Below are 226,975 nucleotides of genomic sequence, written 5' to 3' on the forward strand. Positions count from 1 at the left end.
AAGCTGGAGCTGTCGGGCGACGAGGCCACGGGTGCGGCGATCGTGCGCAAGGCTCTGGAGGAGCCGCTGAAGCAGATCGCGGTCAACGCCGGCCTTGAGGGCGGCGTCGTGGTGGAGCGCGTTCGCAACCTCACCCCGGGTGAGGGCCTGAACGCCGCTTCCGGCGAGTACGTCAACATGTTCGAGGCGGGCATCCTCGACCCGGCCAAGGTGACGCGCTCGGCGCTGCAGAACGCCGCTTCCATCGCGGCGCTCTTCCTCACCACCGAGGCCGTCATCGCCGAGAAGCCCGAGAAGAACGCTGCTGCTCCGGCCATGCCGGGCGGCGGCGACATGGACTTCTAGGTCTTTTCTTCGCTGTTCATAACAAGAGCGGCCCGGTTTTCCGGGTCGCTCTTGTTTTCGTTTATCAGCCATTACGTTTCATAATTGATCCGCTACTCCGAGTGAGGAAAGGTGGTGATCACACACCTCAACGAAGGAGTAGAGGATGCTTTCCCGCAGCAAGCGTATTTTCGGCATCGCCATTCTGAGCGCGGCCGCCGCGGCCGCCGTCGCCATCCCTGCCCATGCGTCCAGCACCCCGGTCATCACCGGTCAGCTCATGAAAGTGGTGCAGGCGCCGCTCTGCCTGACCACGGGGACGCTGGCCGGCGAGTCCAAGCTGGGAGTCCCGCTCGTCGAGGAGCTGCTGCCGCAGCTCGGGGCCTCTTGCGCAGTGTTCGCCTGACGCCTGCCGCGCTCTCGGTCTCTCGGACGCCCCGCCCTTCGCGGTGGGGCGTCTCCCTTTTTCCGGCCCGCCCGTTACGGGTGGAGCGGCTCCCCTTTTCGCGCCTGCCGCACCGCCCTCGGGAGGGCGGTGCGGCCGTGGGCGCGGTCAGGTGCTGTAGGTCGGGACGACGTGGCCGCGGGCCAGGGTGTTGGCGGTGATGTTGAAGCCCACCACCGCCGGGCTGGCGTCGCTGTCCACGCCCAGCTTGTCGACCCCGAGGGCGTGCACCGTGAAGACGTAGCGGTGCGGGGTGCCGGGGGGCGGGGCCGCGCCGCCGTACTCCTTGGTGCCGTAGTCGTTGCGGGCGTGGACCGCCTCCGCGGGCAGGCCCTTGAGCTCCGGGCCGGTGCCCGCGCCCGCCGGCAGCTCCGTCACCGAGGCCGGGAGGTCGAACAGCACCCAGTGCCAGAAGCCGCTGCCCGTGGGGGCGTCGGGGTCATAGCAGGTGACGGCGTAGCTGCGGGTCTCGGCGGGCGCGCCGGACCAGCGGAGGTGAGGCGACTGGTTACCGCCCTTCATGCCCCAGTCGTTGAAGACGTGGAGGTCGTTCAGCCGCTCGCCGTCCTGGATGTCGTCGCTCTCGACCACGAGCGCGGGAACCGACGGCAGGTGTTCATGTGGAAGCGGTGCTGGCACGGCATCCTCCTAGGTTGAGAGCTCCTTGCTCAGCCATCCTAGAAGCGGCCGTGCCCGCCGACGATCAGCCCGTCAGCTCGGCCGGCAGCGGCTTGTCGTGCAGGACCGTCAGGGAGGTCACCGCACGGGTCAGCACCACGTACAGCCTGGCCAGGCCCCTGGGTTCGGCCGCGACGATGTCCGCGGGCTCCACGACGATGACGTGGTCGTACTCCAGACCCTTGGCCAGGGTCGCGGGCACGATCAGGAGGCGGTGCTCCTCGTCCGAGTCGGGGCCGAGCACGGCGTGGGAGAGGCCGGTCAGCGCGCGGGAGACGTCGGCGACCAGGGCGTCCGGGGCGATGACGCCGATGGAGCCCTCCCTGGTGAGGACCTCCGCGGCGGCCTCCGCGATCGAGCCTCCGGGGCGTACCGCGAGCGAGCCGAGGCCGGGGCGCAGCGACCGCGGCGCGGCCAGGTCGGGGGCGATGGAGGGGAGCAGCCGGGCGGCGTAGTCGAGGACCTCCCGCGGCACGCGGAAGCCGAGCGTCAGCTCCGTCACCTCGCCTTCGCGCTGGCCCAGGTGCTGGAGCACCGACTCCCATGAGCTGGTCGACCACGGGGTCGTGCCCTGGGCCAGGTCGCCGAGGACGGTGGCCGAGCCGTTGCGGCAGCGGCGGCCGAGCGCTCTCAGCTGCATCTCGGAGAGGTCCTGGGCCTCGTCCACCACGAGGTGGCCCAGGGACGGGGTGCGCTCCATGAAGTCGCGCAGCTCGTCCAGGAGCGCGGCGTCCGCGGCGGACCATTTCGCGGACTTCCAGCTCCGGTACGGTTTCCGCCATATAAGCATTTCCTGCTCATCCGGCGACAAATCGGATTTAGCGGCCTTTGTCATGAATTCGGGGTCGGAGAGGAGGCGATAAAGGACTTGCTCCGGCGTTAGTTTGGGCCAGACCGTATCGACGAGCTGTTTCACCGGTTTCGACCTGGCCACGGCGTCCTGCACCCGGTCGTCGGGCGATTCGCCGCGCTGCTCCATTCGTACGAGCACCATGTGGGCCAGCCGCTGCGCGAGTGCCGCCCGGCCGGGGTTGTATCGCGTGGTGCCGCGCAAGGAGGCCACGATCTCGCGTACCTCGTAGTCCGCCACCCGGTAGCGGTAGGCGCCCTTGGAGAAGACCACGCCGTCCTCGGGCTTGACGATGTGCAGCCAGAGCGCGCGTTCGAGCACCGCCGCCATCCTGGCGTCGCCCTTCAGCGCCGCCACCATCGGGTCCTCTTCGGCGGCGTACTCGCCGAGCAGCCCGCCCACCGTGGTCTGGTCGACCTTGACCTCGCCGAGCGCGGGGAGCACCGAGGAGATGTACGACAGGAAGGCGCGGTTCGGGCCGACGATCATCACGCCGGCCCTGGCGAGCCGCTCGCGGTGGGTGTACAGGAGATACGCGGCCCGGTGCAGGCCCACGGCGGTCTTCCCGGTGCCGGGGGCACCCTGGACGCACACCGTCTGGGCCAGGGTGGATCGGACGATCTCGTCCTGGTCCGGCTGGATGGTGGCGACGATGTCACGCATCGGGCCGGTGCGCGGGCGCTCGATCTCGTCGGTGAGGATCTGCGACGGGCCGATCTCGCCGCCCTCGCCCAGCGGCTCGTCCTCGAACGCGGTCAGCGCGCCGCCGTGGTACCCGAAGCGGCGCCGCCGTACGACTCCCATGGGGTCGGCGGGGCTGGCCTGGTAGAACGCCTGGGACACCGGCGCGCGCCAGTCGATGACCAGGGGCTTGCTGCCGCCGTCGTGCACGTGGCGGCGGCCGACGTAGATCGTGCCGGGGAGGTCGTCGCCCGCCTGCCGGTCGAGGCGGCCGAAGAACAGCGGGGTGTCTGGGTGGTCGGCCAGCGCGGCGACGCGCTGGTCGAGGAGGGACTGGAGGATCTGCTGCGACACCCAGTCACCCGCCGCGTCCGCGGACAGCGACTGGGCGTGGGCGCGCATCGCCTTGAGCGCGGCCCTGGACTCGGCCAGGTGAGCCTGCTCGGAGGCCAGTACGTCGGAGGGTATGTCGGGGGCCAATTGGTGTCCGGGCATGCGAAAGCGCCTCCCTGGGTCGGAAACGAAGGTGGTAAGGCAGCGAATCGGCCAGTCTAATGGCGACGCGGGGCGGCCTCCAAAGCATTTACCCCTCGGCCACCCACGCGCCGCGCCACCCACCGTCCTCGCTGTTCGCCCGCCGCTGCTCTCAGCCTCGGGGCCCAACCGGCGTCGTCGGCAGGGCTCCTCGGAGGGCAGGTACGGCGGCGGGTCGGGCGAGCGGTCATGAGGGTGGGGGGCAGGGCCGATGGGCGTCGCGTCCGCTCGCCCGGCCCGGGTCGGTAACCGGCGCGCGGCGGGGGAGGGATGCTCGACCGGGCGAAACGGCCTCGCGCTGCGCCGGGGAGTCCAAGGGCGGCGGTGGGGTGATGTTCGGGGCGAGTAGCGGTCTGCGGGGAGGGGTAGGGACAGGTGATGGCGCGGATTCAGCTGCGTTTTTCGCCGATCATTCCCACGATCGCCAGCTTCCTGCTCGCCGCCCTCTGGGCGTTGTCCGTCTTCGCGGGCTGGGGGTCGGAGGCGTTCTGCCAAGGCGGCGAGTCCGCTTCGACCTGCTCCCAACGTCTTGGTACGGTCTCCACGGTATCGGGGCTGTTCGCCGCGCTAGCCGCCTGCTGCACAGCGGCCGCCTGGCTCATCCCGTGGTCCAGGCAGGACCCGCGCACGTTCGGGCGGGTCATGGGCGCGGGGGTGGGCGCCTGGGTGGTCGCGGAGGGCGTGCTGTTCCTCGGCGGCCTGATGGCGCGGTAGGGCGCCCCCGCCGGCTCGAAGCTTCTCATCGGTAACAACCGGGAAATACCGAAAAATTCGGGCATATCAGGTGCGTTTGTCGGATCATGGGGGTATGTCGGAGGCGGCGTGATAGTACGCAGGTGAGGGGGGTGGTTCGATTGTCTTCGGCCCGCGGAGTTTCGTGGACGTGACAGCACGCTGAACAGGCCTGGCCGCTCGTGACGAGCGGCCGGGCGTCACACCTCGCCGTGCACGTCGTCGGCGTCGATGATCTGGTACGCGTACCCCTGCTCGGCCAGGAACCGCTGCCGGTGCGCGGCGAACTCCTGGTCCACCGTGTCCCTGCTGACCACCGTGTAGAACCGGGCGCCCCCGCCGTCGGCCTTGGGCCGCAGCACCCGGCCGAGCCGCTGGGCCTCCTCCTGGCGTGAGCCGAACGTGCCCGACACCTGGATCGCGATCGCGGCCTCCGGCAGGTCGATGGAGAAGTTCGCCACCTTCGACACCACCAGCACCTGGATCTCCTTGTCGCGGAAGGCCTGGTAGAGCCGCTCCCGCTCCTTGACCCGGGTCTCGCCCTTGATGACCGGCGCGTTGAGGTGCTCGCCGAGCTCGTCGAGCTGGTCGATGTACTGGCCGATGACCAGCACCTGCTCGCCCAGGTGGCGGCGGACCAGCGCCTCGGTGACGTGGGTCTTGGACGGCGTGGTGGCGCAGAAGCGGTAGCGCTCCTCGGACTCGGCCATCGCGTACGCCAGCCGCTCCTCGTCCGTGAGCGTGACGCGCACCTCCACGCAGTCGGCGGGTGCGATCCAGCCCTGGTTCTCCATCTCCTTCCAGGGCGCGTCGTACCGCTTGGGACCGATCAGCGAGAACACGTCGCCCTCGCGCCCGTCCTCGCGCACCAGCGTCGCGGTCAGCCCCACCCGCCGGCGGGCCTGGAGGTCGGCGGTCATCCGGAAGATCGGCGCGGGCAGCAGGTGCACCTCGTCGTAGACGATCAGGCCCCAGTCGCGGGCGTCGAACAGCTCCAGGTGCGAGTAGACGCCCTTCCGCCTGGTGGTCATCACCTGGTACGTGGCGATGGTGACGGGGCGGATCTCCTTCTTCGAGCCGGAGTATTCGCCGATCTCGTCCTCGGTCAGCGACGTGCGCTTGATCAGCTCGGTCTTCCACTGGTGGGCCGAGACCGTGTTCGTCACGAGGATGAGCGTGGTGGCCTGCGCGTGCGCCATGGCGGCCGCGCCGACGATGGTCTTGCCCGCGCCACACGGCAGCACGACCACGCCGGAGCCGCCGTGCCAGAACGCGTCCGCCGCCTCCTGCTGGTACGGCCGCAGCGCCCAGCCCTCCTGCAGCAGCTTGATCGGGTGGGCCTCGCCGTCCACGTAGCCGGCCAGGTCCTCCGCCGGCCAGCCCAGCTTGAGCAGGGCCTGCTTGACGTTGCCGCGGTCGCTCGGGTGGACGATGACCGAGTCGGCGCCGAGCCGCTCGCCCAGCATCGGCTGGATCTTCTTGGAGCGCAGCACCTCCTCCAGCACCGCCCGGTCGGTGGAGGTCAGGACCAGGCCGTTGACCGGGTCCTTCTCCAGCCGCAGCCGGCCGTACCTGGCCATGGTCTCGGCGATGTCCACGAGCAGGGCGTGCGGCACGGGGTAGCGGCTGAAACCGATCAGCGCGTCGATGACCTGCTCGGCGTCGTGTCCGGCGGCGCGGGCGTTCCACAGGGCCAGGGGGGTGACGCGGTAGGTGTGCACGTGTTCGGGAGCTCGCTCGAGCTCGGCGAACGGCGCGATCGCCTTACGGCAGTCGTTCGCTCGTTCGTGGTCGACCTCGAGCAGCAGTGTCTTGTCCGACTGGACGATCAGCGGTCCATCGCTCACTGGCTTTTCTCCGTGGGGTTCCGTACGGGGCCTCGCGCAACAGGACCATCGTCTCCCGATCCTGGCTCTCCCGCTCCGAGACTCCAACAACCCGCGCGCCCGGATTAGTCCTCGGACGGGCCAAGAGCCGCGGCCGTCAGTCGTCGAGATAGCCGGACAGGCCCAGGAAAAGGATGATGCCGGCGCTGAGCACGAAGCCGAGCCCGAACATGATCCAGCTCCAGATCACCATCGTGCGGGCGGTCTGCGGCTCCGTGCGGCCCTTGCTGAGCGCCAGGCCGGCCAGGATCGCGCCGGGCAGGCCGAGGAAGTTGCAGCAACCGACGAGCGCGAGGAGGTTGAGCACGAGGGAGACGATCGCGTTGGCGCTGGGCCCGTCGTCGCGCCGCGGCGGGGGATAACCGTAGCCGTACGGCGGCGGCTGCTCGCCGTAGGGGGCGCCATAAGGCTGGTACGGGTAGCCCGACGGATCTTCCTGGCTCATGTTCACCTCCAGACACGTCAACACTTATCACGGAAAGGAGGCGCGCCTGACCGCGCTGTGAGATCCCACCATGGATCGCCAGGCCGAAGGCGGTCAGTCGAGGCGGGCCCGCAGCGCCTTGCGATCGAGCTTGAGCACGCTCGTCACCGGCACCGAGTCCACGAACCTCACCTCGCGCGGATACTTCACCCGCCCCACGCGCTCGCGGGCCCACTCGATCAGCTCCTCGGCCGTCACCGTCGCGTCCTGCCTGAGCTGGACGAACGCCACGACCTCCTCGCCGATCCGCGGCTCCGGGCGGCCCACGACGCCCGAGACCACCACGTCGGGGTGGCGGTTGAGGGCGTCCTCGACGTCGCGGGGGAACACGTTGAAGCCGCCCCGGATGATCAGGTCCTTCTTCCTGTCCACGACATAGAGGTAGCCGTCGTCGTCCACGCAGCCGATGTCGCCGGTGCGCAGCTCCCTTCCGATCAGCGCGGTCCCCTCGGGGTCGGGTTCGTGCTCGCCCCAGTAGCCGAGCATCAGCGCCTCGCCCGAGACGCAGATCTCGCCGACGTCCCCGGTCTCCAGCTCCTCGCCCTCGCCGTCGCGGATGGCGATCGTGTAGCCGGGCAGCGGGAGGCCGACGCTGCCGGCCCTGCGCCTGCCCGGCGGGTTGAACGTGGTGACCGCGCTCGTCTCGGTCAGTCCGTAACCCTCGAGGATCTGCACGCCCGGCACCCTGCGCTCGAACTCCTCCAGCACGTCCCTGCCGAGCGGCGCCGCGCCGCAGGTGAGGAAGGACAGGTCGGGCAGCGGGTGCGACTCCAGCGGCTCGGCGAGGAGCAGCTGGATCATGGAGGGTACGACGGTGCCGTACTGGACGTGCTGCTCGGCGGCCAGCGCGAGGAACGTCTTCGGCTCGAACCAGCGCATCAGCACCGCCTGCTGCGGCTCCGTCGCGTGCATCGAGGCGACCGAGATGATCAGCCCGTACGCGTGCGAGAGCGGCACCGGCACCAAAGCACGATTTTTCCCTTCTTGGTGGGACATGTCCCAGACGTCCTTGGCCACCCGCCAGAGGCCACCGTGGCTCAGCATGACGCCCTTGGCCCGGCCCGTGGTGCCGCCGGTGTACATCAGAGCGGCCAGATCACCGGGGTCCCTGGTCACCGGGCCGCGTTCGGGTGCCCGTTCCAGCTCGGCCGTGTCCACAAAAATAGGGATGTCGACGGCGGCGGCCCGTACGGTCTCCACCAGTTCGGGCGAGGTGACGATCGCGGACGCGCCGCTGTCGAGCAGGATATGCCGCAGCTCGTCGGCGCCCACCAGGGACACCGCCGGAGTGACCACCGCGCCCGCCGCCCACAGCGCCTGGTAGATCAGCGGCACTTCGGGGGAGTTCGCCATCATCACGACCACCCGGTCGCCGGGCCCGATCCCGCCCTCGGCGAACCCGCCGCACATCCGGCGCGCCCGCTCGGCGAGCGCGTGGCTACGGTGCCAGACGCCCTCGTAGAACGTCGCGTCGTGATCGTCGAAGCGGCCCCAGGACTCCTCGGCCAACTGGCCCAGCGTTTGCTCGGTCACATGCCCAACCTGATGCGATCGTGGTCACGCCGTCAACCCTTGACTAGTCATGGTGGACGGGGCCCAGTTGACCGGTAAATGACAACATATCTCCCTCTATAGTCGTTCGTGTTTTCTTGTTGGCCTAGATCGTGTAATGGTGGAAGATCTAGGGGCCATGGGGCCTGCCGAGGCAAGGGAAGTCATGATCGACATGTCCGCGTCAAGCGGCCCCGAACGCGAACGTCACGCGAAAGACCAGGTCAGGGTGGCTTTGGTGACGCTCTGCGAGCTCTTCGTAGTAAAAGAAGAAACTTGTTAGGCGTAGTTATTTTCTGTAGAAAACTTTCCAGTCAACCCTGAGGTGAATTCGTGACCGAAACGCCTGAATCGGGCGAGATCGACCTCGATGACATAACGCTCGGCCAGAGCTTCTTAACGGTGTACGAGCACCTGCGGCCGCTCGCCGCGCCGGTCACCAGGGACCTGAAGCGACGGGACGCCGACGCGCTCCTGCGCTCCTACCTGGAGCCCGGCTGCTTCCCCGAGGCCGTACGCCGGCTCAGCGTCCGCCACCTGCTCGTCCTCGTGGGCGAGGAGGAGACGGGCAAGCGGCTGGGCGCCATCGCCCTGCTCTCCCGGATGTCCCTGGCCGAGAGCACGATCACCGTGCTGTCGCCCGCCGGCAGCGCCGCCGACCTGCTGTCCAGGACCGAGTACGAGCCGGGGCGGGCGTACCTGCTGCACGACTGGATCGCCGAGAGCACCGACAGGATCGAGCTGCTCAACCTGGCGCGCAAGCTGGCCGAGCTGGGCTCGTACCTGGTCATCACCAGGAACGGCGTCCCCTCCCAGGCGGCCGAGGTGGAGCAGCCGTGGGGCGTGCCGGAGCCGGGGGAGCTGTTCGACCTGTGCCTCAGGGCGTACGGACTGCGCGCGGGCCACAGCCCCGAGGAGCTCACCCGGGCCCGGGACCTGGCGCTGACCCTGCCGACGCCGGCCGAGGTCGTGCGCCTGGCAGGACGGCTGGTGGGGGACGACGAGCCCTCGGGGGAGGACGTGGCGGCCTGGTTCGACACCAAGCCGCTGCTGCACGAGGTGCGGGAGGTGGCCGCGCTCGCGTTCCTGGATGGGGTGGGCGGGCCGGTGTTCGAGCGGCAGTTCGCCAGGCTTGAGAGGATCTGCCAGGCGCAGGAACGGCGGGTGCCGCGCGTGTCCCATCCGCTGGTCGCCCATGAGGAGGGCCGCGTCGTCTTCCGGGTGCCGCACCACCGCGGGCAGGTGCTCGCGGAGCTGGTCGGACGGTACGGGTTCTGGCTGTGGCAGCCGCTGCGCGAATGGGTGCGGTCGCTGGCCTGGGAGGGGGCCGACGTCCGGACGCGGGCCGCCGAGGGGGTGGCGTTGCTGGCGGCGTACTCGCTGAAGGACGCCCAGCTGGAGTTCCTGGACGTGTGGGCGCGGGGCGGGAACGCGGAGCGGCTGGCGGCGGGGGACGCGCTGTCGTACATGTGCGCCGACGACACGCTCGCCACCGAGGCGCTCAGGATCGCGCTCGCCTGGACGGCCGATCCCCTGGACCCGCGCGCCGCGGCGGCGGCCGTGGCGCTGGGCGGCGGGCTGTCCGTGCGGTATCCGGCCGACGCGGTGCGGCGGCTGCGGCGGCTGGAATCCGGTGGCGGGCCCTCGGCGGGTGTGGCGGGACGGGCGTCGGCGCTGCTGGCCGAGCACGCGGGCCGGTGCCACGACGCCCGGGCCCGGACGGTCACCGCGCTGTCCGCGCCCCTCGCCACGGACGCCTGACCCCACCCCGATGACGCTCGCCGGGGCCGCGGGACCCCGGCGAGCCCCCGCACGCGCCTGAACCCCGCGCATCGAGACCTCAACGCTCCGGGACCCCCGCGCCGCGACCCCCCCGCGGCGGGACCTCGGCGCGGCGGGACCTCGGCGCGGCGGAGGCCGGGGTCAGAGGCCGGCGACGCCGGTGATGCGGTGGAGGGCGAAGCGGTGGACGGCGGCCCGGGTCTCGTCGTAGGCGGTCAGGTAGCCGCCCTCCATCCGAGCCGGCTCCAGGATGCGCGAGGTCGCGTTCCCCTGCGAGTCGAGGTACCCGATCCACACGCGTACCCCCTGCTTGATCGCCTCCTGCAGGGCCGAGATCGTGGCCGTCGCGGGCCCGCGCGGCACCTGCCCGCCCGGCGCGTCCACGGGCTCGCGCCGCGCCAGGTGCGCCGCGTCACCGGCCCGCAGCGCGCGCACGGCCGCCGTCGCCACCTCCGGGTCCAGGCCGTTGGGAGACGCCACGGCGCGTACCGGCGCCAGCCCCTCGGTACGGCGGCTGTCGAGCTGCGAGATGATCACGTCGCCGTCGAGCGACTCGGCGACGGGCGCGTACCCCATCGCACGCAGCGAGTCGACCAGCGCCGCCCTGGACGAGCGGGAGGCGATCACGGTGGGGGCCAGCCTGCGCAGCCGCAGCGCGGTGGAGCGCCGGTCGGCGGTGATCTGGTCGAGCAGCGCCGGGTCGTCGCACCTGATGTACGCGCTGGCCGTGCCCACCCGGATGCGCCCGTGGCGCCTGGCCACGTCGGTCACCAGGTACGACAGCGCCTGCGGCACCGGCGTGGCCGAGTGGCGGGTCAACATCGACACCAGCTCCTCGCCCCCGTGCCCCGCGTCGAGCGCCCGCCTGATCGAGCTCTCGCTGAACCGGTAGACGGTGGCCCCGCCCTTCGACTCCACGTCGGCGGTGAGCGTCATCCAGCGGTTGAGCTCGCTCGTCAGCGGCCCCGGCGCGACGGCGGTGAGGTCGGCCTGGAGCAGCACGTGGTCGACGGGCTCGGGCAGCAGCGGCGCGAGCACCTCCGCGGGCTCGCCGCCTTCGAGCAGCGCCCGCCCGTGCGCCGACAGCGCGCCCAGCCCCGTCACGCCGACCTGCTCGGCCTCCCGCAGCGCGAACTCGGTGAGCTGCTCGCGCAGCGGCCCCCGGCGGCGCGGCTGCTCCCACGCCAGGCGTTCGAGGACCGAGTCGCGCGAAGGCGCGAGGCCGGGGGCGGCGGCGAGCACGCCCAGCGTGGCCGCCCTGACCCCGGGCGCGGAGGAGCGGCGCAGATCGGTGTGCAGGGCGTTGAACGGCCTGTCCCGATCGTCCCGGTCACCGACCAGGCCGGGTACGCGGTCCATGTGCAGCCAGGTGAGCGCGAGGGTGACCCACCGGTCTGCGGTCGCCCTGACCCGCCAGAGGTCGTAGCCGGAGGTCGGCAGCCACTCGCCGTCCACGCCGCCGCCCGCCGCGATCAGCCCGGCCGCGTGCGCCACCTCGATGACCAGCGCCGCCGCCCACTCGGGCAGGTCCAGCTCGCTCGTCGCGCGCTTGAGGTCGCGCACGCCCAGGCCGCCGGTACGCAGCACGCCGGGCGGCTCGACGCTCCACCGCTCGCACAGCTCCTCGACCGACCTGACGAACGCGAACGCCTGCCCGGCCGCCGTACGATCGGCCAGCTTCCGGTCGCGCGCCGTCCCTTCGAGCGGCGGCGGGAGGGCCAGCAGGCCGCGGTGCACCCGGCCGCCACGCAGGTAGAGGCCGACCTCGCGGGGGAGGGTCACGCTCTCCTCGCCGGTGGCCGCCAGCAGCCCTCTGGCCAGCAGCTCCTCGATGGGCGAACGGGCGGAGGCCACGCTCACCTCACGCCTGGCGTTGGGCACGCGCCCGGTCGGCGGCCCCCAGGCGAGCTGGTCGAGCGCGCCCCTGGCCTCGGGTGAGACGGACCCGACCAGGGCGGCGGGCTCCGCCAGCGCGGCAGCCAGCCGTTCCTTGCCCGAGCCCTCGGTGCCCGGCGCGACCTCGTCGGCCATCTCGTCGAGCTGCTCGGGCGCGTGATGCCGGAACGCGTCGACCGCCTTCGGCCCGAGCCCGGCCGGGTCCTCGAGCACCTTGCGCACGCCGGGCCCCAGGTCGAGCGCGTCGTCGGGCCCGAAGACCAGCGCCAGCTCGAACAGCCGGTCCAGCGCGGCCGACAGCGCGGGCTCGGCGTCGCGCGTCCCGCTCTCCGTGCCGCGCGCCCCGCTCTTGGCGTCGCGCGCGCCGCTCTCCGCGTCATCGTCCGCCAGGGCCGCGGCCACGAGCTCGCGCAGCCGCTCCTTGGGCATCGGCCCGTCCCGTACGGCCAGCGTCTCGACGACGGCCAGCGTGAAACGGTCGAGCCGGTCGAGCACCCTGGCGATCGCCGACGGGCTGCCCGCCCGCGACGCCAGGCCTTCCAGATGCGCGGGCACCGGAGTGATCAGCTCGGGCCGCGCGGAGACGAGCGCCCGCAGCTGTTCGTCGGTGCGCCCCCTGATCCACTCCGTGAACTCCATCGTTGCCATGGTATGTCCCACCTGATTGGGGCAGCATTGCTTGACGTGATAGAGCGCGCGGACCAGCTCGTCCTGAACTACGTCTCCAAGGCGGCCGATGCCGCCCACGGCGTGCTCAGGGCCGACCAGCGGCTCGACTTCGCCAAGCGATTGCGCGCCAGGATCGAGGAGGAGCGGCGCGGCAGCCAGAACGCGCGCGAGGTGTCGAAGGTGCTGGCCAGGTTCGGCGACCCGGTGGCGCTGGTGGAGCGCGAGGCACGCCGGCTCGTCGAGGCGGGCGTCCCCACCATGCGCACCCCCATGGGCTCCGCCGAGCAGGGTCAGCCGTCCGGGGACGAGAGCTCCACGCGGCGCTTCCCCACGATCGTGGACGACGCCGACGCGCCCCCTGGCGTCCAGACGTACCGGAGGATCGCCAGGGAGAGCCTCGGCAGGGGCCGGGGCCTGCCGTTCGCCGGGCTGCGCAGGATGGCCATGTCCAGCGCGAACCCCATGGCGACCGGCGGCAGGGACGCCAGGACCCTGGTCAAGGAGCATCCGCGCGACGCCGCCGCGATGGTCGTCCTCGTGGTGGCCGCGCTGCTGCTGCCGTTCGACCTGCCGCCGGTGGCGATCTTCGAGATCCCCGTGCTGGTGTGGGCGGCCGGGGCGGTGCTCGTGCTGTTCAGCGAGAGCTGGAGCCTGCGCGACAAGCTGCTCGGGATCGGGGCGCCGCTGCTCGGCTACTCGGCGGGCGGCGTGCTCGTCGGTGGCCTGCGGGTGGGGAGCGAGCCGGGGTTACAGGCGTTCTTCGCGCAGTTCTACAGCGTCAGCGGCACCATGTTCATGATCGGTACGGGGCTGGGCGTGGTGTGGCTGGCCTACCGGCTGCTCGACGTCAGCTGACCGGCGCGGGGCTGGGCAGCAGGCCGACCGCCAGGCGCACCCACCCGGCGACGAACTGGTCCTTGTCCGCGTAGCCCGGCAGCTCGCCCACCGTCTCCTGGAACAGCCGGTAGTGCACCACGGAGCCGCCCAGCACCACGGAGATGCCGGCCCAGTCGACCTCGACGTCCTTGTACTCGGGCTGCGCCCTGAACCAGGTGACGATCGCGTCGAACATGGGCTGCAGCAGCCCTTCCCTGACCACGGCGACCAGCTCGGGGAACTGGCTCAGGTCGCGGAAGAACACCCGGGTGAGCTCGGACTCCTCGCGGACCTTGGCCAGCCCGGCGCGGCACAGGTGGGACAGGCGATCTTCCAGCGCCGCCGACGCCTCCATGCTGCTCAGCTCGGCCAGGCTCTCCGCCACCTGGCTCCTGGTGCGGGCGGCGTGCTCGTTGATCGCCGCGGCGAGCACTTCGTACTTGGACTTGAAGTGCCGGTAGAGCCCGCCGGCTCCGGGCGAGAGCCCTGAGGCGGCCTCGATCTCCGCCACGGAGGTGGCGGAGTAGCCCCGCTCCGCGAACAGCCGCAGGGCCTCATCGATGATCCGCGCACGGGTCGATCTGGTCATATCTATCCTGTTACCTCCGCCTTGAGAGTAGTCGCAGTGTGTGGCGGGGACCGCACTTACGGAGCGGCGCGCCGGATCAGGCCCGCCAGCGCCGAGCCGATGATCAGCCAGACGATCGCGGCCAGGCCGTAGTTGACCAGCGCGGTCCAGCGCGGGTCGGCGAGCTGGAACAGGTTGGCCAGGCCCAGCGACAGCCAGCCTGCGAGCGACTCGACGAACTGGTACCAGACGTTGGCCGGGTTGGCCTTGAACACCGTGAAGACCGCGTACAGGATCACGACCAGCGCCGCCATCCGCGAGGCGACCTTGACCAGATAGGCCAGGGCCGACACGGTCCGGGTCCAGACCGTCACGGCCGGGCCGCCGGGCCGGGCGGGTCTGTGGGGGCGCGGCGGGGCGGAGGAGGCGACGAGCCGGTCTCCGGCGTGCGGCGGTTGGGGGGCGTTGGTCACGGCCGGTCCTCTCCGATAAGTAATTCCTTTCTTCCCATTCCCACGGTCCCACAACAAGAGGCCGTTACGGGTCGTTGGACGGCGTTTGGCATCCTGCACATGTGACCACTTCCGTTGGATTCGACCTTGACATGACATTGGCGGACACGCGAGAGGGCATCGCGGCCGTTTACGACGAGCTGTCCGTGCGTTTGGGCGTGCCCATTGACTCGGCCGCGGTGGTGACCCGGCTGGGGCCGCCGCTGGAGGTGGAGCTGGCCAACTGGCTGCCCGCCACGGAGGTCGCCGCGGCCGCCGACCTTTATAGGGAGATATATCCGCAAATAGGGGTGCCGGTGCACACGGCCATGGCAGGCGCGTACGACGCCATCGAGGCCGTACGCGCAGGCGGCGGCCGGGTGATCGTGGTGACCGGCAAGAACCTGCGTGACGCCATCGGCACGGTCAAGGTGCTCGGTCTGGCCGTGGACGAAGTGGTCGGTTCCGTTTTCGGAGCCGCGAAGGGATCGGCACTCGCGCGCTTCGGCGCGGCGGCTTATGTTGGTGACCATGTCGCGGACATCGAGGCGGCGCGCGCGGGCGGCGCCGTGAGCGTGGCGGTCGCGACCGGTCCATACACGGCAGGAGAGCTGCGTGAACACGGAGCCGATGTGGCGCTGGCCAACCTGACCGAATTCGCCACCTGGTTCGCAGGTTGGCGCAAGCATGATGAACTCCGGTAATTGCCCGGGATTTACCCGGTCGCCCTGGCGCGCTCCGGGGCATAACCTACATCCATCCATCTTTTCGACTGTTTGAACGAGGTCCTCCTGTGCCGAGTGGCAAGGTCAAGTGGTACGACGCCGACAAGGGTTTCGGCTTCCTCACCCGCGACGACGGCGGTGAGGTCTTCGTGCATTCCTCCGCGCTTCCCACAGGTGCGGCCCCGCTCAAGCCCGGCCAGAAGGTCGAGTTCGGCGTGGCCGAAGGGCGCCGCGGCCAGCAGGCGCTCTCGGTGCGGATTCTCGAGCAGCCGCCGACGCTGGCCAAGCCCAAGCCCAAGGCCAAGCGGAAGAAGCCGGATGAGATGGTCGTCATCGTCGAGGACCTGATCAAGCTGCTCGACGACGTCTCGACGTCCTACCAGCGGGGCAAGCATCCGGAGGCGGCCCACGCCAAGAAGATCGCGCAGGTGCTCAGGGCCGTCGCCGACGACCTCGACGCCTGAGACCCCCGGCGTCAGGTGTTCGGATTGGTGAGCGGTTTGGTCGGGTCGAGCGAGTCGGTCAGCTGGAGCTCCTGACCGCCCGCCTCGGCCCGCTGCCTGCGCAGCTTGTCGTCGGTCGCCCGCACGCGCCGCCGCCTGGCGATCAGCAGCCAGCCGAGCGTGGCCGTCAGCGCGACGGCCAGCGTGACCAGCCCGGCCACGCTGCTCTCCGACAGCGACAGCACCAGCCCGACCAGGCCGCCGAACACCCAGGCGAGCTGGAGCATCGCCTCGACCACGCCGAACGTGGACGAGCGCACCTCCTCGCCGATCTCTCGCTGCACGATCGCGTCGAGCGCGAGCTTGCCCAGCTCCTGGGCGAAGGCCGTGACCAGCGAGATGGCCAGCGCGGTCCACAGGCCGAAGAAGATCGCGGTCGCGATGCTGGTCACGACGGTCACGGCCAGCGTGACCAGCACGATCAGCTGCGGCGAGTGATTACGCGTCCAGTTGGCCACGGCGGCGCCGGCCAGGCCCCCCAGCCCGGCCGCGGCCGCCAGCAACGCGATCGTCTTGGGGATGTCGAAGAACGGATCCTGCAGCTGCCCGGCCGCGAGCCAGGGCACCGCCTTGTCCTGCACCAGGAACAGCAGGAAGAACAGCAGGAACCCGGAGAAGACGCGCAGCGCCACGTTGGCCCAGACGGCCTCGGCCACCGCGGGGCCCACCTTGAGCAGGGTGCGCCAGCGCGGCGCGGCTCCCTCCTCCTCCAGGTCGGGCGAGTCGATGTGGCGCGGCAGGCGTACGGCGGCGACTCCCAGCAGCAGGAAGGCCACCATCGCGACGCGCAGCACCAGCGCGCTGCCCAGCCAGGCGGTCAGCCCGGCGCCGAGCGGCACCGCGACCCCCGCGGAGACTAACGTGAACAGCGCCACCCGCGCGTTCGCCGACACCAGCGTGATGTCCGCGGGCAGCACGCTCGGCATGATCGCGGCCCGCGACACGTTGTACGCCTTCGACAGCACGAGCACGCCCAGCGCCCCGATGAACAGCGTGGGCAGGTCGCCGGGGCCCACCGCGGCCGCCATCGCGAAGCAGAGCAGCCCCCGCCCGAACAGCGTGCCCGCCATCACATAGCGCCGCCCCGACCTGAACCGGTCGAGGATCGGCCCCACGAACGGCGCCAGCAGCCCGAACGGCAGCATCGTGATGACCAGGTAGAGGGCCACCGAGCCGCGGGCCTCGCCCACGGGCACGCCGAAGAACACCGTGCTCGCCAGTGCCACCGTGACCAGCGCGTCACTGGCGCTGTTGCCCGCCGACAGCTCGATCAGCCGGCCGAGCCCGGTGCGGCCGGCGCCGTTGGCGTAGGTGAGGCGCCGGGTGGCCTTGCCGACTTTTCGCGCACCTTTTGCCGTGGCCTTGCCCGCCCGTGCAGTGCCGCTGGCCGTGGCCTTGCTCGCGCGCACGGTGGCGCCGGCAGTGGCCCTGCTCGCGCGCACACCGGCGCGTCCCGCGTCGGCGGCCCCGCGTGCCACCCGCCGCGAGATGTCGCGTGCTCGGCCCCAGCCTCCCTCCACGCATACCAGTCTTACCTGATTCATCCGCGATCTCGGTGCGGGATCCCCCGTTGTGGGACTCTCAGGTCCGCCCATGGGTGAGAATGAAGTGTGAGCGAACAGCACCTTTCGGCGGAGGGCCCCCGATGAGCCGCACCAGGGCCCGCGTCTCCGCTCCCGACCAGGCCTGTGTCGCCGCGGTCGATCTGGCGCGCAGCGCGGCCGAGGAGCTCGCGTGGCCGGGCGAGCCCGGCGAGCACCTCGGGTTCGAGGGCGAGGGCGACCGGATCGTCACCCATTACTTCGCCTGTCTCGACCGGGCATACCGCGGCTGGCGCTGGGCCGTCACCGTCACGCGTGCCTCGCGGGCCAAGAAGGTCACGGTCAGCGAGGCCGTCCTGCTGCCCGGCTCGGGCGCGCTGCTCGCGCCCGAGTGGCTGCCGTGGAGCGAGCGACTGCGCCCCGGCGACCTCGGGGTGGGCGACCTGCTGCCGACCTCTGAGGACGACGACAGGCTCGCGCCGGGCTTCACCGAGACCGACGACGACGGCGACCAACAGGCGGTTTTCGAGTACGGCCTGGGCCGGGCACGTGTGCTCTCGGCCATCGGCAAGGACCTGGCGGCCAGACGCTGGCACTCGGGCGAGCACGGGCCGCACACGCCGATCGCACACGCCGCTCCCGCGCAATGCTCCACCTGCGGCTTCTACTGGCCGCTGGCGGGTGGCTTGCGGCAGACGTTCGGGGTCTGCGCCAATGAGTACGCTCCTGACGACGGCAAGGTCGTCGCCGCCGACCACGGCTGCGGCGCCCACTCCGAGGCCGCCGTCCTGCCGCCGACCGTCGAGCAGGCCACGCCGATCCTCGACGACCTGGGCTATGACCTGATGGAGGAGGAGGCGGGCTCGGTCGACGAGTCGGCCTCCGAAGAACTCGGCCATTCCTGACAGAGCAGGCCGCTAACCTACGCGTGGCCGTTACCCCTCTACCAGGATCGTGATCGATGACCGACACCTATGGCACTGACCGGATGCGAGCCGCCGTCCTCTCCGCGTGGACGGCCTCGCCCGCGAGGTTCCGCGAAGACGCCAACGCCGAAGAGGACTTCGCGCTCGGCGGCTACCGGGACCGGCTGATCGTCGAGCTCGCCCAGAACGCCGCCGACGCGGCCTTGCGCGCGGGTGTGCCGGGGGTGCTGCGGCTGACGCTCAGGGGCGACGTGCTGACGGCCGCCAACACCGGCGCCCCGCTCGACGCGACCGGTGTCGAGGGCCTGTCGACGCTGCGCGTCTCCGGCAAACGCGGCGAGGTGGGCGCGGCCGGGCGGTTCGGCGTCGGGTTCGCCGCGGTGGTCTCGGTCTGCGACGAGCCCGCCATCTGCTCGCGCGGCAGCGGCGCGGTCCGCTGGTCGCGTTCGGAGACCACGGCCGCGGTGGCGGAGATCCCCGCGCTCGCGGGCGAGCTCGCCGACCGTTCGGGGCACGTTCCGCTGCTCAGGCTGCCGTTCGACGCGCCGCCGCTCGACGTGCCCGAGGGTTTCGACACCGTCGTACACCTGCCGCTGCGCGACCCGGTCTGCGTGGACGCGGTCCGGGTCATGCTCGCCGAGACCAGCCCGGCGCTGCTGCTCGGCATGCCCGCGCTGGAGGCCATCGAGATCGACCTCGACGGGTCGGTCCGCACCGTGGCCGCCGACGGCTGGCACGTGGTCTCGGAGTCGGGGGAGTTCACGGCCGAGGAGGTGAGCCGGCTCTTCGCCGACCGGCCCACCGAGGAGCGCGCCCGCCCCTACTGGTCGCTGCGCTGGGCGGTGCCGCTCACCGGCACCGGCGAGCCAGGGCCGCTGCCCGCCGCGGTGCCGCCGGTGGTGCACGCGCCGACGCCCAGCGACGAGCCGCTCGACCTGCCCGCGCTGCTGATCGCGTCGTTCCCGATGGCCACCGACCGGCGCCACTTCGCCAAGGGGCCGCTGACCGACTTCCTGGTCGAGCGGGTGGCCGACGCCTACGTCCGCCTGCTCCAGGAGCTGCCGCGCACGCCCAAGCTGCTCGACCTGGTGCCGTCGCTGATGGGCAAGGGCGAGCTGGACGCCAGGATCCGCCGGGCCGTGCTGGCCAGGCTGCCCTCGACGCCGCTGCTGCCGGCGCTGTCCGCGCCCGCGCCCGCCGTGCAGACCCCGTCCTTCGCCGACGCGGAGGTCTACGAGCCCGACGCGCAGTGGCAGGTCGAGCACCCCGCCCGTGAGCCCGGCGACGACGGATGGGTGGTCGCGGGCCAGGAGGCCGCCGTGGTGGCCGCCGGCTCCGCCGAACTGCTCGCGGCGGTCGCCGACTTCGTGCCGGGGCTGCTGCCCGCCGGATGGCCCGCCAGGCATCCGGCGATGGCCGCGCTGGGCGTGCGCAGGGTCGAGCTGGCCGACGTGATCGATCTGCTGTCGGGCGAGGCCGTGGAGGCGCGCGAGCCGTCGTGGTGGCGCTCGCTCTACGAGGTGCTGCCCGCCGACGATCCCGAGTCGCTGGGCGCTCTGCCGGTGCCGCTGACCGACGGCCGGCTGGTGCGCGGGCCGCGCGGCACGCTGATCCTCACCGACGGCGGGGCCGAGCTGGACCTCAGCCCGCTGGGGCTGCGCATCGTGCACCCCGAGGCGGCCCACCCCGCGCTGCTCAGGCTGGGCGCGGCCGAGGCCACGCCGCGCACGATCCTCGAAGACCCGCTGACCAAGGCCGCCGTCGCGCAGTCGCTCGACAGCCCCGACCCGGAGCCGGTGGCGCGGGCCGTGCTGTCGCTGGTGGAGGCCTCGGCGCTGGCGCCCGGCGAGGCGCCGTGGCTGGCCGAGCTGGCCCTGCGCGGCACCGACGGCGAGCTCTACCCCGCCGGTGAGCTGATGCTGGCCGACGGGGCGCTGGCGGGGCTCCTGGAGCCCGGCACGCACCTCGGGGTGGCCGCCTCCGAGCTGGAGGAGGAGTACGGCGCGCGGGTGCTCGCCGCGGCCGGGGTGCTCGACGGGTTCGCGACCGTCCACGAGGCGGACGTGCTGCTCGACCAGGACGACTGCGACCACGACCTCGACGGCGAGGACGACTGGCTCGACCACGTGCTCGACCTGCTGCCCGAGCTGGGCGTGCCGCCGATGGTGCCGGAGTTCCTGGCGGTGCGCGACCTGGAGCTGGTGGCCGACTGGCCGGCCGCCCTCGCGCTGCTGAGCCGCCCGCCGCTGCGGGCCGCCCTCCACCCGCTGCGGGTGGCCGGCGTGGAGGTGCCGTCCTACACGGCGTGGTGGCTGGCCAACCACCCGGTGCTCGACGGGCGCAAGCCGCTGGAGCTGCGGCTGCCCGGGGCCGACCCGCTGCTCCAGGGCCTCTACGCGGACGCGCCCGCGGGGCTCGACGAGGCCGCGCTGTCGATGCTCGGGGTGCGCACGACGCTGTCCGAGCTGCTCGCCTCCCACGGAGGCCCCGAGGAGCTTCTTGACCTGATGGCCGACCCGGCCGTCGAGGTGGACCGGGCGCAGCTGCGGGCCCTGTGGATCGCGCTGGCGGGCGTGGATCCGTCCCGGGTGGCCCCGCCGTCCCGGGTCCGCGCGGTCCTGGCGGGCTCCATCGTGGTGGCCGCCGCGGAGGACGCGGTGGTGGTGGAGGCGCCCGACCTGCTGCAGCTCGTGGTGGACCGGCCGCTCGTGCTGGCCCCGTACGACCTGGCGGAGTCGCTGTCCGAGCTGCTCGACCTGCCGCTGGCCGGGGAGCTGACCTCCGGGGAGGTCACCTCGCAGGGCCAGGTGCGCCCGGTGCCCCAGGAGGTGCAGGCGCTGCTGCCCACGGCGCCCACCAGCTACGTGGAGCACGAGAAGCTGCTGGTGGACGGGGTGGAGTGCACGTGGCGCTTCTTCGAGGGCATGGTCCACTGCACGGGCCTCGACGGGCTCGCCCGCGGCCTGGCCTGGGCCACGGGCCAGTGGAACGACCGGCTGGCGGTGGCCGCGCTGCTGCGTGACCCGGAGTCGGTGCCCCTCCTGCTCGCCGAGTCCGACCTGTCCTGACCTGTCCTGACCTCGGCCTGACCGGCTCGGTGGGGAGGCGCCCCCGTGGTGCCTCCCCGGAGCGTCAGGCCGCGCAGGCGGTGGACCTGGCGGGCACCTTGCCCTCCAGCACGTACGCGTCCACCGTCCGCATGACGCACGCGTTGCCCGTCAGGTAGGCCCCGTGGCCCTCGCCCTCGTACGTGACCAGGACGCCCGTCTTGAGCTGGTCCGTGAGCCGGGTGGCCCACTGGTAGGGCGTGGCCGGGTCGCCCTTGCCGCCGATGACCACGATGGGCCCGGAGCCGGTCGCGTCGATGCGCTTGGCCGCGTCGTCGCCCGGCACCGGCCAGTGGGCGCAGGGAGCGCCCGAGCCCTCCACCGACAGGACCGGGAAGATCTTCTCCACCCGGTCGTTGACCTTGGCGACGTCGGCGGCGGTGGGCCGCTCGGCGGTGTCGGCGCAGCTGATCGCCTGCAGGCTCGTCATCATCGTCGTGTACGTCCCGTCGGCCCTGCGCCCCGTGTACGCGTCCGCCAGCATGAGCAGCGCCGTGCCGTTGCCCTTGATCGCCGCCGCGGCGGCCTGCTCCAGCACCTGCCAGGTCGCCTTGGCGTAGAGCGGGGTGATGACGCCGAGCTGGCCCAGCCCGTACGTGAGCTCCCGGTCCCCCACCTTGAGCGGCTTGTCCTTGAGCCCGTCGAGCAGGCCCACGACCGCCTTCTCGACGGCGGCGGGGTCGGCGCCCAGCTCGCAGCTCTGCGCCACGCAGTCCTCGGCGAACGCCTGGAACGCGTGGTCGAAGCCCTCCGCCTGCGTCACCGCCCGCTGCTCCCACGTGACCGTGGGGTCGAAGGCGCTGTCCAGGACGAAACGGCCGACGTTCTTGGGGAACTGGGTGGCGTACACGGCGCCGAGGTGCGTGCCGTACGAGAGACCGAAATAGTTGAGCTGCTTGTCGCCGAGCGCGATCCTGAGCAGGTCGAGGTCCTTGGCGGCGTTCACGGTGCCGACGTACGGCAGGAGCTTGCCCGAGTCCTGCCGGCACGCCGCCGCGAACTCCCCGGCCAGCCGGTCGCCGTCGGCCTCGGTCGTCGACGCGAGCAGCTTGGCGATCTGGCCGCCGCACCTGACGCCGGAGCTGCGGTCGACGCCGCGCGGGTCGAAGCTGACCAGGTCATAGCGGGTGCCCAGGCTCCCGAACGCCCTGGCGGCCTGCGCCATCGTGTCCACGCCGGAGGCGCCGGGGCCGCCGAAGTTGAAGACCAGCGAGCCGAGGCGGTCGCCGGTGGCCTTGACGCGGATGAGCGCGAGGCCGATCTTCTCACCGTCCGGTCTGGCGTGGTCGAGCGGGACCTGGAGCTTGCCGCACTCGACGCCGGGGGCGGGGGGCGCCGGATTGCCGTCCGGGCCCATGAGGTCGGTGCAGGTGCTCCACGCGACCGTACCCGGCTCCTGGGCGGGCCGGTCGGCCGTGCCGCAACCGGCGAGCGCCACCGCGCTCAGGAGGACTGTCCCTATGGCCTTCTTCATGCTGACAAGCATGCTGAAGCCGGGATAAGCCGAGGTAGTGGGTGAAAACACCACATCCGGATGACTTCAGCGAAGCGCTGGAGATGACGAATGTCAGTTTCGCTGCCGACGGCGTACGAACCACATGCCGAAGAGCCCGAAGCCGATCCCGGTCACGCAGGTCCAGATCCACCAGGTGTTCTCGGGGGCGGGACGGAAGATCAACAGGGCGACCAGCACGACGGCCCAGACCGCGGTGCCGATGGCGACGGCGGCCGTGTCGTTGGTCTTGATCGGCTCCGGATCGGGATGCCACTGCTTCACGTTGTCCAGCCTAGCTTGCAATAGGGTCTCGATCTCATTACCGACTCTTTCCGCAGCTCATCCTGCCTGTCACTGTTCGCGTCGTGAGCGACACTCGTAACGCTATCGACCGTTTCTTCCAAATCTCCCAACGAGGCTCGACCGTATCCCGTGAGGTGCGGGGCGGCCTGGCCACGTTCTTCACCATGGCCTACATCGTGGTGCTGAACCCCATCATCATTGCCAACGGCACGGACGTGCAGAAGCAGGTCATCGGCGACGGCACGACGCCCAACGTGGCGCTCGTCGCCGCCGGGACGGCTTTCGTGGCGGGCGTGCTGACGATCCTCATGGGCGTCGTCGGCCGGGTACCCTTCGCGATGGCGGCGGGGCTGGGCCTGAACGCCTTCGTCACCTTCAACATCGCCTCGGTGATGACCTGGGAAGAGGCCATGGGCCTGGTCTTCCTCGAAGGCGTCATCATCGCCATCCTGGTGCTGACCGGGCTTCGGACGGCGGTCTTCCACGCCATCCCGGCCCAGCTCAAGACCGCCATCAGCGTGGGCATCGGCCTGTTCATCGCGTTGATCGGCTTCGTGGACGCCGGCTTCGTGCGGCGCGTGCCCGCCGGGCCGCCTCTGGAGATGGGCATCGGGGGCAGCCTGACCTCGTGGCCGATCTTCGTGTTCGTGGTCGGCCTGCTCGTCACGGCCGTGATGGTGGCGCGCAAGGTCAAGGGCGCCATCCTGATCGGCATCGTCGGCACCACCGTGCTGGCCATCGTCGTGGAGCTGATCACCAAGTCCGGCCAGTTCTCGGCCAAGAACCCCGGCGGCTGGCAGCTGAATGTCCCGACGGTCCCCGACCAGATCTTCGGCTTCCACAACCCGCTCACGCTGTTCACGGAGTTCGACCCGTTCGGCGCGTTCAGCAGGATCTCCGTGCTGCTGGCCGTGCTGTTCGTCTTCACCCTGCTCATCACGGACTTCTTCGACACCATGGGCACCATCGTGGGCGTCGGCCGCCAGGCGGGCCTGGTGCAGGAGGACGGGACGCTGCCGCGTACCAGGGAGATCCTGCTCGTCGACTCGATCGGCGCGGCGGCCGGCGGCGCCGGGTCCGTCTCCTCCAACACCACCTACATCGAGTCGGCCGCAGGAGTCGGCGAGGGCGCCCGCACCGGTCTGGCCAGCGTGGTCACCGGGTTGCTGTTCCTCGTGGCGATCTTCTTCGCGCCGCTCGTCACGGTCGTCCCGTACGAGGCCGCCGCGCCCGCGCTGATCGTGGTCGGCTTCCTGATGATGACCTCGATCCGCGACATCGACTGGGATGACTTCGAGATCGCGATCCCGGCGTTCCTCACCGTCGTGATCATGCCGTTCACGTACTCGATCTCCAACGGCATCGGCGCCGGCTTCATCAGCTACGTGCTGATCAAGGTCGTGCGGGGCAAGGCGCGCGAGATCCACCCGCTGCTGTGGGGGGTCACGGCGCTGTTCGTCCTGTACTTCGCGATCGGCCCGATCCGCGTGCTCTTCGGCGTCTGAGCACGTCCCTGAAGCCGCCCTGCGCGTGCGGGGCGGCTTCGAGGTACCAAGGAGGTACCAGATATTTGCTTTCGGAAATTTCTCGACATGCCGTATAGTTAGCAAAGGTAATGACACATGCTAACCAAACCCCAGCCCAAGACGGACCTGCGCAGCGACGCAGGCCTGGCTTCAGCCCTGCGCGTCTCAATGGCAAGGCTGACCAGGCGCCTACGACGACAGGCGGCAGCCCACTCGCTGACTCCCACGCAGTTCGCGACGCTCGCCGCGGTGGAACGGCATTCCGGGATAACCCCCGGCGAATTGGCCGAGCTCGAGAAGGTTCAGCCACCCTCGATGACGCGCGTGATCGCCGCCCTCGAGGAGCGCGGCCTGGTCTCGCGCAGCCCGCATCCGACCGACCGGCGACAGGTGACCGTGACGATCACCGAAGCCGCCGAGAAGCTGCTGAAGGAGGAGCGGCGCCGCAAGGAGGCGTGGCTGACGCAGCGGCTGAAGGAGCTCTCGCCAGAGGAGCGGGCGGTGCTGCGGCAGGCGGCGCCGATTCTGGAGAAGCTCAGCAGGATATAGAGCCTGAAGAACCCAAGACCGGGATGTTCCGGTCGCTCAGGATTCCCAACTACCGCATGTTCGCGGCCGGTGGCATCGTCTCCAACGTCGGCACCTGGCTGCAGCGCACCGCCCAGGACTGGCTGGTGCTCGACCTCACCCACGGCAGCGCGGCGGCGCTCGGAACGGCGACCGCGCTGCAGTTCCTGCCGATGCTGATCTTCGGGATGTTCGGCGGCGTGCTCGCCGACCGCTACCCCAAGCGGCCCATCCTCATCGCCGCCCAGTCGCTCATGGCCACCCTGGCGCTGACCATCGGTGTGCTCACCATGACGGGCTCGGCCCAGGTCTGGCACGTGTACGTGATGGCGTTCCTGCTCGGCCTGATCTCCTGCGTCGAGGTGCCCACGCGGCAGGCGTTCGTGGTCGAGATGGTCGGCCGGCGCGACCTGTCCAACGCCATCGCGCTGAACAGCTCTATCTTCAACCTCGCCCGCGTGGTCGGCCCGGCGCTCGCCGGTGTGCTGATCTACGTGCTCGGCGGCACGGGGCCCATCTTCCTGATCAACGCGACGACCTTCGGCGCGGTGATCTCCAGCCTGGTCTTCATGCGTAGATCCGAGCTGAACCCCGCCGCGCCCGTGCCCAGGGCCAAGGGCCAGCTCCGCGAGGGGCTCCGGTACGTGATCGAGCGCGAAGAGCTGCTCATGCCGGTGCTGCTGATCGGGTTCGTGTCGATGTTCTCGCAGTCGTTCTCGATGTCGATCGCGCTCATGGCGCGCGAGGTGTTCAAGGCCGGGGCGTCCTCGTTCGGGCTGGCCTCCAGCATGTTCGCGGTGGGGGCGCTCGGGGGCGCGCTGCTCGCGGCGCGCCGGGCACGCCTGTCACGCAAGGTGCTGGTGGCCGGGGCGCTCGGGTTCGGGCTCTTCCAGATCGCCACCGGGCTGGCCCCGTTCTACCCCGTCTACCTGCTGCTGCTGATCCCGACCGGGATCGCGCTGATCACCATCAACACGGCCGCCAACGCCAGCGTCCAGATCGCCACGTCCCCGGACATGCGGGGCCGGGTCATGGGGATCTACATGCTGGTGTTCACCGGCGGGGCTCCCGTGGGCGCGCCGCTCATCGGCTGGCTGTCGGAGCTGGGCGGGCCGCGGGCGGGCGTGATCCTGTCCGGCGTGCTGGTGCTGGTCGGCACCGGGCTGGCGATGCTGGTGACGCGCCTGATCACCGCCCGCGTCGCGAAGCCGGCGCTCGCCGTCGCCTGAGCCCCCACCCCTGGGGCCCAGGCGGCAGGTGGGCAAGAGACAATCAGGTGGTATGAGGCTGTTCGCGGCGCTGGTGCCGCCCGACGAGATCCTGGACGAGATCTCGCGCGCCATCGCGCCGCACGTCGGGCAGGTGCCGGGGCTGCGCTGGCCCGACCGTGCCACCTGGCACATCACGCTGGGCTTCTTCGGCGAGGTGCCCGAGCAGGTGCTGCCCGAGCTGGAGGAGCGCCTGGCCCGCGCCGTACACCGCTACAGCGTCCTCGACCTGGCCTTCACCGGCTTCGGCGCCTTCTCCTCCGCCCGCCGGGCCAGGGTCTTCTGGGTGGGCGTCACGGGCGACTCCATGACGAGGCTGGCGGACTCGGTCAAGGCGGGCGCCCGGCGGGCCGGGGCCGTACAGACCGATGAGAAACGGTTCCACCCGCACCTCACGCTGGCCCGCGCCAAGACGGAGACGGACCTGCGCCCGCTGGTCGAGTCGCTGTCCGGGTTCAGCGGCTCGCCGTGGCGGGCGGAGCAGGTCCGTCTCGTCCGCAGTCACACAGGGCCCCAGGTGAGGTACGAGTCACTCGCCGAATGGGCGCTCGCACCCTCCGGGCAGAGCTAGGCTCCAGACCGTGGATCGTCCTCGCATGTGGCTGCTGCCGATTGTGCTCGGCCTGCTCCTGCTCATCGTCGTCGTCGGCGCCCTGGTGAGCTGATTTACCAGGCGTAGTCCTCGGGGGCCGTCTTGTGACCGGGGAAGATCTCGTCGAGACGGGCCAGCGTGGCCTCGTCAAGGTCGATCTCCAGGGTGCGCAGGCTGCCCTCGAGCTGCTCCAGGGTGCGCGGGCCGATGATCGGCGCGACCACCGCCCGCTGCTTGAGCAGCCAGGCCAGGGCCACGTACGCCGGGTCCTCGCCCAGCTCGTCGCAGAGCTTCTCGTACTGCTCGATCTTGTCGCGGTGCTTCTCGAGCTGCTTGACCATGTGCTCGGAGGCCGAGCGGCCCTTGTCGATCTTGCGCAGCACGCCGCCGAGCAGGCCGCCGGCCAGCGGGCTCCACGGGATCACACCGAGCCCGTAGTCCTCGCACGCGGGCAGCACCTCGAGCTCGACCGCGCGGGTGAGCAGGTTGTAGTGGGACTGCTCGCTGATGAGGCCGTTGACGTTACGCCGGGCGGCCGCCTCCTGGGCCTTGGCGATGTGCCAGCCGGCGAAGTTGGACGACCCCACGTAGATGATCTTGCCCTGCTGGCGCAGGACGTCCATCGCCTCCCAGAACTCCTCGTACGGGGTGTCCCGGTCGACGTGGTGCGCCTGGTAGATGTCGATGTAGTCGGTCTGCAGCCGCTTCAGCGAGGCGTCGCAGGCCCTGCGGATGTTGAGGGCGGACAGCTTCTGGTCGTTGGGCCAGTCGCTCATCTTGCCGTTGAGCTTGGTCGCGATGACGGTCTTCTCCCGGCGCCCGCCGCCCTGGGCGAACCACCGGCCGACGATCTGCTCGGTGATGCCCTCGCCCAGCTTCCAGCCGTACACGTTGGCCGTGTCGAAGAAGTTGATCCCCAGCTCCAACGCCCGGTCCATGATCGCGAAGGAGTCTTCCTCCGTGGTCAGGGGGCCGAAGTTCATGGTGCCGAGGCAGAGCGGACTCACCTGGAGGCCACTGCGTCCGAGGTTGACGTAATCCATGACTTCAACCCTAAAGACCTGGAGTGCACTCCAGGCCATACACTAGGTCCATGATCTCCAATGGAGCGCCGGCGGACCTCCGCGCTTCATGATCGCTTTACTCCGCGCCGCCGTGCCGCTGTTCCTGGCGATGGTCGCGGGCATGGTCGGCTCCCTGGTGGTCACCTCGGTGCTCGGCAAGCATGACACAGTGACGCTGGCCGCGTTCGCGGTCGTGACCGCCGTGCTCAACCCCGCCGGCGCCGCGGTGCAGGGCGCGCTGCGCGGGCTCGGGCCGTTCGTGGCCCCGTACCGGGACGACCCGGCGGCGGCCGTGCCGATCGTGCGGGACGCGCGCTGGCTCAGCCTGGCCACCGGCCTGGTCGGCGCGCTCGCCGTGATCTGCGTGCCGCTGATCGCGAGCGCCACCGGGGTGCCCGGCGAGGTGGTGCGCGAGATGGGCCTGCTGCCGTACTTTCTCGCGGTGTCGCTGCTGGTCTTCGCCTCCACCGGAGGTTCGAGCACCATCCTGATCGCGCTCGGGCACACCCGCGGCGTGCTCTGGCCGACCCTGGTCTCCGGCGTGGTGCTGGGCGGGCTCACCGTCGTGCTGGTACCGCCGCTCGGGCTCACCGGCGTGGGCCTGGCCTGGCTGATCTCGGGCACGGCGGCGGCGCTCGTGGCGACCTACGGCGTGCGGCGCGCGCTCGGGCGGCCCGTCGGGCAGGCCCGGCCCAGGACCGGCGAGATCGTCGCCCTGGCGAAGGTCAGCATCCCGCTGGCCGGGACCGTGCTCATCAAGTTCGGCGTGCTCGGGGTCGTCACCTTCGCGGCCGGCACCACCAGCACGCGCGACACCGCCGCCCACGCGGTGCTGACCACCCTCACCGGCTTCATCATGATGGCCTCGCTCTCCGTCGCCCAGGCCGCGATGCCGGACGTGGCCCGCGCCCCCGACCCGGCGGGTGCGCGCCGGGCCAACCGCACCGCGGCCCTGCTCGCCGTCATGGGGACGCTCACCGGGGCGGGCCTGCTGCTCGGGCTCGGGGAGCAGTTGCTGAGGCTGTTCAGCGACGACGCGGCGGTGCGGGAGCGCGTGCTGGGGCTGCTGCCGCTGATGTTGCTCGCGTCGCTGCTGGACGCGGCCCAGGCGGTGCAGGGCTTCGGCCTCACCGCGCTCAAACGCTCCGCCGCCAGCCTGTCCTACTTCGCGATCGGGTACGGGCTGCTGGTCGTGGCCGCCGTACCCGTGGCCAGGACCTGGGGGATCACCGGCCTGTGGGTGGCCATGGCGGTGGCCAACGGGCTCCTGGTCGTGCTCCAGGGCACCGGTTTCCACCGCCACAGCGCCAACGTCGGGCGGGTCCTCGTCGGCTAGAAACCCGGGAGGGTGAGGTCGCCCGCCCAGGCTTTGTACGTGTACTCGGCGAGCTTGCGGATCCGGCCGGTGTTGACGTCGATCGCGTACGTGACCTCGCCCAGCGTGGGCACGCTGTCCTTGTCCCTGTCCTTGCTCCTCCAGTAGCTGTCCCTCGCCATGTCGCTGACCACCACTTCCGTGGGGCTCTGCCAACCGCCGATGCGCGGGCTTCGAACGTCCTTCGGGACGTCGGTGAACTTGGCCCTGGACAGGATCTTGCCGGTGGTGACGTCGAGTGTGACGATCGTGTCGACGGGGCGGGTCACGAGATGGTCCTTGATCTCCTCGCCGTCGAGGTAGGCCAGAGTGCGCCCGTCCGCAGACAGCTCGCTGAGCTGGTCCGCGGACTTGCCCAACGGCGTCACCTTCCCGCCGTCGAACAGACCCAGTCGGTCCTTGTCGTCGCTGACCACGATCGGGCTCCCGCCGTTACCGATCCGCCGCACGTGCCACCCCTCGGGGATCTCGGTCACCTGGCCCGTCTCCATGTCCACCACAGAGCTCGACCCGCCCAGCAGGCCGAGGAAACGCCCGTCGGGGGAGAGCACCAGCACCATCCCGCTCTTCACCATCGTCTCCCGCGTGACGGTCTGCGGGGTGAGCCAGATCCGGCCGTCGGCCAGGTCCCGGACCGCGAACCGCTGGTCCTTCTCGCTGTAGTACGCCACCCGCTTTCCGTCCGAGGAGATCTCCAGGGGGCCGCCGGTGTTCATGTAGTTGTCGGCAGTCTGCTCGGTGTACACGCTGAGCGCCTCAGGCATCCGGAAGCTCCCGCCGGTGCTGGTCACCAGCCGCCACTGGGCGCATTCCTTGCCGAAGGTTTTGGTGTTCTTCCGGGGGTCCCATTGCCTGCCGCAGAAGTCGTAGTACGCGTACGCGGCCGGGTCCACGCCGGAGGAGGGGAGCACGTTCGCGATCTCGCCGCTCATCGTGGCGCCGCCCGGGGTGGTGATCAGGACGGTGGCCGTGAGCGCGGCCGCGACCAGCGACGCCAGCGCCGAGCCGAACGTCGCCGCCTTCCACCTGCGAGCCCCCCGCACCGCGCGCTCGGCCAGGTCGACCTCGGGCGCCTGGGCGGCGATCAGCTGGAGCTCGTCACGGAACCGGGTCATCGGTAGACCTCCTCGGGATCGACGTCGTGAAGCAGTTCGGCCAGCTCGGGGGCGAGGGCGCGTAAGCGGCCGAGCGCGTGGCTGGTCTGGCTCTTGACCGTGCCGGGCGAGCAGCCGAGCAGGTCGGCGGTCTCGTCGACGCTGCGGTCCTCGTAGTACCGCAGCACCAGCACGGCCCGCTGCCGTGGCGTCAGGCGCAGGAGCGCCCGCTGCAGCGCCATGCGGTGCAGGCTCTCGTCCTCGGGTCCGGCCCCGTGCCCGATCTCCGGCGGGTGCGCGGTGAGCGTCTCCTTGGCACGCCTGCGCCGCCGCCAGGAGATGTGCTCGTTGACGAGCGCCCTGCGGACGTACGCCTCCGGATTGCCGTCTTTCATCAGCTTGCGCCAGTGCCTGGCCGTCCGCATCAGAACGGTCTGCAGCAGGTCCTCGGCCTGCGGGGCGTTACCGGTGAGCAGGTACGCGGTACGCATCAGCGCGTGCTGGCGTCCGCGGACGAACTCCCTGAAGCCCTCATATGGGTCCATGCCTCTCCTTCCACCCGCTATCAACGCGGACACGAGCGGCGGCGTTGGAGGTCGGTCTTGGGCGGCGACTCGTGGGGCATGATGTCGGAGTGGGGGATGGAGTGATGCGGGCGCTGGCCGCCGCGGGGGCTGTGGCGATGGCCACCAGTGTGCTGTTCACCGTTCCCGCCCGTGCGGCGGTGGCGGACGAGGGGATGGAGAAGCTTTTCACCTTCAAGGATCCCAAGATCACGGAGTCCAGCGGCCTGGCCGTCTCGCCGACGCACGCGGACACCTACTACACGCACAATGACAGCTCCGCCAGCCCCACCTTCTACGCCGTGGACGGCAAGGGGCGGACGCGGGCCACCTTCCAGGTGAAGGGCGCCCAGGCGAGAGACTGGGAGGCCATGGCCGCGACCAAGGACCCGGCCACGGGGCAGGCCACGCTGTGGTTCGCGGACATCGGCGACAATCTCAACGGGGCCTGGCCGGACGTCTCCATCTACCGCGTGGTGGAGCCCCAGACCATCAAGGACGCCACCCTGCCCGCGACCCGCTACCGCTTCCGCTACGCCGACGGCGGCCGCAACGCGGAGGGCATCATGATCAACCCCAAGACGGGGCGGCTCTACGTGGTGTCCAAGGAGTTCTCGGGGTCCGTCTACGCCGCGCCGAAGAAGCTCCGTACCGACAGGACGAACGTCCTGCGCAAGGTGGCCACCGCGCCCCTCATGGCCACGGACGCCGCCTACGCCCCCGACGGCTCCTCGTACGTCATCCGCACGTACTTCTCGGCCACCCTCTACCGCCCGTCGGGCGAGATGATCACCAGGGTGTCGATGCCGGAGCTGAAGCAGGCGGAGTCGATCACGTACACGGCGGACGGCAAGTACCTGCTCACGGGCACGGAGGGGCCCCGAAGCCCGGTCTACCGCGTCACGATCCCCGGCGCCGCCCAACCCGCCACCACCGCCGCCACCACCCCCAGCCCGACCGCGGCCGCGCGGCAGGCCCCCGCGAAGGACGCGGGCACGACCTCCCAGGCGGCCGTCGACGCGGGCGCCACCGGCTTAACGGCCAAGGACATCCTGATCTGGATCGCCGCCGCCGCGACCGCCCTGGGCACCATCACCTTCATCGCCCGCCGCACCCGCTGACCCCACCCCATCCGGCCCCCGTCCGCCGCTCGGAATGATCGATCGTGAAACGCGATCGTTCCGATGAAAAACATGCGTTGGACTCATAGATGCTCCATCGCCCAGGCTGTCCGCATGACGGCGATGAGACCTCGAACGGACGGCCGCCTGTCGCGCGGGCTGCTCCTGCTCATGTCAGTGGCGACCGGGTTGGCGGTCGCCGGCAACTACTTCGCGCAGCCGCTGCTCGACCTGATCGGCCGGGAGCTGGGCGTCGGGCCGTCGCAGGCGGCGCTGGTGGTGACGGCCGCGCAGGGCGGGTACGCGCTGGGGCTGATCCTGCTGGTGCCGCTCGGCGATCTGGTGGAGCGGCGGCGGCTGGCGGTGGCGCTCTACGCGGCGACCGCGGTGTTCCTGCTGGTGTCGGCCACCGCTCCCAACGGCACGGTGCTCCTGGCCGGTACCGCCCTGACCGCGCTGACCTCGGTGGGAGCGCAGGTCGTGGTGCCGTTCGCGGCGACGCTGGCGGACCCGGCCGAGCGCGGCCGGGTGGTCGGCACCGTGATGACCGGGCTGATGCTCGGGTTGTTGCTGGCGCGCGCCGCGTCCGGAGCCCTGTCGGAGGTGGGCGGGTGGCGGACGGTCTACTGGGTGAACGCGGCCCTGATGGTGCTGATGGCCGTGCTGCTGCGTACGTTCCTGCCCCGGCTCGGCGCGGACGGCGGCCGCCTGACCTACCTCGGCCTGCTGCGCTCGACGGTGGCGATGTTCCGGCACGAGCCGCTGCTGCGGTGGCGGGCGGGGATCGGCGCGTTGAGCCTCGCCTCGTTCAGTGTGCTGTGGACGGCGTTGACCTTCCTGCTGTCGGGGTCGCCGTACGACTGGCCTGAGTCGGCCATCGGCCTGTTCGGGCTGGTCGGCGTCGTGGGCGCGCTGACCGCCACGGTGGCGGGGCGGCTGGCCGACCGCGGATACGTACAGGTCGTGACCGGTGCCGGGACGGTGCTGCTGGTGGCGTCCTGGCTGGCGCTCGCGGCGGGGGCGCGGTCCCTGATCTGGCTGGTCGCCGGCGTGGTCGTGCTGGACCTGGCGCATCAGGCGGTGCTCAACAGCAGCCAGAACGTCCTGTTCGCGCTGCGGCCCGAGGCCCGCAACCGGATCAACTCGGCCTTCCTCACCGTCTTCTTCGCCGGGGGAGCGGTGGGGTCCGCGCTGGCGTCCGTGGTCTGGGTGCACGGGGGCTGGACCGGCGTGTTCGTCCTGGGCGCCGCCCTTTCGGCCGGGACCGCCGTGCTCTGGGCCCTGGAACGCATCACCGTCAAGCGGTCGGCGGGCGAATCCCCGAAGACCGTGCTCCGTACCCCCGCCACTGCCAAAGGAGAATGAGCGTGTCTCGCACCGTACTGATCACCGGGGCCACCGGAACCGTGTCCACCGCGCTGATCGACGCGCTGAAAGGAGCCGAGGTCGGCCTCCGCGCGCTCGTCCACGACGAGTCCGGCGCGGGCCGCCTGTCCGAGCAGGGGGCCGAGGTGTTCGTGGGTGACCTCGACGACGCCCGGTCGCTGCCGCCCGCCTTCGAGGGCGTGCAGGACGTGTGGCTGCTCACCCCGAACGGCCCGCGCGCCCCGGAGCACAGCATGAACGCCGGGTGGGCCGCCCGCCAGGCGGGGGTGGAGCGCGTCGTCCGCCTGTCCGTCGTCGGCGCGGCGCACGACGCGCCGAACCGCAGCGGCAGGCTGCACGCGCTGTCCGACCAGGAGCTCGAACAGTGGGGCATGCGCTGGACGATCCTGCGCCCGCACTGGTTCATGCAGAACCTGCTGAACGAGGCGGGCGACATCGCCGCCACCGGCACGTTCTCGCTGAACCTGGCCTCGGCGCGGATCGGCATGATCGACGTACGCGACATCGCCGGGTGCGCCGCCCGCGTGCTCCTCGACGACCCCGACCGTCACCACGGCAAGACGTACACGCTCACCGGCCCGCGCTCGCTGACGTTCGACGAGGTCGCCGAGCAATTGAGGCTGGCTCTCGGCAGGCCGGTCACGTACCTGCCGGTCGGCGACGACGCCAAGCGCAAGACGCTGCTCGGCTACGGCGTCCCGACCTGGATCGTCGACATGCTGGAGGAGTACGCGCAGGCGTACGCCTCCGGCTGGGGCGACTTCACCACCGACACGGTCGCCGCCCTTCTCGGCCGCCCTCCGCGCGACATCGCCGACTTCGCCCGCGACCACGCCGCGGCGTTCACCTCGACCGGAGGCGGCAAGTGACGCGATCGATCAGGGCCCTCGGCGCGATCCTCGCCGCGCTCGCGCTGGCCGTCACCATGGGCGGCTCCGCCGGAGCGGCCGCGGACCGGCGGGCCGGGGATCTTCCGGCCTCGATCTCGCTGCCCGACGGTTTCCGGCCCGAGGGCATCGCTACCGGCGCCGGCCCCTTCGCCTTCATCAGCTCCATGGCCGACGGCTCCATCTACCGCGCCGACCTGCGCACCGGGCGCGGCGCGATCATCAGCCGCGGACCCGGCACGCCGTCGCTCGGCATGAAGCTCGACTCGCGGGGCCGGCTGTTCGTGGCGGGCGGCACGGGCGGTGACGCGCGGGTCGTCGACTCCCGCACCGGCCGGGTGCTGGCCTCCTACCGGCTGGTCACCGGCCCGGCGTTCGTCAACGACGTCATCCTCACCCGGAACGCCGCGTGGTTCACCGACTCCACCAACCCGGTGCTCTACAAGCTGCCGCTGCGCGGCGGACGGCTGCCCGCCACCGCGGTGCGGATCCCGCTCACCGGGGACCTGGAGTACGGCGACGGCTTCAACGCCAACGGCATCACGCCCACTCCGGACGGCCGCGGCCTGATCGTCGTGCAGTCGAACACCGGCGGGCTGTTCCGCGTCGACCCGTCCGGCGCGACCCGCCGGGTGGACCTGCACGGCGAGTCGCTGCGGGAGGGCGACGGCCTGTTGCTGCGCGGCCGGACGTTGTACGCGGTGCAGAACCGGCTCAACGCCGTGGCCGTCCTGCGCCTGAACGAGACGGGGACCGAGGGCCGCGTCGTGCGGCGGGTGAGCGATCCCAGGTTCGACGTGCCGGCGACCGTGGCCGCCTTCGGGTCCCGGTTGTACCTCCCCAACGCCCGCTTCGACACGACGCCGACCCCGGACACGCCGTACGACGCCGTCGCCATCCCCCGGCCCTGACCTGCGTCAGGACGGCGAGGGACCCGCCCGCCGCCCCTGCCCGCGCATGGTCGCGGTGAAGAACTCTCCGCGCAGGGCCTGCCCGACCACCTCGATCGAGCGGGCCAGCCGGACCAGGCGCGGGCCCTCGTGCCGGTAGACGTCGAGCACGGCCTCGATCGCGTGCGGTGGGAGGTGCCCCTTCAGGTCGACGGCGGCCTTCCGGTAGCCGGTCCTGGCCGCCTCCACGGCGGCGTCGACGTGATAGCGCGCCATGCTGACCAGCGCGATCGGATGGCGCCGGAGGACCTCGTGCTGCCGGTAGTCCGGCGGGAGCGCGTCCAGGAGCCAGGTCGTGGCGGACAACTCCCAGTCGGGGACGCTGGGTGGCCGGACCTCGGGTGGCCACTCCGGCGGAAGATACATGCCGCCATCGTACTCATGTTCGACTGAATGTCCTGGAAAGGCCCGCTGTGCTCACCGGCTCAAGTGCTGGATCGCCCGGATATAGCGGGGACGGCCGGTTAGCCGGAAAATCGTCGTGTGACGGAGAAGATCGGAGTCGTGGGGGCGGGCATAGTCGGCCTGGCCGTGGCGCGCGAGCTGGCCAGGGCCAGGGGTGCCGAGGTGACCGTGCTGGACAAGGAGCCGCACGTCGGCGCCCACCAGACCGGCCACAACAGCGGCGTCGTCCACGCGGGCATCTACTACCCGCCGGGCTCGCTCAAGGCCCGGCTGTGCCGCGAGGGTGTGGCGCTGCTCAAGGAGTACTGCGCCGCCAACGCGCTGCCGTACGACGAGGTCGGCAAGCTGGTCGTCGCGAGCACCCGTGCCGAGCGGCCGCTGCTGAGCGCGCTGGCCGAGCGGGCGCGCGCCAACGGCGTGCCGGGCATCGCCGAGCTCGACGGGCTGGCGCTGCGCGAGATCGAGCCGCACGCGGTCGGCGTCGGCGCGATCCACTCGCCGCACACCGCGATCTGCGACTTCCCCGCGGTCGCGCGGCGGCTCGCGCTCGACGTGGAGGAGATGGGCGGGTCCGTACGGCTCTCGCATCCGGTCAGGGCGATCAGGGAGCGGTCCGGGGGCGTGGATGTGCTCGCGGCCAAGCGGAAGTTCACCTTCGACCGGCTGGTGGTGTGCGGCGGCCTGGGCACCGACACGGTGGCCGGGATGGCGGGACATCCGGGGGATGTGCGGATCGTCCCGTTCCGAGGGGAGTTCTACGCGCTCCAGGGCGCGGCCAAGGATCTCGTCCGCGGGCTGATCTATCCGGTGCCGGATCCGCGCTACCCGTTCCTGGGGGTGCATCTGACGCGCCAGATCGACGGCGGGGTGCTGGTGGGGCCGAACGCGGTGCTCGCCCTGGCCTACGAAGGCTACACCTGGCGAAATATCCGAAATTTCGGTCCAATTCTTGGCTGGCCGGGGACGCTGCGCATGGCCAGGAGCCACTGGCGCACGGGGATCAAGGAGGTCTACGGGTCCCTCGTCAAAGGCGCGTTCGTCCGGGGCGCCCGCCGCTACGTCCCCGAGCTCACCGCCGCCGACCTCGTACGGGCCCCCGGCGGCGTACGCGCCCAGGCCGTCGCCAGGGACGGCCGCCTGGTCGACGACTTCGTGGTGGACGTGCACGGCAACATCGTCCTGGTGCGCAACGCGCCCTCGCCCGCCGCCACCTCCAGCCTGGCGATTGCCCGGCACATTGCCGGAATTGTCCCAGCACTCGTCCGATGAGGGCATCCTTGGATGTGATGGAATCACGCCTGCTGATCGTCGAGGACGATCCCAACATCCTCGAGCTCCTGGCCGCGAGTCTGAGGTTCGCGGGTTTCGACGTGACCACCGCGAAGAGCGGCCACGACGCCGTCGCCGCCGTGCAACGGCACCGGCCCGACCTCGTCGTGCTCGACGTCATGCTGCCCGACCTGGACGGATTCGAGATCGTCCGGCGGCTGCGCGGCGGCGGGCTGCACACGCCCGTGGTGTTCCTGACCGCCCGTGACGAGACCGAGGACAAGATCCGCGGGCTCACGATCGGCGGCGACGACTATGTGACCAAGCCGTTCAGCCTGGAGGAGGTGGTCGCCAGGATCCACGCGGTCCTGCGCCGTACGAACGGCGACCTCCCGGCCGCCCCGCCGCGGCTGACGTTCGCCGACATCGAGCTGGACGAGGAGAGCCACGAGGTGTGGCGCGGGGGCAACGCGGTGGCGCTGTCGCCGACCGAGTTCAAGCTGCTGCGCTACTTCATGACGAACGCCGGCCGCGTCCTGTCCAAGCCGCAGATCCTCGACCACGTGTGGGACTACGACTTCCGGGGCGAGGTGGGCATCGTCGAGTCGTACGTGTCCGTGCTCCGCCGGAAGATCGACAACCGCAGCCCCCGGCTCATCCACACCCTGCGCGGTGTCGGATATGTCCTACGCCTGCCACCGAGTCCCTGATGCGCGGCCTGCCGCTCCGGATCAAGCTCATCGCGTCGATGCTGGCCCTGCTGGGGTTCGGCATGACCTTCATCGGCCTGGTGAGCGTCTCGGTGCTGCACGGCTACCTCATCGACCGGGTGGACAGCCAGCTCGGCCTGCTCAACGCCCGCATGCACAAGAAGGTCGTGAGCGACTGGCGCAAGGACAGGGAGACCTCCGAGCGGCCGATCATCATCGAGTCCGACGCGATCGTCCTGGTCAAGGAGCCGGGCGGCGATTTCCTGCCGATGCTCACCGACCGCGACGTGGACCTGAAGCCCAAGCCGGTGCTGTCGCCCTCGCCGGGCACGGAGGCGTACACGGCGCCGGCGATCAAGGGGGACGGCGAGTGGCGGGTGCTGGAGCGCGTGGTCCAGCGGCAGACGCTCGTGGTCGCGGTGGACCTGGAGGAGGTCGACGCGATCACCAGGCGGCTCGTGCTCATCGAGCTGCTGGGCGGCGGCGGCATACTGCTCCTCCTGACCGTCGCGGGCATCACGATCGTGCGGCGGAGCATGCGCCCGCTCGGCCAGATCGAGCGCACGGCCGAGGCCATCGCCGGCGGTGAGCTGGGCCGCCGGGTGCCGGACGCCGACCCGCGTACCGAGGTCGGGAGCCTGGCCAACTCGCTGAACGGGATGCTCGCCCAGATCGAGGCCGCCTTCGCGGCGCGGTCGGCGTCGGAGGCGGCGGCCCGCCGCTCCGAGGACCGCATGCGCCAGTTCGTCGGCGACGCCTCCCACGAGCTGCGCACCCCACTGACCTCCATCCGCGGCTTCGCCGAGTACGCCAGGCAGAACCCCGGCGCCGACCCCGCCGAGCTGATGCAGCGCGTGGAGAAGGCCGCGGGCCGGATGAGCCTGCTGGTGGACGACCTGCTTTTACTGGCCAGGGTGGACCAGCAGCGGCCGCTGAAGATGCGCCCGGTGGACATGCTGGCGCTGGCCGCGGACGCCGTGCAGGACGCCAGGATCCTCGCGCCCGACCGGATCATCAAGCTGGACGTGGTCGGCGGCGCGGCCCTGATCGTCTCGGGCGACGAGGTACGCCTGCGCCAGGTCATCAGCAACCTCGTCACCAACGCGATCATCCACACCGAGCCCGGCTCGCCGATCATCGTGCGCATCGGGGCGGGCTCGGAGACGCTGTTCCTCGAGGTCGTCGACAACGGCCCCGGACTGGCGCCCGAGCAGGTCGAGCACGTCTTCGAACGCTTCTACCGCGCCGACTCCGCAAGATCGCGCCGCCGTTCCGGCGAGGACCGGGGCAGCGGGCTCGGCCTGGCCATCGTGCGGGCGCTCGTCCAGGCCCACGGCGGCACGGTCACGCTGGACAGCTCGCCGGAGGCCGGCTCCACCTTCCGGGTCGAACTCCCACTCGCCTTGGAGTGAGCCTTCAGCTAACCCTCAGGTCGCTGGGTCACTCTAAGTAGGTGACGAAACCCGAGGCGCTGATCATGGTGGTGGACGACGAGCCCAGCATCAGGGACCTCCTGTCCGCCAGCCTGCGCTTCTCCGGGTTCGAGGTGCTGACCGCCGCCGACGGGCAGGAAGCCGTGGAGGTGGCCGACCGGGCCTCGCCCGACCTCGTGGTGCTCGACGTGATGCTGCCGGACCTCGACGGGTTCGAGGTGGCCAAGCGGATCGACGCCCCCGTGCTGTTCCTGACCGCGCGCGGCGACACCGAGGACAAGATCGCGGGCCTGCGGGTGGGCGACGACTACGTGACCAAGCCGTTCAGCCTGGAAGAGGTGCAGGCCAGGATCCGGGCGGTGCTGCGGCGCACGCGCGGGGAGGGCGCGCCGGCGAGCAAGCTCAAGGTGGCCGACCTGGAGCTGGACGAGGACGCCCGCGAGGTGTGGCGGGCCGGCCGGCAGGTGCGGCTGTCGCCGACGGAGTTCAAGCTGCTGCACTACTTCATGGTCAACGCGGGGCGGGTCCTGTCGAAGGCCCAGATCCTCGACCACGTCTGGAACTACGACTTCGGCGGCGACGCCGGCGTCGTCGAGTCGTACGTGTCCTACCTCAGGCGCAAGGTGGACGACGTCGAGCCGCGCCTCATCCACACCCTCCGCAGCGTCGGCTACGTGCTGCGGGAGCCGCCCGGCTAGGCGCGACACCTCACCACCTGCGGTGGACCGCCGGACGCGGCTCACCGTAGCGTGGGTCGTATGGAGCCGCTGGCCGCGCCGGAGACTAGCGTGGGCCGTATGGACCTGCTGGCCGCGTTGGAGGCGCTGCGCCGGCCGCTGGATCGCGAGCTGTTCCCGCTGGCGGTCGGTGAGGCGGCGCGAGACCGGCGTGCGCTGCGCGAACTGGCCGGGCAGCTCGACGACTACCTGCTGCCCCGGCTGCGCGCGCTCGACGCGCCGCTGCTGGCCGTCGTCGGCGGGTCCACGGGGGCGGGCAAGTCCACGCTGGTCAACTCGCTGGTCGGGGCCGACGTCAGCGAGCCGGGGGTGCTGCGGCCCACCACGCTCGTTCCCACGCTCGTGGTCAGCCCGGCCGACCAGACCTGGTTCATGGGCCAGAACGTGCTGCCCGGCCTGTCCCGCGCCACCGGCACCGGTCCGGGAGCGCTGCGGGTGGTCACCTCCGACGCGCTGGGCGCCGGCCTCGCGCTGCTCGACGCACCCGACATCGACTCCGTGGTGGTCGCGAACCGGGAGCTCGCCGCCCAACTGCTGGCCGCCGCCGACCTGTGGCTGTTCGTCACGACGGCCGCCCGTTACGCGGACGAGGTGCCGTGGAGCTTCCTGCGCTCCGCCCGCGAACGCAGCACCGCCCTGGCCCTCGTACTCGACCGGGTGTCCCCGGACGCGGTCGAGCCCATCTCGCGCGACCTGACCCGCCTCCTCGCCGAGAACGGCCTCGACGGCACGCTGCTGTTCACCGTCCCCGAGACGGCGCTGCCCTCGGAGAAGGCCAGGCTGCCGGAGGAGACCGTGCGGCCCATCACCTCCTGGCTCACGGGGCTGGCCACCGACGCGGCGGAGAGATCCCGCGTCGTACGCCAGACGCTGTCCGGGGCGCTCGACAGCTTGGCCACCCGGGTGCCCGCGCTGGCCGTGGCCGTCGAACGCCAGCAGGCCGCCTTCGACACCCTGCGCTCCGTCGTGGCGGGCGCCTACGCGGGCGGCATCGCCGACTTCGACGCGGGCATGCGTGACGGGTCGCTGCTGAGGGGCGAGGTGCTGGCCCGCTGGCAGGACTTCATCGGCACCGGCGACCTCATGCGCTCCCTGGAGAGCCGGGTCGGGTGGTTGCGCGACAGGATCGTCGGCTTCTTCACCGGGCAGATGCCGGAGGGCCAGCTCAGGGACGCCCTGGAGAGCGGGGTGGGGGCGCTCATCAGGGGCGCCGCCGACGGGTCCGCCGAACGCGCCCTGGAAGGCTGGTCGGCCGCGCCCGGCGGGTCCGGCCTGCTGGAGCGGCTCGGGCCGATGGAGTCCGCCCGCCTCGGCCGCGCCGCCCCCGACGTGGGCAAGCGCGCGGAGGCGACGGTCCGGGGGTGGCAGGAGTTCGTCCTGGACCTCGTACGCGAGGAAGGGCGCGAACGGCGGACGGCCGCCCGCGTGGCCTCGTTCGGGGTGAACGGGGCGGGGCTGCTGCTCATGCTGGGCGTGTTCGCCTCCACAGGAGGGCTGACCGGGATCGAGGTGGGGATCGCGGGCGGCACGAGCCTGCTGTCGCAGAAGCTGCTGGAGGCCGTCTTCGGCGACCAGGCCGTGCGGACGCTGACCGTGCGGGCGCGGGACGACCTGCGGGATCGGGTGCGGCTGCTGCTGGAGGAGGAGTCGTACCGGTTCACGGCCCAGCTGGAGGCGATGGAGCCGCCCCGGGGGACGGCGAACGCGCTGCGCGGCGCGGCCGAGCGCATCCATGCCCACCGCGCGGAGCTCCCGGCGACGGCGGCGGGCGGACAGGACGCGACCGTGGGTGGAGAAGGCGCGACCGTGGGCGGACAGGACGCGACCGCAGGTGGAGAAAGCGCGACCGTGGGCGGACAGGACGCGACCGCAGGTGGAGAAAGCGCGGCCGGGGACGGACAGGACGCGGGGGACACGCCGTGAAGCTGCTGCGCCGCAAGGAGGGCCCGTCCCTCGACTCCCGCCTGGCCGCCCTGCTGGAGGCCGCCGAGCTGGCCGAGGGGCGGCTGCCGGAGGAGGCGGTGTCCGGCGCGCGGACGGTCGCCGAACGGGCCGGCGTGCGCCGTACCCTCTCGATCGACCACACCGTGGCCGCGCTGGCGGGCGCGACGGGCAGCGGCAAGTCGTCGCTCTACAACGCACTCGCCGGCACGGACCTGGCGGCGGTGGGCGTCGTACGGCCCACCACCTCGGCAGCCCAGGCGGCGCTGTGGGACGGGGAGGGCTCGGGCCCGCTGCTGGACTGGCTGGACATCCCCCAGCGCCACCCCGCCACCTCCGCCTCCGACCTGTCCGGACTCGTCCTCCTCGACCTGCCCGACCACGACTCCATCCAGGTGTCCCACCGCCTGGAGGTGGACCGGCTGGTGGAGCTGGTGGACCTCCTGGTCTGGGTGGTGGATCCGCAGAAGTACGCCGACGCCGCCCTCCACGACCGCTACCTGCGCCGGCTGGCCGCCCACCGGGGCGTCATGCTGGTGGTGCTCAACCAGGTCGACCGCCTGCCGGACAGCGCCGTGGACCGCTGTCTCCGAGACCTGCGCCGCCTCCTGGACGAGGACGGCCTGGCAGGCGTGCCGGTCCTGGCCGTCTCCGCCCGCACCGGCGCCGGCCTCGCGGAGCTCCGCGCGCTCCTGAACGACCGCGTCGCGGAACGCAAGTCCTGGTCCACCCGCCTGGCGGCCGACATCGCCACCGCCGCCGCCCGCCTCGGCGCGCCGGAGGAGGCCCCGGCGGGTCAGGCGAAGGACCGGGCGCTCACGGCCGCGCTCTGCGAGGCGGCCGGGGTGCCGCTGGTCGTGGAGGCGGTGGCCAAGGGGCACCGGCACCGCGCCGTCGTCGCCACCGGCTGGCCCGTCACCCGCTGGATCCGCAAGCTCAGGCCCGACCCGCTCCGCAGGCTCCGCATCGGCACCATGGCCCCAGTGGGCGGGCCGGTGGGCGGGCCGGTGGGCGAGCTGCCCGCGGGCGGGTCTTCGGGGAAGTCGGCCGCGTCTTCGGGGCAGGGGCCTGGGGCCGAGGTCGTCGGCCGTACGTCCGTCCCGGCGGCCTCGGCCGTACAGAGGGCCAGGGTCGAGACGGCGATCAGGGACGTCGGCGAGGCGGCTGCGGCGGACCTGCCCGGCCCGTGGGCGGCGGCGGTGCGGCAGGCGGCGCGGTCCCGCTCCCAGGAGTTGACCGACGCGGTGGACCGGGTGGTGGCCACGACGTCCGCCGGCGCGACGCGGCGGCCCAGGTGGTGGCGGGCCGTGAACGTCCTGCAGTGGGTGGTGTTCGCGGCCATGGTGGCCGGTGCCCTGTGGCTGGGCGGGCTGTTCGGGATGGACTATCTGCGCCTGCCCCAGCCGCCGCTCCCGACCGTGGGCGTGGTGCCGTGGCCGACGGTGCTGCTGGTGGGCGGGGCGCTGGCGGGTGTGCTGATCGCGCTGCTGTCACGGCTGGCCGCCTGGGCGGGCGGCAGGCGACGGGCCCGGCGTACGGCCAGAGCCCTGCGCACGGCCGTGGGCCGGGTCGGCGACGATCTCGTGCTGGCCCCCGTGCGGGCGGAGCTCGACCGGTACGCCCGCTTCACCGAGGCACTCACCCGAGCCCGCGCCTGACCCACCCGGCTCACCCGGAACGCGCGATGCCGTCGCGCCGGGAGCGGTACGGCTCACCCCGTGCCGTCGTGCCGGGAGCAGTACGGCTCGCCCCGTGCCGTCGTGCCGGGAGCAGCGCGGCTCAGCGCGTGCCGTCGCGCCGGAGGAGGACGGTCGCCAGGGCCGCGCCCGCCAGCGCGAGGCCGGAGGCCGCCAGGAAGGGTGCCGAGGCCCCTAATCGTTCCCCGGTCACCCCGGCCACCCCCGACCCCAGCGCATCTCCCACGCCGATGGCCGTGGAGACCCACCCGAACGCCTCCGCCTGCGCCCCCGGCGCGAACTCGTCCACCAGCAGCGATGACGTCGTCAGCGCCGGATTGAGCGCCAGCCCCCCGCCGAACAGCACCATCCAGAACACCGGCCACGACTCCACCAGCGCCAGCGGCGCCAGCACCGCCCCGAGCGCCAGCATCAGCGCCACCAGCCGCACCCCGACCCGGGACCGCCAGGATCGGGCGCCGTAGGCGGCGGCCCCCGCGATGCCGCCCACGGACAGCGCCGCCACCAGCACCCCGGTGGCCGCGGGCGCATGGCGGGCGGTGGCGAGCGCGGGCACGCCCACCTGCAGCGCCCCCAGCGTCCCGCCGAGCAGCAGCACCACGGCCAGCAGCACCGCCATCCGCCGGTCCGCGAACACCCGCCCGCGCTCCCGCTCGGGCCCGCGAGCCCCCGACCGCAGCGCCCGGGCGAAGCCCAGCGTCGCGGCCCCCGCGGCGACGGCCACCAGAGCCAGCCCCAGCGAGGTCGTGGTCAGGGCGATCACCACCCCGAACGCCAGCGGCCCCACCAGCATGGCCAGCTCCTGAACCAGGTAGACCAGGCTGTAGGCGGCGGTACGCCCCTCGTCCGGCACGCGGCGCCCCCATTCGAGCCGCATGCTCACGGAGACCGGCGGCAGCCCGGCCCCGGCCACCCAGGCCAGCGCCACCACGACCCACCAGAGCCGGTCCCCGGCGGCCGCGACCAGCGCGACGAGCGCGGCCACATGCACCAGTGCGGTGACGGCCAGCACCGGCCTGGACCCGCGCCGGTCCATGAGCCGCCCCTGGACCGGCCGCCCCATGCCCACCCCCATGGCGAACGCCGCCGCGGTCACCCCCGCCAGCGTCAGCGAGCCGCTCGCGCCCTGCACCACCAGCACCGTCCCGATGGGCGCCACCTGCTGCGTGAGCTGCGCCAGGAACCCCAGCACGGCCTGCGCGGGCACGCCGGGCAGGCCGAGCAGGGTTCGATGACGCGGGCCTCCCATGCGCCGCACGCTATCCCGAAGATCAGGACGCCGCGCAGCCCTCTGCCTTGTTTCGGGCTCGGGTGGCCCCATGCGGTGGTCCTTCCAATTGGCGAACACACCTGAGGAGATGTCCGGATAAATCGGGGTTGTTTCACCCCGCGTCGAGAGAGCGGCCGATCGTGCGCAGCGCCGACAGGAGCGGGCGCAGGAGGGGATGGGCGTCGGAGCCGCGGCGTACGGCGGCGAAGACGCGGCGCTCGGGCCCCGGGGTCCGGCGGACCGCCACCCCCGTCAGCGCCATGTCGCGGAGGGCCAGCCGCGGCACCAGGGCCACCCCCGCCCCGGCCCCGACCAGGGCGACGACGGCCCGGAAGTCGTCGGAGCAGTGGGCGAGGTTGGGTGTGAAACCCGCCTGCTGGCAGGCGAACGTGATCACGTCGTGCACCGGATTGCCCGGGTAGGGGCCGATCCAGGTCTCGGAGGCGAGCGAGGTCAGGGTCGCCTCCGAGGCCAAGGGGTGGTCGTGGGGGAGCACCAGGTCGAACGGCTCGGCGTAGAGGGGCAGCCGGGACAGGCGCCGGTCGGCCGCGTCGGGGGCGCCCCGGTACTCGACCGTGATGGCCAGGTCGGCCTCGCCGTCCAGCAGCATGGCCAGGCTGTGGTCGCCCTCGGCGTCCAGCACGCGTACGTGCAGCCCGGGGGAGGTGGCGCGCAGGGCGGCGATGGCGGGGGAGAGCACGGCGCCGATCGCGGTGGCGAAGCAGGCCACGGTGACCTCGCCGGCCTCGCCCGTGGCGTACGCGGCCACCTCGGCCTTGGCACGTTCGAGCTGGGAGAGCACCTCGTTGGCGTGGCCCAGCATGATCTTGCCGACGGCGGTGAGGTGGACGCCGCGGCCGTCACGGGTGAACAGTCGGTGGCCCACCTCGTGCTCCAGCGCGACGAGCTGCTGGGACACCGCGGAGGGGGTGAGGTGCAGCGCGGCCGCCGCGGCGGTCACCGTGCCGTGGTCGGCCACCGCCCGCAGCGTGCGCAACCGCCGCGTGTCTATCACCCGTGCTCCTTGGCCTCACTCCGTGAGGCGCGCCCGATCGCTGGGATCCGTCGCAGCGAGAATACTCACCCGCCGGTCATGACCACGCACGGCCGGGTCAGGACGGCCGGGCGCGGGCGGCCGGCCAGGGCGGCGGGTCGGGACGGCAGGGGCGGGATGGCCGGGGCTCTGCGGCGCTCAGGGCCCCGGCGGTCGGCCGCCCTTCCGGGCGGGGTGTCAGCCGCGGGCCTGGATGAACGCCTGGACCGCGCGGTCGACGTCCTCCGCGGAGTGGGCGGCGGAGAGCTGGACGCGGATCCTGGCCTGGCCGTGCGGCACGACCGGGTACGAGAAGCCGATGACGTAGATGCCGAGGTCGAGCAGGCGTTCGGCCATCGCCGCGGCCTCGGAGGCATCGCCGATCATCACGGGCACGATCGGGTGGTCGCCGGGCAGGATGTCGAACCCGGCCTCGGCCATCTCCCCCCGGAAGCGCGCCGTGTTGGAGCGGAGCTGCTCGCGGGCCTCGTTCGAGGTCTCCAGCAGGTCGAGGATGCGCAGCGACGCCGAGGCGATGACGGGGGCGAGCGAGTTGGAGAACAGGTACGGGCGCGAGCGCTGGCGCAGCAGCTCGCAGATCTCCTTGCGGGCCGAGACGTAGCCGCCGCTGGCGCCGCCGAGCGCCTTGCCCAGGGTGCCGGTGATGATGTCGATCCGGTCGGTGACGCCGTGCAGCTCCGGCGTGCCGCGGCCGGTCGGCCCGACGAAGCCGACGGCGTGGGAGTCGTCGACCATCACCATGGCGTCGTACCGCTCGGCCAGGTCGCAGATCTCCCGCAACGGCGCGAGATATCCGTCCATGGAGAACACGCCGTCGGTCACGATCAGCCGCCGCCGCGCCTCCGACGCCTCCTTGAGCCGGGCCTCCAGCTCGGCCATGTCGCGGTTGGCGTAGCGGAAGCGCTGGGCCTTGGAGAGCCTGATGCCGTCGATGATGCTGGCGTGGTTGAGCGCGTCGGAGATCACCGCGTCCTGGGCGTCGAGCAGGGTCTCGAACACGCCGCCGTTCGCGTCGAAGCACGAGCTGTAGAGGACGGTGTCCTCCATGCCGAGGAAGTCCGACAGGCGTGCTTCGAGCTCCTTGTGCACCTCCTGGGTGCCGCAGATGAACCGTACGGACGCCATGCCGAACCCCCACCGGTCCAGCGCCTCCTTGGCCGCCTCGATCACGGTGGGGTTGTCGGCCAGGCCGAGGTAGTTGTTGGCGCAGAAGTTCAGGACCTCGCGCCCGGCGACGCTCACCGACGAGCTCTGCGGGGAGCCGATCACGCGCTCGGGCTTGAGCAGCCCGGCCTCGGTGATCTCGTCGAGCGTCGTACGCAGCTGCTCGCGCACGTTCGTGAACATCAAGCGCTCCAATCCAGGATGACCTTGCCCGTGCGGCCGCTGGCGGCCGTGTCGAAGGCGGCGTCGAAGTCTTGGTACGGGAACCGGTCGGTGATGACGGGGGTGAGGTCGAGGCCCTTCTCCAGCAGGACCGACATGTTGTACCAGGTCTCGAACATCTCCCGCCCGTACACCCCCTTGATCGTGATCATGGAGGTCACGACGGTCGCCCAGTCGACGGCGAACTCCTCGGCGGGCAGCCCGAGCATGGCGATCTTCCCCCCGTGGGTCATGTTCGCGATCATGTCGCGCATGGCCTGCGGGTTGCCGGACATCTCCAGCCCCACGTCGAAGCCCTCGCGCATGTGGAGCTGGCGCATGCCCTCGGTGATCGAGGTCCTGGAGACGTTGAGGGCGAGGGAGACGCCGAGCTTGCCGGCCAGGGCGAGCCGCTCGTCGCTGACGTCGGTGATCATCACGTTGCGCGCGCCGACGTGCGTGGCCACCGCCGCGGCCATCAGCCCGATGGGGCCCGCCCCGGTGATCAGCACGTCCTCGCCGACCAGGGGGAAGGACAGTGCGGTGTGTACGGCGTTCCCGAACGGGTCGAAGATGGCCGCCACGTCGGGGTGGACGGGGGCCCGGTGCACCCAGACGTTGGAGGCGGGCAGCGTGACGTATTCGGCGAAGGCGCCGTCCCTGTTGACGCCGAGGCCCACCGTGTTGCGGCACAGGTGCCGGCGGCCCGCCATGCAGTTGCGGCACTTGCCGCACACGAGGTGGCCCTCGCCGCTGACGAGGTCGCCGACGGCGACATCCTCGACGCCCGGCGCCACCTCGACCACGTGGCCGGAGAACTCGTGCCCGACGATCAGCGGGAGCTTCAGAGTATGCCGCGCCCAGTCATCAAATTTCCGGATATGCAGGTCGGTGCCGCAGATGCCGGTCCGCAGGACCCGGATCTTCACCTCGCCGGGACCCACCTCGGGCTCGGGCACGTCCACAAGCCAGAGGCCGGCCTCGGCCTTCTCTTTGACCAGCGCTTTCATGGCTCCATTCCCCCCCAGTCCGAACCTAACGCACTGTGCCCTCTCCCCTCCCGGGATGTCCATCGAGGCTTTCTTAAGTGCCCCCACAGCTCCGCTTCACGCCCCAGCAAAGGCGTGGCGCGCGGACTCGCCGACCCTTCGCATTGCTCAGAGCTGCATGATTCAAGCTGTTTATCTGCACAAATGAGTACTAGCCTGGCGTCTGCTGCGGCTGATTCGGGAAGGGACATCAGTGGAAGACCTGCGTATCGGAGTCATCGGCCTCGGGCTGCGGACGAGCCTCTCCCTGCACGCGCACCGGCCGGGCAAGGGTGCGGTCGTGACCGCGCTGTGCGACTCCGACCCGGCGGTGCTCAAGAGCCAGGCGGGGCGGTTCGAGGCGGAGTTCCTGACCGGGGACTACCGCGAGCTGCTCGACCGGCCCGACCTCGACGCGATCATCGTCAACACCCCCGACGACACCCACGAGCGCATCGCCATCGACTGCCTCCAGGCCGGCAAGGCCGTCTACCTGGAGAAGCCGATGGCGATCACCGTCGAGGGCTGCGACAACGTCCTGCGCGCCGCCCGCGACACCGGCACCCGCCTGTACGTGGGCCACAACATGCGGCACATGGGCGTGGTCCGGCTCATGCGCGACATCATCCGCAAGGGCGACATCGGCGAGCCGAAGACCGTCTGGGTGCGCCACTTCGTCTCCTACGGCGGCGACTACTACTTCAAGGACTGGCACGCCGACCGCACCCGCACCACGGGCCTGCTGCTGCAGAAGGCGGCCCACGACCTGGACGTCATCCACTGGCTCGCCGGCGGCTACACGACCAGGGTGAACGCGTTCGGCGACCTCATGGTTTACGGCGACCTGCCGCGCCGCGAGCCCGGCACGCCGCGGCCCGACGGGTGGCTGGAGGAGTACGAGTGGCCGCCGACCTCGCGCACCGGCCTGCACCACATCGTGGACGTCGAGGACGTGTCGGTGATGAACATGCGGCTCGACAACGGCGTCATCGCCGCCTACCAGCAGTGCCACTTCACGCCCGACTACGTGCGCAACTACACGGTCATCGGCACGGAGGGCCGCCTGGAGAACTTCGGCGACGAGCCCGGGGACACGGTCAAGGTTTGGAACCGGGGCCCCACGGCCTACCGGGACGACTGCGACATCGCGTACAAGGTGCCTCCGGCGGAGGGCTCGCACGGGGGAGCGGACGCGCAGATCGTGGCGGAGTTCTGCCGGTTCGTCCGGGACGGCGGCGCGACGGACACCTCGCCGGTGGCGGCCAGGATGAGCGTGGCGGCGGGCTACATGGCCACGATGTCGCTGCGCAACGGCGGCATGCCGTACGACGTGCCGCCCCTTGACGCGGAGTTGGCCGCGTACTTCGACAACGGCCAGAGCTGATCCCGCGGGAACCCGGCGCGCCGCGCGGACAGTAGACAGATGTGGATATGTCGATGCGTGCCCGCATACGCGACGGGGACCAGGCGGCGTTCGGCGAGCTCTTCGACGACTGCGCGAAATCCGTCTACAACCACGCCTTCCGCCTGACCGCCAACTGGTCCACGGCCGAGGACGTGATGGCGCTGACGTTCCTCGAAGCCTGGCGGTTACGGGGCCGGATCGACCCCGAGGGCGGCTCGCTGCGCCCCTGGCTGCTCGGCATCGCCACCAACGTGGCCCGCAACGTGCGCCGGGCCGCCCGCAGGCACGACGACGCGCTGGCCAGGCTGCCCAGGGGCGAGCAGGTGCCCGACTTCGCCGACGAGGTCGTGGGCCGCATCGACGACGCCGGGCGGCTGGCGGCGGTGCGGCAGGCGTACGGGCGGCTGCGCCGCCAGGAGCAGGACGTGTTCGCGTTGTGCGTCTGGGCCGGGCTCGACTATGCCCAGGCGGCCGAGGCGCTCGGCATCCCCGTCGGCACCGTGCGCTCCCGGCTGTCGCGGGCCAGGAAGAAACTCGCGGCCGCCGGGGAACCGCCGCCGGCGACCCGACAGGTAGTAGGTGAACCCGGCCCCGACAAGGAGGAGATCCGATGAACTGGCCGACCGAACGCGATCTTCCCGAGGGCCGTCACCGACTGCTCAAGGAGTTCGTGATGACCGAGATCGACCGCAGGCCCGCCCGCAGGCGACTCCCGCGCCCCGCCCTCCTGGCCCCCGTCGCGGGGCTGGCGGCCGCCGCCGCGGTGGCGGTCCCGCTGCTGATCGGCGGCGGCCCGGCGTACGCCGTGACCAAGGGGCCCGACGGCTTCATCCGCATCACCATCAACGAGGCCAAGGACCCGAAGAGGCTCCAGGAGGACCTGCGGGCCATGGGGGCGAACGTGGTGGTGGACTACATTCCCCATGGCAAGAAGTGCAGCCCGCAGCCGCGCAGCAGCCACTTCCTCAGCGATGAGGAGGCGCCGCTGTCGGTGTTCCCGGCCCCGAAGGGCTGGGAACCGACCGAGGACATGGAGCCGGGTTTCGTCATCGACCCGAAGGTCATCGGGCCCGGACAGACGGGGGTGCTGGAGTTCAGCGTCGGGGAGGTCGGGGGCGGCGTCGTGGCGGGCATCTGGGCCGCCGTCGGCGAGGGCCCCATCGCGGACTGCGAGCTGGTGGACACCACGGACGCCCCCCTCTCGCACTGACCCGTCCCCGGGTCAGCGGGCCTTGACCGAGGCGTCCTCCGGGGGGAGCTCCCGGGGGGAGGCGCGGAGCCAGCGGGAGCCGTACGGGTCCAGCGGGAGCCGTACGGAGCCCTCGGCCGAGACCTCCAGCGTGCCGTCCACCAGCAGGTCCGTGAGCTGGTGGCCCCCGAGCCCCTCCAGGGTCAGCTCCACGTCCCTGACCGTGTCGCAGAGGTTGTGCGCGACCACCACCGTGGCCCCGTCGGCGTCGCAGCGGTGCGCGAGGACCGCCCGGTCGCCGGTCTCCAGCACCGTGTAGTCGCCCCACGCCAGTTCGGGGCACTCCCGGTAGCGCTCGATGAGCAGCTGGAACCAGCGCAGCAGCGAGTCCACGTCCCGCTTCTGGTCGGCCACGTTGACGCGGTCGGGGGCGAAGGAGCCGTCCGGGATCTCGCGTACCGGGTCGACCTGGGTGAAGCCGCCGTCCGCGGACCACTGCATCGGGACGCGGACCGCCATGCGGCCCTCCGCGTCGAGGTTCTCGCCCATGCCGATCTCCTCGCCGTAGAAGATCACCGGCGTGCCCGGCAGCGAGAACAGCAGGCTGTAGGCCATCTTCATGCGCCGCAGGTCCCCGCCGAGCATCGTCGGCAGCCGGCGGCGCAGGCCGCGGCCGAAGATCTGCATGTCCTCGCGCGGGCCGAACGCCTCGAAGACCTCCTGCCGCTCCTCGTCCGTGAGCTTGTCTAAAGTGAGCTCGTCGTGGTTGCGCAGGAACACGGCCCACTGGCAGTCCTTCGGCGGCTCGGGGCGCTCGCGCAGGGCGTCGGCGAGGGGTGTGGCGTCGTGGCGCGCCAGCGACAGCCAGGCGTTCTGCATGCCGATGAAGTCGAAGCACATGGTGAGCTGATCGCCCAGACCCTCTCCGAAGAACCGGGTCAGGTCCTTGTACGGGACGTTGACCTCGCCCAGCAGGATCGACCCGCCCTTGCGCCGCGTCATGAACGCCCGCAGGTCCGCCAGGAACTCGTGCGGGTTCGCCAGCTTCGGATCGACGTTCTCGATGAGGAACGGCACCGCGTCGACCCTGAACCCGGACAGCCCGAGCTCCATCCAGAAGCCGAGGATGCGCGCGATCTCGTCCCTGACCTCGGGGTTGCCGACGTTCAGATCCGGCTGGTGCCGGTAGAAGCTGTGCAGGTAGTACTGTCCGGACCCCTCGTCGTACTGCCAGACGCTGTTCTCCTTGTCGGGGAAGACGATCTGCGAGGGGTCGTCGGGCTCCGGGGAGTCGGACCAGACGTACCAGTCGCGCATGGGGGAGTCCCGGCTCGACCGGGCCTCCACGAACCAGGGGTGCCGGTCGGAGGTGTGGTTGACGACGAGGTCCGCGATCACCCGCAGCCCCCTGTCGTTGGCGGTCCGCATGAACTCCACGAAGTCGCCCAGCGTGCCCAGCCGCGGGTCGATGCGGTAGAAGTCGGTGATGTCGTATCCGTCGTCCCGGTTGGGGGTGGGGAAGAACGGCATGAGCCAGAGACACGTCACGCCGAGCCCCGCGAGGTAGTCGACCTGCTGCGTCAGCCCGCGGAAGTCGCCCACGCCGTCGTCGTTCCCGTCCTTGAACGTCTCCACGTCGAGGCAGTAGATGACGGCGTTCTTCCACCAGACGTCGGAGGTGTACGTCAGTCGCATGGGTGGCCGCTACCCGCCACGCGCGCGCTCAGACCGCCGTGTCCGCAGGAGGTTCAGGTACGGGTGCTCGCCTGGACGGCCTGCCTGGCCCGCAGCGCGATCTCCAGCTCGAAGCGGATGTCCGGATCGGCGAGCTGGTCGCCGAACAGCTCCTCGAGCTGCCGCAGCCGGTAGCGCACGGTCTGCGGGTGCACGTGCAGCGTGGCGGCCACCTCGCCCGCGCCCCGGCCGTGCCGCAGCCAGGCCAGCAGCGTCTCCGCGAGCCGGTCCTGCTGGGCGGGCCGCAGGTCGGCCAGGGGCGCCAGCCGCGCTTCCGCCAGCGTGCCGACCAGCTCCTCGTCCTTGAACACCACCAGCGTCGCCATGTGGTCCGCGCACCGCAGCGGCCCCCGGGGCAGGATGCCGCGCCGCGACAGCTCCAGGGCCTCTCCGGCCCAGCGCAGCGAGGTCGCGGCGGCCGAGAGGGGCACGGCGGGGCCGATCGCGGCCTGGCGTCCGCGCAACGCCTGGTCGAGCAACTGGGCCTGGCCGGGACCGGTGGGGTCGGGCGCGAGCAGGCAGGGCACGGGCCTGTCCAGCCCGGTGAGCACGTCGGGCGGCAGCGCGGGGGCGCGGTAGGCGCCGTGCCGGTCGTCGAACGCCACGCAGGCGACCGTCCTGGGCTGCCGCCACCCGGCGGCCTTGGCCAGCTCGGCGATGGCCTCCGCGCTGGCGGGCGGGCGGCTGAGCAGCAGGTCGAGCAGGCGGCCGCGGCGGCGTTCGGTCTCGCCCGCGGCGTGCGCCCTGGCCTCCTCGAAGCCCTCGGCCGCCGCGTCGGCGAGCCGGTCGAGGTAGACGAAGATGGCCTCGCCCAGGTCGTACAGGGTCTGCGGGGACAGGCGCAGCGGCTCGGCGAGCTCGGTCAGCCGCCGCCAGCAGACCCGGGCGCCGAGCCGCATCGCGGTCTGCAGCGGCTCGAGGTTGCGGCCCTCGGCCGCCTCGCCCCTGCCGATCATGCGGAACGGCTCGGGGTCCCAGGGAGCGCCCGGGTTCTCGACGCGGTCGAGGAAGCCCTCGATGGCCTGCTCGGCCGCCATCCTGACGACCTTGATGTAGAGCTCGTCCGATGGCCTGGCGTACTCGGGGATCCGGGTCTGGATCTCCTCGATCACCTCTGCCGAGACCCTGCCGATGCCCGCCCTGAGCGCCTGCACGGGGATTTCACTCGTGATGACCATCGTCCCTCCCGTCGCCATTGTGACCCAGGCAACAGGAGAATGTGTAGCAAGAGCTTGTTTTTGTCACTTCTGGAGGAAAGCGGCGAACTCCTCCAGGTCGATCAGGCCGTCGCCGTCCTTGTCGAGCTTCAGCACGCCTTCCTGGGCGGCCTCCAGGGTCACCGGCTGGCCGAGCACCTCCATCAGCTTCACGAGCTCGACGGCGGAGATACGGCCGTCCTTGTCGGCGTCGATGAGGTCGAAGGTGATGGCGTAGTCGCTCATGGGGGTCACCCTTCCACGTGAATGGATGTCGCGTCAGACCTTAGTGGCGACCCGCCGTAGCGCGTCGACGAATGCCATGACTTGTGGGCTCACATCCCCTTCTCGCCAGGCGATGGCGAGCTGCCCGGGAGCCAGCCCGGTCACCGGGCGGTAGGCCATCCCGGGCCGGTTGTAGAGAGCGGCGTTCCCCTCGGCGACCAGCACCACCCCGAGCCCGCTGGTCACGGCCTCGAACACCTCCTCCGGCGTGTTCGCGGTGAACCCGACGACCGGCTCGTCGTCGCGGGCGTCCCGCGCGAGCCAGAAGTCCCGCAGCGGCCCGGCCTCCGGCGGCAGGGCGATGAACGGCTCGTCGCGCAGCGCCTCGAACGGGATCTCCGCCAGCTCCGCGAGCGGATGGCCGTCCGGCATGGCCACCCCTCTGCCCTCGGTGGCCAGCACGTACGTCCGCAGCCCCGGCGGCACCGGCAGCCAGATGAACGCCACGTCGGAGGACCCGTCGGCCAGCCCGCCGCTGGGGTCGTCCCAGCCCACCAGCCTGAGCGACACCTCCCATCCCGGCATCGCCGTACGGAACCCCCGCAGCGCCTCCTGCTGCAGCCCCCTGCCCACAGCCGTCTGCATCCCGATCACCAGCGTCCCGGCGGGCGCCGCGGCCCGCGCGGACTCGACCCCGCTCGTCCACCGTTCGAGCAGGTCGCGGACGATCGGCAGGAGCGCCTCGCCCTGCCTGGTGAGCACCACGCCGCTGTGCACCCGCTCGAACAGCCGGAACCCGAGCTGCCGCTCCAGCACCCTGAGCTGCTTGGACAGCGCCGGTTGGGACACGAAGAGCCGCTCCGAGGCCCGCGTCACGTTCAGCTCCTCGGCCACGGCCATGAAGTAGCGCAGCTCACGCAGGTGCACGTCCATAACCAATGGTTATACCAAGGGGTCTTGGACGCGGCAGAGGCGCGCGCAGCAGGATCGAAGCCATGAAGACACGTACTCTTGGCAGCTTGCGGGTCCCCGCCATCGGCTTCGGCGCCATGGTCCTGTCGCCGGGCGTCTACGGGGACGTCGACGACGCCCGCGCCGAGGTGGCGCTCAAGGCCGCGCTCGACGGGGGCGCGACCCACGTGGACACCAGCGACGCGTACGGCGTGGACGGCCACAACGAGCGCCTCGTGGGCCGGGCGATCAGGGGCCGCAGGGACGAGGTGGTGGTCGCGACCAAGTTCGGGCTCGCGATCCCCGAGGGTGAGCCGGGCAGGTCGCACCCGGTCGGTTACGCGTTCAACGAGCTACGGGTGAACGCCGACCCCCGCCTGATCCGGCGCTACGCGGAGCGCAGCCTGCGCAACCTCGACACCGACGTGATCGACCTCTACTACTCGCACTATCCCGACCCCGGCGTGCCGATCGAGGACATGACCGGCGCGCTGGCCGAGCTGGTGCGGGACGGGCTGGTCAAGCACATCGGCCTGTCCAACGTGACGGCCGCCCAGCTCAGGGCCGCGCACGCGGTCCACCCCGTGACGGCCGTGCAGAACGAGTGGTCGATGTGGCGCCCTCTGGATCCCGGCCTGCTGGCCGCCGCGCGGGAGCTCGGCGTGGGGATCGTGGCGTGGAGCCCGCTCGGCACCGGCTTCCTGACGGGCACCGTGGAGGCGCTCGCCGAGGGCGACTTCCGGCACAACGCGCCCCGCTTCTCGGCGGAGAACCTTGCGGGCAACAACGACCGCTACGCCCCGATCAGGGCCCTGGCGGCGCAGCTCGGCATCACGCCCGCCCAGCTCGCCCTGGCCTGGCTGCTGCACCAGGACGAGCACGTGGTGACCATCCCCGGCAGCCGCACTCCCGCCCACATCGAGGAGAACCTGGCGGCGGCCCACCTCACCCTCCACGCCGACACGCTGGCCAGGGTCGACGAGGCCCTCGCCAAGTTCGAGGTGACAGGCGGGACGCTCCTGTGAACGCGACCGGCCAGGGCGCGCATCGCGCTCCTGGCCGGTCTCGTACGTCTTCGGTATGTCTCAGGCGGCGTGCAGGTAGACCTGGCCGAAGACCTCCGACAGGTTCTTCAGGTCGGTGGCCACGTCGACCTCGGGGTTGGCCGGGTCGTAGATGGTCGCCAGGCGGGGGCGGACCGCGTCGAGCTTCTTGAGCTGGTCCCAGGTGACGTTGGCGGCCCACTTCTCGCCGTACACCCGGCTGACCTGGCCCTGGTCGTTCTGCCAGCGGGTCCACAGGGTGACCGTCTCGGCGGCGTCGTCCTGGAGCGGGGAGGCGATGCGCTCGGTGATCGCCTTGGTGGCCTGCTCCTCGTTGAGGTTGGAGGTGCCGGCGGTGGCGAAGGAGGCGTCCTCGCTGGCGATCTGCGCGTAGGCGTCCCAGGCGCGGGCGCGGACCTGGATCCACTGGTTGCGCTGGGCCTCGGTGGCGTCGATCTTCCAGGTGGCGTACTCGGTGCCCAGGTGGCCGTCGTCCAGGGAGAGCTGGTCGATCAGGCCCTTGGAGAGCCAGGCGCCGATGCGGTCGGGGTCGAGCAGCGGGTACTTCTTGGTCATCTCGGTCTTGCAGGCGTCGTTCGCGCCGCAGCCGAACAGCGGCACCACCGTGTGCGCCGACAGCTTCTTGCCCGGCACCGCGGTACGCAGCGCGACCGTGGCCTCATTCACGAACTTGTCCAGCTCGTCCGCCGTCGCGAACGTCTTGTTGTAGCCGAGCTGCGAGGTGAACCGGATGCCGATCACCCCGGGTTGCGTGGCGACCAGCGCGGCGATCTTCTTGACGCCCTCGGCCAGCTTGCCGGCCTTGTAGTCGTCGGCCAGCTCGGTCTCGATCCACAGGCGCATGGTCGTCTGGACGGCGGCCTGCGCGGCCTTGCCGGCCGGGGTCTCCTGCGCGGACTCCTTCTCGGCGGCGCTGATGCCGGTGGGGTCGACGTAGCCGCACTGGTCGCTGTTCTGGCACTCAGGCGTGCCGCCGTCCTCGGCGCCGGGGACGTCCGGGGAGTCGACGTCGTGCATCTCGCCGTCGCCCTCGGAGTCGGTCGGGCAGGAGTTGCCCTCTTCGGTGCAGTCCACCAGGATCGAGTTCGAGGGACCGGCTTCCTGCATGTGCTCGCCGTCGTTGTCCAGCCAGAACTTCGCGATGTCCGCGGCCTCCTCGGGGGTGGCCAGCCACCGGCAGACGACGTACGCCGGGGTGTCGGCCGACATCAGGTCGTTGCAGCCTCGGGGGTCGTCCTCCGACCACGCTGGGACGCCGACACCCAGGAGCGAGAGGGCTAATCCGATGACGAAGATCTGCCGCAGCCGCTTTCGCATGGCACCTTTACTTCCAGGGGATGATCGTGGGCATATCGCACACTATCCGGACGATCAATAACGTTCAATGAGATCTATGGCTTCTTCACGCACTATTCGACGCGAAGTAGCCGCGCTTGTTACGAGAACTCAGTCGTCCACCTCGACCCACGTCCAGCCGGCGCCGCCGGGGTCGGCGCGTACCGCCCGGGTGCGCCCCGCCGCCACCTTCACCCATCCCGGCTGCGGAGGCTCGGCGGGCACCGGCACCGGATCGGTGTCCGCGCCGAAGACGGCCGGCCGTCCCTTGACGATGATCGCGGGCCGCCCGCCCGTCAACGGGCGCCGATCGCCCTGGGGAGCGGGCGGGAGTGAGGGCCTCTCGCGGGGCGGCTCGACTTCGTGAACGCTCGCGGACGCGGCGGGGGATCGGGCGCGCAGCGGCCACCAGTTCGCCGGGCCCAGCAGCCGCAGGGCGGCGGGCACCAGCAGCAGCCGCACCAGCACGGCGTCCACCGCCACCGCCACGCACAGACCCACCCCGAGCAGCCTCACCACCGCGATCCCGGCCGTCGCGAACGCCCCGCCGGCCGCCACCGTCAGCAGCGCCGCACCGATGATCACCTCCCGCGGCTCCGCCACCGCGGAGTTCCCCGTACGCGCCTCCGAGACCAGGAACACCTGGTGGACGACCGACAGCCCGAACGCCACGACCCCGATCAGCAGCGCGACGGAGACGTCCAGGGGGCCGGCGAAACCCAGGAAGCCGCTCCGGAACACCCACCCGATCACCCCGAACGACGCAGCGGCGGACAGCAGGCTCGCGATCACCGCCGGAACGGGCAGCACCAGCGACCCGAAGGCGAGCGACAGCACCGCCGCCATCGCCGAGCACACCACCACCGCCAGCCATGGCAGCGTGCCGGAGAGCCCGGCCAGGAGGTCCAGCCGCGCCGCGACGGGCCCGCCGACCACGACCTGCCGGACGTCCGGCCCCTGGGCCGCGGACCTGATCGCGGCGACCAGGTCCCCGGCCTGCGCCGACAGGGGATCGAGGTCGTGGCGGACGGCCAGCCGCACCGCGCGGTTCGGCCGTGAGAGGCCCGCCGTCTCGACCCCGGTGACGTGCGGCAGCCGCTCCAGCCGCTCCGTGATGGGGCGGACGTCGAGCGCGGTGACGGCGGTGCCGTCCAGCGGCTCCACCACGACGTGCACGTCGATTGGCGACAGCGCGTTCCTGGCGAAGTCGCGCTCGATCGTCTCGGTCACCCGGCGGCCCTCGGAGGCGGCGGGCAGCGCCCGGTGGTCCGCGTTCCCGAACTCGACGCGCAGCAGCGGTCCCGCCAGCGCGACCAGCACGATCGTCACCGCCACCAGGTACACGACCGGCCGGCGCGCCACGCCGTCCCACAGCCCGCCGTCCCGCCGTACGGACATGGGCCTGACGCGCAGCGCGTCCACGCGCCGCCCGAGCACCCCCAGCAGGGCGGGCGCCACGAGCACCGCGACCACCGAGGCGACCAGCGCCACGGCCGCCGCCGCCAGCCCGAGCGAGCCCAGGAACGGCTGCGGGAACAGCGTCAGCCCCAGCAGCGACGTGGCCACGCTCACCCCGGCCACGCCCACGGTCCGCCCGGCCGTGGCCACCGTGCCCGCCACGGCCTGCTCGTTCGACGCGCCGCCCCCGATCTCCTCCCTGAACGCCCTGAGCAGGAGCAGCGAGTACGCCGCCGCAAGCCCGAGCCCGAGGAGCACGACGGCATAAAAGGAGTAGACGGACACCCCGGGCAGCAGCGCCAGCGCGCCGAGCACCGCGAGCAGCCCCACGACCAGCGGCAACAGGGCCGCCACCAGGCTCCCGAACACCACCACGAGCAGCACCAGCAGCACCGGCGCCGCGACCGCCCCCGCGCGGGCCAGGTCGGCGGCGGCCTCGCCGTCGAGCTCGGCCTGCACCGGCACCGGCCCGCCGACCGCGACGCGCAGGTTCTTGACGGCCCTGAGCCGCGCCGCCACCGCCGCGTAGCTCGCCCGCTTGGCGCCCTTCAGCGTGACGATCGCGTACGTCGAATGCCCGTCCCTGGACACCATCGCCTTCGACCCGGTCGTCCAGTACGTGACCACCCCGCGCACGTACTCGGCCGGCAGCCCCCGCAGCGAGTCGTGCACCGCCTTCTTGTAGCGCGGGTCGCGCACCTTGACCGCCGGGTGCCGGTAGAGGACGACCACGTCGGGGCTCTGGCCGGCGTACCACTCCGCGCTCCAGCGCGCGGCGGTCGCCGAGTCGGCGCGCGGGTCCTCGAAGCCGCCGCCCACCGCCTGCCCGGACAGCGCCAGCGGCGCGACGAGCAGGGCCGCCACCAGGCTGAGCGCCAGCAGCGTCCATCTACCGCGATAGACCAGCCGCCCCAATGGAGTCCCCTCGCCGACAGCAGGGTCCTAGCAAATTACGGGAGATCGAGGCTGGATTCTTGCCAAACGCGCACATATTCCGCTTCCAGTCTTGTCAGCGGGACCCAATATTCAGGCGACATCGGCGAGAGAACTCGGCAGAATGGCGGGGTTTGACTGTTTTCAGGGGGGCGTGCCGGTGCACAGTTATCTCAGCGATCTCGGGTTGCTCCGGGATCGCCGTTTCGCGCTGCTGCTGTCGGCGCGGACCCTGTCGGTCCTGGGCAGCGCGTTCGCCCCGGTGGCCCTGGCGTTCGGCGTGCTCGGCCTGCCCGGCGCCACCGCCGCGACCCTGTCCGTCGTGCTCACCGCCGAGTCGGTGCCCATGATCGTGTTCATCCTGTTCGGCGGGGTGCTCGCGGACCGGCTGCCGCGCAAGTGGGTGATGATGGCCGGTGAGTCCCTGATGGCGATGGGGTTCTTCGCGCTGGGCGCGATGCTGCTCGCCGGCTGGACCCCGCTGCCCGCGCTGTCCGCGGCGGCGGCGGTGACCGGGGTGGGTATTGCGATCATGTTCCCGGCGCTGACCGGGATCATCCCCGAGGTCGTGCCGCCCGACCGGCTGCAGGCCGGCAACGCCCTGCTCGGCCTGGGCCAGAACGCCTCGCGGGTGGCGGGCGCGGTGCTGGGCGGCGGCACGGTGGTGCTACTCGGCGGAGACGAGGGATGGGCCCGGGGCGGGGGCTGGGCGCTGGTCATGAGCGGCGCGATGTTCGCGGTGGCGGGCGCGCTGCTGGCGCTGCTGCGGCTGGAGCCGGTCGCGAACCGGCGGGAGCGGCACTCGGTGCTGGCCGACCTGCGGGACGGCTGGCGGGAGTTCAGCTCGCGGCAGTGGATCTGGGTGGTGGTCGCGCAGTTCTCGCTGATGGTCATGGCCATCCAGGCCGGTCACGGGGTGCTCGGCCCGCTGATCGCGAAGGAGACGCTGGGCGGGCCCGCGGCCTGGTCGGCGTTCCTGGCGGGCGAGGCGGTCGGCACGATCGTCGGCGTGCTGGTCGCGATGCGGCTGCGGCCGCGCCGGCCGATCCTGGTGGCCGTGCTGCTCTGCCTGCCGCCCGCGCTGCCGTACGTGCTGCTGGGGCTGGACGCGCCGCTCTGGGCGATCGTGGCCGGGGCGTTCGTGCTGGGCGTGTGCTTCGACGTGTTCGGCGTCCTGTGGCAGACCACGATGCAGCGCGAGGTCCCGTCCGAGTCGCTGTCGCGGGTGAGCTCGTACGACATGCTCGGGTCGATGATGTTCGGGCCGATCGGGCTGCTGGTGGCGGGGCAGGCGGCCGATCTGTTCGGCACGGAGGAGACGCTGCTCGCCTGTGCCGTCATCATCGTGCTGTCCACCCTCGCCGCCCTGCTGGCTCCCGGGGTGCGCAACCTGCGCGCCCCGGAGCGGGAGCCGATCTCAAGCTGACCTGAAGTAGGCGTTGGCCCTGGGCTGGAACATCAGCGTCACCGCCCCCAGCACGGCCACCACGTGCAGGATCCGGCTGCCCGCGAAGATCAGCCCCATCGCGTCCGTCCCGGCGACGGCCTCCGCGATCGAGCCGCCGGCCAGCAGCCACTGGACGGGGCCGATCACGAGAGAGAGCGTGCCGAAGACGCCGAGTGTCACGCCGAGGGTCCAGCGTGCCCAGTTCGCCCCGGCCTTGAGCCGCAGCGCCAGGAAGGCGGCCCCCGCGAACACCGCCAGCCGGATCCCGACCTGCGGCAGCAGTTCGGCGACCGTGGAGGCGCCCGTGTACAGCTGCTCGGAGACCACCAGCACGGTCTCCAGCGCCCCGAAGGCGACGGCGACCAGCCAGAGCATGGCGGCGGTGTGGACGACGGGCGGCGGGTCGGCTCTGCGGGGGGTGTCGAGGACGGTGGTCATGGCGTGGCCTCCAAAGGTGAATGACTACGCCTGAAGTGTCCGCTTTCGGGCGGGGTGGGGGCATGCCCGCTGGCCGCCGAGTTCCGGTGAGGCGAGCCCTACCACGCGTGCGCCGGAGGGCAGGCTCAGGCGATGATGAGCCGTACCACGACGCCCGCGCAGTTTCCCGCCACGCAGATCCGCACCGGCACCTCGGAGATGCCCGCGGCCGCGGGCACGCCGCTCACGTGGCCGTCGGGCCCGATGATCACGTCGCGGGGCAGCGTGGCGCGGTCGGTCACGGTGAACGTCGGCAGCACGCCGGACGGGCCGCCGTTGATGCCGATCTCCCCGTTCAGCGGGGTGCCGGCCCGGCCGGGGAAGGTCAGCTCGCGCGGCTCCCACGGCACGTTGCCGAGCACGACGAAGGTGAGCCGCTGGTCCTGGCACGACTGCCCCTCGCACATCCGGACGGCGGCGAGGTACGTGCCGGAACGCTGCGGCTTGCCGTACAGCAGGCCGCTCTGGTCGACCCTGATCCCGACCGCGAGGTAGCCGGGGCGGAACGTGACGCCCTTCGCGGCGGGCAGGAGCTGCTGGTGCACCTCGATGCCCTCGGTGACGTAGAAGGTGTCCTCGACCAGGCTCCCGTGCACGGGGTCGAGGGGGAGTTGCCGGGACATCGGCGTCATGGTGAGCGTGGGCACGGCGGCGGACAACGCGCACACGGCGAAGCCCGCGAGCAGGAACACCCACCACTGCCGCATAGCCACCCCCCCCGACCTCTCCCGGGGTAAGTACCCTCACCAGCGCGAACAGTCACTGGATAATCGGTCGCATGGCCGCTGAATCCGCTCAGACCCTGGAACGCGGGCTTCGCCTGCTGAGACTGCTCGCCGACGGGAGGGGCGGCCGGACGCCGACCGAGCTGAGCGCCGAGCTGTCGCTGAGCCGTCCCGTGGTGTACCGGCTGCTGACGACGCTGATGAACGAGGGGTTCGTGCGGCGGGACGCCGAGGGGCGGGTGCACCTCGGGTTCGGGGTGCTGGTGCTGGCGCAGGCCGTGCAGCCGCTGCTGCGGGCCGCGGCGGTGCCGACGCTGCGGCGGCTGGCCGAGGCCGTGGGCGCGACCGCGCACCTGACCGTGGCCGAGGGCGACGACGGGCTGGCCGTGGCGGTGGTGGAGCCGTCCTGGACCGACATGCACGTGGCCTATCGCGAGGGCTCGCGCCATCCGCTGACGAAAGGCGCGGCGGGGCAGGCGATCCTGGCGCTGCGCGAGGGGCGTGACGACTACTTCGCGACGGAGGGGCAGTTGCAGGAAGGTGCGCGGGGCGTCGCCGCGCCTGTCACCGGGCTGCCCTGGTTGGAGGCGTCGGTGGGGGTGGTGACGTTCGGGCCGCTCGAGGAGTCCACGGGCCCTCGGGTGGTCGCCGCCGCCGCCGAGCTGGCCGCCGCGCTGGGTTGACATCTCCAGGCCGATGGCGGACGGTTGTTACATATAAAGGACGTATTCGTCCGATAAACGGACATCATGGAGGCAGCGGATGCCGTACTACCGCGTCGTTGGGGAGGTGCCGCGCAAGCGGCACGTGCAGTTCAGACGGCCGGACGGTGGTCTCTACGCCGAGGAGCTGATGGGTGAGGAAGGCTTCTCGTCCGACTCCTCGCTGCTCTACCACCGCTACCTGCCGACCGCGATCGTCAAGGCGGAGGCGGTCACACCGACGGTGGAGACCCGGCTGGAGCCCAACCTGCCGCTCTCGCCGCGCCATTTCCGCACGCAGGAGCTGTCCAGCGCGGGCGACCTGGTCACGGGACGCATGCTGCTGGCGGGCAACGGCGACGTCCGATTGTCGTACGCCGTCAGCGACCGGCCGAGCGAGCTCTACCGCGACTCGATGGGTGACGAGTGCGTCTACGTGCAGGGCGGCCGGGTCCGCTTCGAGTCCACGTACGGCGTGATCGAGGCCGGCGAGGGCGACTACATCGTCATCCCGACCGGAACGATCCACCGCTGGGTGCCGGACGGCCAGGTCAGCGTGCTGGCCATCGAGGCGGCCGGGCACATCAGGCCGCCCAAGCGCTACCTGTCGCAGTACGGGCAGTTCCTGGAGCACGCCCCCTACTGCGAGCGCGACCTGCGCAGCCCCGCCGAGCCGTTCACGGTCGAGGGGGAGGAGGTGCCGGTGCTGGTGCGCACGCGGGGCGGGCTGAGCCGGCTGGTCTACCGCAACCACCCGTTCGACGTGGTGGGCTGGGACGGCTACCTCTACCCGTACGCGTTCAACATCAATGACTTCGAGCCGATCGTGAAGAAGACGCACGCGCCGCCGCCCGTCCACCAGACGTTCGAGGGGCCGGGGTTCGTGGTGTGCTCCTTCTGCCCGAGGCCGCTCGACTTCCACCCGGAGTCCGTGCCGATCCCGTACAACCACCACAATGTGGACTCCGACGAGTTCATGTTCTACGTGGGCGGCGACTACTCCGCGCGCAAGGGCTCGGGCATCGACATCGGCTCGATCTCGCTGCATCCCGCCGGGTTCACGCACGGGCCGCAGCCCGGTGCGGTCGAGGCGGTGATCGACGCGGTCTCCCGCGGCATCACGACGACGAGCGAGAAGGCCGTCATGGTGGACACGTTCCGCCCGCTCGACCTCGGGCAGGGCGCGCTGTCCTGCGAGGACACCGGCTACGCGTGGACCTGGTCACGATGAGCGTCTACACCGAACTCGTGGACGACGCGGGCCTGTTCCCGCCGACGTCCCTGCACATGGACGAGGCGCTGGCCCGCAACCGGCGCGACCAGGAGCACGGCAGCTCCGTGCTCACGCACCGGTTCCTGTGCCCGGCCAGCCGGCTGCACCGGCTGCGCGACATGGAGTACCGGCCGCGGCGGATCGGGCTGATCCTCGACCAGGAGGAGGTGCCCCCCTTCGACGACCTGCCCGTGGACTTCGTCGAGACCCGGCTGCCGCCGGGCCTCACGATCGAGGCGCTGGCCGGCCGGCTCCGGCTGCCGGCGGGAGTGCGGCTCTTCGTGGAGGTGGCGGCGGGGAAGGTGAGCGTCGAGGTGCCCGACGGGGTCGGGCTGAAGGTGCGCTGCGGCGGGCTGACGGCCGACACGTTCCCGTCGGCGGAGCATCTCGCGGCGTTCATCGGGTTCTGCGTCGAGCACGACATCCCGTTCAAGGCCACGGCCGGGCTGCACCACGCCGTACGCCACTTCGACCCCGCGCTGGGCGTCGACCGGCACGGCTTCCTGAACCTGGTGCTCGCGGTCTGCGAGGCCGTGGACGGGCGCGACCCGGTGCCCGTGCTGCGGGCCACGGACGTCGGGCATCTCGTACGGCTCGCGCAGTCCGTACCGAGTGAGACCGCGAAACGGGCGCGGCGGCTGCTGGTGAGCTACGGCTCGTGCAGCACCAGCATCCCCGTCGATGACCTGCGCACCCTGGGACTGATCGCGTGACGGAGGGAAATTTCGTGAGCTGGGGAGTGGACAACCTGCCCTACGGCGTGTTCTCGCGTCCGGGCCAGGCGCCCCGCGTGGGCGTCCGGTACGGCGACAAGGTGCTCGACCTGGCGCCCGCCCTGCACGACGAGGTCTTCGACGCGCCCTCGCTCAACCCGTTCATGGCCCGCGGGCGGACGGCCTGGCACGACACCAGGACGCTGATCCGCAACAAGCTCACCGGCGACCTCGCCGTGACCGAGCGGCACCTGGTCCCGCTGGAGCAGGTGCGGCTGCACATGCCGTTCGAGGTGGCCGACTACGTCGACTTCTACTGCTCGATCGACCACGCGAGCAACATCGGCCAGATCTTCCGGCCCGGCACCGAGCCGCTGCAGCCCAACTGGCGGCACCTGCCCGTCGGCTACCACGGCAGGGCCGGGACGGTCGTGGTGTCGGGCACGCCGGTCAGACGCCCGCACGGGCAGCTCGGACGCGGGGCGTTCGGGCCGTGCGCGAAGCTGGACATCGAGGCGGAGCTGGGGTTCGTGGTGGGTGTGCCCACCGAGCTCGGCTCGCCCGCCGGGGCCTTCGAGGACCACGTGTTCGGGGTGACGCTGGTCAACGACTGGAGCGCGCGTGACATCCAGTCGTGGGAGTACGTGCCGCTCGGGCCGTTCCTGGCCAAGTCGTTCGCCACGTCCATCTCGCCGTGGATCACGCCGCTGGAGGCGCTGCCCCGCGTCCCCGGCCGTGCCCAGGACCCGGAGCCGGTCGACTACCTGCGCAGGCGGGCGGACTGGGGGCTGGACATCTCCCTTGAGGTCCTGCTCAACGGGGAGGTCGTGTCCCGGCCCCCGTACGCGAGCATGTACTGGACGCCCGACCAGATGCTCGCGCACATGACGGTGAACGGGGCCTCCCTGCGGACCGGAGACCTGTTCGCCAGCGGCACAATCTCGGGGCCCTCGCGCGGCGAGCGCGGCTCGTTCATCGAGCTGACCTGGAACGGGACCGACCCGCTCAAGCTCGCGAACGGCGAGACGCGCTCGTTCTTGGAGGACGGGGACACGGTGACGATCCGGGCCACCGCCGGCGCCGTGACATTGGGGGAGGTTTCCGGAACTATCGTATAGGTGACTCAACGTGCTTGACCGCTGACTCGCCGCTACCCTGATGTCACCCCCTTCCCTCGGACAGCAGGAGTGACATGCGGCGGGCCGTGCTGACTTGTGTCGCCTTCCTCCTCCTGGTCTGCGGCTGCTCCTCGGCGCCGGCCAGGCCCCCGTCCGCGCCCCCGGTCGTGCGGGTCTCGCCCGCGTTCGACTCCACCCGGGCCCGCACCGACCGCGGCCTGGTGGTCAGGGCCCGCGGCGGCACGCTCAGCCGGGTGCTGGTCTCGGAGAGCGGGGAGCAGGTGCCCGGCCGGCTCGACGGCTCCCACACGATGTGGCGCTCCGCCTGGACGCTCAAGCCCGCGGCCGAATACTCGGTGACGGTCACGGCGACCGGCGCCGGCGGTCCGGCCACGGTCGCCGTCGGCCGCTTCCACACCCGGGCCGCGGTCAGGTCGTTCCAGGTGGCCGCGACGGCGCCGCTGCCGGGCGAGACGGTCGGCGCCGGCATGCCGGTCGTCATCGACTTCGACACTCCGGTGGAGGACAAGGCGGCCGTCGAGCGGGCGCTGGAGGTCCAGGCGCAGACGCCGGTCGAGGGTGCGTGGCGGTGGATCAGCGACACCCAGGTGGTCTACCGCACCCGGCGGTTCTGGCCGCCTCACCAGCAGGTCACGGTGACCGCGCATCTGGCCGGCGTACGCGCGGGCAGCGGCCTCTACGGCACCACCGACTCCACCTTCGCCTTCACCGTCGGGCGCAGGCAGACCAGCACGATCGACACCCGGACCCACCAGATGGTCGTCCGCCGCGACGGTGCGATCGCGCAGCGGATGGCCATCAGCGCGGGCATGGCCACCACCCCCGAATACACCACGACCAGCGGCATCCACCTGACCATGGACAAGGGCAACCCGGTCCGCATGGTCTCCCCGGGGCGTGTCAAGGGCGACCCCGGCTTCTACGACATGCTGATCGACCACGCCGTGCGCATCTCCAACAGCGGCGAATACGTGCACGCGAAGGACAACGTGTGGGCGCAGGGCCGGGCCAACGTCAGCCACGGCTGCATCAACGCCAGGCCCGACCAGGCGGCCTGGTTCTACGACACCTCCCTGCGCGGCGACCCGGTCACGATCGTCGGCACCGACCGGGAGCTCGGCTGGGACAACGGATGGGGTTTCTGGCAGCTCCCGTGGGAGAAGTGGCGCGAGGGAAGCGCCCTGGCCGAAGCCGATCCCGCGGGGGCACGGGTGCCACCGGGATGATTCCGGGATTACGGTAGAGAGGGGGGAACCAGTCGCGAACTCAGGCCCGTTGTCCCATCAGGAGGGCCGGACATGGATGAATGGATCATCTGGGTAATCCTCGCGGTAGTCCTCGGCGTGGCCGAAATATTCACCCTTACGGCCTCGCTCGGGCTTTTGGGTGCGGCGGCTCTGCTCACCGCCGTCACCGCCGCCATCGGGCTGCCCGTCCCCCTGCAGTTGCTCTGCTTCGCCCTGTCGTCCGCCGCCGGTCTGATGGTGCTCAGACCGATCGCGATGCGCCACATCAAGCAGCCTCCGCTGCAGCGGTTCGGCGTGGAAGCACTCGTCGGCAAGCCCGCCTACGTGGTCTCGGAGGTGACGGGCCGCGACGGTCGTGTGCGCATCGGGGGCGAGGAGTGGTCGGCGCGCGCCTACGACGAGACGCTGGTGATCCCCACGGGGGCGACCGTCGACATCATCGAGATCGAAGGGGCGACAGCCCTCGTATATCCCCGGGAGTGACTCATGGATCCGCTGTTGCTGGTCGGACTGCTCGTCATACTCTTCGCGGTGTTCACCGTGCTCAAGGCGGTGCGGATCGTCCCGCAGGCGCGGGCCCGCAACGTCGAGCGCCTCGGCCGCTACCACCGCACGCTCAAGCCGGGTCTCAACTTCGTCATCCCTTACGTCGACCGCGTCTACCCCATGATCGACCTGCGCGAACAGGTCGTCTCCTTCCGGCCGCAGCCCGTCATCACCGAGGACAACCTGGTCGTCGAGATCGACACCGTCCTCTACTTCCAGGTCACCGACCCGCGGGCGGCGGCGTACGAGATCGCCAACTACATCCAGGCCGTCGAGCAGCTCACCGTCACCACCTTGCGTAACGTCGTCGGCTCCATGGACCTGGAGAAGACCCTCACCTCGCGCGACACCATCAACAGCCAGCTCCGTGGCGTGCTCGACGAGGCCACCGGCAAGTGGGGCATCCGCGTCAACCGCGTCGAGATCAAGGCCATCGACCCGCCCAAGACCATCAAGGACGCGATGGAGAAGCAGATGCGGGCCGAACGCGACAAGCGCGCCGCGATCCTCAACGCCGAGGGCCAGCGGCAGTCGCAGATCCTCACGGCGGAGGGCGACAAGCAGAGCCGCATCCTGCGTGCCGAGGGCCAGCGCACCGCCGCCATCCTGGAGGCCGAGGGCCAGTCGCGCGCCATCGACCAGGTCTTCCAGGCCGTGCACCGCAACGACCCCGACCCGAAACTGCTGGCCTACCAGTACCTCCAGGTGCTGCCGCAGCTCGCGCAGGGCGACGGCAACACGTTCTGGGTGATCCCGAGCGAGGTCACCTCGGCGCTGCAGGGGGTCTCCCGGGCGTTCACGGAGGCCCTGCCCCGGTCGGCGGCGACACGGGAGGAGGCGCCGGAGACGTCGGAGTTCGACGAGGAGGTGGCCAAGGCGTCGGAGGCTGCGGCCGAGGCGGTGGCGGACGCGCAGGACGCCGAGAGCCCCGACGGCCCGCGCCAGCTCACCCAGGGCGTCGAGGAGCCGTCCCCGTTCCCCGACCTGGACCGCAAGCACACCGAGGCCGAGCGCTGACACCCCGGACCGGGCGCCCGCCGCGAGCCGGTGGGCGCCCCCGGTTGAGGGTCGAGGAGTGAGGCTTCGCGCTCGAGGGTGAGGTGAAGTGGTCGAGGAGTGAGGTCTGAGTCAGACGGGTTCAGGCGATGACTTCGAACAGGTGGCGAAGCCCTGGCAACGTCCCCTACGTTCTGTGGTCACTCGAATGCAACGGGCCAGGCGGACATGGCGAGAGCGGCGATGTGGTGGAGGTCGGACCGGGTGGCGCCGTCGCGGGACTGGGTGGACATGCCCTGGATGATGGCGGCGTAGAAGGTCGCCAGCCCCGCCGTGTCCGTGCCGGCGGGAAGGCGACCGGCAGCCAGGTCGTCGTCGATGCGTGCCTTGAGCGCCGCCTTGCTGCCTTCCCTGAAGCCGCGTAGCAGCTCCTCCACCTCGGCCGACTCCGGACCGCAGTTCACCGCCGCCGTGATGATCAGGCACCCCGTCGGATGCGAGCGGCTCGAATACTCGTCGGCGGCCTCGCGCAGCACACGTTCGATGGCCTGGCGGCCGGTCGGTTCCTCGGCGAGGGCCCGGGTCGTGAAGGCGCCGTACGTCTCCTGGTAGCGCCGCACCGCCTCCTCGAACAGCCGTCGCTTGTCGCCGAAGGCCGCGTACAGGCTGGGTGGGCGGATCCCCATGGCGGCGGTCAGCTCGGCGATCGAGGTCGCCTCGTAGCCGTGCCGCCAGAATGCGAGCAGCGCGGTCTCCAGCGCTGCCTCCCTGTCGAACGCCCGCTGTCTGGCCATGCCCACATTCTATAGCGATCGCTATGTTATGGTTTCTGTATCGATCGCTAAAGAAAGGTGGGGTGCCGGGATGAAGACCGCGCTCGTGACGGGAGCCAGCAGGGGCATCGGCCGCGCCATCGCGCTGCGCCTGGCCGGGGACGGCTTCCGCGTGGCCGTCAACTACGCCAGGGACGAGGCGGCGGCCGAGGAGGTCGTCGGCCTGATCGAGAAGGACGGCGGCAGCGCGTTCGCCGTGAAGGCCGATCTGGGCGAGGGGAGCCAGGCGCTGGCGGAGCGGCTGAAGGACGAGACGGACGTCCTCGACGTGCTGGTCAACAACGCCGGAATCGGGATGTCCCGGCCCATCGGCGAGGAGACCCCCGAGGCGTACGACCGGCTGTTCGACGTCAACGTCAAGGGGCTGTTCTTCCTCACCCAGCAGCTGCTGCCGCTGATCCCCGACGGCGGGCGGATCGTCAACATCACCTCGGGCGTGGCCCGCATCGCCTTCCCGGAGGGGATCGCGTACGCGATGACGAAGGGCGCGGTGCAGGTGTTCACGCTGGCCCTGGCCAAGGAGCTGGGCCCGCGCGGCATCACGGTCAACAACGTCGCCCCCGGCATCATCGACACCGACACCAACGCGGGCTGGCTGCGCGGCGACCCGCAGGCGCAGGCGTACGCGGCGAGCAGGCATGCCCTCAACCGGATCGGCCACGTGGACGAGATCGCGAACGCGGTGGCCTTCGTCGCCTCGCCGGAGGCGAGCTTCATCACCGGCAGCACCATCGACGCCACCGGCGGCGGAAACCTCTAGGAGCCTCGCATGCCCACGGTCACCCACAGCTCGGGCCCCGTCCACTACCAGCGGGCGGGCAGCGGGCCCGGCCTCGTCATGGTGCACGGCACCGGCGGCGACGCCGTCAGCAACTACGCCCACCTCGTGCCGGAGTTCACCGGCCTGCGCACGGTCATCACCCCTGACTACGCGGGCAGCGGCCAGACCGCCGACCCGGGCGGGGACCTCACGCTCGACCTGCTCGCCGGGCAGGTCGCGGCCACGTTCGAGGGCCCGTCCGACCTCGTCGGCTTCTCGCTGGGCGCGGCCGTGGCCGTGGCGGTCGCCGCCGAGCATCCGGAGCTGGTCAGGCGGCTGGTGCTGATCGCCGGCTGGACGCACGCGGAGGACTCCCGGCTGGAGCTGGGCCTGCGCACGTGGGCCAGGCTGGCGGCGACGGACCCGGAGAGCTTCGCCGCGTTCGGGCCGCTGGTGGCGTTCGGCCCGGAGTACGTGAGCGCGGTCGGCGCGCAGGCTCTCACCGCCGGAGAGCCGCCGCACGGCGTCCGCCGCCAGATCGAGCTGGACCTGCGCCTCGACATCAGGGACCTGCTGCCGAAGGTCACCGCGCCCACGCTGGTCGTCGGCAACACCCGGGACTACCTGATCCCGGTCGAGCACGCCCGGGCGCTGCACGCCGCCCTGCCCGGCAGCGAGTACGCCGAGCTGGACAGCGGCCACGTCGTCCTGCACGAGAAACCGGCCGAAGTGACGACCCTTGTCCGAGAGTTCATCACCCGCGTATCCGCCGATTGACCGTCCTGGTTACGCTCCAGCCTCATGCAGACCAAGAATCTCGCTCTCACCGGGGCCGCCGCGTTGTGCGCGCTGGTCCTGGTGGCACCCCCCGCGCAAGCCGGCGCCGCCTCGGTCACCGTCACCGTCATGGGCACGTCCGACCTCCACAGCAACGTCCTCAACTGGGACTACTTCAAGGACGCCGCGTACGCCGACAGCGCGGGCAACAGCGTCGGCCTGGCCAAGGTCTCCTCGCTGGTCAACCAGATCAGGGCCGAGCGCGGGGCGGACCGCACGCTGCTGTTCGACTCGGGTGACACCATCCAGGGCACCCCGCTGGCGTACTACTACGCCAAGGTCGAGCCGATCACCCAGACCGGCCAGATCCACCCGATGGCCAAGGCCATGAACGCCATCGGGTACGACGCCGTGACGCTGGGCAACCACGAGTTCAACTACGGTCTGCCGCTGCTGGCCACCTGGATCAAGCAGATGCGGGCACCGGTGCTCGGCGCGAACGCGGTCTACGACCGGACGGGGCTGCCCGCGTACAAGCCGTTCGTGATCAAGACCATGAAGGTCAACGGCGACAAGCCGGTCAAGGTCGGCGTGCTCGGGCTGACCAACCCCGGCGTGGCCATCTGGGACAAGGCGAACGTCGAGGGCAGGCTCCGCTTCACCGACCTGGTCGAGTCGGCGAAGAAGTGGGTGCCGGTCATCCGCGGGCTGGGCGCGGACGTGGTCGTGGTGACCGCGCACGCGGGCGACAGCGGCCTGTCGTCCTACGGCGGCGACCTGCCGGTCGAGAACGCCTCCGCGATGGTGGCCGAGCAGGTGCCGGGCATCGACGCGGTGCTGTTCGGGCACGCGCACAACGACGTGCCGCAGCGGTTCGTCACGAACAAGGTCACCGGTCAGCAGGTGCTGCTGACCGAGCCGGGCAGGTGGGGCCAGCGCCTGTCGAGGCTGGACTTCCAGCTCACCAAACAGCACGGAAGGTGGGTGGTCACCGGCAAGTCCGCCGCCACGATCAACACCAACACGGTCCAGGAGGACCCGAAGATCGTCCAGCTGCTCAAGCCGCAGCACGACACGACCGTGGGTTACGTGAACAAGGTCGTGGCCAAGTCGGCCCAGGCGCTGTCGGCCGCGGAGTCGCCGTACAAGGACACGCCGATCCTGGACTACATCCAGCAGGTGCAGGTGGAGACGGTCAAGCAGGCGCTGCCGGACAACACGCTGCCGGTGCTGTCGATCGCGGCGCCGTTCAGCCGCAGCGCCGTCTTCCCCGCCGGGGACATCCGCGTCAGGGACGTGGCCGGCCTGTACGTCTACGACAACACGCTGCTGGCGGTGAAGCTGACCGGCGCGCAGATCAAGGACTACCTGGAGTACTCCGCCAAGTACTTCAACCAGCTCGCTCCCGGTGACCCGGTGGACGTGACCAAGCTGACGAACGCCGGCAACACCCCCGACTACAACTATGACCAGCTCTCCGGGGTGTCGTACGACATCGACATCTCCAAGCCGGTGGGCCAGCGGATCGCCAACCTGTCCTACGACGGCGCGCCGGTCCCGGCCGGCAAGGAGTTCGTGGTCGCGATCAACAACTACCGGCAGTCGGGCGGCGGCGGCTTCCCGCACGTCACCGGCGCGCCGGTGCTCTACAACGCGCAGGTGGAGATCCGGCAGGCGCTGATCGAGTACGCCACCGCGAAGGGCACTATCGACCCAAGCGGGTTCGCCGTCCAGAACTGGAAGCTGACCAGGGACGGGGTTCCCGTCTTCTGACCCGCCGTTCACAGATAGGCCGTCACAGATAGGACGGCCCCGTGACCCGATGCCTGAACGTCCACCACACCCAGCCCTGGGCGGCCACCAGCAGCGGGATCAGGGTCAGGATCACCGGCACCAGCACGGGGCCGGAGGTGCCGGGCTCCAGCGGCAGCCGGAGCCCGGCCAAAATCCCCACCGCCGTCAGCGCGGCGGCCGTCAGCAGGTAGGTGCGGGCCTCGCCCGCCCCGCCCGACAGCAAGGCCGCCCGCTCCCGCAGCGTCCCGCGCAGCCGCAGGGCCGCGAACGCCAGCCCGTGCGTGGCGAACAGCACGGCCACCACGAGGGCGGACGCCATGCCGACCAGTACGTGGCTCAGCAGCGCCCCCCAGCTCAGCGCCAGCCCCCAGCTCCCGGCCACGATCGCGCCGTCCCAGAACGTCTGCCACCGCGGCCCCGGCATCCGCCCCCGCAGCCACAGCCCCATGTCACGCACGACCCACGACAGGACCAGCGCCACGACGGCCGTGTAGTTGCCGCTCAGCAGCTCGCCCTCCAGCTCGGGGAACAGCCCGGCCAGCACCCCCGCCGTGGCGACCAGCCACACCTCGTTACCCAGGAAGAACGGCGCGATGGCGGCGATCACCTCGCGGCGCTCGGCCGCCGTCCGGCCCAGGTACGGCAGCACCATGCCGACCCCGATGTCGGCCCCGGCCAGCACGAGGTAGCCGAGCGCGAAGAAGGCCAAGACGAAGATCTCCATGACGGCTCCTCAGAAGCTCAGTGCGGGGGTGGCGGGGGCGCCCAGCGACTCCGCGCCGGGCCCGCGGCGGGCGTGCCTGGCCAGCAGCCAGTAGTTGATCGCGATCAGCACCGCGAACACCGTGGCGAAGGCGATGATCGAGAAGCGCATCTGGGCCGCGGTCACCGGTGACATCGCGTCGGCCGTCCTCAGCAGCCCGAACACGGCCCACGGCTGGCGCCCCAGCTCCCGGAAGATCCAGCCGGCCAGCATGGTCACGAACGGGACCGGGATCATCAGGGTCAGCAGCCAGTGCCACGGCCTGAACCCGCGTACGACGGGCCGGATGAGCATCAGCACGAAGCTCAGCGCCGCGACCGCGGTCATCACCAGCCAGAGCAGCATCATCGTGATGCCCGCCGCCTGCACGGGGCCCGCGGGCGGCAGGTAGTCGCCGGGACCGTGCGCCGCCACCATCTGGGCCTGCGCCTCGGCCAGCCGGTCCGGATCGCCCGTCCACGCCGCCGATTTGGTCGGCTGCAGGGTCTGGAACGAGATCCCGCCGAAGGTCACGGTGAAGAACAGCGCGGGCAGCGCCACACCGATCCCGATGCGCAGCGACTTGCGGAAGAAGTCCTGCTCGGCGGTGCGCTTACGCAGGTGGTAGGCGCTCACCCCGGCCATGAAGAACCCGCCGGTGATCATCGCCCCGCCCAGCACGTGCCCGAACGCGATCAGCGCGGCCGGATTGCCCACCATGGCCCCGAGGTCCGCCAGTCGCAGCACGCCGCCGTCCAGCACGTGGCCGACCGGGTGCTGCAGGAAGCCGTTCGCGACCATGATCCAGAACGCCGACGCGTACGCGGTCAGCGTCACGACCCAGATCACCGCCAGGTGGGCCCACCGGTTCAGCTTGTCCCAGCCGAAGATCCACAGGCCCAGGAACGTGGACTCGACGAAGAACGCCACCAGCGTCTCGATGGCCAGCGCCGACCCGAAGACGTTGCCCGCGTACTCCGTGAGCCCGCTCCACGACAGCCCGAGCTGGAACTCCATGACCAGCCCCGTGACGATGCCCATCGCGTAGTTGATGATGTAGAGTTGGCCCCAGAACCGCGTCATCCGCAGATGCACGGGATCGCCGCTGAAGGTGGCCCGGGTCTGGATGACGGCGACCAGTGTCGCCAGGCCGAGCGTCAGCGCCACGAACAGGAAGTGCGTGCCCGCCGTGAGCGCGAACTGCAGGCGGGCCAGGTCCACGGTGTCCATGCCCCAGAGCGTCCCGGTACGGCTTCGCCCGCCGCGTCATGCCCGGGCGGCAACCCGGCGTACATCCCGGGTCGCACGAGGGCTCCCGGGCTACGACTCAGGGAGTAGCCCAGCCCGGGATGATCATGCCGGCCTCGTACGCGATGATCACGAGCTGGGCCCGGTCGCGGACCGACAGCTTGGTCATGATGCGGCTGACGTGCGTCTTCGCCGTGGCGGGGCTGAGCACGAGCCGGGCCGCGATCTCGTCGTTCGACAGGCCGCAGGCGACCAGCGCCATGACCTCGCGCTCGCGTTCGGTGAGCGCGTTCAGCTCGGGGCCGGGCTCGGGGCGCTTGACCCGCCCGGCGAACTCGGCGATCAGCCGCCGCGTGATCGACGGCGCGATCAGCGCGTCGCCCCTGGCCACGACCCTGACGGCGTGGATCAGCTCGGCCGGCTCGGTGTCCTTGACCAGGAAGCCGCTCGCGCCGGCGCGCAGCGCGCCGTACACGTAGTCGTCCAGGTCGAACGTGGTCAGGATGATCACCTTGACGTTCTCGAGCCGGGGGTCGCCGGAGATCTGCCGGGTGGCCTCCAGGCCGTCGAGCTCCGGCATGCGGATGTCCATGAGCACCACGTCGGGGCGGTGCTCGCGGGCTCCGGCCACGGCCGCCGCGCCGTTGGCGGCCTCGGCGACGACCTCGAAGTCGTCCTCGTCGCTGAGTATGGACCGGAACCCGGCCCGTACCAGGGTCTGGTCGTCGGCGAGCAGTACGCGGATCATCGAGCCCCATTCCCGAGCGGCAGCCGGGCGACGACGCTGAAGCCGCCCTCGGGACGCGGGCCCGCCTCCAGGGTGCCGCCGAGCGCGGTGGCGCGCTCGCGCATGCCCTGCAGGCCGAAGCCGCTGCCCCCGTCGTACGTGGCGCCCGGCCCGTCATCCTCCACACGGATCATGATATTTCCGGACGTGTTGTTGATGGTGAGGGTGGCCTGCTTCGCTCCGGAATGACGGGAGACGTTGGTCAGCGCCTCCCTCACGATGCGGGCGGCGGCCAGGTCCACCTCGGTCGGCACGGCGTCGAGCGGCCCCGACAGATCCGTGCGCACCTCCAGCCCCGACGCCGCGACCAGCGCGTCCACCCGGGACAGGCTGTCGGCGGGGGCGGTCGGCGCGTCCTCGTCCACCTGGCGCAGCACGCCCAGCGTGGTCCGCAGCTCGCGCAGCGTCTCCTTGCTGGTGTCCTTGATCGTCCGCAGTGCCGTCTCGGCGTCCTCCGGCCGCTTCCTGAGCCCGTGCAGCGCCGCCGCGGCCTGCACGTTGATCATGGAGACGTTGTGCCCGAGCACGTCGTGCAGCTCGCGCGCGATCCGCAGCCGCTCCTCGCTCGCCCGCCGCCTGGCCTCCTCCTCCTTGCTGTGCTCGGCTTCGAGCGCGCGCTGCTCGACGGCCTGCAGGTAGAGGCGGCGGCTGCGGGTGACGCTGCCGAACGCGACCGCCGCCACCTCCCAGCCGGCGATCATGAGGAACAGGCTGTTCTCGACGTGCCTGACGCCGCTGGTCTCGCCGAGCCCCATGCCCAGCAGCGACGCCGCCCCGATGGCGATGGCCGCGGTGAGGTGGCCCTTCTCGGCCGCCGTGTAGAGGTTGACGAACGGCAGGATGACGACGGGCCCGTCGAGCCCCGCGTACCGGTAGTAGGCGGCGACGCAGACCATTACCAGGAGCAGCGCCCCGACGGGATAGCGCTCCCGCAGCAGCAGGCCGCAGCAGGCGATGATCGGCAGCACCACGTCGAGGACGTTGGTCTGCGTCTGGCCCCTGGTCGCGTAGGTGATGGCCATGCCGACCAGCAGACCCGCGATCACCACGAGTGACACGATCATGCTGGTCGACGGCTTGCGCATGCTCCCATTCTGGGGGGTAATCGCCGGGGCGCATCTGGGTAGAGCACGTAAATGAGCACAAAGGACGACCTGCGGCAGGTCGAAGAGGACCTGGCCCGGCTGAGGGCCGAGAACCAGGACCTCCGCAACCAGAGTCGCGACATGGGCGCGACCGACCAGGTGGAGATCTCGGCGTTGATCAGCCAGGCGGACGAGCAGGAGGAGCTGATCGCTCAGCTCGAGGGCCGCCGCGACTCGCTGCTCAGGCGCCTTGAGTCGGAAGGGGGCGCCTGAGCGCGGCGCCGACCTCGTGCAGGTGGCGTAGTGCCTGCCCGTACGACTCGATCAGGCCGGTCTGGAGGTAGTCGACGCCGATCTCCGCGCAGTACCGCTCGACGATCGGCTGCGCCCTGCGCAGGTTGGGGGCCGGCATGTTGGGGAAGAGATGATGCTCGATCTGGTAGTTGAGCTGGCCGAGCGCCACGTCCGCGAACAGGCCGCCCCGTACGTTCCGCGAGGTCAGCACCTGCTTGCGGAGGAAGTCCAGCTTGTCCTCCGCGGTCAGGATCGGCATGCCCTTGTGGTTGGGCGCGAACGTGCACCCCAGGTAGATCCCGAACAATCCCTGGTGCACGATCAGGAACAGCAGTGCCTTGCCGACCGGCAGGATGGTGAAGACCAGGCCGAAGTAGAGCACGAAGTGCGTGAGGAGCATCGTCAGCTCCGACCCGCGCCGCTTGGCCTCGGGCTTGAACAGGGCCTTGACGCTGGCGATGTGAAGGTGCCAGGCCTCGAGCGTCAGCAGCGGGAAGAACCAGTAAGCCTGATATTTCGCGACAAATCGCGGTAGGCCGATGCTCCTGGCGACCTGCTCCTCCGACCAGACGATCACGGCGGGGGAGACGTCGGGGTCGTGGTCCTCGTGGTTGGGGTTGGCGTGGTGGCGGTTGTGCTTGGTGGTCCACCAGCCCCAGCCGAGCCCGATGGCGAGGTTGCCGATGATCAGGCCCGCGACGTCGCTGGGTCGCCGCGTCCTGAAGACCTGCCGGTGCCCGAGATCGTGGGCGAGGAACCCGAGTTGCGCGAAGACGACCGCCAGCGCGACGGCCACGAGAAGCTGCAGCCACGAGTCGCCGAGCCAGACGAACAGCGCCCAGCCGCCGAGGTAGACGGCGGCCATGATGGTCATCCGGATCGCGTAATAAAAGGGACGCCGGTCAAGAAGACCGGCGTCCGTGATCTGACGGGCTAGTCGGGCGAAGTCGCTGCCTCTGGTGTCGAGCCTGCCGGGACTGGCCACGGGTCTCCTTACAAGTGCGAGGTAGGTGACCCTAACCTTTGCGCATCAGGGACGGATCCGGAAGATAGGCTTTCCGGAGTGATCTATGCCGATATCCCGCTTACTCCGGAAATCCGTGCGGCCATGGCGCTGACCTGGGATGTCACGGGAAACGGCGAACGATTGCACGGTGGCGAAGAATCCGCCGCGTACCGGCTTGACGGCCATGTTATCCGCGTCGGACCGGTGGGGCGCACAGCCGCCGAGAGCGAGTGGTGTCACGCGATCGCCCGCCACGCCGCCGGCACGCTCCCGGAGGCCGTCGCACCCGTGCCGGCCCGCGACGGAGCGACGGTCGTCATGGTGGCGGGCCGTCCGATCTCCTGCTGGCCGTACGTCGAGGGCGAGTGGCCGGACTCCGACGTGCCCGCCCAGCGCGCGGCGGGCGCCCGCCTGCTGGCCAGGCTGCACGAGTCGCTGGCCACGTTCCGCCCGCCGCCGCGTCCGGTGCCCGCCTTCCAGGAGTCCGGCCTGTACGGCGACCCGCCCCGGGACGCCCTCGAACTGGACGACCCCGCCCTCGACCGCTGGCTGGCGGAGTTCCACGCCCGCCACCCGCTGCGCCACCCCCTCCACGGCGACTACTACACCGGCAACACCCTCGCCAGGGACGGCGGGATCGTGGCGGTCCTCGACTGGGACGAGACCTTCGTCGGCGCCCCGGAGGTGGAGCTGGCCGCCGCCGCGCTCGAATGGGGGGACGACGAGCTGGGGCCGAGCCGGGCGTTCGTGGAGGCGTACCACGAGGCCGGGGGCACCGCCGGAGAGCTGGACGAGGAGGCGCTGGCCCAGCTCATCAGGCACAAGCTCCGCAGGGAGTACGCCTACTTCCGGAAAGCCGTGCGCGCGGGGGTGCGGCACGACGAGGACGACCTCGAATACCACCGCGACCGCGTGGCGCTGTTCCACAAATTGCGTCCCTGAAAAGGCCCGGGAACGGGCATGGCAGCGGCTGACAGAGATCTGACAGTGCCCCCAGGCATCGTCCTCGGCATGACACACGTGCTGATCGTCGGCTCCGGGCCGACCGGACTGACCCTGGCCATCGAGCTGGCCCGCAGAGGCGTCGACCTCCGCATCGTCGAGAAGTCGCCGCAGCCGCCCGCGGGCGTGCGCGGCAAGGGCCTGCAGCCGCGCACGCTGGAGGTCTTCGACGACCTCGGCGTGGTCGACGAGATCCTCGCCACCGGCCGCGAGTACCCGAGCCTGCGCAGCTACCAGGGCGACCAGGTGGTCTGGGAGGGCCGGATGGACGAGATCCGCGAGCCGTCCGCCGACGTGCCGTACCCCAACCTGATCATGCAGCCGCAGTGGCGGACCGAGCAGATCCTGCGCGACCGGCTGGCCGAGCTGGGGCGCGAGGTCGAGTTCGGGGCCGAGGTGACCGGCTTCGAGCAGGACGAGGACGGCGTGACCGTCACCCTGGGCAGCGGCGAGCAGGTCCGCTGCGCTTACCTGGTGGGCGCGGACGGCGGTCGCAGCGTCGTACGCAAGCAGCTGGGCGTCGGCTTCGTCGGCGACACGTTCGAGAGCGAGCGCATGCTGCTGGCCGACGTCAGGACCGGCGACCTGGACCGCGAGCACTGGCACGTGTGGGGCTCGCCGGCCGAGCAGAAGGTCCACTTCACGCTCTGCCCGCTGCCGAACACCGACGTCTTCCAGCTCGTCGCCCCGTACACCGGTGACGACGACCTGATCGCGCTCGTCGCCGAGCACGCGCCGCATGTGCGGATCGAGGAGATCCTGTGGCGGTCCGAGTACCGCGTCAACATCCGCATGGCTGACCGGTTCCGGGTCGGCCGGGTGTTCCTGGCCGGCGACGCGGCCCACGTGCACACTCCGGCGGGCGGCCAGGGGCTCAACACCGGCGTGCAGGACGCCTACAACCTGGGCTGGAAGCTGGCCGTCGGCACCGAGGCGCTGCTGGACACGTACGAGGACGAGCGGATGGCGGTTGCCGAGCACGTGCTGGGCCTCAGCACCCGCCTGTACCGGGAGCAGGACAACAAGCGCGGCGACGACACCAACCAGCTCGGCCTGGCCTACCTGGGCAGCCCGCTGTCCGTGGGCGAGCGCGGCGGCGAACGGCTCGGCGCGCTCTTCGCCGAGCAGCGCGGCACCGGCTTCCTGCTGCTGGCCGACACGGAGACGGCGTACCCGTTCACGGTGCTGCCGCCGCTCGACGGCCAGGAGGGCGTCATCCTCGTCCGCCCCGACGGCTACATCGGCTATCACGGGGACGAGAGCGGCCTCAGCGCGTACCTCTCCGGGTTCGGGATCGACGCGCCCCTCGCCGACGCCTCGCGGTAGCCGTGCTCGCCCAGCGCGGCCCGGCACCTGGCGGCCAGCTCGTTGACGTGAGGGTCGGCGGACTCGCCGATCCCTCTCAGCGCCCGCGCGGCGCCGAGCAGCTCGGCGGACGCCTCCGGCTCCAGGTGCTCGGCCACCCCTTCCAGCACGGTCGCCCGCGCGGTCCTGTCGGAGCACGTGGCCATCAGCTCCAGGGCCCGGCGCAGCGGCTCGCGGGGCTCGCGGACCCGGGCGAGCTCGACGTTCATGTACGCCCTGAGCTGGGCTGACACTTCGACGTCGAGCGCCAGTGCCGTCTCCAGCAGCCGGGCGGCCTCCTCCGGGTGGCCGGTGCGCCTGGCCAGCTCGGCCCTGGCGTGCATGACCCTGGCCACGATCGCCTGGTCGTCGGACCGCACGGCCGACTCCCACGCCTGTCCGAGCGCGCGGGCCGCTCCGGCATGATCGCCCGCCCGCCCTTTGAGCTGGCCGACCCGGATCAGGAACGTCATCGGCCCGAGCGGCGTGTCGAGCCCGGACAGCTCGGTGGCCAGCCGCTCCGGCTCCTCGGCCAGGGTTACCGCCGTGGCGAAGTCCCCGTGGTTCTCCGCGACCAGCGACAACCAGAAGAGCCCGGCCCACTGCCCCCACCGGTCCCCGACGGCCCTGAACCCGTCGACCGCCGGCACCAGCAGGTCCTCGGCCCCGGCCACCGCCCCGTACTCGAACCGCACGATGCCGGTGGCCAGCAGCGCCGCCGACCTCGTCCACAGGTCGGGATGGTCGCGCAGCCGCCCCGACTGCCGCTCGGTGAGGCTCACCACGTCGGCGGGCGTCCCGACCCCGGCCAGCGCCCACGAGTTCAGGGCGGCGGGATGGTCGGACTCCAGCACCGCCTCGGTCGGCGCGAACCCCGCCAGCACCCGGCAGATCCCGTGCGCCAGCTCCCGCCCCGGCGGCGGCGTGTCGCCCACTCTTCGCAGCACCGACGCGGCCTGCTCGTTGATCTCGCGATGCCGGCCGCGGATGATCCACGACCAGAGCCGCGGCAGGATCACCCGGAGCGGGTCGTCGGAGTGGCGCAGCGCCGCGTCCAGGTTGCCCTGCTCGGCGTCCAGCACGGCCAGCCACTTGAGCTGTTCGCCGGTCCGCAGGTGGGGGTCGGCGGTCTCGGCCAGCTCGGTGTAGTAGCGGGCGTGGGTCTGGCGCAGCTCGGGGAGGTCGGCGGCGGCGTACTGCCTGATGGTCTCCAGCATGGTGTAGCGGTCGCCGGAGACCGCGATGAGCGACTTGTCCACCAGCGAGGAGAGCAGGTCGAGGTCGCCGCCGCAGACCTGGGAGATCGCCTCGTACGTGGCGCCGCCCGAGAACACCGTCAGGCCCCTGAGCAGCTCGCGTTCGCGGTCGGAGAGCAGGTTCCAGCTCCAGTCGATGACCGCGCGCATGGTGCGGTGGCGCGGCTCCGCCGTACGGCCGCCGCGGAAGGCCAGCCGGTCGCCGAGCTGCCGCACCAGGACGGACAGCGGCATCGTACGCAGGCGCGCGGCGGCCAGCTCGATGGCCAGCGGGATGCCGTCCAGCTCGCGGCAGATCCGCGCTGCCTCTTCCGGCTCTACCCGCAGGTCGGGCCGGGCGGCGGCGGCCCGCTCCGCGAACAGCTCGGCCGCCTTCCCCTCGGGCAGCGGCAGCACGTGGTGCAGGGTCTCGCCGGGGATGTCGAGCGGCTCCCTGCTGGTGGCGAGGATCCGCAGGCCCGCCACCTCGGATAGCAGCGTGCGGGCCGTCGTGGCGGCCTCCTCGATCACGTGCTCGCAGTTGTCCAGCACGATCAGCGGCGCGGTGCCGCGCAGGGCCCTGACCGGGTCGGTCGTCCTGAGCGCGCCCTCCAGGGCGGCCCGTACGCCGGTGGCGGTGGCGAGCTCGACCAGCCACACGCCGTCCGGCACGTGCAGGCCCGCGGCCACCTCCACGGCCAGCCGCGTCTTCCCCGCGCCGCCCGGCCCGACGAGCGTGACCAGCCTGGCCCTGCCGAGCCGGTCCTTCAGCCGGGACATGTCCTCGGAGCGGCCCACGAAGCTCGTGAGGCGGGCGGGCAGGTTGCTCTTCGGCTCGGCGTCCCGCAGCGCCTCCAGGTGGGCTTCCCGCAGCTCGGGCCCCGGGTCCACGCCCAGCTCCTCGGCCAGGGCCGCCTTGATCCGCTCGAAGAGCGCGAGCGCTTCGGCCCGCCGGCCCTGGGTGGTGAGGGCGCGCATGAGCAGGGCGTGGAACGGCTCCCGTAAGGGATGCGCGGCAACCAACCCCTCCAACTCCGCCACCAGCCCAGCCCCCCGTTCGGGGTGGTCGGGGTGGTCGGCGGTTGTGGCGCCCTGGGCAGTGGCCGGATCGGTGGTGATCGTCGTGTTCAGGTCGGCGGCGATCCTCGTGGCCAGGGCGGTCAGGCGCAGCTCCTCCAGGCGGGCCGCCGGGGCCGTGGCGAAGGGCAGGTCGGCCGCGTCGGCCAGCGCCGGACCCCGCCACAACGCCAGTGCCCGGCGCACGTCACCGGCCCGTACGAGCCGCTCGAACGCCCACGCGTCCACCTCACCCGGCGGCACATCCAACGCATATCCGGCGGGATGGGACGAGATCACGCCCGGCGCCTCCCTGCGCGCCCTGGACACCAGCGACTGCAGCGCCGCCATCGGATGCGCCGGCGCCTCACCCGGCCACAGGTCGTCGATCAGCCTGTCCGTGGTCACGACGCGTCCGGGGTCGAGCGCCAGCCGCACCAACAGCGCCCGCACCCGGGCACCGCCGACCGCGCCCCCCGCCACCTGAAGCGGCCCCAGAATCCCGACCCGCATCCACCCTCCCCGCCCGGACCCCAGCGTACGCACCCCACACCCTCCCACCGCAGCCCCATCCCCATCCGCACTTCGGCCGGGGCCCTTGGGAAGGGGGTTGGGTGGCCCGGCTATCGCGCCCGCGCCCCGCGCCCCGCGCCCCGCGCCCCGCGCTTGGGGGTTTGGGCTTCGGGGTGGGACGGGCGATCAGGGGGTGAGGTGGGAGTCGAGGAGGTCGGCGGGGAGGTGGGGGACGGTGGCTTCGGTGAACTCGGGGAGTCCCACCACCAGCCCGTCCTCCCCGACCCCCAGCCCCGCCTTGGCCGGGTGCTTGCGGATGTGCCGGGGCTCGAAGTTGTAGAAGCTGCCCGTCCCGTAGTCGATCCGTACGCTCTCCAGCGACGGCCGCGCGCTGGCCAGGCACGCCCCCATCGGCAGGCCCAGGTCGGTCGGGGAGGTCAGGGTGTGGAGGTTGCCGGCCACGACCAGCGCGGGTTCGGCGTGGGCCGCCAGCACCCGCTGCGCCATCAAGGCGTCGCGCTGCGACCAGTCGCCCGTGTTCGTCCACCCGTCGAACAAGGTGACCCGCAGCCCCGGCACGGCTCGCAGCACCGCGAGGTGGCCGGCGGTGATGGCGCCGCTGCCGAGCCACCAGAGCGGGTGGTCCAGCCCGGTCCCGTCGGTGAGGTAGCGGTCGAGCTGCGGCTTCAGCTCCTCGGGCCATTCCAGGGCCAGGCCGGTCAGGCCGAGCAGCCGCATGAGCCCGAGGATGACGAGCGGGTTCTCCCTGACCCCGTGCACCTCGCCGAGGAGCAGCAGCCCGCACGCGTCGAGCGACCGTCTGGCCCGGTCGAGCGCCGCCGCCTCGACGGGCAGCTCGTACGCGTCCGGATCGAACTCCGCGACCGCCAGCAGGAGGCCGTCCATCGTGTCGACGCCTGGCATGCCTCCACACTCTTCGCCCGGCCCCTCCCGCGCAACAGGCCGGGTCAGGAGAACACCTTGGCCTTCAGCGCAGGGAAGCGCTGGACCACCCGGAGGAAGACCTTGAACCCCGTCCGGCTCACCCTGCTGCCGCCGACGAACTGCTCGGCCGCGCGCATCGAGTCGCGGACGGCGGCGAAGCCGTACTCGCGCATCCGGGCCTCGTACCCCGCGATGGCCTCAACAGGATCGCCCCCGCTGGTGAGGGCGGCGCAGAGCAGGCGCGCGTCGCGCAGCGCGGTGTTCGCGCCGATGCCGCGCATCGGCGTCATGCTGTGGATGGCGTCGCCGAGCAGGGTGATGTTCGTGGCGGGCCAGGGGTCGATGGGGATCGAGGTACGGATCGGCAGCAGCGTGATCGTGTCGGGGTCGGACCGGCTGACCACCGTGCGCAGGTCGGGGTGCCAGGATTCGATCTTCCGGGCCACGGTGGCCTGGAGCTGCTCGCCCGACATTTCGGAAATGTTGGTGGGGAAGGCGGCGCCGGGCGCGCCGAACGCCCACAGGATGTAGCTGCTGGAGTTGTCCATCAGCGCGCCCTCCTGCTCCGTCACCCCGAACTCGCCGTACGCCACCCCGTCGCCCAGGTCGTGCGGCGCGGTGAAGAACCCCATGCCGCTGGGCGGGATGATGCTGTTCGGACCGTCGAGCAGCCGCGCCGCCACGAGCTTCCTGGTCTCGGCGGTGATCGGGAACTTGCCCGCCACCGTCGTGATCCCCGTGTCCACCCGCTCGGCGTGCGGCAGGTACTGCTTACGCACCCGCGAGTTCCCGCCGTCGGCGGCGACCACTATGTCCGCTGTCGCGCTCGTGCCGTCCGCGAAGAACAGCTCGACCCGCCCGTCGGGGAGCCGCTCGTACCTCTCGTACGTCTTCCCGAACCGTACGACGTCGTCGAGCCCCGACAGCAGCACCTGCCTGAGCGTGATGCGGCTGGCCGAGTGGTGGTCGTCGGCCGGGTCTGCCGCCGTGGGCGCCTCGATCAGCGCGAGCCGACTCAACCGCTCGGTGACGAAGCCGAAGTCCTGCCCGCCGTGCCGCCCGGTCGTGTCGAGGAACGCCTGCCACAGATGCGCGGGCAGGCAGTCGTGCAGGGCGCGGGCGCCGTTCGGGTCGATGTGCACGCGGTAGCCCTGCAGCCGGTCGGCCGGGGTCCTGTCCCGCTCGTAGACGGTCACGTCGAGCCCTGCCTTGCGCAGTCCCTGGGCCAGGCAGAGCCCGCCGATGCCGCCACCGATGATCGCGATGTTCCGTGTCATGGCTCGACTATCATCCATCTGGATGATTCTGTCAACCATCCGGATGGATGATAGAGTGCGGGCCATGAGACGAGCGCCCGAAGAGAAGCAGCGCGACCCCGAGCGCACGAAGGCCCGCATCCTGCAGGCGGCGCTGGAGGAGTTCGCGGCGAAGGGGTTCGCGGGGGCGCGTGTCAGCGAGATCGCCACCAGGGCCGGGGTGAACAAGCAGCTGATCTCGTACTATTTCGGTGGCAAGGAGGGCCTCTACGAGGCCCTGACCGCGCGCTGGCAGGCCGAGGAGAGCGGGTTCGCCGACCGGTCGGCCTCGCTCGGCTCGCTCGCCGCCGAATACGTGCGGGCCAACGCCGCCCGCCGCGACTACGGCCGGCTGATGCTCTGGCGGAGCCTCACCGACGACGGGCCGCCCGATCCTTCCTTCGTCGAGGACGTACGCCGGGATCTGGAGCTCCTGCGCGAGCGCCAGCGGGACGGGGAGATCCCCGCGGACCTCGACCCGGCGGCGGTGCTGGTGGCGCTGTTCTCGATGGCGGCGGCCGGCATCGCGTTCCCGCAGCTCGTCCAGGCGGTGTGGGGGCGGGATCCGGCGTCGCCGGAGTTCGCCGAGCACTATGCGCGGGAGGTCGAGAAGCTCGTGGGCCACCTGCGGGGTTCGTGACGGTCCGGGGTCCGGGCGGTGGTTTCCTTGTACTCATGCCTGATCTCGTGGTGGACGGCAGCGGCAAGCTCTGCGTGCAACTGCTCATCGAACTGCGCGGTCACGTGCGCCAGGCCGGTCCCGGAGCGGTGATCCATCTCATCGCCACGGATCCCGCCGCGCCCGTCGACCTGCCTGCCTGGTGTCATCTGACCGGGCACACGTACCTGGGGCCGGTGCCGGGGGCGGAGCCGCCGACGTACGCGCTGCGCGTGGCCGGGGCCGCCAAGGAGACCGAGGACGCCAAGCCCTGGCACGTGGCTTAAGCGGTTAATTCCCTTACCGAATGGGGTGGCCTAGAGTATGAGGGTTATCCGGTTCAGAGAGGGAGTCCGTGAAGCGACCCACGATCGCCGACATCGCCGGCCGGGCGGGAGTGTCCAAAGTGGCGGTCTCCTACGCGCTCAACGGGCAACCGGGCGTATCGGACGCGACGCGGGCCAGGATCGTCGCCATCGCCGAGGAGATCGGCTGGCGGCCCAACAGCGCGGCGCGAGCGCTCAACGGCGCCAGGGCCAACTGCGTGGGCCTCGCGCTCTGCCGTCCCGCCCGCATCCTGGGCGTGGAGCCGTTCTTCATGGAGCTGATCAGCGGCATCGAGGGCGTGCTCGCAGACCGCTCGTACGCGCTGCTGCTCCAGGTCGTCACGAGCCATGAGCGGGAGAGCGAGGTCTACCGGCGCTGGTGGGGCGAGAGCCGCATCGACGGTGTGTTCCTGGTCGACCTGCACTATTCGGACTCCAGAGTGGTCGAGCTGGAGCGGTTGGGGATGCCGGTCGTCGTCATCGGACATCCCACCGAGTCGGGCTCGCTGTCGGCGGTCTGGTCGGACGACGGCGAGGCCGTGCGCGAGACCGTCGGCTACCTGGTGGCGCTGGGCCACCGCCGGGTCGCGCGGGTGGCGGGGCTGCCGGAGCTGGTCCATACGACCGTCCGCGACCAGGCGTTCGAGCAGGCGTGCGAGGGCGTGGCCGAGCACGTGACCGTGCACACCGACTACACCGGCGAGGAGGGCGCCAGGGCCACCCGGCGGCTGCTCAGCTCGCCCAACCGGCCCACGGCGATCATCTACGACAACGACATCATGGCCGTGGCGGGCATGTCCGTGGCCCAGGAGATGCGGGTCGAGGTGCCGCGCGACCTGTCCATCGTGGCCTGGGACGACTCGCCGCTGTCCCAGGTCGTCCGGCCGCCGCTGACCGCGCTCACCCGCGACATCCCCGCGTACGGGGCGCACGCCGCCCAGCGGCTGCTCGCGCTGATCGCGGGCGAGACCGTGCCCCCGTACGAGGACCAGGCTGCCGTGCTCACGCCGCGCGGCAGCACCGGTCCCGCTCACTCCGTGTAGCGGCGGCCTCGGCGCGTGCCGCGGGCGGGGCGGGCGGCTGGCAGACCGCCGTGTCCCGACCCGCGGCACGTGCCGTCCCCTCCTCCGCGGCACAGCCCGGAGCCGCCATGAACTCCCCCCGGCTCCAATCCTGACGGAGTAAGCGGAAGAGCGCCTGAGTACCCCTATACCTGAACGAGATGAGACCGTGACCACGCGTAGTGACCATGATCGGGGCTTAACGGCTGGTCAGGTGGGTAGGCGGGCGATATGACCCGCTGAGGGGGTAACAATGGTCGAGCCGGGCCCATGGATCGAGGGGTACGTACGTGCCTGGAACTCCAACGATCCCGACGACATTGCCGCGTTGTTCACCGAGGACGCCGTCTACTACACCGAGCCGTACAGCTCTCCGTGGCAGGGGCGGGACGAGATCGTCTCGCAGTGGCTCGGGCGGCAGGACAAGCCTGGTGAGACCGAGTTCGGGTGGCATCCGGTGAACGTGGCCGACGACGTCAGTGTTATCCAGGGGGTCACGACATATCCCGACAAAACGTACAGTAATCTATGGGTGATCAGGTTTGTGCCCGATGGCCGGTGTCGTGAATTCACCGAATGGTGGATGCGGCATGATGCCAAATGATGCAATGGGCCGAGCCGTCTTCATCCGAGGAGATCCGTTGAGAGACAACCTCGACCTCGCCGCGAGCGCCCAGGAACTGGCAGACGCCGCCCCGACGGGATCGATCGACCACGCCGCAGCGTCGTCCGTGGCCATCACGCTCGCCACCACTCGCGACATCACCGATGCCAGGAAGACGCTGGACGGGGTCTCCCCGGAAGAGGTCCGGGAGGCGGCCCTGGCCCTCTTCGAACAACTGTCGACCGACGGCTGACGCCTGGAACCCGGGCTCGGGCGCCGCATCCGCCGCGCCCGAGCTTTCGCATGCCCTGGGACCGGTGGGAGCCGAGCGCGCCAGAGGTCAGGTGGTGAGGCGGGTCCGGATGGCGTGGCGGGCTCGGGAGGGGGCCGCCGGGTCGTGGTGGAGCTGGAGGGCGTGGTTCAGGGCCATGACCGCGCCGAGCAGCTCGAACGCGAGCTGATCCGGATCCGTCCCCGCGGGCAGCTCGCCCGCGTCCACCGCGCGCCCGGCCTCCTTGCGCAGCCGCCCGCGCCAGGCGTCGAACCTGGCCTCCACCGCGTCCCGCACCGGCCCCGGCCGGCCGTCGAACTCGTGGGCCGCGGCCACGAAGAAGCACCCGCCGGGGAAGACCCCGCGCTCCAGGTACGAGATCCACGCCTCGCACAGCACCCGCAGGCGGGTCAGCCCGGGTGCGGCGGGCCGGGCGGGCTCCCAGACCTCGGCGCGGAAGATCTCCCCGGCCCGGTCGAGGACGGCGAGCTGCAGCGCCTCCTTGGAGCCGAAGTGCCCGAGCACTCCTGACTTGCTCATGCCCAGCTCGCCGGCGAGGCGGCCGATGGTCAGCCCTTCGAGCCCCTCCGCGGAGGCGATGGCGACCGAGCGCTCCAGGATGGCCGCACGCGTGCCAAGGGCCTCGGCGACGGATCTGCGGGGACTCATGCCGGCAGTTTAGCGTCCGAACGTTCGCTTGCTATAGTCCGGCCTCATGACGGGATCACGACTTGTCGCCACAGGCCACTATCAACCAGCAAAAATCCTGACAAATGATGAGCTGGCGGCCATGGTGGACACCAACGACGAGTGGATAACCAAGCGCGTCGGCATCCGTACGCGGCACGTGGCCGAACCCGACGAGACCGTGACCGACCTGGCCCAGCATGCCGCCGCGAAGGCCCTGACGGCGAGCGGCCTGGACGCAGCCGACATCGACCTCCTGCTGATCGCCACCTGCACCCAGACCGAGCGCGCCCCGAACATCGCCTCCCGCGTCGCCGCCCGGCTCGGCGTGCCCAGCGCGGGGCTGATGGACGTCGGCGTGTCGTGCTCCGGCTTCACCCACGCCCTGGCCGTGGCCGACCACGCCATCCGCGCCGGCGCGGCCACGAACGCCCTGGTCGTGGGGGCGGACAAGATGACGGCCGTCACCGACTGGACCGACCGGACCACGTGCGTGCTGACCGGCGACGGCGCGGGAGCGGCCGTGATCAGCGCGGCCCCGGAGGCCGAGATCGGCCCCGTGGTGTGGGGCTCCGCGCCGGAGCTGGGCACCGCCGTACGCATCGAGGGGACCCCGACCCGTTTCTCCCAGGACGGCCAGACCGTCTACCGCTGGGCCACCACCCAGCTCCCCGACATCGCCAGGAAGGCGTGCGAGCGCGGCGGCGTACGGCCGGAGGACCTGGCGGCGGTGGTCTTCCACCAGGCGAACCTGCGCATCATCGAGCCCGTCGCGGCCAAGCTCGGCGCGGTCAACGCGATCGTGGCGCGCGACGTGGTCGAGTCGGGCAACACCTCGGCCGCGAGCGTGCCGCTGGCGCTGTCCAAGCTGCTGGAGCGGGGTGAGGTCCGGAGCGGCGCGCCGATGCTGCTGTTCGGGTTCGGAGGGAACCTGTCGTACGCGGGCATGATCGTCCGCTGCCCCTGACGGGCCCGCCTCAGAAGCTGTCCCTGACGGGCCCGCCTCGGAAGCTCCCCCTGACGGGCCCGCCTCAGGAGACGCCCGGCGGGGAGGTGGAGTCGCGGATCACGAGCTGGCAGGGCATCTTGTGCACCCCGGGCGTCGCCTTCCCGTCGATGGCGGCGAACAGGTGCTGGGCCGCGGTGCGCCCCAGCTGCTCCAGGTTCATGTCCACGGTGGTCAGGGCGGGCCGGGTCTCCGTGGACAGCACCTCCCAGTTGTCGTAGCCGACCACCGCGATGTCCTCCGGCACCCGCCGCCCGCGTTCCCTGGCCGTCTCCACGAAGCCGGCCGCGATCTGGTCGCTGCCGCAGAACACCGCGTCGACCTCCGGCTCGGCCATCAGCAGCATCTCGGCCGCGTGCCGCCCCCACCGCTGCGACCACGGGCCCGACAGCGTCTGCCCCGCCTGCGGCAGCCCCGCCTGCGCGAGCGCCTGGCGCAGGCCCTCCTCGCGGTCGCGTGACGCCTTGTAGTGCGTGGGCCCCGTGATGTGCGCGATCCTGCGCCGGCCCATCGCCAGCAGGTGGTTGACGGCCATGGCGGCCGCGCCGACGTCGTCCGGCACGAAGGACACGTCCGACGGGTCGTCCGAGGGGCCGTAGGCGTACACGACCGGCACCGGCAGGTCCTTGCTCACCGACGGCCGCGGGCTCGTGCTCTCGCCCACCACGATCAGCCCGTCCACCCGGCGCGACAGCAGCGCCCGTACGTGGTGCTGCTCCCTGATCGCGTCGCCGCGCGCGTCGCAGAGCAGCACGGCCATCTCGCCGGCCCCGAACGCGTCCTCCGCCCCGAGGAGCACCGGAATGCCGAACCGGCCGACGCTGTCGGAGGTCAGCAGGCCGACCGTGCGCGTCTGTCCTGAGATCAGCCCCCTGGCCAGGGCGTTCGGCTGGAAGGAGAGCTCCGCCGCGGCGGCGAGCACCCGCTCGCGCGTCGCGGCCCGCACGTCCTGGCGCCCGTTGAGTGCTTTGGACGCCGTGGCGATCGAGACCCCCGCCAGCGAGGCCACATCGGAGATGGTCGCCCGCTTACTCGCCATGTTTCGAAACCCTTTTCGTCACCTGTGAACTGCATAGAACCCTAGCACCCATTGACATGGACTCTTGTTTCTTCTACGTTTCCGAAAACCTTTAAGTCCAGGAGCACAACATGAGACGAAGGCTGGCCGGGATCTCCCTCCTCGGTGTGTTAGCGCTCACAGCGGCGGCCTGCGGCAGCGGCGGCGGTGGTGGTGGTGGGGGCAGCACGCCGTCGGCGGAGAGTCCCGTGACGATCACCATGTGGACCCGTGCGGCCACCCAGACGCAGAGCGAGCGGCTGGTCAAGGCCTACAACAGCAGTCACAAGAACATTCAGGTCAAGCTCACCGTCATCCCGACCGACAACTACCAGCCGCGCATCGCCGCGGCGGCCGGTGCCAAGCAGCTCCCCGACGTGTTCGCGGCCGACGTCATCTTCGTCCCGAACTACACCTCTCAGGGTCTGTTCATGGACATCACGGACAGGGTCGCGAAGCTGCCGTTCAAGGACGGCCTGGCCCCCTCTCACATGAAGCTCGGAACGCTCGACGGGAAGATGTACACGCTCCCGCACACGCTCGACCTGTCGGTCTGGTTCTGGAACAAGGACCTCTACCAGAAGGCCGGGCTCGACCCGGAGCAGGGGCCGAAGTCGCTGAAGGAGTTCGCCCAGCAGGCGACCACGATCCAGGAGAAGCTCGGCAAGGACGGCAAGGTCCACGGCACCTTCTTCGGCGGCAACTGCGGCGGCTGCTACGTCTTCACATTCTGGCCCTCCGTCTGGGCCGCCGGCGGCCAGGTCATGAACGCCGAGGGCACCCAGTCGCTCAACGACCAGGCCGCGATGACCGACGTGTTCAAGATCTGGCGCGACCTGTACGACAAGAAGGTCACCGGGCCGACCGCCAAGGAGGAGCAGGGCCCGACCTGGACCGGTTTCTTCCCCAAGGGCGAGATCGGCGTCATGCCGATGCCCTCCACCACGCTCGGTCTCATGCCCAAGGACATGAAGATCGGCGTCACCCCGATCGCCGGCCCCGACGGCGGCGAGTCCACGTTCGTGGGCGGCGACTCCGTCGGCATCTCCGCCACGTCCAAGAACCCGGACGCGGCCTGGGACTTCCTGTCCTGGACGGTCTCCGACGACGCCCAGGTCGAGGTCATGGCCAAGAACAAGGACGTGCTCGCGCGTACCGACCTGGCCAGCAACAAGTACTCCGCTGAGGACCCGCGCGTGGTGCTGATCAACTCGCTGGTGGCCAAGGGCCAGACGCCGTACGCGCTGCGCTTCGGCCAGACCTTCAACGACCCGCAGGGTCCGTGGCTGCGCTACGCGCGCGAGGCCGTGTTCGGTGACGCCTCGAAGCTCCCGCAGCTCAACGCCGAGATCACGAAGTCACTTCAACAATGACTCTGACGATGAACCGAACCGGGCGGCGGGCGGCGCACTCCGCGCCTTCCGCCCGGTGGCGGAGCAGGAAGGTACAGGGCTGGCTGTACACGGCTCCGACGGCCGTCATCGTGGGCGTGCTCTTCATCGCGCCCCTCGTGCTGGTCGTCTGGATGTCACTGAACCGCTGGCCCCTGCTCGGTCAGGCCACGTTCAACGCCCCCGCCAACTACCTCAAGATCGGCGACAACCCGCTCTTCATCGACGCGATCCTCTTCACGCTCAAGTACACGGCCATCACGACCGTCCTGCTGTCGGCCGTGGCGCTCGGACTCGCCATGCTGGTGCAGGACCGCAAGCCGGGCATCGGCTTCTTCAGGACCGCGTTCTTCCTGCCCGGCGCCGTGGGCTTCGCCGCCGCCGGTCTGCTCTTCTACGGGATGCTGAACAACGACTTCGGCCCCATCGACCCCCTGCTCCAGGCGCTGCACATCACCAGCGAGCCGGTCAAGTGGATCGGCACGCCGAACATGGCGCTGTTCTCCACGATCACGCTGGTGCTGTGGCGCTTCGCCGGGTTCAACATGCTCATCCTGCTGACCGGCCTGCAGGCCATCCCGACCGAGGTGTACGAGGCCGCGAGGAGCGACGGCGCGAACCGCTGGCAGATCTTCACCAAGATCACGCTCCCGCTGCTGCGCCCGACGCTGGCCCTGATGCTGATCCTCAGCGTCACCGGCTCGCTGCTGGCCTTCGACCAGTTCTTCGTCTTCACCAACGGCGGCCCCGACAACAGCACGGTCTCGATGGTCATGGTCGTCTACCGCGACGCGTTCTTCCGCTTCGACCTCGGCGGCGCGGCGGCGCTCTCGGTCGTCCTGCTGGTCGCCCTCGTCGGGCTCAACACGCTGATGATGCGGAGGCTGCGATGAGCCGTTACCTCACGCTGTCCGCCCTGGCGGTGCTGTTCCTGTTCCCCCTGGTGTGGAGCGGCTACGCCTCGTTCGAGGAGCCGGGCAACTACCTGGAGATGGCCCGCTTCGGCGAGGGGCTCGGCACGTACGCGACCAACAGCGTGCTCGTCTCGGTGATGACGGTGGCGGGCACGCTGGTCGTCTCCGCGCTCGGCGGCTACGGCTTCGCCCGCTTCGACTTCCCCGGCAAGAACCTGCTGTTCCTGGCCACGCTGGCGATCCTCATGGTGCCGTACGCGACGATCCTGATCCCGCTCTACGTGCTGCTCGGCTACCTCGGCCTGCAGAACTCCCTGGTCGGGCTCTCTCTGGTGTTCGTCATGTTCCAGCTGCCGTTCGCGCTGTTCATGATGCGCAACGCGTTCGAGGCGCTGCCGCGCGAGCTGGAGGAGGCCGCGCTGGTGGACGGCTGCGGCACGTTCAGGGCGTTCGCCAGGATCCTGCTGCACGCCGTGCGGCCGGCGCTGATCACGGTGGGCCTGTTCGCCTTCCTGGCGTCGTGGAACGACTTCTTCGCGCCGCTCATCCTGCTCAACGACGGCGCGTCGTTCACCCTGCCGGTGGCCGTGGTCAGCATGACGCAGCAGACGTTCGGCGCCATCGACTACGGCATGCTCCAGGCCGGCGTCATGGTCATGGCCTTCCCCTGTCTCATCCTCTTCATCGTGCTGCAGCGCCACTACGTGCGCGGATTCATGTCAGGAGCTCTGCGTGGCTAACCCTGTCCTGCCCTCATCGGGCGCCCTGTCCCCCCTCGGCCTCGACGCGGTACGGCTGCTCCCCGGCTTCTGGGGCGACCGGGCCGCGCTCAACCGCGAGGTCACGATCGCCCACTGCCAGGAATGGGAAGAGCGAGAAGGCTGGATCGGCAACTTCCGGGGCGAGCGGCCCCGCCGGGGGCGGGAGTTCAGCGACTCCGAGATCTACAAGCTGCTGGAGGCCATGGCCTGGGCCGACCACCCGGCGCTGCCCGAGCTGGCCGAGACCGTGGCCCAGGCCCAGGAGGGCGACGGCTACATCAACACCCGCTGGTCCGGCAGCCGCTACACCGACTTCGAGTGGGGCCACGAGCTCTACTGCTACGGGCACCTGATCCAGGCCGGGGTCGCCCGCCTGCGCATGCACGGCGAGGACCGGCTCACCCAGGTCGTGATCAAGGCCGCCGACCACGTGTGCCGCCGCTTCATGGAGGGCACCCAGACCTGCGGTCACCCGGTGATCGAGATGGCCCTCGTCGAGCTCTACCGCGTGACCGGCACCGAGCGCTACCTGGAGATGGCCCGCCGCTTCGTCGAGCGCCGCGGCCTGCCCGCGCTCGCCGACATCCCCTTCGGGCGCATCTACTACCAGGACGACATCCCGGTCAGGCAGGCCCAGGTGTTCCGCGGGCACGCGGTGCGCGCGCTCTACCTCGCCTCCGGCGTGGTGGACGTGGCGGTCGAGACCGGCGACCAGGAGCTGCTGAAGGCGATCGAGTCCCAGTGGGAGCGCACGGTGGCCCGGCGTACCCACCTGACCGGCGGCATGGGCTCGAGGCATGCCGACGAGTCGTACGGCGAGGACTACGAGCTGCCGCCGGACCGGGCCTACAACGAGACCTGCGCGAGCATCGCCTCCGTCATGCTGGCGCACCGGCTGCTGCTGGCCACGGGCGACGTCCGCTACGCCGACCTCGCCGAGCGCACCCTGTACAACATGCTCGCCACGGGGGTGGCGCTGGACGGCAAGTCGTTCTTCTACGCCAACCCGCTGCAGGTGCGGGTGCCGGCGGTGCCGCTGGAGGGGGTCAACCACGCCGCGGAGGGCGGGCTGCGCTCGCCCTGGTTCGACGTGTCCTGCTGCCCGAACAACATCGCCCGCACGATGGCCTCGCTGGCCGCGTACGTGGCCACGACCACTGCGGACGGGATCCAGATCCACCACCACACGCCGTCGGAGATCCGGCACGACGGCCTGGCGGTACGCGTGGAGACCGGCTATCCGTGGACCGGCTCGGTATGCGTGCGGGTGCTGGAGGGCGGCGAGGGCCGGATCGGGCTGCGCGTCCCCGCCTGGGCCACGGACGCCACGCTCGCCCACGTCCCGGCCTCCTCGCCGGAGGCGCCGCTGGCGGAGAGCCCGGCGGTGCGCCCGGTGGATCCCGGTTACGCCTACGTCGAGGGGCCGTGGCGGGCCGGTGACGAGATCCGGCTGGAGCTGCCGATGGCGCCCAGGTGGACGTTGCCCGATCGGCGGATCGACGCGCTGCGGGGGAGCGCGGCGGTGGAGCGGGGGCCGCTGGTCTACTGCGCCGAGTCGGTGGCCGACGAGCCGGCGCTGGGCGACCTGACCGCGCGGGTCCAGCCGCCCGTGGAGCACCACGAGGCGGACGGCGTGGTGGAGCTGGAGGTGGAGGCGTCGCTGGGCGCCGGCGCCGGCAACGGCTGGCCGTACGCGCCCGCCTCCGACGGGCAGGCGGGTGGCGCCGACGTCAGGCTCCGGCTCGTGCCCTACCACCGGTGGGGCAACCGCGGCCCCGCGACCATGCGTGTCTGGCTACCGATCTAGGAGAGGCAAGTGCGTAAACCGTTGGTGTGCTTAGCTGTGTTAACGCTCACAGCTTCGCTTGCCGCGTCACCTTCGTACGCCGCCCAGGACGACCTGGGGATGCCGGTGTTCACGGGCGCAGACCCGGTGCCCGCCGAACCCGTGGCGTACCACCCCCGCAAGATGATGGAGGAGATCTACAAGAAGGAGAAGGGCGGCGACTCGTACTGGATCGACCGCATGCTGGCCCGCCCCGGCGACGATCCGGCGGGCCCGTGGTTGATGACGCGCGGGCGGGCGCTGTTCATGAAGGAGCACGATCCCTCGGTCATCGGCTTCGGTGGGTTCGTGGCGTATTGGGAGAGCATCGACAACCGCGGCGCGTACGAGGTCTCGCTGGGCACCCAGCTCGCCGAGGACGTCTCCAAGCGCCTGCAGATGCCCAGCCACTGGACCGGGCAGTACACGGGTGACGGCCTGTCGGTCGGGGTGAAGAAGTTCATCACCCACGAGAACGTGGCCGTGACGACGCTGGAGATCACCAACACCGGGTCCGCGGCGCGCTCCGTGCCGATCACCGTGACCTCGCCGTACACCAGGACGCCCGACGGCGACCGCGAGCTGACCGGGACCGTCTGGGCCAAGAACAAGCTGACCACGATCTTCCCCCGGCTCAGCGGTGACGGGCTGAAGGTCTCCGACGGCACGCTCAAGGGCTCGCTGACGGTCGAGCCGGGCAAGACCGTGCGCACCAAGGTGCAGATGGGCTTCGTCACCGACGAGCTGCCCGGGTCGCGGGCCGAGTACGACGGCTACAAGGGCCGCTCGCCCGAGAAGGCGCTGCGGCGCCAGCTCCAGGACTACAACGCCTGGTGGGCCGAGAACCTGCCCTACATCGACGTGCCCGACGAGAACATCAAGAAGTTCGTGTACTACCGCTGGTGGCTCATGCGCTTCAACTTCCTCGACGCCGACATCCCCGGGAACGACTTCCAGTTCCCCACGTCGGTCGAGGGGGCGCTGGGCTACAACAACGCGATCGTGCTGACCGTGCCGATGTTCGTGCAGGACCTGAAGTACCTGCGGGACCCGATCTACTCGTACGGGCCGTGGGTGTCGGCGGGCGAGGTCTCGCGCAACTCCAAGTACACCGACAATCCGGGCGACCCCGAGAACTGGTCGAACAGCTACACGCAGTACATCTCGGCCTCGGCCCTGGAGAGCTACCAGATCCACGGCGGCCAGCCGTCGATCCTGCGCAACCTGGCCCGCTACGCCGAGAAGGACGTGTACGGGCAGCTCAACGCCTATGACTCCAACAAGAACGGGGTCATCGAGTACGACCGGGAGTACATGACCGGCAACGACGCCGACGCGGTGTCGTTCCACTACTACGGGCGGGCGAACGAGCGGCTCGAAGGCGCGTACGTGTACGCCAACGCGATGGCGGCGGCGCAGGCGTACGAGCTGACCGGCGACGCCGTCAAGGCGGCGGAGATGCGCGGGGTGGCCGACAAGGTCAAGAACGGCATCCTCACGCTGCTCTGGGACGAGCAGAGCAAGCTGTTCAAGCACCGCGACCTCCAGACGGGCAACCTGATCCCGTGGAAGGAGTCCAACAACTACATCCCGTACGCCACCGGGCTCGTGCCGACGGACGACCCGAAGTACCGGGAGGCGCTGCGCCTGTGGACCGACCCGGCGGAATATCCGATCTTCCCGGCGTACACCGCGAACCAGAAGGACAAGGCGGAGGCCGCGGCAGCCGGTAACCCCGGCTCCAACAACTTCTCGCAGATCAACTCCACCCGGAACTTCGCGCTGTTCTCCAAGGCGCTGCGGCAGTACGCCTCGCCGTACATCACCGCCGACCAGTACAAGCAGCTCCTGTACTGGAACGCCTGGTCGCAGTACGTCGGCGGCGACACCCGCTACCCCGACGCCAACGAGTTCTGGGCCGACTGGAACAAGGACACCAAGTCCATCGGCTACCGCTCCTGGATCCACCACACGATCCTGGGCAGCAGCAACTGGACCGTCATCGAGGACGTCATGGGCCTGCGCCCGCGTTCGGACGGCAAGGTCGAGCTCTGGCCGGTGGACATCGGCTGGGACCACTTCAGCGTCAACGGCATCAACTACCGGGGCCGTGACCTGACCATCGTCTGGGACAAGCCGGGCGACGGCACCAAGCACTACGCCGGGGTGCCCGAGGGGTACTCGATCCTGATCGACGGCAAGCGCAAGGTCACCCTGTCGGGGCTGGCGCACGCCGTCTGGGACCCGGCCACGGGCAAGGTCGAGGGCGGCCAGGTCGTGTACGCCGAGAAGGCCGCCTCGATGAAGGCCCCCGCCCAGGTCGAGCTGACGGGCGACCGCGTCGAGGACCTGTTCCAGAAGGCCGGCGTGGACCTGCGCTCCACCCGCCCGAACCTGGTCAAGTCCGCCACCGCCTCCCACGGCGACCCGGCCGGCGCGGTGGACGGCTTCACGATCAACGAGCCGTACTGGGGCAGCAAGGGCTCCGGCGACGCTCAGGACTGGCTGGCGGCGGACCTCGGCTCGGCCCAGAAGGTCGACCAGGTCAAGCTGTACTTTTACAACGACCGCAAGGCGGGCGGCTACCGCGAGCCCGCCTTCTACACGGTGCAGTACCAGGACGGCGACACCTGGAAGGACGTGCCGGGCCAGGCCAGGAAGCCGGCCCACCCGCGGGCCAACCTCAACGTGGTCCGGTTCCCGGCCGTCACGACGCAGAAGCTGCGGGTGCTGGTCACGCACCAGCCCGGTTACGCGACGGGGCTGAAGGAGGTGCAGGCGTACCTGACGGGCGCCGGCGCCGGCCCGGTCGCGAACAAGGCGCCGTCCGTGGTGGTCGTGCCCGATCCCACGTTCAGCCGCCCGGGCCAGGCCAGGTTCGACGCGGTGGTCAAGGACGACGCGTTGCCGTCGGGCAAGCTCACGACCCAGTGGGCCAAGGTCGACGGGCCGGGCGAAGCGTTCTTCACCAACCCGACGGGCACCGACACGGTAGTCTCGTTCTCCGAGGCGGGCGCGTACCGGCTGAAGCTCACGGCCACGGACGGCGAGAAGAGCAGCTCCACGACCGTGACCGTGACCGCGACGCCCCAGGCCGCGCAGGTGAACGTGGCGCCCAAGGCCACGCCCACGGCCTCCTATACCTCGCCGTGGGAGAAGATCACCGCGATCAACGACGGCATCGACCCGCCGCGCTCCAACGACGGCGCCAACCCGCGCTGGGGCACCTGGCCGCAGCAGGGCACGCAGTGGGTGCAGCTCGAATGGCCGTCGGCGGTGCGGGTCGACAAGAGCGACGTGTACTTCTTCGACGACGGCGGCGGCGTGCGCGTCCCCGCCTCGTGGAAGATCCAGTACTGGGACGGCGACTCGTTCGAGGACGTCACCGGCGCCGCCTCCTACCCGAAGGCGGCGGACGCCTACAACACGGTCGCGTTCGACACCGTGACGACCTCGAAGCTGCGCGTCCAGCTCGAGGCCGGCGGGGCGTCGGTCGGCCTGCTGGAGGTCAAGGCGTACGAGGTCCCGCCGGACTCCGTGCGCCCCGTGCACGTCCCCACCCTGGCCGGCACGCTGCCGAAGCTGCCCGCCACCGTGGAGACCCTCTACGCGGACGGCACCCGCAGCTCGGCCGCCGTCACCTGGCAGCAGGTGACGCCCGACCAGGTCAAGACCGGCGGCACCAGCTTCACGGTCGCCGGCCTGGCCGAGGGCGTGCGCCAGCCCGCCCAGGCCACCGTGTACGTCCGCACGACCGCGGCGGTGACGATCACCTCGATCGCCGAGGAGGCCGTCGCCACCCGGGCCGGGGTCGCTCCCTCGCTGCCCGGGACCGTCGTGGCGACGTACAACGACGGGTCGAAGGACGGCTCCGTCGAGGTCACCTGGGAGGCGATCAGCCCTGACAAGTACGCCCAGCCGGGCACGTTCACGGTGAACGGTCAGGTGGCGGGCACGACGGTCGCCGCCAAGGCCACGGTTACCGTCGGGTAGCACCGATGCTCCCTGCCCTGGCTCAGCGGCAATCGCGGGCCAGGGCAGGGCCCCGCGGATAACGTCCCGGAAACGCCGTACGGATTCATCCCGATTAAGGGGTCATAATCCTCTTCTACGGGAGGCGTGCCGGGGATCGGAGAGGCGGAGCGCGGGATGGCTGGGGGATTCGCCGAGGTCGCCGATGACGAGAAGCCGGGACGGGGGGTGAGAGTCGCCTCCGTGACCATGGCGGTGGTGTCGCCGGCGCTCACCGTGGTCGCGCTGCTGATCTGGGCCGGACTGCCCGAGGCGTGGACGCCCGAACGGACGGTGTCTCCGCAGACGGCCGCCGCGCTGACGTTCCCCGCGGTCGGCGCGTTCCTCATCTTCCACCGGCCCCGCCTCAACCTGGCGTGGCTGATGTGCGCGGGCGGCCTGGCCGCCGCCGTCAGCGACTTCGCGCAGGCGATGATGTTCCACGCCGCCGCAGGCGGAGACCTCGTCCTCGCGGGCTACCTGCGGCTGCCGGGCCACCTCGGCTGGGCGGTGTGCGGCGTGACGCTCACGATGGTGCTGCCGCTGTACTCGCCCGACGGCCGCCTGCCCTCGCCGCGCTGGCGCCTCGCCCTGGCGCTGGGCGTGGCCTCCATCACGGCCGACTTCCTGCGTGCCGTGTTCCGCGTGCCGGGGCCCGTCGAGGCTTACCCGTTCCCCCAGGTCATCCCGAACCCGCTGCAGATCCCCGCGCTGGCCCCGTACGCGCCGACGGTCTCGGCGATCGCCTGGACGGGCATCTACGTCGCCATGGCGCTGTCGGCGCTGTCGCTGACGGTGCGGTTGCGGCACGCGGACTCCGTCACCAGGCGGCAGATCGGCTGGCCGCTGCTGGCGTTCGCCGGCTACATCGTGTTCCTGGTCGTGGCCGCGTTCGTGCCGGCGCTCACGTGGATCGCGTTCGGCTGGGCGGCGATCATCCCGGTCGCGATGGCGTTCTCGGTGATGCGGTACCGGCTCTACGGCATCGACACGGTGATCAGCCGGGCGTTCGTGGCCGCGGGCGTGGTGGCCGTGGTCAGCGCCGTCTACTTCGGCGCGGGCGCGCTGTCCGGCCTGCTCGTCTCCGGGTACGGCCAGGTGGCCGGGATCGCCGCCGCGCTGTTCGCGGGCGCCTTCTTCCAGCCGCTGCGGCGGGCGCTGCAGCAGGCCGTGGACCGGCTCCTGTACGGCGCCGTCGGCGACCCCGGCGTGCTGGCCGAGCGCCTGACCCAGGCGGTCCGGCGCGGCGACCCGGCCAAGGCGCTGACCTCGGTGGTGAGCGTGCTGCGCGACGGCCTGGCGGTCGAGGGCGTGGCCGTGGAGGTGGCCGACGGCGAGCCCCGCTACGTGGAGAACGGCCGGGTGGGCCCGATTCCCCGCGAGGTGCCGCTGGTCTGGCACGGGGAGCGGGTCGGCCGCCTGCTCGTCGGCCCGCCGGGCCCGCGCCGCTTCCCCGCCGCGCACAACGAGCGGGTGCTGGCCACGCTCACCCCGTACGCCGCGGACGTGGCCCACGCGGTGCGGATGGCGGCGGACCTGCAACGTTCCAGGGAGCGCATTCTGACGACCAGGGAGGAGGAGCGCCGCCGCCTGCGCCGCGACCTGCACGACGGGCTCGGCCAGACGCTCTCGGCCATGGCGATGACCATCAACATGGCCAGGCTCAGCCTCAAGAAGTCCCCGGAGGCCGCCGACGAGCTGCTACGGGAGCTGCACACGGGCATGGGCGCGGTCACCGGGGACATCCGCGAGCTCGTGTACGGCCTGCGCCCGCCCGCCCTCGACGACCTCGGCCTGGTCCGCGCGATCGGCGACCTGGCCGGGCAGTCGGCGCCGCCGGCGGAGGTCGAGGTGCAGGGCGAGCTGTCGGAGCTGCCCGCGGCCGTCGAGGTGGCGGTCTACCGGATCATCCAGGAGGCGCTCACCAACGTCCGGCGGCACGCCCAGGCGTCCAGCTGCCGGATCGTCCTGCAGCGGGAGCGGTCGGTGCTGCGACTGCTGATCGCCGACGACGGCAAGGGGCTGCCCGAGGAGCATCGCGCGGGCGTGGGGCTCGGCTCGATGCGCGAGCGGGCGGCGGAGCTGGGCGGGATCTGCGTGGTCGGCGGCGAGCCCGGGGCCGGGACGCGGGTGGAGGTCATGCTGCCGCTCCTGACCGCGCCTCCGGCTGACATGAGCGTTCACTCATGACGTTTGCGCAGCTCAGTATTGGTGTTCATGCCTTGGCCCCCGCATAGTGGGCGCATGAAGTCCTCGCTGAAGGTCGCGGTCGTCGGGGACCGCGACAAGACGTTCGTCCCGCACGTGGCCACCGACGACGCGCTGGGCCACGCCGCCGATCACCTGGGGATCACGGTCGAGGTCCGCTGGCTGGCCACCGAGCTGCTCGAATCCGACCTGTCCGGCGTGCGGGCCGCCGACGTGCTGTGGTGCGCCCCCGGGAGCCCGTACCGCAGCCTGCGCGGCGCGCTGGCCGCGCTCCGGCACGGTCGCGAGCACGGCGTGCCCACCCTGGGGACGTGCGGCGGCAGCCAGCACATGGTGATCGAGTACGCCCGCCACGTGCTCGGGTTCGAGGACGCGCAGCACGCCGAGTACGACCCGTACGCGTCCAACCTGTTCATTTCCGAGCTGACCTGCTCCCTCGCGGGCCGGACCATGCCGGTCACGCTCACGCCCGGCTCCACGGTCGCGGCCCTGTACGGCGAGAGCGAGGTGAAGGAGCAGTACTACTGCAATTTCGGCCTCAACCCGGCCCACCGGAGCGCCCTGCACGAGGGCGGCCTGCGCGTGACGGGCCGCGTGACAGGCAGGGACGACAGCGGCGAGGCCCGGGTGCTGGAGCTGCCCGGCCACCCGTTCTACCTGGCCACGCTCTTCGTGCCGCAGACGAGATCGCTGCCCGGACGGCCGCACCCGCTGGTCGTGGGGTTGCTGCGCGCGGCGCTATGACGTTCACGCAGCTCAGGATCCTGCTGGCGGTCGCGCGTACCGGCAACATGACCCGCGCGGCCGAGGAGCTGAACACCACGCAGTCCGCGGTCAGCCACGCCCTGCGCGGCCTGGAGAGCGAGCTCGGCCTCTCCCTGCTCGTCAGGGGGAGCCACGGGGTGAGCCTGACCAGCGCCGGGCGGGCCGTCCGCCGCCGCGCCACGCTCATCCTCACCCAGCTCGAAGCGCTGGAGCAGGAGGTGGCCGCGGCGCGCGGGGCGGACACCGGCAGCCTGCGCGTGGGCGTCATCCCCAGCGCCAACGCGCGCCTGCTGCCGCGGATCCTGCGGCTTTACGGTGAGTCGCACCCGCGCGTGCGGCTCACCGTGATCGAGGGGTCGGACGAGGAGGTGCTCGACTGGCTCAGGACCGGCGCCGCCGACGTCGGCACCCTCACGGCCGGCGCCGTGCCCGCTGACATGGCCACCGAGGTGGCGGGGCTGGTCACGCGCCCGCTGGCCACCGACCGGATGCTGGCCGTCCTGCCCAGCGGTCACGCGCTGGCCGAACATGCTTCCGTGCCGGTCGCCGAGCTGGCCAGGCACCCGTTCATCATGTCGACGGGCGGGTGTGAGCCGCTGATCACGGCCCTGGCTCGGGCGGCGGGGACGAGCCTGCGCTGCCACTACCGCGTCCGCGACACCGGTAGCATCCTCGCCATGGTCGCCGAGGGGCTCGGCGTGACCGTCGTCCCCGAGCTGTCGCTGCCCGCCCACCACCCGGGCGTCCACGCGGTCCCTCTCGAACCGGCCTCCGAGCGCACCATCCTGCTGGCCCTCCCGGCCGACCCGCTCCCCGCGGCCACCGCGTTCGCCGAGCTGGCGGGGCTGCTCGGCACTTCCTGAAGAGGGCTTGGGCTGCGGTTTTGCGGGCAGGTTGCACTTGAGCGAACAAATCAAGCCGCAGGGGAGGCGAGATGCGTTCATCCATCCCTCTGGGCCGCATCGGGGGCGTGCGGGTGGGGCTCAACGTCAGCGTGCTGGTGATCGTCGCGATCCTGGTGTTCGGGCTGGGCTTCGGACGGTTCCCCGCGGTCTTCCCCGGCTACCCGCGGGCCGCGTACGTGCTGGCCGGGCTGGCGGCGGCGGTGCTGTTCATGGCCTCGCTGCTCGCGCACGAGCTGGCGCACGCGATCATGGCCCGGCACGAGGGCGTCGAGGTGTCGCGGATCACGCTCTGGCTGCTGGGCGGGGTCGCGGAGCTGCGCGGTGAGCCCCGGTCGCCGGGTGCGGATCTGAAGATCGCCGTGGTGGGGCCCGCGACGAGCCTGCTGGCCGGCGTGGTGTTCGGGGCGATCGCCCTGCTCATCTCTGGCCTGGTCTCCGGGGCGGCGCTGCTGGGCGGCATGTTCGCTTACCTGGCCGGGGTGAACGTGCTCCTCGCCATCTTCAACCTGGTCCCGGCCGCCCCGCTGGACGGCGGGCGGGTGCTGCGGGCGATCCTGTGGGCGCGGTGGCACGACCGGGCGCGGGCGGCGATCGCCGCGGCCCGGGCCGGGCGCTGGTTCGGATATGTGCTCATCGCGATCGGCTTCTTGCAGGTGGTCACCGGGCGTAGCTTCGACGGGCTGTGGCTGGCGCTGATCGGCCTCTTCCTGGTGAACGCCGCCAGCGCCGAGGAGCAGCAGACCCGGCTCGGCACCGCGCTGCACGGGGTCCGCGTCGCGGACGCGATGTCGGGGCACCCCGTGGTCGCCTCGCCGGACGAGACCGTGTCCGGCCTCATCGACCGGGTCGTGATGCGGCACCGGCTGTCCACGTACCCGCTGGTCGCCCCGGACGGGACCTTCGCCGGCCTGGTGACGCTCAACCGGATCCGCCGGGTCGAGCCGGAGCGCCGGGGCACGACCCGGCTCGCCGACATCGCCTGCCCGCCGGAGGAGGTGCCGCGGGCCCGGCCCGACGAGCCGCTGACCGACCTGCTGGCCAGGATGGAGGGGAGCGCCGACGGGCGCGCGGTCGTGCTCGACCCGGCCGGGCGGCTGATCGGCCTGCTGACCCCCACCGACATCAGCCGGACCATCCAGATGGCGGACCTGCGCGCCACGCTGTCGGGGCCGCGCGGCGCCGATCTCGCCCCGCCGTACCACGGCCACCACCGCGACGCCGCGTAGGCCTTAGGGAAGCCGTAAGGAATCCTTAAACGCTGTCCGCCAGGCTGAAGCCACAGAAGGACGGCAGGGCCCGCAAGGCCCTCACGGCGAGATGGAGTGGCGACAATGGCGAGCAAGCTGGTGGTTTCGACCTTCCTGTCCCTCGACGGCATCATGCAGGGCCCCGGCGGACCCGGCGAGGACGACTCCAACGACTTCCCGCACGGCGGCTGGCTGCCGCCGTACGTGGACGAGGGGTTCGGCCGCATCATGGGCGAGCAGCTCGATCGGGCGGACGGCATGCTCCTGGGCCGCCGGTCGTACGACATCCTTTCGTCGTACTGGCCGGACGTGCCCGACGAGGAGGGTGGCGCCAAGATCAACGGCATGCCGAAGTACGTCACCACGAGGACGCCGATGACCGCCGAATGGCGTAACACGCGGGTCCTGGTGGGTGAGGCGGCCGAGACGGTGGCCGAGCTCAAGAAGAGCACCGACGGCGAGATCCTCGTCCAGGGCAGCAGCGACCTTCTCCGCACGCTGCAGCGGGCCGAGCTGATCGACGAGTACCGCCTGCTGGTCTTCCCCGTCATCCTCGGCGAGGGCAAGCGGCTCTTCGCCGAGGGGACCGCTCCGGCCGGGCTGAAGCTCACCGGATCGACCGCCACCGACGCCGGCGTCGTGTACGTCACGTACGAGTGGGCCGGCAAGCCCTCCTACGGCGCAGTCGCATAGTGCGGCTTTGACGCATTTTGATATGTTCCTGATGGGTGTGCCGGGAAGTCTGGTCGGCGATCGTGCCGTCGTTCCCGGAGGTCGCCCCTCATGCTCATCGAGTCGCCATGACCGCCACCGCCTGGGTGGCGGTGGCCGCCTTCCTCTTCGCGTACACGCTGATCGCCACCGAGAAGGTGCACCGGGTCGCGGCGGCGCTCGGCGGGGCGGGGGTCATGCTGCTGATCCACGCCACCGACGGGAGCGCGGCGTTCTTCGACGAGCACACCGGGATCGACTGGAACGTGATCTTCCTGCTGCTCGGCATGATGGTCATCGTCGGTGTCCTGAAACAGACCGGGATATTCGAATATTTGGCGATCTGGTCGGCCAAGCGGGCTCGCGGGCAGCCGTTCCGGCTCATGGCGCTGCTGATCGTGATCACCGCCTCCGCCTCCGCGCTGCTGGACAACGTCACCACCGTGCTGCTGATCGCCCCCGTGACGTTCCTGGTGTGCGAGCGGCTGGCGCTGCCGGTGGCGCCGTACCTGATCGCCGAGGCCATGGCGTCCAACATCGGCGGCGCGTCCACGCTGGTCGGCGACCCGCCGAACATCATCATCGGCAGCCGCGGCGGCCTGACGTTCAACGACTTCCTCGCGCACATGGCGCCGCTGATCGTCGTGCTGGTGGTGGTGTTCGTCGGGCTGTGCCGGTGGTTGTTCAGGGCGTCGTTCAGCTACGACCCCGAGCGGGTCGCGGAGATCATGTCGCTGAACGAGCGGGAGGCCATCGCCGACCGCAAGCTCCTGTGGCAGTCACTCGCCGTGCTGGCCCTGGTGCTGGCCGCGTTCGTGCTGCATCCCGTGCTGCACTACGCGCCGTCGGTCGTGGCGCTGCTGGGCGCGGGGGTGCTGGTGGCGGCCACCAGGGTGACGACCGAGGAGGCCATCCGCGAGGTCGAGTGGCCGACACTGGTGTTCTTCGCGGGGCTGTTCGTCATGGTGGGGGCGCTGGTGGAGACCGGGGTGATCGGCCAGATCTCGAAGGCCGCCTCCGAGGCCACCGGCGGGCGGCTCGGCCTGACCACGATGCTGCTGCTGTGGGTCTCGGCCGGGCTGTCCGCCGTCGTGGACAACATCCCGTACGTCGCCACCATGAGCCCCATCGTGGCCGACCTCGTCCAGGCCAACGGGGGCAACGGACCCGCCCAGGTGCTGTGGTGGGCGCTGGCCATCGGGGCCGACCTGGGCGGGAACGCCACGGCCGTCGGGGCGGCGGCCAACGTCGTCGTCATCGGCATCGCCGCCCGTAACGGCACCCCGATCAGCTTCTGGCAGTTCACCAAGTACGGGCTGGTCGTCACGCTCGTGACCGTCGCGCTGTCGGTGCCGTACCTGTGGCTGCGCTACCTCATCTGAGCGGCAGCACGTCCACGCCTTGCTCGTCGTCGCCGCGCGGCCCGAAGATGCGGCGCTCGCTCTCCTCGATGCGCACGTCGTTGATGCTCGCCTCCCTGCGCCGCATCAGCCCCGACTCGTCGAACTCCCACTGCTCGTTGCCGTAGCTGCGCCACCACTGCCCGGAGGCGTCGCGGCACTCGTACTGGAACCGGACCGCGATGCGGTCGCCCAGCACGCCCCACAGCTCCTTGCGCAGGGAGTAGTCCAGCTCCCGTTCCCATTTGCGGCGCAGGAAGTCCCTGATCGCGTCGCGGCCGGTCACGAACTCGTCGCGGTTGCGCCACACCGAGTCCTCCGTGTACGCGAGCGCGACGCGGTCGGGGTCGCAGGTGTTCCAGGCGTCCTCGGCGGCCTGCACTTTGACGCGCGCGGTCTCCTCGGTGAACGGCGGGACAGGCGGACGTGACATGGTCGTCTCCTCAGTATCGATCACGTGGTTCCACCGGTGCCTTCCCACCGGGGAGACGACGCAAGCTCACAGCGGGAGCAGCTTGTCGAGCGTGATCGGCAGGTCGGTGACGCGTTTGCCGGTGGCGTGGCGCACGGCGTTGGCCACGGCCGCGCCCACGCCCGTGATGCCGACCTCGCCCACCCCGATCAGCCCGAGCGGCATCGTCGGGTCCGGCTCGTCCAGGCAGTGCACGTCGATGCGCGGGACGTCGGCGTGCACGGGCACGTGGTACTCGGCCAGGCTCGCGTTGACGATCCGCCCGGTGCGCGGATCGACCAGCGTCTCCTCCGACAGCGCCAGGCCGATACCCATCACGATGCCCCCGCGCAGCTGGCTGGCCACCGTCTTCTCGTTGATCACGGTGCCGACGTCGAACACGCCCGTCCAGCGCGAGACCCGTACCTCGCCGGTGTCGCGATCCACCCGCACCTCGCAGAAGTGCGCCCCGGACGCGGCCTTCACCCACCGGCTGCGGTCGCGCACGGTCTTCGCCATGAACCTCAGCATGCCGCCCCCGGCCGCGGCCTCCAGGTGGTCGCGGCCCGCACGGGTCAGGATCGCCGCGTACGTCTCGCCCCTGGACCCCTGGTAGAGCCCGCCGTCGCGGGCCTGCGGATCGCGCACGCCGCGCAACGGGGAGTCCGGCGACTTGCGCGCCAGGTCGAGCGCGGAACGCCGCAGCTTGCGGCAGGCCTCCAGCACGCTGGCCGCCGCGCTCGCCGTCTGCCCGGAACCGCCCGCCATCGGGCCCGCGGGGAGCTCGGAGTCGCCGATCTCGACGCGTACCGACTCCAGCGGCACCCCCAGCTCGTCCGCGGCGATCTGCGCCTGCACGGTCGCCGCGCCCACGCCGATCTCGTGCAGGCCGCACCGCACCACGACCCCGCCGTCCGCGCCCAGCCGTACGGTGACGCTCGCCGGGAGCTGGAACGCCGGGTGGTACGCCGACGCCACCCCCATGCCGACCAGCCACCGCCCGTCGCGCATCGAGCCGGGCCGCGGATCGCGCTCACGCCACCCGAACCGCTCCGCCCCCACCTCGTACGCCTCGCGCAACATCCGGTGCGCGAACCGTTTGCCGTCCATCGGGTTACGCGCCGGCTCGTTCAGCATCCGCAGCTCGATCGGATCCATGCCCAGCTCGCAGGCCAGCTCGTCCACGGCCGATTCCAGGGCATAGGTGCCGATGGACTCGCCCGGGGCCCGCATGAACGTGTTGGAGATCAGGTCGAGCTGGACGAGGCTCTGGCGCAGGCGGATGTTCGGGGAGTCGTACAGGTGCCGGGAGGCCGAGGTGATCTGCTCGCCGCCGCCGCCGACCCGGCCCGTCCTGGCGACGCTGGTGTGGATCAGCGCGGTCAGCTTCCCGCCGGAGTCCGCGCCCAGCGCGACCCGCTGAGTGCTCGGGGTCCGGCCGCCGACCGTGTGGTAGACGCCCGCCCGGGTGAGCGCCAGCCGTACCGGGCGCTTGGTGGCCCGGGCGGCCAGCACGGCGAGCAGCGTGCCCGCCCACACCGAGCCCTTGCCGCCGAACCCGCCGCCCACGTAAGGGGACAGCACGTGGATGTTCCGCTCGGGAACGCCGAACCGCTGCGCGAGATGGCTGCGCAGCCACGTGATGCTCTGTGTGCTCTCGTGCAGGGTCAGGCGGTCGCCGTCCCACACGGCGGTCGTCGCGTGCGGCTCGATCGCGTTGTGGTTGTGCGGCGGCGTGGTGAAGCGCAGATCCACCGAGACCGCCGCGGCCGCCAGCGCCGCCTCCGCGTCCCCCTTGTCCGCCGCCGCCGGCATCAGCGCGTTGCCCTTCTGCGGGGTGGCGTTCGGCTCCTCGGCCGCGAAGTCCACCACGGCGGGCAGCTCCTCGTACGTGATCCGCACCAGGCCCGCCGCGTGCCGCGCGGCCTCGGGCGACTCGGCCACCACGACCGCCACGGGCTGGCCGTTCCAGTGCACCTCGTCCGTGGCCAGGTAGTTGACCGACGTCCCGATGACCATCGTGCTGAGGTTCAGCAGGCTCCGGGAGGGCGGGGGCTTCATCGCGGGGGCGTTCTCGTGGGTGAGGACCTCGATCACGCCCTTCGCCGCGCGGGCCGCGTCCGCGTCGACGGCGGTGATGCGGCCGCGGGCGATCGTGGAGTGCACGAGGGCGGCGTGGGCGAGGTCCGGATAGTCGTGCTCCGCCGCGAAACGGGCCCGGCCGGTGGTCTTGTCCCGGCCGTCGAGCCGGTCGACGGGGCGGCCGACGTACTTGATGCTCATGCCGGCTCCCTCAGCGTCTCGATGCTCATGCCGGCTCCCTCAGCGTCTCGATGCTCATGCCGGCCCCCTCAACGTCTTGATGCTCATGCCAGCTCCCTCAGCGTCGCCACGATCGTGGCCCTGGCCAGGTCCACCTTGAACGCGTTGCCCGGCTGGACCGTCGCGGGCGCCAGCTCGGCGTCGGCCGCGCGGCCGAACGCCTCCTCGGTCGCCGGGCCGCCGACCAGGACGTGCTCCGCCTCGAAGGCCCGCCACGGCTTGGTCGCGACGCCGCCCAGCGCCAGGCGGGCCGCCGTCACGGTCCCGTCGCGCACCTCCAGCGCCGCCGCCACCGAGACCAGGGCGAACGCGTACGACGCCCGGTCCCGCACCTTGCGGTAACGGGAGTTGGCCGCGACCGGCGCGGGCGGCAGTTCGACCGCCGTGATCAGCTCGTCTTCGGCCAGCGCGTTCTCGACCTGCGGCGTGTCGCCCGGCAGCAGGTGGAAGTCGGCCAGGGAGATCCGCCGCGTGCCGCGCACGCTCCGCACCTCGACCGTGGCGTCCAGAGCGGCCAGCGCCACGCACATGTCGGACGGATGCGTGGCGATGCAGCTCTCGCTCACGCCCAGGACCGCGTGCCCGCGGGTGAACCCGCCGAGCGCGTCGCAGCCGCTGCCCGGCTCGCGCTTGTTGCAGGCGTGCGCCTGGTCGTAGAAGTAGTTGCAGCGGGTACGTTGCAGCAGGTTGCCGCCGACGGTGGCCATGTTGCGCAGCTGGGGGGAGGCGCCGGCGAGCACGGCCTGCGACAGGACCGGGTAGCGGGCGCGGACGCGGCGGTCGGCGGCGAGCGCGCTGTTGCGTACCAGCGCGCCGATCCGCAGGCCGCCGCCGGGCAGCTCGTCCACCTCGTCGAGCGGCAGGCCGGTGAGGTCGACCAGCGTTTCGGGATGTTCGATGCCCTCGCGCATGAGGTCGACCAGATTCGTCCCTCCGCCCAGGAACTTGACGGCGGGGCCGGCCGCTTGCAGGGCCTCGTCGATGTCGAGCGGCTTCACGTACGTGAACGGCTTCATGGCGCCTCCTGCGCGGCGACGTCCTTGATGGCGTCGAGGATGCCGTTGTAGGCGCCGCACCGGCACAGATTCCCGCTCATGCGCTCCCTGATCTCGTCATCGGTCAGCTCGATGCGCTCTGTCGTGGGGGTGACGGCACTGGGCATGCCGGCGGCGTGCTCGGTCAGCATGGCGACCGCCGAGCAGATCTGGCCCGAGGTGCAGTAACCGCACTGGAACCCGTCATGGCGCACGAACGCCTCCTGCATCGGGTGCGTGCCGTCCTCGCCCTTCGCGATCCCCTCGATCGTGGTGATCTCTTTGTCCGCGTACTGCACGGCCAGGGCCAGGCAGGCGTTGATCCGCACCCCGTCCGCGAGAACCGTGCACGCGCCGCACGCACCCTGGTCGCAGCCCTTCTTCGGGCCGGTCAGCCCGAGGTGGTCGCGCAGCGCGTCGAGCAGGCTGACCCACGGCTCGATGTCGAGGGTCCGGGTGACGCCGTTCACCCGCATTCGTAGCTCTGTCACACGTTTCTCCCCTCCGTAGGATGCCGACGCTAACAGAACGGTGTTTCCTTAACAAGAGAACGTCGTCCTCTAAAGTCTGGTCACCTATGCTGGAGCGCGACATGAAGCGGGGATTCGTCCGGGCCAGGCGGCCGGAGCACAAGCAGCAGCGGCGCGAGGAGATCCTCGCGGCCGCCCGCGACCTCGCCATGGCCTCGGGGGTTCGGAACGTCAGCCTGGGGGCGGTCGCGGAGGCCGTCGGGCTGGCGAAGTCCAACATCATGCGCTATTTCGGGACTCGCGAGGAGATCTACCTCATCCTGGCCGCCGACGAGTGGCACCAGTGGGCGGCGGCCGTAACCGCCCGCCTCGATGCCGCGCCGATCGATGCCGCGGCGACCGTCACCACCGGTCTCGGAGCGTCGCCGGACCATGCCGCGGCGACCGTCACCACCCGCTTTGAAGCGTCGCCGGACGATGCCGCGGCGGCCGTCACCACCCGCCTCGAAGCGTCATCGGACTATGTCGTGGCGGCCCTCGCGGAAACGCTCGCGGACCGTCCGCTCCTGTGCGACATCCTCAGCCAGACCGCGACGACCCTGGAACACAACGTCTCCATCGAGGCGGCCCGCACGTTCAAACGCGCCATCCTGGCCGTCATCGCCGACCTGGGCTCACAGGTCGCCCGGACCACGGGCTTGACGGCCGGCGAAGGGACGGAACTGGTCTCGGTCGCCACCGCCTTCGCCGGGATCCTCTATCCCATCGCGCACCCCTCGCCCACGTTGGCCGAGCTGTACGCCCAGGACCCCGTCATTGCCGCGACCTGCCCTGACTTCCTCCCCACCCTCACCCGCGCCCTCAAGGCCCTCGCCGCAGGGCTGCCCACGCTCAGAGAGGACTGAGCCCGCGGATGGTGACGGTCGGCGTCGATCTCGCCGCGGAGGCGGTGCGAACCGCGGTGGCCTGGCTCGACTGGTCGACCGGACGCGCGCGGCTCGTCAGGGTGGTCGCCGGGGCGGACGACGCCCTGATCGTCGAGGCGGTCATGTCCGCGGACAAGGCGGGGATCGACTGCCCGCTCGGCTGGCCCGACCTGTTCGTCGACTTCGTCACCGCCCACCGCACCGGTCACGTCCAGGTGCCGCCGGACCTGGCAGGCCGGGCCTGGCGCCGCGACCTGGCGCTACGGGTCACCGACCAGGTCGTACACCAGCAGACCGGCCTGACCCCGCTGAGCGTGTCGGCCGACCGCATCGCGCACGCCACCATGCGCTGCGCCGCCCTCCTGGCCGAGCTCGCCCGCCGAGACCACCCGGTCGACCGCCGCGGCACCGGCGCCGTCGTGGAGGTCTATCCCGCAGCCTGCCTGAAGCAGTGGAGCCTGCCCCACCGCGGCTACAAGCGCACCGCGAACCTCACCGCGCTGGGCCACCTAGTGGACCGGCTCCAGGAGGCGGCGCCATGGCTGGACCTAGGCGACCACGAGCCCCTCTGCCGGGCCTCGGACCACGTCACCGACGCCGTCGTGTCGTCCCTCGCCGCCCGCGCCGCCGCCCTCGGCCTGGTCACCGTACCGACGGGGGAGCAGGCGAGCGCGGCGACCACCGAGGGCTGGATCGCCCTGCCCACCACACCCCTGGACCGCCTCGTCGCAGACGGGTGAGGAACGCCTCACGCCCGGCGGTGACCATGTTGAAGTAACGACGGCAGAGGTTCGTCTCCCGAGCGCGTACCTCGGTTCTTTGCTTGAGCGCCCGCGACTACCACGAATCAGTCTCGTCCGTGGGCACCGTCCGCTTCGGGAGCAGTGGGTCGTAGGTCGTTCCAGTGGTAGGCGCAGTTTTCTGGGGGAGAGCCCTCGAAGGTGTGAAGAGGGTCGACTTCCAGGTCACACAGCTGCTGATCTTGTGAGAGTGCGTGGTGGGCCAGGGCCTTGTTCATCGCGCTCGTCACGTCGGCGGCCTCCACGACCCAGGTGTAAGGCGCCTCGCCGTCGAACCGTTCCGTGCCGGCGATGGTCACAGTGAAGGTCTTCATGTCCTCTGGCTCCTTGTGTCCCTCGGTGTCCGACAGCGTGTGGGAGCGAGGTCAGCTTGGCGGTATGACAGACGCTTGGCAGAGGTGAGGTGACGTGGCGCCCCCTCGGGCACCAACACGACCAGGGGCGCGCCCAGGCTCCCCTGATTGCCGCGATCGGACCGCCTGGCCCTCGACTCATCGCCATGCTCCCAGCGACACGGGAGCGACTGAGCCCGCACCGGCTCGCACTGCCCGGTTTTGGCGCCGTGGGAGGCCGTTACTGTCTGGCCGCCAGGTAGACGGCATGGCATGATCGGCCGGTGGCGTATATCAGGACATTTGGCGAGATCCCAGGCCACCCCGAGGGTGCCACGTACCAAACCCGTGACGAGGTACGCGTCGCTGGCCTACATGCGCATAACCAAGCTGGTATCTCGGGAACAGCCCGCGATGGTGCCGATGCGATCGTGCTCAACGGGGGATACCCGGATGATCGCGATGAGGGCGATGTGATCATCTATACCGGCCAAGGCGGCCAGAACCAGCGCAAGGAGCAGATAGCCGATCAGCGCTATGAAAAAGGCAACGCCGCGCTCGTCCGGAGCCAACTCGAAGGTTTCCCTGTCCGAGTCATCCGAGGGTACGAGGAAGACTCGGAGCACGCACCTGCCGAAGGATACCGATACGACGGCTTGTACCGGGTGGTACGGCACTGGTTCAAGAGGCGTGCCGATGGGTTCCGCGTGCTTCAGTTTCGGATGATAAAAATCGGTAGCATGTACGATATTCAAGAGGTTGATGACCTCGAGTCGGAGGATCAAGCTCAGGCGCTACCGCCGGCGACCGCTGGCCCACCGAGTCGGATCGAGTCGATCGTCAACCGCTTGGCTCGCAAAGCGAGAGTCGTACAAAACATCAAAACCTGGTACCAGAACTGCTGCCAAATCTGCCGCGAAACCGTACATCTCCCTGCTGGGCCGGCCAGCGAAGTGGCTCACATTCAAGGCTTGGGGATACCACATAATGGCCCAGACCACGAGTCAAACGCCCTCTGTCTGTGCCCTAATGATCATCTTCGGTTCGACAATGGCGCTCTCTATCTGACCGATGATCTTAAGATCGTCAATGCAATGACAGGCGCAATCATCGGCCCGCTGCATATCCATGAGCGTCATGCGATCGGCATCGAGTACGTCCGCCAGCACCGTAGCTATTGGTCACAGGAGTTGTAGAGGGATCCATTAGGTCCTTGGGCGAAATGAATTTACTCGGATCGTTGTCCGCGTGAGACCGAGGACCTCCAAAAGGCGTTTGGCATCGGAGACGAGATGGCTGGTCTTCGTGACATACGCTCGCGCGATCCATCCCGAACGGTTCGCCAGCGGAGCGGGCCGGCTGCGAGACGGGTCGGGTCGTATTCCAGGGGCCGCAGATGCACTGTCCACCCGCCTGCCGGGTCTGGGCATGGCGGAAATCGTTTTGTGATTGGGTTCGGGACGGCTCCGGCCGGTTGTTCGCCGCTCCCTGTTACTCGCCCGTTTCACCTGCGGAAACAGGATGGAACTCTCTCATGGGATGGTTCGCTTATCGGCAAACCTCTCTTGGCCGAGGACTGACACCGTCACGCCCGTAGAACGGTGACCTGTCGCCCCGCCGGGGTGCGGTCCTGGTCGAACCGGACGCGGTCCTCCATCGGTGATGCTTCAGGCCGGCGATCGAAGATCACCAGATAACCGGTGTCGAGATCAAGCCGGTCCAGATAGCGGTCGAGCTGTGCGAGCCCTTCGTCCGTCGGATCCCGCTGACCGGGCCGCCACACCTTGAGTTCCATGGCCTCCCGCTGCACCTGCCCCTCGCCGTACGGCCAGCGCAGGTAGACGTCCAGCCGACCGGTGCCGGCCGCGTACTCCCGGTCGAGGAAGCCGCCGCCGTTGACGATCCGGTGCAGGTAGGCCATGAGGATGATCTGGCATGCGGCCTCGTGGTAGGCGGCCCCCCGGACCAGGGTCTCGCCGTGCTGCTTCCAGAAGGCGGTGAACTCACGCAGCAGCTTGAGCACGTCCAGACGGCCGTCGGGGAAGACGAAAGACCGCGAATCGGCCTGGATGACGGCTTCCACAGCGCTACCCAGCACGCGCAGGATGACCTCGCGGTAAATGGGGTTGGCGATGTTGAGCGAGGAGCCTTGGGCTACCAAGCCGAGGTCACGTACATAAGAGAAGTCGTCCTCGAAGATTTCGTCGACGCGGACCAGCATGCCTGCGAGCACCGGTTCGAGCACTCGCTTGACCCGGGGTTCGTGCAGCTTGGCGACGAGAGAGTCCAGGTGGGTGGCGCGGGCGCGAATGAGTTGCTCTTTGGCCTGCTCCATGTGCCCAGCAGTGATCGGCTCCGCTGGAGGAACCCGCATTTTGCGGGTGACCTGATAAGCCAGTGCGTTGATCAGCCACGGTTGTCCGCGGGTGAATTCGAAGGCCGCGGTGAGGGCTTCCTTGGTGAACTCCTGCCCGGTGTGGGCGGTGTGCTGGCCGTACAGCTCCCTGATGTCCTCCGGGGTGAAGTCGGACAGGCGGAACGACTCGACCGCGATGTTGAAGGGGCTGATCGCGCCGAGCCGGGTGGGGTCGCCGCCTGAGGCGATCTTGTAGTCCCGCACGTCCCTCAGCCCGCACAACACCACGGAGTTGGGGAACGGAATGCCTTCGGGGCGACTGTTGTGGCCGTTGCGTAGTTGCCGAAGGACCGACATCAGGGTCCTCCCGCTCAGCGAGTCGATCTCGTCGATGAGCAACACGAGCGGGAGCTCGCACTGGGCTGCCCATGCCCGGAGGGCGGCGCCCAGCCGTGCACCCGGGGCTGCTTCGGGCCAGGGGTCAGGTGCCGAGTCGGTCTTCGACCGGAACTCATCCAGCAGGATCAACTCCGCGGCCTCGTAGTCGTCTCCCGCCACGGAGGCCGCCTCGCAGGAGATCGTCACCGCCACGGCAGCGCCTTCTTCGGTGAGCTCACGCTGCAGGGAATGCAGCACGGTCGTCTTGCCCGACTGGCGCGGAGCGTGGATCACGAAGTAGCGATCCAGGTCGATCAACTCGCGCGCCTCCGGCAGTCGGGGCTGCGACGGCAGCACGTAGTGGAGCCGGGGGTCGCAGGGTCCGGTGGTGTTGAAGTACCTGGGCCTGGTCACCGTCACAGTGTGCCATCGAACGGTGACAGATTCGGCCGGTTTGGCTTGCGCGCCAGATCTCACGCTGCCCGCCCCATTGCCCGCCCTCATGCGCCGTGCCGGACCATGACGCCGCGTTGACGGCGGTGGGCGATGCTGCTCCGAGCGCATCAGTGTCTGGGGGCGGACCCAGGGACAGTTGTCCCGCAGGAGAAGCACGTCTTCGCTGACATTTGGTGTCAGTGATGATGCGGAGACTGTGTGCATGCCCGTTCAGATCCCCCATCGCACGACCATGCGGCTGCTGATCGCCGCGGCCTTCACCACCGCGCTCGGCAACAACGTCCAGCTCATCACCGGGGCGCTGCTGCTGGCCCGGGAGCAGCAGACCATGATGGCCGTGGGCTGGTTGTTCATCGCCGTCGCGCTGCCGCAGGCCGTCCTGTCTCCGTACCTGGGACGACTCGCGGACCGCCTGGATCGCCGCCTCCTGTGGATCGCCTGTGACACGGTGAGCGCGATCGTGGCCCTCGGCCTGCCGCTGTGGCTGGCCGCGGGTGGTGCGGCCGAGGCCGGCATCTATGCCGCGAACTTCGCGCTCGCCCTGGTCAGCGCGATCTTCGTGCCGGCTAGCGCGGCGCTGATCAAGGAGCGGGTCCCCGGCGGCACTGTCCTGCGCCGGTTCAACGGCCGCTACGAGATGGCCACCCAGGCCGGGATGCTGCTGTCCGCCACCGTCGGAGGGCTCGCCGTCCAGATCTTCGGCGCCGTTCCCCTGCTCGTCTTCAACGCGGCCACGTTCGCCGTTTCCGCTCTTTGCGTGACCGCCATCGGCCGTACCCGGGTCGTGGGCGGGCCCGCCGACGAGCCGGTGGAGGCCGCGGGCCCGGATCGGCCGCCGCTTCCAATGGGCAGCCTGATCCTTCTGTACGCGCAGGGCAGTGTCGTGGTCACCGTCTTCAACGCCCTCCTGCCGATGTATGTCCTGGTCGAGCTCAATCGTGGCGCGGGGACCTTCGGGGCCATCGACGCCCTGGGCAGCCTCGGCTTCCTCGCCGCCGCCGCCGGATACCGGCTGTTCGCCCAGCGGTACTCCGATCTGCGCATCGCCGTGGCGGGCTTCTTCGCGTGCAGCCTGCTCATCGTCACTCAGGGGCAACTGGGCGTCGCCGGACTGGCCGTGCTGGTCCCCATGGGCGCGTTCGTCTTCGGCCAGGCGAGGATCTCCTCGCGGAATCTGCTGATGGCCCGGGCCGGTCGTACGGACACAGGCCGGGTCTTCGGTCTCGCCAACGGCGGCGGGCTCGCCGCGACCATCGTCGTCATGCTGCTCGTGGCCACCGTCACTGATCACACCAGCGCGGGGGCCGGTTTCGCCACCCTCGGGGCTTTCGCGCTCCTGTCGACGATCTGGGCGCTGGTGCTCCAGCGACGTGCTGCCAGGGGTACGCGATCCGGACTCCCGAGCGCCAGGAAATCACTCCGAAACGGAGCTGTGCTATGACCATCCGGACGAACGTACGTGGATGGAGGACCGCACGTGGACGACCCGCTCGGTAATTTCGCGAACATCGACGCCGAGGCGTTCCTGCGGGATTCCGAGAAACGGGTGGCCGACTTCGCCGCGGCGCAGGAAGGGGTCGCGGCGGCGGTCGGGCGGGCGGCGGCCGCCGACGGTCTCATCGCGGTCGAGTGCACCGCGCAGGGCGGGGTGAGCCGGCTGGACATCGATCCGAGGGCGAAGCGGATGAGCGTGCACGAGATGTCCGCGGCGATCCTCGCGGCCATCCGCGACGCCGACGCCGACCTCCAGCGCCAGTTGTCCGCGATCATGGCGGGCGCGTTCGGCGGAGGACTGGACCGCGCCCTGGGCGACCCGGACACCGCCCGGGCGAAGGTCGCGGAGGCGCAGCAGGCCTTCGACCGGATGATGGGTGACGCGATGGGTGAGCTGGATCGGATGCGGAGGAAGCTCGGCTACTGAGCGTCCTGGCCGGCCTCAGGCTTCCTGGGAGCGCCCCGCCGCGTACTGCGGCTTGAGGCCGTCCGTGAGGGTGCGCTCGGTCATCCAGGCGGCCCCGTACTTCAGGGCCAGGCCGAGCACGGTCCTGAGGGTGAAGTTGCGCAGCTCGATGACCCGCTTCTCGGCGGTCATCGCCTGCGACAGCGCCTCCCACGCGTAGTACACCCTTCCCGGACCGGCGAGCAGGGCCTTGGCCAGGGTGACCATGGCCAGGCTCGCGATGCCCACGTGGAGGTAGATGTACAGCGTCCAGAGGTTGGCCAGCACCCTGAGCATCCACGAGAGGCTGTGGGCGGAGTCGGCCGCGGTGTCGGACTCCATGGCGTAGCCGGCGACTCTCTGCCCGTAGAGCTCCCGCTCCGGCGCCTGCCAGCTGGCCTGGGACACGCTGTCGTGCTGGTCCCGCGCCGTCGCGCCCGCCGCGTACACACCGTCTCCGAAGGCGCTCCAGCCGTCCGCGGCCCTGTGCATCACCTGCGGGTCGGACGGGACCGACAGCCCGTACGAGACCACCACCCGCTCGAACACGGGAAAGATCACGGCGGCGAACGCGTACATGCCGAGCGTGGAGTACTGCATCCGCTTGAGGTCGCCGCCCTCGTCACCCGGCTGGAACGGGTCGGGGGTCCCGCCGGGGACGGGGATCTTAAAGCCGCCGGACATTGGCCTCGTTCCTGTTCTCCACGGTCTGGATGTTGCCGGCGACCGTGTGCAGCCGGTCCCGATGGTCGTGCAGAGCTTCGATCGTGTTGAGGACCGTGCTCTCCGCGTAACCGACGATCTTGTCGTGTTCGCTGGTCAGGGGCCATCCGAGCACTCCCATGGCCCACGGTCCCATGCGCATGTTCGAGGGGAAGTCGCTGACCTCGGCCAGGTGCGACACGGGGGAGGTGCCCGCGACGTCGTCGACGAGAGCGTCGCCCAGCGCTCTGATCGCTGACAGCCGGTGGATACGTGATGCGTCGTCTTGGCTCAAAATTACTCCAAGTACGTGATCCATTACTTGGCTGGACATACTAGCCGGAACCTGGCTGGTGCTGTCCGGGCCTGGCCGGTGCGTGGACCGATTTCGGACGAGTCCGTCCGGGCCTCTGTTGGACACCTGACCGGGGTGGCTTTCCTGAGCCTGACGCCCCGCCGCGCAGCGATCCAGGGCGGTCGACCAACCAGAACAGGAGCCCGAACCATGCCAGTCCACATCAAGAAGCCGTCCCCGGTCGCCCTGCTGACCGTCCTCGCGGCCGTCAGCGCCACGCTGCTCACCGCGACCCCGGCGACCGCCGGCGTCCCCGAGCGCAGCCACCTGGCATCTGCCTGCGGCCTGTACCGGGACGGCGACGCGGCCATGTACAAGAACTGCACCGGCGCCGGCGAGAACATCTTCGTGACCTACCTGCTGGGCGGGAACACCTATTTCTGCGTGGCACCGGGAGAGTCGAAGTACGTCGGCAGGTGGAGCAACGTGTTCAGGGTGTACAACCGGGGCGGCTGCTGACCCCTCAAATGAGCATGGGGCCACGGGACGGCCGGCCCGTGGCCCCGTGTGGTGAGCTCTGTCGCCTGCTCAGAAGGAATGTCGCCCGCTGCAATGCCTTCAGGCCCGCAGAACGGTGACCTGCCGCCCCACCGGGGTGCGGTCCTGGTCGAACCGGACGCGGTCCTCCATCGGTGATGCTTCAGGCCGGCGATCGAAGATCACCAGATAACCGGTGTCGAGATCAAGCCGGTCCAGATAGCGGTCGAGCTGCGTGAGCCCCTCGTCCACCGGATCCCGCTGACCGGGCCGCCACACCTTGAGTTCCATGGCCTCCCGCTGCACCTGCCCCTCGCCGTACGGCCAGCGCAGGTAGACGTCCAGTCGCCCGGTGCCCGCGGCGTACTCCCTGTCGAGGAAGCCGCCGCCGTTGACGATCCGGTGCAGGTAGGCCATGAGGATGATCTGGCATGCGGCCTCGTGGTAGGCGGCGCCCCGGACCAGGGTCTCGCCGTGCTGCTTCCAGAAGGCGGTGAACTCACGCAGCAGCTTGAGCACGTCCAGACGGCCGTCGGGGAAGACGAAAGACCGCGAATCTTCCCGGATGATGGCTTCCGCACCGCTACCCAGCACGCGCAGGATGACCTCGCGGTAAATGGGGTTGGCGATTTCGAGCACTTTTCCCAGGGCCGCCAGGCCGAGGTCACGCACGTAGGAGAAGTCGTCCTCGAAGCTTTCGTCGTGGTCGACCGGCGTGCCTGCGAGCATCGGTTCGAGCACTCGCTTGACTCGGGGTTCGTGCAGCTTGGCAACAAGAGAGTCCAGGTGGGTGGCGCGGTCACGGATGAGTCGCTCTTTGGCCTGCTCCATGTGCCCGGCAGTGATCGGCTCCTCTGGGGGGACCCGCATCTCCCAGGTGATCTCCCAAGCCAGCGCGTTGATCAGCCAGGGTTGTCCGCGGGTGAATTCGAAGGCCGCTGCGATGGCTTCCTTGGTGAACTCCTGCCCGGTCTCAGCGGTGTGCTGGCCGTACAGCTCCCTGATGTCCTCCGGGGTGAAGTCGCCCAGGCGAAGCGATCTGACCGCGATGTTGAAGGGGCTGATCGCGCCGAGTCGGGCGGGGTCGCCGCCTGAGGCGATCTTGTAGTCCCGTACGTCTCTCAGTCCGCACAACACCACGGAGTTGGGGAAAGGAACGCCTTTGGGGCGATTGTTGTGACCGCGGCGTAGTTGCCGCAGGACCGCGATCAGGCTCTCCCCGTACAGCGCGTCGATCTCGTCGATGAGCAACACGAGCGGGAGCTCGCACTGGGCTGCCCACGCCCGGAGGGCGGCACCCAGCCGTTTGCCCGGAGGGGCCTCAGGCCAGGGGTTGGGCGCCGAATTGGTGCTCCACCGGAGTTCGTCCAGCAGGATCAACTCCGCGGCCTCGTAGTCGTCGCCCGCCACGGAGGCCTCCTCGCAGGAGATCGTCACCGCCACGGCGGCGCCTTCCTTGGTGAGCTCATGCTCCAGGGAATGCAGCACGGTCGTCTTGCCCGACTGACGCGGAGCGTGGATCACGAAGAAGCGATCCAGGTCGATCAACTGGCGCGCCTGCGGCAACCGGGGCTGCGACGGCAGCACGTAGTGGAGCCGGGGGTCGCACGGTCCGGTGGTGTTGAAGTACCTGGCTTTGGCCACCGTCACAGTGTGCCATCGAACGGTGACAGATTCGATCGGATCGACGCACGAGCCGAATCTCACGCTGCCCGCCCGATTGCCCATCCTCGTGCACCATTTCCCTCATCTCGCGTGGCGGCAGATCGTCGAGGAACTCAGACCACGGTCCGAGCACGCACAGCGGGCCGATGGACCATCATGGAGGGTCATCGGCCCGTGCGGCTTCGAGCCTCCGGGGCAGCCGGGACCACCATGGGGAATCATGCGGACCTTTTTCGAGCCGGACCGGGAAGAGGAGTTCGAGGCGGCCAAGGACCTGCTGATCCGCCGCTGCCTGGACTGGGCCGACGACTGCGGACTGGCCTCCGACGACCTGGTGCTGACGGCGGCCTTGGACTCCCGCCATCGCAGCAGAGACGGACGGCTCGCTTCTGGGATGCCGCGCAGGTGCGCCGGTTCCTGCTGGAGTGGATCCCCCGGTACGTCGCCGCACCCCGGGAGGACCTCGACGCCGCCCCGGAAACCCTGATCACGCTGCTGCGTTACCTCGACGCGACCGGCATCCGCGACCCGCGCGGCGCCACGACGGCCGAGTTGGAGAAGGCCGTGGCCGAGGCCGTGAAGGAGTATCCGGCGGCCTTGGCGGACCCGTACCGCCAAGGGCTGGCGAGGTTCTGGGCGCAGGTGGCCATCGACAACGGTGTCAACCCGAGCGACCACAAGGCCCTGACGAAGTTCCAGCGCGATGTCGACGCGGGGCGGGTGGCGTACGACGCGGACGCGCTCGACAAGGTGGCGGAGGCACGCTTCTTCGGACGCGGGCCCGACGAGGAGCGGGCGTTCCCCCAGCCGCCCATCGTCCTGCCGCCCGCGCCGGAGATCGCCGCCGCCGCGGCGCGAAGCGAGACCGTACGGAGGCTGGCGGCGCTGGCCGACTGGGTCGGAACGGAGGGCCGACCGCTGACCAGCGCGGGAAACCTTCGCGTGGCCGACGCCCGCGAGCTGGCCGAGCTCCTCGGCACCGGCTTTCGAGGTCTTCCTCGGCCTCGGCCCGGTGATCGGCGCCTCCGCCTCGGGGTGGGACGTCCGGCCGCCGCCGGCGAGGGTCTTCGACGAGGTGATGGCGGACGTACTGAACAGCGTGTACGGCCTCTCGGACGGGGTCCCCGTGGCCCGCCTCCAGGAGACGGTCTGGCTGGCCTGCCGCGAATACCTGATGCTGGACGATGGGCCGCAGAACCCGCAGCGGCGGAAGGTCGACGACGACCTGGTCGCGGCGCTGGAGACCCTGGCCGAGCTCGGCGCGGTGGAGCTGAGCCATGGCGTCGCCGACGCCTTCTACCTCAGCGACCTGGGCGATGACGACGAAGAGCAACCCTTGCCGCCCGAAGCGCGGGCCCGGCTGCGTGCCGTGCTCACCGAGCCGGGCCTGCTCGTGAGCCTGACCCCGCTCGGCCTGCGGGGTGTGCGCGAGCGGATGCTCGCCGAGGGCCGGGACGCGCCGCTGGTGGGAGAGCTGGCGGAGGCCGCGCCTGGTGAGCTGCTCGGCGTGCTCGCGGAGCACTACCCGCCGGAGGAGGCCGCGACGGAGCTGGCGGGCTGGCTCGCGGCACACGGCGGGGACGTCGAGCCGTTGCTGGACGCCATACGGGCCTGCCCGTTCCGTACCCGCGCGTCCGTCATGCTGAGCACGCTGGTGGAGGCTCGTCCCGACGGCCGGTCGCTCCTCGCGCGTCTGCGCGGGGACCGCGTGCTCGGCCCCATCGCCGTCACCCTGCTGCACGACGTCGGAGCGGTGGGACCCGACGACCTGTCCTCCTCCGAGCAACTCCTGCTCATGACCGAAGGCCTGCTCAACCTGCTGGAGCTGGCCGGTCCGGAGGAGGTCGTGACGCAGCTCGGTCAGATGGCCGGCAGGGAGGCGCCACAGATCATCGAGGCGGTGGCGCAATCCGGTCATCCCGCCATGATCGGCATGGACGAGCTGCGCAGGCTGGTGGCCGAGCCGTTGCGTGCCCGTTCCCACACGCTTCGCTTCGTCGAGGGACCCCGGCCGGGGGCGCGCGGCCGCCGTTCCGGTCACGGCAAGAAACGCAGGCGCTGACCTGCCCCGGGTGTTTTGTACTCGTGGCGTGGTTCAGACGGTACGGGTGAGCACGGCGGTGCGGATGCCGCGGCGCAGGAGAGCGGGCAGGCACAGGATCGTGCCGAGCGCGCCGATCCACACCGTCGACTCCAGCCCGGCGAGTGCCGTGGCCGCGGAGGCGAGCAGGGCGCCGAGCGCGACCGCGCCCCACAACTGGAACCGCTGCACGGCGGACACCCGGCCGAGGAGTTCGGGCGGGGTCTGGGTCTGGCGGAGGGTCAGCGAGATGGGGCTGAACGCGCCCTCGCCCACGCAGTGCACGATGCTGCCGATGACCAGGCCGGCGGCTCCCAGGCTGCCGTGCGCCGCCCCCAGCGCGGGCATGGCCACGATGCCCAGCACCGACACGGTGGCGGCGAGCATGAGCGCGCGCGGACTGCCCAGACGCCTGATGAGGAAGGCCGAGGCGAGGTTGCCGATCGGGTAGCCGGCCGCGGCGGCGCCCACCACGATCCCGATCCACTGCGGCGACAGTCCCAGGACGTTGCGGCAGTACAGGACCAGGCTGGTCTCGACCATGGAGAGGAACAGCACGTAAACGGTGCCGCAGGCGAGGACCGGCTCCAGAACCGGATGCCCGAGCGCGAACCTGAGCCCGGCCGCCACGTCGCGCCGTACCCAGCCCCGCTCCCGCACGGTGACGGCGGGCGGCGCCTCGCGGTGCCGGATCGCGACCAGCGCCACGAGCGAGGCGGCGAAACTGACGGTGTTGGCCAGGAGCGCGCCGGGCACGCCGAGCAGCCCGATGACCGGCCCCGCGGCCATCGGCCCGACCGCCTTCGCGGTCGACTCCGACAGCGCCAGGCGGGTGTTGCCGGTGTGCAGCTCGCCAGGGTCGGGGAAGAGCCCGGGCAGGTACGAGGTGTAGGCGACCTGGAAGAACACCACCGCGCAACCGCTCACCAGCACCAGCGCGAACAACAGGGGGAAACTGAGCACGCCGGTGACCGCCGTCACCCAGATCGCGCCGAACGCGACCACCTGGACGCCGTCGCAGACGAGCATGACGGTACGGCGGGGCAACCGGTCCACGATGGCGCCGGCCGGCAGGCCGAGCGGCAGGAAGGGCAGGAACATGGCGAACGGCAGCAACGCGGCCTGAGCCGGCGTCGCGCCCAGCACCGTCACCGCGAGCAGCGGCAGCGCCAGCGTCATGAACTGGTCCCCGAACAGCGACAACGACTGCCCCGCCCACAGCAGCCCGAAGCTCCGGCGGGCCGTACGCCCGGACGTCTCCGTCATGACGGTCATGCCTGCCACCAGAAGTCCCGCAGCAGCGAGTGGACGGTCTCCGTCTCCTCGACGTGGCCGAACGAGCCGCTGCGCTCCAGCATGTGGAACCGGGCCTGGGGTGCGAAGCGCCGGAAGTCGCGTTGCAACGCCGGGTGCAGCGCCCGGTCGTGGCGGCCGGCCAGCACCATCAGGGGAACGCTGATCTCCTTGAGCCGGGGCCGGAAGTCGGGGATCCTGGCCACCTCACCTCCGATCACGAAATCGACGTCGTCGCCGCAGAAGATCGGATAAAGCTCCTGGTTCCTGGCGCCGGGCTCGTCGGCCAGCAGGGCGGCGTTGGCCGGGTCGTAGAAGCGGACCAGGGTCGCCGCCTTGGCGAACTCCCGCCTGAGCGGCTCGTCCGTGGAGCGCAGCCCGTCCAGCCGCAGCTCCTGGATCCGCTCCCACACCTCGGGGAGCTGGGTGGCCAGCTCACGGTTGATGTTGGCGTGGTTGAGGTGCCACATCTCGGGGCTGTGCAGGGTGTTGGCCAGGGTGACGGTACGCGCCACGGCGGAGTGGTCGAGGGCGATCGCCTGCGCGACCAGCCCGCCGTACGAGAAGCCGTACAGGTGGGCGGGGCCCAGCTGCTCGAGCAGCGCGGCCACGTCGGCGACGTCATCGGCGAAGGTGATCTCGGACAGGTGCCGAGGACGGCCGGAGCGGCCGCGGCCGAACAGGTCGACGTAGATCACCCTGTGGTCCGCCGCCAGGCCGTCGAAGTGCGGGTGGAAGATCACATGCGATCCCGCGGGGCCCAGTCCGGCGAGCAGCACCACGGCGTCGCCGTCCCCGTGCTGCTCGACCCAGATGCGCCGGCCGCCGCGGATCTCGTACGCCTGACCAGGGGGATGTTCGATCATGGCGCTCATCTTGGCCCGATCGGGGGGCGGGACGACGGCGGATATCGGACCTTTCATTTGGGGGTCGTCCGCGCGCCGGCCGAGACCCGGTGAAAATCGGCTGGGAAACTGTCGGTGCCCGGTGATAGAAAGCAGGTTCGATACTCGCGTGCTCGTGCCCGGGGGAGGGCCTGCCAGTGACCACCAGCAGTTCGGAGTTCTCTGTCTCCGGCCCGAGCTACAACCGGCGCGGCCCGGTGCGCTGGCTCTGGTCCCATCTTCGCCGGCATCCGGCGCACCTGCTCGGGTTCCTCGGCGGGTCGCTGGTCATGGTGGTGCTCAACGCCATGGTGCCGCTGTTCACCGGCGACGCCTTCGACGCCGTGCTGGGGCGGCAGGCCGAGCCGCTCGACGCGCTCGGCTTCATCGCGCTCGCGCTGCTGGCGATCGTGCTGGCGCGGGGGCTGTTCGACCTCGTGGCCAGGCTGTCGAGCGAGGTGCTGGCCAAGCGCCTTGAGCGGGACGCGCGCGACGAGCTCTACGTGAGCCTGCTCGGCAAGAGCCAGACCTTCCACAACCGCCAGCGGGTCGGCGATCTGATGGCCAGGGCTGCCAACGACATCCGGCAGCTCTCCATCATGATCACGCCCGGGGTCGACCTGATCGTGGACTCGGGGCTCACCGGGCTGGTGCCCATCTTCTTCATCGGGGCGATCGACCCGCGGCTGCTGCTGTCGCCCGGGTTGTTAGCCGTCGTGTTCACCGTGGCGCTCTGGCACTACATGCGGCAGCTCAACCCGGTGGCCACGCGCATGCGCGAGCAGTTCGGCGACCTCAACGCCGGGCTCAACCAGGCCGTGCGCGGCATCGAGGTGATCAAGGTGACCGCGCAGGAGGCGCAGGAGCGGCGGCGCTTCCGCGCCGACGCGCGGCTCTACCGCGACCTCTTCGTACGCAACGGGCTGGTCCAGGCCCGCTACCTGCCCACCCTGCTGTTCTCCTTCGCCATGGCCGGGGCGCTGTGGCACGGCCTCTACCTCCAGGGCATCGGGGCGATCACCATCGGCGAGCTGGTGGCGTTCATGGGGCTCATGGGCCAGCTCGGGTTCCCCACGCAGATGTCGATCTTCACGTTCTCCCTGATCCAGATCGGCATCGTGTCCTCGCGCCGGATCCTGAGCGTCGTCACCTCCGACAGCGAGATCGAGCAGCGGGCCGAGGGGCACGCCGCGCCGATCAGCGGGGAGCTCGTCTTCGAGGACGTGACGTTCGGTTACGAGGACGACGAGGAGCCGGCGGTGCGCGGGGTGACGTTCACCGTGCGGCCGGGGGAGACGGTGGCGATCGTCGGCGAGACCGGGTCGGGCAAGAGCACGCTGACCAAGCTGGTGCCGCGGATCTACGACGTCACGTCAGGTCGGATCCTCGTCGACGGCGTGGACGTGCGCGACTGGGACCTCGACTCGCTGCGGTCCCAGATCTCCACCATCGAGCAGGACATCGTGCTGTTCTCGCGGTCCGTGTCCGAGAACATCGCCTTCAGCCTGGGGCAGCGGGCCGATCACGAGGCCGTGGTGCGGGCGGCGGAGGACGCCCAGGCCGCCGAGTTCATCTCCGAGCTGGACGACGGCTACGAGACCGTGATCGGCGAGCGCGGGGTCACGCTCTCCGGCGGGCAGCGGCAGCGGCTGGCCATCGCGCGGGCGCTGCTGACCGATCCGGCGATCCTCGTGCTCGACGACTCGACCAGCGCCATCGACTCCGCCACCGAGGACAGGATCCAGCAGGCGATCGGGCGCATCCTCGAGGGGCGCACCACGCTGCTGATCACCCACCGGCTCTCGCAGATCCGCTGGGCGGACAAGGTGCTCCTGCTCAGACGCGGCGAAGTGGTTGACTTCGGCACCCACGACGAGCTGATCGCACGCAGCCGGCTCTACCGCCGGATCTTCGCGCACTACGACGAGGTCGAGCTGGACGGTGATGGCGACGTGGACGGTGATGGCGACGTGGACGGGGTGCTGGCCGCGGAGCAGGGAAGGGTGCGCTGATGGGCTTCGTCATGGACGGCCTCGACGCCGAGGACTACGACCGCACCTACAGCGACCGGGCCCTGCTACGCCGCATCGTGTCGTACTTCCGGCCCAAGCTGGGGTCGATGGTCCTGGTCGCCACCATGATCGTGCTGCTGTCCGCGAGCCAGGCGGCCGTGCCGGCGCTGGGCAGCCTGGCCGTCGACGCGGTCTCCGACGGCACCATCGGCTCGGTCGGCTGGCTGCTCACGGGCGGGATCCTGGTCACCGGGGTGCTCTCGTGGGTGTTCAACTTCATCCGGCAGAAATACAGCGCGCAGGTCACCGGTGACGTGGTGCTCCGGCTGCGCGAGGACGCGTTCGACGCGGTGCTGGCGCGCGACCTGTCGTTCTACGACGAGACCCCGTCCGGCAAGATCGTCAGCCGGGTGACGTCCGATACCGACGACTTCGCCACCGTGTCCACGCTGACGATGGACCTGATCAGCCAGGTGCTGATGGTCGGCTTCGTCACGGTCCTGCTGTTCGTACGCAGCGTCGAGCTGACGTTGCTGACGCTGCTGGTGGTGCCGATCGTGGTGGGCCTGGCGCTGATGTTCCGGCGGCTGGCCAGGATCAGCACGCGCAGGGCGCAGCGCTCGCTCGGCCGGGTCAACGCCAACCTGCAGGAGACCATGGGCGGCATCGCGGTCGCCAAGAACTTCCGCCAGGAGCAGCAGGTCTACGACGAGTTCCGGCCGATCAACCGGCAGAGCTACCAGGTGACGCTGCGGCAGGGGTTCGTCTTCTCCACCATCTTCCCCGTGCTCTTCCTGGTGGCCGGGCTCGCGACGGTGGGCCTGGTCCGGCTGGGCGGCGCGCAGGTGCTCGACGGCGGGCTGTCCGCGGGCGACTGGTACCTGTTCCTGCAGGGCGTGTCGCTCTTCTGGTTCCCGCTGACGTCCATCGCCGCGTTCTGGTCCCAGTTCCAGCAGGGGCTGTCCGCGTCCGAGCGCGTCTTCGCCCTGATCGACGCCCCGCCGCGGGTGGTGCAGAGCGCCGCCGAGCCGCCGGGCAGGCTGGCCGGGCGCATCGAGTTCCAGGGCGTCACCTTCGGCTACGACGCCGCCAGCCCCGTGCTGCGCGACTTCGACCTGCGCATCGAGGCCGGGGAGACCGTGGCGCTGGTCGGCCACACCGGCGCCGGGAAGTCGACGCTCAGCAAGCTGATCACCCGGTTCTACGAGTTCCAGGAAGGCCGCCTGCTGATCGACGGGCGCGACATCCGCACCCTTGAGCTGGGCGCCTACCGCAGCCAGATCGGCGCGGTGCCGCAGGCCCCGTTCCTGTTCAGCGGCACGGTCGCCGACAACATCCGCTACCCGCGGCCGGAGGCGGGCGATGACGAGGTACGCGCCGCGGCGGCCGCGGTGGGCGGCGGCGACTGGATCGAGGCCCTGCCCCACGGGCTGGAGACGGACGTGGGCGAGCACGGGCGGGCGCTGTCGATGGGGCAGCGGCAGCTCGTCGCGCTGGCCCGGCTGCTGATCCAGGACCCGGCGATCGTGGTCCTGGACGAGGCCACGGCCAGCGTCGACCCGCTGACCGAGGCCCAGATCCAGGAGGGTCTCGACCTGGTGCTGGCCGGGCGGACCTCGATCGTCATCGCGCACCGGCTCTCGACGATCGAGCACGTCGACCGCATCATCGTGCTGGATCACGGGCGGATCGTGGAGGAGGGCGACCACGCGACCCTGCTGGCCCGTGGGGGGCGCTACTGCGAGGTCTACAACACCTACTTCCGCCACCAGTCCCCCAACTACCGCGCCGGCTCCGGCTTCGTCTCCGTGACGAGCGGCGGCTCCGGCTGACCACCCGGCTCGCCGCTGTTCAGGTCGCCAAGTACGTCGCCTTCGACAAGCGGCGCCGACTTCAGGTCGCCAAGTACGTCGCCTTCGACCAGCGGCGCCGGCTTCAGGTCGCCAGCTCGTCGCCTTCGACCAGCCGGGTTGGCTTGGCGAGCAGCGCGAACCTCCCGGTCAGCCAATCGGCGAGCAGGTCGCGCTCGACGAGCAGCAGCCTCTGGCGCGCGTCGGTCGCCTCCTGACGGGCCTGGCGGGTGAGGCGCCCCGAGGTGATGAGCACGCCGGTGTGCCCGGTGAAGGCGTTGGCCAGGGCTCCGAGGAAGTTGCGGACCGCCGGTGCGCCGACGCTCTTGTTGTAGCGCTTGCACTGGACGGCGCAGCGCGTGCCGTCGGGCGCGACGGCGGTGATGTCCACACCGCCGTCCCCGGCGCCGCCCCGGATCCGCACCCGGCGGAACCCCTGGGCGATCATGCGCTCGGCGACCAGCTCCTCGAACTGCGGCCCGGTCATGAGGTCGACCTTCTCCAGGGCCGCGTTGGCCGCGAGGAACTGCAGGCGGCGGGCCTGGATGACCCGGTGCCGCAGGAAGAGCCCGCCGCTCAGGGCCGCGATCAGGACGACGGTTATGGCCATCGCCCATCCCGGATATTCGGTGATGAAGTAGACCACGAAAACGATCGCGACGACGGCTCCCGCCAACCCCATCAGCCGAAGATCGTCGATGCCGTTCGACTTTCGCCGCTTGTTGCCCCGTCTGGATCCCCTCGCCATGGGTCCCTCCTGGAAGACCGGTGTTTGCTGGCGAGTATGAAGCGCGGCACCGACAAAGCGGCCGATGTTGTCAGGTCGGCGGGTGCCGGTGGGCTGGGTGGTCTGTAACGATTGTCCATTTTCGTGACAGGTGTGGTAAATCTTCTCCGTCACGCTTGTCACGGAGGCCCCATGCGTACCTTGCCCATCGTCGGCTTGACCACCTTGATGCTCGGGCTGGGTACCCACGCCGCCGTCGCCGAGCCCCCGGAGGCGGATGCGCCGCTCGCGCGGCAGGTCCCGACGACGTTCGCGGCCGGGAACGACTACTGGACGCCGGAGCGGATGCGGGCCGCCCAGCCGCTTGCCGCCCCCGATGATGCGGGGAGCGGCGCGACCAGGAGCGCGACGCCGTACGCGGCGCAGGAGCAGGTGGACATCGCGCCCACCCCGTCGGCCGGTACGAAGCGGTGGGTCACCCCGTACGTCACCTCGGCGGCCAAGCAGCGGACGTGGAAGTCCGGCGGCCTCATCGCCAAGACGGCGGGCAAGGTGTTCGGCACCGGCGGCAACGGCAAGGACTTCGTGGCCTCCGGCAACGTCGTGACCAGCGCGGACGGGGACGTCGTCGTCACCGTCGGGCACGCGATGATCGACGGCGAGGGCCGGTGGAGCACCAACCTGGTCTTCGTCCCGGCGTACCAGAACGGCGCGGCACCCTACGGCAAGTTCGTGGCGCGGACGATGTTCATCTGGTCCGGCTACTACAAGGACGGCGCTCACCAGCCGCCGTTCGACTTCGGCATGCTGGTCGTCAAGCCGGTGAAGGGCAAGACGGCCGTGCAGACCGTGGGCGGCCAGGGCCTCAGGTTCAACTCCACCGCCGCCGGCTCGTCCAACCTGCTGCTCGGCTATCCGAGCAACGGCAACGGTGGACAGACGCTGCAGTACTGCAGCGGCGCCTCGGTGACCCCGGCGTACGGGATGAAGTACGCGTTCCTGTGCGACATGGGCGGGGGGTCCAGCGGCGGCCCGTGGTTCCAGAGCTTCAACAAGATCACTGGTACCGGTTACCAGATCTCCACCCACGCGCTGCGCAACAGCACCACCAGCTACGGCTCCTACTTCGGCCCCGAGGCGCTCAAGACCTTCCGCGCCGCAGAGGCCGCCTGAGCGCGCCGCCGTCCGCGTCTGCAACTGCTGCCCAGGCGCTGCCGATCACGCTGCGGCGGTTGCCCGAGCGCTGCCGATCACGCTGCGGCGGCCGTCTGAGCGCGGTGCCGACCACCTTGGCCCGCCGCTGACCACCTGGCCCGCCGAAGGCTACTCTTGAGGCTTTTGTGACAATAGGGGGAAATGTGACCACACTCAGCCGCCGACGGCTCCTCCAGGCGGGCGCGGGTGCCGTGCCGGCGATCGCGCTCGGGGCGCGTCCCGCGTCGGCCGCCGTGGCCGAGCCGCTGACCACCGGTGTCGTGCCGAGCTCGATGGCCGGGTTCGACAAGGCGATGAAGACGTTCATCACGGAACGGGACATCTCCTGCGCCCAGCTCGCGGTCGCCAAGAACGGCAAGATCCTGCTCGCGCGCGGCTACGGGTTCTACTCCAAGACGGGCGCCCCCATCGTGCGGGTGCAGCCGACGTCCCTGTTCCGGGTGGCGAGCCTCAGCAAGAGCCTCACGGCGGCCGCGATCGTCCGCCTGGTCCAGGACGGCAAGTTGACCCTGGGAACCAAGGTGGCCACCCTGCTGGGGCTGTCCACCACGGCGGACCCCCGGCTGGCGAACGTCACCCTGTGGCGCCTGCTCCAGCACCTCGGCGGCTGGGACAGGAACGTGTCGAAGGACCCGCTGTGGAACGACGCCACGATCTCCGCGTCGCTGGACGCGCCGCTGCCGATCGACCACGCCGACATCATGAAGTACGTCACCGCGAGGAAGCTCGACTTCGACCCGGGCGCGAAGTTCGTCTACAGCAACTACGGCTACATGCTGGCCGGGCGGATCATCGAGAAGGTCTCCGGCATGAGCTACGAGTCGTACGTGCGGCAGAAGCTCCTCGCCCCCGCCGGGATCACCCGGCCGCGGCTCGGCCGCAGCCTCCGCTCCGAGGCCTTCTCCACCGAGGTGACCTACGCCTCGAAGTACACCAACAAGAGCGTCGTGGACCAGTCGGGCGCCGTCGTGCCGTACCCCTACGGCGGGTTCAACATGCCCAACCAGGACGCGAACGGCGGCTGGCTCGCCTCGGCCGTCGACCTGGTCAAGTGGGGCTTCGTCTTCGACGCCGCCGGGCCCGTGCTCAACTCCACGTCGATCTCCCGGATTTTCGCCAAGCCCGAGACCGGCGTGACCGCCGGCGGCTCCTGGTACGGCCTCGGCTGGTACGCGCGCAACAACAACGCCGGCGGGCTGAACACCTGGCACACCGGCAGCATGCCCGGCACGTACAGCTTTCTCGCGCGGGTGCAGAACGGCGTCAGCTACTGCGCGATCTTCAACCGCAGGGAGGAAGAGGGAACGCCCGACTTCGACGCGATCGACCCCATCCTCGGCGAGGCGATCGGCACCGTGAAGACGTGGCCCACCACGGACCTGGCGCCCAAATACTTCTGAAAGCACCCTCGTGACCGCCAATGTTGCGTCATGTAACGTCGCGGGAAAGGTAAGACCTACCGAGGAGCGGTAGATGGCCGAGGAGCAGCGACTCGACGCGACAGGTCAGCAGCAGACGAGAAGGCAACTGGTCCGGGCGGTGATCGCCTCCGCCGTGGGGACCTCGATCGAATGGTACGACTTCTTCCTCTACGGCTTCGCCGCCAGCACGATCTTCGCGGAGCTGTTCTTCCCCAAGAGCGACCCGACCACGGGTCTGCTCCTGTCTCTCGGCACCTACTTCGGAGGATTCGCCGCCCGGCCGATCGGGGCGGCGATCTTCGGGCACTACGGCGACCGGATCGGCCGCAAGGCCACGCTCATCATCACGCTCGTGAGCATGGGCATCGCCACCGCGCTGGTCGGGCTGGTGCCGACGTACGAGCAGATCGGCATCTGGGGCGGCATCCTGCTGACCGTGCTGCGGCTGCTGCAGGGCATCAGCGTCGGCGGTGAGTGGGGCGGGTCCGTGCTGCTGGCCACCGAGTGGGGGAAGTCGCGCGGCGGGCGGCGGGGGTTCCTGGGGAGCTGGCCGCAGTTCGGGGTGCCCGTCGGGCTCGTGCTCGGCTACCTGGCCCTCGAGGTGTTCCAGCCGCTCGACCCCGACTGGGGCTGGCGCATCCCGTTCCTGCTCAGCATCGTGATGGCCGGCGTCGGCCTCTACATCAGGCTCGGCATCCTGGAGACGCCGGTCTTCACCAAGGTCCTCCAGGAGAACCGGGTCGAACGCGTCCCCGTACGCGAGGTCATCGTCAGGAACTGGCGGGAGATCGTGCTGAGCGCGCTGCTCCGGACCGGGCAGCAGGCGCCGTTCTACATCTTCACCGTCTTCATCCTCACGTACGCCACCAAGACCCTGGGGTTCAAGGCCGGCGACATCTACCCGTACGTCATCGCCGCCGGGATCGTGTCGCTGTTCACCGTGCCCTTCTGGGGATACGTCTCGGACATCGTGGGGCGCCGCAAGCTCTACATCATCGGCTCCGCGGCCATGGTGGTCTGGTCGTTCGTCTACTGGCCGCTGCTGGACACTCGCGTCCCCTCGCTGGTCCTGCTGGCCATCGTGCTGGCGGCGCCCATTCACGACATCCAGTACGGCCCGCAGGCCACGTTCATCGCCGAGAGCTTCACCGGGCGGCTGCGCTACAGCGGGGCCTCGCTCGGCTACCAGCTGGCCTCGGTGACGGCGGGCGGGCCCGCGCCGCTGATCGCGGTCTGGCTGTACGCGACGTACGAGAGCTCGTTCGCCATAGCCGTCTATATGGCGATATGTGCGCTGATCAGCGTGGTTGCGGCGTTCGCTTTGAAGGACCGGTCGAAGCAGGACTACGCCGTCGAGTACGACGACGTACGCGAGACCGAGACCAGCCCTTGAGTCACGCGTCGCTCGGGCCCGGCGTCCAGCCGGTGATCTGAGACCAGCCGTCGGCCTGGCGGAGCGTGTCCCAGATGAACGGCCGCTTCGCCTCGACGTATCGGTGCCGCTCGTGCCGGAACTCGGCCGCGAGACGCCGCTTGACCGCCGCGTACTCGGCCGCTGTCCCGGGGTGGGCGCGCAGGTAGTCGCGGAAGAGCAGGGAGAGCTGCTGGGAGAAGCTGCCCAGCACGCGTACGTGCACATGCGTGCGGCGCTCGCCCGGCGCCTCGCGGAAGTAGCGCTTGGTCAGGTCGGGATTGTCCGCCCGGTACACCAGGCCGAGGCTCTCCAGCGGCGACCTGAACGCCTCCGGCGGCTCGAACGACCGCACCGACACCTGGACGTCGATCACCGGCTTGGCCGCCAGGCCGGGCACCGCGGTCGATCCGATGTGATCGATCCGCGGTGCCACGTCGCCGAGCCGCCGTCGCAGGGCCTCGCCGATCCTGGCGAACTCCTCGTGCCAGGCCGGGTCGTGGTCGGCTATCTCGACGGGATCTGCCATGCGCCGATTATCCAGGGTCGCCTCAGCCGAAGGCGCGGACCTCCAGGAGCCCGACCGAGCCCTGGCCGCTCTGCAGCACGACCCGCAGTCTGGTGGTGCTGACAGCGGTGAACGTGACCGGGTTGTAGGCCCCGGCCGTGATCCCGTACGCGCTCGCACCGGGCACGTCCGCGTACGCGCTGCCGTTCCAGTACTGCAGCTTCCACGAGGCGGGCACGCGCACGCCGCCGCCGTCGTCGAAGAAGTAGACCTCGGCCGACTTGATCGTCTGGGTCGAGGACCAGGTCAGCTCGGCCCACTGGGTGCCGGTCTCCGGCCAGGTGCCCCAGCGCGGGCTGGGTACGAGGCCGTCGTTGACAGCCGCGACGCTCTCCCAGGGCGAGGTGTACGAGGCCGAGGGGGTCGCGCTCGAGGCCAGGTTGACGGGCGTGGGGTTGCCGCCCCCGCCGCCGAAGGCGAGGTCGTCGTCGCTGAAGATCGGGTGGGACGGGTTGACGTCCGCCTCGCCACCGCCGCCGTCGCAGCGCCGGTCGGGGTTGAACATCAGGTACGTGCCCGACGAGCAGGCCGTCGCCGGCTCGGCGTCGCCGCCGACGACCACGCTGCCGCCGAGGTTGGCGCCGCCCTGGACCAGCGCGCTGTTCTTCACCACGGCGTTGCCGCCGACGGTCGCGCCGCTGTTGACCCAGGACAGGTCCTCGATGCGGGCGTTGCCGCTGACCGTGCTGTTGCCGTACACGGCGGCCCGGGGGCCGACGTAGGCGGTGGCGGCCACGTTGGCGCGGTTGTCCACCCAGCCGCCGCCGTTGGAGTGCCAGTGGCCGCCGCCCGGCGCGGCCGGCTTCACGTGACCGGGCTCGAAGCCCCACGGTGTGGCGCCCTGCAGGCGGAACTGGTACGGGTAGCGGTAGTTCTTCGGGTAGCCGTCGAGGAAGGCGTACTTGTGGACGGCGCTCGGGGCGCCGACGACCACGAGGTAGACGTCCTTCTCGCCCGCCTGGGTCTGGAAGGTCACCTCGCCGTTCGAGGAGTTGTAGATCGGGCTGTAGCGGGGCGTGCCATTCTTCACCGCGACGAACCCGTACGACCAGCCCGATCCGGCCGCGGAGTTGACGTGGCCCCTGAACCGCATCCGGATGAGCGCGCCGTCGCTGCTCGGGACGAGGCGGATCTTGTTGTAGCCGTAGTCGGAGGGGGCGATGGCGTCGGAGACGCGGAAGTGCCCGGCCGCCGCGTTGACCGCCTGCGCCTCCACGCCGTTGTAGGCAGTGACGAAGGGATACAGGCTGTTGATGAACGGCATGAAGTCGGCGCGGTTGGAGTAGTCCCACGTCACGTTGCGCTGGGCGTACTCACCCAGCCGCCGGTTGAGCTCCGCCTGGTCGATGCCGGCGATGCGGCGGTAGGTCTCCAGCGGGTGCTCGTTGCTCCTGGCCTCGTTCCACAGGCGGTTGAACATGGCCAGGCCGTCGCGGTCCTTGATGTACTGCAGCAGCATCCAGTTGCCGTAGTGGTGCCGGCTGCTGCTGTAGGCGAGGTTCTCGGTGCGGATGAACCTCGTCAGGTCGCCCGCGGCCGTCTTCGGGTAGACCTGCATGGCCATGAACTCGGCGCTGGTCTCCCAGAACGTGCCCGCGCTCGGGTCCGTGAACCCGTAGCCGGACCTCCCGAGGAACGTGTAGTTCTGGAACACGTGCCCCAGCTCGTGCGCCAGCCCCCAGGAGCCGGGGAGCGCGGCGGCGGGGGCGATGTTGATGACGCCGACCTTGCCGTCGGTCGAGCCGCCCGTCGCCCACGCGTCGAGCGGCGCGTTCGACCACGTCCTGGTGACGATGACGATGATCTTGTACTGGGCCAGCAGCCCGGTCTCCGGCGTGAACTTCATGGTGTTCACGTAGAAGGAGTAGAGGGTCTCAAGCTGGCTGAGCATGTTGTCGGGGTCGAAGTTGTACGGGGAGGGCGCGGTCTTGGGGTTCGTGCCCGATCGGTCGCCCCATAACAAGATGAAGTTCGCGGACTCCTTCGTACGGTCGTTGGCCCACGGCACCTCGCCCGTGCTCTGCCACCGCGCGGGGATGAAGACGGCTTTCGCCGCCGCCGTGGCCGCCGGGGTGGTCGTGAGGAACGCGGTGACCAGCATCAGAAGGGCGACCGTCGCCGCCCGCAATCGTCTCATTCGGAAACCTCCGAGCCGCTCTTTTTGTTAGCGCTAACACTGTGCGTTATGTCACATATTTTGGAGCGGCATAGAGTGTTGAGGTTCGCAACAGAGACTGTCAAGACCCGGTGAAACTTTCAGTTCCGAAAGGCCGCCTCCGCCGCGTTCGCCTGCGCGAGCTTCTCCTGCTCGGCCGTCCACCCGACGAACTCCCGCTCCAGCGTGGTCCCGGCGGTGGTACGCGCGTCGGTGCTGATCGTGACCGCCAGCCCGTCCTCCAGGAGCGGGATCGCGGGGTGCTCCGCCAGGCCGGGGACGGCGCCGGTCAGCACGTTGCTGACCGGGCACATGTCCAGGGCGATCCGGTCGCGGCGCAGCCGTTCGAGCAGCGCGGAGTCGCCGGTGCAGCGGACGCCGTGCCCGATCCGGCAGGCGCCGAGCACGTCGATCGCCTCCCACATGCTCTCCGGGCCCGCCGCCTCGCCGGCGTGCACCGTGCAGGGGAGACCGGCCGCGTGGGCGAGGTCGAACGCGGCCCGGTGCGGCGTGGCCGCGTACAGCAGCTCGTCGCCGGCCAGGTCGAGCCCGGCCACCTTGTCGCGGTGCCGCAGCGCCGTCTCGGCGACGGCCAGGCTCTGCTCCGGCGTCTGGTGCCGCAGGCAGCACAGCAGCAGCCCGGTACGCACTCCCGTCGCCGCCTCGCCCGCCGCCAGGCCCTCGGCGACGGCCTCGACCGCCTCGTCGATGGTCATGCCCAGGCGCCCGTGCTGCTGCGGCGCGAAGCGCGTCTCGCCGTAGACCACGCCGTCCGCGCTCCAGTCCTCCACCAGCTCGCGGGCGGCCCTGCTCAGCGCGTCGGGCGTCTGCAGCACCTGGAGGGGCACCTCGATGTACGTCAGGAACCGGCCCAGGCTGCCGCACCCGGCGGGCGCCGTCACGAGCTGCTCGACGGGGGCTTCCAGGGTGATGCCCTGGCGGCGCGCGAGATCGGCGATCGTGCTCGGGCGTACCGATCCGTCGAGGTGGCAGTGCAACTCGTAACGCTGGTTCATCGCGGTCCCTCACAGGTGTCGAAGAGCAGTTGCTTGAAAGCGGTCTCGTCCACCCGCCGCACCAGTGTCAGGTTCGGGGCGGGGGCCGAGCGGCGGCGGTCGATGATGAGCTGGCCGCGGGTCTCGTCGCCGAGCGCGACGTCCACGTACGCCCGCTCCCGCTCGACGGCCAGCTCGGGCCGGAGCGCCACGGCCATGGCGACGGGGTCGGGCAGGTCGTAGCCGGACAGGCCGGTGACGTCACGGGCCCACTCGGCGACCATGCGGTTGACGCGGTGGGCGAAGGTGGCCATGGGGGTGCCGAGCTGCTCCAGCCGGAGCTGGTCCGCCGGGGTCATCACGGCATCCCGGCGCGAGACGTCCCAGCCGATCCAGGTCACCTGGTCCGGCGTGGCGGCCTGGAGCACCACGCGGGCGGCCTCGGGGTCGGCCCACACGTTGAACTCGGCGGTGGCCGAGACGTTGCCCCACAGGTCCGCGGCGCCGGCCATGCAGTACACGTGCCGGTACCGGGAGAGCAGGTCGCGGTCGCGGAGCAGGGCGGCGGCGAGGTTGGTGAGCGGCCCCAGGGTGACCAGCGTCAGCTCGCCGGGGAGGCGGCGGGGCGCGGTCAGCAGGACGTCCACGGCGTGCTCCCGCTCGGCGGCCCGCAGGGGGTCGGGCAGGCCCAGATCGCCCATCCCGTCCTGGCCGTGCACGTGCTGGGCGGTGGACAGCGGGCGGGTCATGGGGCTCTCGCAGCCCTCGTGGACGGGGATCTCCGGGCGGCCGGCCGTCTCCAGGGAGATGAGCGCGTTGCGGGTCGCGGTCGCCAGGGGCACGTTGCCCGCCACCGTCGTCACCGCACGTACGTCGGCCAGGCCGCTGGCGGCGGCCAGCAGCAGCGCCACGGCGTCATCCGAGCCTGTGTCGGTGTCGACGATCAAGGGCAGCACGGTCACCTCTTGTCTAATCGTTTAGAACTGCCAAGTGCATATCTAATCGATTAGATGCGAGAATGTAAACCGCCATGAGGAAACGTCCGAGCACTCTGGCCGACGTGGCCCGCCGAGCGGGGACCTCGACGGCGGTGGTCAGCTATGTGATGAACAACGGGCCCCGTCCCGTGGCGGCCGCCACCCGCGAGCGGGTCCTGGCCGCGGCGGCGGAGCTCGGCTACCGGCCCAACCGCATCGCCCGCGCGCTGCGCTCGCGCACCACGGGCGTGGCCGGGCTGGTGCTGGCCGACGCGTCCAACCCCTACTTCGGGGCCCTGGCCAGGCACGTCGAGCGGGCGCTCGAGGGCCGCGACCTGCTCACGCTGGTCGGCAACGCCGGCTACTCGGCGCAGCGCCAGCGGCATCTCGTCGAACGTTTCCTGGCCGCCCAGGTCGACGGCCTGGTGATCGTCTCGGCCGACTCCGTGGGAGACGTGGCCGAGGTGGCCGAGGCGGCCGGCGTACCGGCCGTCTACGTTCACAACGGGCCTCCGGGCGCGCCCGTGGCGGCCGCCGACAACCAGGACGCGGTACGGGAGGCGGTCGCGCACCTGAGCGGGCACGGGCACCGGCACATCGCCTTCCTGGCCGGCCCCGACGACGAGGGACCCGTGGGCGTGCGGCGGGCGGCCTGGCAGGCGGCCGTCCCCGGCGCCGAGCTTTTGCGCTGCGACTACTCGCGGGCCGCCGCGGACGCCCTGACCCGCCGCCTCGCCGACGCGGGCACCCTGCCGCATGCCCTGGTCACGGCCACGGACGAGCAGGCCATCGGGGTCCTGTCCGGCGCCTGGGCCCGCGGCGTCGCCGTCCCCGACCGGCTGGCCGTGATCAGCCTCGACGGGACCCCGGAGAGCGCCCACACCGCTCCGGCGCTCACGGTGACCGAGCAGCCGCTCCAGGCCATGGCCGAGCAGGCCGTGGCCCTGCTGTTCGACGAGGCGGCCGCCCCGCTCGCCACTCGCGCCGCCCTGATCCCGCGGCGCAGCTGCGGCTGCGGAGGAGGAGATCTGGACCTACTCTCGTAAGAGAAGGGATAGGTCCATGGACATCAACATCGTGCTCGGAGTCATCGCCTTCTTCCTCTTCTTGGTGGTGGTCACCGGGGTGAGAGTCGTCAACCAGGTCGAACGCGGCATCGTCTTCCGCTTCGGCCGGGCACAACAGCAGATCCGCGACCCGGGCCTGAGGTTCCTGATTCCCGGGGTCGACCGCATGCGGAAGGTCAACGTCCAGATCGTCACGATGCCGATCCCCACGCAGGAGGGCATCACCAGGGACAACATCTCCGTACGGGTCGACGCCGTCGCCTACTTCCGGGTGCAGGACCCGATGCGGGCCGCGATCGAGGTGCAGAACTACCTGTTCGCCGTCGAGCAGGTGGCGCAGACCTCGCTGCGGTCCATCATCGGCAAGAGCGAGCTGGACGACCTGCTGACCAACCGCGAGGAGCTGAACAGGGGCCTCGCGCTCATGATCGACAGTCCGGCGCTCGGCTGGGGCATCCACATCGACCGCGTGGAGATCAAGGACGTGCAGCTGCCCGAGGCCATGAAGCGGTCGATCGCCCGCCAGGCCGAGGCGGAGCGCGAGCGGCGCTCCAGGGTGATCGTCGCCGACGGCGAGCTGCAGGCCGCGAGCAAGCTGGCCGACGCCTCGGGCATCATGGCCCAGACGCCGGGCGCGCTGCAGCTGCGCCTGCTGCAGACCGTGGTGGAGGTCGCCGCGGAGAAGAACTCCACGCTGATCATGCCGCTACCGGTCGAGCTGCTGCGCTTCTTCGAACGGGCGACGCAGAACGCCGCACCGGCCGAGCCCGCCACGGTCGGCTCCGAACGGGTGCGGCCCGAGCGGCCCGCGCTCACGGAGGAGGAGGGCGTTCCCGAGCTGCCCGCGCAGCGGAGCGAGAGCGAGTCGGCCCTTGAGACCGGACAGAAGTCAGGTGATCTCCCGCTGACCCGGTGAGAGCCACTCGGCGATGTCGGCGACCACGGCCGGATCGACGTGCTGGGGCGGCTCGTACTCCGCCGGGGTCGAGGGGCCCGCGCCGGGGAAGAACAGGTGGTTGCCGGCGTCGTGGACGCGGAACGTGACGTCCGGCCGGTGCGCGAGCCCGGCCCGCCACCGCGCCAGGTCGTCGTCGACGGTCACCTGGTAGTCGCGGCCGCCCTGGAGGATGAGCATCGGCTTGTCCAGCGCCGCCGCCGTCGCCACGGGGTCGTAGCCGCGCATGTCCAGCCAGTACGAGCCGGAGAAGCCGAACGGCAGGTCCTCGGCCGGCGTGGCGGGCGACAGGTCCGGGCCGGCGACCGTGGCGGCCTGCCGGGTGATCATCTCGACCGCCGCCTGCCAGTCGGGATTCACCGAGGCGAGGTAGCGGACGACGCGTACGGCCGCCTCGTGCATCGGCTGGGCGTCACCGGCCATGATCACCAGACCGGCCACGGACGGCTCGGCGGCGGCGATCCGCGGGGCCGCCTTGCCGCCCATGCTGTGGCCGAGGACGAAGACCCGCCCGGGGTCCACCTCCGGCCGCCGCCGGAGCAGGTGGACGGCGGCGACCGTGTGCGGGACGTACTCGTCGGCCATCGTGAAGTCGCCGGCCAGCCGGTCGGCGTGGACGTGGGTGACCTTGTCGTAGCGCAGCACCGCCACACCCCGGCTCGCCAGGCCCCAGGCCAGATCCTTGAGCGGCTTGTTCGGCCCGCTGGTGGCGTCGCGGTCGAACGGCCCGCCGCCGCTGAGCAGCACCACACCGGGCCACGGGCCTGGACCGCGCGGCAGGCTCAGCGTCCCGGGCACGGCCGACGGGCCGGAGCCGACGGTGACCTCGTGCTCCTCGAACCGCTCCGGGCGGGCGTAGGCCGGCGGCTCCCACACCGCGGTGTCCAGGGGTGCGAGGCGCAGGCCGTTCAGCAGGCCGGCGTCGTCCACCGACATGACGACCGCGAGCCCTCCGCGCTCGCACGTCACCGGAACGCTCACCCTGACCAGCCCCGCCCGGATCGGCTCGCAGGCCGGCTCCCCGACGGCGGAGACGGGCCCGATCTCGGCGGCCCAGACGGCCCGCAGCGCCTCGGCGGACACCTGAGCCCGCAGCGGCCCCGCGAACAGGCCCTCGATTTCCGTGAAGCGTCCCTCGCGGGCCATCTCGACGACCGTCGTGGCGGTCGCCGCCGGGTCGGCTGCCATCACGTCCCAACCTTTCTCGATTTATGCGAAAGGTAGCACATGATGAGATCGTAGAAAATGCCTACTCTGGACCTAACGGGGAGGACGCCATGGCATCTGCGGAGTTCGCCAGCTATTGGCGTTATCGCGGTCTCGGCGGTCTGGATCTGATGCGGGCGCGTTTCGTCCGGCGCCGGTTCGCCCGGCACAGCCACGAGACGTACGCGATCGGGACGCTGGAGGCGGGCCTGGAGGAGATCCGTTTCGCCGACGGCGTCGAGTACGCGGGCATGGACGACGTCGTGCTGATCGAGCCCGGCATCGTCCACACCGGCGAGCCCCCGACCGCCGACGGGTGGACGTACCGGGTGCTGTACCCGAGCGTCGGGCAGGTGCGGGAGGTCGCGGACGAGCTCGGCCTGCCCGCTGGGATCCCGTCGTTCGACCGGAGGGTGGTGTCCGACGTACGGGTGGCCCGGCGGGTGACGGCGGCCCATCGCGCGGCGGAGTCCGGCCCGTCGCTGGCCGCCGACTCCCAGCTGCACGCACTGCTGACCCTCGTGCTCGGCGCGTACGGCACGCGACTCCCGAGGCGCCCGGCCCGCTCGGCCGGGCGGAGGAGTATGGCCCGGATCCGCGACCTGCTGCACGCGACCATGCCGGACCCGCCCGGCCTGAACGAGCTGGCCGCCGCGGCCGGGCTCACGCCGTTCGCGCTGTTGCGCTCGTTCCGGCGCGCGTACGGCATGCCGCCGCACGCGTACGTGACCCAGCTGCGCGTCGCGAAGGCCCGCGAGCTGCTGCGACAGGGCACGCCGCCGGCCGAGGCCGCGGTGGCGGTGGGGTTCTGCGACCAGTCGCACCTGTCGCGGCACTTCCGGAGCCTCGTCGGCGTCCCGCCCCGCGCCTACCAGCGCGGGGTGCAATAACGTCCAATCCTTGACCTCCGCCACCGGTCTACGGTGCCTCGCGTGACGACCGACGAAAGTGCTCTTCCCCTCGAACTCGACCGATCCGCCGTCGCCCGGCTGGGCCGCCAGGCGGTGGACTTCCTGGCCGACTGGGTCGCCGAGCTGGACTCGGCGCCCGCGAGCGACTACGGGCGGGCGGACCGGCCGGCCACCGAGCTGCTCCGGCCGCCTGCCGACGGGCCCGGCGACTTCGGCGCGCTCCTGGAGACGTTCCGGCAGGCGGCCGGGCAAGGCGTGAACACGGCGGGGCCCGGCTATCTGGCCTACTTCCCGGCGGGCGGGCTGGTCACCGCGGCGCTGGCGGAGCTGCTCGCCCAGACCGCCAACCGCTTCACCGGCGTGGCCCAGATGTCACCCGCCCTGGTCGCCATGGAACACGGGGTGCTGACCTGGTTCTGCGACCGCTTCGGCCTGCCCGCGGGCGCGGGCGGGCTGGTCACGACGGGCGGCTCGCCGGCCACGTTGTCGGCGCTGCTCGCCGCCCGGCACGGCCGCCCCGGCGACGGCACGTTGTACGTGACCGAGCACACGCACTACTGCGTCGCCAAGGCCGCCCGCATCGCGGGCCTGCCTCCGGAGCGGATCCGCGTCGTGCCCGCCACCGCGGACCTGCGCATGGACGTCGCGGCGGCGGCCAGGATGATCGCCGACGACCGCGCGGCGGGACTGCACCCGTTCCTGCTGGTCGCCACCGCCGGAACCACCAGCTCCGGCACCGTCGATCCCCTGCCCGAGCTGGGCGAACTGGCCCGCCGCGAAGGGCTCTGGTTCCACGTGGACGCCGCCTATGGCGGCGGCTTCCAGCTCACCGAGCGCGGCCGGACCCGGCTCGCCGGGATCGAGGCCGCCGACTCGATCGTGCTGGACCCGCACAAGAGCCTCTTCCTCCCGTACGGCACCGGCCTGCTGCTGGTACGCGACCCGGCCGTGCTCCACGCCGCCCACGCGGCCGACGGCCGGTACCTTCAGGACCTGCGGGCGCTGGACGGCCTGCCCGACTACGGACACCTCGGGGTGGAGCTGACCAGGGAGTTCCGCGGCCTGCGGCTGTGGCTGCCGCTGCACCTGCACGGCGTGGGCGCCTTCGAGCGGGAGCTGGACGAGAAGCTCGACCTCGCCGGCCACGTCCACCGCCGGCTGGCCCAGGACCCGCGCTTCGAGGTGCCGTGGCGGCCGGACCTGACGGTCGTGCTCTTCCGGCTGCGCGGCACGGACGAGCGAAACCGGCGGCTCCTGGCGGACGTCAACGACACCCGGCGCGTGTTCCTGAGCAGCACCACCGTCGACGGGCGGTTCTTCCTGCGCCTGTGCGTGCTCAGCTTCCGCACCCACGCCGACCGCGTCGAGGAGGCCCTGGGCATCATCGGCACGGCGGCGTGAGCGACGGGCCTAATGCTTGATGGGCAGGTCCTTGCGGGCCTGCTCCAGGTCCTTCTTCCAGATCCACAGCCGGTTCGGCGGCGGGACCTGGTGGTAGCCGAACAGGCCGACCTCGGTCAGGGTGCGCAGGTCCACGCACACGCGCTCGTAGGCGTTCGCGACGGCCTCGGCGGGGTTCTTCAGGTCATTGGTGCCGAGCTTGACGCAGGCCCGGTACTCGTAACCCAGCAGCAGCTCCGGGCCGAACTGCGCCCACGCGCCGCGCTTCTGCTGCCAGGCCACCTCGGCCTCGTCGAGCATCAGGTTCAGGTCGAACGAGGGCGGGATGGAGGGGTAGATGAGGAAGCTGGCGGCCCACCCGAGGGACAGCAGGTCGAGGTTGAAGGTGCGGCGCTGCGGGTCGTCGCGGGGCGGCATCGGGTCCGACGTCCCGCCGGCGAACCAGGGCGCGGTGTAGGCCAGCAGGCGACCGTGGTTCTCGACGAGCTCGCCGGTGGCGATGACGGCCAGCTTGCGCTGGGTGCCGTCCGGGCGGGTCAGGCGGGTCTTCACCATGGTCTTGTGCGCCTCGGCCGCCAGCTGGCCGGCGGTCATGTGGTGGTCCGCGGCGTTCGGGGTGATGCGCGAGATGAGGTATTCGCGTAGATGCTCGGGGATGGCGTCGTACGTGCCGTCCTGCAGCCGGGCCTTGGTGCGATCGAGCGCGGCCTGGGCCGTGACCGGGGTGCCCCCGAAGTGGGTTTCCGGGGTGTCGATGGACACCATGCGGACCGACATTTCGATCTTCGGGGTGTCACCGTCGACCACGTCGGTGAGCTTGTAGTCATTGGCGGGACGGCTGGGCCCGACGAAGCCGAGATTGATCATTTTGCGCTCCAACACCGGGTGAGACCTGGAGCGCCAACATCGCAGCCGATCGGTCTTCCCCGGCGACTGACACGCTGACCTGGGACGACGTAGATCGAAAACATTGACCAAGATCTACCTGAGTGGCCTTGCGCGTGGGGGTCAGGTGCTCGGGCCCCAGGTGAGGGAGAGGCCGGTGGCGGCCCGTTCTGTGCGGATCTCCATCATGCTGCCCAGGATGGTGGCGTGGTCGGCGACCAGCGCGGTGGCGTCGAGCGCGTACGTGATCCGCTCGCTGAGGAAGACCGGGCTGCCGGGCGGCTCCCCGAGGTGCGCCGCGACGGCCGGGTCGAGCCGGCCGGGCCGGATCTTCTCCGAGGCGCGCGCCACCGCCACGCCGCAGTCGGCGAGGGCGCCGTAGAGGGAGACGGCGGTGAAGTCGCGGTCGCGGATCTGCTCGGCCGCCGGCCGCCGGATCCAGGAGACCTGGTGGATCGCGGGGCGGCCGGCGAACTCGCGCACCCGTTCCAGTCGCAGCGCGCTCTCGCCGGGTGCGGTGCGCAGCTGCGTGGCGACCCCGGCCGGGACCCGGCGCAGCGAACGCCCGAGCACGACCGTGCGTACCTCGTGGCCCTGCTTCCTGAGGTCGTCGGCGAGGCTCTGCAGGGAGCCCAGCTGGTAGGCCAGGTGCGGCGGGGACACGAACGTGCCCCGGCCGGCCTGCTGCACGATCAGCCCTTCGTCGCTGAGCTGCCGGAGCGCCTGGCGGAGGGTCATCAGGGTGACCCCGTACGAGGCGCTCAGCTCGCGTTGGGGCGGCAGCGCCGCGCCGGGAGCGTAATGTCCCGACCGGATCTTCGCGGCGAGGTCGGCGGCTATGGCGCGGTACCTCGCCTCGTGTCCGGCGTCGCGGGCCATCGTGTCTCGTCACGCTCCTGGTCAAGGGCCCGCCGCAGGCCCGTCAGGTAGGCGCCGACGTCGTCCGGCGCCGCCCCGTCGAGGATCCGGCGCATGATCGCGGCACCGATGACGACACCGTCGGCGCGCCGGGTGGCTTCCACGGCCTGTTCCGGCGTGGAAATGCCAAATCCTAGCAAGACCGGCCGGTCGCTGCCCTGCTTGATCCGTTCGGTGAGGGCCGCGGCGGGCTCGGCGAGCGCGGCCCGCTCGCCGGTGGTGCCCATCACCGAGACGGCGTAGACGAAGCCCCGGCTGCGGCGCGCGATCTCGTCCAGCCGTCGCCGCGGAGTCGCGGGGGAGGCGAGCAGGACCAGGTCGACGCCGGTGGCGGCGGCCGCGTCCGCCAGCTCGCCGGCCTCGTCCAGCGGCAGGTCGGGCACGATGAGCCCGGCGATCCCCGCCCGGCGCAGCGCCCGGCAGAACTCCGCGGGCCCGTCGCGCAGCACCAGGTTGTAGTAGGTGCTGGCGACCAGCGGCACGTCCAGGCGCAGCTCGGCGACCTCGGCCAGGATGCCGTGGGCCGTCGCGCCCCGGGCCAGCGCCGCGTCCGACGCCTCCTGGATGGTGGCGCCGTCGAGCGTCGGGTCGGAGAACGGCAGGCCGAGCTCGATCGCGTCCGCGCCGGCGGCGGCGAACGCCCGCAGGTAGCCGGTCCAGCCGGGGGTGATGCCGCCGGTCACGTACGGCATGAGCAGCTTGTGGCCGCCGTCGCGCCGGGCGCGCAGCGGGCTTTCGAGCAGGCCGGTGCTCATACCAGCTCCTTCAGGGTCGAGATGTCCTTGTCGCCCCTGCCGGACAGGGTGAGCAGGACCGTCGCACCCGGCGGCAGCTCGCCCGTACGCGCCGCGCGGATCACCCACGCGACCGCGTGCGCCGACTCCAGCGCCGGCACGATGCCCTCGGTACGGGCCAGCCGCACCGCCGCGTCCACCACCTCCTCGTCGGAGACCGTGACATAGCGCGCCCGGCCGAGGTCGCGCAGGTGGGCGTGCTCCGGCCCGACCCCCGGGTAGTCGAGGCCGGCGGCGATGGAGTGCGCCTCGGTGATCTGCCCGTGGTCGTCCTGGAGGAACAGCGAGCGGAAGCCGTGCAGCACGCCGAGGCTGCCCCTGGCCGCCCCGGCGCCTCCCTCCGCCTCCACCCCGACCAGCCGGGCGGCGGTGTCGACGAACCCGGCGAACGTGCCCGCCGCGTTGGAGCCGCCTCCCACGCAGGCCACGACGTAGTCGGGCACGGCGGCCGGGAGCGCCCCGGCGCACTGCCCGCGCGCCTCGTCGCCGATGACCCGCTGGAACTCGCGCACCATCCACGGGTACGGGTTGGGCCCGATGACCGAGCCGACGCAGTAGTACGCCTCCTCTGTCGCCGTCACCCAGTGGCGCATGGCCTCGCTGGTGGCGTCCTTGAGGGTACGGCTGCCGGTGCCGACCGGTACGACCTCGGTGCCCAGCATGCGCATCCGGAACACGTTCAGCTCCTGCCGCTCGACGTCCCGTTCCCCCATGAACACGGTCGCCGGCAGCCCCAGCACCGCGGCGGCGGTCGCGACGGCCACGCCGTGCTGCCCCGCGCCGGTCTCGGCGATCAGCCGCTTACGGCCCATCCGGAGCGCGAGCAGGGCCTGGCCCAGCACGTTATTGATCTTGTGGGAGCCGGTGTGGGCGAGATCCTCCCGCTTGAGCAGCAGGGTCACGCCCAGCTCCGCCGACAGCCGCCGCGCCGGGGTCAGCGGCGTGGGCCGCCCCACGTGCAGGGCCAGCGACTCCGCGAGGCTCTCGCGGAACGCCGGGTCGGTCCTGGCCTCCCGGAAGGCCGCCTCCACCTCCCGGCAGGCCGCGACCAGCGACTCCGGCACGTAGAGCCCGCCGTACTCCCCGAACCTGCCCCGCTCCCCGGGATCCTCCATCACACCTGGCCGCGTCGCCAGGACTCCTGCCGTCATGTGCCTCACCCATCTAGAACTGTTTCGACTGTTCTATAACTGTGGCACAGATGCCGTGGAAGCGCTACGCCGCCCCGGCGACGAGCCGCAGTCCGTCGTGTCCGTAGGCCCTGGCGAGGTGGGTGAGGGGCTGGCCGAAGAAGTCGGTGACCGCGAGGGCCTGTTCCTGCGAGGTGAGCGCGTGCCAGCCGAGGAACCGCTCGTCGCCGTACCAGGAGACGAAGGCGTCCGGCTCGAAGGGGATCCGGGCGGCCCGGGCGCCGTCGGCGGTCCGCCACAGGCAGGTCTGGCTCGTGCGTCCGGGGCAGTGGGTGGCGAAGAGCAGGCCGGAGGGGGACGCCCACTTCTGTCCGTCGATCAGCTTCCCGACGTTCTGGAGGCGCCGTTCGACGGTGCCGCCGAGGTCGAAGAACGTGACGTCGAGATCGTCGTCCGCGGTCTCGTAATCGCTTTCGGGGCCGGACTGCACGGCGACGGTCCTGGCATCACCTCCCCAGCGGAACGCTCCCGAGTAACGCTCTCCGTGGGTGACGTGGACGAACCGGGGTCGCATCGTGGCCAGGTCGATGATCACGAACCCGGTGATCACGCCCCGGTCGGTGGCGGTCAGCAGCAGCAGCCGGCCGTCCGGCGACCAGACGGGCGAGGCCACGCCCATGGGAGCCTTGACCGTGGGGATCCGCCGGACCGACCGCGTCCCGGTGTCCAGGAGCGTCACCGGGTCCCGGCCGCGCGCGGGGTAGTTCTCCGTCGTCCGGGCTCCCCAGGCGCCGCTCGGCGAGAGCGCGTGCACCTTCGTGCCCAGCCGGGTGAAGGTCCCCTTCGCGCGGACGTAGGGGTGCCCGTCCAGCAGGTACGCGGTGACCACGGGTGGGGCCGTGATGTCCTGGGCCACCGTCACCTTCGTCCCCGGCAGGCGGGACAGGCCGAGCCGCCGCGAAGGCGCGACGGGAAGCGCGGTCCGCGCCTGGACGCCGGGGCCCGCGTCGCGTATCCGGTCGGCGATCGAGCCGGCGAGCGCCGTCAACCGGCGCCGGACGGAGAGGTCGCCCGACGCCACGGCCACCACCGCCGGGCCGGTCCGGAAGTAGATCCTGGCCGGCGGGGAGGAGTCCGCCACGGCCTGATCCCCGATCCCGGCGGCGGGCCGATACGCGTAGACGTCTCCCAGCGTCTCGACCATGTCCGCGGCCTCGTCGGCGTCGCCGGCGATCCAGAGCACGCGGACGCTGAAGGAGCCGCCGCCCGGCTCGGCGTAGCGGCAGGAGACGGATCTGGGCAGCGTGTACCTGTACAGGGTGGTCTGGGGTGGGCCGGGGGAGAACGTCCCTCCCGGCAGGAGCGCGCAGGCGTCCGGCCAGCGGCCCGGGTCCACGCCCCCGAGCAGCGATGGGCCTCTGCCCGGCGGGAGGCGCCGCAGGGCCGAGAAGCGCACGCGGCGCGTCTGTCCCGCCGCCGGAATGACGCTCCCGACGTAGAGCCGCTGACCGGCCGACGCCAGCACCTCGGCCGGGACGGGCAGGGTGTACGAGGTCGCCGCGCCGGTCCCGGGATCGATCGCATCGACGACCGGGAAACCGCCGAGCCCTGCCCGGGCTGCGATGCCGCCCTCGACCAGCTTCGCGTACACCGGGGCGGGCCTCACCTGCCACAGGGGCGCGCCGTCCGGCCAGGACGTCGCCGCCAGGACGTCGTCCTCGCCGCTGTGATAGGTCGTCAGCACGAGGCCGGGCCCTCGGACCACGGCGCATCGCGGCCAGCATTCGCCGTGATGGAGCACGGCCCGCCCGCGGTCGTCGAACAGGGTCATCGCGCGGTCGCCGGAGACCGCGATCATCCCCTCGGCCACCTGGAAGTCCGGGGAGGTCCCCGCGGGGAGCGGGATAGAGCGGAGCGTCGTACCCGTGGCGGCGTCCAGCAGGAGCACGCGCGGCGACCGGCCGCAGGCGAGGAACAGCACCACGTCGGCGGCGCGGGCCGCCGAGCCGGAGACGTCGCACCCGGCGGGCATGCGGAAACTCCACATGTCGCGGCCCGCTCCGGTCGAGATCCCCCTGATCGCGCCGGTTTCCAGATCCTTGACGGCGAACACCGGCGAGCCAGCCCGGGGAGCCGACGATCTCCGCCAGCCCGGCGGGAGGGACGTCCGCTGCCTGCGCCAGAGCTCCTTGCCGGTGGTGCTCGACACCGCGACCAGCTCGTGCCTGCCGCTCGCCCGCTCGGCCGGCTGGTAGTAGTCGATCACGACGACGTCCGAGGAGAGGTCCCAGCCCGTGGCGGACGCCGTGGTGAGCTGGTGCTTCCACCTCGGGCGCCCGTCGTCCGCCCCGAACGCGAGCACGCCCCGCGCGGTGCGTACGAGGAGGTCGCGGGAGGTCAGGGCGTGCTCGTAGCCGTCGCGCGTGATGGGCACGTCGGCGTGCCAGAGGGGGACGAGCCGCGCGCTCGGCAGGGCGCCGGCCGGCGCGCTCGCCGGCACCGGGACCAGGCCCAGGAGGAGGGCGGCCAGGAGGGCTAGTCTTGTCGTTGCTCGTGGCACGGCCGGTTCCTCTTCCAGGCCCGATAGCCCGCGCCGAGAGTGGGATCGCCGTAAACGGCGGCGTACTTCTTGGCCTCTCCCGTGACCCTGAACGGCTGCCCGTCGGCCTCGCCGAAGAACGCGCTCGTGGGCTGCCCGTCGGCCTTGTAGACGTAGACCACCTCGATGTCCCACTCGTACCAGCGGTGCTCGGCCCGCACGGTGAAGTCGACCGTGACGCGCTCGCCATCGGCCAGGTCGATGCTCTTGGGCAGGTACCGCGAGCCTCCGCCTTCAGGCGCCTGGAGGTCGAGGTTCACATCGATCTTGTACTCGGTTCCCTCCCCCTGGGCGGGAACGGTGAGGCAGGTGCCCGTCGGAACGGGACCGGACCGGAGGACCCGGGGCCGGACGTCGATGATCCTGATCGGCTCGCTGCGCTGCCCTTGGAGGACGATGACCACGTTCATCTTCCCCACGCGCGCCGCGTGATTGCGTGACAGCATCTCGACCAGCTGCTTGAAGCTCGGGCCTCGCATCAGCAGGGCGTGATCGACGGGCGGCAGCCGGTCGCGCGTCGCCACGGACTCCGTCACGTAGAGCCTCGACGTGACCGTGCCGGCCAGCGCCGGTGCGCCGGTCAGATCCCGGGCCGCGTCCACCAGAGTGGGCCACATGCCGGCCACCACGCCGCAGAGCACCAGCACGACCCCGGCGGCGATCAGCCGGGGGAGCCTGGGGGTGCCCCGTGAGTTGATCGTCACGTCCCGTGCGGACGTGATCTGGATGTTGTCCCCGCCGACCACCGCATCGCGCAGCACCGGGGCCGCGGCGGCCGGCTGATCCGGCTCCGTGCCGGGCAGGCGGGTCATGCTGCCACCCGGAGGCTACCGGCCACCGCACGGGCGAGCCGCATCGTGACGTCGCGGTCCCCCGCGCCGTCCATGCGGACCAGTGCGCCGCCCACTCGTACGACCGCCGCGTCGGTCATCGAGCTGTTGACGTACAACCGCACCCCGGGCTCGAGGCTGGAAATCCCGCTGAAGTCATCCTCGCCGAACCTGACGACGATGGCTTCGAGCGTCGTCTCCGCCTCGCCCGCCGTCGCGCTCACCCACAGGACGCTGAGCGTGAGCACGGGGTGCTTCGCGTCGTCGGGGACCAGGTCACAGCCGGTGGGTGTGTTCAGGCCGAGTTCGGGCGGGCCCGGCCGGGGGAGGGGCCGGTAGCGGGCCTTGGGGAACTCGGCCGCCAGCGCCGAGGCTGGGACGAGTGAGCAGGCGTCCGGCCAGCTCCGGCGCTCGACGCCGCCTCTCGCCGTGAGGCCGGGGTCGGTCACCGGCGGCGGGACCGTCTTGTACGCCAGCACCGGCTTCATGTCCTTGTCCGTCTCGGGGGCGACGAGCAACGCGTACCGGCTGATGCCGATCACTTCCTCGTAGATCGGGATCGTGGCAACAGGTGTCTGCTTCCCCGTCACCGGATCCACCGCCACGATGACGGACCTTTGGAGTGCGGCGAGCCGCCTCGTCCCGTAGATCCGCCCGTCGACCGCCACGACCGTCTCGAACTCTCCCGCCTCGCCGTGGATGGGCGTGACGCGGCGCGAACGGCGGTCCACCGCGTCCGCCACCACGGACTTGCTGACGTCGTCCTGCCGCACGACCAGCAGGCCCTCGGCCGTGGCGACCCACGAGCACGAGCACGTCTCCCCTGCGAGGTGCTCGTAGAGCAACCGCCCGTCGGCGTCGTAGACGGTGAAGGCGTTGTCGCTCTCCACTCCGATCGCCCGGCCGAAGACCGAGATCAGGGGAGTCCCCGAGGGGAAGACCTCCCGTTCCCAGAGGAGACGCCCGGTGGAGACCTCCAGCGCGCGCAGGCGGGCATGTCCGGCGCAGTTCATCAAGAACGCGGCCACCGACTCGTCCGCGCTTCCCGAGGCGAGGTGGCATCCGGGGGAAACGGCGGACTCCCACCGCGGCTGCCCGTCCACGGCGTCGAGAGCCCGCACCACGTCGACGGAGGGAATGTGGATCAGCACCCGTTGCCGGCCTGTACCGAGGTACGTGAAGTAGGGATCAGGCAGGTCGGAGCCGTAGAACCCGGACGTGAGGTTCCAGAGGACCGCCCCGGTGCGCCCGTTGAAGGCGAGCAGGCTGTCGCCCTGAGGGACCTCGTCGTCGTTCTCGTCGTCGCGCTGGGCCACCGCGATGACGTAGTCACCGGTGACATCGAGCCGTTCGTCCAGCGGCGTGTAGCCGTCGATGTCCGACGTGCTGAAGGACCACAGGCTCTGACCCGTCACGGCGTTCCTGGCTTGGATCTGCTCGCCGTGCGTCAGGATCAGGACGTCGTCCAGGAAGAGCGCGCCGGGCCAGTCGTCGCGGAAATGGGCCTGCCATAACAGGGAACGAATCCCGGCAGGAATGGCCGGTCCCGGCTGCTCCACGGGAAAACGCGGGGCCGGTGGGGCGAGAATCGCGAGGCAGAGGAGGCACAGCAGGGCGTGCCACACCCACGACTCGCGAATCCGCCATCCCGTGATCACGAGATATGCCTGGTAAACGCTTCAGCGCCGGCGGATGTCGATATCCCGCGCCTGCCCTATCTGGATGTTGTCACCGGATATCGAGCTGCCGGAGACTATCTGGCTGCCGTCGTTGGCGACGATCGCGCCGGCGGGGGCCGTCCGCAGCAGCTCCGTGACGTCTCTGACCAGCTCGGGATCGGCGGCCATGGCCCTTTTCAGCTGGCCGCGCAGCGCGGCGACGAGGTCCTCGTCCTCGGGCGTCTCCACCACGTCCTGTACGGCGGATTCGATGCGGTCGCGACTCTCCTCCCGCTTGACGAAACGCTGCAGCAGCCGGCGCCCGAGGTTCACCGACTCGTCGGCGGCCAGGTCCTGCGTTTTGGTCAGCACCGCGGCCCCGTAAGCGCCGATGGCCGCCGTTATATAGGGCATGACCTGGCCGGCGATCGCAACGATGTCCACGCGCCCCTCCTCGCTTTCTCATTTCATCAACTCCGATAAGGAAAGGGTTACATCATTCGTGATCGCCGGGCCATGGATGACGACGTGAGCATGGCTCGCGGGCGGGCGGGGATATTTCCGGTGCTCTCCCGTCAACCGGACGTGAGCCTCAGGGAGTGTCAGGAGGTGGCACGACCGACGAGAGGAGCGCGGGTGGATGCGGAATTCGTGAGTTTCGTGCGGCACCGGGGAGATCATCATCTGAAAACGGCGGTCCTGCTCACCGGCGACTGGCATACGGCTGAGGATCTGGTCCAGTCCTGCCTGGGCAAGCTGTATCGCGTGTGGCATCGGCTGGACACCAGCAGCGACCCCGACGCCTACCTGCGCCGGATCCTGGTCAACACGTACCGGTCCTGGTGGCGTGCCCGGTGGCGGCGCGAGATCCCGCGCGCCGAGTTGCCCGAGTTGCCCGGTCCCGGTGACGTGGGGGACACCCGGGCCGTGGCCGAGGACGTACGGCAGGCGCTGGCGCGACTGCCTGCCAGGCAGCGGACGGCCCTGGTGCTGCGGTTCTTCGCCGACCTGCCGGAAGCCGAGGTCGCCGATCTGATGGGCTGCTCACCGGGGACGGTCAAGACCCACACGCATCGCGGCCTGCAGGCGATGCGGCGGCTGATCTCTCCCGACACGCTGGTCAACCGAACCGAGGACGAAGGGAGTGGGATCCGGTGAGACACCGACACGAGGAGCCGTCCATGAACGAGCACGAACTCCGCACGCTGCTCATCAAAGCGACCGAGGACCGGCCGGCGGGCATCGACCTCATGCCGGCGATGCCGAGGCGCCGACTGGCCAGGGTCCTGGTCCCGGTCGCCGCGCTGGCCGTCGCCGCCGCGGTGGCCGCGGTCGCGGTGGTGCTGCCCGCGACCCAGTCGTCGGCGCAGGCCCAGGTGATCGCCGCGGTCGAGAACACCAGCCAGGAGAGCTACCGCATCCATGTCACGTCCGATGCCAAGGTGTTCGACGGCGCCATCGACCCCGTCCGGCGGATGGGCGTCATCACGAGGCAGGACGGGGCCGAAACCCGGTTCGTCGGCGATCTGATGTACGTCCGGGAGAGCGGCGCCGCGACGTGGCTGGTCTCGCCGCGCGCCGACGCCGACCTGGCGGGCGCGCCGCCGGTCATCGCCCTGGTCAAGCTCGCTCCCATCGACCCTCATGCGGCCCTGGAGCGGCTCCGTACGGCCACTGACGTCCGCGAGGCCGGCACAGCCTCCGGGCAGGGCTGGGCCGGGCAGCGGTTCGCGTTCTCGCTGGAGGCCGGGGGCGGTGCCGACGTGAAGGCGGGCACGGCGGAGGCGGCCACGGGCACCGTGGACGTGGACGACCAGGGCCGGATCCGGCACCTGGAAGTCGCCTTCGGCGATTCCGGCAACCGGAACGTCATGGACTTCAGCGACTTCGGCACCCCCGTCTCGGTCACCGCTCCGCCCACCGACCAGGTACGGCAGCCGCCCGCCGACAAGCTCGGCAAGCCGACCGGGAAGCCGACCGACAGGGCGCGGCAGGACTCCGGTGACAAGGTCGGGGAGCCCACCACCAAGACGTCCTGACCGGCCACGCGCGAGGCCCGGACACGTCGCCGCGGGCGATGTCACATTCGCCGGCATGGAGAGCTCTCAGGAGGCGAACACCGCCTTCCAGGGAGCTCTCTTGACCACCGCCTATGTCGTCACCGCCCTCGTGACCATCGCCGCCAACACGTTCTCGGGCTTCGCCGCCATCACCCGGCTCGAACCGATCATGCGGACTCTCGGCCCCGCCCTGAAGACGGCGGGAGTGCCCGAGTCCTGGCTGGTCTTCCCGATCGGCGTCCTCAAGGTCGCGGGCGCGCTCGGGCTGGCGCTCGGCCTCCTCGGCGTGCCGCCGATCGGCACGGCCGCCGCGGCCGGGCTCATCCTCTACTTCGTCTGCGCCCTCTACACCCACCTGCGCGTCAGCGACTTCTCGCCGATGTTCTTCCTGGCGATCGGGTTTCTCGGGCTGGCGGCGGCCACGCTGGCGCTGGACCTCCTGAGGTGAAGCGGCGGCTACGAGTCTGCCGTGGCCAGCTCGGACAGGTTCATCGCAATCGCGTGGTGGACCGCGGGGACCCAGTCCAGCGCGCGCAGGGCCGTGTTGCGCAGGGAGCGCAGCGGGCCGTTGCCGACCGTCGCGATCCTCGTCATCCGGTGGGTGAAGGCGACCACGTCCTCGGCGACGGGACGGCGCTCGGTCCCGTACGTGTCCAGGATCGTCTCGGGAGCGCCGTCGCGCAGCACGGCGGTGAGCTTCCCGGCAAGGGAGAGGGCGTCCTGGATGCCGGTGTTCATGCCCTGGCCGCCGGCCGGGCTGTGGACGTGGGCCGCGTCGCCGGCCAGGAAGATCCGGCCCGCCCGGTAGCGCTCGGCCAGGCGGTGGTGGACACGGAACCGCGAGCTCCAGACGAGGTCCGTGACCGTGGCCGGGTTGGTACGCGGCCCGCGGGTGTCGAGGAGCGACTGGATGTCGGCGACGCCGGGACGCTCCGGAGCCTCCTCGACCGTCGCGACGATCCGGTGGCGGCCGCCCGGCAGCGGCGCGACGACGGTCACCCCTTCGGGGGCGAAGTAGAGAGCGACCTCGTCGCTGGGACCCGCCCAGTCGAGGCGGACGTCGGCCAGCACGAACGACTGGGCGTAGGTGTCGCCCGTGAACGCGATCCCGGCCTGCTCGCGCACCGTGCTGTGCATGCCGTCGGCGCCGACGGCGTACGAGGCGCGGATCTGGCGGCCGTCGGACGTCGTGGCGGTGACCCCGGTGGCGCTCTGCTCGACGGCCGTGACCGCGTACGGGCGGTGGACGGTGCCGCCCGCGGCCCGGAGCCGGTCCAGCAGCACCTGCTCGGTGATGTCCTGGGGCACCAGCAGCGTGTACGGGAAGTCGGTCGGCAGCTTGTCGAAGGCCACGGTCAGCAGGACCCGGTCGCGGTCGCGTACGGTGAAGCGGGGCACGGTGACCCCCCTCGACACCAGCTCGTCGCTGACGTCGATCGCGCGCAGCACCTCCAGGGTGCGGGCGTGCACGACCGCGGCCCGCGAGGTGTTGGCGCCGCTCGCCGCCTTGTCCACCAGGACGGCGTCCACGCCCTGCCGGGCCAGCGAGGTGGCCAGGGCCAGGCCGGCCGGGCCCGCGCCGACGATCAGGACGTCCGTGCCGGCCGGAAGTTGTGCGTTCATACCGCGAAATCCCCTTGTCTTCAGTAGTAGTTGCGCATCAGTTCGGTCGCCCAGGCCGGCTGTACGGTCTCGCCCTGCGGCCCGAACTCCGCCATGTAGGGCTTGAGATCGAGGACCGGGCTGCCGTCGATGGCGTCCAGACCGCGTACGCGCACGTCGAGGCCGTCCACGGCGAGCAGGCGGCAGCGGGAGACCCCCAGCCTGTTCGGCCGGTTCTTGGCCCGCTGCGCGAAGATGCCCACCGGCGGCCAGTCCGGATTGCCCCTCGGGCGGCGGGCCGCGGTGTGCACCGACTCCGGGTCCACCAGGTGGAAGAGGAACACCACCTCCAGGTGCGAGAACGCGTCCAGCCCCGCGAGGGAGTCCGGCTGGAACTGCGTCCCGTCGAGGCGGATCACCGCTTCCTCGGTGTTCCAGTCGTCGTCGAACGCCTCGGTGCGCCCGCCCACGACGGTGCCCACCGGTTGCAGGGTGACGGCGTGCTCCACGGCTTCCTCCAATGTCGGGGTTTCCGCTCACGACCGTAAGGGCCGGGGCTCGCGGGTGAATAAGTCACGATGACCGGGTTGCTCGCGGGCGGCGGAGGCCGCTTAGGTAGGGTCGGGGCATCATGATCGGGCGAAACGCCGAGATCGCCCTACTCAGCGGGCTGATCGCCGAGTCCGGGACCGGCCGGGGCAATGCCGTCGTCGTGTACGGAGAGGCCGGGATCGGCAAGTCGGCGCTGCTGGCGGAGGCCGCGCGGGCGGCGGGCGACGACGTGCTGGTGCTGCGGATCACCGGCGTGGAGGCCGAGGCCGAGCTGCCCTTCGCCGCCCTGCACCTGCTGCTGCGGCCGGCCCGGCACCTCGTCGCGGGGCTCCCGGAGGCGCAGCGGGCGGCCCTGCTCGGCGCGTTCGGCGAGAGCCAGGGCGGGGCCCAGGACCGCTTCCTCGTCGGGCTCGCGGTGCTGACCCTGCTCGCCGAGCTCGCCGAGGAACGTCCCCTGCTGTGCCTGATCGACGACGTGCAGTGGCTGGACCGCGCGTCGGCGGACGCGCTGGTGTTCGCGGCGCGCAGGCTGGGAGCCGAGCGGATCACCATGATCCTGGCCGCCCGCGACGACGGTGCGCAGCCGCCCGTGCAGGGCGTCCCGGAGCTGCGGCTCGCCGGTCTCGGCCGGGCGGACTGCGAGCGGCTGCTCGCCGGGTCGGCCGCCGATCTGGTGCCCGAGGCGCGGGACCGGGTGATCGAGGAGGCCGAGGGCAACCCGCTCGCGCTTCTGGAGTTCGCCGCGGCCCTCGTCCCCGAGCAGCGGGCGGGGCGGCTGGCTCCGCTGCCCCTGCAGGCGCCCAGGCTCCCCTTGCCCGGACGGCTCGAACAGTCGTTGCGTGCCGCCATCCGGCGGCTCCCCGAAGCCACGCAGCTGCTGCTCCTGGTCGCCGCGGCCGAGGGCTCGGGCAGCCTGGAGCTCGTCCTGCGGGCCGCGGAGGGCTTCGGGGCCGGGCTGCCCGACCTGGAGCCGGGCGAGCGCCACCACCTGGTGCAGATCTCCGACGGCCGGCTGCGCTTCCGCCATCCCCTGGTCAAGACCGCCGCGTACCATGAGGCGCCGCTCGCCCGGCGGGTGGCCGCCCATCGCGCGCTGGCGGACGCCCTTGACGGCGACGAGCACGCCGACCGCAGGGCCTGGCACCTGTCCGCCGCCGCCGTCGGTCCCGACGAGGAGATCTCGGACGTGCTGGCGGCGGCCGGGGAGCGGGCCCGGCAGCGGGGCAGCCACGCGTCGGCCGCGACGGCGTACGAGCGGGCCGCGCAGCTCACCGTCGATCAGGGCCGGCGGGCCCGCCGGCTGGCCGCCGCCGCCGAGTCGGCGATGGGCGCCGGGCAGCTGGCCCGCGCCGGCGCCGCGGCCGACCGGGGCCGGCGGCTGACCGGGGACCCCGTGGTGCTGGCCCGGCTGGTCGCCGTGCGGGCCGCGGTCGACTCCGAGCACGGCAGCCCGGCGCCGGCGGCGCTGATCGACGCGGCCGCCGGCATCGCCCGCACCGCGCCGGCCGACGCCGCGTCCCTGCTCGCGACCGCCGCCGCCGAGGCCTGGTTCGCCGGTGACCACGCCGCGCTCGGGCGGGCCGCGGAGCTGCTGGAATCCGTCGTGCCCGGCGACGACCCCGTGGCCGGAACGGTACGCGGCATGGAGCGGGTGGCCGCCGGCGACCCGGCCGCGGGGCTGCCGCTCATGCGCGCCGCCATCTCGCCGCGCGCCGCCACGGACCCGGTCGCCGGCACGTACGCGGTGTTCGGCGCGTTGATGACCGGCGACGACGAGGCGGCCTGCGAGCTGGCCGCGGCCCGCGTGGCCGCCTGCAGGGAGCAGGGCCTGATCGGCGCGCTGCCGCATGCCCTGCAGCTCCTCACCCAGGCGCAGCTCCTGCGGGGAAGGCACGCGGAGGCGGCGGAGTCGGGCGCCGAGGCCTGGCGGATCGCCCACGACACCGGGCAGACGGGGCGGCTGCGGCATCTGCACGGCATCCTGGCGTGGCTCGCCGCCGTCGAGGGCGAGGACGACACGTGCGTACGGCTCGCCGGCCAAGCCGACGGCGCCGCGCGGGAACGCCACGGATCGGGATGGGGCGGCTGCGCGCTGATCCTGCTCGACCTGGTACGAGCCCGGTACGACGCGGCGGCCGAGCGGATGGCGCGGATCCTCGACGGCCCGCTCGGTCACACCGTGATCGTCACCTTCGCCATGGCCGACCACGTCGAGGCCTGCGCCCGGCTGGGCGACCCGGGCCGGGCGGCCGAGGCGTTCGCCCGGTTCGACGCCTGGGCGGCGGCCAGCGGCCGGCCGGGCGCCGCCGCCGTCGCGCATCGCTGCCGCGCTCTCCTCGCCCCGCGCGGCGAGGCCGAGGCCCACTACGGCGCGGCGCTCGAGTGGCACGCCCGGGGCGGGCGGGTGTTCGAGCACGCCAGGACGGAGCTGCTGTACGGCGAATGGCTGCGGCGGGCCCGCCGGCGCTCCGACGCCGGGGCGCAGCTGCGCTCGGCGATGGGCCGCTTCGCCGCGCTGGGCGCCGCCCCCTGGGCCGAACGGGCCCGTACGGAGCTGGCCGCGACCGGCGCCCGCGCCGACCTGCCGGAGCTCGGTGTGGCGGCGAAACCGCTCGACGCGCTGACCCCTCAGGAGCTGCAGGTCGTCCGGCTCGCCGCGACGGGCGCCACGAACCGGCAGATCGGCGCCCAGCTCTTCCTCAGCCCGCGAACGGTGGGATTCCACCTGTACAAGGCGTACCCGAAGCTGGGGATCTCCTCGCGCGCCGACCTGGCGGGCCTCGACCTGGGCCGTCCCGCCTAGGGTCGGCGCCCCGACCGTACGATCACCGTCACCAGCAGGGCCAGGGCGAACGCCGCGCCCAGCATGAAGAGACCGAACCCGGCCAGCAGGTTCCAGTTACCCAGGTCCGACAGGACCGGGAGAGTGGGGTCCACGTAGTACAGGACGATCCACGCGACGCCGACGAACCAGGACACGCCCATTGCCGCGGCCAGGCGGCGGGCCAAGCGATTGGTCGGCGCTACACGAGCTTGAAGATCGGACACCGGCATCACCCCTGTTCGGTGGATCCAGCGTAACGCGATCAGGAGCAGAGCAGGCGGGCGATCGTCAGGTCGGTGATGAGGACGTTGACCCAGCCGCCCTCGATCGCGGCCTTGATCGCGGAGAGCTTGCGCATGCCGCCCGCGACCCCGACCCGGCGCTCGACGGCGCGGAAGGTCGGCGCGTCGATGCCGATGACGCGCTGGTCGAAGCCCGAGTCGACGGGTTTGCCCGTGGTGTCGAAGAAGTGCAGGCAGACGTCGCCGACGGCGCCGAGCCCGCGCAGCTCCTCCTGGTCGGCCTGGCTGACCGCGTTGCCGCTGCTGAGCAGCAGGGGCGAGGGCTCCAGGCTGCCGATGCCGACCAGCACGACGGTCAGGTCGTGCCACTGCGCCTGCACGTCCTTCACGCTGGGGTCCTCCAGCAGCGCGTCGCGGATCGCGGTGGTCGCGACCACGCCGGGCAGGGGTACGAAGATCGGCCGGGCGTAGGTGAGGTTGGCCAGGCGGGCGACCAGCCGGGTGGCGTGCACCTGCGCCTCGGGGCTGCCGACCCCGCCGACCAGCTGGATGACGCGGTCGGCGACCTGGGAGTTCTTCTGCGGCAGGCGTTCGACCGTGGCCAGCAGGGTCTCGCTCCAGGACGAGATGCCGATCACGTCGCCGCCGGTGAAGGTGACGCCGAGGTAGGCCGCGGCCGCCGAGGCCAGCGGCGGGATCACGTCGTCCTGGTAGTCCTCGACGTCCACGACCACGGCGTCGCGCAGCCCGTAGCGCCGCTGCAGCTCCTCCTCCAGCTCGGTGTGCACCCCTTCGGGGAGCGTGACCACCGTGCGGACCATGCCCCGCGTGACCGCCTCCTTGAGCAGGCGGGACACGCGGGGCTGGGAGATGTTGAGCGTGGCGGCGATCTCGGGCTGGCGCATGTTCTGCTCGTGGTACATGCGCGCGACCCGGGCCAGGAGGCGCAGGTGATCCTTGGTCGTGTCGCGCCTACGTTCCGCGTTCTGGACCACCGCGTACTCCTTTCTATTCACTCCTGAATGAAGCCTATTGTCCGAACCACCGTGGCGGAGACGCCGGCGGGGGTCACTTCCTGGCGAACACCCCGAACTCGTCGGCGTTGTCGGCAGTGACGAGCTCGCAGTCGATGGACTGCTTCTCGTCCTTGCCCGTCTTGCCGGTCTTGATGAACTGGTCGGCCTGGTCCACGGCGCTGGTGGCGCCGAGCGCGGCGGGCTGCAGCCCGGTGGCGTGCATCTCGCCCGCCTTGATGGCGGCGATGGCGTCGGGACTGCCGTCGAAGCCGACGACCACGACCTTCTTCAGCAGTCCCGCGGCCTTCAGCGCCGCGACCGCGCCCAGGGCCATGGTGTCGTTGCCGGCGATGACGCCCTGGATGTCGCGGCTCTTCTGGATGATGGTCTCCATCTTGGTGAACGCCTCCTGCTGGTCCCAGTTGGCGCTCTCCTTGGCCACCGGCTTCATGTCCGGGTACTGGGAGATCACGTCGGCGAAGCCCTTGGAGCGGACGCTGGCGTTGGTGTCGGACTCCTTGCCGACCAGCTCGACGTAGTTGCCCTTGCTCTTCATGGCCTCCACGAACGACTGCGCGACCAGCTGGGCGCCCTGGGAGTTGTTGGAGACGATCTGGGCCTTGGCGACGCCGGTGGCGTTGATCTCCCGGTCGATCAGGAAGACCGGGATGCCGCCCTGCGCGGCCTTGCGGACCGGCCCGATGGAGGCGTCGGCGCCCGCGTTGTCCAGGATGATCGCCTTGGCCTGGCGGGAGATGGCGGCGTCGATCAGCTCGCTCTGCTTGTTGGGGTCGTCGTCGTGGGAGGCCACGGACGTCTGGTAGCCGAGCTTCTCGGCCTGCGCCTTGGCCGCCTCGGCCTCGGCCTTGAAGAACGGGTTGTCGTGCGACGGGGTGATGATCGCGATCAGGCCGCCGGCGGCCGCGGCGCTGCTGCTGCCCGCCTTCGCGGTGCTCGCGGGCTGGTCGCCGCCGCCGCTGCCGCAGGCGGCGAGCGTGGTGCAACCGAGCAGGACGGAGAGTGCCAACGTGACGATGCGGGTGGGGGGCATGGTGTCTCCTTGTCGTTCAGTCGTGCTTCTTGCTTGCGGCGACCGCCGCCGCGGCGGCTCCCCGTCGCTTGAATCGCTGCTGGCCCTGGTCGAGCATCACGGCGAGGATGATGACCGCGCCCTTGATGAGGATCTGCCAGAACGTCGACACGCCCAGGATCACCAGGCCGTCGGCGAGGAAGCCGATGACGAACGCGCCGACCAGGGTGCCGCGCACCGTTCCCCGGCCGCCGCTGAGTGCGGCGCCCCCGATGACCACCGCCGCGATGGCGTTGAGCTCGTACGTCTCCCCGGCCTGCGGGGCGGCCGAGGTGAGCTCCGAGGCGATGATGAGCCCGGCGACCGCCGCGCAGGCGCCGGAGATCACGTACACGATCGTCTTGACCCGCCGGATCGGCACGCCGGACAGGTCCGCGGCCCGCTCGTTGCCGCCGGTGGCGTACAGCCAGCGGCCGAACGGGGACTTGGCCAGCAGCAGCACGGCCGCCACGGCCAGCAGGATCATGATCCAGATGGAGGTGGGCAGGCCGAGCGGCCGCCCGCTGCCGAGCAGCTCGAAGCCGGTGTTGCCGAGCGCCGGGTTGCCGCCCAGGTTGGGGTAGGTGGCGCCGTTGGAGATGAGCATCGCCGCGCCGCGGGCCACGTACAGCATGCCGAGCGTGGCGATGAACGGCGCCACGTTGAAGCGGGTGACGAGGATCCCGTTGATCAGGCCGACCGCCATGCCGACCGCGACGCACAGCACGATCACCACCCACACCGGCGGGTAGGCGATCACGCCGCCGACGTGCAGACCCTGTAGGAGCTCACCGGCGACCACCCCGGACAGGCCCACGATGGAGCCGACGGACAGGTCGATGCCGCCCTTGAGGATGACCAGCAGCATGCCGAGCGCGATCACGCCGTTGATGGCGACGTGCTTGGTCATCGTGATCAGGTTGGGGACGGTGAGGAAGGAGTCCGACAGCAGGCCGAAGATGACGATGAGCACGGCGAGCGCGATGAAGGCGCGCAGCTCGAAGGCCACGTTCAGCAGCGAGAGGCGGCGGGCCCGGGTGGCGGCCTGCTCCGGGGCCGCGGTGGTCGCCGTCGCCGTCATGACGAACCGTCCTGGGTTCCGCCGTCGGACACGCGCATCAGTTCCTCCCGGGTCAGCTCGCCGCGCCGAAACTCGCCGACGAGGGCGCCGCGGGCGAGCACGAGCAGCCGGTCGGGGATGTGCAGGGCCTCTTCGGCGTCGGATGTGGTGAACAGCACGGCCAGGCCGTGCCTGGCCTGGGCCGCCATCAGCTCGAAGATGTCGGCCTTGGCGCCCACGTCCACGCCGCGGGACGGCTCGTCCAGCAGCAGGACGCGCGGCCCGGTCAGGAGTGCCTTGCCGATGATCACTTTCTGCTGGTTGCCGCCGCTCAGCGACCCGATGGCCGCCTGGGCGCCGCTGGTCTTGACGGTGACGTCGGCGATGGTGCGGGTGACGGCGGCGCGCTCGCGCTCCTGGGAGACGAACAGGCCGCGGACGAACGTGCCGAGCGCGGACAGGGACAGGTTCTGCCCGACCGACATGGTCTGGACGAGACCGTCGCGCTGGCGGTCCTCGGGCACCAGCACCACGCCCCGCTCGATGCGGTCGCGGATCCCGGCCTCGTGCAGGGGCGCGCCGTCCAGCAGGACCTCGCCGGAGGACGGCCGCAGGCGGCCGGCCAGCGTCTCCAGCAGCTCGGTTCGCCCGGAGCCCATCAGCCCGTAGACGCCGACGATCTCGCCCGCGCGCACGCTGAGCGACAGCCCGTTCACGGCCAGCCGGTCGGGGACGGCCCGGTCGGCCACGGTGAGCCGGCGGACGGCCAGCGCTTCCTCGCCGAGCACCGGCTCCCGGCTGGGGAACAGCGTGTCCTGGTCGCGGCCGACCATCTGCTCGACGATCCAGCGGATGTCGACCTCATCGGCCCGGGCCGTGGCGACCAGCCGCCCGTCGCGCAGCACCACGACGTCGTCGGCGATCTCCAGCGCCTCGTCCAGGTGGTGGGAGATGTAGACGACGGCGACGCCCGCGGCGGTCAGCTCCCTGATCACCCGGAAGAGCACGTCGACCTCGGGCGCGGTCAGGGCCGAGGTCGGCTCGTCCATGATGAGGACGCGGGCCTGCTGCAGCAGCGCGCGGGCGATCTCCACCAGCTGCTGCTGGCCGAGCCGCAGGTCGCCGACGAGCCGGTCCGGGTCGACGTCCTCCTCCAGCCGGCGCAGGACCGCGGCCGTGGCCTCGCGCTGTGCCTTGCGGTCGATCGAGCCGTACGCGGTGCGGACCTCGCGGGCCAGGAACAGGTTGTCCTGGATGCTGAGGTTGGGGCACAGGCTGAGCTCCTGGTGGATGATGGAGATGCCCTGGTCGGCCGCGTCGCGGGAGGAGTGCAGCCGCACGGGCCGCCCGTCGAGCTCGACATGGCCGGTGGTGGGCCGCTCGATCCCGGCCAGGATCTTCATCAGGGTCGACTTGCCGGCGCCGTTCTCGCCGAACAGCGCGGTCACGCGGCCGGGCGCCACGTCGAAGTCGACGCCCTTGAGCGCGTGCGTGCCGCCGTACACCTTGGTGACCTCGCCGGCCCGCAGGACCGGGCCAGAGACGGGCGCGCTCATGAGATCGCCACCGGCGTGATCGTCACGGTCTGGGGTGTCAGCAGGGTGAACGCCCCGGTGACGGAGATCTGCTTGCCCTCCAGCCCGGCCGCGTCCAGCCCTTTGAGCAGTTTGTCGCGCAGCTGGTTGTTGAGGGCGGTGGCGGCGTCGGCGTACTCCACCTGGTTGGTGAACTGGCCGAACGTGATGAATCCCACCGCGTCGCGCAGCGCGGTGCCGTTGATGGCGGGTCCGGTCTGCACGGAGACCCGGGTGCCGTCCGGCAGGCCCTTGACGGTGACGGGCAGCAGCCCGGATTTGACCGCGCCGGCCTCGCCCGTCACCTTGACGGCGAAGGTGTAGGGGCCGGTGCCCTGGCGCTTGCCGTACTTCTGGCTCGCGGCGTCCTTGTCGGCGGCCAGGGCGTCGAGCAGGACGGGCAGGTCGACGGCGGCGCTCTTGACGGCGGGGACGATCTTGGCCTCGTAGTTCTGGGCCCCGAACGCGGCCGGGTCGAACTTCTTCGGAGCCGCCGCGGCCGCGGTCTCGGCGGTCCTGTACTCGGTGCTGACGGCCATGAGGACGACCAGCACGGCGACGGCCGCGGTGGTGATCCAGCGGATCGGGACGCGCCGACGGGGGGTCGGCGCCGTTGCTGTCATGTGCTGCTCCCTTCACCGGAGGGGCGGGATCTGCGCACGGCCTCGTGCCAGGCGGCCTTCCTGGCCGCGCGGTCCGTCTCGTCCAGGGCGGGCTCGAACCGGTCCGCGGGTCGCGGGCGCCGTTCCAGCTCGCCGAGCGTCCACAGCTTGGCCGCGAGCCCGGCGGCGTCGGCCACGCCGAGGCATGACAGGTCGTGCTCGCCGGAACGGGCGACGGCCCGGCCGCTGACGTCGGCCTGGAACTGCATCAAGCGGGCGCTGCGGATGAGCCCGCCGTCGGCCATGAGCACGCTCACCTGGCCGACGGCCTGATCGACGGCGGCCACCACGTCCTCGACCTGGAAGGCGACCGCCTCCAGGGCGGCGGCGACGAGCTGGGCCCGGCGGGTGGCGAGCGTCAGCCCGATGATGACGGGGCTCGCGTCCGGGTCCCACCAAGGGGCGCCGAGGCCGCCGAAGGCGGGCACGAAGTGGACGTCGCCCGGGTCTGCGGCCTCGGCCAGCAGCACGTCGGCGGGCACGTCGAACAGCTCCGCCAGCCAGCTGACGGTGCGGCCGGTCGCGCGGATGTTGCCCTCGACGGCATGAACAGGACCGTCCCCGAGGTCCCAGGCGATGCTGCGGCACAGGCCGGGCGCCTCCGGAGGGCCGCCGACGGCCATCACCGAGGAGCCGGTGCCGTAGGTGGCCTTCACCACCCCGGGCCGCCAGCCGGCGTGGGCGAACATCGCGGCGTGCGAGTCGCCCATGACCGCCAGCACCGGCACCCCGTCGGGCAGCGGCGCGAGGTCGCGGACGGCGGAGAAGGCGCCGCAGGAGGCGACCACCCTCGGCAGCACCTCGGCCGGCACCCCGAACAGCTCCAGCAGCCGCGGGTCCCACTCCCCGGTCCCGACGTCGAGCAGCTGGGTGCGCGAGGCGTTGCCGACCTCGATGACGTGCTCGCCGCCGAGGCGGCTGAGCAGCCAGGAGTCGACGGTGCCCAGGCACAGCTCGCCAGCCCGGGCCCGGCGCCGGTCCGGATCGTACGCGTCGAGCAGCCAGCGGGCCTTGAGCGCGGAGAACATCGGGTCCAGCGGCATCCCGCTCACCGACCGCACCAGGCCGGCGGCCCCGGTGGCGGCCAGTTCGTGGCACTGGGCGGCGGTGCGCTGGTCCTGCCAGCTGATCAGCGGCCCGACCGGCTCGCCGGTGCGGCGCTCCCACAGCACCAGCGACTCGCGCTGGTTGCTGAACCCCACGCCGGCGACCCGGGCGGCCTGCTCGGGGCCGACGCACTCGGCGACCGCCCGCCGCACGCTCTGCCACAGCTCGTCGGCGGACTGCTCCACCCAGCCGGGGCGGGGCTGGCTCTCGGCCACCGGTACGGCGGCGCGGGAGACGACGCGGCCGCCCTCGTCCACGAGCAGCGCCTTGGTGGAGCTGGTGCCCTGGTCGATGGCCAGGATGAGCGGGCTAGCCATGGCGCAGCAGGTCTTTGACGGCGCTGACGATGCCGTCGGCGGACAGGCCGAAGTGGTCGAGCAGGAAGGCGGTGTCACCGGTGGGGGCGAACACGCGGGGCACGCCGAGGATGCGCATGGGGACGGGGTGGCGGGTGACGACGGTGGCGGCGACGGCCGCGCCGAGCCCGCCGCTGATGGTGGCCTCCTCGGCCGTGACGATGCCGCGGGTCTCCCGCGCGGCGGCCACGATGGCCTCCTCGTCCAGCGGGTCGAGGAAGGGCATGTTGAGGACCCGCAGGTAGACGCCCTCCTCGCGGAGCCGGGCGGCCGCCTGCAGCGCGCGGGAGGTCAGCGAGCCGATGGCGATCACCGTGGCGTCGTCGCCGTCGGCGAGCAGCACCGCCCTGCGCGGCTCGAAGGGCGCGCCCTCGGGCGTGACCACGGGCACCTTGAACCGCGGGATGCGCACGTAGCTGGGCCTGCCGGAGGCCGCCGCCCAGCGGACGGCGGCGCGGGTCTGGACGGAGTCGGCCGGGACGATCACGTCGAGCCCGGCGACCGCGCGCATCCAGGACAGGTCCTCGATCGAGTGGTGGGTGGGGCCGAGCTCGCCGTAGGCCATGCCCGGGCTCTGCCCGCAGAGCACGACGTGCGCCTCGCTGTAGGCGACGTCGGCCTTGATCTGCTCCAGGGCGCGGCCGGTGAGGAACGGCGCCGCCGCGCACACGAACGGGATCTTGCCGGCGTTGGCCAGCCCCGCGCCGACTCCGACGAGGTCCTGCTCGGCGATGCCGACGTTGATCAGCCGGTCGGGGAAACGCTCCCGGAAGCCGACGAGGTTGCTGGAGCCCACGGAGTCGTTGCAGACGGCCACGATCCGCTCGTCCTCGGCGGCCAGGGCCAGGAGCTCCGCGGCGAAGTCCTGGCGGCAGTCGAAGGCGGTCTGCTGGTCGGTCACGGTCATCGTGCCAGCTCCGCGAGGGCCGCTTCGACCTGGTCGGGGCTCGGCACCTTGTGGTGCCACTCCACGCGGTCCTCCATGAACGACACTCCCTTCCCCTTGATCGTGTGGGCGATGACGGCGACCGGCCTGCCGGTCGACGAGCCGCTCATCGCCTGCAGGAGGGCGAGGTGGTCGTGGCCGTCGACCTCGCGTACCTCCCAGCCGAAGCTGCGCCATTTGTCGTCCAGCGCCCCCAGGGCGTTGGTGTCCTCCGTCCTGGCGCCCTGCTGCAGCCGGTTGCGGTCGATGACGGCGGTCAGCGACGACAGGCCGTGGTGGGCGGCCGCCATGGCCGCCTCCCAGTTGCTGCCTTCCTGCAGCTCCCCGTCGCCGAGCACGACGAACGTGCGCCAGTCCGCGCCGTCGAGCTTGGCGGCCAGCGCGCACCCGGTGGCCACGGGCAGACCGTGCCCGAGCGCGCCGGTGTTGGTCTCGATGCCGGGGACCTTGATGCGGTTGGGGTGACCGTTGAGCGCCGACAGCGGGGCCATGAAGGTGTCCAGCTCGGCATCGGGGAAGAAGCCGCAGTGGGCGAGGGTCGAGTACAGGGCGGCGGCGCAGTGTCCCTTGCTCAGCACGAAACGGTCGCGCCCGCTCCACCGCGGCCGTTCCGGATCGACGGACAACACGCCGTAGAAGCAGGTGACCAGGATGTCGGTGACCGACAGGTCACCCCCGACGTGCCCCAGCTGGGCACGGTCGATCATGCGGATGATGCTCCGGCGCACCTCCGTGGCCAGAAGCTCCAGCTCTGCGGCCGCGGCGTGCCGGTCGGCCCGGCGAATCCGCTCGGCCGCCTGACGATAGACGGCCGAACGCGTCGGATCGGCAGCGAGCAACGACATCACCGCGCCACGCCTTGAATATCTATTCCAATATGACTAGGCATATTTTGAAGCTAAGGCCGCCATCGCGTTCATGTCAATGAGGTGCGGAAGCTTGCGACTCGCCTGCTTCTTGACGGCTGTATGTCGCCGACGTTACATTCCGCTCGAATAGACAGGCGGTATTGAATAGCTATTCAATCGCCTCCAGCCCTCTGGAGAGGCAATGAACATCCCAAGCAAAGCGGCAGCTCTGGCAGCGTCTGCGCTGCTCCTGACCGCCTGCAGCGGCCGAGTCCAAGACAACACCAGCGCGACCAGCGGGGGGCAGGTCAAGCTGAGCTGGTGGATGGTCACGCAGAACGCGGACACGGCAAACGCCGCGTTCAAGTCGATTATCGGCGACTTCGAGAAGCAGAACCCGAACATCAAGGTAGATCTTCAGTACCGCGCGGTGGATGCGCACAAGGACGCGCTGCGCACCACGGCCGGCAGTAGTTCCGGCCCGGACATCTACTACAACTGGGCCGGGCCCGGCCTCGGCGGCGAGCTCGTCAAGTCGGGCGTGAGCCTCGATCTGGGCAAGTACTACCAGCAGTACAAGTGGGCCGACCGGTTCAACCCGTCGACCCTGGCGGCGTACAAGCAGTACGGCGGCTACCACGGCGTGCCCTGGACGCAGCGCACCGAGGTCGTCTACTACCACAAGGACCAGTTCGCCAAGGCGGGCATCAGCGCGCCGCCCACCACGTACCAGGAGTGGGCCACGGCGGCGCAGAAGCTCAAGGACGCCGGGCTCACGCCGATCACCATGGGCGGCAAGGACAACTGGCACGTCATGCGCCTGCTGGACACGTTCATCGAGACCAACTGCGGCGCCGAGCTGGGCGACAAGCTCAACACCCGCGCGACGAGCTGGGCCGGGCAGCCGTGTGTGGACAAGTCCTTCGAGCAGCTCAAGCAGTGGTCGGGCAACTACTTCAACAAGGGCTTCGCCGGCCTGCCGGTGGCCGAGGCGGGCGCGATGTTCCACTCGGGCAAGTCGGCCATGCAGCTCGAGGGTGACTGGTTCACCCAGCAGAACATCGACGCCGGCGACGACCAGAACAACGTGGGCGTCTTCCCGATGCCCACGGGCACCGACCGGCTCTACGGCTTCTCCGAGGGCATGTACATCAGCAAGTCGAGCAAGCACCCGGACGAGGCCGCCAAGTTCCTGGACTTCTTCACCTCCGCCGCCGTGGAGGGCAAGTACCTGGGCGTCTTCTCCTCGGTCCCGGTGAACAAGGACACCAAGGGCGCCAACCCGCTCGCGCCGATCAACACGCAGATCGCCGAGCTGACCGGCAAGGCCAAGGGGTTCTTCCTCAACAACGACCAGAACTTCCCCACCGACGTGACGACCGAGTACTGGCGCATCCAGAACGGGGTCACCAGCGGCTCGATCGCCCCCAAGGAGGCGGGCGCGCTGCTGCAGAAGTTCATCGACACCCATAAGGACTGACCAGCCGTGACCGGCCGGGGGGACCGCTCCCCGGCCGGTCCGATCACCCGAGGAGGAGCGGCCTTGGCCACCGTGTCCACCGCCCCGACCACGTCACGACCCACCCACCCCTCGCACCGCCCCCGCACGCCACGTCGCGGCCTGCCCGTCCTGGGCGCGCTGCCGTTCCTGGCGCCCGCGCTGGCGCTCTACGGGATCTTCCTGCTGTTCCCCATCGTCTCGGCGATCTACCTCAGCTTCGTGCGGTGGAACGGCTTCCCCACCGTGCCGCAGATCTGGGCGGGACTGGCGAACTACCAGGACATCTTCACCAACGACACGGTCTTCCACACCGCCCTGCGCAACAGCGTCATCTGGGTCGTGCTCTCGCTCGTCGTGCCCACGGTGCTCGCCCTGCTGCTCGCCCTGGCGCTCAACCACCGGCTCCTCGGCCGCAACCTGCTGCGCTCGGCGTTCTACATCCCGGCCGTGCTGGCCTCGATCGCCGTGGCGACCATGTGGACGTGGATCTACAACCCGAACTCCGGCCTGGTCAACAGCACGTTGACGTCCCTCGGCCTGTCGTCGTGGATCCAGGACTGGCTCGGCGACCCGCAGATCGCCCTCTACTCCGTCTTCGTCGCCTTCGTCTGGCAGACGACGGGCTTCTCGATGGTGCTGTTCCTGGCCGGGCTGCAGACGGTGCCGGCCGACCTGGTCGAGGCGGCCAAGCTCGACGGCGCCTCCGCCTGGCAGACCTTCCGGAACGTCACCCTCCCGGCGCTGCGGCCGACCTTCACCGTCGTCCTGGTGCTCACCGTGATCAGCTCGCTCAAGGTGTTCGACCTCATCGTCGGCATGACCAACGGCGGCCCGGCCCAGTCGAGCCAGGTGCTGGCCCTGTGGTCCTACAGCCAGTCGTTCATCAACCACAACTTCGGAGGGGGCAACGCGCTGGCCGTCGTGCTCCTCGTGATCACCCTGGCGCTCGTCCTGCCGTACCTGATGTGGACCTTGAAGGAGGACGAGCGATGAACGCGGTCCGCCGTGCCAACTACCCGCTCATCGGGCTGTGGATCGCGCTGGTCGTCTGCGCGCTCATCTGGCTCGCGCCGTTCGCCTTCATGGTGCTGACCTCGCTGAAGTCCACGGCCGACATCGGCCGCTCGTCCATCTGGGCGCTGCCGGAGGTGTGGCGGTGGGACAACTACGCCGCCGCCGCGGAGCGGGGCGAGCTGTGGACCGTGGCCAAGAACAGCGCCTACATCGCGCTCATCAAGGTGCCGCTCGGCCTGATGATCTCGGCCGCGGCGGCGTTCGCCATCGCGCGGCTGCGCTTCAAGCGGCAGCGGATCCTGCTCATCGTGATCACCCTGGGTGCGATGGTGCCGGTGCAGGTCGCCATCGCCCCGATGTTCACCACGCTGTCCAGCATGGGGCTGCTGAACTCCACGAACGGGATCATCCTGCCCTACCTGGCCTTCGGCATCCCGTCCCAGGTGTTCTTCCTGTACGGGTTCTTCCGCTCCCTGCCCCGCGAGCTCGACGAGGCCGCCCGCATCGACGGCTCGGGGAACTGGCGCCTGTTCGTACGGGTGATCCTGCCGCTGGCCAAGCCCGCGCTGGCCGCGCTGTTCATCCTGGACTTCGTCGCCACCTGGAACGAGTACGGGATGGCCCTGGTGCTGCTGCAGGACCAGGACGCGCGTACGGTGCCGCTGGCGCTGCAGGCCTTCCAGTCGCAGTTCGCCTCGAACTACGGGCAGCTCAACGCCTTCATCATCATGTCCATCCTCCCGGTCCTCATCGTCTATCTGATGTTCCAGCGCTTCTTCACACAAGGCGCCCTCGCCGGCGCGATCAAGGGATAGGAGACCATTCCGTATGGCAGCAGAACCACTGTTCGGCGCCGGGCTCTGGCACTTCGGGCAGTTCCGCGACCGCTACGCCACGGACGGGTACGGCCCGCCCGTCTCCACGCTGGAGGCGATCGACCGCGCGGGCCAGGTCGGCAGCCTGTCCGTGGTCGACATCAACTATCCCTTCAACCCCGCCGACCTCGACGTGGACCAGCTGGAAGACCGGCTGAAGGCCAACGGGCTGCGGGCCATCGCGCTGACGCCGGAGATCTACACCAGGAAGTTCGCCCGCGGCGGCTTCACCAACCCCGACCCCGAGATCCGGCGCGCGGCCATCGAGCTGGTCAGCGAGTCCGCCGACCTGGCCCGCCGCCTCGGCTGCGACTACGTCAAGCTCTGGCCCGGCCAGGACGGCTGGGACTACCCCTTCCAGGCCGACTACAAGGCGCTGTGGCAGATGTCCATCGACGCCGTCCGCGAGCTGGCCCAGCGCCACCCCGACCTGCGCTTCGCCATCGAGTACAAGCCGCGCGAGCCGCGTAACCGCATGACCTTCTCCTCGGCCGCCCGCACCCTGCTGGCCATCGAGAAGATGGACGTGCCCAACGTCGGCATCCTGCTGGACTTCGGCCACTCCCTGTACGGCCTCGAGTCCCCGGCCGACGCGGCCCAGCTCATCCTCGAACACGACCGGCTCTACGCCATCGACGTCAACGACAACTTCCGCGGCTGGGACGACGACATGGTCGTCGGCTCCATCCACCTCGTCGAGACCTTCGAGTTCTTCCACACCCTGCGCCAGGCCGGCTGGCAGGGCGTCTGGCAGCTCGACCAGTTCCCCTTCCGCGAGGACTCGGTGGAGGCCGCCCGCGCCGGCATCGAGGTCATGCGGACGATCTGGCGGGCCCTGCAGGTCCTCGACGTGGACGCCCTCGCCGAGGCCCAGGCCCGCCAGGACGCCCTGGCCGCGCAGCGCATCGCGCGCAAGGCGTTGCTCAGCGCCCAGGTGGACGGCTGATGGGCGACGTGACGCGCGTCGGGGGAGCCTGGCGCGAGGTGGAGATCACGCTCACCGCCTCGGCCGACCTCCCCGACGCCTACACCGCCGTCGAGGTGTGGGCCGACTTCACCCACGACACCGGGCTGTCCCTGCGCAGGCCGGCGTTCTACGACGGCGGCCGCACGTGGCGGATCCGGTTCAGCTCGCCGCTGGCGCACGGCCGCTGGCACTGGACCACCGACGCGTCCCTCGACGACCGCGGGCTTCGCGGGGCGTCCGGGATCATCGAGGTGGACGCCGCCGAACCGCCCGCGCACCGCTTCCGGAGGCACGGCTTCTGGACCATGTCGCCGGGCGGGCGCAGCCTCGTGCACGCCGACGGCACCCCGGCGATCATGGTCGCCGACACCGCCTGGGGCCTGCCCTGGCGGGCCACCGAGGAGCAGGTGCGCACGTACGCGGCCGACCGGCAGGCCAAGGGCTTCAACGCGGTGCTGCTGATGTCGGTCCAGCCCGACATGCGCGCCGTCGGCCCGCGCGACCGCTCCGCCGACGAGGGCTTCGACGTCGCCTTCGAGGACCTGCCCGGCGGGCACGTCAACGCGCTCAACCCCGCCTACTTCCAGTATCTGGACCGGCTCCTGGACATCCTGGCAGAGCACGAGATCGTGCCCGTGCTCCAGCCGGTCTTCCAGGGGTTCGGCTGGAAGGGGCTCGACGTGGCCGGCACGGTCGTACCTCCCGAGGAGTACGCCCGCTACTGCCGCTACCTGGTGGCCCGCTACGGCGCCCGCCCCGCGATCTACCTGGTCGGCGCCGACGGCTCCGGCCGCGAGCCGCAGATCGCGGCCGGCGGCGCCGAGGTCCACGCCTGGGACTGCTACGCCCAGCCCACCGGCATCCACTACCGCCCGCACGCCGACAACCGGGCCTGCCAGGACGCCGACTGGCTGGACTTCCAGTGGTGCCAGACCGGCCACGGCGGCGAGCACGTCCCCGAGCGGGTCGCGGTCATGCGGCGCGACACGCCCGTCAAGGCCGTCGCCAACGGCGAGCCCACCTACGAGCAGACCCGCAGCGTCACCAACGCCGCCGGCTGGTGGCAGGGCCACGAGGCGTGGAGCAACCTGTGCGCGGGCGGGGCCATGGGCGTGGTCTACGGCGCCGCGAACATCTGGCAGTGGAAGCTGCACGCCGACGAGCCCGGACACGCGCCGTACTTCCTGGCTCCGTCGGGCGGCTGGCGCGAGTCCCTCGACTTCGAGGGCTCCACGTACGTCGGGCTGCTCGGCAAGATCCTGGACGGCCTGCCCACGACCGACATGGAGCCGGACTGGGAGACGTTCATCAGCCCGCGCTCCCTGCGCGTGCCCGGCCGCCTGCACGTGGTCTACCAGGAGCACGGCGGCGCGCTGCGCCCGACGCGCGAGGACGGGCTGCCGACCGCCTACCGCGTCGTCGACCCGCGCACCGGCGACGTCGTCGCCAGAGGCCGGCGCCGGCCCGGCGAGGCCGTCGAGGACGAGCGGCAGGTGGCCCGCGTGGTCATCTTCTACGACGAATAAGACGAATGACCCGCCGCCACGCCTTGGAGGGGGCGTGGCGGCGGGGCCTCAGGCGATCGCCTGGTAGGCGGTGGTCCAGAAGTCCTTGTGGAGGCGGGGCGTGTGGACGGAGTCCATCGCGCTCTGGGTCAGCAGGATGCCGACCAGGTCCTCGGCCGGGTCGGCGTACCCGGTGGTGCCGAGGCCGCCGTCCCAGCCGAACTGGCCCGGCGAGGCCAGGTCGCGGCGGTGGGTGCGGACCGCCAGGCCGAACCCGTACCCGCCGTGCCGGCCGAAGTGGTCGCCGAACGCGTCCTTCTCGACCTTCTGCCCCGGCGTCAGGTGGTCCGTCGTCATCAGCTCGACCGAGGCCCGCGACAGGACGCGCGCGCCGCCGAAGGCGCCCTTGTCCAGGAGCATGCGGAAGAAGGCGTGGTAGTCGTCGACGGTCGAGACCAGCCCGTCGCCGCCGGCCTGGAAGTGCGGCGGGCGGCTGTATTTGCCGCTGGCGGCCTCGTCCCAGACGACCGGTTCGCCGTTCTCGGGGTTGTGCGCGTAGCTGGTGGGCAGGCGGTGGATCCGGTCGGCGGGCACGTGGAAGCCGGTGTCCTTCATGCCGAGCGGCCCGAACAGCCGCTCGCGCAGGAACTCCTCCAGCGGCTGCCCGCTCACCCTGGCCACGAGCACGCCGAGCACGTCGGAGCCGACGTGGTACTGCCACAGCTCGCCCGGCTGGCGCATCAGCGGCAGCGTGCCGAGCCGGCGGATCCACTCGTCCGGCCCGAAATCCGGCGAGGTGGTGTCCAGGCCGAGCTCGCGGATCGCGGTCTGGATCGGGTACGTGTCCGGCGCGGCCAGCACCACCCCGAACCCGAAGGTGAACGTCAGCAGGTCGCGCACGGTGATCGGCCGGGCCGCGGGGACCGTGTCGTCCAGCGGCGCGTCGATGCTCCTGAGCACCTGGCGGTCGGCCAGCTCGGGCAGCCACTCGTCGACCGGGTCGTCCAGCCGCAGCCGGCACTCCTCGACCAGGATCATCACCGCGGCGGCCGTGATCGGCTTGCTCAGCGACGCCATCCGGAAGAGCGTGTCACGCCGCATCGGCTCGGTGCCGCCCACGTGCAGGGTCCCCAGGGCCTCGACGTGCGTCTCGTCGCCCCTGCCGACCAGCGCGACCAGCCCGGGTACGCTCCCGGACCCGACATGTCCGGCCAGCACCTGCCGCATCCGGTCCAGCCCCGCCTGTGACAGGCCGGGCCGCTCGTGCACGTCCCACCGGCCCTTGGTGTCCCAGGTGCCCTTCATGTCCCAACTGGTGCTCGTGGACATCGTTCATCTCCCCGCGCTGCGTACGGCGTTCCCTCTTGCGAACACTGTACTCACAAGGAACAGTGTGCGCAACGGGGAAACGCCGGACGGGCGCGCGGGGCGGTCAGGCGATCCGGAGGCCCGCCGGGCTGAAGATCGACGCGGCGAGGCTCTGGACGAACCGAGCGAGCAGTGCCTCAAGGAGCATCATCGCGGCCTTGGCGAGCAGGGAGGCCAGGAATTCGGACAACTCTCTACCTCTTCGTTGAAACTACGCTTCAAGTCATATTGGGGTAGAAAGATGTATATACGGTGAGAAACCGGATGTCCATAGGGTGAACTCCAGATGACTATCCCTCGGCGTTCGACCGTTCGATCATGGTGGTCACCCAGGCCGTGGCCCCGGCGCACCCGAGCGCGATCCCCCACGCCAGCGGCCCCACCGGCTGGCAGCCGAAGAGCTGGCTGAGACCGGGCACGGAGACGATCACGCCCAGCGCCGCCAGGGACGACACCGAGGCGAGCACCACCGTGCGATCCCCGCCGCCCAGCGCCAGCGTCTGCAGCAACTGCGCCGCCACCAGGCCGATGAGCCCCACCGTATCGGCCCGGCCCCGGGTGCCGGTCATCCGGGCCAGCACCCAGGCCGCGCCCGCCGCCACGGCCGTGGTGATGGCGCGCAGGTAGATGTCCCTGGTCAGCGCGGCGCCCAGCGACGCCTCCGGGCCCTCGGCCAGGAGCTTCTCCGGGCTCGCGGCGCTCGGCGGCCGGATGGCCACCGCCATCGCGGGCAACATGTCGGTGAGCAGGTTGACCAGCAGGAGCTGGCGGGCGTTGAGCGCGCTGCGCCCGGTGAGCAGGCTGGAGCCGAGGGTGAAGGCGATCTCCCCGACGTTGCCGCCGAGCAGGATGCCCAGCGCGTCGCGCACGGAGGTCCACATCGCCCGGCCCTCGACGATCGCGTCAATGATCGTCTCGATGCGGTCGTCCACCACGACGATGTCCGCGGCGGCCCTGGTGGCCGGCGCGGCGCGCGACCCGAGGGCCACGCCCACGTCGGCGAGCCGGATCGCGGGCACGTCGTTGGCGCCGTCGCCGGTCACGGCCACGACCTTGCCGGCCTTGCGCCAGCAGGTGACGATCCGGGCCTTGTGCTCGGGCGTCACCCGGGCGAACACCGCCACCTTCGGCAGCTCCTCGGCCAGCGCCTCGTCGTCCAGCTGCTCCAGCTCCGGGCCGGTCATCACGCGCAGGCCGTTCAGGGCGCCGATCTCCGCGGCGATGGCCTCCGCCGTGCTGGGGTGGTCGCCGGTGAGCATGGCGACCCGCACGCCGGCCCGCATCAGGTCCTCCACGCTGCGCTTCGCCGTCGGGCGCACCGGGTCCGCCAGGCCCAGGAACCCGAGGAAGCACAGGTTCTCGATGCGCGACTCGTCGAGGTCGGCGCGGCTCGAGGCGGGGCGCTCGGCGACGGCGAGCACGCGGTAGCCGTGCAGGGCCAGCCGGTCCACCTCCTCCTCCAGCTGCCGCCTCATCCGATCGTCCAGGGGTACGGTCTCCCCGTCGACGACGATGCTCGTGGAGCTGGTGAGCACGATCTCGGGAGCGCCCTTGACGCTCAGCAGCTGTCCCGCCTCCGACCGGCCGAGGACGGCGTGGTAGCCGCGGGCCGGCTCGAAGGGCAGCTCGTCCACGCGGTGCCACGTACGCAGGCCGTACCTCGGGGTGACGCCGAGCTTGCCGGCGCCCTCCACGATCGCGCGGTCCGTGGGGTGCGGGATGGCCCGCCCGCCCTCGAACCTGGGCCCCGCGCGCAGCGCCGCGCCCACGATGGCCCGCAGCTCCGGCGTGGCCTCCTCCACCGACTGCTCGGCCCGGCCGTCCGACACCCGCCGCAGGCTGATGTGACCTTCGGTGAGCGTCCCCGTCTTGTCGAAGCAGAGCACGTCCACGCGGCCCAGCGCCTCGATCGTGGACGGGTTGCGCACCAGCGTGTTGTGCACCGACAGCCGCTTGGCCGAGGCCAGCTCGGCCGCGGTGGCGACGAACGGCAGCCCCTCGGGGACCGCCGCCACCATCATGCTCACCGCCGGGGCGAGCGCCTGCGACAGCGGCGAGCCGCGTACCAGCTCGACGACCATCAGGAGCAGGCCGGAACCGAGAGCCGCCGGGAGGATCCGGCGGCTCAGCGCGCGCAGGCGCAGCTCGACCCCGCTCGGCGGCGGGCCCTCCTGGCTGAGCCTGGCCGTCCTGCCCGCCTCGGTGGCCGCTCCGGTCGCCACGACCACGGCGTACCCGTGGCCGGCCGCGACGGTCGTGCCCTCGTAGACCATCGAGGTGCGGTCCGCGACGGCGGGCGCCGCGGTCGGCGTGTCCGTCTTGGAGACGAGCTGCGACTCGCCGGTGAGGGTGGACTCGTCGATCTCCAGCCCGGCCGCCTGGATGAGCCGCCCGTCCGCCGGTACGGCGTCGCCGGCGCGCAGCTCGATCACGTCCCCGGGAGCCAGGTCGTCGGCGAAGCCCGCCACGGCGCCCGTGGGCCGGCGGATCCGTACCCGGATGGCGGTGGTCTCGGTGAGGCGGTGCAGCGCCCGCGCGACGTTGCGCCGCTGCGCGCCGCCGAGGACGGCGTCCACCACCATCACGCCGCAGATGAGCACGGCGTCCAGCGCGGAGCCGAGCCCGGCCGACACGCCCGCGCCCGCGGCCAGGACCGGGCTCAGCGGGTTGGCCAGCTCGTGCAGGGTCGCGCTGAGCAGGGATTCGGGGCCGGCCGCAGCGGGCCGCGCCGGGCCCGTCCTGCGGCGTGCGGCCTCCGCCTCGCTCAGCCCCTCGGGCGAGGTGGCGAGCCGGGCCAGGACGTCGCGGGCCGCCATGGCGTGCCAGGGCGTGTGGTCGGCGAGGATCGGCGCGGGCCTGCTCCCGGCGCTGCGCCCCATCCACTCACCGACCGTGAGGGTGGCGAGCGCGGTGCAGTCGCGTGCCAGGTTGGCGCGTCCGATGGCGAGCGTGGCGGGGCCGAGGAACGCCAGGCCGGTGCCGACGACCGAGCCGGCGGCCGCCACGAGGACCCCGCGGACGCTCGCCTTCCTGGCCGACGACAGGCACTGCAGCAGCAGGTGCACGCCTTCGAGCCCGCCCATCACGTCGGCGTCCCAGGGGACGCGCCGCGCCCCTTCGAGCACCCCGATGCCCAGGTCGGCCTGGCGCAGCCCGCTGCGCCCCCGCTGCGAGACCACGGCCACGGCGTGGCCCTCCGACTGCAGCACCCGCACGGACGCGCCCAGCCGCGGCCCGTTCTGGACCACGCGGTCCATGCGCAGCCGCTTGGCGAGGGCGGGCTCCCCGCCGGCCAGGACCATGTCGCAGGTGCCCCGCGCCGCCTCGACCAGGGCCTCGGCGAGCGGATGCAGCTCGGGGACCAGGTGGACCAGGGCGATCGGGGTCCCGTCGCGCTTGACCATGACGGTGGTACGGTCCTGCGCTCCATGGGGCTCGGCGCTCCACCCGTCGCGCTCGCGCCGGGCCGAAGGGTCGGCGAGGTCGATCAGCGCGTAGAGCCGGGTGTACAGATCGTCGCCGTCCACGTCGGGGCCGAGCGAGGTCACGTCGTCGATCGCCCACGCGCCCGTGGTGAGCACGGCGGCGTCGAGGACCACGGTGTCGATGCGATCCATGCGGACGAGGACGTCACGGTTGAGCACGATCGTGTCGCGCCCGGCGAGGCCGCGCGCGACGGCGCTGGCGAAGGCCTCCCTGCCGAGGTTCGCGGCCTTGGGGATGCCGGCGATCAGCACGGACAGGCCCCGCTCGCGGTCGCTGCTGAGTACCGTGGTCAGGCCGAGCCCCGCCAGCGACACCGCGCTGGCGGCGTCGGCGTACCGCTCCACGGGCCCGCGGGGCAGCCGGCCCGGGCGCGGCGGTGAGGCGGCCCTGGTGTGGCGGTAGGCCCCCGTCACGGTCGCGAACTGCTCCTCGCGCTGTTCCCACGCCTTGAGCCCGGCACGCGAGTCGACGTACCGGCCGGCCGCGGCGACCGAGTCGATCAGCAGGGACATGGGCCGCATGGCCAGCGTGTGGGAGACGACCCGGGTCATCGCGATCATCGCGTCCGCGCGGGGCTTGCCGATGCGCTCCTCCAGTTCCCTGCGTACCAGGGGGGTGTGCTCGGCCAGCGAGAGGAGACCGGGCACCGCCGCGGACAGCCGCGGGACGCGGGCCAGCCGGCCGGCCAGGGCGAGCCCGGTGCCGGCCAGGTGCAGGCCGAGGCTGACGACGGAGCGGTCCTGCTGCTCCACGCCGTCCCGGGCGGGGGCCGGGGAGCCGTCCCCGGCCCCGTCCTCGGCATCGGCCTCGTCGAGCTCCTCCACGACGGCCACGAGCTTGTCCATGTCGTCCGTCGTGACGTCGCAGGCCACGAAGACGCAGCCGAGCGCCCCGTTCACCTCGGCGCGCCGCACTCCCACCGCTTTGAGGCGGTCTTCCAACTCGCGGGCGCGCCGCTCGGTGCGCGGGCCGCCGATGGTGCGCAGCTCGATACGAGCTCCGCCCGGGCACGGCTGAACCCGGCGGGAGCGCGGGAGGACGCTCCGCACCGGCTCCGGGAGCATGTTCAGCAGCGTGCCAGCGTTGAGCAGGCCGAACAACGCCATGTGGTCTCCCGTCTACGGCGTCGTGGTCACCTGCTCGGTGCGGTGCTCTTTCGCCTGCTTGTCGAGCTCGAAGTCGAGGTGGTCTACCTGGTGGTGGTGCCGGAGGTCCCGGTCGCCTTGCGCGTGGTGCTTCTCGTGGTGCGGGTGCTCTTGGCGGCGGTGCCTCTGGTGGTGCTCCCGGTCGTGCCGCTGGTCGTGGCGGCCCTGCGCCTCGTGGTGGTGCCGGTCGTGCCGCCGGCCGTGGTGGCCCTGCGCCTTGTGGTGGTGCCGGTCGTCGTGGCCGGCTTGGCGGCGGTGCCTCTGGTCGTGCTCCGGGTGGTGCCGCCGGTGGCGGCGGTCGTGCCGCCGGTTGTGGCGGCCCTGCGCCTCGTGGTCGTGCCGGCGGTCGTGGTGCCGGTCGTGCCGCCGGTTGTGGCGGCCCTGCGCCTCGTGGTGGTGCCAGTGGTCGTGGTGCCGGTCGTGCCGCCGGTTGTGGCGGCCCTGCGCCTCGTGGTGGTGCCGGTCGTCGTGGTCCCGGCAGTGCCGCGCCGGGTGGCGGTCGTGGCGCGCTTGGTCGTCCCGGTCGTGGCCCGCCTGCTCGGGGTCGTGGTCTCCCGGGCCGCGGGCTCCCTGGTCGGTGTGGTGGTCGCGCGCTGCCTCCCGAACGCGGCCCGCGGCAGACCCCGCCGGGCGAGGATCGTCCCGGCGCCGATGGCGGCCGCGACGGGCCATTCGAGCACCCCGACCGCGGCGAGCGCGCCGAGCGCGCCGTAATAGGCCATGCGTTCGGGCGGAGGGAGGAACGTCCGGGCGACGTCGACGTAGTGACCGAGCTCCTGCTTGCTGACACGTGGCATCGGGATGTTCGGCATCTGCATCCGTGGCATCTGCATCCGCGGCATGCGTGGCATCTCGATGTGTGGCATTTCTAGGTGTGGCATCCGCATTTCGGGCTGCCGGACCTGGATGCCGAGCATCGGCAGGTCCAGGCTGAACCGCTTGGTGCCATTCCCGTCGGGTCCGGCGGTCGTGCGCCCTCGCGGCTGGGTGACGGCCATGATCCCTCCTAGCAGGACGCGAATTCCTTATATGTCCCTATCCACGGCACGGGTCCTCTAATTCCGGAAGAGAGAGATTTGGGGATTTTTGCTGTCCTTTATCTGTTCCTTGGCTAAAGCCCAGGTCAGGACGAGGACGATCGTGCGCCCGCGAATCCCTCGACGACGCGGCGGACCTTGCCCACGGCCTCGTGGTCGCCGAGGCGCAGCGCGGTGTTCGCCGCCATGAGCACCGCGTCGATCTGGAAGGCCGCGAGCTCGGCGTCCAGGTCGGCGATCTCGCCGGCGGCCACGGCGCCGCGCAGCTCGCCGGCGATGAGCGCGAGCCAGTCGCGGTGGTGGCCGACGAGCGCGTCGCGCACCGGCCCCGGCCGGCTGTCGAAGTCGGGGAGGTTCGCCGCCCAGAAGCAGCCGCCCGCGAACAGGGGAGTCTCGGCGTAGGAGATCCAGCGCTCGGTGAGCGCGCGCAGCCGGGCCACGCCGTGCGGCACGTCCGAAACCGGCCGGATGACGGCGTCGCGGAACGCCTCGCGCGCCGAGGCGACGGTGGCGAGCTGCAGCTTCTCCTTCGTTCCGAAGAGCGTGGCGACCCCGCTCTTGCTGAGCCCGAGGTCGGTGGCCAGCCGGCCGATGCTGAGCCCGTTGAGCCCTTCCAGCGACGCGACGTCCACGGCGTGGCGCGTGATCGTCTGCCTGGCCCGCGCGCCGCGCAGGAGGCGCTGGTCGGAGATCCCGGCCGTCGCGGGGGCGGGTTGCTCGAGCTCGCTCATGGGCCCTCATCATGTCACTTGCTATTAAGTACGAACGATCGTACGTTTTCTTCGTGACTATGACAACAACGCCTCGCACCGTGGCCGCCACGCCATGGGGCGCCGTGTCGATCGTGCTGGTCGGCGCGTTCATGGCGCTTCTGGACTCGTACATCGTCATCGTCGCGGGACCGGCGATCCAGGCCGACCTGGGCGCCTCCGGCGGCGAGCTGCAGTGGATCCTGGTCGGCTACCAGCTCACCTACGCGGTGTTCCTCGTCACCGGTGGCCGGCTCGGCGACCTATACGGCCGGAAGCGGACCTTCGTCGCCGGCATGGCCCTCTTCACGCTGGCGTCCGTCGCGTGCGCGCTCGCCCCGGCCGCGCTCGCCCTCATCGCGGCCCGTCTCGTGCAGGGCCTGGGGGCCGCGCTGATGCTCCCGCAGGTCTACGCGGTCATCACCGTGCTGGTCCCGGAGCAGGGCAGGCACCGCGCGTACGGGGTGCTCGGAGCCGTCATGGGGCTCGCCACCGTCGGCGGCCAGCTCGTCGGCGGCCTGCTGATCGGAGCCGACCTGCTCGGCTCCGGCTGGCGCCCCGTGTTCTGGATCAACGTCCCGATCGGCCTCGTCGCGATCCTGCTCGCGGCCAGGCTCCTGCCGGAGTCGCGGGCGCCGCTCGCGCGCCGGCTCGACCTGCCGGGGGTCGTCGTGCTCAGCGTCGCGCTGTTCCTCCTGGCCTTCCCGCTCATCCAGGGTCGGCAGGCGGGATGGCCCTGGTGGACCTGGGCCTGCCTGGCCGCGGCGATCCCCGCTTTCGCCTTCTTCGTCCTCGTCGAGCGCAGGACCGCCACTCCGCTGGTGCGGATCTCCCTGTTCCGCGCGCGGTCGTTCGCCGTCGGCATCCCTCTCGTCCTGACGATCTACGCGCTGCTCTCGTCGTACTACCTCGTGCTGTCGATCTCCCTCCAGGACGGGCTCGGCATGCCGGCCCTCGGGGCGGGGCTGGTCTATGCGCCGGCCGCCCTCACCTTCTTCGTCTTCAGCGTGGTCGCCGGCCGGCTCGTGCCCAGGTACGGCCGTCGCGTCCTGGAGTTCGGGGCCGTCGTGCTCGCCATCGGGTACGCGGTCACGGCGGTCGTGCTGATCGGCGGCCTGCCGTTCACGCCGGCGGTCGTCATCCCGACGCTCATGCTGCAGAGCGTCGGGGGAGGGCTGCTCATCACGCCGTCGCTCAACGCGGTGCTGGCCCGGACGGACCCCGCGGACGTGGGCATGGCCTCCGGCGTGCTGTCCACCGCCCAGCAGGTCGGCAACGCGCTCGGCGTCGCGCTCATCGGAGTCGTGTTCTTCCACGCCTTCGATCCCGCCACCGGAGACCGGGCCGCCGCGGCGGCCCACGGCCTGGGGATGTCCTCGGTGTTCACCTTCGCCGTCGCGAGCGTGGCGGCGGTCCTGGTGTACCTGCTGCCCGCCCGGAAGGACTGACCGGCGTGCTTCAGGAGGGTCCCCGCGACCACGGCCGGCCGGGTGTCACTCCGATATCAGGCGGGCGGGGAAGCCGCCGGTCGCGATGGGGCCCCAGCGGTCGATGTGGACGCGGATCAGCGACTTGTCCTGGCGCCGCATGGCGGCCCGGTACTCGTCCCAGTCGGGGTGCTCGCCGGCGATGCACCGGTAGTACTCGACCAGGGCTTCGAGGGCGTCGGGCATGTCCAGCACCTCCGCGTGCCCGTCGACCTGGACGTACGGGCCGTTCCAGTCGTCGGACAACACGCAGATGGACACCCGCTCGTCGCGGCGGGCGTTGCGGGCCTTGACCCGGTCGGGATAGGTGGAGACCACGATCCGGCCGTCCTGGTCGACCCCGCAGCTGACGGGTGACAGCTGCGGCCGGCCGTCCTTGCGGGTGGTCGAGAGCAGGCCGTGGTGCCTGGGGCGGAGGAACTCCAGCAGCTCGGGCAGGTCGACGTGGCGTGCGGTGGCGATGTTCGGAGCCATCTCATGTGCCTTTCGGTCATACGAAAACGCTTCGATCCTTTCATCCGAAGCGGCGGCCGCCGGGCGGGAGGCGTTCCCCGGCGTGATAACCCGCCCGGGCGGGGCATCAGGGAGGCGTCGGGGCAATCGGGAGGAGTCGGGCATGTGCGGCATCTGCGGCTGGGTTGACTTCGAGCGGGACCTGATGGGCGAGAGGGCCACCGCGCAGGCCATGACGGACACGATGGCCTGCCGCGGTCCCGACGACCAGGGGCTCTGGATGGCGCCGCACGCCGCCATCGGCCACCGGAGGCTGGCCATCATCGACCTCCCCGGCGGCCGGCAGCCCATGGTCGCCGACGAGGACGGGCTGGAGCCGGCCGTCCTCACGTACAGCGGAGAGGTGTACAACTACCGCGAGCTGCGCGAGGAGCTGGCCGCCCGCGGGCACCGCTTCCGCACCCAGAGCGACACCGAGGTCGTCCTGCGCGCCTACGTCGAGTGGGGCGAGGACCTGGCCGCCCGCCTGAACGGCATGTACGCCTTCGCCGTCTGGGACGCCGAGCGCGAGGAGCTGCTGCTGGTCCGCGACCGCATGGGGATCAAGCCGCTGTACTACTACCCGACCGCCCACGGCGTGCTGTTCGGCTCGGAGCCCAAGGCGATCCTCGCGAACCCGCTCGCCCACCGGGTGATCGACGCCGATGGGCTCCGCGAGCTGGTGGCGTACGTCAAGACGCCGGAGCACGGGATCTTCAAAGGCATGTACGAGGTGCGCCCCGGCCAGCTCATCCGGGTGAGCCGCGACGGGTGCAGCAAGCGCCGCTACTGGCAGCTGGAGTCCCACGAGCACCAGGACGACGTCGACTCCACCGTCAAGACGGTGCGCGACCTGCTGGAGGACATCGTCCACCGCCAGCTCATCAGCGACGTGCCGCTGTGCGCGCTGCTGTCGGGCGGCCTCGACTCCAGCACGATCACCGCGCTCGCCGCCAAGGGCCTGGCGGAGCAGGACCTCGGGAGGGTCCGCTCGTTCGCCGTGGACTTCGCCGGCTACACCGAGCACTTCAAGCCCGACGCGACCCGTTCGACGCCCGACGCGCCGTACGTCCACGAGGTGGCCGAGCACATCGACGCCGAGCACACCGACATCGTGCTCGACTCGCGGGAGCTGATGAACCCGGCCGTGCGGGCCGCCGTGCTGCGCGCCCGGGACCTGCCGATCGGCATCGGCGACATGGACAGCTCGCTCTACCTGCTGTTCGAGGCGATCAGGGGACACTCCACGGTGGCGCTGTCCGGGGAGTCGGCCGACGAGGTGTTCGGCGGCTACCGGTGGTTCCACGACCCCGCGGCGGTGGCGGCCGACACCTTCCCGTGGTTCATCGGCGGCCTCACCGACCGCCTGGGGGTGGAGCAGCTGTTCAAGGAGGACCTGGAGCGCACGCTCGACGTCACCGGCTACCAGGACACGAGCTACCGCCAGGCCATGGCCGAGGTGCCCGAGCTGCCCGGCGAGACGGGGCACGAGCGGCGCATGCGCGAGATCAGCTATCTGCACCTCACCCGGTTCGTGCAGATCCTGCTCGACCGCAAGGACCGGATGAGCATGGCCGTCGGGCTGGAGGTCCGGGTGCCGTTCTGCGACCACCGGTTGGTGGAGTACGTCTTCAACGCCCCCTGGGCGATGAAGACCTTCGACGGGCGGGAGAAGAGCCTGCTACGCGCGGCCGCCGCGGACCTGCTGCCGGAGTCGGTACTCCAGCGCGTCAAGAGCCCCTACCCGGCCACCCAGGACCCCGCCTACGAACAGGCCCTGCGCGAGGAGGCCCGCGCCCTGCTCGAGCGTGACACGCCCTGCGCCCAGCTGCTCGGCCTGGACAAGGCGCGTGCGCTCGTCGACCGCCCCGTGGGCGACTCCAGCTCCCTTGCGGCCCGCGCCTCGCTGGAGCGGCTGCTGCAGCTCGACGCGTGGCTCAGGGAGTACCGGGTCCATCTCGCGCTCTGACCGCTGGCCGAGACGCGGCACGCCGTTCGACGCCCGAGTGAGAGGGGAGCCGCTCGGGACGAAGACGGCGCTACCTGCCGATCAGGAGGTCGGCGTGGGCGTCGGGGTCGGGGTCTCGGAGACCGATGACGTCGGATCGGGGGTCGGGGTCTCGGTGGGCGTTTCCGTCGGAGTGTCGGTCGGTGTCTCGGTCGGCGTCGTAGTCGGCGTCGTGGTCGGCGTCGGGCACGCGGTCGGGGTCTGCCACGCAGGCGTGCCTGGCCACCACTGCCATGCCTGCTTCCAGCCCTTGTACGACCAGATCCGCTTGGTGGGCCGCGACAGGTCGTAGACGGTGGCGGCCGTGGCAGTGGACGTGTCTGTGGCCGTGTCTGTGCCCGTGTCTGTGGTCGTGTCTGTGGCTGTGGCTGTGGCTGTGGGCGTGGACGTCTGGTCGGCGCCGATCGCGGTCACCGACACCCAGTCGTCCTGCTTGACCGCGCTGTTGCCGCGGCGTCCGGCGACGGTGTGCGTGTTGTCGTCGATCGCGTACGTGCGCTCGAAGCCGTCCTGGCTGCGCACGGTGATCGAGTCCTCCGCGACGGCGGTCGCCTGCCCGGTCTGGGCGAACAGGGTCACGGTGCCGCAGCCGTCCTTCGTCGCCACCGCGAACTCGCCGTGCATGGTTCCGACGAACGCCGACGGGTTGATCGGCGCTATGTCAGGAGGCGTCGTGGTGGGCGTGTCCGTGGGTGTTTCGGTCGGAGTGTCGGTCGGTGTTTCGGTCGGTGTCGTGGTCGGTGTCTCCGTGGGTGTCTCGCTGATCGTCGGCGTGGGGGTCGGCGTGCCCGTCGGCGTCGTTCCCGACGCCGCCGAGGCGGCTCCGATCCCGCCCGTCGTCGCCAGGACGACGGCGGCGGCGACGATCAGCGGTCGTGGGACGCGCCTGCGCGGCCCGTCCGTTTCGAATGACAGTTCCTCGTGTGGTTGGTCAGTCGGTGGCACCTTGTCCTCCACATCGGGTTTGTCCGATTAGAACCCCCACGGACTAAGCCACGTGTAAGCCGGCGCCGGGGGATCCGCCCGCACAGCGCTGCCCGCATCCGTCGCCTTCATGCGCCAGATGGTGGACACCTCTTCAGATAGTTAGGTGTGAAATGCGAATATCAGAGTCGTTTGTCCCTTAAGCGATAGGCGGGAGCATGGCAGACGAACACGGCAGGAAGGCGCTGGTGGTGCGCGGCGGCTGGGAGGGTCACGTCCCGGTCGAGGCCACCGAGCTCTTCGTGCCCTTCCTCGAGAAGCAGGGGTTCGAGGTGCATCGGGCGGAGTCTCCTGCGCCGTACGCGGACTCCGCGTTCATGTCCGGCATCGACCTCATCGTGCAGTGCTACACGATGGGCACGATCGAGAGGGAGGAGCTGAGCGGGCTGGAGGCCGCGATCCGCGCGGGCACCGGGATGGCCGGCTGGCACGGCGGCATCGCCGACTCCTACCGCAACTCCTCCGACTACCTGCATCTCATCGGCGGGCAGTTCGCCTGCCATCCCGGCAAGGACCCGGCCGAGCGGGAAGGCACGCAGGCCGACAACTTCGTGCCGTACACCGTCAACATGCTGCCCGAGGCGGCCACGCACCCCATCACCGAGGGCATCGCCGACTTCAACCTCGTCACCGAGCAGTACTGGGTCCTGGCCGACGACTACATCGACGTGCTGGCGACGACGACGCAGCAGGTCCGCCCGTGGGATCCCTGGCACCGGGAGGTCACCTCGCCGGCGATCTGGACCCGCCGGTGGGGGAACGGGAAGATCTTCGTCACCACCCCCGGGCACAGCCTCGACGTCCTGCAGAACGACAGCGTGCGCACCATCATCGAAAGGGGAATGTTGTGGGCCAGCCGGTGAACGTCGGCGTCGTGGGGTGCGGGGCGATCTCGGCCCAGTACTTCCGGACCATCGACCGGTTGCCGCAGCTGCGGCTGGTGGCCGTGGCCGATCTGGATCTCGACCGGGCCCGGGAGGCGGTGCGCCCCTATGAGGGGGTCGACGTGCTGAGCGTGGCGGAGCTGCTGGCGGACCCGCGCGTGGACGTCGTGCTCAACCTCACCATTCCCGCCGCCCACGCCGAGGTCGCGCTGCAGGCCATAGCGGCCGGCAAGGACGTCTACTGCGAGAAGCCCCTTGCCGCGACGACCGCGGACGCCACGCGCGTGCTCGAGGCGGCCGCAGCCGCTCAGGTACGCGTGGGGTGCGCGCCCGACACGGTGCTGGGCACGGGCACGCAGACCGCGCGCGAGGCCATCGACGACGGCCGGATCGGCAGGCCGATCGCGGCGACCGCGACGATGATGACGCCCGGTCACGAACGCTGGCATCCGAACCCCGACTTCTACTACGTCCCCGGCGGTGGCCCGCTCCTGGACATGGGGCCGTACTACATCACCAGCCTGGTGACGCTGCTCGGGCCGGTGGCGCGCGTCATCGGCGCGGCCAACCGTACGCGTGCCAAGCGCACCATCGGTTCGGGCCCCCGCCAGGGCGAGGAGATCCCGGTCATGGTCGACACCCACGTCACCGGGGTGCTGGTGCACGCCTCGGGCGCGCTGTCCACGCTGGTGATGAGCTTCGACGGCGCGGCGACCAAGGCGCCCAACATCGAGGTGCACGGTGAGCAGGGCTCGCTCGTCGTACCCGACCCGAACCGCTTCGACGGCCAGGTCCTGATCTCGGGCAAGGACGGCTGGCAGGAGCTTCCGGAGTCGGCCGGCTACGTCGGGGCCGGGCGCGGCGTGGGGCTGCTCGACTTCGCGGCGGACCAGGAGCTCCGCGCGGGCGGCTCGCTGGCCTTCCACGTGCTCGACGTCATGGAGTCGCTGCTGGCCGCGGCGGGCTCGGGCACGGCGGTGACCATCACGAGCACGTGCGAACGTCCTCGTCCCGTGGCCCTCCATTCGAGCGTGTCGTAACCGAGTGCGCCCGATCGGGCACTTACCGTTAGAACATGGACACCGTGGATCTCGCTCGCTGGCAGTTCGGGATCGTCACGGTGTACCACTTCCTGTTCGTGCCGCTCACGATCGGGCTGTCGGTGCTGGTGGCGATCCTGAACACGGCCTGGGTACGCACCGGCAACCCGGCCTACCTGCGCGCCACCAAGTTCTGGGGCACGCTCTTCCTGATCAACTTCGCCATGGGCGTGGTGACGGGGATCGTGCAGGAGTTCCAGTTCGGGATGAACTGGAGCTCCTACTCCAGGTTCGTCGGTGACGTCTTCGGCGCCCCGCTCGCGCTGGAGGCGCTGCTGGCGTTCTTCCTGGAGTCGACATTCCTGGGGCTGTGGATGTTCGGCTGGGACCGGCTGCCCAAACTGGTGCACCTCGCGTGCATCTGGACGGTCGCGATCGGCAGCATGGTGTCCGCCTACTTCATCCTGGCCGCCAACTCGTTCATGCAGTGGCCGGTGGGCTTCACCGTCGACCGGCGGGCGGAGCTGACCGACTTCGGGGCCGTGCTGACCAACAAGGTCCTGCTGGCCACCTTCCCGCACACCATCCTGGGCTGCTGGCTGGCCGGCGGGGTGATCCTCATGGCCGTCTCCGCCTGGCACCTGGCCAGGAAGCGGGACGCCGACGTCTTCCGCCCGTCCCTCCGGCTCGGCGCGGTCGCGGTGCTCGTGGGCGCCGTCGGCACCCTTGGCACCGGCGACGTCCTCGGCAAGATCATGACGCAGACGCAGCCGATGAAGATGGCCGCCGCCGAGGCGCTCTACGAAACCCGGCAGCCGGCGCCGTTCTCCCTGTTCACCATCGGGACGCTCGACGGCACGAGGCCGATCTTCGCGCTGGAGATCCCGGGCCTGCTGTCCCAGCTGGCCACCGGCTCGTTCGACGGCAAGGTGCACGGCGTCAACGACCTCCAGCGGGAGTACCAGCGCAGGTTCGGCCCGGGGGACTACCGTCCCTACATCCCGCTCGCCTACTGGTCCTTCCGGCTGATGATCGGCTTCGGCATGCTCGCGGGGCTGGTGGCCCTCGTCCTGCTCTGGCTGACCCGCGGCGGACGCGTACGCGGCAAGGGCTGGATCTGGCGGGCCGCCGTGTGGTCCGTCGTGCTGCCCTTCCTCGCGCACAGCTTCGGCTGGATCTTCACCGAGACGGCCAGGCAGCCGTGGATCGTCTTCAGCCAGATGAAGACCGTTCACGGCGTCTCGCCCAGCATCGGGGTGGGCACCGTGCTCACCTCGCTGATCGTCTTCACCCTCCTGTACGGCGTGCTGGCCGTGGTGGAGGCCGGTCTCATGATCAAGTACGGCCGGATGGCCCCGCCGTCCGGCGACAGCACCGAGCCAGGCGAGCCGTCGCCCGCCTACTAGTCGCCCGCCTACCAGTCGCCCGACTACCTGGGGAGAGATCGCGGCATGGAGCTCACCGACGTCTGGTTCGTGGCGATCGCCGTGCTCTGGCTCGGCTACTTCGTCCTGGAGGGGTTCGACTTCGGCGTCGGCATGCTGCTGCCCGTCGTCGCCAGGAACGACGCGGAACGCCACGCGATGATCGAGACGATCGGGCCCGTCTGGGACGGCAACGAGGTGTGGCTGATCACCGCGGGAGCGGCCACGTTCGCCGCCTTCCCCGAGTGGTACGCCTCGCTGTTCAGCGCGTTCTACCTGCCGCTGCTGGTGATCCTGGTGGCGCTGATCGTGCGCGGGGTGGCCTTCGAGTATCGGGGCAAGCGCGACTCCCCGACCTGGCGGCGGCGGTGGGACGCCGGCATCGTGGCGGGCTCGTTCGTGCCGGCGCTGCTGTGGGGCGTCGCCTTCGCGAACATCGTGCGGGGCCTGCGGCTCGACTCCCGCCACGAGTACGTGGGCACGGTGGGGGACCTGCTCAACCCGTACGCGCTGTTCGGCGGGCTGACGACGCTGGCGCTGTTCGCCACGCACGGGGCCGTGTTCCTGGCGCTGAAGAGCGCGGGGGAGATCAGCCGGCGCGCGGTCGCGGTGGCGGTGCGGACGGGCGTCGTCGCGGCGGTGCTCGCGGTGGTCTTCCTGGCCTGGACGCAGCTCCAGGGCGGGAGCCCCGCCACGGTCGTCCTGGCGGTCCTGGCCGTCGTCGCCTTCGCGTCCTCGCTGGTCGCCGTGGGCCGGGGCCGCCAGGGCTGGGCGTTCCTGCTGTCGGCGGTCGCCATCGGCCTGACCGTGATCAGCCTGTTCACGGTCCTCTATCCCGACGTCCTGCCCTCGACGATCAACCCGGCCTACAGCCTGACCGCCCGCAACGCGGCCGCGACCCCGAAGACGCTCGGCCTCATGACCTGGGTCGCGGTGATCTTCCTGCCTCTGGTGCTGCTGTACCAGGGCTGGACGTACTGGGTCTTCCGCCACCGGATCGGCGTCGGCTGACGTCCATCACCTGGCGGCGACCTGCGCTTGATCATCGCACGCGGCCTCGCCACGGATATCATCATCGGAGCCGGGGAGGAGAAGGAGCCCTCATGAGCGAGATCGCCGACCGCTATCGGACCCGAGCCGACATCTTCGCGGCCAAGATCGCCGCAGTCGCTCCCGGCCAGTGGTCCCACCCGTCCCCCTGCGCGGAATGGACCGCCAGAGACGTCGTCGGCCACATCGTCGACATGCACGCCGCGATGCTCAGCCCGCTCGGCAGGTCGCTCAGCCCCGCGCCGCCCGTCGAGGAAGACCCGGCCGCCGCCTTCGCCTCCGCGCGTGCGGACGTCGAGCCGCTGCTCACCGACCCGGCCGCCGCCGCGCGGGAGATCGACACCCCCGGCGGGCGCATGTCCGTCGAGCGGCACATCGACCAGGTCGTCAGCGCCGACATGGTGCTCCACGGCTGGGATCTCGCCCGCGCGACCGGCCAGGACGACACGATCGACCCGGCCGAGATCGAGGAGATGTGGCCCGCCGTCCAGCGGATCCCCGAGGAGATGCGCATCCCCGGCGCCTTCGGCCCGGGCGTCGTCGTCTTCGGCCCCGAGGTCGCGGTGCCCGGCGACGCTCCGCTCCAGCATCGCGTCCTCGGTCTGCTCGGCCGCGACCCCCACTGGTCCGCCTGACCGGAGCCCCGCGATCACCTCGCGGGCGCCTCCGGGGTGCGCGTGACCTTCGAGCCCAGCCAGGACACGAGCCCGGTCAGCGACTCGGCCGTCTGACTGATCACGTAGAACAGCTTCGGCGGCACGTGCGGGAGCAGCGCGGAGTGCCGGTGGCCGAGCAGCGTGAACATCTGCCCCGGCGGCAGGTCGATGTAGCGCGGCAGGTTCTCGTACCACTGGGCGCTGCGGTGGGCACTCTTCTGGGTGCCCTGGATCGCGGTTTTGCGGTCGCGCTCGTAGCGGGCGAGGGCGGCCGGCAGCGTCGCCTCCTCGTACAGCGCGTTGACCAGGCCGGCGGCGTCCCCGAGCGCGAGGGCGGTGCCGGCGCCGATGGAGTAGTGCGTGGTGTGCGCGGCGTCCCCGAGCAGGACGACGTTGTCGCGGTGCCACGTGCGGCAGGTCAGGGTGCGGAAGTTCAGCCAGTGCGAGCTGCCGTCGGGGTGTGCCCGGCCGATCAGCGGGTGCCCGTCCAGGATCTCGGAGAAGAGCTTCTCCAGGAGGGCCAGGCTGTCGGCCTCGTCTGCCTCGTGGAACCCGAGCCCTCGCCAGGTCGCGGGGGAGCACTCGACGACGCAGGTGCTGTGCGTCCGGCTGAATCCGTAGCCGTAGCACCAGATCCAGCCGTGCGGGGTCTCCGTGAAGGCGAAGGTGAAGTCCTTGAAGATCCGGGTGGTGCCGAGCCAGGTGTAGAAGTTGTTCCCGACCGCGAACTCGGGGCCGAAGTGGTCGGCGTGGCGCTGCCGCAGCGTGCTCTTGACGCCGTCGCCGGCGACGATGAGCTCGGCCTCGGGCAGCTCGTGCTCGCCGGTGATCTCGCGCTCGAACTCGACGCGTACGCCGAGCGCGCGGGCCCGTTCGACGAGGATGTCGAGCAGGAGGTGCCGGCCGATGCCGTAGCCCTCGTCGCCGTGATCCACCGTCACGGTCGCGCGGTCGCGGATGTGCGCGACCCAGCTGTCCCAGTGGACCGAGTTCGCGCGGATGGCGCTCGCGGACTCGGGGTCGGCGGCGAGCAGGTAGCCGAGCAGCTCGTCCCAGTAGGTCACGCCCCAGCCGTACGTCGATCCGGCCGGGTTCCGCTCGTAGACGGTGATGTCGTGGGACGGGTCCACCCGCTTCATCAGGATGGAGAAGTACAGATTGGCGGGTCCGCCACCGACGCAGGCGACCTTCACAAGAGCCCCCGAAATACCCAAGGTAACCTATTTGTCACTAAGAGTAACAGGGCTCGGTCGGTTGCCTGGGAGCGGGGGCGTTCCGGAGGACAGGACGAGCGCGTCCGCTCAGAGGATCAGCTCGTACTCGATCTGCTCGATCGGGTTGCCGTCGCCGAAGTCGTGGCCGCGGACCGCGCCGGACTCCGTGAAGCCGCTCTTGGCGTAGAAACGGCGGGACTGGGGCGTGCCACGCAGCGTCCACAGATGGATCCGCCCGAAGCCCTCCTCGCGGATCCTGTCCAGGGACGCGGTCATCAGGGCACCCGCGATGCCGGTGCCCCAGCCGTCGGGGTGGCCGTAGAAGCCGAAGATCTCCGCTGACTCCGGGTGCGCCGGCGAGGCGCCGAAGTAGGAGAACGCCAGCGGTCGCCCGTCCAGCGCGGCCAGCAGGATGGTGTCCTTGTCCTCGGCGAGCACGCCGTGCCATTTGCCGCGCCGGTGGCTCACCGCCTCGTCGAAGAACTCCGTAGAGAAGAATCCGGCATAGGCGGCCTTCCATGACTCGGCGTGGATCTCGCCCACCGCGTCCCCGTCGCCGGGAGATGCCGGGAACACGTTGATTGCTCCGTTCATGGGAAAACGCTATCGCCGCGTGCGACCCTGCGGATGGCGTCGATGAGCTCGTCCACGTGGGGCAAACCGATGTCGATCACCGCCACGTCGGGGCGGTGCTGGTCGGCGGCAGAGCCCCTGATGAGCAAGGCCGAAAGCGACACGATGCCCGGCTATTCGGACAAGCCGGCCGGTCACCGCTTGCCCGGCTTCCGGCCGCCGGGCTGAACTGGCACCGGTCAAGCAGGGCGCCACAACCCCCTCATCGACGACGTTCAGGAGTCCGGCAATGGCTGTTGACGAACCATCTACGGGAAAGGCGCGCCTGGCCGGGCGCTTCGTCTGGCACTACATCGAGATGGTCATCGCGATGAGCCTCGGGATGCTGCTGCTCGGCCTGGTGTGGAGCGCGGTCCTGCCGGGGGACACCCGGTTCGACGTCAGCACGTTGATCATGGCCGCCGACATGACCGTCGGCATGGCGGTCTGGATGCGGGTGCGCCGCCACGGCTGGGCCGCCGTCGGCGAGATGAGCCTGGCGATGTTCGCGCCGTTCCTCGTGCTGCTCGTCCCGTACTGGTTCGGCGCGTTGCCGGGCCACCTGGTGATGTCGATCGGGCACACGCTGATGTTCGTCCTCATGGCCGTGGCCATGCTGTGGCGGCGCGAGGAGTACCTCCACCATCACCACCGCCTGCGCGTCCCGTGGAAGTGGGTCAGAAGGACGGCCGTGGTGCTGGCCGTGCTGCTGATCCCCGCTTCGGTCTCAGCCGTGAACACCATCGGCAAGTTCGGCGACCTGTACCGGGCGCGCTCGGACGCCGCGTCGGCCCAGCCGGTGGCCAAGGCCCATGATCCGGCCAAGCCCACGGTGGCCTTCCTGGTCGGCGGCAAGGGCTCCAACGTGGCCGACCTGCTCGGGCCGTACGAGGTGCTGGCGGGCACCGGCCGGGTGAACACCTACGTCGTCTCGGCGGGACCCCGGCTGGTGCCCCTGACCGGCGGCCTGGACATCGTGCCGGACCTGACGTTCGACGAGCTGACGCGGCTGATGAGCGAGCGGGACGACAACCTCGACGCCGTGGTGATCCCGGCCCTGCAGCCGCCCGATCCGGCCGAGTCCGCCTCGATCCGCGCCTGGCTGCGGCAGCAGTCGGCCGCCGGCGCGCTGACCGTCAGCGTCTGCGCCGGCGCCCGTACGTTCGCCGCGAGCGGGCTGCTGGACGGCAGGCCCGCCACCTCCCACTGGCTGCGGCTGTCCGGGCTGCGGAAGGACTTCCCCGACGTCAGGTGGACGGGCGGCACGCGGTACGTCGACGACGGGAACGTGATCACCACCGGCGGCGTGCTGTCGGGGGTGGACGGCGGCCTCCGGATCGTCGAACGGCTGCTCGACGCGGACACCGCGCGTGCGGCGGCGCAGCGGGTCCACTGGCGCCACTACCTGCCCGGCAGGGCCGCGCAGATCCCCCAATCCGCTCTGGAGCCGTCGGACGTGGTCGTCGCGCTCAACGCCTCCTACCAGACCGGGCCGACGACCATCGGCGTCCAGCTCACCGAGGGCGTCGGGGAGCTGGAGCTCGCCTCCGCGTTCGTCTCCTACACCGAGGAGTCCATGGTCGGGCGCACCGTCGCGGTCGGCGACGGCGTGATCCACTCCAAGCACGGACTGACGTTCGTCCCGCGTTCGACGGTCTCGGCGGCCGGCCTCGACCGCCTCCTCGTGCCGGGGCTGGACGCCGCGAGCCGCCGCGCGGCGGCCACCACGGGGCCGCGGCCCGAGTACCTCCACGTCAATCCGGAGTTCGCGTTCGACCCGGTGCTGCGCGACCTCGCCCGCACCTACGACGTGCGGACCGCCCGGTTCACCGCCAAGACGCTGGAGTACCCGGTGCTCGACGTCAAGCTGACCGGCAGCGCCTGGCCGTGGTCCGCCACCCTCGTCCCCGTGCTGCTCGCCCTGCTGGGCGGCGCCGCCGCCGTCGCGACCGGCATGGTGTCCCGCCGGATCCGTGCCCGGCGCCCGGAACCGTCCGACGCGCCGGCCCCCGAGGAGCCGCCGGTGACGACGGCTCCCGAGCGCTGACCCCCTCCGCGTGGTATCGGTTCAGGCCGAAATCCGCCTCATGGCCGGGCGAGCCGGAACAGGCGTTCGTTGATCTTGTAGTAGAGGTTGCCGAAGCGGTCGGCCGTCAGCCCTTCCATCCCCGCTTCCGTCCGCAGCACGGTCACCGCCTTGGTCGACCTGTCGATGGCGAAGATCTGGTCGCCGGCCGTGCCGTACACGCGGGCCGGGTCCTGGGGCACGGTCAGCAGCACCCCGTCGCGCCAGGCCACGCTGGGCTTGGCCGTGTAGTCGGGGTCGGCGAACAGCCGTTTGACGGTGATCGCCTCGGGCCGCGCCGGATCGAGGGTGAACAGCGAGCCGCCCGCCAGCCCCCACAGCTCGCCGTCCACCGCCGCCAGGGCCGTGACGGCCTTGGGCGACGTCAGCGGGAGCGGATGCGTGCGCACGGCGCCGGTGGCGGGGTCGTAGGAGAACAGCGTGGCCGACGCTCCAGGGGCGTAGACGGGGTCGACGCCCAGGGCGCCGCGCGTGGAGGTGCCGCCGAACACCTTGCCGCCCGCGTACGCCAGCGAGACGACGGCCTGGTCGGGCACCACGCACAGGGTCCGCCCGGCCGTGCCCTGCTTCCAGACGGTGAGGGCGCCGCTGCGCTTGCCGTACTTCGGCACCGTGCCCATGTAGACGGTGCCGTCCGGCCCGCCGGCCAGCGCGTACGGCCGGTCCTGCGGGGGCGGCCCCTTGCCCGGCTCGCAGTCGTCGGCCTTGTCGCCCGCCTCGCCGCCCGTGTACCTGAGCGTGGGCGGCCACGGGCCTCCGGGCTGGTAGCTGTAGATCCGGGCCGAGGGATAGACGCCGATGTAGAGCAGGCCGTCGTGGGCCAGCAGGCTGTCGGTCTGGTTGAGCCCGTTGAGGGTGGGCCGGTCCGGCTGGTTGTCGTCGCCGTCGCCCCGCAGCGGGTCGTAGACGCCGGTGCCGCCGGTCAGGTAGCCGCCGGTGTAGACGCGGCCGTCGGGTCCCGCGCCGAGCGCGTTGATGGCGGCGGGCAGGACGGGGGTGCCGGTCACGAGGTTGCTGCTCCAGCGCCCGCCGGCGGGCTCGTACTTGAAGATCCTGGTGCCGTCCGTGGCCGCGCCGAGGCCGACCAGGGTGCTGCCCGACCAGGTGTAGCCGGTGACATCGAGTCCGGGCCGCACGGAGGTCGCCTGCACGGTCCGGGCGGCGATGTCGTACGAGTGCAGCAGGCCGTCCTTGACGAACCAGACCAGGCCGTCGCGGGCCGGGGAGTGGTGCAGGTCAACGTCGGTGATCGCGGCGTCGGTGGCGGCCGAGTAGGAGCCGTCGGCGTCGCGGACGACGCGCAGGACGAGCAGGGTGCGGTCGATCCAGGCGAACAGCCTGTCGCCCGTCCAGGTGAGGCCGCCCACCATCGAGTTGTGGGCGTAGGCGGCCGGAAGGAGGCTGTCCACCCGGCCGGTGACGTTGTCGTACCTGATCAGGGCGGCGTTCGTGCCGGTGCCGAGGTAGGTGGCGTTCGCGGCCGGGTCGTGGGCGAGGCTGCGCACGTACTGGGCGCCGGCCACGATGGGGACGCTGCCGATCGTGGTGAAGGCGCCGTTGTCGTACTTGAAGTAGCGGCCGTCGTTGTAGGTGCCGCCGTACACCTTCCCGCCCGCTCCCGGCTCCAGGTCCCAGATGAAGGAGTAGCCGCCCTCCGCCCGGCCGAGGTCGGTGATCGTGGACTGGCCGGGGACGTGCCGGTAGAGCTTGGAGTTGGGGTAGGTGCCGAGGTAGACGCTGCCGTCGGTGGCGGTGGCCGCCGCCCAGCCGCCGACGGTGGGCGTGGCCGCGCTGTCGGGGATGGTGAGCTTCTGGGTCACCTTCTCGGTGGCCACGTCGATCACGGCCAGCTGCGGGTTGGCCTCCGCGGTGCCGGTGTAGACGGCGTACGCGCTGCCGCCCGCGAACGTGGTGGCGTTGGGCACGCTGCTGTCGATCTGCACGCCGAGGTCGGTCACGTCCTTGGTGATCAGCACCTCGTCCCAGTAGGCGGTGCCCACGTCGGCCACGCCCGAGTAGATGAGGGCAGAGACGGTGGCCGTGCCGGCGGGCGCGACGCCCGAGGCCGTGACGCGGTTCCAGCGCCTGCCCGTCGCCGGGGCGTTGCCGCCGCCGGCCAGCAGGTTGCCGGAGGCGTCACGGAAGCGCAGATACAGGTACGCGGTGCCGCTGTCGGCCCACACCTGGGCCTGCAGGGTGTAGCGGGTGCCCGCGGTGGCGGGCAGGCCCGGCATGCTCTCCCTGCCGTAGGCGGCGGCCGGGTCGGCGTCGGTGACGCGCGCCGTGGTGCGCCCGTCCCAGGACATTGCCTCGACGCCGCCCGCGGTGTGCGAGCCGCTCCAGCCGGCCAGCCCTTCGTCGAAGCCGTCGTTGGCGATCCGCAGGTCGGCCGCGAACGCGGGCGTTCCTGGCGCCGCGAGCAGCGCCGCAAGGAGCGCCGCCGCCACCGCTCCGCGCGTGAGCCGGGGCCACCTTAAGTGCCCCTCCACGGGAATCCGCACGGCACCACCTCCGGGGTCGTGTTCGTTTACGCTCAATTCCGGTCCCGACCGTAACCTTATGGGCGGGGTCCGTCAATGGCGCCGGCCCATCCCCCGTGAGAGCTACCTGAATCGTCCGCTCATTGGTGATTCGCCGGACTCCATCGCGCTCATACCGTCTTCGCCGGGGCCGCCGATCGCGCGGCCGACGTCAACGGAGGTCACCATGAGCACGCCAGCCACAGTCCCCGGCGACGGCCGGATACGCAGGATCGCCCGCTTCCCCCTCACCTGGATGCTGATCGGGCTGCTCGGCCTCATCGTGGTGTCGGCGCTGACCGGGGGCGGAGCGCCGGTGCTCGCCGTGGTGGGCGCGGTCGCCGCGGTGGTCGTCTACCGGGCGGTCATGCGCTTCGTCGCGGGGCGGCCCACTCCGGAGATCGCCAGAGACGGGGCCGGACGGGATGCGCTGTCCGGTGCCGGGATCGGCCTGGGGTTCGTACTCGGCTCCGTGCTCCTGATCGCGGCGGCCGGCGGCTATTCGTTCTCGTGGTCGTCGGGGAACGTCCTGCCGGTCGTGTTCACGGCGGTCGGCGCGGCGGTCACCGAGGAGCTGATGTTCCGCGGCCTGGCGTTGCAGGCCCTGGAGGCGCTGTGGGGCAGCCGGGTGGCGCTGGCGATCACCGCGTTGCTGTTCGGCGCCATGCACCTGGCCAACCCGGGAGCCAGCCTCTGGAGCTCGCTGGCGATCGCCGTCGAGGCCGGCGTCCTGCTCGGTGCCGCGTACCTGTGGCGGCGCAGCATCTGGTTCGTCGTGGGACTCCACTTCGCCTGGAACGCCACCGAGGGGCTGCTGGGAATCCCGGTCTCCGGCCACGTGTCGCCCGGTCTGCTGACCGCCGAGGTCTCGGGTCCGGCGGTGCTGACCGGGGGCGAGTTCGGGCTGGAGGCGTCGATCGTGCCCGTCCTGCTGAGCTTGCTGCTCGCCGTACCGATGCTCGTCCTCGCGCACCGGCGCGGCGGACTGCTCCCTGCGCGACGTGGGGGTCGTTAGGCTTGCCCGGTGTTCGCGAACGCCGCCCGTTCCGCCCGCTTATGGTCAGACTGGTGGCGAGCTTGCCACCTGTCCGTGAAGGACACGGCGCTCGCGGCGGCGCTCATGCTGCTGACGTCCGTGCCGACGATGTCCGCCATCGGGGCGCAGCTCGGCGACCTGCCCAAGCGCCCGCTGGACGCGCTGGCCGTGGCGCTGACCGTGGCCCAGTCCGCGCCGCTGGTGGTACGCAGCCGATGGCCCGCGGGCTGCCTCGCGATCATCGGCGCCGCCTTCGCTGTTCATCAGGCGCTGAGCTACCCGCAGACGTTCGCCAGCATCGGGCTCTATCTGTCCCTGTACGCCGCCGGCGCCTATCAGGTCCGGTTCCGCCGCGGCCTCGTCGCGGTGTCGACCGTGGGCTATGTCCTGCTGGTCGTCGTGCTGCACGGCCTGGGGTCGCCCAACGGAGCCCCGGCGTTCCTCGCGTTCTATCTGACGTTGGCGGTGATCTGGATGGCAGGTGCCGGGATGCGCCGGTGGCGGGCTGACGAGGCCGAGCGACGGCGCCTGAGCGCGGAGGTGGCCGCGGCGGCCGAACGGGCGCGCATCGCCCGCGAGCTGCACGACGTGGTCACCCATCATGTGACCGCCATGGTCGTCCAGGCCGACGCGGCGCAGTTCCTGGTCGGCAGCGCGCCGGAGCGCGCCGGGGCCGGACTCGTCGCCATCAGCGACACCGGCCGGCGGGCGCTGACGGAGCTGCGCTACCTGCTCGGAGTGCTGGAGGCCACCGGCGATTCGGCGGTCGCGGGCCGCGCGCCGGCCCTGGGCAAGATCGGCGACCTGGTCGAACAGGCCCGGCTGGCCGGCCAGCCCGTCGAGCTGACCGAACGCGGCGACCAGCGGCCGCAGTCCGTCGACGTGGAGCTGGCCGCCTACCGGGTGGTGCAGGAGACGCTCACCAACGCGATCAAATACGCGACGGGGCGGCCCACCGCGGTCACGGTCCACCACCACGACGACCACCTCGAGATCGAGGTGATCACCGACGGACCCGCCGACGCCGCACCCGTCGTGCCGTCGGGCGGGCGAGGTCTGGACGGGCTGCGGGAACGCGTACGCATGCTCGACGGCGAACTGGCGGCCGGGCCCCGCCCCGGCGGCGGGTTCGGCGTCCGAACCCTCATCCCGTACAGGAGCAGTCCATGACCGACACGCCGATCCGGGTGCTCATCTGCGAGGACCAGGCACTGGTGCGCGCCGGCTACATCACCATCTTCTCCGTCCAGCCGGACATGGAGGTCGTCGGGGAGGCCGCGGACGGCCGCGCGGCCGTCGAGGCCGCCCGGCTGCTGCGCCCGGACGTCATCGTGATGGACATCCGGATGCCCATCGTGGACGGCATCGAGGCCACCCGGCGGCTGGCCGGCCCCGGCACGGAGGCCCCGGCGAAAGTGCTGGTCGTCACCACCTTCAACGTCGACGAGTACGTCTACGAAGCGCTCAAGGCCGGCGCCAGCGGCTTCCTGCTCAAGGACGCGCCACCGGCGGAGCTGGTCAACGGCGTGCGGACCATCGCCCGCGGCGACTCCCTCCTGGCGCCCGCCGTCACCCGCACGCTCATCGGCCACTTCGCCGAACGGCTCCGCCCCGCCGACCCGTCCCGCCCGGCCAGGGACGAGATCGTGCGCACGCTGACCCCCCGCGAACTCGAGGTCCTCGAACAGATCGCGGGCGGCCTGTCGAACGCGGAGATCGCCGAGAAGCTGTTCATCACCGCCGAGACCGTGAAGACCTACGTGTCCCGGATCCTGGCCAAACTCGAGCTGCGCGACCGCGTGCAGGCCGTCGTCCTCGCCTACCGGGTGGGGCTGGTGTCCGGCACGGACTGAGCTGCCACTTTGATTACGCAGGGTTATTTTCGCAGTTAGGACGGGCACAACGTCAGGAGTGTCCGCCTGGAGGAGCCCAATGCCGACCGTCGTCCGGTTCACCGCCGCCGCTCTGCTGGTCGTACTCGCCGCTGCCTGCGCCGACTCGCGTACCACGCCGTCAACGCCGCTGTCGGTGGCGACGGACACGCTGCCACCCACGACGGACACCGTGTCTCCCATGCCGACCGCCTCCGTCCGGCCCTCGTCCACCGGGCATCACCCGGCCGACGGGAGCAGCCTGGCGTCCTGCAAGGACGCCGACTGCGAGGTCGAGGTACGGGCGGGCGACCGGCTCCGGATCGACAAGCGGTTCGGCGTGCAGCGGATCACCATCAGCTCGCTCGACCCGGACGAGGCCACCATCGCGCTCCTGGGCTTCACCGGCGGGCTGCAGGCCGAGGGGGCGAACGTCAGCATCTCCAGCAGCTGCGTCAACGGGCGCTGTCGCGACGAGGGCAAGCTGTCCCTGGCTCCCGGCAGGTCCGCCCGCATCAACAACCTGCGGCTGGAAGTGCCCTACCTCTCCCGCGACCACGCCATCCTGCGCCTCACCCCCAGGTGAGGCGCCGGGCTTTCGGCTCCTCAGCTCAGGGCGCGATTGACGGCCGCGACGTACTTGTAGAAGGCTTTCGTGCGGTTGGCCGGGCTCTCGATCCAGGCGCGATTCAGCTTGCCTTCCTTGAAGAACCGCTCCCGCTGACCCCGGCTGATTTCCAGCTGCACCCCCATGCCCCTGCGGTTTCTGTTCGCGATGTTCCGGGGGCTGTCGCCGCCGATTTCGTCGGGTACGGACGCCGAGACGGGGAACCCCGCGGCGCGCAGCTCGGCCGTCACCTTTTTGATCAATGTCGTGTCACGCCCGCCGACGTAGGTGGTGGCGGCAGTGCCCGCCGCGGCGTGCCAGGAGATGGTGTAGTCGACGGCGGCCACCACCGAGAGCGCCTTGGGTTCGTCGAAGTGCGTAGAGGTGATGTGCAGAGCGCTGTTGCCGCTGTCCTTGGTGCCGACGAATGAGTAGTAGGCGTGCTTGCGTCCCGCGGCCTGGTCGGCGAGCTGGGACGTCGGCGCCTCAATGGCGCCGCCGTGGATGGCGATGTGCGCCACCTTCGCTCCGCCGGGGACGCGAAGGACGCGGCGATAGTCCCGGCCCTCGGTTTCGTGGGCGGAGAGCTCGGCGTAGTTGGCGTAGACATCGCTCGCGGACACGGCGTGAGCGGCGGGAGCGAGGCCGATCACGAGCACGCTCGCGACGGCGACGGACACGATCTTCTCCACGTGGCACCTTTCGACGATCTTCTTGACCGCCATCATGCCGCCGTCTTCCCTGGGAGCCATCGATCCCGGTACGAGTTTCGGGGTCGGCTTCAACGCGAGTGGCTCGAATGACCAGCCCACCAATTTCACGCTCAACGGCGTCCCCTGCACCACCTGAGCGGTCAGAGGAGCCCGCACGTCAGGTCGTGCTCCAGCGTGCGGGCGTAGGACTCGACGCCGGCCACGATGTCGATCGTGTCGGGGTCGAGCAGCCACTGGGTCTGCAGGCCGTCGAGAGTCGCGATGATCTCGGCGGCCTTGGCCGCGGGGTCGATGTCCTGACGGGCGAGCCCGGCGGCCTGGGCCGACCGGATGCTGTCGGCGACGATGGCGCGCATCGCGCGGTAGCGGTCGACGAAGTGCCGGTGGCCGGGCGCGCCGGGCTCCAGGCTCTCGGCGACCAGCACGGTGAACAGCTTGGCCAGCCCCGCCCGCTCCTTGTTGCGGCGCGCGAACTCCGGCATGGCCCGCAGCCGCCCGGAGGGCTCCATGCCCAGGAGCTCCATCGCGAACGCCTCGCTGTCGAGGTCGCGCCGTTCGATCACGGCCAGGAGCAGTCCCGCCTTGCTGCCGAAGTGATGCAGAAGGCCGGGCTCGCTGATGCCGGCCCGGGCCGCGACGGCGGGCAGGGAGGTGCCGCGGAAGCCGTCGCGCGCGAACATCTCCGCGGCCACGGCGATGATCTCCTCTCGCCGTAAGCGCGCGCGTTCCTGTCTGCTGGGGTCTTGCCTACTTCGGGCCACGGTGTTAAATCTAACCCATCACTTACCGAGTGCTCAGTAAGTGAATTCCCCCAGAAGTAGCGAGGTGTGACTCATGTCATCGAGGCGCCGGCGCATCACAGGGTTAGTGACCGCGGGAATCCTGCTGGCCGGGCTGGGCACCTGCCAGCAGGTGCAGGCCGCGCAGCGGGAGCCGGTCATCCTGATCCACGGCTGGAACGGGTCGCCGACGGAGTTCGCTCAGATGGAGGCGGCGCTGGAGCAGGCCGGCCATCCCGCGTACACGATCGACCTCCCCGGCGAGGAGAACATCGCCAACGCGGGAGCCATCAGGGACCTGGTGGCACAGGTACGGCAGGAGAACGGCGGCGGGAAGGTCAGCCTCGTCGGGCACAGCATGGGAGGGCTGTCGGCGCGCTATTACCTGAAGTCCCTCGGCGGCGCCGATGCCACGCTGAGCTACGTCTCGATGGGCACCGGGCAGCGCGGCTACTGGCCGGCCTGCCTCCTGCCGGCGAACCAGGGCGGGCAGATGTGCCCGACCAGCACCTTCATCAGCCAGCTCAACAGCGGCGACCCGACGCCCGACCCCGTCCGCTACACGCTGCTGGTGAGCTCGCTCGACGAGACCCGCAACGACGTCATCGACGGCGTGTGGTGCAAGGCCGAGTTCCCCGGGGTGGCGCATGCCGACGAGCCGAAGTCGCAGGTGTTCATCGACGGGGTGATCAGCGCTCTGGACGGGACCTGCCCGTCCTGATCCGGGTACAGCTGGCTGTACCCGAACGCTCCAGCGCACGGGATCGATCAAGGATGCCGTGCGCCGACATGCTGGGTGATGTCCGGAACGGACGACCCCCACCAAGAAATCAGGAGCGTTTCCCATGCCGCGTACCTCTTCCGAGTCGAAGTCCTCCCGGCGCGTGCGGGTCCTCGCCGCGGCGGCGCTGGCGGCGCTGTCGGGGCTGGTCGTGGCGGGGACGCCGGCCGCCGCGGCCACCGGGCTCGGCCGCACCGCGAACGTCGTGCGGCAGAGCCCGGACGAGAGCCTGTCCGCCGAGCTGGCCGAGGTGCGGGACGAGCTGAAGCGCAACCACCGGCCCGACGCCGTGCAGCGGAAGCTGGACGCGCTGGTGGAGAAGGACAAGTTCCCGGCGGCGCTGGCCGCAGTGCAGGACGGCAAGGGCCGGACCCGCCACTACACCGCCGGGGTCGCGGACCTGACGACCAAGGAGGAGGTCCCGGTCGACGGCCGGGTACGGATCGCGAGCAACACCAAGATGTTCACCGCGGTGGCGGTGCTGCAGCTGGTCGGCGAGGGCAAGGTCGACCTCGACGAGCCGATCGAGACGTACCTGCGGAAGGTGGTCCGCGGCAAGGGCATCGACGGCAGGAAGATCACGGTGCGGCAGCTGCTGCAGCACACCAGCGGCCTGCCGAACTACACCCGCTGGATGCCGGGCATCTTCGAGAGTCGCAACGTCTACCGCTCGCCCCAGGACCTCCTGGACATGGCGTTCGCGCACAAAGCGTCGTTCGCGCCGGGCACGAGCTGGGAGTACAGCAACACCAACTACGTGCTGGCGGGCCTGCTGATCGAGAAGGTCACCGGCCGTCCGGTGGCCGAGGTGATCACGGATCGCATCATCGAGCCGATCGGGCTGCGTGACACGTACTGGCCGGGTAAGGGGGACAGGACGATCCGCGGGCGTCACCCGCAGGGGTACGGGTCGGAGAAGCCCGGCGGCAAGCTGAAGGACATCACGAACCTGGACCCGTCGTGGGGACGGGCGGCCGGCCAGCTGATCGGCACCCCGAGCGACCTCAACCGCTTCATGACCGCCCTGATGGGCGGCAAGCTGCTCAAGCCGGAGCAGCTGGCGGCGATGAAGCACACGATGAAGGCGCCCGGGTTCCCGGCCGGCTGGGAGTACGGGCTGGGCCTGATGAAGATGCCGCTGAGCTGCGGCGGCGTCACCTGGGGCCACGGCGGTGACATCGACGGGTACGAGACCCGCAACGGGGTGACCGAGGACGGCCGCGCCGCCACCGTCGCCGTCACGGCGCTGCCTCCCAACGAGGAGGCCCACCAGCACGTGATCGAGGCCATGGACACCGCGCTGTGCGCCGAGCGGTAGCCGATCCTTGACGAAAGCCGCCCGGATCCTGTCCGGGCGGCTTTCGTATGTCGGGATTTACCGCGGCCCGATCATTTGTGTCAACTTTCCCTGCTGACTTTCGTCGGGCGCTGATGAAAATTTCACGAATGCGAAACTTTATGGCCGGGAAGTTCGGGCAGGTTATACGTATACAGCGCGTTTTGGACCGATCCTATGAGTGGCGTGGCATTGACATATGTGCTTGATCTCAAGAATCTGTTTGGGAGCGCTCCCATACTTTTCAACAGCTGGAAAGGGCATTTGCCGTGGATCTGTTGGACAAGAATCAGGGGCTCTTCCTGGCCCTGTACCGGATCGTGCTGGGACTGCTGTTCGCCTGCCACGGCGCGGCGACGCTCTTCGACGTGCTGGGCGGGGCGCAGGGCCCGGTGCCCACCTTCGGACAATGGCCCGGCTGGTGGGCCGCGGCCATCGAACTGGTCGGCGGCATCCTCGTCCTGCTCGGACTGGGTGCCCGCGCCGCCGCCGTCCTCTGCTCGGGCACCATGGCCTACGCCTACTTCGTCGTGCACCAGCCTCAGGCGTTGTTCCCGATCGAGAACGGCGGCGAGAAGGCCGCGCTCTTCTGCTGGGGCTTCCTGCTCATCGCCGTCCTCGGGCCCGGCCGCTGGGCGCTGTCCACGCTGCTGACGCCTTCGCGGCAGCTCGCCCGCGAAGGGGCTGAAGTCACTCGGTGAGGAACAGCTCGACGACGGGCACGGCGACGTCGGGGCGCTGTACGGGCAGGTCGAGGGTCAGGACGTCCGGCGACACGGCCCCCATCGTGGTGAGGCCGGCCTGCTGGCCGGGGTCGATGACCCGCGTACGGATCTCCGACGCGTCGTGCAGAAACTGGGCGTACTTCACCCGCCCGGCCAGCCCCGGCAGGTGCAGGTGGCCGAACGGCCAGGCGAACAGGTGCAGGTAGAGCCGGTCGCCACGCTGGGTGTAGCGGCAGTCGGGAGGCGCCGTGAAGCCGCTGGGCCCGCAGCCGTAGATCGAGCGGGAGTTCAGCCGCATCCAGGCGCCGATGTCGGCGAGCGTCCCGCGCGCGCGGGGGTCGATCTCGCCACGCCCGTCCGGGCCCACGTTGAGCAGCAGGTTGCCGCCCTTGGCGACGCTGTCGACCAGCATCCGTACGAGCAGGTCCGGAGACTTGTAGTCGAGGTTGTCCCGGTCGTACCCCCAGCTGCCGTTGAGCGTCTGGCACGCCTCCCACGGCACCTCGTGCCCGTCGACGACCATCGGCCCGGCGGGCTGGTACTGCTCGGGGGTGACGAAGTCGCCGGGGATGTCGAGCCGGTCGTTGACGATGACCTCCGGCTGGAGCTCCCTGACCATCGCGAGCAGCTCGTCCGAGCGCCAGTCGTCGGCGCCCTTGCCGCCCCAGTTCCCCGGCCTGCCCCGGTAGGAGAAGTCGAAGAACAGGTAGTCGATCCGGCCGTAATCGGTGAGCAGCTCGCGCACCTGGGCATGCAGGTAGTCGGCGTACTTGGAGACGTCGCGGCCCGCGGCGGCGGCCTTGAACGCCTCGTCGTCACGCTGGGGATGCAGCGAGTCGACCGGGAACTCGGGATGGTGCCAGTCGATCAGCGAGTGGTAGAACCCGACCTTCAGGCCCTCGGCGCGGACGGCCTCCACGAACGGCGCGATCAGGTCCTTGCCCCAGGGGGTGCGCGTCGCCTTGTAGTCGGTCTGCGCCGAGTCCCACAGGCAGAAGCCGTCGTGGTGCTTGGTCGTGAGGACGATGTAGCGCATGCCGGCCTCCTTGGCCAGCCGCGCCCATCGCGCCGGGTCGTACAGGTCGGGATCGAAGTGGTCGAAGTAGCGCTGGTAGTCCTCGTCGGTCAGACGCTCGCGGTTCTTCACCCACTCGTGCCGGGCCGCCAGAGAGTACAGACCCCAGTGCACGAACATGCCGAACCGGGATTCGGCGAACCAGGCGTGGTGCTGCACGATGTCCCTCTTCTTCAACTGTTCAGCGTCCGCCGAGACCGCTGGTCGCGATCCCGCGTACGAGATGTTTCTGCAGGATGATGAGCAGCGCCGTGGTCGGCGCCATGGAGATCACGGCCGCGGCCATGATGAGGTTCCACTGGGTACCCTGCTGCCCGAAAAAGAGCTGCAGACCCAGCGGGACCGTGGCCTTCTCGTCCACCGAGTTGATGATGATCAGCGGCCACAGGAAGCTGTTCCAGTAGTTGATGAACGTGAAGACCGCCAGCACCGCGAGCGCGGGCCTGACCAGCGGCAGCATGATGCTGGTGAAGACGCGCACCGCCCCCGCGCCGTCGAGGCGGGCGCTCTCGGCGAGCTCCTCGGGGATGGTCAGGAAGAACTGGCGCAGCATGAACGTCCCGAAGGCGGTGAACGCCCAGGGGAAGATCAGCGCCTGGTACGAGTCCACCCACCCGAACCAGCGCATCAGCATGAACATCGGTACGACCAGCACTTCCTGGGGGATCATCAGGGTGGCCAGGAAGACCAGGAAGACGCCGTCGCGACCGCGCCAGCGCAGCCGCGAGAAGGCGTACGCCGACATGCTCGACGCCACCAGCACCACGAGGGTGCCGCAGACGGCGACGGCGAGCCCGTTGACCACGAAACGCGCGAACGGCAGGAACTCGAACGCCTCGCTGTAGTTCTCCCACCGGATCACCGACCCGAACAGGCTCGGCGGCGACCCGAACACCTCGTCGGCGCGCTTCAGCGACGTGGCCACCATGTACACCAGCGGCGACACGAAGGCGGCGGCCACCAGGTAGAGGGCGGCGTGCGAGACGACCAGCCGGACCCTGTGCGCCCATGGGGAGGCCGGGGCGGCGTGCGCGTGCTCAGACATCGTAGGTGACCCATCTGCGCTGGCCGGCGAACTGCATCGCGGTCACGCCCAGGATCAGCACGAACAGGATCCAGGCCGCGGCGGAGGCGAGTCCGAACTGGTAGACGGAGAAGCCCTGGTTGTAGACGAACATCATGAGGGTCTCGGTGTCGATGCCGGGCCCGCCGCCGGTCATCAGGAACGGCTGGGTGAAGACCTGGAACGACGTGATGAGCGTCATGGTCGTGGCGAAGAACATCGCCGGGGAGATCATCGGCAGCGTGATGCGGAAGAACAGCCGCCACGGCCCCGCCCCGTCGATCTGCGCCGCCTCCACGAGCTGCCGCGGGATGGCGTCCAGGGCGGCCGAGAAGACCAGCATGTTGTACCCGAACCCCTGCCACACGCTCATCGCGACGACGGCGAACATGGCCCAGCCCTGCTCGCCGAGGAAGTTCGGCGCGTGCACGCCGGTGGCGGCGTGCAGCGTGCCGTCGATGAACCCGTTGGGCTGGTAGATCATCCGCCAGACGATCGCGTTGGCCACCATCGGCGTGACCACGGGCAGGAAGAAGACCACCCGCAGCGCCTGGCGGCCCTTGATGCGCGGCGAGATCCACACCGCCAGCCCCACCGACACGATGAGGTTGAGCGGCAGGTAGAGCACCACGAACAGCAACGTGTTGAACAGCGTCCGCCGGAACACGGGATCGCCGAACAGCGTCGCGAAGTTCCCCAGCCCGGTGAAGACGTGCTCGCCCACCGCGGGCCATCGGAAGAAGGCGATCACCAGGGACATCACGATCGGGAAGAGCGTGAACAGCGTCAATCCGATCAGGCTGGGCCCGGCGAACAGGGCGGCGACCTTTCCGTCGCCGCGCCGGCGGCGGGCACGCTGTCCGCGCGCTACCGCCGCTCGCCCGGGTATGGCGTCGTTGTACACGTCACTCCCTGTGGATGGTTGCGCATGCTCGTTACGCCGGTGCCTGCTGCTGGACCTGCTTGAGGACGTCCGCCGCCGTGCCCTGCCCGTTGAAGACCGGCACGCCGTACTGGGCCAGCAGCTTGGACACCTGGTCCCAGCTGGAGGTCGTGCGGAACGGCGTCGCCGAGGCGTTGGCGGCGTCGAGGACCTCCTTGGCGCCCTCGAAGGCGTTCTCGTACCACTTGTTCTGGACGGACTTGCGCGCCGGGTAGGCGCGCCCGATGGTGGCGAGCTGCCCGAGCACGTCGGCGCTGGTCATCACGCTGATCGCCTTGAACGCCTCGTCGGGGTACTGGCACGACTGGGAGATACCGAAGCCGGACCCGGCCGAGTAGGTCTTGGACCCGTTGGGACCGGCGGGGATGGTGGCCAGGCCCACGCCGAACTTGGCCTGCTCCTTGAGCGACAGGACGGCCCAGGGCCCGTTCACCTGCATCGCCACGTTGCCGTTGAGGAACTGGGTGTCGGGGAAGTTGTTGTCCACGCCGGGCACCTTGGGCGCGACCCCGGCCTTGGCGACCAGGTCCGCGTACCACTGGAAGCCGGTCGCCATCGGCTCGGAGGTGAGGGTGAGCTTGCCGGACGCGTCCACCGGCTCCGCGCCGGTCTGCGACAGGATCATCGAGAACATCGGCAGGTCGATGGGGTAGGCCACGAAGCCGTACTTGCCGCCGGTGGTCAGCTTCTTGGCCGTGGCCTCGAAGTCGGCCATGCTCCAGCCGACCTTCGGCGCTGCCACGCCGGCCGCCTTGAACATGTCCTTGTTGTAGGTGACGATCAGCGAGCCGACGTCGTACGGCAGGGCGTACTGCTTGCCGCCGGAGGCCAGCCCGGCCATGATCGAGGAGTCGAAGTCGCCTGTGTCCAGGCTGTTCTTCTTGACCAGCTCGTCCAGCGGCAGCATGCCGTTGACGTAGCCGCCGGTGCGCAGGCTCTGCATGGAGACGATGCACGGCGCGCTGCCGCCGGCCAGGCGGGTGCCGAGCTTGGTGAAGTAGTCGTTGAACGGAGAGGTCTCCAGCGTGATCTTGATGTTCGGGTATTTCTTGGTGACCTCGTCGGCCACCTTCTGCCAGGCGTCGCGGTCCTCCGTGCCGGAGGCCCACATCGACCAGGTGAGCGTCACCGCTCCGTTGCTCGCCTTGCTGCCGCCTGATGACTGCTGACCGCCGTTGTCCCCACAACCGGCGGTGACTCCCCCCGCGATGACCACCGCTACGGCGACTGCCAATGATCGCCGACCGCCATGCATCCGCCTGCCCATCGCAGCTCCACTCAATAAGCTCGGGGCCGAGTTAATAATTGTGAAACTTAGGCGTCGCGCTCTGTAGTGTCAATGAGATCGAGGTGGAAATATCCGATGACTGCTCGTCGAGTCGCCCCTCGCGGAGATCTGACCCGCGTCGAGATCCTGGCGCTGCTCGGCACCGCGGGAGCCCTGGACCGCCGCCAGATCGCGGCCCGCCTCCGGCTCGGCGACGCGACCGTGCACGAGCATACGCGACGCCTGCTGGCCTGCGGCTACCTGCGGACCCTCGCCCCGCAGGCCGGGGCCGTCGGCAGGCCTCGCATCCCGCTCCAGGTGGTGCCCGAGGCCGCCGCGACCATGGGTGTACGGGTCGCCACCGACCATGTCGTCACCGTCGTCGCGGGTCTGGACGGTCGCGTGATCACATCCGATGTATCACCCTTCGACTGCCGTTCCGATCCGATCCCTCAGCTGCTCGCGGTGATCAACCACCGGCTGGCCGACCCCACCTTGGGGCCCAGGTTGCGGGCCGTGGGAGTGGTCACTCCGTCCTCTGTCGATTCGGCCACCGGCTATATACGTGTATGTCCCCGATTCGGCTGGAGCGAACTTCCCCTCGGCGAACGGCTGCGCGCCGAGCTGCCGATCCCGGTGCTGGTCGACAACGATCTCCGGGCGAGCACCACCGCCGAGCTCCTGTACCGGACGGGCCGCGAGCACGACGACTTCCTGGTGCTCGGCATCGGCGACGGGGTGGGGCTCGGCGCGGTCCTGCAGCGGCGGGTGCACCGTGGCCCGAGCGGGCTCTCCGGCGAGTTCGGCCACACGCCGGTCGCCACCACCGGACCGCGCTGCGCCTGCGGTGCCCGAGGTTGCCTGGAGACGCTCACCAGCGACGGCGGCATCCTGCGGGCCGCCCGCCGCGCCGGCCTCGCCGAGTCGGCCACCACCATCGAGGAACTCCGCGCGCGCTGGGTCTCCGGCGGCGAGCCGAGGCTGGCGGAGGTCCTCGCCGGGATCGGCACCGTGCTCGGGCGGGCCGTCGCCGGCGTCGTCAACCTGCTCGGCACGCCCACCATCGCGGTCATCGGCGAGAACCACGTCCTCTGGCCGGGGCTGGAGCCGGGGTTCCTCGCCGCGATGCGGACCAGCCGGGTCACCGCCGCCCACCGCGTTCAGGTGATCGTCCGTCCCTGGAGCGACGCCCAGCACGCCCTGGGCGCCGCCGGCCTGGCCCTCGCCGCCCCGGAGACCCTCGGCTGACCGTTCGCCTGACCGTTCACCTGACCACGGCGAACGGTCAGGAATGGAGAAGCGCCGGTCACCGGGCCGCAACTAGCGTCGTCGCCATGGACTTCACCATTCACCAGACGTTCCTCCCGCACAACGACCCGGAGGCCTCCCTGGCCTTCTACCGCGACAATCTGGGCTTCGAGGTCCGCAACGACGTCGGCGACGGCACGATGCGCTGGATCACGGTCGGCCCCGCCGGCCAGCCCGGCACGTCCGTCGTCCTGCACCCGGCCGGCGCCGAACCCGGCATCACCGACGACGAGCGCCGCACCATCCTCGAGATGATGGCCAAGGGCACCTACGCCCGCATGATCGTGGCCACCGCCGACCTCGACGGCGCCTTCGCGCGGCTGCGGGACGGCGGGGCCGAGGTCGTCCAGGAGCCGGCCGAGCAGCCGTGGGGGATCCGCGACTGCGCCTTCCGCGACCCCGCGGGCAACATGATCCGCGTCAACGAGCTGGGCTGAGGGGCACCGATGACACAGCAGCAGCAGCGCAAGAGCGGTACGCCCGGGCCGATGTCACGGTGGATCCAGCGGAAGATGAACGCCCGGATGAGTCGCAAGATCCGGCGCGGCCAGGGCTCGTTCATGGGCATGGACGTGCTGATCCTGAACACGGTGGGCCGCCTGAGCGGGCAGCCGCGGCAGTCGCCCCTGGCGTGGTTCGCCGACGGCGAGGACGCCTGGCTGATCGTCGCGTCGGGCGGCGGGGGCCGACACCCGGACTGGCACGCCAACCTGATGGCGCACCCCGAGCGGGCGTCGGTCGAGCTCCCCGGCCGCGACGCCGTGCCGGTGACGCCGCACCGGCTCGACGGCGCCGAGCGCGCGCAGGCATGGCAGCGCATCACCGCCGCCCAGCCCCGCTACGCCAAGTACCAGGCCAAATCCGACCGCGAGTACCCGGTGATCCGGCTCACCCCGCGGTGACGTCACCCCTTGAGGCCGGTGGTCGAGATGCCCTCGGTGATGCGCCGCTGGAAGATCAGGAAGAAGCCCAGGATGGGGATCAGCGACAGCACCGCCATCGCGAGCATCGGCCCCCAGGTGGAGCCGCCGCTGGAGTCGAGGAACGCCCTGAGCGCCAGGGGCACCGTGTACGTGGACACGTCGCTCAGATAGACGAGTTGGCTGAAGAAGTCGTCCCAGGTCCAGATGAAGGTGAAGATCGCGGTCGTGATCAGCGCCGGCCGGGACAGCGGCAGGATGATCCGCCAGTACACCAGGACGGGCCCGCACCCGTCGATGCGGGCGGCGTCGTCCAGCTCGCGCGGCAACGACCGGATGAACTGCACCATCAGGAAGATGAAGAACCCGTCCACCGCCAGGAACTTCGGCACGATGAGCGGCAGGAACGTGTCCACCCAGCCCAGATACTTGAACAGCGTGTACTGCGGCACGATCAGTACGTGGATGGGCAGCATGATCGACCCCAGCATGATCGCGAACCAGAGCTTCCTGAACCGGAAGCTCAGGCGGGCGAAGGCGAAGGCCGCCATCGAGCACGACATCACGTTCCCGGCCACGGCCGCCGCGGCGATGACGAACGAGTTCGCGAAGAACCCGCTGAAGGGCACGCCCAGCGCGGTCCACCCGGTGGCGTAGTTGTCCGCGACCACGGTCTCCGGCACCAGCCCGGGATCGGTGAAGATCTCGTCGTTGGGCTTGAACGAGGAGCTGATCAGCCAGAACAGCGGATAGAGCATGACGAGCGCCCCCACCACGACCAGCAGGTGGAGGGCCCAGCGGCGGCTAGTCGGCATAGTGCACCCAGTACTTCGAGGAGCGGAAGGCCAGCGCGGTGAAGGCCGCGGTCACCAGGAGGAGCACCCAGGCCAGCGCGGAGGCGTAGCCCATCCGGAAGTTCCCGAACCCCTCCTGGTAGATGAAGAGCGTGTAGAAGAGCGTGGAGTCGGCCGGTCCGCCGATGCCGCCGCTGATGATGAAGGCGGGGGTGAAGGCCTTGAAGGCGTTCACCGTCTGCAGCACGAGGTTGAAGAAGATGATCGGGCTGAGCATGGGCAGCGTGATGCGGAAGAACGCGCGCACCTTCCCGGCGCCGTCCACCGCGGCGGCGTCGTAGAGCTCGGCGGGGATCTGCTTCAGCCCGGCCAGGAAGATCAGCATGGGGGAGCCGAACTGCCAGATGTGCAGCAGGACCAGCGTGTAGATCGCGTACTCGGGCGTGGAGATCCAGCTCGGCCCCACGATCCCGAAGTAGCTCAGGGCGTCGTTGATCAGGCCGTCCGCGCCGAAGATCTGCCGCCACAGGATCGCCACCGCGACGCTGCCGCCCAGCAGCGACGGCAGGTAGTAGGCGGCGCGGTAGACCCCGACGCCCCGTACGGGCCTGTTCAGCAGCACGGCGACCAGGAGCGCGAAGGCGCCGGACAACGGCACGGAGAACACGACGTAGATCAGCGTGACCCGTACGGCGTTGACGAAGTGCGGGTCGTCGGTGAGCATCCTGGCGTAGTTGTCCAGCCCCACGAAGGACGGGGCGGTGAGCAGGTCGAAGTCGGTGAACGAGAGGGCCAGCGAGGCCAGGATCGGCCCGCCGGTCAGCAGGAGCAGCCCGGCGAACCACGGCAGCAGGAACAGGTAGGCCGCGCGTCCCTCTACTTGAGCACTCGTCGAGCTTCTTCGAAGAATCGGGACACCCCCTGCTCGATCGTGAGCTTGCCGAAGCCGATCTGCTGGTTGATGTTGGTGAGCACCTTGTTGTGCAGCTCCCCGGCGCCGAGCGGCTGTGGCGGCGGCAGCGGGCCGACCTGGTCCTTGATCGAGTCGATGTAGTCGTAGACCGGTTGCTCGGACGGCGACGCCTTGGGCCGCAGCGCGGCGCGGATCGGGGTCGCGGGCGGGATGCCGCGCTCCGACCCGAGCCGGCCGGCCACGTCCGGGTCCGCGACGAGCGCGTTGACCAGGGCCACCGCGTCGTCCTTGGCCTTGCTCCCGGAGCTGACGGTCAGCAGCATGGACGGTTTGTAGTACTGGCCGGGCTTGTCGCCGGTCGGGAGGGTGTGGACGCCGACCTCGTCCTTGGTGAGCGACATGTAGGCGGTGAGCTGGTTGGACCAGGCGAAGTCCATGACCGCCTTGCGGGTGGCGACCAGGCTGTTCTGCACGTCGCCCGCCGCGGTGGCCTGGACGTCCGGCGGCGTGGCCGCGCCCGCCTTGCGCAGGCCGTCCCAGAAGGTGAACCACTCCTTGAGGTCGTCCTCGTCGTAGGCGAGCCCGCCGTCGGCGGTGAAGAACATCTTGCCCCGCTCCAGCAGCCAGTTCTCCAGCGCACCGCCGTCCTGGGCGCCGTCCTCGGTGCCGAAGACGCCCTTCCCGGCCAGCTTCTTGGCCAGCTCGCCGTACTCGGGCCAGGTGAAGGTCTCGGGGATCTCCACGCCGCGCTCGGCCGCCAGGGTCTTGTTGACGATGAGGGCCGTGGAGTTGATGCCGAAGTTCACGGCGTACTGCTTGCCGTCGATCTTGCCGGCGTTCACCACGTCGGGGTCGAAGCCGGACAGGTCCAGGCCCTTGCCGACGTACGGGCCCAGGTCCAGCAGGCTGCCGCGCCTGGCGTACTCGCCGAGGTAGGAGTAGTCCATCTGGATCACGTCGGGGGCGTTGCCGCCCGCGGTCTGGGTGGCCAGCTTCTCCCAGTAGCCCTCCCAGCCGGAGAACTGGGTCTTGACCTGGATGCCGGGCTTCTTCTTCTTGAACGCGTCGATGGCCTTCTGCGTCGCGGTGTGCCGCGTCGTACTGCCCCACCAGGCGAACTGGAGGCCGGTACCCGAGCCTCCGCCTCCGGCGCAGCCGGTCAGGGCGAGGGCGGCCGCGGTGACGCCGGCCTGGAGGAATCCACGTCTGCTGAGCTCTCTCATGCGGGGGGTCCATCCGTTATCAAATATTTAACTGGGGACGTTAATTGGCGGGTAACACGACGTCAACGCCACGGGTCAATCGGTTGCGGCTTCGAGACGATCCGACCTCTGGGGGTCTTGACCTTGCCGCTGTCCGGAAATACCGTTCATTGGTGCCCGATACATCCGATCTATTTGCGGCGAGCGAGCCGTCCAGGCGCGAACTCCTCGGCGCCGCGCTGGCCGCTCCCGCGCTCGGCGGCGGCGGCGGTCCGCTGCTCCATGACGAGATCGACTGGGAACGCTTCCTGGCCGACGCCGACCTGGTGTGGAAGCGGATGCCGCAGACCTGGTACGAAGGGCCGTTCCTGGGCAACGGCTTCCTCGGCTCCGGCGTCTACGCGCAGCAGGGCGCCAACGCCGTGCGCTTCACCGTGCAGCACAGCGAGGTCCAGGACCACCGTCCCGAGTACGGCGCGTTGTTCGGCCTGGCCCGGCTGCCCGTCGGCCACCTCACGCTGGAGCCCGTCGGCGCGATCACCGGCGTCGACTGGCGGCTCGACCTGTGGAACGCCGAGCTGACCGGCGCCATCACCACCTCCTCCGGCAGCCTGGAGATCAGGGCGTTGATCCACAACGACCGCTCCGTACTGGCCGTCGAGGTCTTACCCAGCGACGGCGAGCGCGACTTCCGGTGGACCTTCCACCCCGAGGAGGCCGTCAGCCCCCGCGCCGACCCGATCTTCAACCGGCCGCCTCCGCCCGGCTACACGGCCAACCCCGCCCCGTCCGTGACCCGCCACGACGACCTGGAGCTGATCACCCAGCCGCTGCTGTCCGGCGGCGGGCACGCGACGGCCTGGCAGGAGGTGCGGCGCGGCGCACGGCGTACCCTCTACGCCGCGGTCGCCTGGTCGTTCCCGCGGGACACGGCGGGCGACGAGGCGGTCAGATCGGTACGCTCCGCGGCCCGGCTGCCCGTCGAGGCGCTGGCCGCCGACCACCGGCGATGGTGGCACGGCTACTACCGCAAGAGCTTCCTGTCGCTGCCCGACCAGCGGACGCAGAGCTTCTACTGGATCCAGCTCTACAAGGTCGCCGCCGCCGCGCGCGGGGACGCGCCGCCGATGGCGACCACCGGCCCGTGGCTGGAGCCGACGCCGTGGCCGGCCACCTGGTGGAACCTCAACGTGCAGCTCGAATACTGGCTGATCCACGGCTCGAACCACCTGGAGCTGGACGCGGTCACCAGGAGCCTGTCGCGGTACCGGCAGAACCTCGTCGACCAGGTGACGTTCCCCGAGGACTCCGCGGGCATCCCGCGTACCACGGACATGACGCTCGACAACGGCTCCGGCCTCGGCAACAGCGGCTACCCGGTGGGCGTCCCCGGCCAGGCCACCCCCGTGCCCGAGGTCGGCAACCTGACCTGGGCGCTGCACAACGTCTGGCTGTCCTACCGGCACACGATGGACACCCGGATCGTGCGGGACGTGCTGTTCCCGCTGCTGCGCCGGGCGATCAACTACTACCTGCACTTCCTGGAGCCGGGCTCCGACGGAAAGCTGCACCTGCCCGCCACGTTCTCCCCGGAGTACGGGGTCAACGCGCCGGACACGAACTACGACCTGGCGCTGATCCGCTGGGGCTGCCGGACGCTCGTCGAGTCGGCGCGCCTGCTGCGCGTGCGTGACCCGCTGCTGCCGAAGTGGCAGGACGTGCTGGCGAACCTGGCCGGCTACCCGATCGACGAGAACGGCTTCATGATCGGAGCGGGCGCCCCCTTCGCCAAGTCGCACCGGCACTACTCCCACCTCCTGATGATCTATCCCCTGTACCTGGTCACGTGGGAGCAGGAGGACCGGCGCGCGCTCATCGAGAGGTCGCTCAAGCACTGGATCAGCTTCGAGGGCGCCCTGCAGGGCTACAGCTTCACCGGCGCGGCCTCGATCTCCGCGCAGATGTCGCGCGGCGACGACGCCCACTTCTACCTCGACGAGCTGCTGCGCCGCTTCGTCCAGCCCAACACGATGTACAAGGAGAGCGGCCCCGTCATCGAGACGCCGCTGTCCGCCGCCCAGTCCGTGCACGACATGATCTGCCAGAGCTGGGACGGCGTCATCAGGGTCCTGCCCGCCATGCCGGCCGCCTGGCCCGACGTCACCGTGCACAACTTCCTGACGCAGGGGGCGTTCCTGCTGTCGGCCGCCCGCCGTGGCGGCCGTACCGACTTCGTACGGCTGGTCTCGCTGGCCGGGGCGCCGTGCCGCGTCCGCACCGGCATCGACGGCCCCTTCACCGTACGGAGCGACGGCCGCAAGGTGCCGTGGCGGACGCTGCCCGGCGGGGACCTCGAGCTCGACCTGCGCCGTGGCGAAGAGGTCCTGATCCAGGCCCGGGGCGACGCGGTCATCCGCCCGGTGACCCCGGCGAACCAGGCCCGCTGGGGCCTGCCGGCCTAGGGTCCGATCCGTCCGCATTCCGGATGGTTCGCCCGTACAATCCCCATCGGGGGTGGGCGATGGCGACACGTTCCAGGGGCACCACCGCGTTACTCGCCGTCGTGGCGGGAGGGGTTTGGCTGCTGGTCGTCAACGCCCTGGGGGCCAGCCCGGGCGCCATCTGGCGGCACAGCCCGATATTCGTGCTCGGCGCGCTGGCCGGCGTCTCCTTCCTCGCGGGCGGGATCGTGGCCTGGCGGGAGCATCCGCGTAACCAGGTCGGCCCGCTCATGGCCGTGCTCGGGGTCGCCTGGATCCCCCAGCAGGTGCTGTTCTTCCCCGGACAGCACCTGTGGGCGCTGGCGCTGTGCGGCCTGTGGGCGGGGATGGCCTGCCACCTGTTCCTCGCCTTCCCCACCGGCCGGCTGGACCTGGTGTCGTACAAGGTGGTGACCGGCCTGGCCTACGTCCTGGCCCTCGTGCTGCCCACGGCCAAGGCCCTCATGCGCTTTCCGATGCCCGTGCCGCTCCGGAATTTCACCGACGCGCTCGACGCCTCGTCCTGGCAGCTGACCGTCCTCATGTCGGGCATGGTGCTCGCTCTCAAGGTCAAGCGCTGGCGTCAGGCCAGCATGGCGCAGCGCCGGGCGGTCGCGCCGGTCACCGGCGCGTCGATGGTCGCGACGGTCGCCTTCGCCGTGGACCGCATGGCCGAGCTCTTCGGCCCGAACCCGCTGCAGGCCCCCGTCACGCTCGTCATGCTGGTGTCCTTCATGGCGGTCCCGATGGCGTACCTGGTCGGCCTCATGAGGAGCCGGATGGACCACGGCCGGGTGGCCGACCTCGTGGTACGCCTGAGCAGGCGCGAACGGCGGGGCACGCTGCGCGACGAGCTGGCCGCCACCCTGCGGGACCCCGGGCTGGCCGTGGGCTACTGGACGGCCGAGCAGGACAGGTACGTGGACGCCGACGGCCGCCCGGTCGACCTGAACCCGGGGCCGAGCAGGGTCGTCACCCGCGTCGACCAGGGCGAGGCGCCGCTCGCCGTACTCGTGCACGACGTCGCCCTCCTCGAACAGCCCCTTCTCGTCGAGGCCGCGTGCGCCGCCGCGGCGCTCGCCCTGGAGAACGAGCGGCTCACCGCGGACCTGCGGGCCCGCCTGCGGCAGCTCGCGGCCTCGCGGCGGCGGATGTTGCAGTGGGGCGAGGCCGAGCGCCGCAGGTTCGAACGCGACCTGCACGACGGCGTGCAGCAGCGGCTGCTGTCGGTGGCGATGACGCTCGGGCTGGCCGAGGCCGGCACCGACCCCGGGCGGGCCGCGCCGCTCATCGGCGAGGCCAAGACGGCGGTGCTGGCCGCGCTGGACGACCTGCGCGCGGTCAGCCACGGCATCCACCCGCCGGTGCTGACCGAGCGCGGCCTGTCCGGCGCGGTCAAGGAGCTGGCCGCGGTCGCCCCCATGGCCGTCACCTGCGACCTGGCGCTGGACGAGCCGCTGCCGCAGGCCGTGGAGAGCGCGGCCTACTACATCGTCAACGAGGCCCTGGCCAACGTGACCAAGCACGCCGCCGCGTCGAAGGCATGGGTACGGCTCTCCCTGGTCGGCCGCCGCCTCCTGGTCGAGGTGGGCGACGACGGCGTGGGCGGGGCCGATCCCGCGCTCGGCTCGGGGCTCGCCGGGCTCGCCGACCGCGCCGAGGCCAACGGCGGCAAGCTCACGATCGACAGCCCACCGGGGAAGGGAACCGTGCTGAAGGTGGTCCTGCCGTGCGCGTAGCGATCTGCGAGGACTCCACGCTGTTCCGCGAGGGCCTGGCCCGGCTGCTGACCGAGGCCGGGTTCGCGGTGGCGGCGTCCGTCGAGCACGCCGACGAGCTGCTCGCCCATGTGGCGAAGGACCCGCCCGACGTGGCCGTGCTCGACATCCGGTTGCCGCCCACGCACACCGACGAGGGCCTGCGCGCCGCGGTCACGCTGCGGGAGCGGCATCCGCAGGTGGGGGTGCTGGTGCTGTCGCAGTACGTACGGGTGAGCTACGCGGTCGAGCTGCTCGGCGGCCGCACGGAGGGCGTGGGCTACCTGCTGAAGGACCGGGTGTCGGACCTGGCCGAGTTCGCCGCGGCCATCCGCCGGGTGGGTTCGGGCGGGTCCGCGCTGGATCCGGTCGTGGTCGAGCAGCTCGTCGGCCGCCACCGGCAGCCCGGCGACCCGCTGCGCATGCTCACCGAGCGGGAGCGCGCCGTGCTGCGGTTGATGGCCGAGGGGCGTACGAACATGGCGATCGCCGAGCTGCTGGTCATCGCCGAGCGCACCGTGGAGAAGCACTGCACCAGCATCTTCGTCAAGCTCGGCCTGGAGGCGAGCCCGCACGACCACCGGCGGGTGCTCGCGGTGCTGCGCTATCTGAACGCCTGAGGGGTGCGGATAACCGTACCTACCGGTGGGTGCCAGCCGGGTTCCGCTTCCGGTGGCCATCGCGAAGGATCGGATCAACGGAAGGAGCATGCTCATGGTGGCAGTGGACGCCGGGGTCCGGCGGCTGCTGGCGGACTCCGGGGAAGCACGTACATGGGTGAGCCCTCGGGCGGACCTGGTCATGGCGTTGCTCGGCGTCTGGTACGGCGTCGGGCTGATGATCGACGCCTGGGCGCACAGCACCCTGGCCGAGTTGGAGACGTTCTTCACGCCGTGGCACGCGGCGTTCTACTCGGGGTTCGCGGCGGTGTCGGGGTGGATCATCTGGCAGGTCTACCGCAACGTGCGCACCGGCCGGAGCGGGCTGGCCGCGGTGCCGAACGGGTACCTGGCGGGGTTGCTCGCCATCCCGGGGTTCGCCGCGTTCGGGTTCGCCGACATGATGTGGCACACGTTCCTGGGCATCGAGCAGACCATCGACATCCTGTTCAGCCCGTCCCACCTGGGGCTGATCCTGACGATGATGCTCATCATCACGACCCCGCTCCGCTCGGCCTGGAGCGCCCCGGACGTCGGGGAGCGGCCCCGGCTGTCGCGGCTGCTGCCGGCGCTGATCGGGCTCGGCTTCGGCGCCACGCTGGTGTCGCTGTTCGTGTCGTACGGCAACGCCATGCAGCGGAGCCCGGACGGCATCGTCCGGGACTTCTCCGCACTGGAGGGCAACGGCGCCGACATCCTGGCCGCATCGATGATCATCACGAACATCATGGTGCTCGCTCCCGTGCTGTTCCTCCTGCGGCGCTGGCAGCTGCCGTTCGGGAGCGCGACCGTGCTGTCCGCGGTCGGCATCCTGATGCCGGGCGCGCAGACGGCCTTCCGCAACCTGCCGATCCTGCTGGCGTTCGTCGCCGCCGGGCTGGTGAGTGACCTGCTGATCCGGTGGCTGCGGCCCTCGCGGGAGCGCCGGGGCGCCTACTGGGCCTTCGCCGGCCTGTCGGCGTTCGCCACCTGGTCCCTGTACATCGCGGTCGCCTCCGTGTTCGCCGGGCGGCTGCCCGTCGTACCCGAGCTCTGGACCGGCGCCCCGATCGTGGCGGGTCTGGTCGGCCTGGCCCTCGGTGCCCTGTTCCTCCCGAACGCGCTGCCCGCGGAGACCGGCGAGTCCGGCGTACGGCGGGCATGATCCGGCTTCTCTGCCTGGTCGGCCTGCTGGTGGTGCTGCTGGCTGCGCCGGCGGCGGCGCACGACGTCAAGGCGGGGGCGGACCTGCGGATCGCGCAGACGATCGCGGGCGCGGAGCTGACCCTCGTGATCAAGGCCACGACCCGGGTGCCGGGGCCGCTGCGCGTCGAGGTGATCGGGTTCCCGTCCGCCCCGACGCTGGACCTGCGGCTCCGGTCGGTGACCGACGGACGGGTCGTGACCGGCACGGTGACGCCGGGCCGCCCCGCCCAGCTGCGGGTCGAGGAGACCGGGCCGCACGAGCTGACCGTCGGCGCCGGGGGCGAGAGCGCGGTGATCCCGTTCCGCGTCCTGGTGGACCGGGGTTCGGGGTGGGAGTTCCTGATCTACGGCGGCCTGTTCGTGGCCGGGCTGCTCCTGGTGGGCGGGCTGCTCACCGGCGCGTTCAACCGGCGCGGCCGATCGGCGTTCGTGGTGACCGCGGTCGCCGCGGCGGGACTCGCGGTGGCCGCGTTGATCGTGATCCTCGACCCCTGGCTGCCCGCCCGGTCGCCGGACGGCGCCGAGCCGCGTCCCACGGACTCGCTGCTCGGCAGGCCGTACGTGCAGCGGGTCGTGACCACGGTCCCCGCCGCCCCGGCGGTGGGCGAGGAGTTCGTGGCGCGCGTGGAGCTGTTCGACGGGTCCACCGGGCGTCCCGTCGACGACCTCACCATCCACCACGAGGCCATGGCCCACCTGGTGGTCACCAGCGAGGACGGCCGTTACTTCCGCCACGTCCATCCGCTGCGCACCGCGCCCGGCCGCCTGGAGGTACGGCTGCGCGCCGACCGCCCCGGCCGCTATCTCACCTACGTCGAGCTCGAACGCACCGACTCCGGCGGCCAGCTCCTCACCGGCTCTTTCACGGTCACCGGGTCGGCGAAGCCCGCGGCCGCGTCCGACCCGGCGATCCAGGACGCCGCCGCCACCGGGACGGTCACGGTGACGCCCGCCGCACCGCAGGCGGGACGGGCGGCCACCGTCGAGGTGGCCACCAGCGGCACGCCGCGGCCGTGGCTCGGGATGGCGGGTCACCTCATCGTGCGCGGCGCGGACGGCGAGTTCCTCGGCCACGTCCACGAGATGGGGACGCCCGGCAGCCGGTTGCGCTTCACGTTCAGCTTCCCCGCGCCGGGCCGCTACCTCGCCTGGGCGCAGTACGCGACGGACCGCGGCATCACCACCGTGCCCTTCACCGTGGAGGTCCCCCGATGAAGCAGGTCAAGGGCCTGAGGCTGCTGATCCTCGGCGGGCTCGTGGCGGTCGTGGCGGCCGCGTTCGTCATCGCCCGCACCTCGGGCCCGGACCCGGTGACCACCACGGGAACCCGCTACGCCGTCACCGTCACGGCCGACCGGAGCGCGGTCGACATCCGGGTGGACAGGGGCGAGGCCGACACGGTCATCGTCGCCGCCGTCATGACCACCATGGGTCACGCGGTGCCCGAGGTCACCGCCAGGAAGGCCGCCCCCGGCCACTTCGTCGCCGAGGGTGACCTGTTCCTCATGAACGGCGCGTGGGAGCTGTCGGTCCGCCTCGCCGGCCGCTCCGGCGAGGAGACCCTCACGCTCAACACTCTCGTCACCGACTAGCTCTCCGGGCCCTTCGGCGGGCTGTCGCAGGACGGCGACGAGGGTCGCGGTTGCCCTCCGGCGAGTTGTCGCAGGACGGTGACGAGGGTCACGGTTGCCCTCCGGCGAGTTGCCGTAGGACGGTGACGAGGCCGGCCGTGTCGGGCACGGCCCGGAAGAACTCGGCATCGGCCCGCTCCACCTCCTCGACGGCCCGCCGGGCCAGGCCGGCACCCTGATCGGTGACCCGCAGCAGGCGGGCGCGGCTGTCGGCGGGATCCGGCTCACGGACGAGCAGGCCCTTTTCCTCCAGCTTGCGCACGACCTGGGAGGTCATCTTGACGTCGGTGTCGGCGAACGTGGCGACGGCGAGCTGATTGGGCAGCTCGCCGTGCCGGTTCAGCCACTCGGTGCTGGCCAGCAGCACGAACTGGACGTGCGTCAGGTCGAAGGGCGCCAGCGCGGCGGCGATGGCCCGCTGCCAGCGCAACGTGGTCCGCCAGAGCAGCAGTCCCGGGCTGTCGTCGGGCGCGAGCGCCATCTCAGGACGCCTCGGCCAGCTTGATCAGGGCGGCCATGGCATCGGGGACGTCGGAGGCGACCATCGGGCCGATCTCCTCGGCGCCCGGGCCGGTGATCTCGACGCGGTGGGTGACGCGGGTGCCGGTCCCGGTCTCCGCCAGCCGGTGGATGAAGCGCAGGGTCAGCTCTCCGACGACGGTCTCGTCGGTGAACAGCTCGCCGGTGACCAGCTCGACGATGCGGAAGCGGACGGTGTCCTGGCCTTCGGGGGTCATGGTGCCCTCGGTGCCCACCTCGAAGGGGCCCTCCAGGTCGATCTGGAGGAGGCTGGTGTCCCATGCGGTCCAGCCGTTGACGTCGGCGTAGAGGGCCCAGACGGCCGCGGCGGGGGCGGGGGTGTCCAGCGTGTGCTCGTAGGCGTACATGCCGCGTTCCTCCTGGAGGATTTGATCCATGCGCAGACTATCTACGCGTAGACTATATCGCCCGGAGCTGGCGGGTGATGGAGGGGTCGGTGATGGCGGTGTCGTTCGCCAGCAGGAAGGCCTTGCTGAGGATGAGCGCCAACCGGCCGTCCTCCTCGAACGGAAGGAACAGCCCGGCCTGGGGGGCTCTTGCGGCGACGATGCACAGGTAGGCGTCGTTGGGTTCCATCAGGATGTTCGCCGACCCCAGGTGGATCTTGTAGGTGCGCAGATCACCGCGTACCACCAGGAAACGGTCGGTCATGGTGCAGCGGTCGGCGATGGTCGTGCGCCCGATCAACCGGGACAGCGCGTCGCGGCGCACCTCGGCGGAGGGCGGCAGGGCCGCGAACGAGCCCGTCCGCCAGTAGTCCCGCAGGTGGTCCGGCCCCTGGTCGGCCCACTGGGGATCACTCGTGATCGAGGCGACGCCCACGAACAGGTCCACGTCCCGCATGGCCTCGCTGAACACCAGCGCGGGAACCTCCGTCAACGGCGCCTGCTGCCACCTGCCCTCGGCCAGCCGTTGGAAGTGGACGGGGCCGGTGCTCGCGTGGTGCTCGTCGTACAGGCCGTGGTCGAAGTACACCCGCCACCGTCCGCTCGCCAGCACCCGATGGGCCTCACCCTGGTAGCCGCCGTCCCACGGCCCGAGGAAGGGCGACTGCCAGCCTCGCTGTTTGAACAGCGCCCGGAGCCTGCGATAGTCCACCACGTGCCCGTCGAACCGGAAGGAGTGGATCCCGGTCTC

General features: G+C 71.0%; 207 protein-coding genes (1 of these 207 cut by a window edge). 111 read left to right on the forward strand and 96 right to left on the reverse strand.

Translation table 11 applies throughout. From position 1 onward, the window contains the following. A partial coding sequence (locus AB0J87_RS29060; RefSeq protein WP_363970144.1) for a TCP-1/cpn60 chaperonin family protein occupies positions 1 to 345 on the forward strand: 345 nt, incomplete at its 5' end. Between the two features lie 145 nt (positions 346 to 490). Next, positions 491 to 730: a hypothetical protein gene (locus AB0J87_RS29065; protein WP_350738540.1), complete on the forward strand. Its 240-nt coding sequence runs from the start codon at positions 491 to 493 to the stop codon at positions 728 to 730. 147 nt (positions 731 to 877) lie between these two features. Here AB0J87_RS29065 and AB0J87_RS29070 read toward each other — a convergent pair whose 3' ends face one another. Both AB0J87_RS29070 and AB0J87_RS29075 read right to left on the reverse strand, forming a co-directional pair. After that, complete coding sequence (locus AB0J87_RS29070; RefSeq protein ID WP_350738536.1) at positions 878 to 1,408, reverse strand: YbhB/YbcL family Raf kinase inhibitor-like protein; 531 nt, start codon at positions 1,406 to 1,408, stop codon at positions 878 to 880. 64 nt (positions 1,409 to 1,472) lie between these two features. Then, entirely contained in the window at positions 1,473 to 3,473 is a 2,001-nt protein-coding gene (locus AB0J87_RS29075) for an AAA family ATPase (RefSeq protein ID WP_363970147.1), read from the reverse strand. Between the two features lie 417 nt (positions 3,474 to 3,890). Between AB0J87_RS29075 and AB0J87_RS29080 the strand changes: the two genes are divergently transcribed. Next, complete coding sequence (locus tag AB0J87_RS29080; protein ID WP_350738530.1) at positions 3,891 to 4,226, forward strand: hypothetical protein; 336 nt, start codon at positions 3,891 to 3,893, stop codon at positions 4,224 to 4,226. Between the two features lie 218 nt (positions 4,227 to 4,444). On the opposite strand, the gene AB0J87_RS29085 is transcribed toward AB0J87_RS29080, so the two are convergent. The 3 genes from AB0J87_RS29085 to AB0J87_RS29095 form a co-directional block, all read right to left on the reverse strand. Next, positions 4,445 to 6,091, reverse strand: coding sequence for a DNA repair helicase XPB (locus AB0J87_RS29085; RefSeq protein ID WP_363970150.1), 1,647 nt, complete (start codon positions 6,089 to 6,091; stop codon positions 4,445 to 4,447). 136 nt (positions 6,092 to 6,227) lie between these two features. Further along, the gene (locus AB0J87_RS29090; RefSeq protein ID WP_363970152.1) at positions 6,228 to 6,575 is read right to left on the reverse strand and encodes a hypothetical protein; all 348 of its coding nucleotides are present in this window, start codon (positions 6,573 to 6,575) and stop codon (positions 6,228 to 6,230) included. 93 nt (positions 6,576 to 6,668) lie between these two features. After that, the gene (locus AB0J87_RS29095) at positions 6,669 to 8,147 is read right to left on the reverse strand and encodes an AMP-binding protein (protein WP_363970154.1); all 1,479 of its coding nucleotides are present in this window, start codon (positions 8,145 to 8,147) and stop codon (positions 6,669 to 6,671) included. 351 nt (positions 8,148 to 8,498) lie between these two features. Between AB0J87_RS29095 and AB0J87_RS29100 the strand changes: the two genes are divergently transcribed. Next, positions 8,499 to 9,926: a hypothetical protein gene (locus tag AB0J87_RS29100; protein ID WP_363970156.1), complete on the forward strand. Its 1,428-nt coding sequence runs from the start codon at positions 8,499 to 8,501 to the stop codon at positions 9,924 to 9,926. A 162-nt stretch (positions 9,927 to 10,088) separates the two neighbouring features. On the opposite strand, the gene AB0J87_RS29105 is transcribed toward AB0J87_RS29100, so the two are convergent. Next, a complete protein-coding gene (locus AB0J87_RS29105; protein WP_363970158.1) occupies positions 10,089 to 12,482 on the reverse strand; it encodes a helicase-associated domain-containing protein in 2,394 nt (797 codons plus the stop codon). Positions 12,483 to 12,527: 45 nt separating this feature from the next. On the opposite strand from AB0J87_RS29105, the gene AB0J87_RS29110 reads away from it, so the two are divergent. Then, entirely contained in the window at positions 12,528 to 13,367 is an 840-nt protein-coding gene (locus AB0J87_RS29110) for a hypothetical protein (protein WP_363970160.1), read from the forward strand. Here the strand turns inward: AB0J87_RS29110 and AB0J87_RS29115 are convergent. Both AB0J87_RS29115 and AB0J87_RS29120 read right to left on the reverse strand, forming a co-directional pair. Further along, complete coding sequence (locus tag AB0J87_RS29115) at positions 13,360 to 13,977, reverse strand: helix-turn-helix domain-containing protein (RefSeq protein ID WP_363970162.1); 618 nt, start codon at positions 13,975 to 13,977, stop codon at positions 13,360 to 13,362. The two genes, AB0J87_RS29110 and AB0J87_RS29115, sit on opposite strands and share 8 nt — an antisense overlap. 56 nt (positions 13,978 to 14,033) lie before the next feature. Beyond that, positions 14,034 to 14,429, reverse strand: coding sequence for a hypothetical protein (locus AB0J87_RS29120; RefSeq protein WP_363970164.1), 396 nt, complete (start codon positions 14,427 to 14,429; stop codon positions 14,034 to 14,036). A gap of 101 nt (positions 14,430 to 14,530) precedes the next feature. Between AB0J87_RS29120 and AB0J87_RS29125 the strand changes: the two genes are divergently transcribed. Both AB0J87_RS29125 and AB0J87_RS29130 read left to right on the forward strand, forming a co-directional pair. Next, entirely contained in the window at positions 14,531 to 15,151 is a 621-nt protein-coding gene (locus AB0J87_RS29125) for an HAD family hydrolase (RefSeq protein WP_350738505.1), read from the forward strand. Between the two features lie 89 nt (positions 15,152 to 15,240). Then, positions 15,241 to 15,636, forward strand: a complete 396-nt coding sequence (locus AB0J87_RS29130; RefSeq protein WP_185068960.1) for a cold-shock protein — start codon at positions 15,241 to 15,243, stop codon at positions 15,634 to 15,636. Positions 15,637 to 15,647: 11 nt separating this feature from the next. Here AB0J87_RS29130 and AB0J87_RS29135 read toward each other — a convergent pair whose 3' ends face one another. Then, positions 15,648 to 17,195 (reverse strand): MFS transporter, encoded by a 1,548-nt coding sequence (locus AB0J87_RS29135; RefSeq protein ID WP_363970167.1) that lies wholly within the window; start codon positions 17,193 to 17,195, stop codon positions 15,648 to 15,650. Positions 17,196 to 17,320: 125 nt separating this feature from the next. Between AB0J87_RS29135 and AB0J87_RS29140 the strand changes: the two genes are divergently transcribed. Then, the gene (locus tag AB0J87_RS29140) at positions 17,321 to 18,121 is read left to right on the forward strand and encodes a DUF3027 domain-containing protein (protein ID WP_363970169.1); all 801 of its coding nucleotides are present in this window, start codon (positions 17,321 to 17,323) and stop codon (positions 18,119 to 18,121) included. 56 nt (positions 18,122 to 18,177) lie between these two features. Next, positions 18,178 to 21,210, forward strand: coding sequence for a hypothetical protein (locus AB0J87_RS29145; protein ID WP_363970171.1), 3,033 nt, complete (start codon positions 18,178 to 18,180; stop codon positions 21,208 to 21,210). 64 nt (positions 21,211 to 21,274) lie between these two features. On the opposite strand, the gene AB0J87_RS29150 is transcribed toward AB0J87_RS29145, so the two are convergent. Together AB0J87_RS29150 and AB0J87_RS29155 are read right to left on the reverse strand one after the other, a co-directional pair. Continuing rightward, positions 21,275 to 22,723, reverse strand: a complete 1,449-nt coding sequence (locus AB0J87_RS29150; RefSeq protein WP_363970173.1) for an alpha/beta hydrolase — start codon at positions 22,721 to 22,723, stop codon at positions 21,275 to 21,277. Positions 22,724 to 22,816: 93 nt separating this feature from the next. Next, positions 22,817 to 23,026: a DUF2530 domain-containing protein gene (locus AB0J87_RS29155; RefSeq protein WP_350738492.1), complete on the reverse strand. Its 210-nt coding sequence runs from the start codon at positions 23,024 to 23,026 to the stop codon at positions 22,817 to 22,819. 83 nt (positions 23,027 to 23,109) lie between these two features. Here AB0J87_RS29155 and AB0J87_RS29160 point away from each other — a divergent pair, with 83 nt between their 5' ends. The 4 genes from AB0J87_RS29160 to thpR all read left to right on the forward strand — a co-directional run bounded on the left by AB0J87_RS29160 (position 23,110) and on the right by thpR (position 26,979). Beyond that, the gene (locus AB0J87_RS29160; protein ID WP_350738489.1) at positions 23,110 to 24,552 is read left to right on the forward strand and encodes an NCS2 family permease; all 1,443 of its coding nucleotides are present in this window, start codon (positions 23,110 to 23,112) and stop codon (positions 24,550 to 24,552) included. Positions 24,553 to 24,669: 117 nt separating this feature from the next. Further along, positions 24,670 to 25,122 carry a MarR family transcriptional regulator gene (locus tag AB0J87_RS29165; protein ID WP_355376980.1) on the forward strand — a complete coding sequence of 151 codons (453 nt, stop codon included), beginning with the start codon at positions 24,670 to 24,672 and terminating at the stop codon, positions 25,120 to 25,122. 23 nt (positions 25,123 to 25,145) lie between these two features. After that, a complete protein-coding gene (locus AB0J87_RS29170) occupies positions 25,146 to 26,369 on the forward strand; it encodes an MFS transporter (protein WP_363970176.1) in 1,224 nt (407 codons plus the stop codon). A 52-nt stretch (positions 26,370 to 26,421) separates the two neighbouring features. Continuing rightward, the gene (gene thpR / locus AB0J87_RS29175) at positions 26,422 to 26,979 is read left to right on the forward strand and encodes an RNA 2',3'-cyclic phosphodiesterase (RefSeq protein WP_350738481.1); all 558 of its coding nucleotides are present in this window, start codon (positions 26,422 to 26,424) and stop codon (positions 26,977 to 26,979) included. Between the two features lie 95 nt (positions 26,980 to 27,074). On the opposite strand, the gene AB0J87_RS29180 is transcribed toward thpR, so the two are convergent. Continuing rightward, positions 27,075 to 28,043: an aldo/keto reductase gene (locus AB0J87_RS29180; protein WP_350738478.1), complete on the reverse strand. Its 969-nt coding sequence runs from the start codon at positions 28,041 to 28,043 to the stop codon at positions 27,075 to 27,077. 88 nt (positions 28,044 to 28,131) lie between these two features. On the opposite strand from AB0J87_RS29180, the gene AB0J87_RS29185 reads away from it, so the two are divergent. Beyond that, positions 28,132 to 29,400 carry an MATE family efflux transporter gene (locus tag AB0J87_RS29185; RefSeq protein WP_363970179.1) on the forward strand — a complete coding sequence of 423 codons (1,269 nt, stop codon included), beginning with the start codon at positions 28,132 to 28,134 and terminating at the stop codon, positions 29,398 to 29,400. Here AB0J87_RS29185 and AB0J87_RS29190 read toward each other — a convergent pair. Further along, positions 29,397 to 30,554 carry a hypothetical protein gene (locus AB0J87_RS29190; protein WP_363970181.1) on the reverse strand — a complete coding sequence of 386 codons (1,158 nt, stop codon included), beginning with the start codon at positions 30,552 to 30,554 and terminating at the stop codon, positions 29,397 to 29,399. The two genes, AB0J87_RS29185 and AB0J87_RS29190, sit on opposite strands and share 4 nt — an antisense overlap. Beyond that, positions 30,551 to 31,078: a SigE family RNA polymerase sigma factor gene (locus AB0J87_RS29195; RefSeq protein ID WP_363970183.1), complete on the reverse strand. Its 528-nt coding sequence runs from the start codon at positions 31,076 to 31,078 to the stop codon at positions 30,551 to 30,553. Before AB0J87_RS29195 ends, AB0J87_RS29190 begins: the two co-directional genes overlap by 4 nt. 89 nt (positions 31,079 to 31,167) lie before the next feature. Between AB0J87_RS29195 and AB0J87_RS29200 the strand changes: the two genes are divergently transcribed. From AB0J87_RS29200 to AB0J87_RS29215, 4 genes are all read left to right on the forward strand, one after another. Then, positions 31,168 to 32,217: a hypothetical protein gene (locus tag AB0J87_RS29200; RefSeq protein ID WP_363970185.1), complete on the forward strand. Its 1,050-nt coding sequence runs from the start codon at positions 31,168 to 31,170 to the stop codon at positions 32,215 to 32,217. A gap of 123 nt (positions 32,218 to 32,340) precedes the next feature. Then, the gene (locus AB0J87_RS29205; protein ID WP_363970187.1) at positions 32,341 to 33,582 is read left to right on the forward strand and encodes an MFS transporter; all 1,242 of its coding nucleotides are present in this window, start codon (positions 32,341 to 32,343) and stop codon (positions 33,580 to 33,582) included. A 2-nt stretch (positions 33,583 to 33,584) separates the two neighbouring features. Then, the gene (locus AB0J87_RS29210) at positions 33,585 to 34,472 is read left to right on the forward strand and encodes an SDR family oxidoreductase (protein WP_363970189.1); all 888 of its coding nucleotides are present in this window, start codon (positions 33,585 to 33,587) and stop codon (positions 34,470 to 34,472) included. Continuing rightward, positions 34,469 to 35,401 carry a superoxide dismutase gene (locus AB0J87_RS29215; protein WP_363970191.1) on the forward strand — a complete coding sequence of 311 codons (933 nt, stop codon included), beginning with the start codon at positions 34,469 to 34,471 and terminating at the stop codon, positions 35,399 to 35,401. The genes AB0J87_RS29210 and AB0J87_RS29215 overlap by 4 nt, the downstream gene beginning before the upstream one ends. A gap of 6 nt (positions 35,402 to 35,407) precedes the next feature. On the opposite strand, the gene AB0J87_RS29220 is transcribed toward AB0J87_RS29215, so the two are convergent. Beyond that, positions 35,408 to 35,806, reverse strand: a complete 399-nt coding sequence (locus AB0J87_RS29220) for a hypothetical protein (protein ID WP_363970193.1) — start codon at positions 35,804 to 35,806, stop codon at positions 35,408 to 35,410. A gap of 117 nt (positions 35,807 to 35,923) precedes the next feature. Here AB0J87_RS29220 and lhgO point away from each other — a divergent pair, with 117 nt between their 5' ends. From lhgO to AB0J87_RS29250, 6 genes are all read left to right on the forward strand, one after another. Further along, complete coding sequence (lhgO, locus tag AB0J87_RS29225) at positions 35,924 to 37,114, forward strand: L-2-hydroxyglutarate oxidase (RefSeq protein WP_363970195.1); 1,191 nt, start codon at positions 35,924 to 35,926, stop codon at positions 37,112 to 37,114. A 17-nt stretch (positions 37,115 to 37,131) separates the two neighbouring features. Beyond that, positions 37,132 to 37,824 carry a response regulator transcription factor gene (locus AB0J87_RS29230; protein WP_225963761.1) on the forward strand — a complete coding sequence of 231 codons (693 nt, stop codon included), beginning with the start codon at positions 37,132 to 37,134 and terminating at the stop codon, positions 37,822 to 37,824. Further along, positions 37,824 to 39,236, forward strand: coding sequence for a HAMP domain-containing sensor histidine kinase (locus tag AB0J87_RS29235; RefSeq protein WP_363970197.1), 1,413 nt, complete (start codon positions 37,824 to 37,826; stop codon positions 39,234 to 39,236). The genes AB0J87_RS29230 and AB0J87_RS29235 overlap by 1 nt, the downstream gene beginning before the upstream one ends. 65 nt (positions 39,237 to 39,301) lie before the next feature. Next, positions 39,302 to 39,955 carry a response regulator transcription factor gene (locus AB0J87_RS29240; RefSeq protein ID WP_350738546.1) on the forward strand — a complete coding sequence of 218 codons (654 nt, stop codon included), beginning with the start codon at positions 39,302 to 39,304 and terminating at the stop codon, positions 39,953 to 39,955. A 99-nt stretch (positions 39,956 to 40,054) separates the two neighbouring features. Next, the gene (locus AB0J87_RS29245; RefSeq protein WP_363970198.1) at positions 40,055 to 41,917 is read left to right on the forward strand and encodes an ABC transporter; all 1,863 of its coding nucleotides are present in this window, start codon (positions 40,055 to 40,057) and stop codon (positions 41,915 to 41,917) included. After that, positions 41,914 to 43,593, forward strand: coding sequence for a YfjP family GTPase (locus AB0J87_RS29250; RefSeq protein ID WP_363970200.1), 1,680 nt, complete (start codon positions 41,914 to 41,916; stop codon positions 43,591 to 43,593). Before AB0J87_RS29245 ends, AB0J87_RS29250 begins: the two co-directional genes overlap by 4 nt. Before the next feature lie 121 nt (positions 43,594 to 43,714). Here the strand turns inward: AB0J87_RS29250 and AB0J87_RS29255 are convergent, their stop codons facing one another. The 4 genes from AB0J87_RS29255 to tdh form a co-directional block, all read right to left on the reverse strand. After that, positions 43,715 to 44,881 carry an MFS transporter gene (locus AB0J87_RS29255; RefSeq protein WP_363970202.1) on the reverse strand — a complete coding sequence of 389 codons (1,167 nt, stop codon included), beginning with the start codon at positions 44,879 to 44,881 and terminating at the stop codon, positions 43,715 to 43,717. Between the two features lie 133 nt (positions 44,882 to 45,014). Then, positions 45,015 to 45,917: a LysR family transcriptional regulator gene (locus tag AB0J87_RS29260; RefSeq protein ID WP_355209565.1), complete on the reverse strand. Its 903-nt coding sequence runs from the start codon at positions 45,915 to 45,917 to the stop codon at positions 45,015 to 45,017. 216 nt (positions 45,918 to 46,133) lie between these two features. After that, positions 46,134 to 47,303: a glycine C-acetyltransferase gene (locus AB0J87_RS29265; protein ID WP_350738437.1), complete on the reverse strand. Its 1,170-nt coding sequence runs from the start codon at positions 47,301 to 47,303 to the stop codon at positions 46,134 to 46,136. Continuing rightward, entirely contained in the window at positions 47,303 to 48,331 is a 1,029-nt protein-coding gene (gene tdh, locus AB0J87_RS29270; RefSeq protein WP_363970205.1) for an L-threonine 3-dehydrogenase, read from the reverse strand. Before tdh ends, AB0J87_RS29265 begins: the two co-directional genes overlap by 1 nt. Before the next feature lie 232 nt (positions 48,332 to 48,563). On the opposite strand from tdh, the gene AB0J87_RS29275 reads away from it, so the two are divergent. From AB0J87_RS29275 to AB0J87_RS29285, 3 genes are read left to right on the forward strand one after another with little or no spacing between them, the layout of a single operon-like run. Next, complete coding sequence (locus AB0J87_RS29275) at positions 48,564 to 49,733, forward strand: Gfo/Idh/MocA family oxidoreductase (RefSeq protein WP_363970208.1); 1,170 nt, start codon at positions 48,564 to 48,566, stop codon at positions 49,731 to 49,733. A gap of 53 nt (positions 49,734 to 49,786) precedes the next feature. Beyond that, positions 49,787 to 50,368 (forward strand): RNA polymerase sigma factor, encoded by a 582-nt coding sequence (locus tag AB0J87_RS29280; protein WP_363970210.1) that lies wholly within the window; start codon positions 49,787 to 49,789, stop codon positions 50,366 to 50,368. Next, positions 50,365 to 50,964, forward strand: coding sequence for a hypothetical protein (locus tag AB0J87_RS29285; RefSeq protein WP_363970212.1), 600 nt, complete (start codon positions 50,365 to 50,367; stop codon positions 50,962 to 50,964). Before AB0J87_RS29280 ends, AB0J87_RS29285 begins: the two co-directional genes overlap by 4 nt. 12 nt (positions 50,965 to 50,976) lie before the next feature. On the opposite strand, the gene AB0J87_RS29290 is transcribed toward AB0J87_RS29285, so the two are convergent. The 4 genes from AB0J87_RS29290 to AB0J87_RS29305 form a co-directional block, all read right to left on the reverse strand. Then, positions 50,977 to 52,638 carry an alpha-amylase family protein gene (locus AB0J87_RS29290; RefSeq protein ID WP_363970214.1) on the reverse strand — a complete coding sequence of 554 codons (1,662 nt, stop codon included), beginning with the start codon at positions 52,636 to 52,638 and terminating at the stop codon, positions 50,977 to 50,979. A 53-nt stretch (positions 52,639 to 52,691) separates the two neighbouring features. After that, on the reverse strand, positions 52,692 to 53,855 hold the full coding sequence (locus tag AB0J87_RS29295) for a helix-turn-helix domain-containing protein (protein WP_363970216.1): 1,164 nt from the start codon (positions 53,853 to 53,855) through the stop codon (positions 52,692 to 52,694). Positions 53,856 to 53,918: 63 nt separating this feature from the next. Further along, complete coding sequence (locus AB0J87_RS29300) at positions 53,919 to 54,119, reverse strand: EF-hand domain-containing protein (RefSeq protein WP_192788314.1); 201 nt, start codon at positions 54,117 to 54,119, stop codon at positions 53,919 to 53,921. A gap of 33 nt (positions 54,120 to 54,152) precedes the next feature. Further along, entirely contained in the window at positions 54,153 to 55,031 is an 879-nt protein-coding gene (locus AB0J87_RS29305) for a LysR substrate-binding domain-containing protein (protein ID WP_363970218.1), read from the reverse strand. A gap of 62 nt (positions 55,032 to 55,093) precedes the next feature. On the opposite strand from AB0J87_RS29305, the gene AB0J87_RS29310 reads away from it, so the two are divergent. Beyond that, positions 55,094 to 56,074: an aldo/keto reductase gene (locus tag AB0J87_RS29310; protein WP_363970220.1), complete on the forward strand. Its 981-nt coding sequence runs from the start codon at positions 55,094 to 55,096 to the stop codon at positions 56,072 to 56,074. A gap of 60 nt (positions 56,075 to 56,134) precedes the next feature. On the opposite strand, the gene AB0J87_RS29315 is transcribed toward AB0J87_RS29310, so the two are convergent. Together AB0J87_RS29315 and AB0J87_RS29320 are read right to left on the reverse strand one after the other, a co-directional pair. Beyond that, positions 56,135 to 57,430 carry a hypothetical protein gene (locus tag AB0J87_RS29315; protein ID WP_355209586.1) on the reverse strand — a complete coding sequence of 432 codons (1,296 nt, stop codon included), beginning with the start codon at positions 57,428 to 57,430 and terminating at the stop codon, positions 56,135 to 56,137. 129 nt (positions 57,431 to 57,559) lie between these two features. Continuing rightward, on the reverse strand, positions 57,560 to 59,821 hold the full coding sequence (locus tag AB0J87_RS29320; protein WP_363970222.1) for an MMPL family transporter: 2,262 nt from the start codon (positions 59,819 to 59,821) through the stop codon (positions 57,560 to 57,562). Between the two features lie 178 nt (positions 59,822 to 59,999). Here AB0J87_RS29320 and AB0J87_RS29325 point away from each other — a divergent pair, with 178 nt between their 5' ends. Next, complete coding sequence (locus AB0J87_RS29325) at positions 60,000 to 61,265, forward strand: MFS transporter (RefSeq protein WP_363970224.1); 1,266 nt, start codon at positions 60,000 to 60,002, stop codon at positions 61,263 to 61,265. Here AB0J87_RS29325 and AB0J87_RS29330 read toward each other — a convergent pair. Both AB0J87_RS29330 and AB0J87_RS29335 read right to left on the reverse strand, forming a co-directional pair. Next, positions 61,257 to 61,724: a hypothetical protein gene (locus tag AB0J87_RS29330; RefSeq protein ID WP_363970226.1), complete on the reverse strand. Its 468-nt coding sequence runs from the start codon at positions 61,722 to 61,724 to the stop codon at positions 61,257 to 61,259. The genes AB0J87_RS29325 and AB0J87_RS29330 overlap by 9 nt on opposite strands. A gap of 125 nt (positions 61,725 to 61,849) precedes the next feature. Further along, positions 61,850 to 62,470: a hypothetical protein gene (locus AB0J87_RS29335; RefSeq protein WP_363970228.1), complete on the reverse strand. Its 621-nt coding sequence runs from the start codon at positions 62,468 to 62,470 to the stop codon at positions 61,850 to 61,852. Between the two features lie 71 nt (positions 62,471 to 62,541). Here AB0J87_RS29335 and AB0J87_RS29340 point away from each other — a divergent pair, with 71 nt between their 5' ends. From AB0J87_RS29340 to AB0J87_RS29370, 7 genes are all read left to right on the forward strand, one after another. Then, positions 62,542 to 63,171, forward strand: coding sequence for a helix-turn-helix domain-containing protein (locus AB0J87_RS29340; RefSeq protein ID WP_363970230.1), 630 nt, complete (start codon positions 62,542 to 62,544; stop codon positions 63,169 to 63,171). Positions 63,172 to 63,250: 79 nt separating this feature from the next. Beyond that, a complete protein-coding gene (locus AB0J87_RS29345; RefSeq protein WP_350738398.1) occupies positions 63,251 to 64,420 on the forward strand; it encodes a homogentisate 1,2-dioxygenase domain-containing protein in 1,170 nt (389 codons plus the stop codon). Beyond that, on the forward strand, positions 64,402 to 65,175 hold the full coding sequence (locus AB0J87_RS29350; protein WP_363970232.1) for a hypothetical protein: 774 nt from the start codon (positions 64,402 to 64,404) through the stop codon (positions 65,173 to 65,175). Before AB0J87_RS29345 ends, AB0J87_RS29350 begins: the two co-directional genes overlap by 19 nt. Positions 65,176 to 65,189: 14 nt before the next feature. Continuing rightward, positions 65,190 to 66,293, forward strand: a complete 1,104-nt coding sequence (fahA, locus tag AB0J87_RS29355; RefSeq protein WP_363970234.1) for a fumarylacetoacetase — start codon at positions 65,190 to 65,192, stop codon at positions 66,291 to 66,293. A gap of 74 nt (positions 66,294 to 66,367) precedes the next feature. Further along, positions 66,368 to 67,540, forward strand: a complete 1,173-nt coding sequence (locus AB0J87_RS29360; RefSeq protein ID WP_363970236.1) for an Ig-like domain-containing protein — start codon at positions 66,368 to 66,370, stop codon at positions 67,538 to 67,540. 72 nt (positions 67,541 to 67,612) lie between these two features. After that, entirely contained in the window at positions 67,613 to 68,044 is a 432-nt protein-coding gene (locus AB0J87_RS29365; protein ID WP_350738386.1) for an NfeD family protein, read from the forward strand. Between the two features lie 3 nt (positions 68,045 to 68,047). Further along, the gene (locus AB0J87_RS29370; RefSeq protein WP_363970238.1) at positions 68,048 to 69,124 is read left to right on the forward strand and encodes an SPFH domain-containing protein; all 1,077 of its coding nucleotides are present in this window, start codon (positions 68,048 to 68,050) and stop codon (positions 69,122 to 69,124) included. A gap of 179 nt (positions 69,125 to 69,303) precedes the next feature. Here AB0J87_RS29370 and AB0J87_RS29375 read toward each other — a convergent pair whose 3' ends face one another. After that, complete coding sequence (locus AB0J87_RS29375; RefSeq protein ID WP_363970240.1) at positions 69,304 to 69,897, reverse strand: TetR/AcrR family transcriptional regulator; 594 nt, start codon at positions 69,895 to 69,897, stop codon at positions 69,304 to 69,306. Between the two features lie 70 nt (positions 69,898 to 69,967). Between AB0J87_RS29375 and AB0J87_RS29380 the strand changes: the two genes are divergently transcribed. Genes AB0J87_RS29380 through AB0J87_RS29390 form a run of 3 tightly spaced genes read left to right on the forward strand, consistent with a single transcriptional unit; the run spans position 69,968 to position 73,246 of the window. After that, positions 69,968 to 70,696 carry an SDR family oxidoreductase gene (locus AB0J87_RS29380; protein WP_363970242.1) on the forward strand — a complete coding sequence of 243 codons (729 nt, stop codon included), beginning with the start codon at positions 69,968 to 69,970 and terminating at the stop codon, positions 70,694 to 70,696. Positions 70,697 to 70,705: 9 nt separating this feature from the next. Next, complete coding sequence (locus tag AB0J87_RS29385; RefSeq protein WP_363970244.1) at positions 70,706 to 71,473, forward strand: alpha/beta hydrolase; 768 nt, start codon at positions 70,706 to 70,708, stop codon at positions 71,471 to 71,473. Positions 71,474 to 71,497: 24 nt separating this feature from the next. Then, positions 71,498 to 73,246 carry a 5'-nucleotidase C-terminal domain-containing protein gene (locus AB0J87_RS29390; RefSeq protein ID WP_363970246.1) on the forward strand — a complete coding sequence of 583 codons (1,749 nt, stop codon included), beginning with the start codon at positions 71,498 to 71,500 and terminating at the stop codon, positions 73,244 to 73,246. Positions 73,247 to 73,268: 22 nt separating this feature from the next. Here AB0J87_RS29390 and AB0J87_RS29395 read toward each other — a convergent pair whose 3' ends face one another. From AB0J87_RS29395 to AB0J87_RS29410, 4 genes are all read right to left on the reverse strand, one after another. Continuing rightward, positions 73,269 to 73,991: a cytochrome d ubiquinol oxidase subunit II gene (locus AB0J87_RS29395; RefSeq protein ID WP_363970248.1), complete on the reverse strand. Its 723-nt coding sequence runs from the start codon at positions 73,989 to 73,991 to the stop codon at positions 73,269 to 73,271. 9 nt (positions 73,992 to 74,000) lie between these two features. Further along, positions 74,001 to 75,239 (reverse strand): cytochrome ubiquinol oxidase subunit I, encoded by a 1,239-nt coding sequence (locus tag AB0J87_RS29400; RefSeq protein ID WP_363970250.1) that lies wholly within the window; start codon positions 75,237 to 75,239, stop codon positions 74,001 to 74,003. Positions 75,240 to 75,336: 97 nt separating this feature from the next. Continuing rightward, positions 75,337 to 76,005 (reverse strand): response regulator transcription factor, encoded by a 669-nt coding sequence (locus AB0J87_RS29405; protein WP_363970252.1) that lies wholly within the window; start codon positions 76,003 to 76,005, stop codon positions 75,337 to 75,339. Beyond that, positions 76,002 to 77,129, reverse strand: a complete 1,128-nt coding sequence (locus AB0J87_RS29410) for a sensor histidine kinase (RefSeq protein WP_363970254.1) — start codon at positions 77,127 to 77,129, stop codon at positions 76,002 to 76,004. The genes AB0J87_RS29405 and AB0J87_RS29410 overlap by 4 nt, the downstream gene beginning before the upstream one ends. A gap of 51 nt (positions 77,130 to 77,180) precedes the next feature. On the opposite strand from AB0J87_RS29410, the gene AB0J87_RS29415 reads away from it, so the two are divergent. After that, complete coding sequence (locus AB0J87_RS29415; protein ID WP_350738358.1) at positions 77,181 to 77,402, forward strand: hypothetical protein; 222 nt, start codon at positions 77,181 to 77,183, stop codon at positions 77,400 to 77,402. Here AB0J87_RS29415 and AB0J87_RS29420 read toward each other — a convergent pair. Next, positions 77,371 to 78,297, reverse strand: a complete 927-nt coding sequence (locus AB0J87_RS29420; protein ID WP_363970256.1) for an acyl-CoA desaturase — start codon at positions 78,295 to 78,297, stop codon at positions 77,371 to 77,373. The genes AB0J87_RS29415 and AB0J87_RS29420 overlap by 32 nt on opposite strands. Before the next feature lie 234 nt (positions 78,298 to 78,531). Here AB0J87_RS29420 and AB0J87_RS29425 point away from each other — a divergent pair, with 234 nt between their 5' ends. After that, on the forward strand, positions 78,532 to 79,371 hold the full coding sequence (locus AB0J87_RS29425) for a phosphotransferase (RefSeq protein WP_363971076.1): 840 nt from the start codon (positions 78,532 to 78,534) through the stop codon (positions 79,369 to 79,371). 69 nt (positions 79,372 to 79,440) lie between these two features. Beyond that, a complete protein-coding gene (locus tag AB0J87_RS29430) occupies positions 79,441 to 80,757 on the forward strand; it encodes an FAD-dependent monooxygenase (protein ID WP_363970258.1) in 1,317 nt (438 codons plus the stop codon). Here the strand turns inward: AB0J87_RS29430 and AB0J87_RS29435 are convergent. The 3 genes from AB0J87_RS29435 to AB0J87_RS29445 all read right to left on the reverse strand — a co-directional run bounded on the left by AB0J87_RS29435 (position 80,679) and on the right by AB0J87_RS29445 (position 85,801). Further along, positions 80,679 to 83,579, reverse strand: a complete 2,901-nt coding sequence (locus AB0J87_RS29435; protein WP_363970259.1) for a BTAD domain-containing putative transcriptional regulator — start codon at positions 83,577 to 83,579, stop codon at positions 80,679 to 80,681. The genes AB0J87_RS29430 and AB0J87_RS29435 overlap by 79 nt on opposite strands. Before the next feature lie 186 nt (positions 83,580 to 83,765). Beyond that, the gene (locus AB0J87_RS29440; RefSeq protein ID WP_363970261.1) at positions 83,766 to 84,503 is read right to left on the reverse strand and encodes a hypothetical protein; all 738 of its coding nucleotides are present in this window, start codon (positions 84,501 to 84,503) and stop codon (positions 83,766 to 83,768) included. A gap of 44 nt (positions 84,504 to 84,547) precedes the next feature. Beyond that, a complete protein-coding gene (locus tag AB0J87_RS29445) occupies positions 84,548 to 85,801 on the reverse strand; it encodes an NAD(P)/FAD-dependent oxidoreductase (protein WP_363970263.1) in 1,254 nt (417 codons plus the stop codon). 64 nt (positions 85,802 to 85,865) lie between these two features. On the opposite strand from AB0J87_RS29445, the gene AB0J87_RS29450 reads away from it, so the two are divergent. The 5 genes from AB0J87_RS29450 to AB0J87_RS29470 all read left to right on the forward strand — a co-directional run bounded on the left by AB0J87_RS29450 (position 85,866) and on the right by AB0J87_RS29470 (position 88,721). After that, complete coding sequence (locus AB0J87_RS29450; protein ID WP_363970265.1) at positions 85,866 to 86,459, forward strand: TetR family transcriptional regulator; 594 nt, start codon at positions 85,866 to 85,868, stop codon at positions 86,457 to 86,459. Positions 86,460 to 86,494: 35 nt separating this feature from the next. Further along, entirely contained in the window at positions 86,495 to 86,764 is a 270-nt protein-coding gene (locus AB0J87_RS29455) for a sulfurtransferase TusA family protein (protein WP_319707263.1), read from the forward strand. 68 nt (positions 86,765 to 86,832) lie between these two features. Further along, positions 86,833 to 87,846, forward strand: a complete 1,014-nt coding sequence (locus AB0J87_RS29460) for a LacI family DNA-binding transcriptional regulator (RefSeq protein WP_363970267.1) — start codon at positions 86,833 to 86,835, stop codon at positions 87,844 to 87,846. Between the two features lie 271 nt (positions 87,847 to 88,117). Next, on the forward strand, positions 88,118 to 88,468 hold the full coding sequence (locus AB0J87_RS29465; protein ID WP_363970269.1) for a nuclear transport factor 2 family protein: 351 nt from the start codon (positions 88,118 to 88,120) through the stop codon (positions 88,466 to 88,468). 37 nt (positions 88,469 to 88,505) lie between these two features. Further along, positions 88,506 to 88,721, forward strand: coding sequence for a hypothetical protein (locus tag AB0J87_RS29470; RefSeq protein ID WP_363970271.1), 216 nt, complete (start codon positions 88,506 to 88,508; stop codon positions 88,719 to 88,721). A gap of 87 nt (positions 88,722 to 88,808) precedes the next feature. On the opposite strand, the gene AB0J87_RS29475 is transcribed toward AB0J87_RS29470, so the two are convergent. After that, entirely contained in the window at positions 88,809 to 89,408 is a 600-nt protein-coding gene (locus tag AB0J87_RS29475) for a TetR/AcrR family transcriptional regulator (RefSeq protein ID WP_363970273.1), read from the reverse strand. Between the two features lie 46 nt (positions 89,409 to 89,454). On the opposite strand from AB0J87_RS29475, the gene AB0J87_RS29480 reads away from it, so the two are divergent. Next, entirely contained in the window at positions 89,455 to 90,393 is a 939-nt protein-coding gene (locus tag AB0J87_RS29480) for a beta-ketoacyl-ACP synthase III (RefSeq protein ID WP_363970275.1), read from the forward strand. A gap of 64 nt (positions 90,394 to 90,457) precedes the next feature. On the opposite strand, the gene AB0J87_RS29485 is transcribed toward AB0J87_RS29480, so the two are convergent. Next, positions 90,458 to 91,471 carry a LacI family DNA-binding transcriptional regulator gene (locus tag AB0J87_RS29485; RefSeq protein WP_350738322.1) on the reverse strand — a complete coding sequence of 338 codons (1,014 nt, stop codon included), beginning with the start codon at positions 91,469 to 91,471 and terminating at the stop codon, positions 90,458 to 90,460. A 110-nt stretch (positions 91,472 to 91,581) separates the two neighbouring features. Here AB0J87_RS29485 and AB0J87_RS29490 point away from each other — a divergent pair, with 110 nt between their 5' ends. The 11 genes from AB0J87_RS29490 (at position 91,582) to AB0J87_RS29540 (ending at position 107,609) form a co-directional block, all read left to right on the forward strand. Further along, the gene (locus AB0J87_RS29490) at positions 91,582 to 92,862 is read left to right on the forward strand and encodes a sugar ABC transporter substrate-binding protein (RefSeq protein WP_363970277.1); all 1,281 of its coding nucleotides are present in this window, start codon (positions 91,582 to 91,584) and stop codon (positions 92,860 to 92,862) included. A gap of 8 nt (positions 92,863 to 92,870) precedes the next feature. Further along, positions 92,871 to 93,773, forward strand: a complete 903-nt coding sequence (locus AB0J87_RS29495) for a sugar ABC transporter permease (RefSeq protein WP_363970279.1) — start codon at positions 92,871 to 92,873, stop codon at positions 93,771 to 93,773. Continuing rightward, positions 93,770 to 94,534, forward strand: coding sequence for a carbohydrate ABC transporter permease (locus AB0J87_RS29500; RefSeq protein ID WP_350738313.1), 765 nt, complete (start codon positions 93,770 to 93,772; stop codon positions 94,532 to 94,534). The genes AB0J87_RS29495 and AB0J87_RS29500 overlap by 4 nt, the downstream gene beginning before the upstream one ends. After that, positions 94,527 to 96,362: a beta-L-arabinofuranosidase domain-containing protein gene (locus AB0J87_RS29505; RefSeq protein WP_363970281.1), complete on the forward strand. Its 1,836-nt coding sequence runs from the start codon at positions 94,527 to 94,529 to the stop codon at positions 96,360 to 96,362. The genes AB0J87_RS29500 and AB0J87_RS29505 overlap by 8 nt, the downstream gene beginning before the upstream one ends. Positions 96,363 to 96,461: 99 nt before the next feature. Then, a complete protein-coding gene (locus AB0J87_RS29510) occupies positions 96,462 to 100,373 on the forward strand; it encodes an Ig-like domain-containing protein (RefSeq protein WP_363970283.1) in 3,912 nt (1,303 codons plus the stop codon). A 156-nt stretch (positions 100,374 to 100,529) separates the two neighbouring features. Beyond that, positions 100,530 to 102,581 carry a sensor histidine kinase gene (locus AB0J87_RS29515; RefSeq protein ID WP_363970285.1) on the forward strand — a complete coding sequence of 684 codons (2,052 nt, stop codon included), beginning with the start codon at positions 100,530 to 100,532 and terminating at the stop codon, positions 102,579 to 102,581. A 54-nt stretch (positions 102,582 to 102,635) separates the two neighbouring features. After that, positions 102,636 to 103,343: a hypothetical protein gene (locus AB0J87_RS29520; protein WP_363970287.1), complete on the forward strand. Its 708-nt coding sequence runs from the start codon at positions 102,636 to 102,638 to the stop codon at positions 103,341 to 103,343. After that, the gene (locus AB0J87_RS29525; protein ID WP_363970289.1) at positions 103,340 to 104,227 is read left to right on the forward strand and encodes a LysR substrate-binding domain-containing protein; all 888 of its coding nucleotides are present in this window, start codon (positions 103,340 to 103,342) and stop codon (positions 104,225 to 104,227) included. Before AB0J87_RS29520 ends, AB0J87_RS29525 begins: the two co-directional genes overlap by 4 nt. 71 nt (positions 104,228 to 104,298) lie before the next feature. Further along, positions 104,299 to 105,495, forward strand: coding sequence for a site-2 protease family protein (locus AB0J87_RS29530; protein ID WP_363970291.1), 1,197 nt, complete (start codon positions 104,299 to 104,301; stop codon positions 105,493 to 105,495). 105 nt (positions 105,496 to 105,600) lie between these two features. Beyond that, positions 105,601 to 106,209 carry a dihydrofolate reductase family protein gene (locus tag AB0J87_RS29535; protein WP_355209686.1) on the forward strand — a complete coding sequence of 203 codons (609 nt, stop codon included), beginning with the start codon at positions 105,601 to 105,603 and terminating at the stop codon, positions 106,207 to 106,209. A 107-nt stretch (positions 106,210 to 106,316) separates the two neighbouring features. After that, positions 106,317 to 107,609, forward strand: coding sequence for an ArsB/NhaD family transporter (locus AB0J87_RS29540; RefSeq protein WP_363970293.1), 1,293 nt, complete (start codon positions 106,317 to 106,319; stop codon positions 107,607 to 107,609). Here AB0J87_RS29540 and AB0J87_RS29545 read toward each other — a convergent pair. From AB0J87_RS29545 to AB0J87_RS29560, 4 genes are all read right to left on the reverse strand, one after another. Continuing rightward, on the reverse strand, positions 107,602 to 108,060 hold the full coding sequence (locus tag AB0J87_RS29545) for a nuclear transport factor 2 family protein (RefSeq protein WP_363970295.1): 459 nt from the start codon (positions 108,058 to 108,060) through the stop codon (positions 107,602 to 107,604). The two genes, AB0J87_RS29540 and AB0J87_RS29545, sit on opposite strands and share 8 nt — an antisense overlap. Before the next feature lie 66 nt (positions 108,061 to 108,126). After that, positions 108,127 to 110,361: a xanthine dehydrogenase family protein molybdopterin-binding subunit gene (locus AB0J87_RS29550; RefSeq protein ID WP_363970297.1), complete on the reverse strand. Its 2,235-nt coding sequence runs from the start codon at positions 110,359 to 110,361 to the stop codon at positions 108,127 to 108,129. A gap of 83 nt (positions 110,362 to 110,444) precedes the next feature. Continuing rightward, a complete protein-coding gene (locus AB0J87_RS29555) occupies positions 110,445 to 111,416 on the reverse strand; it encodes a xanthine dehydrogenase family protein subunit M (protein ID WP_363970299.1) in 972 nt (323 codons plus the stop codon). Further along, positions 111,413 to 111,910, reverse strand: coding sequence for a 2Fe-2S iron-sulfur cluster-binding protein (locus AB0J87_RS29560; protein ID WP_355209710.1), 498 nt, complete (start codon positions 111,908 to 111,910; stop codon positions 111,413 to 111,415). The genes AB0J87_RS29555 and AB0J87_RS29560 overlap by 4 nt, the downstream gene beginning before the upstream one ends. Before the next feature lie 116 nt (positions 111,911 to 112,026). Between AB0J87_RS29560 and AB0J87_RS29565 the strand changes: the two genes are divergently transcribed. Continuing rightward, entirely contained in the window at positions 112,027 to 112,809 is a 783-nt protein-coding gene (locus AB0J87_RS29565) for a TetR family transcriptional regulator (protein WP_363970301.1), read from the forward strand. An 8-nt stretch (positions 112,810 to 112,817) separates the two neighbouring features. Next, entirely contained in the window at positions 112,818 to 113,570 is a 753-nt protein-coding gene (locus AB0J87_RS29570) for a DUF429 domain-containing protein (RefSeq protein WP_363970303.1), read from the forward strand. Between the two features lie 107 nt (positions 113,571 to 113,677). On the opposite strand, the gene AB0J87_RS29575 is transcribed toward AB0J87_RS29570, so the two are convergent. Next, positions 113,678 to 113,944 (reverse strand): hypothetical protein, encoded by a 267-nt coding sequence (locus tag AB0J87_RS29575; RefSeq protein ID WP_363970305.1) that lies wholly within the window; start codon positions 113,942 to 113,944, stop codon positions 113,678 to 113,680. Between the two features lie 302 nt (positions 113,945 to 114,246). Here AB0J87_RS29575 and AB0J87_RS29580 point away from each other — a divergent pair, with 302 nt between their 5' ends. Next, positions 114,247 to 115,158, forward strand: a complete 912-nt coding sequence (locus AB0J87_RS29580) for a YDG/SRA domain-containing protein (protein ID WP_363970307.1) — start codon at positions 114,247 to 114,249, stop codon at positions 115,156 to 115,158. A gap of 389 nt (positions 115,159 to 115,547) precedes the next feature. Here AB0J87_RS29580 and AB0J87_RS29585 read toward each other — a convergent pair whose 3' ends face one another. Further along, positions 115,548 to 117,356: an ATP-binding protein gene (locus AB0J87_RS29585; RefSeq protein WP_363970309.1), complete on the reverse strand. Its 1,809-nt coding sequence runs from the start codon at positions 117,354 to 117,356 to the stop codon at positions 115,548 to 115,550. Here AB0J87_RS29585 and AB0J87_RS29590 point away from each other — a divergent pair. Beyond that, positions 117,355 to 118,593 (forward strand): MFS transporter, encoded by a 1,239-nt coding sequence (locus AB0J87_RS29590; protein ID WP_363970311.1) that lies wholly within the window; start codon positions 117,355 to 117,357, stop codon positions 118,591 to 118,593. The two genes, AB0J87_RS29585 and AB0J87_RS29590, sit on opposite strands and share 2 nt — an antisense overlap. Before the next feature lie 36 nt (positions 118,594 to 118,629). Continuing rightward, a complete protein-coding gene (locus tag AB0J87_RS29595) occupies positions 118,630 to 119,073 on the forward strand; it encodes a YbaB/EbfC family nucleoid-associated protein (RefSeq protein WP_363970313.1) in 444 nt (147 codons plus the stop codon). Between the two features lie 15 nt (positions 119,074 to 119,088). Here the strand turns inward: AB0J87_RS29595 and AB0J87_RS29600 are convergent, their stop codons facing one another. Together AB0J87_RS29600 and AB0J87_RS29605 are read right to left on the reverse strand one after the other, a co-directional pair. Then, positions 119,089 to 119,775, reverse strand: a complete 687-nt coding sequence (locus AB0J87_RS29600) for a hypothetical protein (protein WP_363970315.1) — start codon at positions 119,773 to 119,775, stop codon at positions 119,089 to 119,091. Then, positions 119,759 to 120,088, reverse strand: a complete 330-nt coding sequence (locus tag AB0J87_RS29605; protein WP_350726177.1) for a hypothetical protein — start codon at positions 120,086 to 120,088, stop codon at positions 119,759 to 119,761. Before AB0J87_RS29605 ends, AB0J87_RS29600 begins: the two co-directional genes overlap by 17 nt. A 210-nt stretch (positions 120,089 to 120,298) precedes the next feature. On the opposite strand from AB0J87_RS29605, the gene AB0J87_RS29610 reads away from it, so the two are divergent. Further along, the gene (locus tag AB0J87_RS29610; protein WP_363970317.1) at positions 120,299 to 120,607 is read left to right on the forward strand and encodes a DUF6355 family natural product biosynthesis protein; all 309 of its coding nucleotides are present in this window, start codon (positions 120,299 to 120,301) and stop codon (positions 120,605 to 120,607) included. A 99-nt stretch (positions 120,608 to 120,706) separates the two neighbouring features. On the opposite strand, the gene AB0J87_RS29615 is transcribed toward AB0J87_RS29610, so the two are convergent. After that, the gene (locus AB0J87_RS29615; RefSeq protein WP_363970319.1) at positions 120,707 to 122,269 is read right to left on the reverse strand and encodes an ATP-binding protein; all 1,563 of its coding nucleotides are present in this window, start codon (positions 122,267 to 122,269) and stop codon (positions 120,707 to 120,709) included. 241 nt (positions 122,270 to 122,510) lie between these two features. Here AB0J87_RS29615 and AB0J87_RS29620 point away from each other — a divergent pair, with 241 nt between their 5' ends. Beyond that, positions 122,511 to 122,777, forward strand: a complete 267-nt coding sequence (locus tag AB0J87_RS29620) for a hypothetical protein (RefSeq protein WP_363970321.1) — start codon at positions 122,511 to 122,513, stop codon at positions 122,775 to 122,777. A gap of 13 nt (positions 122,778 to 122,790) precedes the next feature. Here the strand turns inward: AB0J87_RS29620 and AB0J87_RS29625 are convergent, their stop codons facing one another. Then, the gene (locus AB0J87_RS29625) at positions 122,791 to 123,270 is read right to left on the reverse strand and encodes a hypothetical protein (protein ID WP_363970323.1); all 480 of its coding nucleotides are present in this window, start codon (positions 123,268 to 123,270) and stop codon (positions 122,791 to 122,793) included. 32 nt (positions 123,271 to 123,302) lie between these two features. Between AB0J87_RS29625 and AB0J87_RS29630 the strand changes: the two genes are divergently transcribed. Next, entirely contained in the window at positions 123,303 to 124,352 is a 1,050-nt protein-coding gene (locus AB0J87_RS29630) for a hypothetical protein (protein WP_363970325.1), read from the forward strand. Positions 124,353 to 124,385: 33 nt separating this feature from the next. On the opposite strand, the gene AB0J87_RS29635 is transcribed toward AB0J87_RS29630, so the two are convergent. Then, on the reverse strand, positions 124,386 to 125,645 hold the full coding sequence (locus AB0J87_RS29635; RefSeq protein ID WP_363970327.1) for an MFS transporter: 1,260 nt from the start codon (positions 125,643 to 125,645) through the stop codon (positions 124,386 to 124,388). Further along, a complete protein-coding gene (locus AB0J87_RS29640; RefSeq protein WP_363970329.1) occupies positions 125,642 to 126,529 on the reverse strand; it encodes an alpha/beta fold hydrolase in 888 nt (295 codons plus the stop codon). Before AB0J87_RS29640 ends, AB0J87_RS29635 begins: the two co-directional genes overlap by 4 nt. Positions 126,530 to 126,705: 176 nt before the next feature. Here AB0J87_RS29640 and AB0J87_RS29645 point away from each other — a divergent pair, with 176 nt between their 5' ends. Beyond that, a complete protein-coding gene (locus AB0J87_RS29645; protein ID WP_363970331.1) occupies positions 126,706 to 128,559 on the forward strand; it encodes an ABC transporter ATP-binding protein in 1,854 nt (617 codons plus the stop codon). Further along, on the forward strand, positions 128,559 to 130,391 hold the full coding sequence (locus AB0J87_RS29650; protein ID WP_363970333.1) for an ABC transporter ATP-binding protein: 1,833 nt from the start codon (positions 128,559 to 128,561) through the stop codon (positions 130,389 to 130,391). The genes AB0J87_RS29645 and AB0J87_RS29650 overlap by 1 nt, the downstream gene beginning before the upstream one ends. 103 nt (positions 130,392 to 130,494) lie before the next feature. Here AB0J87_RS29650 and AB0J87_RS29655 read toward each other — a convergent pair whose 3' ends face one another. After that, complete coding sequence (locus AB0J87_RS29655; protein WP_363970335.1) at positions 130,495 to 131,157, reverse strand: restriction endonuclease; 663 nt, start codon at positions 131,155 to 131,157, stop codon at positions 130,495 to 130,497. A 171-nt stretch (positions 131,158 to 131,328) separates the two neighbouring features. Between AB0J87_RS29655 and AB0J87_RS29660 the strand changes: the two genes are divergently transcribed. The 3 genes from AB0J87_RS29660 to AB0J87_RS29670 all read left to right on the forward strand — a co-directional run bounded on the left by AB0J87_RS29660 (position 131,329) and on the right by AB0J87_RS29670 (position 135,165). Next, positions 131,329 to 132,309: a hypothetical protein gene (locus AB0J87_RS29660; RefSeq protein WP_363970337.1), complete on the forward strand. Its 981-nt coding sequence runs from the start codon at positions 131,329 to 131,331 to the stop codon at positions 132,307 to 132,309. Positions 132,310 to 132,494: 185 nt separating this feature from the next. Then, entirely contained in the window at positions 132,495 to 133,751 is a 1,257-nt protein-coding gene (locus AB0J87_RS29665; protein WP_363970339.1) for a serine hydrolase domain-containing protein, read from the forward strand. A gap of 73 nt (positions 133,752 to 133,824) precedes the next feature. Then, positions 133,825 to 135,165, forward strand: coding sequence for an MFS transporter (locus AB0J87_RS29670; protein ID WP_363970341.1), 1,341 nt, complete (start codon positions 133,825 to 133,827; stop codon positions 135,163 to 135,165). A gap of 1 nt (position 135,166) precedes the next feature. On the opposite strand, the gene AB0J87_RS29675 is transcribed toward AB0J87_RS29670, so the two are convergent. From AB0J87_RS29675 to AB0J87_RS29690, 4 genes are all read right to left on the reverse strand, one after another. Then, complete coding sequence (locus tag AB0J87_RS29675; protein WP_363970343.1) at positions 135,167 to 135,712, reverse strand: GrpB family protein; 546 nt, start codon at positions 135,710 to 135,712, stop codon at positions 135,167 to 135,169. Between the two features lie 22 nt (positions 135,713 to 135,734). Beyond that, positions 135,735 to 137,888, reverse strand: coding sequence for a DUF6055 domain-containing protein (locus tag AB0J87_RS29680; protein ID WP_363970345.1), 2,154 nt, complete (start codon positions 137,886 to 137,888; stop codon positions 135,735 to 135,737). Between the two features lie 119 nt (positions 137,889 to 138,007). Then, positions 138,008 to 138,922, reverse strand: a complete 915-nt coding sequence (gene add, locus AB0J87_RS29685) for an adenosine deaminase (protein WP_363970347.1) — start codon at positions 138,920 to 138,922, stop codon at positions 138,008 to 138,010. Continuing rightward, positions 138,919 to 139,857, reverse strand: coding sequence for a nucleoside hydrolase (locus tag AB0J87_RS29690; RefSeq protein WP_363970349.1), 939 nt, complete (start codon positions 139,855 to 139,857; stop codon positions 138,919 to 138,921). Before AB0J87_RS29690 ends, add begins: the two co-directional genes overlap by 4 nt. A gap of 74 nt (positions 139,858 to 139,931) precedes the next feature. Between AB0J87_RS29690 and AB0J87_RS29695 the strand changes: the two genes are divergently transcribed. Both AB0J87_RS29695 and AB0J87_RS29700 read left to right on the forward strand, forming a co-directional pair. After that, positions 139,932 to 140,924, forward strand: coding sequence for a LacI family DNA-binding transcriptional regulator (locus AB0J87_RS29695; protein WP_363970351.1), 993 nt, complete (start codon positions 139,932 to 139,934; stop codon positions 140,922 to 140,924). Between the two features lie 16 nt (positions 140,925 to 140,940). Further along, positions 140,941 to 141,861, forward strand: a complete 921-nt coding sequence (locus AB0J87_RS29700) for a slipin family protein (RefSeq protein ID WP_363970353.1) — start codon at positions 140,941 to 140,943, stop codon at positions 141,859 to 141,861. Here AB0J87_RS29700 and AB0J87_RS29705 read toward each other — a convergent pair. Further along, complete coding sequence (locus AB0J87_RS29705) at positions 141,835 to 143,088, reverse strand: alpha/beta hydrolase (protein ID WP_363970355.1); 1,254 nt, start codon at positions 143,086 to 143,088, stop codon at positions 141,835 to 141,837. The two genes, AB0J87_RS29700 and AB0J87_RS29705, sit on opposite strands and share 27 nt — an antisense overlap. An 89-nt stretch (positions 143,089 to 143,177) precedes the next feature. On the opposite strand from AB0J87_RS29705, the gene AB0J87_RS29710 reads away from it, so the two are divergent. Both AB0J87_RS29710 and AB0J87_RS29715 read left to right on the forward strand, forming a co-directional pair. Then, positions 143,178 to 143,996 carry an AraC family transcriptional regulator gene (locus AB0J87_RS29710; protein ID WP_363970357.1) on the forward strand — a complete coding sequence of 273 codons (819 nt, stop codon included), beginning with the start codon at positions 143,178 to 143,180 and terminating at the stop codon, positions 143,994 to 143,996. A gap of 42 nt (positions 143,997 to 144,038) precedes the next feature. Further along, positions 144,039 to 145,418, forward strand: coding sequence for an aminotransferase class V-fold PLP-dependent enzyme (locus tag AB0J87_RS29715; RefSeq protein WP_363970359.1), 1,380 nt, complete (start codon positions 144,039 to 144,041; stop codon positions 145,416 to 145,418). A 9-nt stretch (positions 145,419 to 145,427) separates the two neighbouring features. Here AB0J87_RS29715 and AB0J87_RS29720 read toward each other — a convergent pair whose 3' ends face one another. The 8 genes from AB0J87_RS29720 to AB0J87_RS29755 form a co-directional block, all read right to left on the reverse strand. Then, positions 145,428 to 146,285: a hypothetical protein gene (locus AB0J87_RS29720; protein WP_363970361.1), complete on the reverse strand. Its 858-nt coding sequence runs from the start codon at positions 146,283 to 146,285 to the stop codon at positions 145,428 to 145,430. 141 nt (positions 146,286 to 146,426) lie between these two features. Further along, the gene (locus AB0J87_RS29725) at positions 146,427 to 147,182 is read right to left on the reverse strand and encodes a GntR family transcriptional regulator (RefSeq protein ID WP_355197769.1); all 756 of its coding nucleotides are present in this window, start codon (positions 147,180 to 147,182) and stop codon (positions 146,427 to 146,429) included. Then, a complete protein-coding gene (gene trpA, locus AB0J87_RS29730; RefSeq protein WP_363970363.1) occupies positions 147,140 to 147,976 on the reverse strand; it encodes a tryptophan synthase subunit alpha in 837 nt (278 codons plus the stop codon). Before trpA ends, AB0J87_RS29725 begins: the two co-directional genes overlap by 43 nt. Then, positions 147,973 to 149,166 carry a tryptophan synthase subunit beta gene (trpB, locus tag AB0J87_RS29735; protein WP_363970365.1) on the reverse strand — a complete coding sequence of 398 codons (1,194 nt, stop codon included), beginning with the start codon at positions 149,164 to 149,166 and terminating at the stop codon, positions 147,973 to 147,975. The genes trpA and trpB overlap by 4 nt, the downstream gene beginning before the upstream one ends. A gap of 64 nt (positions 149,167 to 149,230) precedes the next feature. Then, complete coding sequence (locus tag AB0J87_RS29740) at positions 149,231 to 151,705, reverse strand: PQQ-binding-like beta-propeller repeat protein (protein WP_363970367.1); 2,475 nt, start codon at positions 151,703 to 151,705, stop codon at positions 149,231 to 149,233. After that, entirely contained in the window at positions 151,681 to 152,556 is an 876-nt protein-coding gene (locus AB0J87_RS29745; protein WP_363970369.1) for a hypothetical protein, read from the reverse strand. Before AB0J87_RS29745 ends, AB0J87_RS29740 begins: the two co-directional genes overlap by 25 nt. Beyond that, the gene (locus tag AB0J87_RS29750; RefSeq protein ID WP_363970371.1) at positions 152,553 to 154,232 is read right to left on the reverse strand and encodes a PQQ-binding-like beta-propeller repeat protein; all 1,680 of its coding nucleotides are present in this window, start codon (positions 154,230 to 154,232) and stop codon (positions 152,553 to 152,555) included. The genes AB0J87_RS29745 and AB0J87_RS29750 overlap by 4 nt, the downstream gene beginning before the upstream one ends. A gap of 21 nt (positions 154,233 to 154,253) precedes the next feature. Next, positions 154,254 to 154,676: a hypothetical protein gene (locus tag AB0J87_RS29755; protein ID WP_363970373.1), complete on the reverse strand. Its 423-nt coding sequence runs from the start codon at positions 154,674 to 154,676 to the stop codon at positions 154,254 to 154,256. A 192-nt stretch (positions 154,677 to 154,868) separates the two neighbouring features. Here AB0J87_RS29755 and AB0J87_RS29760 point away from each other — a divergent pair, with 192 nt between their 5' ends. Genes AB0J87_RS29760 through AB0J87_RS29770 form a run of 3 tightly spaced genes read left to right on the forward strand, consistent with a single transcriptional unit; the run spans position 154,869 to position 156,740 of the window. After that, on the forward strand, positions 154,869 to 155,390 hold the full coding sequence (locus AB0J87_RS29760; RefSeq protein ID WP_363970374.1) for a SigE family RNA polymerase sigma factor: 522 nt from the start codon (positions 154,869 to 154,871) through the stop codon (positions 155,388 to 155,390). Between the two features lie 23 nt (positions 155,391 to 155,413). Next, positions 155,414 to 156,271, forward strand: coding sequence for a hypothetical protein (locus tag AB0J87_RS29765; protein ID WP_363970376.1), 858 nt, complete (start codon positions 155,414 to 155,416; stop codon positions 156,269 to 156,271). Between the two features lie 55 nt (positions 156,272 to 156,326). Continuing rightward, positions 156,327 to 156,740, forward strand: a complete 414-nt coding sequence (locus tag AB0J87_RS29770; protein WP_363970378.1) for a DoxX family protein — start codon at positions 156,327 to 156,329, stop codon at positions 156,738 to 156,740. A gap of 8 nt (positions 156,741 to 156,748) precedes the next feature. Here AB0J87_RS29770 and AB0J87_RS29775 read toward each other — a convergent pair whose 3' ends face one another. Together AB0J87_RS29775 and AB0J87_RS29780 are read right to left on the reverse strand one after the other, a co-directional pair. Further along, on the reverse strand, positions 156,749 to 157,915 hold the full coding sequence (locus AB0J87_RS29775; protein WP_363970380.1) for an FAD-dependent monooxygenase: 1,167 nt from the start codon (positions 157,913 to 157,915) through the stop codon (positions 156,749 to 156,751). A 20-nt stretch (positions 157,916 to 157,935) separates the two neighbouring features. Continuing rightward, positions 157,936 to 158,403, reverse strand: a complete 468-nt coding sequence (locus tag AB0J87_RS29780; protein WP_350726122.1) for an SAM-dependent methyltransferase — start codon at positions 158,401 to 158,403, stop codon at positions 157,936 to 157,938. A gap of 122 nt (positions 158,404 to 158,525) precedes the next feature. Between AB0J87_RS29780 and AB0J87_RS29785 the strand changes: the two genes are divergently transcribed. Next, positions 158,526 to 161,249: an AAA family ATPase gene (locus AB0J87_RS29785; RefSeq protein WP_363970382.1), complete on the forward strand. Its 2,724-nt coding sequence runs from the start codon at positions 158,526 to 158,528 to the stop codon at positions 161,247 to 161,249. Here AB0J87_RS29785 and AB0J87_RS29790 read toward each other — a convergent pair. The 9 genes from AB0J87_RS29790 to AB0J87_RS29830 all read right to left on the reverse strand — a co-directional run bounded on the left by AB0J87_RS29790 (position 161,246) and on the right by AB0J87_RS29830 (position 170,147). Beyond that, positions 161,246 to 161,500, reverse strand: coding sequence for a cell division protein CrgA (locus tag AB0J87_RS29790; protein ID WP_363970384.1), 255 nt, complete (start codon positions 161,498 to 161,500; stop codon positions 161,246 to 161,248). The genes AB0J87_RS29785 and AB0J87_RS29790 overlap by 4 nt on opposite strands. Before the next feature lie 32 nt (positions 161,501 to 161,532). Further along, positions 161,533 to 162,507 carry a sugar-binding transcriptional regulator gene (locus AB0J87_RS29795; protein WP_350726117.1) on the reverse strand — a complete coding sequence of 325 codons (975 nt, stop codon included), beginning with the start codon at positions 162,505 to 162,507 and terminating at the stop codon, positions 161,533 to 161,535. Between the two features lie 73 nt (positions 162,508 to 162,580). Then, the gene (locus tag AB0J87_RS29800; protein ID WP_363970386.1) at positions 162,581 to 163,579 is read right to left on the reverse strand and encodes a D-ribose ABC transporter substrate-binding protein; all 999 of its coding nucleotides are present in this window, start codon (positions 163,577 to 163,579) and stop codon (positions 162,581 to 162,583) included. Positions 163,580 to 163,595: 16 nt separating this feature from the next. Further along, entirely contained in the window at positions 163,596 to 164,678 is a 1,083-nt protein-coding gene (locus AB0J87_RS29805; protein WP_355197748.1) for an ABC transporter permease, read from the reverse strand. Further along, positions 164,675 to 166,213, reverse strand: a complete 1,539-nt coding sequence (locus tag AB0J87_RS29810) for a sugar ABC transporter ATP-binding protein (RefSeq protein ID WP_363970389.1) — start codon at positions 166,211 to 166,213, stop codon at positions 164,675 to 164,677. The genes AB0J87_RS29805 and AB0J87_RS29810 overlap by 4 nt, the downstream gene beginning before the upstream one ends. Then, positions 166,210 to 166,854, reverse strand: coding sequence for a DUF2291 domain-containing protein (locus tag AB0J87_RS29815; RefSeq protein ID WP_363970391.1), 645 nt, complete (start codon positions 166,852 to 166,854; stop codon positions 166,210 to 166,212). The genes AB0J87_RS29810 and AB0J87_RS29815 overlap by 4 nt, the downstream gene beginning before the upstream one ends. Continuing rightward, on the reverse strand, positions 166,851 to 168,317 hold the full coding sequence (locus tag AB0J87_RS29820) for an FGGY family carbohydrate kinase (protein WP_363970393.1): 1,467 nt from the start codon (positions 168,315 to 168,317) through the stop codon (positions 166,851 to 166,853). Before AB0J87_RS29820 ends, AB0J87_RS29815 begins: the two co-directional genes overlap by 4 nt. Then, positions 168,310 to 169,263 (reverse strand): transketolase C-terminal domain-containing protein, encoded by a 954-nt coding sequence (locus AB0J87_RS29825; RefSeq protein WP_350726103.1) that lies wholly within the window; start codon positions 169,261 to 169,263, stop codon positions 168,310 to 168,312. Before AB0J87_RS29825 ends, AB0J87_RS29820 begins: the two co-directional genes overlap by 8 nt. Continuing rightward, positions 169,260 to 170,147 carry a transketolase gene (locus AB0J87_RS29830; protein ID WP_363970395.1) on the reverse strand — a complete coding sequence of 296 codons (888 nt, stop codon included), beginning with the start codon at positions 170,145 to 170,147 and terminating at the stop codon, positions 169,260 to 169,262. The genes AB0J87_RS29825 and AB0J87_RS29830 overlap by 4 nt, the downstream gene beginning before the upstream one ends. A gap of 205 nt (positions 170,148 to 170,352) precedes the next feature. Here AB0J87_RS29830 and AB0J87_RS29835 point away from each other — a divergent pair, with 205 nt between their 5' ends. From AB0J87_RS29835 to AB0J87_RS29855, 5 genes are all read left to right on the forward strand, one after another. Beyond that, the gene (locus AB0J87_RS29835; protein WP_363970397.1) at positions 170,353 to 171,630 is read left to right on the forward strand and encodes an ABC transporter substrate-binding protein; all 1,278 of its coding nucleotides are present in this window, start codon (positions 170,353 to 170,355) and stop codon (positions 171,628 to 171,630) included. A 72-nt stretch (positions 171,631 to 171,702) separates the two neighbouring features. Further along, positions 171,703 to 172,644, forward strand: a complete 942-nt coding sequence (locus AB0J87_RS29840; RefSeq protein WP_357733646.1) for a sugar ABC transporter permease — start codon at positions 171,703 to 171,705, stop codon at positions 172,642 to 172,644. After that, the gene (locus AB0J87_RS29845) at positions 172,641 to 173,480 is read left to right on the forward strand and encodes a carbohydrate ABC transporter permease (RefSeq protein ID WP_350726097.1); all 840 of its coding nucleotides are present in this window, start codon (positions 172,641 to 172,643) and stop codon (positions 173,478 to 173,480) included. Before AB0J87_RS29840 ends, AB0J87_RS29845 begins: the two co-directional genes overlap by 4 nt. A 13-nt stretch (positions 173,481 to 173,493) precedes the next feature. Continuing rightward, entirely contained in the window at positions 173,494 to 174,486 is a 993-nt protein-coding gene (locus AB0J87_RS29850) for a sugar phosphate isomerase/epimerase family protein (RefSeq protein ID WP_350726095.1), read from the forward strand. Next, on the forward strand, positions 174,486 to 176,033 hold the full coding sequence (locus tag AB0J87_RS29855; RefSeq protein WP_363970400.1) for a DUF4038 domain-containing protein: 1,548 nt from the start codon (positions 174,486 to 174,488) through the stop codon (positions 176,031 to 176,033). The genes AB0J87_RS29850 and AB0J87_RS29855 overlap by 1 nt, the downstream gene beginning before the upstream one ends. A 48-nt stretch (positions 176,034 to 176,081) precedes the next feature. Here the strand turns inward: AB0J87_RS29855 and AB0J87_RS29860 are convergent, their stop codons facing one another. From AB0J87_RS29860 to AB0J87_RS29870, 3 genes are all read right to left on the reverse strand, one after another. Then, a complete protein-coding gene (locus tag AB0J87_RS29860; RefSeq protein WP_363970401.1) occupies positions 176,082 to 177,341 on the reverse strand; it encodes a serine hydrolase domain-containing protein in 1,260 nt (419 codons plus the stop codon). A gap of 103 nt (positions 177,342 to 177,444) precedes the next feature. Next, a complete protein-coding gene (locus tag AB0J87_RS29865) occupies positions 177,445 to 177,570 on the reverse strand; it encodes a hypothetical protein (RefSeq protein WP_350726089.1) in 126 nt (41 codons plus the stop codon). A gap of 100 nt (positions 177,571 to 177,670) precedes the next feature. Continuing rightward, positions 177,671 to 181,972 carry a cation-transporting P-type ATPase gene (locus AB0J87_RS29870; RefSeq protein WP_363970403.1) on the reverse strand — a complete coding sequence of 1,434 codons (4,302 nt, stop codon included), beginning with the start codon at positions 181,970 to 181,972 and terminating at the stop codon, positions 177,671 to 177,673. A 42-nt stretch (positions 181,973 to 182,014) separates the two neighbouring features. Between AB0J87_RS29870 and AB0J87_RS29875 the strand changes: the two genes are divergently transcribed. Beyond that, a complete protein-coding gene (locus tag AB0J87_RS29875) occupies positions 182,015 to 182,725 on the forward strand; it encodes a hypothetical protein (protein WP_363970405.1) in 711 nt (236 codons plus the stop codon). 409 nt (positions 182,726 to 183,134) lie between these two features. Here AB0J87_RS29875 and AB0J87_RS29880 read toward each other — a convergent pair whose 3' ends face one another. Then, positions 183,135 to 183,779 carry a TetR/AcrR family transcriptional regulator gene (locus AB0J87_RS29880; protein ID WP_350726082.1) on the reverse strand — a complete coding sequence of 215 codons (645 nt, stop codon included), beginning with the start codon at positions 183,777 to 183,779 and terminating at the stop codon, positions 183,135 to 183,137. 59 nt (positions 183,780 to 183,838) lie between these two features. Between AB0J87_RS29880 and AB0J87_RS29885 the strand changes: the two genes are divergently transcribed. Next, entirely contained in the window at positions 183,839 to 185,245 is a 1,407-nt protein-coding gene (locus AB0J87_RS29885) for an MFS transporter (RefSeq protein WP_363970407.1), read from the forward strand. A gap of 45 nt (positions 185,246 to 185,290) precedes the next feature. Here the strand turns inward: AB0J87_RS29885 and AB0J87_RS29890 are convergent, their stop codons facing one another. After that, positions 185,291 to 185,758, reverse strand: coding sequence for a PPOX class F420-dependent oxidoreductase (locus tag AB0J87_RS29890; protein ID WP_363970409.1), 468 nt, complete (start codon positions 185,756 to 185,758; stop codon positions 185,291 to 185,293). Between the two features lie 142 nt (positions 185,759 to 185,900). Between AB0J87_RS29890 and asnB the strand changes: the two genes are divergently transcribed. After that, positions 185,901 to 187,745 (forward strand): asparagine synthase (glutamine-hydrolyzing), encoded by a 1,845-nt coding sequence (gene asnB / locus AB0J87_RS29895; protein WP_363970411.1) that lies wholly within the window; start codon positions 185,901 to 185,903, stop codon positions 187,743 to 187,745. A gap of 81 nt (positions 187,746 to 187,826) precedes the next feature. On the opposite strand, the gene AB0J87_RS29900 is transcribed toward asnB, so the two are convergent. Next, positions 187,827 to 188,729 carry a hypothetical protein gene (locus tag AB0J87_RS29900; protein ID WP_363970413.1) on the reverse strand — a complete coding sequence of 301 codons (903 nt, stop codon included), beginning with the start codon at positions 188,727 to 188,729 and terminating at the stop codon, positions 187,827 to 187,829. Positions 188,730 to 188,926: 197 nt separating this feature from the next. Here AB0J87_RS29900 and AB0J87_RS29905 point away from each other — a divergent pair, with 197 nt between their 5' ends. The 5 genes from AB0J87_RS29905 (at position 188,927) to AB0J87_RS29925 (ending at position 193,801) form a co-directional block, all read left to right on the forward strand. After that, entirely contained in the window at positions 188,927 to 189,631 is a 705-nt protein-coding gene (locus tag AB0J87_RS29905; RefSeq protein WP_363970415.1) for a ThuA domain-containing protein, read from the forward strand. Continuing rightward, positions 189,616 to 190,692: a Gfo/Idh/MocA family oxidoreductase gene (locus AB0J87_RS29910; RefSeq protein WP_363970417.1), complete on the forward strand. Its 1,077-nt coding sequence runs from the start codon at positions 189,616 to 189,618 to the stop codon at positions 190,690 to 190,692. The genes AB0J87_RS29905 and AB0J87_RS29910 overlap by 16 nt, the downstream gene beginning before the upstream one ends. A 35-nt stretch (positions 190,693 to 190,727) precedes the next feature. Next, on the forward strand, positions 190,728 to 192,098 hold the full coding sequence (locus AB0J87_RS29915; RefSeq protein ID WP_363970419.1) for a cytochrome ubiquinol oxidase subunit I: 1,371 nt from the start codon (positions 190,728 to 190,730) through the stop codon (positions 192,096 to 192,098). Between the two features lie 45 nt (positions 192,099 to 192,143). Then, complete coding sequence (gene cydB, locus AB0J87_RS29920) at positions 192,144 to 193,127, forward strand: cytochrome d ubiquinol oxidase subunit II (RefSeq protein ID WP_363970421.1); 984 nt, start codon at positions 192,144 to 192,146, stop codon at positions 193,125 to 193,127. A 92-nt stretch (positions 193,128 to 193,219) separates the two neighbouring features. Further along, entirely contained in the window at positions 193,220 to 193,801 is a 582-nt protein-coding gene (locus AB0J87_RS29925) for a TIGR03086 family metal-binding protein (RefSeq protein WP_350726063.1), read from the forward strand. A gap of 14 nt (positions 193,802 to 193,815) precedes the next feature. Here the strand turns inward: AB0J87_RS29925 and AB0J87_RS29930 are convergent, their stop codons facing one another. After that, positions 193,816 to 195,015 (reverse strand): FAD-dependent monooxygenase, encoded by a 1,200-nt coding sequence (locus AB0J87_RS29930; protein ID WP_363970423.1) that lies wholly within the window; start codon positions 195,013 to 195,015, stop codon positions 193,816 to 193,818. Between the two features lie 108 nt (positions 195,016 to 195,123). Then, positions 195,124 to 195,630, reverse strand: a complete 507-nt coding sequence (locus AB0J87_RS29935; protein WP_363970425.1) for a GNAT family N-acetyltransferase — start codon at positions 195,628 to 195,630, stop codon at positions 195,124 to 195,126. Positions 195,631 to 195,699: 69 nt separating this feature from the next. On the opposite strand from AB0J87_RS29935, the gene AB0J87_RS29940 reads away from it, so the two are divergent. Next, positions 195,700 to 195,837, forward strand: coding sequence for a hypothetical protein (locus tag AB0J87_RS29940; RefSeq protein ID WP_363970427.1), 138 nt, complete (start codon positions 195,700 to 195,702; stop codon positions 195,835 to 195,837). Between the two features lie 61 nt (positions 195,838 to 195,898). Next, positions 195,899 to 197,695 (forward strand): DJ-1/PfpI family protein, encoded by a 1,797-nt coding sequence (locus tag AB0J87_RS29945; RefSeq protein ID WP_363970429.1) that lies wholly within the window; start codon positions 195,899 to 195,901, stop codon positions 197,693 to 197,695. A gap of 38 nt (positions 197,696 to 197,733) precedes the next feature. On the opposite strand, the gene AB0J87_RS29950 is transcribed toward AB0J87_RS29945, so the two are convergent. Continuing rightward, complete coding sequence (locus AB0J87_RS29950) at positions 197,734 to 200,235, reverse strand: hypothetical protein (protein ID WP_363970431.1); 2,502 nt, start codon at positions 200,233 to 200,235, stop codon at positions 197,734 to 197,736. Positions 200,236 to 200,440: 205 nt separating this feature from the next. Between AB0J87_RS29950 and AB0J87_RS29955 the strand changes: the two genes are divergently transcribed. The 4 genes from AB0J87_RS29955 (at position 200,441) to AB0J87_RS29970 (ending at position 203,746) form a co-directional block, all read left to right on the forward strand. Beyond that, positions 200,441 to 201,268: a CPBP family intramembrane glutamic endopeptidase gene (locus AB0J87_RS29955; RefSeq protein ID WP_363970433.1), complete on the forward strand. Its 828-nt coding sequence runs from the start codon at positions 200,441 to 200,443 to the stop codon at positions 201,266 to 201,268. Positions 201,269 to 201,343: 75 nt separating this feature from the next. Continuing rightward, entirely contained in the window at positions 201,344 to 202,459 is a 1,116-nt protein-coding gene (locus tag AB0J87_RS29960) for a histidine kinase (protein ID WP_363970435.1), read from the forward strand. Beyond that, entirely contained in the window at positions 202,456 to 203,142 is a 687-nt protein-coding gene (locus AB0J87_RS29965) for a response regulator transcription factor (RefSeq protein WP_350726049.1), read from the forward strand. Before AB0J87_RS29960 ends, AB0J87_RS29965 begins: the two co-directional genes overlap by 4 nt. Positions 203,143 to 203,221: 79 nt before the next feature. Next, positions 203,222 to 203,746 (forward strand): hypothetical protein, encoded by a 525-nt coding sequence (locus AB0J87_RS29970; protein WP_363970437.1) that lies wholly within the window; start codon positions 203,222 to 203,224, stop codon positions 203,744 to 203,746. A gap of 20 nt (positions 203,747 to 203,766) precedes the next feature. Here the strand turns inward: AB0J87_RS29970 and AB0J87_RS29975 are convergent, their stop codons facing one another. Then, on the reverse strand, positions 203,767 to 204,459 hold the full coding sequence (locus tag AB0J87_RS29975) for a poly-gamma-glutamate hydrolase family protein (RefSeq protein ID WP_363970439.1): 693 nt from the start codon (positions 204,457 to 204,459) through the stop codon (positions 203,767 to 203,769). A 161-nt stretch (positions 204,460 to 204,620) separates the two neighbouring features. After that, entirely contained in the window at positions 204,621 to 205,172 is a 552-nt protein-coding gene (locus AB0J87_RS29980; protein WP_363970441.1) for a TetR/AcrR family transcriptional regulator, read from the reverse strand. Between the two features lie 175 nt (positions 205,173 to 205,347). On the opposite strand from AB0J87_RS29980, the gene AB0J87_RS29985 reads away from it, so the two are divergent. From AB0J87_RS29985 to AB0J87_RS29995, 3 genes are all read left to right on the forward strand, one after another. Continuing rightward, complete coding sequence (locus AB0J87_RS29985; protein WP_355197696.1) at positions 205,348 to 205,980, forward strand: alpha/beta fold hydrolase; 633 nt, start codon at positions 205,348 to 205,350, stop codon at positions 205,978 to 205,980. A gap of 124 nt (positions 205,981 to 206,104) precedes the next feature. Further along, the gene (locus tag AB0J87_RS29990) at positions 206,105 to 207,358 is read left to right on the forward strand and encodes a serine hydrolase domain-containing protein (RefSeq protein WP_363970443.1); all 1,254 of its coding nucleotides are present in this window, start codon (positions 206,105 to 206,107) and stop codon (positions 207,356 to 207,358) included. A gap of 287 nt (positions 207,359 to 207,645) precedes the next feature. Then, a complete protein-coding gene (locus tag AB0J87_RS29995) occupies positions 207,646 to 208,077 on the forward strand; it encodes a DoxX family protein (RefSeq protein WP_363970445.1) in 432 nt (143 codons plus the stop codon). Here AB0J87_RS29995 and AB0J87_RS30000 read toward each other — a convergent pair. The 4 genes from AB0J87_RS30000 to AB0J87_RS30015 are packed head-to-tail and all read right to left on the reverse strand — an operon-like array spanning position 208,067 to position 212,311. After that, on the reverse strand, positions 208,067 to 209,353 hold the full coding sequence (locus AB0J87_RS30000; protein WP_363970447.1) for an alpha-L-fucosidase: 1,287 nt from the start codon (positions 209,351 to 209,353) through the stop codon (positions 208,067 to 208,069). The two genes, AB0J87_RS29995 and AB0J87_RS30000, sit on opposite strands and share 11 nt — an antisense overlap. A 4-nt stretch (positions 209,354 to 209,357) precedes the next feature. Next, positions 209,358 to 210,221 (reverse strand): carbohydrate ABC transporter permease, encoded by an 864-nt coding sequence (locus AB0J87_RS30005; RefSeq protein ID WP_363970449.1) that lies wholly within the window; start codon positions 210,219 to 210,221, stop codon positions 209,358 to 209,360. Further along, positions 210,214 to 211,143, reverse strand: coding sequence for a sugar ABC transporter permease (locus AB0J87_RS30010; RefSeq protein ID WP_350726029.1), 930 nt, complete (start codon positions 211,141 to 211,143; stop codon positions 210,214 to 210,216). The genes AB0J87_RS30005 and AB0J87_RS30010 overlap by 8 nt, the downstream gene beginning before the upstream one ends. Before the next feature lie 31 nt (positions 211,144 to 211,174). Beyond that, positions 211,175 to 212,311: a sugar ABC transporter substrate-binding protein gene (locus tag AB0J87_RS30015; RefSeq protein WP_363970451.1), complete on the reverse strand. Its 1,137-nt coding sequence runs from the start codon at positions 212,309 to 212,311 to the stop codon at positions 211,175 to 211,177. Positions 212,312 to 212,545: 234 nt separating this feature from the next. On the opposite strand from AB0J87_RS30015, the gene AB0J87_RS30020 reads away from it, so the two are divergent. The 3 genes from AB0J87_RS30020 to AB0J87_RS30030 all read left to right on the forward strand — a co-directional run bounded on the left by AB0J87_RS30020 (position 212,546) and on the right by AB0J87_RS30030 (position 214,659). Beyond that, positions 212,546 to 213,697: an ROK family protein gene (locus AB0J87_RS30020; protein WP_363970453.1), complete on the forward strand. Its 1,152-nt coding sequence runs from the start codon at positions 212,546 to 212,548 to the stop codon at positions 213,695 to 213,697. Positions 213,698 to 213,783: 86 nt separating this feature from the next. Continuing rightward, entirely contained in the window at positions 213,784 to 214,194 is a 411-nt protein-coding gene (locus tag AB0J87_RS30025) for a VOC family protein (protein WP_363970455.1), read from the forward strand. 9 nt (positions 214,195 to 214,203) lie between these two features. Then, positions 214,204 to 214,659 carry a nitroreductase family deazaflavin-dependent oxidoreductase gene (locus AB0J87_RS30030; protein WP_363970457.1) on the forward strand — a complete coding sequence of 152 codons (456 nt, stop codon included), beginning with the start codon at positions 214,204 to 214,206 and terminating at the stop codon, positions 214,657 to 214,659. A gap of 2 nt (positions 214,660 to 214,661) precedes the next feature. Here AB0J87_RS30030 and AB0J87_RS30035 read toward each other — a convergent pair whose 3' ends face one another. From AB0J87_RS30035 to AB0J87_RS30045, 3 genes are read right to left on the reverse strand one after another with little or no spacing between them, the layout of a single operon-like run. Beyond that, complete coding sequence (locus tag AB0J87_RS30035) at positions 214,662 to 215,492, reverse strand: carbohydrate ABC transporter permease (protein WP_350726020.1); 831 nt, start codon at positions 215,490 to 215,492, stop codon at positions 214,662 to 214,664. Then, positions 215,482 to 216,381, reverse strand: coding sequence for a sugar ABC transporter permease (locus tag AB0J87_RS30040; protein WP_363971078.1), 900 nt, complete (start codon positions 216,379 to 216,381; stop codon positions 215,482 to 215,484). Before AB0J87_RS30040 ends, AB0J87_RS30035 begins: the two co-directional genes overlap by 11 nt. Then, a complete protein-coding gene (locus AB0J87_RS30045) occupies positions 216,348 to 217,607 on the reverse strand; it encodes an extracellular solute-binding protein (RefSeq protein WP_363970459.1) in 1,260 nt (419 codons plus the stop codon). Before AB0J87_RS30045 ends, AB0J87_RS30040 begins: the two co-directional genes overlap by 34 nt. A gap of 152 nt (positions 217,608 to 217,759) precedes the next feature. On the opposite strand from AB0J87_RS30045, the gene AB0J87_RS30050 reads away from it, so the two are divergent. From AB0J87_RS30050 to AB0J87_RS30075, 6 genes are all read left to right on the forward strand, one after another. After that, positions 217,760 to 220,048: a glycoside hydrolase family 95-like protein gene (locus AB0J87_RS30050; protein WP_363970461.1), complete on the forward strand. Its 2,289-nt coding sequence runs from the start codon at positions 217,760 to 217,762 to the stop codon at positions 220,046 to 220,048. A 59-nt stretch (positions 220,049 to 220,107) separates the two neighbouring features. Further along, a complete protein-coding gene (locus tag AB0J87_RS30055) occupies positions 220,108 to 221,805 on the forward strand; it encodes a sensor histidine kinase (RefSeq protein WP_363970463.1) in 1,698 nt (565 codons plus the stop codon). Further along, on the forward strand, positions 221,796 to 222,443 hold the full coding sequence (locus AB0J87_RS30060; RefSeq protein WP_350726012.1) for a response regulator transcription factor: 648 nt from the start codon (positions 221,796 to 221,798) through the stop codon (positions 222,441 to 222,443). The genes AB0J87_RS30055 and AB0J87_RS30060 overlap by 10 nt, the downstream gene beginning before the upstream one ends. A 94-nt stretch (positions 222,444 to 222,537) precedes the next feature. After that, on the forward strand, positions 222,538 to 223,626 hold the full coding sequence (locus AB0J87_RS30065; RefSeq protein ID WP_363970464.1) for a hypothetical protein: 1,089 nt from the start codon (positions 222,538 to 222,540) through the stop codon (positions 223,624 to 223,626). Next, entirely contained in the window at positions 223,623 to 224,882 is a 1,260-nt protein-coding gene (locus AB0J87_RS30070; protein WP_363970466.1) for a hypothetical protein, read from the forward strand. Before AB0J87_RS30065 ends, AB0J87_RS30070 begins: the two co-directional genes overlap by 4 nt. Next, on the forward strand, positions 224,879 to 225,259 hold the full coding sequence (locus tag AB0J87_RS30075; RefSeq protein WP_350726006.1) for a hypothetical protein: 381 nt from the start codon (positions 224,879 to 224,881) through the stop codon (positions 225,257 to 225,259). The genes AB0J87_RS30070 and AB0J87_RS30075 overlap by 4 nt, the downstream gene beginning before the upstream one ends. Before the next feature lie 88 nt (positions 225,260 to 225,347). Here AB0J87_RS30075 and AB0J87_RS30080 read toward each other — a convergent pair whose 3' ends face one another. The 3 genes in view from AB0J87_RS30080 to AB0J87_RS30090 are tightly spaced (at most 22 nt apart) and all read right to left on the reverse strand, a layout consistent with a single transcriptional unit that may run on beyond the window. Further along, positions 225,348 to 225,779: a MarR family transcriptional regulator gene (locus AB0J87_RS30080; protein WP_350726004.1), complete on the reverse strand. Its 432-nt coding sequence runs from the start codon at positions 225,777 to 225,779 to the stop codon at positions 225,348 to 225,350. 1 nt (position 225,780) lies between these two features. Next, entirely contained in the window at positions 225,781 to 226,215 is a 435-nt protein-coding gene (locus tag AB0J87_RS30085) for an SRPBCC family protein (protein ID WP_363970469.1), read from the reverse strand. A 22-nt stretch (positions 226,216 to 226,237) separates the two neighbouring features. After that, positions 226,238 to 226,975: the end of a DUF4132 domain-containing protein gene (locus AB0J87_RS30090; protein ID WP_363970470.1), read on the reverse strand. The gene runs 1,338 nt beyond the window's last position; the window shows 738 of its 2,076 coding nt (coding positions 1,339–2,076); the start codon falls outside the window, past its right edge; its stop codon occupies positions 226,238 to 226,240.

Source organism: Nonomuraea sp. NPDC049625 (assembly GCF_040675285.1).
Taxonomy (GTDB): Bacteria; Actinomycetota; Actinomycetes; order Streptosporangiales; family Streptosporangiaceae; genus Nonomuraea; species Nonomuraea angiospora_A.

Coding starts and splice junctions, on each gene's coding strand:
- AB0J87_RS29065 (WP_350738540.1), top strand. CDS start 491: ATGCTTTCCCGCAGCAAGCGTATTTTCGGCATCGCCATTCTGAGCGCG.
- AB0J87_RS29075 (WP_363970147.1), bottom strand. CDS start 3,473: ATGCCCGGACACCAATTGGCCCCCGACATACCCTCCGACGTACTGGCC.
- AB0J87_RS29080 (WP_350738530.1), top strand. CDS start 3,891: ATGGCGCGGATTCAGCTGCGTTTTTCGCCGATCATTCCCACGATCGCC.
- AB0J87_RS29090 (WP_363970152.1), bottom strand. CDS start 6,575: ATGAGCCAGGAAGATCCGTCGGGCTACCCGTACCAGCCTTATGGCGCC.
- AB0J87_RS29105 (WP_363970158.1), bottom strand. CDS start 12,482: ATGGAGTTCACGGAGTGGATCAGGGGGCGCACCGACGAACAGCTGCGG.
- AB0J87_RS29115 (WP_363970162.1), bottom strand. CDS start 13,977: ATGACCAGATCGACCCGTGCGCGGATCATCGATGAGGCCCTGCGGCTG.
- AB0J87_RS29140 (WP_363970169.1), top strand. CDS start 17,321: ATGAGCCGCACCAGGGCCCGCGTCTCCGCTCCCGACCAGGCCTGTGTC.
- AB0J87_RS29145 (WP_363970171.1), top strand. CDS start 18,178: ATGACCGACACCTATGGCACTGACCGGATGCGAGCCGCCGTCCTCTCC.
- AB0J87_RS29150 (WP_363970173.1), bottom strand. CDS start 22,723: ATGAAGAAGGCCATAGGGACAGTCCTCCTGAGCGCGGTGGCGCTCGCC.
- AB0J87_RS29165 (WP_355376980.1), top strand. CDS start 24,670: ATGCTAACCAAACCCCAGCCCAAGACGGACCTGCGCAGCGACGCAGGC.
- AB0J87_RS29170 (WP_363970176.1), top strand. CDS start 25,146: ATGTTCCGGTCGCTCAGGATTCCCAACTACCGCATGTTCGCGGCCGGT.
- thpR (WP_350738481.1), top strand. CDS start 26,422: ATGAGGCTGTTCGCGGCGCTGGTGCCGCCCGACGAGATCCTGGACGAG.
- AB0J87_RS29180 (WP_350738478.1), bottom strand. CDS start 28,043: ATGGATTACGTCAACCTCGGACGCAGTGGCCTCCAGGTGAGTCCGCTC.
- AB0J87_RS29185 (WP_363970179.1), top strand. CDS start 28,132: ATGATCGCTTTACTCCGCGCCGCCGTGCCGCTGTTCCTGGCGATGGTC.
- AB0J87_RS29190 (WP_363970181.1), bottom strand. CDS start 30,554: ATGACCCGGTTCCGTGACGAGCTCCAGCTGATCGCCGCCCAGGCGCCC.
- AB0J87_RS29195 (WP_363970183.1), bottom strand. CDS start 31,078: ATGGACCCATATGAGGGCTTCAGGGAGTTCGTCCGCGGACGCCAGCAC.
- AB0J87_RS29205 (WP_363970187.1), top strand. CDS start 32,341: ATGAGACCTCGAACGGACGGCCGCCTGTCGCGCGGGCTGCTCCTGCTC.
- AB0J87_RS29220 (WP_363970193.1), bottom strand. CDS start 35,806: ATGTATCTTCCGCCGGAGTGGCCACCCGAGGTCCGGCCACCCAGCGTC.
- AB0J87_RS29230 (WP_225963761.1), top strand. CDS start 37,132: ATGGAATCACGCCTGCTGATCGTCGAGGACGATCCCAACATCCTCGAG.
- AB0J87_RS29235 (WP_363970197.1), top strand. CDS start 37,824: ATGCGCGGCCTGCCGCTCCGGATCAAGCTCATCGCGTCGATGCTGGCC.
- AB0J87_RS29240 (WP_350738546.1), top strand. CDS start 39,302: ATGGTGGTGGACGACGAGCCCAGCATCAGGGACCTCCTGTCCGCCAGC.
- AB0J87_RS29245 (WP_363970198.1), top strand. CDS start 40,055: ATGGACCTGCTGGCCGCGTTGGAGGCGCTGCGCCGGCCGCTGGATCGC.
- AB0J87_RS29255 (WP_363970202.1), bottom strand. CDS start 44,881: ATGGGAGGCCCGCGTCATCGAACCCTGCTCGGCCTGCCCGGCGTGCCC.
- AB0J87_RS29265 (WP_350738437.1), bottom strand. CDS start 47,303: ATGTTCACGAACGTGCGCGAGCAGCTGCGTACGACGCTCGACGAGATC.
- tdh (WP_363970205.1), bottom strand. CDS start 48,331: ATGAAAGCGCTGGTCAAAGAGAAGGCCGAGGCCGGCCTCTGGCTTGTG.
- AB0J87_RS29280 (WP_363970210.1), top strand. CDS start 49,787: ATGCGTGCCCGCATACGCGACGGGGACCAGGCGGCGTTCGGCGAGCTC.
- AB0J87_RS29285 (WP_363970212.1), top strand. CDS start 50,365: ATGAACTGGCCGACCGAACGCGATCTTCCCGAGGGCCGTCACCGACTG.
- AB0J87_RS29290 (WP_363970214.1), bottom strand. CDS start 52,638: ATGCGACTGACGTACACCTCCGACGTCTGGTGGAAGAACGCCGTCATC.
- AB0J87_RS29295 (WP_363970216.1), bottom strand. CDS start 53,855: ATGGTCATCACGAGTGAAATCCCCGTGCAGGCGCTCAGGGCGGGCATC.
- AB0J87_RS29300 (WP_192788314.1), bottom strand. CDS start 54,119: ATGAGCGACTACGCCATCACCTTCGACCTCATCGACGCCGACAAGGAC.
- AB0J87_RS29305 (WP_363970218.1), bottom strand. CDS start 55,031: ATGGACGTGCACCTGCGTGAGCTGCGCTACTTCATGGCCGTGGCCGAG.
- AB0J87_RS29310 (WP_363970220.1), top strand. CDS start 55,094: ATGAAGACACGTACTCTTGGCAGCTTGCGGGTCCCCGCCATCGGCTTC.
- AB0J87_RS29315 (WP_355209586.1), bottom strand. CDS start 57,430: ATGCGAAAGCGGCTGCGGCAGATCTTCGTCATCGGATTAGCCCTCTCG.
- AB0J87_RS29330 (WP_363970226.1), bottom strand. CDS start 61,724: ATGACCACCGTCCTCGACACCCCCCGCAGAGCCGACCCGCCGCCCGTC.
- AB0J87_RS29335 (WP_363970228.1), bottom strand. CDS start 62,470: ATGCGGCAGTGGTGGGTGTTCCTGCTCGCGGGCTTCGCCGTGTGCGCG.
- AB0J87_RS29340 (WP_363970230.1), top strand. CDS start 62,542: ATGGCCGCTGAATCCGCTCAGACCCTGGAACGCGGGCTTCGCCTGCTG.
- AB0J87_RS29345 (WP_350738398.1), top strand. CDS start 63,251: ATGCCGTACTACCGCGTCGTTGGGGAGGTGCCGCGCAAGCGGCACGTG.
- AB0J87_RS29360 (WP_363970236.1), top strand. CDS start 66,368: ATGCGGCGGGCCGTGCTGACTTGTGTCGCCTTCCTCCTCCTGGTCTGC.
- AB0J87_RS29365 (WP_350738386.1), top strand. CDS start 67,613: ATGGATGAATGGATCATCTGGGTAATCCTCGCGGTAGTCCTCGGCGTG.
- AB0J87_RS29370 (WP_363970238.1), top strand. CDS start 68,048: ATGGATCCGCTGTTGCTGGTCGGACTGCTCGTCATACTCTTCGCGGTG.
- AB0J87_RS29375 (WP_363970240.1), bottom strand. CDS start 69,897: ATGGCCAGACAGCGGGCGTTCGACAGGGAGGCAGCGCTGGAGACCGCG.
- AB0J87_RS29380 (WP_363970242.1), top strand. CDS start 69,968: ATGAAGACCGCGCTCGTGACGGGAGCCAGCAGGGGCATCGGCCGCGCC.
- AB0J87_RS29385 (WP_363970244.1), top strand. CDS start 70,706: ATGCCCACGGTCACCCACAGCTCGGGCCCCGTCCACTACCAGCGGGCG.
- AB0J87_RS29390 (WP_363970246.1), top strand. CDS start 71,498: ATGCAGACCAAGAATCTCGCTCTCACCGGGGCCGCCGCGTTGTGCGCG.
- AB0J87_RS29395 (WP_363970248.1), bottom strand. CDS start 73,991: ATGGAGATCTTCGTCTTGGCCTTCTTCGCGCTCGGCTACCTCGTGCTG.
- AB0J87_RS29400 (WP_363970250.1), bottom strand. CDS start 75,239: ATGGACACCGTGGACCTGGCCCGCCTGCAGTTCGCGCTCACGGCGGGC.
- AB0J87_RS29405 (WP_363970252.1), bottom strand. CDS start 76,005: ATGATCCGCGTACTGCTCGCCGACGACCAGACCCTGGTACGGGCCGGG.
- AB0J87_RS29410 (WP_363970254.1), bottom strand. CDS start 77,129: ATGCGCAAGCCGTCGACCAGCATGATCGTGTCACTCGTGGTGATCGCG.
- AB0J87_RS29415 (WP_350738358.1), top strand. CDS start 77,181: ATGAGCACAAAGGACGACCTGCGGCAGGTCGAAGAGGACCTGGCCCGG.
- AB0J87_RS29420 (WP_363970256.1), bottom strand. CDS start 78,297: ATGACCATCATGGCCGCCGTCTACCTCGGCGGCTGGGCGCTGTTCGTC.
- AB0J87_RS29425 (WP_363971076.1), top strand. CDS start 78,532: ATGGCGCTGACCTGGGATGTCACGGGAAACGGCGAACGATTGCACGGT.
- AB0J87_RS29430 (WP_363970258.1), top strand. CDS start 79,441: ATGACACACGTGCTGATCGTCGGCTCCGGGCCGACCGGACTGACCCTG.
- AB0J87_RS29435 (WP_363970259.1), bottom strand. CDS start 83,579: ATGCGGGTCGGGATTCTGGGGCCGCTTCAGGTGGCGGGGGGCGCGGTC.
- AB0J87_RS29440 (WP_363970261.1), bottom strand. CDS start 84,503: ATGCCAGGCGTCGACACGATGGACGGCCTCCTGCTGGCGGTCGCGGAG.
- AB0J87_RS29445 (WP_363970263.1), bottom strand. CDS start 85,801: ATGACACGGAACATCGCGATCATCGGTGGCGGCATCGGCGGGCTCTGC.
- AB0J87_RS29450 (WP_363970265.1), top strand. CDS start 85,866: ATGAGACGAGCGCCCGAAGAGAAGCAGCGCGACCCCGAGCGCACGAAG.
- AB0J87_RS29455 (WP_319707263.1), top strand. CDS start 86,495: ATGCCTGATCTCGTGGTGGACGGCAGCGGCAAGCTCTGCGTGCAACTG.
- AB0J87_RS29465 (WP_363970269.1), top strand. CDS start 88,118: ATGGTCGAGCCGGGCCCATGGATCGAGGGGTACGTACGTGCCTGGAAC.
- AB0J87_RS29475 (WP_363970273.1), bottom strand. CDS start 89,408: ATGAGTCCCCGCAGATCCGTCGCCGAGGCCCTTGGCACGCGTGCGGCC.
- AB0J87_RS29480 (WP_363970275.1), top strand. CDS start 89,455: ATGACGGGATCACGACTTGTCGCCACAGGCCACTATCAACCAGCAAAA.
- AB0J87_RS29485 (WP_350738322.1), bottom strand. CDS start 91,471: ATGGCGAGTAAGCGGGCGACCATCTCCGATGTGGCCTCGCTGGCGGGG.
- AB0J87_RS29490 (WP_363970277.1), top strand. CDS start 91,582: ATGAGACGAAGGCTGGCCGGGATCTCCCTCCTCGGTGTGTTAGCGCTC.
- AB0J87_RS29495 (WP_363970279.1), top strand. CDS start 92,871: ATGAACCGAACCGGGCGGCGGGCGGCGCACTCCGCGCCTTCCGCCCGG.
- AB0J87_RS29500 (WP_350738313.1), top strand. CDS start 93,770: ATGAGCCGTTACCTCACGCTGTCCGCCCTGGCGGTGCTGTTCCTGTTC.
- AB0J87_RS29510 (WP_363970283.1), top strand. CDS start 96,462: ATGCCGGTGTTCACGGGCGCAGACCCGGTGCCCGCCGAACCCGTGGCG.
- AB0J87_RS29515 (WP_363970285.1), top strand. CDS start 100,530: ATGGCTGGGGGATTCGCCGAGGTCGCCGATGACGAGAAGCCGGGACGG.
- AB0J87_RS29520 (WP_363970287.1), top strand. CDS start 102,636: ATGAAGTCCTCGCTGAAGGTCGCGGTCGTCGGGGACCGCGACAAGACG.
- AB0J87_RS29525 (WP_363970289.1), top strand. CDS start 103,340: ATGACGTTCACGCAGCTCAGGATCCTGCTGGCGGTCGCGCGTACCGGC.
- AB0J87_RS29530 (WP_363970291.1), top strand. CDS start 104,299: ATGCGTTCATCCATCCCTCTGGGCCGCATCGGGGGCGTGCGGGTGGGG.
- AB0J87_RS29535 (WP_355209686.1), top strand. CDS start 105,601: ATGGCGAGCAAGCTGGTGGTTTCGACCTTCCTGTCCCTCGACGGCATC.
- AB0J87_RS29540 (WP_363970293.1), top strand. CDS start 106,317: ATGACCGCCACCGCCTGGGTGGCGGTGGCCGCCTTCCTCTTCGCGTAC.
- AB0J87_RS29545 (WP_363970295.1), bottom strand. CDS start 108,060: ATGTCACGTCCGCCTGTCCCGCCGTTCACCGAGGAGACCGCGCGCGTC.
- AB0J87_RS29550 (WP_363970297.1), bottom strand. CDS start 110,361: ATGAGCATCAAGTACGTCGGCCGCCCCGTCGACCGGCTCGACGGCCGG.
- AB0J87_RS29555 (WP_363970299.1), bottom strand. CDS start 111,416: ATGAAGCCGTTCACGTACGTGAAGCCGCTCGACATCGACGAGGCCCTG.
- AB0J87_RS29560 (WP_355209710.1), bottom strand. CDS start 111,910: ATGCGGGTGAACGGCGTCACCCGGACCCTCGACATCGAGCCGTGGGTC.
- AB0J87_RS29565 (WP_363970301.1), top strand. CDS start 112,027: ATGAAGCGGGGATTCGTCCGGGCCAGGCGGCCGGAGCACAAGCAGCAG.
- AB0J87_RS29570 (WP_363970303.1), top strand. CDS start 112,818: ATGGTGACGGTCGGCGTCGATCTCGCCGCGGAGGCGGTGCGAACCGCG.
- AB0J87_RS29575 (WP_363970305.1), bottom strand. CDS start 113,944: ATGAAGACCTTCACTGTGACCATCGCCGGCACGGAACGGTTCGACGGC.
- AB0J87_RS29590 (WP_363970311.1), top strand. CDS start 117,355: ATGCCCGTTCAGATCCCCCATCGCACGACCATGCGGCTGCTGATCGCC.
- AB0J87_RS29585 (WP_363970309.1), bottom strand. CDS start 117,356: ATGCACACAGTCTCCGCATCATCACTGACACCAAATGTCAGCGAAGAC.
- AB0J87_RS29600 (WP_363970315.1), bottom strand. CDS start 119,775: ATGTCCGGCGGCTTTAAGATCCCCGTCCCCGGCGGGACCCCCGACCCG.
- AB0J87_RS29610 (WP_363970317.1), top strand. CDS start 120,299: ATGCCAGTCCACATCAAGAAGCCGTCCCCGGTCGCCCTGCTGACCGTC.
- AB0J87_RS29620 (WP_363970321.1), top strand. CDS start 122,511: ATGCGGACCTTTTTCGAGCCGGACCGGGAAGAGGAGTTCGAGGCGGCC.
- AB0J87_RS29635 (WP_363970327.1), bottom strand. CDS start 125,645: ATGACCGTCATGACGGAGACGTCCGGGCGTACGGCCCGCCGGAGCTTC.
- AB0J87_RS29640 (WP_363970329.1), bottom strand. CDS start 126,529: ATGATCGAACATCCCCCTGGTCAGGCGTACGAGATCCGCGGCGGCCGG.
- AB0J87_RS29650 (WP_363970333.1), top strand. CDS start 128,559: ATGGGCTTCGTCATGGACGGCCTCGACGCCGAGGACTACGACCGCACC.
- AB0J87_RS29655 (WP_363970335.1), bottom strand. CDS start 131,157: ATGGCGAGGGGATCCAGACGGGGCAACAAGCGGCGAAAGTCGAACGGC.
- AB0J87_RS29660 (WP_363970337.1), top strand. CDS start 131,329: ATGCGTACCTTGCCCATCGTCGGCTTGACCACCTTGATGCTCGGGCTG.
- AB0J87_RS29670 (WP_363970341.1), top strand. CDS start 133,825: ATGGCCGAGGAGCAGCGACTCGACGCGACAGGTCAGCAGCAGACGAGA.
- AB0J87_RS29675 (WP_363970343.1), bottom strand. CDS start 135,712: ATGGCAGATCCCGTCGAGATAGCCGACCACGACCCGGCCTGGCACGAG.
- AB0J87_RS29680 (WP_363970345.1), bottom strand. CDS start 137,888: ATGAGACGATTGCGGGCGGCGACGGTCGCCCTTCTGATGCTGGTCACC.
- add (WP_363970347.1), bottom strand. CDS start 138,922: ATGAACCAGCGTTACGAGTTGCACTGCCACCTCGACGGATCGGTACGC.
- AB0J87_RS29695 (WP_363970351.1), top strand. CDS start 139,932: ATGAGGAAACGTCCGAGCACTCTGGCCGACGTGGCCCGCCGAGCGGGG.
- AB0J87_RS29700 (WP_363970353.1), top strand. CDS start 140,941: ATGGACATCAACATCGTGCTCGGAGTCATCGCCTTCTTCCTCTTCTTG.
- AB0J87_RS29705 (WP_363970355.1), bottom strand. CDS start 143,088: ATGGCAGCCGACCCGGCGGCGACCGCCACGACGGTCGTCGAGATGGCC.
- AB0J87_RS29710 (WP_363970357.1), top strand. CDS start 143,178: ATGGCATCTGCGGAGTTCGCCAGCTATTGGCGTTATCGCGGTCTCGGC.
- AB0J87_RS29720 (WP_363970361.1), bottom strand. CDS start 146,285: ATGATCAATCTCGGCTTCGTCGGGCCCAGCCGTCCCGCCAATGACTAC.
- AB0J87_RS29725 (WP_355197769.1), bottom strand. CDS start 147,182: ATGGCCCGCGACGCCGGACACGAGGCGAGGTACCGCGCCATAGCCGCC.
- trpA (WP_363970363.1), bottom strand. CDS start 147,976: ATGAGCACCGGCCTGCTCGAAAGCCCGCTGCGCGCCCGGCGCGACGGC.
- trpB (WP_363970365.1), bottom strand. CDS start 149,166: ATGACGGCAGGAGTCCTGGCGACGCGGCCAGGTGTGATGGAGGATCCC.
- AB0J87_RS29745 (WP_363970369.1), bottom strand. CDS start 152,556: ATGACCCGCCTGCCCGGCACGGAGCCGGATCAGCCGGCCGCCGCGGCC.
- AB0J87_RS29765 (WP_363970376.1), top strand. CDS start 155,414: ATGAACGAGCACGAACTCCGCACGCTGCTCATCAAAGCGACCGAGGAC.
- AB0J87_RS29770 (WP_363970378.1), top strand. CDS start 156,327: ATGGAGAGCTCTCAGGAGGCGAACACCGCCTTCCAGGGAGCTCTCTTG.
- AB0J87_RS29775 (WP_363970380.1), bottom strand. CDS start 157,915: ATGAACGCACAACTTCCGGCCGGCACGGACGTCCTGATCGTCGGCGCG.
- AB0J87_RS29785 (WP_363970382.1), top strand. CDS start 158,526: ATGATCGGGCGAAACGCCGAGATCGCCCTACTCAGCGGGCTGATCGCC.
- AB0J87_RS29790 (WP_363970384.1), bottom strand. CDS start 161,500: ATGCCGGTGTCCGATCTTCAAGCTCGTGTAGCGCCGACCAATCGCTTG.
- AB0J87_RS29800 (WP_363970386.1), bottom strand. CDS start 163,579: ATGCCCCCCACCCGCATCGTCACGTTGGCACTCTCCGTCCTGCTCGGT.
- AB0J87_RS29805 (WP_355197748.1), bottom strand. CDS start 164,678: ATGACGGCGACGGCGACCACCGCGGCCCCGGAGCAGGCCGCCACCCGG.
- AB0J87_RS29810 (WP_363970389.1), bottom strand. CDS start 166,213: ATGAGCGCGCCCGTCTCTGGCCCGGTCCTGCGGGCCGGCGAGGTCACC.
- AB0J87_RS29815 (WP_363970391.1), bottom strand. CDS start 166,854: ATGACAGCAACGGCGCCGACCCCCCGTCGGCGCGTCCCGATCCGCTGG.
- AB0J87_RS29820 (WP_363970393.1), bottom strand. CDS start 168,317: ATGGCTAGCCCGCTCATCCTGGCCATCGACCAGGGCACCAGCTCCACC.
- AB0J87_RS29825 (WP_350726103.1), bottom strand. CDS start 169,263: ATGACCGTGACCGACCAGCAGACCGCCTTCGACTGCCGCCAGGACTTC.
- AB0J87_RS29830 (WP_363970395.1), bottom strand. CDS start 170,147: ATGTCGTTGCTCGCTGCCGATCCGACGCGTTCGGCCGTCTATCGTCAG.
- AB0J87_RS29835 (WP_363970397.1), top strand. CDS start 170,353: ATGAACATCCCAAGCAAAGCGGCAGCTCTGGCAGCGTCTGCGCTGCTC.
- AB0J87_RS29845 (WP_350726097.1), top strand. CDS start 172,641: ATGAACGCGGTCCGCCGTGCCAACTACCCGCTCATCGGGCTGTGGATC.
- AB0J87_RS29850 (WP_350726095.1), top strand. CDS start 173,494: ATGGCAGCAGAACCACTGTTCGGCGCCGGGCTCTGGCACTTCGGGCAG.
- AB0J87_RS29855 (WP_363970400.1), top strand. CDS start 174,486: ATGGGCGACGTGACGCGCGTCGGGGGAGCCTGGCGCGAGGTGGAGATC.
- AB0J87_RS29860 (WP_363970401.1), bottom strand. CDS start 177,341: ATGTCCACGAGCACCAGTTGGGACATGAAGGGCACCTGGGACACCAAG.
- AB0J87_RS29870 (WP_363970403.1), bottom strand. CDS start 181,972: ATGGCGTTGTTCGGCCTGCTCAACGCTGGCACGCTGCTGAACATGCTC.
- AB0J87_RS29880 (WP_350726082.1), bottom strand. CDS start 183,779: ATGAGCGAGCTCGAGCAACCCGCCCCCGCGACGGCCGGGATCTCCGAC.
- AB0J87_RS29885 (WP_363970407.1), top strand. CDS start 183,839: ATGACAACAACGCCTCGCACCGTGGCCGCCACGCCATGGGGCGCCGTG.
- AB0J87_RS29890 (WP_363970409.1), bottom strand. CDS start 185,758: ATGGCTCCGAACATCGCCACCGCACGCCACGTCGACCTGCCCGAGCTG.
- asnB (WP_363970411.1), top strand. CDS start 185,901: ATGTGCGGCATCTGCGGCTGGGTTGACTTCGAGCGGGACCTGATGGGC.
- AB0J87_RS29905 (WP_363970415.1), top strand. CDS start 188,927: ATGGCAGACGAACACGGCAGGAAGGCGCTGGTGGTGCGCGGCGGCTGG.
- AB0J87_RS29915 (WP_363970419.1), top strand. CDS start 190,728: ATGGACACCGTGGATCTCGCTCGCTGGCAGTTCGGGATCGTCACGGTG.
- cydB (WP_363970421.1), top strand. CDS start 192,144: ATGGAGCTCACCGACGTCTGGTTCGTGGCGATCGCCGTGCTCTGGCTC.
- AB0J87_RS29925 (WP_350726063.1), top strand. CDS start 193,220: ATGAGCGAGATCGCCGACCGCTATCGGACCCGAGCCGACATCTTCGCG.
- AB0J87_RS29935 (WP_363970425.1), bottom strand. CDS start 195,630: ATGAACGGAGCAATCAACGTGTTCCCGGCATCTCCCGGCGACGGGGAC.
- AB0J87_RS29940 (WP_363970427.1), top strand. CDS start 195,700: ATGTCGATCACCGCCACGTCGGGGCGGTGCTGGTCGGCGGCAGAGCCC.
- AB0J87_RS29945 (WP_363970429.1), top strand. CDS start 195,899: ATGGCTGTTGACGAACCATCTACGGGAAAGGCGCGCCTGGCCGGGCGC.
- AB0J87_RS29955 (WP_363970433.1), top strand. CDS start 200,441: ATGAGCACGCCAGCCACAGTCCCCGGCGACGGCCGGATACGCAGGATC.
- AB0J87_RS29965 (WP_350726049.1), top strand. CDS start 202,456: ATGACCGACACGCCGATCCGGGTGCTCATCTGCGAGGACCAGGCACTG.
- AB0J87_RS29970 (WP_363970437.1), top strand. CDS start 203,222: ATGCCGACCGTCGTCCGGTTCACCGCCGCCGCTCTGCTGGTCGTACTC.
- AB0J87_RS29990 (WP_363970443.1), top strand. CDS start 206,105: ATGCCGCGTACCTCTTCCGAGTCGAAGTCCTCCCGGCGCGTGCGGGTC.
- AB0J87_RS30005 (WP_363970449.1), bottom strand. CDS start 210,221: ATGTCTGAGCACGCGCACGCCGCCCCGGCCTCCCCATGGGCGCACAGG.
- AB0J87_RS30020 (WP_363970453.1), top strand. CDS start 212,546: ATGACTGCTCGTCGAGTCGCCCCTCGCGGAGATCTGACCCGCGTCGAG.
- AB0J87_RS30025 (WP_363970455.1), top strand. CDS start 213,784: ATGGACTTCACCATTCACCAGACGTTCCTCCCGCACAACGACCCGGAG.
- AB0J87_RS30030 (WP_363970457.1), top strand. CDS start 214,204: ATGACACAGCAGCAGCAGCGCAAGAGCGGTACGCCCGGGCCGATGTCA.
- AB0J87_RS30035 (WP_350726020.1), bottom strand. CDS start 215,492: ATGCCGACTAGCCGCCGCTGGGCCCTCCACCTGCTGGTCGTGGTGGGG.
- AB0J87_RS30045 (WP_363970459.1), bottom strand. CDS start 217,607: ATGAGAGAGCTCAGCAGACGTGGATTCCTCCAGGCCGGCGTCACCGCG.
- AB0J87_RS30055 (WP_363970463.1), top strand. CDS start 220,108: ATGGCGACACGTTCCAGGGGCACCACCGCGTTACTCGCCGTCGTGGCG.
- AB0J87_RS30065 (WP_363970464.1), top strand. CDS start 222,538: ATGGTGGCAGTGGACGCCGGGGTCCGGCGGCTGCTGGCGGACTCCGGG.
- AB0J87_RS30070 (WP_363970466.1), top strand. CDS start 223,623: ATGATCCGGCTTCTCTGCCTGGTCGGCCTGCTGGTGGTGCTGCTGGCT.
- AB0J87_RS30075 (WP_350726006.1), top strand. CDS start 224,879: ATGAAGCAGGTCAAGGGCCTGAGGCTGCTGATCCTCGGCGGGCTCGTG.
- AB0J87_RS30080 (WP_350726004.1), bottom strand. CDS start 225,779: ATGGCGCTCGCGCCCGACGACAGCCCGGGACTGCTGCTCTGGCGGACC.
- AB0J87_RS30085 (WP_363970469.1), bottom strand. CDS start 226,215: ATGGATCAAATCCTCCAGGAGGAACGCGGCATGTACGCCTACGAGCAC.